Source organism: Pseudomonas sp. DSV-1, assembly GCF_035830915.1.
In the GTDB taxonomy this organism is placed as follows: domain Bacteria; phylum Pseudomonadota; class Gammaproteobacteria; order Pseudomonadales; family Pseudomonadaceae; genus Aquipseudomonas.
Genome location: NZ_JAYMYG010000001.1, coordinates 2,846,629 through 3,073,108 on the forward strand (window position 1 = coordinate 2,846,629; position 226,480 = coordinate 3,073,108).

Genomic DNA, 226,480 nt, shown 5'->3' on the forward strand with positions numbered 1-226,480 from the left:
TGCCGCCTGGGCCGTTTCAATGCCGATCAGCGGCGTGACCAGTAACAGCAGGTTTAACAAGTGATGAGCGTGGGGAATGCCGTTCATGATCACTGATCTCACTGTTAGTGCTCAAGGAGTGATGTTCGCTAAACCTGATACTGCATAGGCCATGCCATAAAAATTTGTATTAACTTTCAATTGCTTACGCTTTGAATCCGAGAATTCGGGGGAAATCCCCCACTCTTTCCCCACTTTCTGCAGTGCCTGGTCGACCCAACAATCGGGGACACAGCCCCGACACCGGGCTCACAGCGGCGAGTCCGCAGGCAGACCCTGCAAACGCCGGTACTGGCGCAGGACGCTGGGCACATAACGCTGGGTTTCGGCAAACGGAGGAATCACTCCACCACGACTGAGCACGGCTTGCGGCCCGGCGTTGTAGGCCGCTACGGCCAGGGCAATATCGTTGCCGAACAGGGTCATCATGCGTTTGAGGTACTTGGCCCCGCCCTGAATATTGGACTGGGGGTCGTAGACGTCCGTGACCCCCATCTCCCGGGCTGTATCGGGCATCAACTGCATCAACCCGCCCGCACCTTTGGGTGATGTTGCCCTGGGGTCGTAGTTGGACTCGTGCTGAATTACTGCGGACAACAGCGCAGCCGGTAACTCATTGGCAGCCGCTGCCGCCAGCACCATCTCGGCATAGGGTTGTGCGGCAATCATCTGCGGCTGTTGATCAATGCCGGTCTGGGCCTGGACCTCTGCCGACTCGCGAATCACACGTTCATAATGCCGCCCGGGGCGGTGAACGTTGGACAGCACGTAGCTGCCATTGGCATCCCGGGATACAAACACATCGGCGTGTACGACAGCGCTCATCAGCAATGCGCCAAGCAGTGTCGTGGTCATTGTCCTGGTCATTTCTACCTCCCCCGACCGGCCCCTGGAAATGGGGGTAATGCCCCAATGGGTGATCGCGAGGTAGCCCTATGCAAGCACCGCGCCGTAACGCACAAGGGCCGGTATACGGGGGTTACAGCCAGGTCGGGAGGTCTGAGCATGGCAATTGCATAAGCCTTGCTGGCGACTGTGCTGCCCACTGAGTGAGGTCATCATGAATCAGCGTATGTGTCATGCACCGCGAACCCAGCACGGGTTCACCCTGCTCGAATTGTTGGTGGTACTGGTGGTCCTCGGGCTATTGGCGGGCATCGTCGCGCCGAAGTATTTCGCCCAGCTGGGCCGTTCCGAAGTGAAAGTGGCCAAGGCGCAAATCGAGGGCCTGGGCAAGGCTCTGGATTTGTACCGGCTGGAAGTCGGCCATTACCCTTCCACTGAACAAGGCTTGCAGGCACTGGTCACAGCGCCCAGCGATGAAACCCGCTGGACAGGCCCGTACCTGCAGAAAAAGCTGCCCCAGGACCCGTGGGGGCGCAACTACACCTACCGCTACCCCGGTGAAAACGGTGAGTACGACCTGCTGTCCCTGGGCAAGGACGGACAACCCGGTGGAGAAGGCGAAAACGCCGAAATCACCAGCTGGCAATGACGGGAGTCGCAACCATGCGCTTTCATCTCAAGGCAGTGGGCAAAACCGGTGTGGTCTCGATGACCGTCGAAGCTCAGGGCGAGAGCGAAGCCCGGCGCATGGTCGAGGATCAGGGCATGCGCGTGGTCAGCCTGCAGGCCGAGCGCCGCTGGCGGGCGTGGCATCTGCATCAGCGCGAGACCTTCAACCTGGTGTTGTTCAGCCAGGAGTTGACCACCTTGCTCAACGCCGGTCTGCCGTTGATCGATGCGCTGGAAAGCCTGGCCGAAAAGGAAAACGCCCCCCAGGCCCGTAAAACCTTGAGTGAGCTGGTTCGCCTGCTGTACGAGGGCAAATCCTTCTCACAGGCATTAGCCCAATTGTCGGCGGTGTTCCCTCCGCTGTACGTTGCCCTGGTGCAATCGAGCGAGAAAACCGGGGCCGTGGGTGAGGCGCTGGGGCGGTATGTCAGCTACCGGCAGCGCATGGACGAGGTTCGGCAGAAGATCATCAGTGCATCGATCTACCCTCTCCTCCTGCTGGTGGTGGGCAGTGGCGTGGTGCTGTTCTTGATGGGTTACGTGGTGCCCCGCTTCAGCCTAGTGTTCGAAGGCCTGGGCGAGAATTTGCCGTGGTTGTCGCAGGTGCTGATGAATGGCGGGATGTTCCTGCACGCCCATCAGGGCGAGTTTTTCGGTGCCGTGGTGGCAATCATCGTTGCCATCTCCTTCCTCCAGCGCCGACCGGCCTTTCGTCGGGCGGTTGGCCGATTGATCGAAAAAGTGCCGGCGGTCCATCAGCGCATCGTCATGTACGAACTGGCGCGATTTTATCGCTCCCTGGGCATTTTGCTGCAAGGCGGCATTCCGCTGGTGACGGCCATGGGAATGGTCCGTGGTCTGCTGACGGTGGCGTCCAGCCAGCGCCTGGATCAGGCCTGCGAACGGGTGCGCGAAGGTCAGTCGCTGTCGGCGGCGCTGGAGCTCAACCACTTGGTGACGCCAGTCTCCCTGCGCCTGCTGAGGGCGGGTGAACAGTCCGGTAATCTGGGGCAGATGATGGAGCGCAGCGCCGACTTCTATGACGAAGAAGTCGGTCGCTGGATCGAATGGTTCGTACGCCTGTTCGAGCCCCTGCTGATGACCTTCATCGGCCTGCTGATCGGGGTCATCGTGATCTTGATGTACATCCCGATTTTCGAACTGGCCTCCAGCATTCATTGATCATCAAACGCCTGCCCCACTCCGTAGCAGTTGACGAGCTATGCGAGGCTGGGTTCGGCTGCGCAGCAGTCGTAAAGTCGGCTTCCACGGTTAATCTGGCATACCGCGTGTACCGGATTTGCGACCGCTACGTCGCAGTGGCGCACCATCTCGATCGCAGCCTCGTTCTACTCGTCAGCGACTACACGCGGGATGGGTGAAGAATCTGTAGTCGCTGACGAGCCGTGCGAGGCTGCGATCGGCTGCGCAGCAGTCGTAAAGTCGGCTTCCACGGTTAATCTGGTACCGCGTGTACCGGTTTTGCGACCGCTACGTCGCAGTGGCGCACCATCTCGATCGCAGCCTCGTACTACTCGTCAGCGACTACACGCGGGATGGGTGAAGAATCTGTAGTCGCTGACGAGCCGTGCGAGGCTGCGATCGGCTGCGAAGCAGTCGTAAAGTCGGCTTCCACGGTTAATCAGGTGTACCGCGTGTACCGGTTTTGCGACCGCTTCGCGCTCGATCGCAGCCTCGTTCTACTCGTCAGCGACTACACGCGAGATGGGTGAAGAATCTGTAGTCGCTGACGAGCCGTGCGAGGCTGCGATCGGCTGCGATCGGCTGCGAAGCAGTCGTAAAGTCGGCTTCCACGGTTAATCTGGCATACCGCGTGTACCGGATTTGCGACCGCTACGTCGCAGTGGCGCACCATCTCGATCGCAGCCTCGTTCTACTCGTCAGCGGCGACATGAGTTCCCCGCGACCACCGATCGGAATCGCACTGCAAATCCAATAAAAACATATTTTGATGCTTAAATTAATATTGTTGGATTATTCGACTCAGAGGGTCCTGCCATGAACATCAAGACTGCGATAGTGCTCCTGCTTTCCCTGCTTGCCCAACCGGCCTGGAGTCAGGCCAGCAACCCGCCCCAGGCCAGCGCCACCAGTGCAACGGCGCTCACTACCCAAATGGCCCTTCGCGACCTGTGGGTGGAGCATATTTTCTGGATCAGAAATTATGCGATAGCCAATCAGGACGGCAATGCGGCACAAGCCGCCATAGCCCAAAACGAGGTCGTCAGTAATGCCAAGGCCATCGCCAACAGCATTGCCCCACTTTATGGGCAACCGGCGGCCGACCAGTTGCTCACACTCCTCGCCGGGCATTGGGGGGCGGTAAAACACTACAGTGATGCACGGGCCGCCAACGACAAAGCCGGTCAACAGGCCGCAATCGCTGAGTTGTCTGCGAATGCCAAGTCGTTGGCCGCCTTTCTGGCCAAGGCCAATCCCTATTTACCCGAGCCCACGCTGCAAGCCATGCTGAGTGCCCACGGCGCTCACCATGTGACACAGATCGAACAGCTGGCCGCCAAGGATTACAAGGGTGAGGCCCAGACCTGGGGCATGATGCGTACACACATCCTTGCCCTTGCCGATGCCTTGACGGCGGGCTTGATCAAACAATTCCCCGATAAATTTTGACTGCAAGCAGGAGCCGGACAGATGCTGGAAGGAATGGGGCGAACCCAACAGGACTTGTTGAAGGCATTGCTGTACTCACCTACGGGAATGAGCATTGATGAGCTTGCCCACAGTCTGGGGGTGACACGCACTGCGATTCGCCAGCATCTTGCTGCGCTGGAGCGCGACGGTCTGGTCATGCGGGGCGCCACCAGGCCCACCGGGCGGCGCCCCGAACAGCTCCACCAATTGACCGACCACGCAAAGGAGCTGTTCCCGCGCCAATACCCGCTGCTGGCCAACTTGCTGATCGATCAGGTCGCAGGTCTGCTCGGAGAGCAGGCGCTGTCCCAGTTGATGCAGGGCCTGGGCCGCAAGCTGGCCAGCGATCTTGAACCTGAAGTTGTCGATGAAGCGCGCATCGTTCAGTACATGAACCACTCGGGATACGAAGCGCAGGTGTTCTTCAGATCATCGGGCGAACCGGAGATTGTGGCCCACAACTGCATTTTTCATCAGTTGGCCAAAGCCCATCCCGTGGTGTGCGAACTGGACCTGGCATTGATCGGTGCCCTGGGCGGTGGCAAGGCAGAGCATCTTGAATGCATGGTGCGTGGCGGGCAGGTCTGCCGCTTTAACGTGGTCAGGTAAACCGGATTGCAATCGGCAACTTTGTGGGTTATCAGAACCGACCTGCGTACTTGACGCCAAACTTTAAACGGCCACTCCAAGACACTCCATCACAGCACTGTCGAGTCAGAGTCGCATTGGCAAAATAGAATGGTTATCGGTAGCAAGGGTTACTCATCGGATCCCGTAAGTGCTTACTTGATCTACTTACAAAGCAGCGCTATTCCTTACAACTGCCAACATAAAAAATAAAAAACAGGAATACCGTGATGCCTAGATTCGTGGTTGTCCCCGCCGTGCCCAAGGAGACGGGATCAATGCGCATTGGATCGCGCTTTTATTGCACCACCGGCCCGATAGGTTTCAACATTTATGACTGTGAGGCCCTGTGCAGGCTGCCCGAGAGCTATCCAACCCGAGGAGACGCTGAAGACGCCTGTAAACAGCTCAACAGTGTGAGCCTGCAAAACATGATTGATGAAAGCGTTTACGCTCACTCGCCCTGACAATGGTTTGCACATGGGCATGACGTAAAACAGCATAAGTTGCTGACGAACTGTTCAATTAAAAACTTCAATTCAAATGAATACTTTAATTAAATCCAAGTATTCATTTGACTGAAGCAAGTGCGGTTATTTGCGCACCGCGCACGTCATGGTCTGGACTTTTATATGGGGGTGGCTTTCTAAAGTTTCCCACTCATTCATAAAGATGAAACCGTGTTTCAGGTAGAAGCTGGAGGCCCTTGCGTTGTCCGCAGATACGTCCAGATAAATGAACTCATGCCCGTCCTGCAACGCCTGGCGTTTGACAGCGCCCACCAGTTGAGCGGCTGCGCCAGAACCGCGAAAGTCAGGTGCGACCCACATTGCGATCACGTTGTAACGGTGGCCCTGGATCACGGCCCCGATCATGCCAACCGGCTTGCCGTCCTTGATGGCCAACCAGAATTTCGTCCCGACTTCTGACGAAGCGCGCTCTTGCCACTGGGCATCGGTGTCATTGGCCGCCGTTTCATGGCTCACTCCAAACGCTGTGGGTGCGTCCAAAAGTGCTGCAAGGCGTACGTGCTTCAAAAGCATCCAGTCCCTGGTATGCGTCAAGCGAATGACCATGTCCTTTCCTGCTACGGGTTCACAAAGCCCAAGCCGATACTCGCTCAATGACTTTTCAAAACACACATCACCCTCAGGCAGTTTCTCCACCACCTGCCAGCCCAGGCTTCGATAGAAGCCGCTGGCACGACTGTTTTCAGCGGTTTCAAGCCATATGGTGCGGTGGTGCTGGAACAGGAATTCCTCGGCCCTGGCCATCAGGCGGCTACCTAATCCGCGCCCCTCGAACCCAGGCCGGACAAACGCGGCAAACACGCAGCCATCTTCAGCGTCAGCCATGGAAAACCCGACAGGCACACCCTCAACCTCTGCCACCCACACACACGGCGAAGCCTGGATAGCCTCTCGGATGGCTTGGGGCGTAATGCCCATTTCGCTCAACTGATCATGGGAGAGGTGGTTCTCCGTGACACTGGTTCGAATATCAAAGATGGCGCTGATGTCTGCCTGATTGGCGATTCTGACTGTCGTTTCCATGAACGGCTCCTTGTCTATCATCCGCCAGAGGGTATCTGCCCGGGCGGGCACAGCACAACAAGCGGTAAATCAGCCATATCCAAAAGAGATGGCACCATCTGAAATCAGCACTACAAGTGTGTACCAAAGGCTGCCTAAGATAAGTCATGACTCCTTACAAATGCCGCCAGCTTCACGCGGCGCACAAAAACCGGAGAGTGCTTGATGTCCCTTCCTGCTGCCTGCGAACACCCGCCCCTGCCCGAAATGTTGCGCGATCAATTAAGCGACTTGCTCGGCACACGATTCTCCACTTCGGCCAGCGTGCGCGAGCATCATGGCAGCGATATTTCCGCACTCGACCCCATGCCGCCGGATGCCGTGGCCTACGCCAACAGCCTGGAAGATATCGTCAACATCAGCGCCGCGTGCTATCGCCACGATGTGCCGATGATCGCCTATGGCAGCGGCACCTCTCTGGAAGGCTGGTTGCAGGCGTCCCACGGCGGCGTGAGCATTGATGTGTCAGGCATGAACCGGATTATTGATATCCGGGTCGACGATATGGACGCCACCGTACAGCCGGGCGTGACGCGCAAGCAGTTGAATGCCGCGCTGCATGGCACCGGGTTGTTCTTCCCGATCGATCCCGGCGCCGACGCGTCCCTGGGCGGCATGGCAGCCACGCGTGCCTCCGGAACCAACGCCGTACGCTACGGCACCATGCGTGAAAACGTGCTGGCCATGACTGCAGTGCTGGCCGATGGTCGAGTGATCAATACCGGTGGACGTGCGCGCAAGTCTTCTTCGGGATACGACTTGACCCATTTGCTGGTGGGCTCGGGCGGTACGCTGGCGACCATCGCCGAGCTGACGGTCAAGCTGCACCCGATTCCTGAAGCCATTTCGGCCGCCGTGTGCCGTTTTCCGAGTGTCGATCTGGCCGTACGCGCGGTCATTCAGACCATCCAGCTGGGCGTGCCAATCGCCCGCATCGAATTGCTCGACGCCTTGACGATGCGAGCGCTCAACGCCTACAGCAGCACGCAACTGCGCGAAGCGCCCTCCCTGTTCTTTGAACTGCATGGTTCTGAAGCGGGCGTGAAGGAGCAGATCGAGACGGTGCGCATGGTCGCCGACGAGCACCAGGGGCTGGACTTTGAATGGGCGGTCCATCCCGAAGATCGCAGCCGCTTGTGGCAGGCACGGCATGACGCCTATTTCGCCTCCCTGGCCCTTCGTCCCGGTTGCCGCTCCCTGACCACCGATGCGGTGGTGCCGATTTCACGACTGGCCGAATGCATTGAGGCCACTGCCGAGGACCTTGCCGAGAATGGTTTTCTCGCCCCGATTTTCGGCCACGTGGGCGATGGCAACTTCCACGCGCTGATTCTGGTCGACCCCCTGAACCCGGACGAAGTCGAGCGCGCCGAAGCGGTGGCCCATCGACTGGCCGAGCGGGCGATTGCCATGCAAGGCAGTTGCACCGGCGAGCACGGCATAGGGCTGACCAAGCAACACTTTATGGCAGTCGAACACGGAGCCAACGCCGTGAGCGTCATGCAGGCGATCAAGGCAGCACTGGACCCCAAGCAACTGATGAACCCCGGGAAGATTTTCCCTCGCGGGCACTCGACAGGCTGACGCGCTGTACCATCATCGGCCCCCGTACATTCGAGCCCTGCAGGAAGCGCCTCAATGGAAATCCGCCAGATCAAATACTTTGTCGCCGTCATCGATTGCGGCAGCTTGTCCAGGGCCGCACGCCAGGTGCATGTGGCGCAATCGGCGTTGAGCAAGCAGATGTCCGCGCTGGAGGATGATCTGGGGGTGCAGTTGTTCCATCGCAGCCACAACGGCGTCGTCGCAAGCGAAGCCGGCAAGGTCTTTTACGAATATGCCCAGGGCATGCTCAAACATTTGACCGACGCCCGTGCTGCCGTCAGCAGCAGTCAGGATCAAGTCAGCGGATCGATTACAGTGGCATTGCCACAAAGTGTCGCAACCATTCTGGCCATGCCGCTGATGCGCGCCGTGGCGGCCCGTTACCCACAAGTGGCGTTCCATCTCAACGAAGAGCTGACCGGGAACGTCATGGACCAACTGCTCCACGGTCGGGTTGACCTGGCCCTGTTTACCTCCCTTGATTTGCCCCCGCAGGTGCTGTTCAGCGCGTTGATCGAAGAAGATTTTTACCTGATACACCGGGCCAATGCGCCTGACGCACCACCCGCCGGGGAGGTCTCTCTGGAGCAGGCACTGGCCCGCCCCCTGGTGTTTCCCAGCCAGGCCCACGGTCACTGCACCCGCACCGTGGTCGAACACGCGGTAAAACAGCGCGGGTTGGCAGCGGGACAAATCGCAATGGAGGTCAATTCCGTACACATCCTCAAAAGTGCAGTCGAGGCCGGTATTGGCCACACCATCATGCCGCTGAACCTGGCCATGCGAGAGATCGGGGACGGCCGCCTGGTCGCCCACCGGATTGCCGCTCAAGGGGTGTCCCGGATCCTGGGCATCTGCAGCTGTGCCTCAATGCCCGCCAGCCATCTTAAAACCCTGATCAGCGAGCTGATCCGCGAAATCGTGGGGGGCATGTGCCAGAACGGTGACTGGCCAGGAGGTCGTGCACTCGATCCGTAAGCCATGCCATTTCAACATCGCCCCTACAACAACAAGAAAGAGGCTCGAGATGAACACCTTATCGCCGCTCCCCGGTGACATGCCGGACCACGCACTGCATTCGGCCTACCGTAAAACCGCGTGGCGGGTCATTCCGTTGCTGATGGTCTGTTACCTGGTCGCTTATCTGGACCGGGTCAATGTCGGCTTCGCCAAGTTGCAGATGCTCGATGACTTGAAGTTCAGCGAAGCGGTCTACGGGTTGGGGGCCGGGGTGTTCTTCGTCGGTTACCTGATGTTCGAGATCCCCAGCAATATCGCGCTGCACAAATTCGGCGCCCGGCGCTGGATTGCCCGGATCATGATGACCTGGGGCCTGCTGTCGGCAGCCATGATGTTCGTCGAAACGCCCATGAGCTTCTACCTGCTGCGTTTTCTGATTGGCATCGCTGAAGCCGGTTTCTTTCCCGGGATCATTTTCTACCTCACCACCTGGTTCCCGAGCCATCGTCGCGGGGTGATGATTTCACTGTTCATCGCCGCCTTGCCGATCTCCAGCATGCTCGGCTCGCTGATTTCCGGTTTGATCATGCAAACACTCGATGGCGTGGTAGGTTACGCCGGCTGGCAATGGCTGTTCGTGATTGAAGGATTGCCGGCAGTGGCATTGGGTGGCGCGGTGTTCTTCCTGCTGCGCGACCGCATTGCAGATGCCCACTGGCTCAGCAGCGAGGAAAAACGCGGCATGCAGGCCGCGCTGGATCGCGAAGCCAAGGCAAAAGCCCACCATTCAGTGCGCGATGGCTTGCTGAACCCGAAAATCTGGTTGCTGGGGGCGGTCTACTTTTGCCTGGTGCTGGGGCAATACGTGATCAGCTTCTGGATGCCGACCATCATCCGCAACAACGGTGTAGCCGAGCCCTGGGCAATCGGCGTGCTCAGCGCCATTCCCTACTCCGTCGCGGCCGTGAGCATGGTGCTGGTCGGGCGCAGCAGCGACCGCTTTCGCGAGTATCGCTGGCACCTCGCGATCTGCGCGTTCATCGGCGCTGGCGGCGTGGTGTTCGGCACCCTGTTCGGGGCCAGCCTGTGGTTGTCGATGATCGGCCTGACTGTCGGCACCGCGGCGATGATCAGCAGTCTGCCGGTGTTCTGGGGCATGCCCACCGCCGTGGTGGGGGGCGCAGCGGCGGCGGCCGGGATCGCACTGATTAACTCGCTGGGCAATGTCGCCGGTTTTTTCAGCACGATCGTGGTGGGCTGGTTGACCCAGCTAACCGGCAACACCCAGGCGGCCATGTATTTCATGGCCGGCGCCCTGGTGATCGGCGGGCTGCTGGGATTGAGCGTGGCACGTGCGCGCAATGAGCCGATTGTGCAGATGAAAACAGTGCCTTGAGCAGGCTCTGAGGCGGGGGCGATGCCATCGCGAGCAAGCCCGCCCCACCTCAGCATTGTTCAGTTGCCCCGCCCGCCCCCGAATGACCAGGCCTCGGCCTCTGTGGTGGTCACGATCACCATGACATCCTCAGGGTCCAGGCCTGTGGCACGGTTCAGTTTGGTGACCAGGTCTTGATAAAAGCGCTGCTTGGTCAGTGTCGAACGCGGGCGCCCTGCCGTTATGGCGATCAAGACAAAGTCATGACTGCGCGGCCCGCCGAGGTAGCCCGGATCGAAAATCAGCTCGCCTGCTTCATGCTGGTCAATGACCTGGAACCGGTCAGCCAGCGGCACTTCGAAACTCTGGACCAACGCATCGTGCAGCCCCTGTGAAAGGGCCTGCAAATACTCGGCAGACTTGCCCCGGTGCAACGAGATACGTGCAAACGGCATGACGCATTGCTCCTGTGAAGTGTTGACCGGAGAAATCTATCAAGTCGCAACCATTGGGAATATCAGATTAAATGACGCCCATCGTTCCAAAATTGTGGATGATCAAATGCGACGCCCTGTCTTCGACCTCGATGTACTGCGCACCTTCGTGACCGGCGTGGAGCTCAACAGTTTTGCCAAGGCGGCAGGCCGCCTGGGCCGTTCGACCTCTGCCGTGAGCGCACAACTCAAGAAACTTGAAGAGCAGATCGGCACGCCCGTCCTGCTCAAATCCGGCCGGGGCCTGGCACTGACGCCAATGGGCGAATCCTTGCTGACTCATGCCCGTCGGCTACTGGAACTCAACGACAGCATTTTCCAGACGCTAAATGAACACCAGACGCCAGAAACTGTGCGCCTCGGGCTTCAGGAAGACTTTGGCGAGCACTTTCTAAGCGACATTTTGCGCCGGTTCGCCATGAGCTATCCCCTGGTAAACCTGGAAGTCAGGATCGCGCGCAATGCCCAGCTGCTGGCCCTGATGGACAGCGACGGGCTTGACCTGGCACTGGCCTGGGACACCGGGCAGCCATCCGCCTGTGCTACGCGCCTGGGTGAAGCGCAAATGCACTGGATCGGGTCCCGGGACACACCGGCCCGCTACATGCCTGGCGACGCGCCACTGCCCTTGATCCTGTTCGACGCCCCATGCGTCATGCGCAGCGCGGCGATCAAGGCGCTGGATGAAGCAAAAATTGCCTGGCGGATTGCACTGACCAGCCCTGGCGTGGGGGGGATCTGGGCGGCCGTTGCAGCCGGACTGGGAGTGACCCTGCGCACCCGCATCGGGTTGCCGAGTCATCTCGCGATTATTCGCGGGTTACCCGCGGTTCCGACCCTGGGGTATGTGCTGCATGCTGTGAACGAGCACCTCACGCCTGCCGCCAGGCTGCTGGCCGAACTGATAGAAACAAGCCTGCAAGAACAAATGAGTTGATCCCCGGCTGAATGCAGCCTGTTGGCGCACCGGTGTTCAAACCCTCTGTGCGAGTTTGCGTTTCACTTGCCTGAGGTAGCTGTTGACGATGAGCTTGTGCGCCGGGCCCACCGGCAACATGTAGAGACGGCCATAGGCGTTGTGGGTCACGACCGAGGATGTAACCACCAGCACATGATCGGTGGTTATCGAGAGGCAAATCATCACATCCAGATGCCGGTCACGTTCGGTCAGCACCAGCATCCGGGGAGCACTGTGCTCCACCAGAAAAAAATCCAGATGGTCGCCCTCTTGCACGGCCTCTCGCCGGGTGCCGGAGAAACCACCGATGCGCTTCACGCCAAACAGGGAGGAAATGGCATCCCGGGTCCGGAAAGCCAGGCGCATGGGCAGCCCCTGTTCGGCCGTCATGAGGTTCCAGGCTTCAAGCGCCGTGATGGGTGCAGGTAGCTGGACCGATCTGCTGTCGTGGTAATCAAGTTCAGACACTTCTCGAAGCGTGCGAACAGGTGATGTGAAAGCCAAAGCCTGCCTCCTGGATACTGAATGAAATTCCATTTTTCAAACGCCTGGGCACATCAAAACAACCTCAGCGCCCCGGCTGCCATTGCGGGTGCATCGCAAGATGCTCATGGTTGAGCCATGGAGCATCATGATCAACCCAAATGTGATATTGCACACGCACACCCGGGTCCTCGTCCAGCGTCGCGACACGAACAATCACAGCCGGTGCTGCGGTTCGCTCTGCCACAAGGTGAGAGCCGCACAGCGAGCAAAAGCGACGCAATTTCCCGGGGGAAGACTCGTAACTGCTCAGGTGTTCCTGCCCCTTCGTCCAGCGAAAGTGCTCACGCAAAACACCCGCCGTGGTCACGAATGCTGCGGCATGGGTTTTGCGGCACGAGTGACAATGGCAGTGGCTCACCGGCATGTCGATACTGTCAATTTCATACCCGACGGCCCCGCAGGCACAGCTTCCTTTCATTGCATTTTTCCTTGTTGATGAGGGAGATACGGTGACCTTCAATAACCTAAAGCAGACGTGTCTCGGCCACAACCCCAACGCGCGGGCCCGTCTGAAGGCGCCAGCGGTCTATTCTCGCGTTGCACGCGTTCGATCAGGCTCATGCGCTTTACACACTGGGCATCCGGGAAACGGAGTCTGACGTGAACTCGGGATTGTGACATTTGCCACGTGTGGCTATGCCGTTATCAAGGATCTGATCGGGGGAGCAGGAACTGGTCCGGGAGAGGATACCGCTTCAACACATGAACGCAGGTAATGGCGGCACAGCCGTGGTGTCAGGTTCACACCTGCATGCCGGGACCGCCATCGTCACCGCGCTTATTCCCGACGTTCCGGCCGCGGGATGCCTGGCGTTGCACTCAGGCACATTGCACGGTAGATCACCCAATCGCACCTCAGGGCCCACGCGAGCGAAGCCATGGCGCTGTCGTCTCGCGAAGACTTCCTGGAGAGGGACAATGCCTAGTTTTTCTTGCCCAGGTTGCCCAGACCGCCGAGCAGGCCGCCAAGACCACCCAAGCCACCGGTGGTAGTGCCCGCACCCGTAGTGCCGGTGTTTACCTGACCACCTGTCGAGGCCGTTGCCCCGCCCAGACCGCCCAGGCCACCAAGCAAGCCACCATTGCCGCCCAGACCCAGCAAGCCACCCAGGCCGCCCGTGTTTGTACCGGTGCCTGCACCTGCTGGCGGATTGACATAACCGCCGGATTTATCCAGCACGCCGCCCACACCACCCAGCACACCCCCGACCAGGTTTGTTACCGGGTTATTGCCTGTATCCGCCACTTTGTCACCGAGCCCCCCTACCACACCGCCAACCTGTTTCAGCAAACCGTCCACTGGTTTGCCCAAACCTGTTGTTGTACCCACCTTGCCCGTTACGTTCTCGACCAGTGAAATCACGGGCACTACGACTTTGTCATTCAGGCCCCCGGTCGCCTTGCCCAATTGACCGCTGGTGACGTTGGTCGTCAGCGTATTGCCGAGCATGGTGACGGTGGTGCCGACCTTGTTCACCAGACCACCCGTGGTGTCGGTGACTTTGCCCACAACGCCCCCCACGAGCGGAATCTGGCTGATCGGTGTGTTATCGACCAAACCGCTGACACCAGTGCCCAGTGACGAAACACCCTTGCCGACGTCGCTGACCCCGTTGGTGACACCGGCAACGGTGATACCCAGCGAGTTTTTATCAGTGCCCAGGGAACCCAGGCCATTGGTCACGCCGTCGGTAATGGACGACACGGCGTCACCGGTGTGAACCACCAGCCCACCGGCTGCGCCGACCACTGGAACTTTGGTCAGGGTAGTGCCCACATCACTGACCAGTACACCGACACCGCCCAGTCCGGTACCCACTTCATTGGCGACCTGACCTGTCACCAACGGCGTAGTCGTGGTGGTGACAGGAGGCGTAGTGTTTGTCGTACTGATGGTGGTCTTGGAGCCACCTCCACCGCTGCTGCAACCCGCCAGGCCGGCGGTCATCACCAAAAATAAAGCGGTGCTCGTTTTCAACCTTGGTTGAGTGTTCATCATCAACTCCCTTGAACTTGCTGTGCTTAAGTTCGAAGGCCCCCTGTTCTGATATCAAGGGACATTCCATCCGTAAGGACATAACAACTCCATAGGCTTCAACACACAATTCACAACTTGGTATTAACACTCTATATAGCACCGCCGCGATCCAACTTAAGGACTAATACTCAAGTTGCAATAACCGCTTATAACGCCACGAACATCAACCTGCACAAGGGTTTTATCCGTGCCCTGCTCCCTGCCCATACTTAAGTTATAGGCACAATTAACAGTCCTTCTGTTCACTTGAAACATGGGTCTGCAAGTCGGATGCTCCTCAATGATCGCGGGCAAGCACCTCAGCACTCCTTGATCTGGTCCCACAACCGGGCAACCTGCTCGGCGCTTGAGGCCTTGACCCGCGCCAGGTCGAGGGGATAGTCGACTCCCGGGTTCTCGACAAATCGCGTCGCGCTGAACTGGCCATTGCTGGCCCGCAGAATGTAGCCCGTGTCCTGGCACAACGGCGAAGCCAGAAACATCACGCCGGGAGTGACCCATTCAGGTTTCAGGTTGTCCGGCTCGCCACTCACGCCCCACAGGCGGGTTTTGGCCACCGGCGATACGGCGTTGACCAGAATGCCATCGGCCGCACCTTCCATGCTCAGTGCATTCATGATCCCAAGCTGGGCCATCTTGCCCGCGGCATAGGCCGTCAGCCCCGGCTGCGCATACTGCTGATACATGGCGCGGTCCGAAGACGTCAGCACCACCCGTGCAGCTGCAGAGTGCCTGAGGTATTTCCAGGCATGCTTGCAGAGCCAGATCGGGCTGTAGATGTTTATATCCAGCGCCCGCTGAATAAACGCCGGTTGCGTTTCTTCGATCGACTGATAACCAACCCAGCCCGCGTTGTGGATCACAATATCCAGTTGCCCGAACCCATTGATGGCTGTCTCGATCAATTGCCGACACCCCTGCTCGCCAGCCAGGTCGCCATGATGGCCGATCACGCTGAATCCCTCGGCTGCAAGTGTTCGGGCGGCATCGAGGGCAACGGCGGCATCCGTGCCTGCACCCGTCTTGTCTGCGCCACTGTCACTGATCACGACATTGGCACCCAACCTTGCCAACTCACGTGCATAACTCAAACCCAGCCCACGGCCAGCACCCGTTACAACGGCGGTTTTTCCGGAAAAGTTCATGGGTAGTTCCTTGTGATAATCACCTCACCTTATCAATCGGACGCCAAGTTGTTTAATACTAAACAGGCACTCAGTTGATACGCTGCGCCTATCACGCGGCTTCTTTAAAACCGATGAGTAATCAAGCCTTCTATAGAATTAATTGTTACCCTGCTCCGGCAACAGTGATCAGTTCAAATCAAGGAACGCTGAAAATGATCGAAACCCGACTGCTCAGGCAGTTCATCGCGGTGGCTGAAGAGCTGCACTTTCATAAAGCTGCAATTCGCCTGCATATAGCCCAACCGCCCCTGAGCCAGGCCATTAATCGGCTGGAAGGCAAACTGGGTTTCAGCCTGTTCACCCGCAACAAGCGAGAGGTCAAACTGACACCCGCAGGCACTGTCTTTTTGCAGGCTGCCTATCAAACACTCAAGGCGCTGGAACGGGGGATTGAACACGCCCGCCAGGTGTCCGAAGGCATTGCGGGCACCCTCACGGTGACTGCTGTCTCCATCGCGTACTACGAGCCATTGCTCAGCACCCTCAGGCGGTTTCGCCAACGCTTTCCCGATGTCCAGCTGGTCATCAGGGAGATGCCCTCCTCCAGCCAGGCCAAGGCGATTCTGGCCGCAGAAGCCGATATCGCGTTCATGCGCAAACTGCCGCATTCGGCGCAGAACATCGAATCGCGCCTGTTGTTCGAAGAAACCATCGTCATGGCGCTGCCCCTTGATCATCCAAAAGCGCAGTCAGGCCCGATCGAGCTTCGGGATTTTGCCGACGAAGACTTCGTGTTCACCCCGCAGGCCCTGGGCAGCGGCTATCACAACCAATTGATCGCCCTGTGCGAAGCCGCCGGTTTTTACCCCAGGGTGGTACAGGAAGCCGCGCAGATCCATACCCTGATCGGCCTGGTGAGTTGCGGTTTTGGCGTGGCGCTGGTGCCTGAGTCCATTGCCGGCTCGAACATGCTCGACAAGGTGGTGTTTCGCCCGATTCGCCCGGTGGCAGAATCTGCCAACCCTGCCATCGGGCTGTACATGAGCTGGCATGCCCACAACCCGTCACCGCTGATCAACCGTTTTATCGCCATGTTCGACAGCGCCAGCCAACGGGCCGACTAGAACGTGGTCTGCACACCCACGCGCAACGTACGCCCAGGCGCAGGCATGAAACTCTGGGCCAGCGGGTCGAGGTAATAGCGGTCAGTCAGGTTCTGCAACGACACATTGAGCTGCGTGTGGTCCTTGAGCTTGTAGTTGAGGAACAGATCAAACAACGCCACTTGTTCATAGACCAGTTGCGGCGTGGTAGCACCGGTTTGCCATTCATTGTCGGCCTTGACGGTCGGGCCTGAGGTATAGGTTCCACGGCCGCCGACGGTGAGCGTCTGGTCAAAAAAGCGCAGGCCCGTGGTCAGGTTTGCCGCAAAGCGTGGCGGGTTCTGGGTGTTGGAGTAAGAACCCATGAAGCTGCCCGGCGTGCAGTTCGGCGTTTTGCTCAAGTCCTGATAAGGGTTGGAGCTGGCTCGCAAGCGTGCCGCGAAGGTCGAGTCGCAGGTTTCGGTTTTCAGGTAGTAAGTGGACGAAAAATCTGCAAACACGCGACCCGCGTCGTAATGCGATTGCAACTCCAGGCCGCTGGTTTTGAAGCTGTCGGTATTGCTGAACTGCATCAGGCCCATCAACCCCGGGCTTGGATCGTAATAGCGGGTGATGTAGTTCTTGATGTTGGTATTGAAGTAGGCAACCTTGATGGCCGCCGAGTCATTGTCCACCCACAGGCTTTTATGCAGCGTGCTGGCACCGACCTCCCAGTTGCTTGAGCGCTCGGGTTTCAGGCCTTTGCCGGGCATGGTCTGCAAGACGCCCTGGCTGGTTTCGAACAGCGAAGGCATGCGCAGGCCCTGGGTGTATGAGGCATAGAAGAACGTGTCCGGCGCCAGTTCGACGTTGAAACCAATGGCAGGCGCAAAAGCACCGCCGCTGTCGCTTTGTTTGCCCGAGTACGCGTAACCGCTGACCACCTCGCCAACCTGGGACGGATAGACCGTCGACTCGGTAGCGCCGAAGTCGTTGTAGCGCGTGCCCTCGAAAGGGAAGTTGGTGTTGTTGAACACGATACCGTTGTTCAACCGCGGGTCCGTGGCGTCGGTGTACTGGCCGTTCTGATCCGGGAACCACATCATGTTGCCGTAGCTCTGCGGGCTAAAGACCCTCAGGTACCTCAACTCGCGCTCCTCGCGCAGCGCCGTCGAGTGGGCAACGTGATCCTTGGTGCGGTAATAGGTATAACGACCGCCCCCCCAGATCGTCAGCCTGTCGACCGGCTGGTACTCCAGCTTGCTGTGCAGGCTGAACTCCTGCCGGGAGCCATCGCGCAGGCTGCGGTTGGCATTGATGTCATCCTGATTGGTGACCACGCCTTTCTGCGGGCGCAGTTCCTCGATCTGGAACCCGCTGCCCACATCCAGCTTCAGATCGCCGTAGCGCGTAGTGAACCGCGAGGTATTGGCCAGGTCGCCGCCAATGCGCCGGTCGGCCTGTCGGGTCCAGTTGCGATCCGAGCGATAACGCTGCGAAGCCGGCGCCAGCACCGACGTCAGGTTGCTGGTTTGAGCGTCCGTCATCCACAGGCTGGCCGTCAGGTCCACCAACGGGTTGGCGTCTGGCAAGTAATTGTAGCGGGCGGTATAGGTGTCGATTTTCGTGTGGCTCAGGGGGTACTGGTAGATGCCCCCGGTGCCGAACCGGAAAATATCCGAAGGCATGATCTCGCCAATATGGCCGTCGTACCGCCTGAAGCCCAACTCCAGCGTATGGTCGTCGGCCGGGCGAATGGTGGTTTTGATCAGGTACGAGTCGGTCTCTGCCGATGAGTTGAGCACCTCTTCACCGGGGTTGTACGTCGTGGCGACCGTCATGTTCTCGCGCCCATAACGGTTAAACGTGCGGTAGCGGTCCTGACCCTTCTTGCCAGCGAAATAGTTGCCCTGATTGCGATGCGCGTACGCTGCCACCACATCGAAGTAGTCGTGGGTCCAGGCAAACGCAGCACTGCCGGACTGGGCCTCTGAACCGAACAGGCCGCCACGGTCCCGGTGCGGTTCGGAGTAAAGGGTCTCAGTGGCCGAATGGCCGTCACGGGAGGCGGGAGCAACGCCGTTGTTCCACACATCGCCTTTGAGGCGCAGGCCAACGGTTTGACCGTCACGCAAAATGTCGTCTACGCCGATGGTGCGCATCTTTACCGTGCCGCCGATGGCACTCGATGTCAGGCTCGGGCCTTTGTCGATGGTGATATCGCTGATCAGGTCAGGGTCAATGTAGCTGCGCTGCTGCGTACCGGCATAGCCGCGGTACACATCCAGCGCCTGTTGCGAGCCATCGACCGTGACGGCTACCCGGCTTTGCCCCTGGATGCCACGAATGTTCACATCCAGGCCACCGCCATTACGGCTGTCCCCTACCTGTACACCCGGCTGGCCCTTGAGTACATCGCCCACCGAGATCACGCCAAAACGTTGCATCTCTTCGCTGGAGATATACACGGTGGATCGAGGCGCCAGATAGACCTCTTCAAGGGCGGGATCTTCCCCTGTGACCTTCTGCGAGGGCAGCACGACCGCCCCTGCCCCCTGAAACAGTTCGACGCTGCCGTCCGCCCGGCGCTGATAGCTCAGGCCGGTGCCCGACAACAGTCGTGTCAGGCCCGCCTCGGTACTGAAGTCGCCCTGCAACCCCTTGCTGCTCTTGCCCGCCGTCAGTGTCGAACTCCCGGCCATGCTGATTCGCGCCTGCACACCGAAACGCGAAAGCACCTGATCCAGGGGGCCGGCATCGATATTGAAGTGCTGACGCTCATCAGCAGCGAAAACGGCTGCGCTGTAAAGCGGTTGCAGGCCCAGTAAAAGCAGGCCAAAGGTGCGGGCGCATAAAACACGTGCGGGGGAAATCATGCAGGGCTCCTGAAGGTGAAGGCCCACCTGTTTCGGTGGGTTATTCCTATAGGCCCCGCCAGTTTCGAAAAACTGTCGCGCAGAACGAAAAATAATTCAGACCGCCACCACCGTGACCCAATAGCGGGTCCGCCGCTCGATACGGACTGGCAATGCATGGGCGACCAGCGCCAGCGCCGCGTCCGTGTCATCCAGCTGGAAACTGCCCGTCACGCGCAAGGCCGCCACCTGTTCGCTGCAGCGCAAAATACCGGGCCGGTAGCGTGACAGCTCGGCCAGCAAAGCATCCAGGCGCATGCGCTCGGCCGGTAAAATGCCCCGCAGCCACGCCTGGGCCAGAAACACATCGGTGAGGCTTGCCGGATGAATGCCCCCGGCATCCACCCGCGTTAGCCAACCCGCCTCCAGCAACAATGGCGCCCGGTTGTAAGGCGAGTTCACCTGCACCAGGCCGCGCAATACCGTCACCTGAGTGCCCTGGCGATCATGGCGCACCAGCAGGCTGGCCCCACGGCCACGCAACACGGCATCGGGCGTGACCAGTTGCGCCGAACCTGATTCGGCCTGTGCATTCAGAGCCAGTTCGCCCTCGATCAACTGCACATGGCGCTGGTCTTCTCGCCACTCCACGTTGGCCGCACTGGCCGTGTTCAACCATAAGGAAGTGCCGTCGGCCAGCCGCCACTGACGACGCTCGCCCGTTGTGGTGCGGTAAGTGGCCAGGGCTGTGCGCACCACGGTCGATTGCGCACCTTGCCAGGAAACCCCGCCAAACAGGCCCAGTGCCAACAAGCACTTGAGCAGCTGCCTGCGCTGCTGAGGGTCTGCCCCGGCTGACTCAAGCGCCCTGCGCGCTGTGGCATCGGATAAAAGCGCGGCCCCGGGCTGCAGCAACAGCGCCAGGCTACTGACGCGCTGCCAGGCACATTCGTGTTCAGCGCTCGCCTGACGCCATTGCTGCAAGGCCTGATGGTCAGCCGCCCCCATGAGCCCGGACTGCATGCGCACAATCCAGTCGATGGCCATATCCCGCACACGGGGATTGACAGAAACGCCGCTCATTCGAAACGGCTCGCGTAGCAGACGCTGAAGGCCTTGCCCATGGCCCGCTGCACCTGGGCCACGCTCAGGCTCAACTGCGCGGCGATCTGCGGGTAGGTCAAGCCATCGAGCTGGGACAAAAAGAAAATCTGCCGCACCCGGGCAGACAACCCGATCAACAGCGAATCGAGTTGCAGCAGGGTCTCGATCGTCAGGTAGCGGTCTTCGGGGGAAGGCTCCTCGCCTGCCGGTCGGGCAGCCAGCGCCTCAAGGTAAGCCCGCTCGATTGCCTGACGCCGCCAGCGGTTGATCAGCAGGCCGTTGGCAATGGTTGCAAGAAACGCCATGGGCTGACGCAACGCCTGCGCATCGTGCTTTGAACGCAGTACACGGATAAACGTGTCGTGTGCCAGGTCCTCGGCATCGGCGCTATGCCCCAGTCGCCGATGAAGCCAGCCCCGCAGCCAACCATGATGATTCGCATACAGCTGCTCGACGGGCGAGACGGTCCTGTCGTGAGACATGTGAGATTCGCTTAGCGCTAATGATAATTCTTCTCATCTTATTATTTGTAACTGACTTTTGTACAGCGTCAGCTCTGATTCCGGGCTTCCCATCAGGTGAAAAAAACACTTCAAGGAGAGGAAATTGCCCCTGTTCAGCGTAGAACTGCGAGCAAGATCCCGAAGCCAACCAGCAGCCCACCGAAGACGCGGTCGATCCAGTGACGCACGGCAAGCAAGCGCCCCTGCACTGCCCCCGCCGAGAAACACAACGCGACCAGAGCGAACCAGACCATATGGGCCACTGCAATGAAGCCGCCATAGCCAATCTGCACGGCCAGCGGTGTGTCCGGGCGTACTACCTGCATAAACAGGCTGACGATAAACAGTGTGGTTTTAGGGTTGAGTGCATTGGTGAGAAAGCCCGTGCGCAGCGCCGCCAGATCCGACAATGGTGCCACCAGGCTTTCGGCTGACCCGCTGCCGGGCTTGGCACGCAACATCTTCACACCCAAATAGATCAGGTAAACCGCACCCACCAGCCTGATGGTGCTGAACACCCAGGGCGACTGCTGGATCAGCAGGCCCACACCCACCAGAGTGTAGGTCACATGCACCATCACCCCCAGGCCTATGCCCAGGGCGGTCAGCACCCCGGCGCGGCGCGACAGCATCAGACTGTTGCGCGTCACCATCGCAAAATCGGGCCCCGGACTGATGATGGCCAGCAGGGTTATTGTGATTACAGCTATCAATTCGGTCATGGCGTATCCTGTCGACTGTTAACGAACAGACGCCATGCTATTGGCACAGACCGCAGATGAATAACGATGATATCTGACAACAATAGTGAGTCTGACTCACCAACCAGTCATGGGCGGCTGCCTTCCCTTTTGGCCTTGCGTTGCTTTGAGGCTGCAGCACGTCAGGAGAACTTCAGTCGTGCCGCCAGCGAACTGCACCTGACCCCCGGCGCAGTCAGCCGCGCCGTGCGCCTGCTCGAAGAGGAGCTGGGTGTGGAGCTGTTCGAGCGCCGCAGCCGCCGGGTGTTTCTCACCGATGCCGGCCGCGTGCTGGCCAAAGCGGTGGGCGATGGACTGGGGCTGATGGCCCAGGCCATCGACACAGTGCGCGCCAACGCCCGCCAGAAACCGGCCTGGGTGCTGTCTTGCGAGCCTACGTTGCTGATGCGCTGGTTGATCCCGCGCTGGCCTGATTTCCAGGCCCGGCATCCGGAGATAAACGTACATCTGGTCGCGGGTGGAGGGCCGTTCAGCTTTGCCAGTGATATCGACCTGGCCATCCGCCGTGACGATTTCCCCTGGGCCGACAGTTATCATGCAGAGCCCTTGTTTGCGGAAAAAATCGGCCCGGTATGTCGCCCGGAAAAAGTTGCCCAGTGGTTTTGTGCAGAGGACGCCAGTCCGCAATTGCGGGCCGACGCACCTCGGCTGCACACGCGCACGCGGCCGGGGGCCTGGCATGAATGGGCCGCAGCGGCAGGCCTGGCCTGGCCTGAGGCACCGGGGCAAACCTTCGAGCACTTCTATTTCAGCCTGCAGGCGGCCGTTGCTGGCCTGGGCGTGGCCATCGGCCCCTGGCATCTGGTGCGCGACGATCTGGAAAGCGGCGTACTGGCTGCGCCTGGGGGGTTCGTCGAGGACGGTTCGCGTTATTGCCTGCTTTCGCCCCAGCCGTTGATTGCCGATAGCCCTCAGGCACAGTTGCTGGCATGGCTGCGTACGAAAGTTTGAGATCAGCGGCCCGGGCCTAGGCCAGCAATTGAGTGATCCAGCGGGCCTGCCGGGCGATTTCCTGCACCTTGTCCTCGGGTACCACCTGCCGCGCCTGGTCAAAGCTGGTCAGGACCTTCTGCTTCTGGAGCAGCATGCGTTGCCACTTGCCCAGAAACACAGGGCTGCGCGCCTGCATCTGCAAGGGTCCGAAATACAGTTCCTCGGCCGTATACAGCACCGGCCCGGCGCGCTCGGCGACGATGATTTCGTAGTAGAAGCCGTTTTCCTGCAACAGCTCTTCGCACAGGATCCTGTAGTGATTGTCCATCAGCCATTGGCGCAGAGGCTGCTCACCGCCATTGGGTTGCAGGATCAGCCGCTCCCGCCCGTTCAGCCGCGCCTTGCCGCTCTCAAGGATGTCGCGGATAGTCTCGCCACCCATGCCGCAGATACTGATCGCGGTGATCTCGTCTGCAGCCTCGATGGCCTCCAGACCGTTGGCCTGGCGCACGGTGATCAGCTGTTCCAGGCCGTTTTCGCGCACAGTGCGTTGCGCCGCGTGAAAGGGCGTCAACGCCACCTCGCCTGCAACTGCTGCCGTGATGGCACCACGGCGCATCAACGCCACCGGCAGATACCCATGGTCCGAACCGATATCGGCCAGGCGCGCACCGGCTGGCATATGGGCTGCCACGCGCTCAAGGCGCATGGACAATGTGTGTTCGTTCAACTTCAGTTCCTTTTAACCGCCAATACCCGGCACCCTGGACGTGGGTGCGGGCGGCACATGATGCTCGGTGAATTGGGCGGGGTAAAGCTGCGCTCCACAGCGGTTCAGATTCGTCGTCTAACCCACGTGTAGTCGCTGACGAGTAGTACGAGGCTGCGATCGAGCGCGTAGCGGTCGCAAAACCGATACACGCGGTATACCTGATTAACCGTGCAAGCCGGTTTCACGACTGCTTCGCAGCCGGACACAGCCTCGCACGGCTCGTCAGCGACTACAGGTTTCGGCACCCATCCCGCGTGTACCGCGTGTAGCCGCTGACGAGTAGAACGAGGCTGCGATCGAGCGCGAAGCGGTCGCAAAACCGGTACACGCGGTACACCTGATTAACCGTGGAAGCCGGTTTCACGACTGCTTCGCAGCCGGACGCAGCCTCGCACGGCTCGTCAGCGACTACAGGTTTCGGCACCCATCCATGTGTAGTCGCTGACGAGTAGTACGAGGCTGCGATCGAGATGGTGCGCCACTGCGACGTAGCGGTCGCAAAACAGGCACACGCGGTATGCCTGATTAACCGTAAAAGCCGACTTTACGACTGCTACGTCGCAGTGCTCAGCGGCTACAGAAGGCCGCGACACATGTGTGCTATCACAAATGCCTGAACACCGCCGCTGCAATCACGCCTGCCGCGATCGCGGGCAGGGGCTTCTTGAGCACCAGCATCACAACTGCCGTGGTCAGCAAGGCAAGGCGTGCACCGTTGTCACCGTTAAGCGCCAGAGGCGCCAGCAGCGCGACCAGCACTGAGCCCGACATGGCGCTGATGAACTGTTGCACCCGGTAGTTGATGGGAACGAAGGACATCACGAAAACGCCCCCCAGGCGCGTGACCAACGTGACCACGGCCATGATCAGAATGATGATGAAGGTGCCGTAACCTGCGCTATCAATGCTCACTTTTTCTTCTCCATCCACACAGCGCCAAGCACGCCACCCGCCAGTGCCCCGACCACCACATGGCTGTTTTCAGGCAAGTACCGGTGCGCCAACAGTGACGAGACGGCTGCCACACTCCAGATCACCAGCATGCGCAGGTTCTTTTGCCCGCCGACCACCATGGCCAGCAGAAAGCAGCCCATCACCATGTCCAGCCCCAGACTGACCGGGTCCTGGATATCGCTGCCAAAGTACACGCCCAGCCAACTGCCCAACACCCAGGCCGCCCACAGCGCAATGCCGCCGCCCAGGATCAGGCCGATGCCCGATTTGCCGCTGTTGAACGCCTGCATCGACATCGCCCAGTTGGCGTCCGATATCACCATCATCACCCCGTAGCGCTTGGCCGTAGGGAGCTCGCGCAGCCAGGGGTACAAGGTTGCCCCCATCAAAAGATGCCGGGCATTGATCGCAAACACCGTCACGATCAACGGAACAAGAGGTACCTGCGCGCCCCAAAGGTCCAGCGCTGCGAACTGCGACGCACCGGCAAACACCAGGGTACTCATGAGCAGGCTTGCCCCATCGTCCAGCCCCGTCTGAGCAGCAGCAAGCCCGAACGCAATGCCGAACACCACCACAAACATGGAAATGGGCAAAAGCTGTTTGAAGCCGTCCCGGACTTCGTTCCAATTCAGCTCGACCGAGCTTTTTTCACCACTCAACAAGACATCACCTCATCTGCACGACGACACGCTTTTTAATGCTGGCATTATGAGGGCCTGAATCTAATCCAGAACAGCGTGCATGTGTAAAAGGTGTCGCAATGTCGCTATTGGCAGGGCGTTGTCAGATATCAGCAGGTGTTTTGACGCCCGACCTGAACCCATCGACCACGATATACAGCAGCGGCCCCACGGAAACAAAAACGGCGGTAAGCAGCAGATAAGGCAGCACCGATGCCAACGAACGGCCTTTGGCGCGAGCATCCCGGTACATCCAGATGCAGGCCAGAACCGCAAGCAGGTACAGGTCAATCACGACCTGAGCCGTGTCGGGGCTGGACATCAGGCCCAGGCCGAAAGCCACCAGCGACTGCTGCGCCGTCCACATCGTGTAGCCCGTGTAACCGGTGAAGCCCAGCAATGCGGCAAGGGCGAGATAGGGTTTGTTCATGTACTGTCCTTTAGCGGGGGCTGACGGTACGCCAGTTAGTGATACTTTTGCCGCACCCGCAATGACCTCACAGGTCATGGACGCCGATCATGGCCACTGCCAGAGTTGATGCATGAACAGCCAACCCTTCCCCCGTACCACGGCCCCGACAACCGCCGGACCCCAGCTGCGCTTGCTGCGCCGACAGGCCCGCTTGAGCCAGCTCGACCTGGCCATGATCGCGGGCATTTCCCAGCGCCATTTGAGCTGCATTGAAACCGGCCGCGCCCGGCCCGGCCCAGGCACACTGCACAACTTGCTGATGGCCCTGGAGGTCCCGCTGGAGCAGTGCAACAGCCTGTTCCTGGCGTCCGGTTACGCGCCTCGTTACGAAACCACCCCGCTGTCCTCCCCGGCAATGGACGCCGTGCGTGACGCCATCAGCCATGTGCTGCACGCCAATAACCCTGCTCCGGCGATCGTGCTGGGCAGCCATTGGCAGGTGCTGGCAGCCAACGCCAGCACCCGGGTGTTGTTCAATCTGCTGGGGCTGCCCGCCGACGCGGCGCAGGGCTTGAACCTGTTGACCACCCTGCTGCAACCCGGCGGCCTGGGCGACCACTTGATCAACCCCGAGCAAATCCGCAGCATTGCCTGGCAGCGGGCTACCCGCGAGGCGCTGGACAACCCGGCCCTGGCCGAACTGCTGCAAACCCTCGATGCCCCGCCGTCCTGCGCCGCCGTGAGCAATGAACTACCACCGCTGGTGCTGACCCGTATCCGCTCCCCTCAGGGCGAGCTGAATTTCATGTCCACGTTCACCACCTTCGGCATGCCGCTCGACATCACGGTAACGTCTTTGCGCATCGAGCATCTGATCCCTGCCGATCCAAAAACCTGGCAGACCATGACCGCCGCCTACGAGCAGTCACTGCTCGGGCAACCAGGCCACTAAGGAGAGTGCCATCAAAACCCTGTCCATTGTTCACCCCGGCGCCAGCCGAATTGCCTCGGGGGAGAAAACCCTTGAAGTGCGGCGCTGGCACCCCGAACTGGCCCCGACCGAAGACCTGCTGATTGTCGAGAACAAGCGATTTCTGCATATCGACGGTGATGAAGACCCCGAGGGCATCGCCGTGGCCATCGTACGGGTCAAGGCCATACGCCCGTTTGAACCGCAAGACGTGCCAGCGGCCTGTGCAAGCTATTACGAGGACGGTTGGCTGGCCTGGGAGCTGATCGATATCAGGCCGCTCATGCCCCCGGTGCCCATGCGGGCGGCACGGGGCATTTACACCACCGACATCCGGGCCGGCGACCTGCAAACCAGCTGACCTCTCGACTCAGCCCATCAACCCGACCACCCGGTGCCGCGACACATTGGCCTGGCATTGCACCAGTTGCGCCACTTTCAGGTAGTCACTGCCCTGCCCGGCTTCGCCCTCAAACACGCGACCGGCAAAGTCGTGGGCCCAGCGCTTTTCATCCTTGCTTTCGTGGCGACCGATCTGCTCCCGGACATGCCCCTGGCGCTGATTGAGTTGCTCGATGACCCCGTTGACCCGCACCAGCCCTTTGTCCACCGTGGCTATCAACTGACGCAGCTCGGCCCGGCCCGTACCTTTGGGCGCAATCAAGGGTGCGCCCAGCAGGTTTTCCTCCTTGCTGTGCACCGGGGTAAAACTGGCCCGGGCGAAGAGTTTGTCTTCACCCTGGATCGACATCTGGCCCTTGAGCTTGCCCCATTGCGACTCGGTGGCCGAGAAGCGCAATTTCGCTTCGCCGTTGACCTCGGCATGCAACCCGGCCTGGGCCAGGCTGGTGTTGAAGCGGCGCAGGATCTGGCGCTCGTTCATGTCGTCGTCCAGCACCACGGCAATCGGCCCCTGCATGTGCCGCCCGGCACTGAACAGCAGGGTTTCGCTGCCCGAGGCCTGTACCTCGTTCAGGGATTCAAGCCCCTGAATGCTGAAACGGCTGCGCAACGGCTGGTCCAGGTTAAGGCCCATCTGGGCATCGACACTGGCGGCCGATAACCGGCTGCGGTTCTCCAGCAGGTCGTTGAGGCGATTGACAGAACGGGCCAGGGTTTCACCTTCGAGACCGCCCTTGGCCGGGCCGTTGAGGCTGCGGCCAAGATCACGCTTGAAACTGCTCAACTGCTCGGTGACCTGGGTCAGGTACAGGTGCGCGGCCTGAATGGAAGACGACTGCTGGTTCAACTGCAGGCTCAGCCCGGCCATTTTCCCCGGCTGGCGCTGGGCGCTGGCCAATTCGGGCGGCCTGGCATTGCGCACACGCTGCTGGGGCACGGTGTCGCGCTGCTGGGCCTGAGTGCGCATGCCCAGGTCATAAGAAGCAATGGCCGAGCGTTCGTTTACAACTTTCATGTCGGTTGTTCCGGTTCTGGTTTACATCAGGTCAAACAAGGAAATGGCCGCTACGCGGGTATAGACCTTCTGGCTGGCCTGCATTGAAAGCTCGTAGCCACTGACCTGCAGGAACGCTCCGCCCATGTCCAGTTGCGACAGATCACCCTGGACTTTCTGGTTGGCCAACGACACATCGGCGTTGCCGTTGCCCAGCAGGGTCAGGGTGTTCTGGCGCCCGCCCAGCTCGGTCAGCCCGCCCAGCACGCGGCCGTGGGTCTGGTCCAGGCTGTCCAGCGTGTCCTTGAGCTGCTGGCGGGTGGCCGGGTCGTTGGGCGCGGCCTTCAGACTGTCGACCAGACTGTGCAGATCGTTCAGCAGGTCGGCATTGGGGCCCAGGATGTCCCTGGCCGTCACGTTGTCATCGATCATCACGCCATTGCCCACGACCGCCTGTCGGTGCTGGTCGTTGCCCGTCACGCTGTAGGTGCCGCTGGCCGGGTCAAAGGTCACGGCCGGGGTGTTGCTGAGCGTGCCCGAAAACAGGTAGTTGCCCGCTTCGTCCTTGGCGTTGAAGTAGCTCATGATGCTCTGTTCCAGGCTCGACATTTCATCGGCGATGGCCGAGAGATCCTCGCCGCTGTTGCTGTCGTTACCGGCCCACAGCAGCAGATCGCGCACGCCGAGCATGGCGTCGGAGCCGGACTTCAAATAGGTTTCCTGCACCATGAGGTTGTCCGATACCCGGCCGATATTGAGGTTGTATTGTTCCAGGCTGGCCTGCTCGTGCTCGATACGCATCAGGCGGGCGCTGGCAATCGGGTCGTCCGAAGGTTTCTGGATGCGCAGGCCGCTGCCAATTTGTGCCTGCAGCTTGCCGATCGCCTCGGCGTTGCGGTTCATGTTGCTGTGCATCAGGGCAGAGGTGTGTACGTTGGTGATTCGCATGTGTTCAGGCCTTTACTCAAGTCAATGTGCCGGGCTTCAGACAGCCGCCAGAATGGTGTCGAAAATACTGTTGGCGGTCTGGATGACCTTCATGTTGGCTTGCAGCGCCTTGTTGTAATCCATCACCGCCTGGGCTTCTTCGGTATCACTCACCGCACTCACGCTGTCGCGCTGGCTCTGGGCCTGCTCGGTGACGGTGGTGGCAGACTTGAGGTCGGCCTGGTTCTGTCGGCTGGCACTGGCCACATCCCCCAGCATGCCGCTGTAGGCTTCGCTCAACGTCACCGAGTTGCCGCCCACCGTGACCCGGGTGTTTTTCAGTTCGATCAGGTCCAGCAACACCTGGTTGTTGCCGCTCTCGCCCGCGACACCGGACAGCGCCAGCTCTTCGGGTCTGACGTTATTCATTTGCAACAGGCCGTTGGTGCTGCTGGGGTCGAACGTCAGCAGCGGGCTGCCCGGGTTGCCATTGAGGTCAAAACCGGTCGCCAGGGTGTCATTGACCAGAGTCGCCAGGGCCCCGGCCATTTCCTTGAGGCTTTCACGGGCGGGCAGCAAGCTGTTGTGCTCGACGTTGTAGAGCCCGCCGAACGCGCCGCCCAGGGTGTCCTGATGCAAAGGGAAACTGGTGCCTGCAAAATTCAGCGCCACTTCCTGTTCACCTGCAGCGTTGAGGGTGATCGATAACTGGCCCGCGGTTTTGCCGCTGACCAGTGGCTGGCCGTTGGCCAGGGACACGGTCAGGGAGCCGTCGCGGCTTTCGCTCACGCGCACATCGGCGTACTTGCTCAGCTCGCCCACCAGGGACTCGCGGTGATCGCGCAGTGCAGAACTGTCGGCGCCGTTGGATTCGGCCTGCACGATTTTCTGGTTGAGCAGCGCCAGGTTATTGCTCAGGCCGTTGATTTCGGTGCCCATGGCCGAGCGTTGCTCATGCAGGCCCTTGAGCTGATTGTCGATATTGCTGTTGAGCCCGTTGAAGCGCTGGGTGAGATTTTTCATCTCGGACAGGATCTGCTGGCGCAACGGGATATCACCGGGGCTGCTGCTGGCAGCGCTCAGGGCAGCATAGAAGTTGTTGAGCCCGGTGCTCAGGTTGGAACCCTCCCCCGACATCACGCCTTCCAGCGAACTGAAGTAGTCCTGACCGGCCTGGTAGTAGTTCATGTCGGTGGTGGCACGCCACAGTTGCTGGGTCTTGAAGCTGTCGCTGATGCGTTTGACCCCGATTACGTTGACCCCGCCCCCCACCTGCTGGCCCTGCCCGCCGACCGAGCCCGTCTGCACGGACAAGCGGCTGTAACCCGGGGTGCGGATGTTGGCAATGTTCTGTGCCGCCGCGTTCAGGGCGACTTGCGCCGCCGATACACCGGAATAACCGATCTGGCCCATGAGGCTCATGTTTCAATCTCCTTGCGCGCAACCCGCATGTTCGGGGCAAAGGCCGGTGAACTCAGTTCGGCTGCACGGCTGACGGTGGTAGTGAGGTCCTGTGTGCTTGAGGCGACCGCAATGGCGCCCGACTTAAATGCCAGGCCATCAATCTTCCCGCTGCGCGTAGCAGCGGACGGCGCTCTGGGCGACATACCGCTCTGGCCAAGGTCGGCCAGGATCGAACGGGTGTAGTTGCGGGTTTCCTTGAACGGAATGCGCTCCACCCACTGACTGACGCTGATCGTGCCCTGGCGCGGGTCGCCATTGCTCTTGAGCCACTCATCCACTCGCCCGGGCCCGGCGTTGTACGCCGCCACCGCCAGCGCCGTGGCGCCGTCATAGCGCTTGAGCAGTTTGTCCAGATACGCCGTGCCCAACTGCTTGTTGTACTCGCCATCACGGGTCAGGCGCTGCTCGTTGTAGTGCAGGTTCAGCTCCTGGGCCATTTCCCGGGCCGTGCCCGGCATCAGTTGCATCAGGCCACGGGCGCCCTTGGGCGAGACCACCGCCACCCGCCCGCCCGACTCGTGCTGGATGACTTTTTCCACCAGCGCCACCAACCCGGCAGCCCCCTTGCCAAGGCTGTCGATACCGCGCTGCCAGGTGTTGACGATGGGTGCCAGCAAGCTGTCGACCATCTGCGGTTTAAGGGCAGCAGGCGGCAAATCATGGTGGGCAGCCCGCGCACTAGTCAGCGCCTTGTTGGCGGCCAGCAGGCCAGCCGTGGCCACCGGCGCGCCGCACTGCCCGCTCGGGGCCGGGGCCGCAGGGGGTGTAGATGGCATGCCGGGAGACAGCTGTTTGACCAGCATGTCGGCAATCCCGGTTTTGCGATGGCCAGCCAGCTTTTCGGCCAGCGCTTCGTCGTGGAACTCACGCAGGGTGTCGCCCTGGCGGCTGCGCATCGGGCTGCCCTCGGACAACACATCGCCCGCCTTGCGCATTTGCTTGAGGATCTGCTGCAAGAACATGGCCTCGAACTGCTCCGCCACGTTTTCAAGACGTGCCTGGCGTGCCACGGCCACATCGGCAGAAGGCTCCTGCCCCGATTTTCGGTGTTGCGAAATTTGGGTAATGCTCATGGTGAAAGGGCCTTAAATCACGATCAATTCAGCGTTCAGGGCACCGGCCTGTTCCAGTGCCTGCAATATGCTCATCACATCATCCGGTGTCGCCCCGAGGCTGTTCACCGTCTTGATGATGCTGTCCAGGTCGGCACCGTCGGGCCAGGCGAACATGGGGTTGCGCTGCTGGCTGACATCAATGTCGGAGCGCGGTACAACGGCGGTCTGCCCGCCCGAAAACGCGCCAGGCTGGCTGACCTGCGGGGTTTCGCTGATGGTCACGGTCAAGGTGCCGTGGGCCACCGCCGCCGCCTTGACCCGCACCCCCTGCCCCACCACCACGGTGCCGGTGCGGCTGTTGAACACTACCTTGGGCCGGGTTCTGCCTTCCTGCACGTCCAGGGACTCAAGAATGGCCATGTAGCTGACGCGCTGGCTGGTGGCAATCGGCGCCGTGACCGACACCTTGGTGCCATTCAGGGCCGTGGCGCTGCCGGCGCCAAAACGTGCGTTGACCGCTTCGGCAACCCGGCTGGCCGTCTGGAAGCTGGGGTTGCGCAGGTTGAGCATCACATCGCTGCGCTCATTGAAATCGCTGGGGATCATCCGCTCGACCGTCGCCCCGTTAGGGATCAGGCCCGAATTGGAGCTGTTGACCGACACACTGGAACCACTGCGCCCCGAAGCCTTGACCCCGCCCACCACTACGGCGCCCTGGGCCAGTGCATAGACTTCGCCGTCCACGCCCATCAGCGGGGTCAGCAGCAGTTGCCCGCCGCGCAGGCTTTTGGCATCACCCAGGGACGAGACCGTCACGTCCAGGGACTGCCCGGCACTGTACGACGCCGGAATGCTCGCGGTGACGGTCACTGCAGCCACGTTTTTCAGCTTGGGATCCACATTGGGCGGCAGGTTGATGCCGAACTGTTTGATCAGGTTGGCCACCGACTGGTTGGTGAACTTGACCTGATTCTTGTCGCCGCTGCCGTCCAGCCCCACCACCAGGCCATAGCCAATCACCTGGTTGGAGCGGATCCCTTCGATGTCCACCAGATCCATCAAAGGCGCCGCGTGTGCTGGCATGCCCAGCAACAGGGCCAGCGCCGCCAGCCCGCTATAAAAAATGCTTCGCATAAAAAACTGTCCACTCACATCGGAAACAAGGGGCTGGCGAAGAAGCGCGTCAGCCAGCCTGCCGAGTTGCTGTCGTTCAGCACGCCTCGCCCGGCATAGGAGATACGGGCGTTGGCCACGCTTTGGGATGACACCTGGTTGTAGCGGTTGATGTCATCCATGCGCACCAGCCCGGCCAGACGGATGAATTCGTCGCCCTGATTGAGGCGCAGCGCCTTCTCGCCCTTGACCAGCAAGGTGCCGTTGGGCAGTACCTTGTGCACCGTCACCGCAATCGAGCCACGCAGGGTGTTCTGCTGTGAACTGTTGGAGGAGCCGGAAAAGTCGCGCCCCGCCCCCAGCTTGGTTTCCAGGTTGGGGTAGGTCTTGCCCAGGATGGTCGGCACGTCGATGCCCACCCCGGATTTTTTGCCAAAGCTGGTGCCGGCACTTTTGCTCGACTGGGTCGACTCATCGAGCACGATGGTCAGAATGTCCCCCACCCGAACCGCACGTTTGTCCTGGTACAGCGAGCCGCCGAACCCCGAACGGTACAGCCCGCCACTGCTGGTCGGTGGAACGCTGTAATCCAGGGGAGGCGGTTCGAAAGCACTGGAGTCCTCGTCAGGCAGCATTTCGTTGAAGCTCTGGCAACCGCCCAGCACCAACGCCAGAGAGAACAGGATGAAAATACGCATAACCCTGCTCAGACGGTCTGGTTGAGGAACTGCAACATACCGGACGAGGCGTCCAGTACCTTGGCATTGGCTTCATAGGCGCGCTGGATAGCCATCATCGAGACCATGGCTTCCACCACTTCGACGTTGGACCCTTCCAGCTGACCTTGCTTGATCACCCCCAGGCCGTCCTGACCGGCAACCCCTTCAACCGGCACACCGCTGGCGACGGTTTCCTGATACAGATTGCCGCCCAGGGCCTGCAGGCCTGACGGGTTGGCAAAGTTGGCCAGGGTGATCTGCCCCAGCTGCACCGGCTCGGTGCCGCCCGGCAATACCGCGGTGACGATACCGTCGGTGCCCACCATAAAGTTCTTGTGCCCGACCGGCAGCTGGATTGCCGGAGTCAGCGGCAAGCCCTGGGTGTTGACCAGCATGCCTTCGGCATTGAGCTGCAACTGCCCGCTTTCGGTGTAGTACGTCTCACCGTTGGGGCCTTCGATCTGGAAGAAGCCCGAGCCACTGATGGCCAGGTCCATCGGCTGGCCGGTGGTCTGGACATTGCCCTCGGTGAAGACTTTTTGCGTGCCCACCACCCGCACGCCGCTGCCCAGTTGAATGCCCGTAGGCACGGTATTGACTTCATCAGCCTGGGCGCCGGGCGGCACTTCGATGCTGTAGAACAAATCCTCGAACACCACGCGGTCGCTTTTGAAACCCACGGTGTTGACGTTGGCCAGGTTGTTGGCCACGGTGGCCATCGCCTTGTCTTGCGCGGCGAGGCCGGTCTTGCTGATCCAGAGTGCGGAGCTCATGTGTTAATTCCTGTCAGGCATCAATTGGCGCGAATCAAGCTGTTACCCGCCGTGGACAAATCCTCGGCGGCTTTCATCATCTTTACCTGGGTCTCGAACAACCGGCTCAGGCTCATGGTGCCCACCAGCTCATCGATGGCCGAAACGTTGCTGGCTTCCAGAAAACCCGAAGCCAGTTGCACGTTCTCGTCGGTAGCAGCCGGTACGCCATCGCGGGTCACCAGCAGCCCGGCGTTGTCCTTGCTCAGTTGAGCGGCGGGCACATCCACCAGCTTGATCTGGTCGACTTCGACCATCTGCGGCTCACCCCGGGGCAACACGGAAATACGTCCGTCGTTGGCAATGCGGATGGAGTCGAACTGGGGCAGCACGATCGGCCCGCCCTCACCCAGCACTGCACGGCCATTGATGGTCAGTTGCATGTCGGCGTCCACCTGCAGGCTGCCGTGGCGGGTGTAGGCTTCGCCGTCCGGCCCCTGCACCGCGATCAGGCCCGGGCCCTTGACGGCAAAGTCCATGTCCCGACCGGTGGCCATGAGCGCACCGGGGGCCAGGTTCACGCCATTGCCCTGGGCCATTGCCAGATGGCGACTGTCGTAGCCATAACCTTGCACCGGCACACTGACGGACTGCTCCAGGTCACTGCGAAAGCCCGGAGTGTTGACGTTGGCCAGGTTATTGGAGCGCACGCCAAGAGCCGTCATCGTGCGGCTGGCAGCGGTCATTGCCGTGTATCCCAAACGATCCATGGGTCAGCCTCAGATGGAGTTGAAGAGCACTTGGGTCAGCTCTTTGTTGGTCGACAGCACCTTGCTGTTGGCCTGGTAGTTACGCTGGCCTTCCATCAGGCCGACCAGTTGCTGGGTCATGTCGACGTTGGAGTTTTCCAGCGCGCCCGCCGTCAGGTCGCCAAACAGGCCGGTGCCCGGGGTGCCGATCAACGGGTTGCCCGATTCCCCCGTAGCGCTCCAGCGCGTGGCGTTCTCGTTTTTCAGGCCATTGGGGTTGATGAAGTTGGCCAACACCACCTGACCTTGGAGCATCCGCTCACCGTTGCTGTAGGTGGCGTAGACCTTGCCGTCCTTCTCCACCGTGACACCGGTGTTTTCACCCGCGGTATAACCGTTCGGGTTGTTGATGCTCACCACGAAGTCAGAGGCGCTCTGGGTGCTGCGGGTGTAGTCGACATTGATGTTCATGGGTTCCACGCCCGGCAGCGTGAAGTTGATATTGACCGGGCCCGCCGGGGTGCTCAGTTGGCCCCGGGTATCGAACGTCATCGCCTCGGGGCCGCCCACCGCCGTGTTGCCCACGTAGTAATGGGTCTCCCAGGTGTTGTCCCCGGTCTTGACGAAATACTGGGTCAGCGAATGCTGCTTGCCCTGGGAATCGAATACCGGCGTGGTTTGAGTGCTGGTGTAGCTGCTGAGGTTGGTCGGGTCGAATGGCGTGACCGAAACCACCTCCTTGTTGGCGTCCAGGTTGACTGCAAAATCGATCTTGTCCGTGGCCTTGGCCCCCAGATTGCCGCTTTGCAGGCGCAGATCGCCCACCACACCCACCTGCAGATTGCCCGCAGCATCGACCGGGTAACCTTGCAAAAATTGGCCGCTGGCATCTACCAGGTTGTTGTCGCGGTCTTTGCCAAAGGCACCGGCGCGGGTGTAGTTGATATCACCGCTGGCGCTGCGGGTTATGAAGAAACCGCTTTCGGAGATCGCCAGGTTGAGGTTGTTGCCCGTCGCAAAGTGCGAGCCGCCCAGGCCCATGCTTTGGGTGTGGCCCAGTACCCCGACGCCCATCGCCTGGGTGCCGGAGTACAGGCTGCCAAACTCGGTACGCGAGGATTTGAAACCCACGGTGCCGGAGTTGGCGATGTTATTACTGATGCTGTTGAGTTGCTGGGACACGGCATTGAGGCCGGTCAGTGCAATATTGAAACTCATGAACGTTGGCCTTGTGCAAATTGACTGAGAGAGCGCTGGAACGGGTTGGAGCCACTGCGTGGCAGAAAGCTGGTTAAGGGCGTGGGTTCACTGAACTCGGTGATCTTGTAGAACGGCACATCACCCACTCCCTCAATGGCGAGCACCGGCCCGTCACCGCCCAGGCGCACGCTGCTGACCTTGCCCTTGACTTCAACCCTCAGGCTTTCACCGCTGCTGGATTTGACCTCGATATCGTATTTGCCCGGCTTGAGGCCCAGGGCCTGCGGGTCAATTTCAAAACCGACGCGTCCCGGCTCGCCGGGAGGCAACGGGATTTCAGTCTTGATCCCGTTGGCATCGGTCAGCACCACCACCAGGTCCGAAGCGCTGTGTTCCAGCGCCACCTCGCCCTGGATCGGTTTGTCCGTGATGTTCAGCTCATCAACCGTCACCTTGACCATCTGGCCCACCAGCGTGGAGGCGCTCAGGTACTGCAGGTTTTCCAGCAGCACCATGTTGTTTTCGGTCAGTGCCGACATCTTTTCCAGGCTTTGCACCTGGGACATGGTGGCGAACTGACTGAGGAACTCGCTGCTGTCCACCGGCTTGGTGGGATCCTGGTTCTTGATTTGCGCAACCATCAACTGAATGAAGGTGTTCTGCATTTCGGCACCGTTGGATTTGGGGCCTTGTTGACCGCCACCGCCCGGGGTGACGTTGTCATTGTTCACTGCGCTCATCAGGCTTCTCCCAATTTGAGCAGGCCTTGCTGCATGCTCTTGATGCGGTTGAGAACTTCCACCCCGGTTTCAAAACTGCGGGTGGCGGACATCATGTCGGTCATTTCTTCGATTTCGCTGATGTCCGGGTAGTACACATTGCCGGCGCGATCAGCCAGGGGATGGTCGGGTTCATGGCGCTTTATCGCTTCGCGCCCCGCCGTCACCACATCCATGACCTGCACATGGGCGCCGCCCATGCCAGCGCCACGGTTCAACTGGTTGTTTTCGTAAACCGCGGCAAACACCGGCTTGCGAGCCTGATAAACATCCTTGGCGGTGCCTGCGGCCGAATCCACGTTGGCCAGGTTGCTGGCCACGGTGTTCAGGCGCACGGTCTGGGCATTCATCGCAGAGCCGGCAATCTGGTAGATGGAGTCAAAAGCCATAGTGTTCAGCGTCCTTCGATGGCCTGCTTGAGGCCTCGAAATTTCATGTTGAGAAAGGTCAGGCTGGTCTGGTAGTCCGACGTGCTCTTGGCGAAGGCGGCCTGCTCGACACTCAACTCCACGGTGTTGCCGTCTTGCGCTGTCTGCGCCGGTACGCGGTATTGCAGGCGGGCCTGCGGGCCCTGACCGGAAGATGACGCGTTGCGGCCCATTTCTGCGGCGAAGTCCAGATCCCGGGCCTTGAACCCCGGGGTGTCTTCGTTGGCCAGGTTGGCGGCCAGTATTTCGGTGCGTTTCATATGCAGCCCGAGCGCACGGGTATGCACACCGAGCGCGTCATCTATCCTTATACTCATTGCCTGTACCATTGATTGAAGTTGAGGTCATGCCTCTTGCCCGCAAGTAATTGCAGGAAGCGTGCCCACTTCAAAAAACGCATGTAACCTGCTGATTTAAAAGAAGTTAAATGAAAACAAGAAGAGTGTTTGCGGCCGCTTTGCTTCCGCTTCAGGCATCGAAGGGGCCACCAGGAGGAAGGCCTATTTCCCCTTGGGCGCCCATCGGTGCCCTGCTGTTGCTGGCCTGTTCCGCGACGGTGGCCGACGAGACCCTTGACCGGCAAATCGATCAGGCCGTTGGGCAGTACTTCACCCTGCACCTGACAGACAAAGCCGCAGACCAGGGCTGGCAGGAGCCGCGCCTGACCCACAAGGTCTTTGCCCTGCCCGAGGACGCACCCACCGCCCCCTGCGAACAGCCACTACACACAGGCAGCAGCGGGCATGACTGGAAAGGCTATGGCCGCCTGCGCCTGACCCTCACGTGCGATGCACCCCGGTGGTCGGTTGAAGTCACCAGTCAGGCCACGGTGTATATCCGGGCCGTGGCCGCCGCACAGATCATTGAGCGCGGGCAACTCATCACCCGGGCCATGCTCGACTACCAGGAAGTGCCGGTGACCCGCCAGAGCGCCGGGCTGTTCAACAAGGTGGATGAGGTGGTCGGCCTCAGCGCCAAGCGGCGCACCCGCAGCCAGCAAGTGCTGACCCGGGACATGCTGGTTGCGCCCTGGCTGGTACGCCGTGGCGAACGCGTGACGGTGGTGGCCAACCAGGGTGACATTCATGCCAGCACCGCGGGCGAGGCTCAGCAGGACGGACGCCTGGGCATGGTGATCAGGGTCAGGAACATCGCCAGCGGCAAAATCATCGAGGCCAAAGTGATCGGCAGCGGCAAGGTCAGCAGCACTTTTGGGTCAGCAGGAAAATAATTTTCCAGGGGATTTAATCGCTTCGAATCATCGGTCGCCCTTTGAGTGTCAGCGGGCAGAACAAACTGCACCGCCACAATTTCAACACTCAATGCTCACCGGGAATTTCGATCATGGCTTTGACTATCCACACCAACTACTCCTCGCTGTTGACCCAGACCAACCTGAACAAGACCAACAACGCCCTGGCCGTCAACCAGCAGCGCCTGGGCACCGGCCTGCGCATCAACTCGGCATCTGACGATGCCGCCGGCCTGCAGATCGCTACCCGCATGAATGCCCAGTCCAAAGGCATGGCCGTGGCCCTGCGCAACGTCAGCGACGCTTCCTCGCTGCTGCAAACTGCTGACGGTGCGCTCAACGAATTGACCGACATCATGCAGCGCATGAAAGACCTCGCCACCCAGTCTGCCAACGGAACCAACAGCGACGCCGACCGCACCTCGATGCAGGCCGAGTACGACGAGTTGGGCAAAGAAATGCACAACATCATGGAGAACACCTCGTACGCCGGCGAAAAACTCTTTGGCAGTGACGGCACCACCGGCAAATTCGGTTCTGCCGTAGCGTTCCAGATCGGCGCCAGCGCCGCAGAGACCCTCGACCTTGACCTGTCGACCCAATCCAGCGGCCTGGGTACTGAGCTGGGCGCCTTGTCTTCAAGCTACGGTGCTACCCCGACAGCCGGTACTGAAATCGCCACCAGCACTGCGGCCAACGCCCAGATCACTGCATTGAGCGATGCCCTGAACAGCGTGGGTGAACTGCGCGGCCAGTTCGGTGCCAACATCAACCGTCTCAACCACACCTCCAACAACCTGTCCAACGTCAAGGACAACACCGAAATGGCCCGTGGCCGCATCATGGATGCCGACTTCGCCAGCGAAAGCGCGATGATGAGCAAGAACTCCATGTTGATGCAGTCCGGCATTTCGATGCTCAAGCAAACCGGGCAAATGCCAGGCATGGTCATGTCCTTGATCGGCTAAGACCCAAGGCAGGACGCGTGAACAAAAACGCCCCCGAATCACTTCGGGGGCGTTTTTTTTTGAGCTCGACAAAGCCAGCTGCTCCGTTCATCAGCCCGAACAAATACCGGCCATACGGCTTAAGCCGACCGAATAATCGGTCGCCTTTTAGTGTCAGCGGGCAAGAAAACATGCACCGCACTTAATTTTAAACACTCAATGCTCACCGGGAATTTCGATCATGGCTTTGACTATCCACACCAACTACTCCTCGCTGTTGACCCAGACCAACCTGAACAAGACCAACAACGCCCTGGCCGTCAACCAGCAGCGCCTGGGCACCGGCCTGCGTATCAACTCGGCATCTGACGATGCCGCTGGCCTGCAGATCGCTACCCGCATGAATGCCCAGTCCAAAGGCATGGCCGTGGCCCTGCGCAACGTCAGCGACGCTTCCTCGCTGCTGCAAACTGCTGACGGTGCGCTCAATGAATTGACCGACATCATGCAGCGCATGAAAGACCTCGCCACCCAGTCTGCCAACGGAACCAACAGCGACGCCGACCGCACCTCGATGCAGGCCGAGTACGACGAGTTGGGCAAAGAAATGCACAACATCATGGAGAACACGTCGTATGCCGGCGAAAAACTCTTTGGCAGTGACGGCACCACCGGCAAATTCGGTTCTGCCGTAGCGTTCCAGATCGGCGCCAGCGCCGCAGAGACCCTCGACCTTGACCTGTCGACCCAATCCAGCGGCCTGGGTACTGAGCTGGGCGCCTTGTCTTCAAGCTACGGTGCTACCCCGACAGCCGGTACTGAAATCGCCACCAGCACTGCGGCCAACGCCCAGATCACTGCATTGAGCGATGCCCTGAACAGCGTGGGTGAACTGCGCGGCCAGTTCGGTGCCAACATCAACCGTCTCAACCACACCTCCAACAACCTGTCCAACGTCAAGGACAACACCGACATGGCCCGTGGCCGCATCATGGACGCCGACTTCGCCAGCGAAAGCGCGATGATGAGCAAGAACTCCATGCTGATGCAGTCCGGCATTTCGATGCTCAAGCAAACCGGGCAAATGCCAGGCATGGTCATGTCCTTGATCGGCTAAGACCCAAGGCAGGACGCGTGGACAAAAACGCCCCCGAATCGCTTCGGGGGCGTTTTTTTTGGGGGCAAACATAATGGGCACCGATCAACCTGCCAATGGGACATCCGCACACGGCCAGCAATCCCCGGCATGATCAAAAGAGGCGGAAAGAGGATGGTACCGATATATCTTAGATTAAATTCGGAAACGCCCTACATGAGCCAAAGAAGATCGGGGCGTAGAATCGCGCTCCCTTGCATGGTGACGCCTCTGAATGAACACTCTTTCTGCGAATATGAAGACCGGTCACAGCCAGCAACATGCTTTATTCTGCCCGGTGCTATACACGCTGACATTGTTCAAGGATGAAGATCAACGCACTGTTGAATTGGGATTCTCCGGTGGCCGCCTGCTTGAGCGACTGCTGCAGGAGCCCGGGCAAGTAATCGACCGCGACACCCTCGTTGCCTATGCCTGGTCAGACCGTGTGGTCGGCCCCGGCAGCCTCAACCAGCAGGTCTATACCCTGCGCAAGATCCTGGGTGACGAGAAAAACCTGCAGATCATCCAGACCGTGCCGCGTCGCGGCTACCGCCTGAATCCGACCTTCATCATTGAACACAGCAGGCTGGCAAGTGCAACACCGCAAGCCCCCCAGGCAACCGTGCAGGCACCTGAACAACCTTCTGCAGCACCTGCACGGGCACTGTCCGCCGTGCGCCGTCGGTTCATGGCCATCACCGCGATTGCCGTGGCGGTTGCCGGTTACTTTTTTGCCCTGCCGTCGCCTGAGCTCTATGCCAGCATGCAGAAAGTCGGAACCAATACCGTGATGTACGTCGATCAGCAGGAGCCGCAAGTCAAGGAACTGATCAGAACGACCCGTGCGCTCAGCGAACGCATGATCCAGCTGAGTGATCAACCGGTCGAACTGGCAATCGTTGGCAGCGCCGATGGCGAGTATCAGATCTATTGCTCCCTGCAATCGGGCCAGCACCATGTGCTCAAGCTGCGCCGAGACGACATTCAGAGCATCAGTGATGCACGCCTGCGCGACTGCGTGAACTGAGCCCCCGCACATACCGCCTGCGCGGCTTCCTGCCGCGCAATCAATCACCCTTCTAGTTAACCCCACGAGCCGCTGCTGGCTGGATGTAATCAACATCGCCCGGCGCGTATCGCGCATGGCCGTCAGCAAACAACTGGCGGTACAGCGCTTCAGCCTGACGCGTCAGCAACAGCAGTTCGATACGCCGGTTAACGCCGCTTTGCGGCTCTTCAGGGCGCAGGGGCATGCCATCGGCCTGGGCCGAAACCTGCAACACGCCCTTGGCCGGCAAGCCCGCGGCGACCATCACTCCCCTGGCCTGCAAGGCACGCTCGCCGGACAGGTTCCAGTTGTCATAGTCGCGCTTGCCGCGATACGGCGTGGCATCGGTATGGCCGCTGATGATCAGCTTGTTGTCGATCTTGGCCAGTTCTTGCGCCAAAGCCCCCAGCAGGGTACGAAAGTGCGGGTTGATGCTGGCGCTGCTCCGCTCGAACATAGAGCGAGAAGCATCATCCTTGATCAGAATCCGCAGCCCCTGAGGCACCACTTGCACCTCGATATTGGCCAGCGCATCCGCACGCTCGGCGAACAGTTTCATCAGCCTGGCCAGCTCCTGCATATCAGCCGCAGATTCATAGTGCTCGGCCCCAAGCGATGCTGCTGGGTCTGGCGCCAATGGTTGTGCCTGTGCCAGGGTCTGCTGGGCCTCGGACTTGATCTGTTCGATCTCCTGGGCCACAGGGTTTTCCAGCGGCACTACACTTGCACCGTCGAAAATACCGGCCCCTCCTTCAAACACGGTGTCATAACCCTCCCCCCGGAGCGCCATCCGCTCTTCATCGGCCTGGGGCTGAATGATCCACAGCACCATGAACAAGGCCATCATGGCCAGGGTGAAGTCCGCAAACGCGACCTTCCAGGCACCGCTGTGCAGCACCTCATGCCCGCGTTTGCTGCGGCGCTTGATGATGATCTGCTCGCCCTGCTCGCTAGCTCGTCTCATTGGCCCGTTCCTCGTAAGCGGTCACCCAGTCTTCCAGGCGCTTGAAAGTCGGCTTGACGTCCTGCTCGATCAGTTTGCGTCCGGCGTCTACGGCCAGCAGCGTCGGCTTGCCCGCCAGGTGCGCAACCAGTGTGGTTCGCACGCATTCAAGCGCCGACATTTCGGTACGAATACGCTGGGCCATCGCATTGCTCAAGGGCTCCATCAGGCAGTAGCAGAAGAAGATCCCCAGGAAGGTACCCACCAGTGCCGCCGCCACATGGGCACCGATTTCGGCGACCGAACCGCCGATGCTGTCCATGGTGATAATGATGCCGAGAATGGCGGCCAGAATCCCGAAACCGGGCATGGCTTCACCCACCTTGAACAGCGAACGGGACGGCAGCAGCAGGGCTTCATGCATGGCGTCCAGTTCTTGCTCCAGAAAGCCTTCCATCTCATGGGCGCTGATCTTGCCCATCGCCATCAGCCGGAAGTTGTCGGCAATAAACGCCATCAGGTTTTTTTCCCGGAGGATCAACGGGTACTTGCTGAAAAGATCGCTTTGCTCAGGCTCCTCGATGTGCGCATCCAGCGCCTTGAGCCCCCCTATTTCAACGGTTTCCATCAACTCGTAGAGCAGCATCAACAGCTCGCGCTGGAACTGTTCGCCGCGGTGCTGGAAAGAAAAAATGCCCTTGGTCTGATGCCACATTTCAATCAGGACTTCCTTGGGGTTGCCGATGATCAGGCTACCGAATGCAGCACCCACGACGATCAACAACTCGGAGGGCTGCCACAGCACTTTCAGTGAGCCACCCGCCACGGCAAATCCCCCCAGCACGCAGCCGAGGATGATGATTGCACCTAAAATTTTCTGCACGTCACATTACTCTTGGTTAAAAAATGGTGAGCCTTCTCGATCGCCTGCTTACTGAGCTGGCAAACCCTGGCATCGCTGATGTCGAGTACCAGGCCGATTTCCTTGAGGCTCAACTCATGCTGGTAATAAAGCGTCAGCACCAGACGCTCACGCTCGTTGAGTTGGTCCAGTGCCTGAGTCAACAGGCGCTCGCTGAGCACACGTTCCTCAACACCGCGACCTGAATGTTGAAAGTCCTGACCGCCATTACTGAGCAAGGCATCGAGGCTTTCGATGGCCTCTGCTGCTTCTGCCTGCAAGTAGCCTTGATACTGTGCTTCGTTCAATCCGGTGGCCTTGAGCACCTCTTCGTCACGGGGGACGCGCCCCAGTTGACGGGTCAGGCTGCGCAGGGTGTCGCGCACTTTGTGCGCCTGCTGACGGACTTGCCGGGGGCGCCAGTCCAGGCGGCGCAGTTCATCCAGAATCGCCCCGCGCACCCGCAGTGCGGCAAAGCGCCCAAACTGTTCGTCCGGGATGCCGTAGCGACGCAACCCCTGCAGCAGGCCCATCAGGCCAATCTGCTCCATGTCCTCACGGTCCAGCACCTGGCTGGCCTGCAACGACAGCTGATTGACAATGCGCTTGACCAGCGGCAGGTAACTCAGGATCCAGTGCTGCTCAACATCCGGGGGCAGGGTTTGCGGGCAGTGGTCTGCGCCACTGGAGCCATGATCGAGCAAACTGTGATTGTTCATGGCGGGGTTACTGCACCAGCAACTTGCTGACCAGCGCACCGCTGAACGGTGCTGTCAGACCCTTGCTGGCAAAGTCTTCTCGCAACCGGGTCTCGATCCGGCCCTGCACCTGATCGATGCCCAGCTGACGCAACTCCTCAAACGTAAGCTGAGACAACGAACTGATCACTGAATGACGCACCAGCGGTTCGATCTGCTTGAGGGTGTCAGCTTTTAGCCTGGTGTCCGCTTGCAGGGCCAGATCAAGCACGACATAGCGCTCACGCCCATGCCCCAGCAGGTTCACGATGACTTTTTCGATCGGGTAAAACGCCAGGTCGCTGCCCGGCTGCGCCACCCCGGCAGGCGTACCGTTGATCATCGGGCGCAGGTACAGATAGCCCCCCACCACTGCACCCACGGTGATCACCGTGTTCAGCCCAACTAATAATAAAATGACGCGTGACATCGACATGAAAAGGTTCAATCCACTTGGAGTTCAGTTTCGGTTTGGCCGTACAACGGCGCCTGGGGTCAAACGGTCACCAGCACGCCGTTGTCGCGCTGCATGGGTGTATCTGCGGGCGCCTGCCCATCCTGCCGGGCATCGGCAATGGCCGATTCACGGGCTGATCGGCCCTGGTCGCGGGACGAATGCCCCTGGGAGTCGCTGGACACCTGCACGTTCACCTGAAGGCTGTTCTGCTCCACCAGTTCCTGGCGCAACCGTTCGCTGGTTGACGCCAGCAACCGGGCAACATCGGTCTGGGCAGCCGAGATATGCACGCTCAGGCGGCCGGATTCATGGCTGATGAAAATTTCCAGGCTGCCCAGCTCAGGCGGGTCCAGACGAATCGTGGCCTGCTGAAAACGTTGCTGGACCTGAACCTCGACGGTTTCACGCAGGGCATGGAGCATTTGCTCGCCCCAGCGGGCCGGCGGTTCTGCCAGCTTGAGCCCGCGCTCCAGTACCGGACCAGAAGTGGGGGGGCCCGGCGTCGATGGCGCAGGTGCAGCAGCCCCCTCGGTGCCCGGCAACGCCTCGAGCGTGGCGGCAACGGCCAGCGGCACGCCTTCACTGGCGGTACTCACAACGGGCATGACCATTCGCACTGCGGGGGCTTCGCGCTTGTCCAGCACCATTGCCACCCCGTCGACAGGCAGCTCGCCGCTGGTGCGGGCCGGCCCGGATACCGGCGCCATCCTGCCTGAATCCCTGACGGCAGCCGGTTCCTGGGCGGTGTGTGGCGCCATGCGGGCCAGCAACCGCTCACCGGACACGGCTTGCACCGCCGGTGCAGCAACCTCCCGGACCTGTACCTGGGCGCTCTGCTGGCTCAGCATCATGCTCAACCACTGCTGCGGGTCCACGACCGGGTCCTGTTGCAGCTCGGCTGTCGGCCCCGCCTGCGCCTCGGTTTCGGCCACAGTTTCAGCCTCGGGCGGTGCCTCGGTGACGATCAATGCAGCGGGTAATTCAGGCAACGGCAAGGGCGGATCGAGTTCGGGTTGCGCCTCCACGTACAGCAACGGCATCAGATCGCCCACCACCAGGGCGTCCTCGACAGGCAGGCTACGGGTATCAAAAGCGGCCCCGATCCCGCCGAGCAGCGACAAGGACATGTCCATGACTAGTCCTCCCCCTGCACGCTGTCGAGCAGGGAATAGGCGCGACGTCCTTCCCCATGCTCGGTGTGACGACCCAACAGGCTGCCCACACGCTGGCATTCTCGCGTGCAGGCGTGCAACGCCTGGGCATGCAGGGCCTTGAGGGGTTCCAGGCGCGCCTGCAACTCTGCGTCCAGCTCACCGGCGACACTCAAACGCTGCAGGCCCTCGCGGATCAGCAAGTCGATTTCGCCAATGCGCGTCCAGTCTTCACTGGCCAGCGCTGCGCCGAGCAACTGACCCAGGCGATCCAGACGACGCAGATCATTGGTGCGCAGCATTGATACCTTCCCAGCCGTCGCGAATCTGCCCCAACAGATGCACAACCTCATCAATACCGGTAACTGACAGCGACACACTGACGTCCACCAGACGGTGCAGGCAGTAGTCGTAAAGCCGTGACAGGTCCTGCACCAGCTCACCGCCCTCCTCGTAATCGAGTGTGCTGTTGAGTGCGGTGAGAATGTTCATGCACTTTTCCAGGGATTGGCCCTTGAGTTCGTAATGGCTGGCCTCGATGTGCCCCCGTGCCCTGCTCAGCTCATCGAGCAGGCCATCGAACAACACCAGCACCAGTTCATACGGCGAAGCGGCACACACGCGGACCTCAAGGTCGACTGCGCGGTACCCGTCATAGCTATCATTCATTTTTCATAATCATCCAAACATGCTGAAGGTTTGCTCCATCGACGCCATGACCTGCGCCAATTGGGTGTATTGCTTGAGGTAACGCTGGTAGTGGTTCTGGTACTTGTTCTCCAGTTCGTCGAACTTGACTTCGACTTTCTGCAGCATGCTGTTGAGATTTTCCTTGCGGGCCTTCATCGCTCCGCTGCTGGCACTGGTGTAAACCGCCAGGCTCTTGTCCAGGCTGTCGATCAGGTTGCCCCTGCCGGAAAAGAGCTGTTCAAACGCATCCGGGTTGGCGTCGAGCATCTTTTCAAACGCCTTGGTGTCGACTTTCAACTTGCCATCGGAGCCGGCCAGAATGCCGAACTCCATCAGGGTGATGCCGTTGAACGGGGTACGCAGCACGGTGTTGACCATCGACTCGACCGCACGGATACCCGAGTCACCCGCCAGCGGCCCGCGCCCGCCCTTTTCTCCGCCCGCCGAGGTCAGGGTGTCGAAGGTGGCGAACAAGGCGTTGATCGCCGAGATAAACTCATTGAGCTTGCCGTTGGTGGCGCTCTGGTCGCGGCTGATGTCGACGGTCAGCGGCTCGTCACCGGTCTGGTGCACCTTGCTGAAGGTGAGGCTGACGCCGTCGATCATGTCCTTGAACGTGTTGGAGCCCTGTTGCAACCTCATGCCGCTGGCGTCAGCCCCCAGGTACACAATCGCGTCCTGGCCCCTGGACAGTTCCTGCTGGTTGCCCAGGCTGGTTTCCAGGGCACTGCCAGTGGCGTCGGTGCGCAATTCGATGCGGTTGTCTTCACCGGTTTTCTCGGCACTCAGCACCATCGTCACTTCACCGCTGCTGCGTACCAGCGTGGCCTTTACGCCCTTGTTGTCAGGGTGGGCATTGATGGCCGCCGCCAGCTCTTCCTGGGACAGGCTGCCGTCGCCATTGCTGTCGCCCGCACTCAGGTCCACGGCAAATTCCTCGCCGTTCTGTTTGATGTAGAACGTGCCGCTGGACGCCGCATCGGAACCCAGGCCACCGAGTGCAACCTGATGCCGGCTGGCCAGTTGCTCGACAAAAAACTGGTAACTGCCGTCCCTGGCGCTGGGACCGAGGGTGGCACTGGCCATGCCTTCCTTGCTGAAGACCGCCTGGTTGATCAACATGCTCTTGTCGGTGCCCTTGAGCCCCTTGACCGCCGAACCCAGCGCCTTGAGAGCCGTATCCAGAGTCGTCACGGCCGCCAGCTGCGCCTTGTATTTGGTCTCATTGCGTTTGGCCTGGGCGAGTTCTCGCTGAACTTCATACTCAGCAAGAATCTTGGCCTGCGACTGGATGTAGTTGGTATCAATAGCCATGTCTGATCTCTCCTCTACAGGGTAGCTAGCAAAGCCTATGCCAACATTTAACCTGTTGATTTATAATGATTTTTATAAAAATACCGAGAAGCTTTCCTTCCCCTCTACGAGCCTTTTCAGCCCCGGGTGGAAGGTGCGTTTCCGCCCTGACGCCCACGCTGAATCGTCAGGGCCTGTTTGTTAAAGGCGACCTGAACGGACAGTTGATTAACCCCTGGGGGCAACGTGGCAGTTAATGAGTGAGGGAAGGCACCCGGTGCTGGCTGGGCACGCACCGGGTCACAGCGAAGGGGAATACACCTGGGGGCCGTCGTGCCGGGCCAACTGCTGGAAAATCTCGCTGTGCATGGCCAAAAGCTTGCCGTTGCGCTCATTCAGGTCACGGCAACGCTCGACACTGACGATCAGGGTTTTCCAGGCCCGCGCCAGGGTCGCGCGCCGATCGGGGGGGTACAGGTCGATCAGGCTTTGCATCGCATGGGCGTCGGAACCCAGGTGGAACACCTCTAGCACCCGGCTGCGACGCCGGGCACGGGCACCGGCGGCATCCATCAACGCCGAGATCTGCTCATTGGCCGTGGTGATGGCGTCACACTCGCGGGCCATCAAGGCCACTTGCAGACGGCTCATGCACCCGTGCAGCCAGGCAAACCCTGTCAGGTCATCGTGCACATCCTGCTCGACAACCTTGAGCAGTTGCTCGCGCTGGCTCACCGCTCGCCCCGATGGTAGGTCAGCATGGCACCGGCCAGTGTGGCGCTGTCGCTGCTCAGCTCACCGGCGGCCAGGGCGGCCTTGAGCTGCGCGACCTTGCCCAGGTCCACGTGCGGCAATTGCCCCAGCGCCGACTGGATGCGCTCCAGACCCGGCTTGACCGGCGCCGGTGCGCTGATCGGGGCCACAGGACCGCCCGTGCTGCGCTCGCTGCTGCCGGACGCGGCAAGCTCGGATGGCTGGCTGATGCTGATAACAGGCTGTCGAGTGATTTCCATGATGGGTTCCAGAACGGGGTAATACGGTGTAAAGGCGACCCTTTGGCGAACCGCTTAAGGGCAAAAGGCAAAAATCAGCAAAAGACTTCCTGCGCCTTGTTGCGCCACCAGTTCTGACTCGCCAGACCGTCCTGGATTTTCTGTTCCTGTTGCGTCAGGGTCGCCTGCCAGACACGCATCTTGTCCTCGATGACCTGGACCAGCACCTTCTCCTGGCGCACCACGTGCTGCAACTCGTCCTGGATGCGCTTGAGGGTCTGTTCGGCCAGTTTCAGCTCGCGCACCTGCAAATTGATCATGGCATGCAACGTCGCCTTGTACTGCTGCTGGTTGTGGCGCTGCAAGGGTGTGGTCGTGGCACTGGTAAAGCCGCACAGTCGGGTCAGCCCGGCAATGTTGTTGCGATAGCGGTCGCACAGGTTCTGCTGATACCCGACCCGGCCCATGACCTGGCGCGCCTGGACACCGCGCAATTGGGCCAGGCGGTTAAGGATATTGATACGGTTTTTCATGGCTGCATGCCCCGTTCACTCAAGCGATTTTTGCTTCTGTGGGAGCGGGCTTGCCCGCTCCCACACCTAAGCAGCGTTGCTTTACGACCGGTCATTTGACGATGCTCTGCAACGTGTCGATGCACAGGTTCAACGGTGCGCCGACCCCGACATCCTGACGCAGGAACCGCTCGATATTGGGTGCCAGCTTGACCGCACGGTCCGTGACCGGATCCATCCCCGGGGTGTACCCCCCCAACGGGATCAGGTCCTTGATGCCCTCATAGGTGCTGCTGTATTCCTTGAACGTGCGGGCCGCCCCCAGGTGTTGGCGCCCGGCCACCTGACTCATACAACGACTCACCGAGGCCGCCACGTCGATCGCCGGGTAGTGCCCCACATCCGCCAGCTTGCGCGACAGCACGATATGGCCGTCGAGAATGGCCCGGGCACAGTCCACGATCGGGTCCTGATGATCATCGCCTTCGGCCAGTACTGTGTAGATCGCACTCAGGCTGCCACTGCTGCTTTCACCGTTGCCGGCACTCTCGACCAGCTCCGGCAGCATGCCGAAGACCGAAGGCGGATAGCCCTTGGTGGCCGGAGGTTCGCCCAGGGCCAGGGCGATTTCACGCTGGGCCATGGCATAGCGGGTCAGGGAGTCGATCAACAGCAGCACGTGCTTGCCCTGGTCGCGGTAATACGCCGCAATGCTGTGGCACAACTCGGCGGCCTTGAGCCGCATCAACGGCGACTCATTGGCCGGGGCCACGACCACCACGGCCTTGCGCAGGCCTTCAGGGCCCAGGGAGTGCTGGATAAACTCCTGCACCTCGCGGCCCCGCTCGCCAATCAGGCCGACCACCACCACCTGTGCTTCGGTCTGGCGGGTGATCATGCCCAGCAACACGCTCTTGCCCACCCCGCTGCCGGCAAACAGCCCCACGCGCTGGCCCTTGCCCAGGGTCAGCAGGCCATTGATCGCCCGCACACCCACGTCCAGCGGCTCGCTCACCGGTTGGCGCTTGAGCGGGTTGACCTTGGGCAACTCGACGTGCAGGGTGTCGCGCCCGCCGAGCTTGCCCAGCTCGTCCATCGGCTCGCCCAAACCGTTGACCACGCGGCCCAGCCATGACTCGTCGATGTGCAGGGCCTCTTCCTGCCTGGCGGCAAACACCCGCGACCCCGAACTCAGGCCCACCGGCTTTTTGAACGGCATCAGGTAGGTGATATCACGATTGAAGCCCACCACCTGGGCATCCAGCATCTCCCCGTCGGCCTGCTCCACATAGCACCGTTGCCCGGTCACCTGCTGGCAACCCAGGCTTTCGAGCAGAATGCCGGACATGCGCACCAGCCGCCCGCTGACCTTGGCCAGTTGCACGGTATCCAGTGAGCGCAGCGCCTCATCCAGTACAAAAGGTTTGAACACGACCTATTCCTCGCTCAGGTTCATGTGCTCGGACAAGGTCGTCACGCAAGCATCCAGGCGCTGCTGGCAGCCCACGTCGACTTCGGCCTGGGGCGTCACGATGCGGCACTCCCCCAGCGCCAGCGTTTCGTTCGCCACCAGCCGCCAGCTTGCCGCACGCTCGGGCACCAGGTCCTTGATCCGCGCAAACTCCTGGGGATGCAGGTTGATATGCACGTTCACGGCCTCCAGCGGCATGGCCGACAGGGCCTCTTCTGCCAGGGTCAGCAATTGGGTCGGGTTCAGGGTCAGTTCGCAGCGAATCACCTGCTCCGCGACCTTTTTGACCAAGGCCAGCAGCTCCTGGCGACGGCTGTTTTCAAAAGCCGCCAAAAAGCTCTGCAGTTGCCGGTTGATGGCTTCCAGCGGCGCACTGGCCAGGTCGAAAGACTCACGCCCCTGCTGGCGGCCCTGCTCCAGTCCTTCCTTGAAGCCCTGTTCCCGGCCAGCGTCATAACCTTGCTGGCGGCCATGTTCCTCGCCCTGGGCAAGGCCTTCCAGATAGCCCTTTTCATTGCCTTCCTGAAAGCCATCGGCGATGGCGCGCTGCAAGGCAATCGGATCGTTTTTCCACTCCGGCGCCAGGGCCTCCGGTAACGGAGGGAAACGGTAGGGGCGCCAGTCTCGAGTCTTGCCTTTCACTACTTTGATCGACACAGGGCCTTCCTCACTCTACGGTCTGTTCACGGAACAGCTGCACCGCAAGGCCGCCTTCGGTTGCCAACTCCCGCACCACGGCCATGATTTCTTTGCGTACCTGCTCGACCCGACTCATGGGCACCGGGCCCTGTCGACGGTTCAATGCTTCCATCTGCTGCGTCTGCCGACGGGGCATGGCGCTCTGGATCGCCTTGACCAGGGCAGGCTCCGCGCCCTTGAGGGCCACCACCCACTCGCTCAGGGGGATGGCCTCCAACAATGCCTGCAACACTTCCTCACTCTGGCGCGAGAGGATAAAGAAGTCATACATCTCATCTTCGATACGCTCCACCAGGGAGGTGTCCTGGGCACGCAACAGCTCGAACATCTGGTCGCGGTCGCCCTTGTAACGGTTGAGGATGTCAGCCGCCTGCTTGACCCCGCGCACTTGCGAGCCCTGGGTCGAGAGCACTGACAGGCTGCGGTCGATCAGTTGTTCCAGCTCCTTGATCACATCGCCGTTGATCTCACTGAGGTTGGCGATGCGGTACAGCAACTCGTCCTGACGCCAGGTCGGCATGCTCTCCAGCACTTCGCCAGCCATGCCCGGCGGCAGGAAGGCCAGGAACACCGCTTGCATCTGCGCATGTTCCTTGGCAATCAGGGTGGCGAACTGCTTGGGGTCGACCCATTCGAGCTTGACCATCTTGGCGCGGATTTCCTCACCGTAGATGCTGTCCAGCAGGCTGCGGGTAATGTCGCTGCCCAGGGCCTTGCCCAGCATGCCCGACAGGTAGCTGCGCGAAGCGCCCTTGATGCTGCTTTGCTCTTTGTAATCGTCGAAAAAGCGGCTGATCACCTCGGAAACCATCGGCTGTTTGACGTTGCTCAGGCGCGCCATCGCCTGGCTGATCAGTACGATTTCCTCGCGGGAAAAGTGACGCAGCACCCCCGCCGAAACACTGTCACCCATGCTCAGCATCAGGATCGAGGCTTGCTCAAGTGAGTTCATGGTGCGGCTCTGCGCCGAGCGGGCATTAAGCGCATGCTGGGCATCAGAGGGAGGGGTTGAGATGGTTTTCATTGCGGCCTATCCACTGTTTGATCACTTCCGACACGCGTTCGGGGTCGTTTTTAGCCAACATCTGCAAATGCTCGATTTGCAGTTCCAGTCCCGAACCCGGCGCCGGGAGACAAATTTCAGACAGCGGATTCAATCCGCCCAGTACCGACACCCGACCACTGTCTTCCTTGCTCTGGGCGATTGACGGCAGATCATGCTCGTTGCCCAGCGTCAGCTCGGCATCTGCCATCGGCACTTGCTCCTTGCGGCCCATAAGGCGAGACAGTGCCGGGCGCACCACCATCAGCAGCAACAACAGGCTGATCAGGCCAAACAAACCCATTTTGATCAACTCATGCAGCTTGTCATCCTGCCACCAGAGCGGTTGCTCGATTGACATGTCAGCCGCGGCAAACGGGAAGACACTCAGGGTCAGCACATCGCCGCGACTGCTGTTAAAGCCCACCGCGCTCTTGAGCATGGTTTCCAGGTCGGCGCGGGCTTGCGGCGACCAGCCGCCGTCTGCCTCGGCAGTGCCGTTCAAGACCACGGCAATGCTCTGGCTGCGCAGACTGAACGGCGAGTACTTGACGTGGGTGACGCTCTGGTCGTAATCGAGCTTGCGATTGGACTCCTTGCGGATCGATGTCGCCCCCTTGTCGGTTGTCGTGGTCGTGTTGGCCGCAGTGCCCGGCGCCGGTTTGGCGGGCGGTGCCAGCGGCCGATTGCTCAGCGAGCCCGGAACACCCAGGGCCAGCTGGTCCAGCACGCTTTCATCCTGCAACACCTCATTGTGCAGGCGCGGGGTGTCGCCAAAAGCCTGAACGGTTTCTTCTTTCTGGCTGAAGTCGATATCGGCCGTGACGCTGATGCGGTAGTTGCCGTGGCCCAGAATGGGGGCAAGCACCTGTTCGACATTGCCCGAGGTTTTCTGCTGGTACTCCTCGACCAATTGCCAGCTCTGCGCCGGGGCGCCACTGGTGTTGAGCCCGCGGGACAACAGGGCACCGTACTGGTCGACAACGCTTACATCCTTGCCTTGCAGCTTGGGCACACTGTTGGCCACCAGGTTGACGATGGCGCCCACCTGCTCGGGCGTCAGTTTGGCCCCCGGGCTCATCTGCAACATCACCGAAGCCTTGGCCGGCTCACGGTTGCTTACCACAAACGAGCTGCTTTCCTGCAGGGCCAGATGTACCCGGGCATTGTCGATGCCCTTGAGGGCCATGATGGTGCGCGCCAGCTCACCTTCCAGGCTGCGCTTGAGGCGCACGTCCTGGACAAACTGGCTGGTGCCCAGCGGCTCGTCCTTGTCGAACAGGTCATACCCGGCGGGCACGGCGACCTGCACGCCCTTGGCACTGAGCAGCATGCGCGCACGGCCCAGGTCGGCTTCGCGCACCAGAATCTGCCCGCTCTGGGGGTGCAGCTGATAGGCGATCTTGTCGGCATCGAGCACCTGCATCACGTCGGCCGCGGGGTACGCTTCCCCGGCACCGTACAGCGAGCGCATGGCGCCTTGATCGCGCCACAGGTAAAACACCACGGCGAGGGCCAGCAGGCCTGCCAGCCCGGCCATAAGCCCCAGCCCCAGACGCGGGTCAAGCTTGACCCCGCCAAGCAGCGGCTTGAGTTTATCGTTGATTGTTTGCAGCACGTTCAGCACTCACTGGTGGGTTACAGCGGCATTCTCATCACGTCATCAAATGCCGTGGTCAATTTGTTGCGCACTTGCAGCAGGGCACTGAATGCCACACTGGCTTTCTGGCTTTCGATCATCGCCCCGGCCAGGTCATCGCTGCGGCCACTGTCGACGTCGGCCATCGCCTTGCCCGCCACATGCTGCTGGGCGTCTACCGAACGCATGGCCTGCTCGAACGCCGCGCCGATTCCGCCGGCCTGGACCTGGTCGAACAGCGCTGCCGGCGCAATCATCGGGTTTTGTGCCAGGCCTTTGGCCTGCTCCATCTGGCCCAGCATGTTTTGCTGGACACTCAAAATCGAACTCATGGGTATTGCTCCACTGGGGGTTGGAATATCGGGTGAAGGTGAACAGACAGACTCAGAAAGCCGGCATCGATATTCCTTGTTCGCGCATGGCACTCAGTCGATATCGCAAGGCGCGGGGAGTCATGCCCAGGCTGTGCGCCGCCTTGCTTTTATGGCCATCGAATTTGCGGATGGTGTCCAGCACATGCTGGTATTCAGCCCACTTGCCGGTGGCCCGCAACGCGGCCTTGCCGTCACCGGGCTCGACGTCCAGCATCGGCAGCGGGCTGGCGCAGGCAGCCGTGGCGGCCAGACCCAGATCCTGCGGCTGGATGAACAGCCCTTTGCGCAGGATCAGCGCCCGTTGCAGGGTGTTTTCCAGTTCGCGCACATTGCCCGGCCAGTCATGTTGCAAGAGCGCCTGGCAGGCCTGTTCGGTGAGCAGGCCATCGGCATCTTCCTGGGGGGCGTACTGGCGGATAAAACGGTGGGCCAGGGCCAGCACATCGTCCTGACGCTCGCGCAACGGGCTGATGTGCAGCGGCAGCACGTCCAGACGAAACATCAGGTCGGCGCGGAACCGCCCCTGGGCCACCTCTTCGCTCAGGTCGCGGTTGGTTGCAGCAATAATGCGCACGTCCAGGGCGATTTCCTTGTGCCCGCCCAGACGCTCCACGCGCTGTTCCTGCAACACGCGCAACAGTTTGGCCTGCAGGCCCAGGGGCAACTCGCCGATCTCGTCCAGCAGCAAGGTGCCGCCATTGGCCATTTCAAACTTGCCGCACTGGGCCGTCACCGCGCCGGTAAAGGCGCCGCGCTCATGACCGAACAGCAGGGATTCGAGCATTTGCTCGGGGATGGCCGCGCAATTGACGGCCACAAACGGGGCATTGTCGCCGGAGGCAAAACGGTGAATGTAGCGCGCCATCATCTCTTTGCCGGTGCCGGTTTCACCGGTAATCAGGATCGGCGCACGGGTCACGGCCACCCGCTGGGCCATCGCCAGCAGACGGCGCCCCGCTGCCGAACACGACACAAAGCTTTCCTGGGCACTGGCCGCCGCCGCATGCCGCTGCAACAACGCCTTGATCTGGGTGGCACTGAACGGCGCCAGCAGGTAGTCCACGCACCCTCTTTCAAGCAGCGCCGTTGCACGTTCCTGCTCGGCGTACTCGACAACCGGAACAATACTTATGTGGCGGGCGTGACGAATAAGGTTTTCAGTCTCGGCATTTAACAGTTGAACTGAAAAGCCGCTGACAAACACAAACACCAGGGTGGTTTGATTGAACACTTGCGTGTGCAACTGACTATAACTTTCAACACAGATCACAGGACAATGTTGTTCAGACAAACTGTCGACCAGTATTGAATACCCTTTATTGTCCGGGTGACCCACCACAATAACGGGAGGGTGTTCGGCGCGGGGCTCAAACGAGGCCGTAGCGGGATGACTATACGAATTAATAACCGGTCTCACCGTGTATACCTGCGGTTTGGATCGCATGTGTCTGTCGGCATGAATGCGGGCACCCGGCGTGGGGAAGTGTTCATGACGGTGCGATACCTGTGCGTGTTCGTTTCGGGTGCTGACTGCACTCAAGCAGCCTGTAAAGACTCACGTTCCTGTGACCGGTCGAACTGTAGGCAAGGTCGCGACAAAACTGAAATCATTAACCATCAAATCGTCCTGATCCTTATCAAACGGCGATTTGACAGTTTTTGATTTAGGAATTTCTACCCGGGTTCCTATACTCGCCACCAGCCAGGCGCTCCCCGACCCCAGCAGGCAGCGGATGTCTGCTTCTCGATTCCAGGAAACGAATCACCTGCCCCTTCCAGGCAGACACGAGAAACAAAAGGATGCGCGCTACAACTTCCAGGAACGATCTTTTCACTATGACTGGTTATAGAAAAGTTCAACATCAGGTGCCCGCAGACGACCTGTTGTTTTTAAAGCCCGAAAAACTGGGCCGGTACTATCACAAAGTACCTATTTATATAAAAGAGCTGGCAGGCAAATACCCAAAGGCACTGAGCGATTACTTTTTAAGTACCTATCGAATCAACAGCGATCTGCTGGAAGTGGTTGTCCATGAAACACAACAACCGGATCCGCAATGCAGGTACATGACCGCTATCGGCAAAATCGGTTTCAGTATCGAGCGCCCGTTATTAAGCGAGTTGCTGGAAAGTTACTACGGTGGCTCCACCCCCCCTGCCCAGGACGAGCCGCCGGTCAGTTCGTCGGAACACCGTATGCGTACGCGGCTGGGTGTCGATGTCTCGACCATTTGCGCCCGCATCCTGATGGGGGACATCCCCTTGGGCACGGTCGACAGTTCGGTGAGCACCTATGAAGAGATTCACTGGGCCTACTGCATCCAGTTCGTGTTTTGCAGCACCGCCACCCAGTTGGTGTCGTCAGTGTTCCTGTCTCTGGATGCCCATGCCGTCGATGAGCTGACGCGCCGCCTGAGCGATGACCAGCCCTCGTCCCAGTCCGACGGCGCCGGGTACCCCATCGTCGAATTGCCGGTACACCTGGACTGCGTGCTGGCACGGGCACACATGCCCCTGGGCAAGGTGCTGGCGTTGCAAGTGGACGACATCCTGATGGTGCGTTTGCTGGAGCGCTGTGAAGTGCATATCAAGCAGCAAAAATTGTTTCACGGGGCCATTTCCGAAGATGACGGCGCCTTGTTTTTAACCTCTCTCGACAGTGTTAACAGCCAATGAACACCTCCATCTCCGATTCCGACTTCGACAACCTTCTCAATGACACGCTGCCTGCCTTTGACGACGACCTCGCGCCTGCGCCCAGCCCCCCTGAAGCGGCTCCCCTGCCCCATCAGGACTTGAAGTTTTTCGGCAAGATTCCGGTCACCGTCACCCTGGAAGTGGCCTCAACGGAAATTACCCTGCGCGAGCTGATGGACGTTGACGCCAGCAGTGTGATTGCCCTGGACAAGCTGGCTGGCGCGCCGCTGGACGTCAAGGTCAACGGCGCCCTGTTTGCCAAGGCCGAAGTGGTCGTGGTGCATGGCAACTACGGCCTGCGGATTGTGGAACTCAACGGCTCCAGCCTGAGTGACCTGGCGTTATGAAACTGATCAAGCCAGCCGCGTTCTGCATTCTGGTCATGCTCGTGGCGTGTGTACCGCAATGGGCCCTGGCGGCCAACGGCGAGATCTCGCTGTTCAGCCTCAATGACGGTGAAAACGGCCAGGAACTGAGCATCAAGCTGCAAATCCTGGTGATGATGACGCTGCTGGGTTTCTTGCCGGCCATGTTGATGATGATGACCAGCTTTACGCGCTTCATCATCGTGCTGGCCATCCTGCGCCAGGCCCTGGGCCTGCAGCAGAGCCCGCCCAACCAGATTCTGATCGGCATCGCGCTGTGCCTGACCATGCTGGTCATGCGCCCGGTGTGGCAGGAGGTCTACCACGATGCCTACCAGCCGTTCCAGAACGATCAGATCACCATGGATCAGGGCCTGGACGTGGCCAAAAAGAGCATCAGCGGTTTTATGCTCGCACAAACCAACAAGGCCTCCCTGGAGACCATGGTGGCGCTGGCCAACGAAACATTGCCCGAAAACCTTGAGGACCTCGACTTCTCCCTGCTGCTGCCGTCTTTTGTGCTCAGTGAGGTGAAAGCCGCATTCCAGCTGGGGTTCATGATCTTTCTGCCGTTTCTGGTGATTGACCTGGTGGTCGCCAGTGTCTTGATGGCAATGGGCATGATGATGCTCTCACCCATGATGATTTCACTGCCCTTCAAGCTCATGGTGTTCGTGTTGGTGGATGGCTGGGCCCTGTTGATGGGCACCCTGGCCAGCAGCATCCAGCCCTTTGGAGGTTCGTGATGATGACGCCTGAAGTCGCCGTGGGCCTGGTGGGCCACGCCGTATTGATCACGGGCCTGATTGTCTGCGTACTGGTGGTGCCCAGCCTGCTCGGAGGCCTGCTGGTGAGCGTGTTTCAGGCCGCGACCCAGATCAACGAACAGATGCTCAGCTTTCTGCCGCGCCTGCTGATCACCCTGGGCATGCTGATGTTTGCCGGTCACTGGATCTTGCGCAAACTCAGCGACCTGTTTATCGAAACCTTCAAGATCGCCGGGTCCCTGGTGGGCTGAACCGATGAACGCAACCGAACCCCTGATGAACGCCAGCCAGTACCTGCACACGCTGCAGAGCTACTGGTGGCCGTTTTGCCGACTGCTGGCGGTGTTCAGCATGGCCCCGCTGTTCAACCACAAGGCCATGCCGAAGAGGGTCCGGGTGCTGCTGGCCCTGATGGTCACCGCAGCCATTGGCGGCGCCCTGCCCCCGGTGCCGGAGGTCAACCCGCTGTCGGCCGGGGGCGCGCTGCTGGCCCTTGAACAGATCGCCTTCGGCCTGATCCTGGGGCTGTGCCTGCAACTGGTATTCACCGTGTTCAGTGTGGTCGGGGAAGTGGTGTCGGCGCAGATGGGCATGACGATGGCGCGCTACAACGACCCGGTCAACGGCGTGTCGTCGTCATCGATCGTGTACCAGTTGTACTTCGTGTTGCTGGCGTTCCTGTTCCTGTCCATCGACGGGCACCTGGTGACCCTCAGCGTGCTGTTCAAAAGCTTCAGCCACTGGCCGGTTGGCAGCGGGCTCAACTACCAGAGCTACACCGTGTTCATCCAGGCCGTGGCCTGGGTATTCAGCGCCGCCGTGCTGCTGACCCTGCCGATGGTGTTCTGCGTGGTGCTGGTGCAGTTCTGCTTTGGCCTGCTCAACCGTATCTCACCCTCGATGAACCTGTTTTCCCTGGGGTTCCCGATCACCATTCTGGTGGGCTTGCTGTGCATCTACCTGACCTTGCCCAACCTGCCGGAAAACTACCTGCACCTGACCCGCGACCTGCTGGACAACATCGGTGCCATGCTCGAAGGAGGGCCGGATGTCTAACAACAGCGCCCAGGAAAAAACCGAAGACGCCACGCCCCAGAAGCTGCGCAAAAGCCGAGATGACGGTCAGGTCACCCGCTCCAAGGACCTGTCCACCACCGTGTCGCTGATTGCCACCCTGCTGATCCTCAAGATGGTGTTTTCCAGCTACTACCACGGGCTTGAAGAAAGCTTCCGGATCTCGTTCCTGAACTTCAACTCCAGTGAAATCACCCAGGAGGACCTGGGCCTGATTCTGAGCCACAACATGGCCCTGTTCGTGAAGATACTCGCCCCCCTGCTGCTCACCAGCGTACTGGTGGTGGTGTTTTCACTGATCCCGGGGGGCTGGGTGTTCGTGGCCAAGAATTTCTATCCGAAATTCAGCAAGCTCAACCCGATCACGGGCCTGGGGCGCATCGTCTCGAAACAGAACTGGGTCGAACTGCTCAAGTCGATGGCCAAAATTGCCGTGCTGATCGGTGTGGCCTGGCTGTTGATCAGCGACGCCGTCCCCCAACTGATCGCCTTGCAGCGCACCAGCCTGCCCACGGCCATCGGTACGGCGTTCAACATGACGTTCAACATCCTGATCGCGCTGATGGGCATATTTGTGGTGTTCGCAGCCATCGACATTCCGATCCAGCGCTACTTCTTCCTGAAAAAACTGCGCATGACCAAACAGGAGCGCAAGGAAGAACACAAGAACCAGGAAGGCCGCCCCGAGGTCAAGGCCCGGATCAAGCAGATCCAGCGCCAGATTTCCCAGCGCCAGATCAGCAAGGTGATCCAGGACGCCGATGCCGTGATCGTCAACCCGCAGCATTACGCCGTGGCCATCAAGTACGACACCAACAAGGCCCAGGCGCCCTTCGTGATCGCCAAGGGCGTCGATGACATGGCCCTGTATATCCGCAAAATGGCCACCGCCCACAAACTCGAAGTGCTTGAAATACCGCCCCTGGCCCGGGCCATTTACTTCACCACCCAGGTCAACCAGCAGATCCCGGCGCCGCTGTATGCCGCCGTCGCCCATGTGCTGACCTACATCCTGCAACTCAAGGCATACAAGAGCGGAATGCGGGCCAAACCGCAGTTGCCGGACAACCTACCGATACCCGAAAGCATGGCGAACAAGGCATAAACATGAACGTATTGCACAACCTCCTCCCGACGCTGCGCAGTGGCCGCATCGGGATCCCGCTGGTGATTCTGTCGATCCTGGCGATGATCATCCTGCCCTTGCCGCCGTTGCTGCTGGATATCCTGTTCACCTTCAACATCGCCATGGCCGTGCTGGTGCTGATGGTCAGCGTGTCGTCCAAAAGCCCGCTGGATTTTTCCCTGTTCCCCACGGTGATCCTGATCACCACCCTGCTGCGCCTGACGCTGAACGTGGCCTCGACCCGTATCGTGCTGCTCGAAGGCCATAACGGCACGGGGGCTGCGGGCAAGGTCATCGAATCGTTCGGTGAAGTGGTGATCGGCGGCAACTTTATCGTCGGGATGATCGTGTTCGTGATCCTGATGATCATCAACTTCATGGTCGTCACCAAGGGCGGCGAGCGGATTTCCGAGGTGACGGCGCGCTTCACCCTGGATGCCCTGCCCGGCAAACAGATGGCCATCGATGCCGACCTCAATGCCGGGCTGATCACCCAGGACCAGTCCAAGCAACGACGCCAGACCATCTCCAAGGAAGCCGACTTTTACGGCGCCATGGACGGTGCATCGAAATTTGTGCGCGGCGATGCAATTGCCGGGATCCTGATCCTGATCATTAACCTGTTTGGTGGTTTCGCCATCGGCCTGTTTGTGTACGACTTGCCCGCCGGGCTGGCCTTCAAGCAATTTGCCCTGCTGACCATCGGTGACGGCCTGGTGGCCCAGATCCCTGCGCTGTTGCTGTCCACCGCCGCCGCTTTGATCGTGACGCGGATCAACGAATCCGCCGAAATCACCACCCAGGTGCGCCGCCAGTTGCTGGCCTCGCCAGCCTTGCTCTACACCGTGGCCGGGATCCTGCTGGTACTGGGCCTGGTGCCCGGCATGCCGCACATCGCGTTCCTGGGTTTTGCCGCGATTGTCGGTGGTGTGGCCTGGAGCGTGTCACGCTTTCAGCCTCCGGCCGAGGCTGTTGAGCTTGAAGCGGTCAGCGCACTCAGCGCCGCCATGCAAAACGAGCGCAGCCAGAGCCTGGCGTGGGATGACATCCCCCACGTGGAGCGGCTTTCAGTGTCCCTGGGCTACAAGCTGGTGGGGCTGGTCAATGAAGCAGCGGGCGCGCCCCTGACCCAGCGCGTGCGCGGTTTGCGCCAGACCCTCTCGGAAAACCTGGGTTTCCTGCTGCCCGAAATCCAGATCCGCGACAGCCTGCGACTCAAGGCGGCGCACTACTCCATCCATATCAACGGCGAGCAGATCGAAGGTGCAGAAATCCATGCCGACCACCTGATGGCCATCCCTTCGGCCGATCTGTACGGCGAAGTGGACGGGATTCTGGGCATCGACCCGGCCTACAAAATGCCGGTGGTCTGGATCAACCCGGTCGACAAGAGCCGGGCCCTGAACCTGGGTTATCAAGTGGTTGACTGCGCCGGGGTGATTGCCACGCACCTGAACAAGGTGATCCGCGACAACCTGGCGGACATCTTCAAACACGACGACGTCGACAACCTGATGCAACGCCTGACCGAACTGGCGCCCAAACTGACCGAGAACCTCAAGGGCCAGCTGTCCTATACCCAGCAGCACCGGGTGTACCGCCAGTTGCTGGTGGAGAACATCTCGTTGCGCGACATCGTCACCGTGGCCACGGCACTGGTGGAAAGCAGCGAAAGCACCAAAGACCCGGTCCTGCTGGCGTCCGACGTGCGCTATGCCTTGCGCCGCAACATCGTCTCGAGCATTACCGGGCGACGGGATGAAGTCAGTGTGTTCGTGCTCGACAATGCCCTGGAAAACACCCTGCTGGGAGCCTTGAGCATTGCTCAGCAAGCGGGCCCGGTGAGCCTGGACAACATTCCCGTGGAGCCGAATCTGCTCAACCAACTGCAAAACGCCATGCCGGTGGTCAAGGAAAAACTGCGCAAGGACGGTCATCCGCCGGTGCTGACGGTCATGCCGCAACTGCGTCCGCTGCTGGCGCGATATGCGCGGGTATTCAGCCCGGGGTTGCACGTACTGTCGCAAAACGAAATCCCGGAGAACGTCAGCGTCAATATTGTCGGGACGCTGGGGTAAACACGCGCCCGTGCGGGCCTGCGGATTACCGCAAGCATTGAAATCCGATACACAACAACAAAAAGACTCACGGAGACACGATGACCGACACACCGCAAATGCCCCAGATTCACACCAGCCGCCTCTTGCTCAGACCTTTTACGGAGCAAGACTTCCCGGCTTTTCTGGGCTATCACTCACTGCCTGAAACCTACCGCTACCTGTTTAAGGTGCAACCTGACCCACAGGCCATCAGGGAGCGCTTCGAGCGCGCCTTGAACCCCCAGGCTGAACATGACGGGGATGAAGTCCGCTGGGCCATAGTCAAGCATCCAGAAGGAGTCCTGACCGGTGAAGTGATGATTCGAATGACCAGCAAGGCGTCCGGACAGGCAGAGATCGGTTGCATATTCGCCCCGTCGTTTCACCGGCAAGGCATCGCATCGGAAGCGCTGACAGCGTTGATTGGCGTGGTTTTCGAACACTACGACTTGCATCGCTTGTATGCGTCCATCGATATCCGCAATACCGGTTCATACACCCTGTTCAGCAAACTGGGGTGGAAACAGGAGGGCTGCCTGATTGAAAGCCAGTGGGTCAACGGCGAATGGACCAGCCGGTATATCTACGCCATGTTGGCTCGCAACTGGCAGGGCTCAGGGGTTTAGAGCGAGGCTGACTTTACGACGGCTACGTCGGGGTGCCGCATCACGCCGATCGCAGCCTCGCACGGTTCGTCAGCGACTACAGATTCGGCACCCATCCCGCATATACCGCATGTACCGCATGTAGTCGCTGACGAGTAGAACGAGGCTGCGATCGAGCGCGCTGCGGTCGCAAAACCGGGACACGCGGTATGCCAGATTAAACGAGGAAGCCGACTTTACGACTGCTGCGTCGCAGTGGCGCACCAAAACGATCGCAGCCTCGCACGGCTCGTCAGCGACTACAGATTCGGCACCCATCTCGCATGTACCGCATGTAGTCGCTGACGAGTAGTACGAGGCTGCGATCGAGCGCGTAGCGGTCGCAAAACCGGAGCACGCGGTATGCCAGATTAACCGAGGAAGCCGACTTTACGACTGCTGCGTCGCAGTGGCGCACCAAAACGATCGCAGCCTCGCACGGCTCGTCAGCGACTACAGATTCGGCACCCATCTCGCATGTACCGCATGTAGTCGCTGACGAGTAGTACGAGGCTGCGATCGAGCGCGTAGCGGTCGCAAAACCGGAGCACGCGGTATGCCAGGTTAACCGAGGAAGCCGACTTTACGACTGCTGCGTCGCAGTGGCGCACCAAAACGATCGCAGCCTCGCACGGCTCGTCAGCGACTACAGATTCGGCACCCATCCCGCATGTACCGCATGTAGTCGCTGACGAGTAGTACGAGGCTGCGATCGAGCGCGCTGCGGTCGCAAAACCGGTACATGCAGTATGCCTGACTAACCGTGGAAGCCGACCTTACGACTGCCGCACAGCAAAAAGCCCATCACATCAATTAACCATTTATTTGACGTTTTTTTCTCATTCCCGGTTCTACATTCGCCGCGCCTGAGCATGCTAATGATTCCCATTGATTCTGGAGCCATTACGCACTGTCTTCGTCGTCAGCCGCGCGCACATCATAAAAACCGGAGTTGCACATCATGGTCAGCCGTTTCCCTTCTTTGTTTAAAACCGCCCTGTTGAGCGCTGCATTGATCAGCGCCGGACACGTCACCGGAGCAAACGCCGACGACGGCATTGTGGTCTACAACGCCCAGCACGAAAGCCTGACCAAATCCTGGGTCGAGGGGTTCACCAGGCAAACCGGGATCAAAGTCACCGTGCGCAACGGCGACGACACCGAGATGGGCAACCAGATCGTCCAGGAGGGCAGCGCCTCACCCGCTGACGTGTTCCTGACCGAAAACTCCCCGGCCATGGTTCTGGTGGATAACGCCGGACTGCTAGCGCCAGTAGCCCCCCCCACTCTCGAACAGGTCGGTTCTGCCTATCGTCCGGCCCAAGGTAAATGGCTGGGGATTGCTGCAAGGTCCACGGTATTTGTGTTCAACCCGAGCAAGCTCCCCGCAACCGAGGTGCCGGCGTCACTGCTTGACCTCGCCGCTCCCGCCTGGAAAGGCCGCTGGGCCGCGTCGCCTGCAGGGGCCGACTTCCAGGCCATTGTCGCCGCCGTGCTCGAACTCAAGGGCGAAGCCGCCACCCTCGACTGGCTCAAGGGGATGAAAGCCAATGCCGCCATCTACCGTGGCAACAGTGCAGTGCTCAAAGCCGTCAATGCGGGCCAGGTCGACAGCGGCGTGATTTACCACTACTACAGCTTCGTCGATCAGGCCAAGACGGGCGAAAACAGCAAGGACACCACCCTGCATTACTTCAAGCACCAGGACCCGGGCGCCTTTGTCAGCATTTCCGGGGGCGGCGTACTGGCGTCCAGTAAGCACCCGGAGCAGGCCCAGGCGTTCCTCAAGTGGATCACCGGCAAGGACGGTCAAGCGGTTCTCAAAGAGGGCAATTCGTTCGAATACGCCGTGGGCCAGAACGCCCCGTCCAACCCGAAGCTGGTCCCGTTGACGCAACTTGACGCCCCCAAGGTCGATGCCTCTCGCCTGGACAGCAAAAAAGCCGTGGCCCTCATGACTCAGGCCGGACTCCTCTAATTGTTGCCTGAAACCCTGCCGGCGGGCCTTGGGCCCGCCCTTTGCGCATCACGCTCACGCCGCCGCTTGTTGAGCCGCGGCGGCACCTGGGTGACGGGGCTGGCGGTGCTGGTGTCGCTGCTGTCATTACTGCCGATTGCCTTTGTGATCGGCGTGTCCTGGCACGTCGGCTGGGAGCAGATCGAAGCGCTCGTGTTCAGGCCACGGGTAGGCGAACTGCTGGTCAACACGGTATTGCTGGTGCTGATCACCCTTCCCTTGTGCGTGCTGCTGGGCACCGCCCTGGCCTGGCTGACCGAGCGCAGCAACCTGCCCGGGCGGCGCGCATGGTCATTGCTGGCCGTTGCACCCCTGGCAGTGCCTGCCTTTGTGCACAGCTACGCGTGGGTCAGCCTGGTGCCATCGATTCATGGATTACCGGCCGGGGTGCTGGTCTCGGTCATCGCCTACTTCCCTTTTCTCTACTTGCCGGTCGCCGCGACGTTGCGTCGACTCGATCCCGCCATCGAAGACGTTGCCCAATCCCTGGGGCTCAAGCCCTGGACCGTGTTCTGGCGCGTTGTGGTGCCGCAATTGCGCCTGGCCATTTGCGGCGGCGCGTTGCTGGTGGGCCTGCATCTGCTGGCGGAATACGGCCTGTACGCAATGATCCGCTTCGATACCTTTACCACCGCGATCTTCGACCAGTTCAAATCCACCTTCAACGGACCGGGGGCCAATATGCTCGCGGCGGTTCTGGCGCTGTGCTGTCTGGCGATGCTCACCGCCGAGTCTGCCGCCAGGGGGCATGCCCGCTACGCCCGCGTGGGCTCGGGCAGCGCCCGCGAACAGCGGATCGTGCCCCTGGGCCGTCCCGCCACACTGCTTGCCCTGGGGGTGTGCAGCGCGACCTGCCTGCTGGCGCTGGGTGTCCCGTTGATGACCCTCGGCAAATGGCTGATCGCGGGAGGAAGAGAGGTATGGCACTGGAGCGATCTGCTCCCGGCACTGGAGCAGACCCTGTTTCTGGGGGTGGCGGGCGCCTTGCTGACCACCTGTGCGGCGGTGCCGATTGCCTGGCTGTCGATTCGCGCCCCCGGACGCCTGCAACGCCTGCTGGAAAGCTGCAACTACATCACCAGCTCATTGCCCGGCATTGTGGTCGCGCTGGCGCTGGTGACCGTGACCATCCACTTCGCCAGACCGATCTATCAGACCACCCTCACCGTGCTGCTCGCCTACCTGCTGATGTTTATCCCCCGGGCACTGGTGAGCCTGCGCGCAGGCATTGCTCAAGCCCCCGTTGAACTGGAGAACATGGCCCGCAGCCTCGGCCGCTCCCCGGCCCGGGCCTTATGGCTGATCACCCTGCGTCTCGCCGCACCGGGAGCGGCCGCAGGCGCCGCGCTGGTGTTTCTGGCCATTACCAATGAGCTGACCGCCACCCTGCTTCTGGCGCCCAACGGCACTCGCACCCTGGCGACCGGTTTCTGGGCCATGACCAGTGAAATCGACTATGCGGCGGCAGCGCCCTATGCACTGATCATGATCCTGCTGTCACTGCCGTTGACCGGGCTTCTTTACCATCAATCCAAACGCACGGCTGCCCGATGAACGCTCTCGAACTCAACGCGATCTGTAAAACCTTCGGCTCTCAGCGCGCCCTGGACAACATCACTCTGGCGGTGCCCTCCGGCAGCAGAACAGTCATTGTCGGGCCGTCCGGCTCAGGCAAGACCACCCTGCTGCGCATGATTGCCGGTTTTGAATCACCCGACTCCGGCAGCCTCTCGCTCAACGGCAAGGTCCTCCTGGACAGCACCCGGAACGTCCCTGCCCACCAGCGCCGGATCGGTTATGTGCCACAGGATGGCGCCCTGTTCCCGCACATGAACGTGGCCGCCAATATTGGTTTTGGGCTGGCAACCAAGGGCCACGCCAGAGATGAACGCATCGCCGAACTGATGGACAGCGTGGCCCTGGACTCAAACATGGCCACGCGCTGGCCCCACGAACTGTCTGGCGGGCAGCAACAACGGGTGGCGCTGGCCCGTGCGCTGGCGCAACAGCCCAGCCTGATGCTGCTGGATGAACCGTTTTCAGCCCTGGACACCGGGTTGCGTACCGCCATGCGCAAAATGGTCGCACGCTTGCTGGCAGATGCAGGGGTTACAGCGATTCTGGTGACACACGATCAGGGCGAAGCCCTGTCTTTTGCCGATCAGCTCGCGGTGATGCGCCAGGGTTGCCTGGTGCAGGCCGGCCAGCCGATGGCGCTGTACCTGCACCCCAGGGACGAGCAGACTGCACTGTTCCTCGGCGAAGCCGTGCTCATACCCGCCATGATCGATAACGGCTGGGCCGAGTGCGACCTGGGCCGGATTGCTGTCAACCATCAGGGCCGCAGCAAAACGGCGCAGATCATGCTCAGGCCCGAACAACTGCAGGTCAGCCCGGCATCCCCGGATGGCACAGGCTGTAGAGGGGTGGTCACCGAGCGCGATTTTGGCGGCAATACCTGCACCCTGAGCGTCACATTGGTGGCAGGCACACTCGAGCCGGGCCGGTCGTTACCGGTGCATTGCCCGGGTTTGATGGCGCCAGCCATTGGCAGCGCGGTGCAACTGACCACTGTGGGCCAGGCCCATGTCCTGAAAAGTTGAGCGCCCTCAGTCTCAGCTAAGTGTCGTGCCGTACCTTTTGTCCTGCGCCAATGACCGCGCATCACAGAGGTTACGCAAATGAATGCCACTGCAGCCCGATGGCTGAACAAGGTGCCCGAGGTGACGCTGTCATTCTGGGTGATCAAGATCATGTCCACGACCGTGGGCGAAACCGGCGCCGATTACCTGGCCGTTGACGCGGGCTTCGGCGCGGGCTGGACCAGTATCGGCATGGCCGCACTGCTGGCAATTGCGTTGTTCTGCCAACTGCGCACCAAGGCCTGCACCCCGTGGATCTACTGGCTGACCGTGGTACTGGTGAGCATCGTCGGCACGCAAATCACCGACATCCTCACCGACAAGCTGGAGGTGAGTCTGTACACCAGCACGGCGATTTTTTCCGGGTTGCTGGCGATCAACTTCATGGCCTGGTACCGCACCGAACGCAGCCTGTCGATCCGCGAGATTGTCACGCCCAGGCGTGAGTTGTTCTATTGGACCACGGTGCTCTGCACATTCGCCCTCGGCACGGCGGCCGGCGATCTGGCAACCGAAGCCCTGGGCCTGGGTTTCACCCTCGGCGCGGTGATCTTCGCAGGCTTGATTGCCCTCACCCTGATGGCCTGGCGCATGGGTGCCAACCCCGTCCTGAGCTTCTGGATCGCCTACATCCTCACTCGACCATTTGGTGCTTCGCTGGGCGACTTGCTGACCCAGGCCAAAACCTATGGCGGCCTGGGCATGGGTGCCACCTGGACCAGCGCCCTGTTCCTGTGCGTGATTGTGCTGCTGGTGGCCGCCGCCCAGTTCAATGCGAACAACCGCAAAGCCGTTACGGCCTGAACCTTTAAATTTCCATCAAGGACATCACCATGCGCCACCCTCAAACCCTGATTCGTCGTATTGGCATCGTTTCCTCAATCCTGCTGCTGAGCATCACCGCCGGTTGCTCAAAACCTGCCGACAAACCGGCAGACCTGAGTGCCGCCACCGCCAGCACATACAGCACGACGGGCTCGAAGCTGGGCGACCTGTCACCCTTTCACAGCATCGCCGCTGACGTCAGCGCACGGGTCGCCAACAATGATCTGTCGGGGGCGAAAACCCGTATCAAGGACCTCGAAACCAGCTGGGACTCTGCCGAAGCGGGGATCAAACCCCGGGCTGCCAGCGACTGGCATGTGCTGGACAAGGCCATTGACCACGCACTGGATGCCCTGCGTGCCGACAGCCCGAGCACGGCCGAGTGCAAGGCGGCCATGGACAACCTGCTCAAGGCATTTGACTCGATGAAAGGCAATTCCTGAAGCGTCGGGCGGACAAGCCACGGCACAGGTGCTTCAATACAGGCGCGACGGTGAAAACCGGCGCGCCTGTTTTATTTTCCGGAGCGGCACATGCGCATATTGCTGGTCGAAGATGATCCCATGATTGGCGATGCGATCCAGGGCGCACTCACGGACGCCAGTTATGCAGCGGACTGGGTGAAAAACGGCCTCAAAGCCCTGAGCGCACTGGAAACCCAACGCTACGACATGGTGCTGCTGGATCTCGGCCTGCCCGGCAAGGATGGCTTTGAAGTCCTGGCCAGCATTCGTGCCCGCAACAACCCGGTGCCCTTGCTGATCCTCACCGCCCGGGACAGCCTCGACGACCGGCTGCGCGGCCTGGACGGCGGAGCCGACGACTACCTGCTCAAACCCTTCGACATGGCTGAGCTGTTGGCGCGCATGCGTGCGGTTCTGCGGCGCAAGGATGGCAACGCCCTGCCCCTGCTCAGTAACGGTGTGGTGTCCCTGGATCCGGTCTCCAAACTGGCCACTACCGAGACTCAAGACGGCGTCGCCCTTTCCAGCCGCGAATTCGCCCTGCTGCAAGCGTTGCTGATGCGTCCGGGAGCGATTCTGTCGCGCAGTGAACTTGAAGATCGTCTGTATGGCTGGGGCAACGAAGTCGAAAGTAATGCCATCGAGTTCCTGATTCACTCCGTGCGCCGAAAATTGGGCAGCCACATCATCAAGAACGTCAGGGGAATGGGATGGATGGTTTCAAAAAACGCTTGAGGGAGTCGGTTCAACTCAGGCTATCGGCGGCACTGTCACTGACCATTGTGCTGGTGGCCGTGATCGCCAGCGTGTTTGCCTTTTTCTCGGCCCTGGACGAAGCCCACGAGTTGCAGGACGAAAACCTGCATCAGATCGCCCTTCTGTTCGATCGCCAGCAAATGACTCTGCACTACCCTCAGGGCCTGGGCCCGGCGGGGGATGACGAAGAGTCCCGGGTAATCATTCAATACCTGGTCGATGGTAAAAAAGCCCCGGGCAATACCGACGACGCTCTGCCGTTGCCATTGCCCACCACCCTGGCCGATGGCCTGTCCACGGTAGACGTGGGCGGCGAAGCCTTTCGCGTGCTGGTCAGGACCACCGCCAACGGCGAGCGCATTGCCGTCGCCCAGGAGGTCGATGCCCGCAACAAGGACGCCCGCGAAAGTGCCTGGCGCAGTGTGTTGCCCTTCCTGTTTTTGTTTCCTGTGCTGCTCCTGGTGGTCAGTGACCTGGTGCGCAAGCTGTTTCGGCCCATCGCGACCCTCGCCGCGCAAATCGACCAGCGTGCCGAGCAAGCATTGCATCCCATTGACGAGCAGCATCTACCCACTGAAATCCGCCCCTTTGTGGTGGCTATCAATCGCCTGCTCGCCCGCGTGGAGCAGTCCATGGACAGCCAGCGGCGCTTTGTCGCCGACGCCGCCCACGAACTGCGCTCGCCCATGACCGCTCTGTCACTGCAGGCCGAACGACTGGCCGCGACCCAGATGCCGGAGCAGGCCCGCGAGCGCCTGGAACCCTTGTCCCGAGGGATTGAGCGCAGCCGGCAACTGATCGACCAGTTGCTGAGCCTGGCCGCCGCACAATTTACCGCTGAACGCCCACGCACCCGGGTTTCAGTACATGACGTGTTTCGCCGGGTGCTGGAAGACTTGTTGCCCCTGGCGCAGCGCAAGCAACTCGATATCGGGGTGGAAGGCGACGAAGATGTGCAGCTCATGATCAATGACATGGACCTGTTTACCCTGGTCAAAAACCTCACGGACAACGCCATTCGCTACACCCCGCCAGGGGGCAGGGTCGATCTTGGCGTGGAGCTGATCCACGGCAGCGTACGCCTGTATGTCAAGGACACCGGGCCGGGCATTGCCCTCGACGAACAGGCCCGCATCTTCGATCCGTTTTATCGCAGCCTGGGCTCCGGCGAAACAGGCTCGGGACTGGGGCTTTCGATCGTCAAGGCCATCGCCGGGCGTATCGGCGCCAGGGTTGAACTCACGTTTTCGGATAAGCTCAACCACAGCGGTTTATGGGTTTCGGTCTGGCTGAAAACCGACATGCACTGACACACAACCAGCGTTTCTGACCCTTCAGGTAAATTTATGGGCACTTCGTTCTATTCAAGCTGGACATTTTGGGCGCTGCTGTCGGCCGTGTTCGCTGCCATGACGGCCATTTTCGGGAAGATCGGCATCACCGGGATCAACTCCGACTTCGCCACGTTGCTGCGGACCGTGGTGGTCTTGGTCAGCCTGGCGTTGATCCTGTATGCGACCGGCCAATATCAGTCCCTGGGCTCGATATCGGCCCGCAGCTATGTGTTTTTGGTGTTGTCGGGGCTTGCCACCGGCGCGTCGTGGATTTGCTACTACCGCGCCCTGCAACTGGGCCAGGCCTCATTGGTTGCACCCGTGGACAAGCTCAGCGTGGTGATTGTTGCCGTGCTGGGGGTAACGCTGCTGGGTGAAAAACTCGATATCCGCCAATGGGCAGGGATCAGCCTGATTACGGTGGGCGTGGTGCTGCTGGCGTGGCGCCGATAAGCCTGACACGACACTTTCAGACAGATCCGCGGCCGAGGGAGTGACAATTCCTGCAGGCCGATTCTAGTATGGCCGCGCATCACTCCCCGCCCCATAAAAAAAACGTATGGAAACTCTGAAAATGCCCTTCACCCGTACCCTTCTTGCCCTCTCTTTGGGCATGGCTTTACTGCAAAACCCGGCCTTTGCTGCGCCGCCCCTGTCGATGGTCGACGGCGTTGCCCAGGTCAACACACAGGACAGCAATGCCTGGGTCGAGATCAACAAAGCCGCGTTCGAAAACAACATTCGCGTGCTGCAAACCACCCTCGCCGGCAAGTCGAAAATCTGCGCCGTGCTCAAGGCTGATGCCTACGGTCACGGGATCGGCCTGCTGATGCCATCGATCATCGCCATGGGTGTGCCGTGTGTGGGCGTCGCGAGCAATGAAGAAGCACGCGTCGTACGTGAAAGCGGCTTCAAGGGCCAGCTGATTCGCGTACGCACGGCGGCATTGAGCGAGCTGGAAGCGGCATTGCCGTACAACATGGAAGAATTGGTGGGCAACCTCGATTTCGCCGTCAAGGCCAGTCTGATCGCCGAACAGCACGGTCGTCCGCTGGTGGTTCACCTGGGGCTGAACTCCAGTGGCATGAGCCGCAACGGCGTGGAAATGACCACGGCTGAAGGCCGTCGCGATGCGGTCGCCATCACCAAAGTACCGAACCTTGAAGTACGGGCGATCATGACCCACTTCGCGGTCGAAGATGCCGATGACGTGCGCGCCGGTCTCAAGGCCTTCAACCAGCAGGCGCAATGGTTGATCGACACGGCCCAGCTTGATCGCAGCAAGATCACCCTGCACGCAGCCAACTCGTTCGCCACCCTGGAAGTGCCCGAGTCGCACCTGGACATGGTCCGCCCTGGCGGCGCGCTGTTCGGTGACACCGTGCCGTCCCACACCGACTACAAACGCGTGATGCAGTTCAAGTCCCACGTTGCCTCGGTCAACAGCTACCCCAAGGGCAACACCGTCGGTTACGACCGCACCTACACCCTGGGCCGCGACTCGAAACTGGCCAACATCACCGTGGGTTACTCTGACGGCTACCGTCGTGCCTTCACCAACAAAGGCATCGTGCTGATCAACGGGCACCGTGTGCCAGTGGTGGGCAAGGTTTCGATGAACACCCTGATGGTCGACGTCACCGACGCGCCGGATGTGAAGAGTGGCGATGAAGTGGTGCTGTTCGGGCATCAAGGCAAAGCCGAAATCACCCAGGCAGAAGTTGAAGACATCAACGGTGCACTGCTGGCGGACCTGTACACGGTGTGGGGCAACTCCAACCCCAAGATCCTGACCGACAAGTAAGCCGCCTGTAATCGCCTGTAATCGCCTGTAGTCGCCTGTAGTCGCCTGTAGTCGCTGACGAGTAGAACGAGGCTGCGTCCAGTTTGGTGCGCCACTGCAACGAAGCCGTTGTAAAACCCGCCACCTGGATTCACGATCGCAAACTTCGTCAATCGACACACCCAGCAACATTCCCGAGCACACGCTAATGAGAAGCGCTATCATTGCCATCCTTGTCAGTGTCTGCTCTGGAATTGCAATCGATGCTCACGTCCCCTTCTTCCACACGCTGTGCCCTGGGTGAGCTCTACGTTCAGCACCACGGCTGGGTGGTGCAATTGTTGCGCCGCAAACTGGGCAATCAGGAGCAGGCGCTGGATCTGGCCCAGGACACCTTTTTGCGGATGCTGCGCACTGACACGCCACCGGTGTTACGTGAGCCCCGTGCGTACCTGACCACCATTGCCAGCCGCCTGTGCGGCCAGTATTTTCGCCGCCAGGCACTGGAACGGGCGTACATGGAGTCGCTGGCAGCCCTTGAACCAGAGCATGTGCCCTCCCCTGAGTCACGCCTGCTGGTGCTCGAAGCCCTTGACGCTGTCGGCCAGGTCCTCGATGGCCTGGGCACCCGGGTGCGGGAAATCTTCTTGCTCTCGCAACTGGACGGCCTGACCTACCCGCAAATTGCCACGCACATGGACCTGACAGTCAACGTCGTGCAAAAAGCCATGCTCAAGGCCTATCGTCACTGTTACAGCGCGGTGTACGCCGGGTGAACCGGTTTGAACCCTGCAATGCCCAGCGCCTGGACCATGATGTGGTCGAGCAGGCCCTGCAGTGGATGGTTATCGTGCAATCGGGCGTCAGCACCGAAGCCGAACGTCAGGCCTGCCAGCACTGGCGCACGCAATCTGCGCAGCATGAGATGGCCTGGCAACGCTTGACCGGGCTGAACGCTGATTTTCGCGACAGTACCCGCATGCTCCCCGCCGCAGGAGCGCGCACGTTATTGCGCGCACGCCATGCCACATCGCGACGCACACTGCTCAAGGGGTTTGCCGGTCTAGGGGTGGCGCTGGCCACGGGCTTCAGCGTGCGTGAACGGATACTGCTGCCGGAACTGTTCAGCGACTACCGCACCGCCACCGGTGAGCGCAGGCAATTCTCCCTGGCCCGGCAGGTCGAGCTGACGCTGGACACCCACACCGCCCTCGATGCCCGAACCACGGGCACCGGTACCGACCTGACGCTGAACCTGGGCCGCGTACTGATCACTGGGGCCAACGTCTGCCTGAGCACGGTCCATGGCCGGGTGCTGCCAGCGGCCCGCTCACGCCTGGTCATCAGCCAGAACCTGCCCGGGATCGACGGCACCCGGGTGCAGGTACTGACCGGCAGTGCTTCGATCGAGCTGGCACGGGGTGACCGTTTCAACCTTGGCGCCGGTCAACAATTGACGTTCGACCGCCATGGCGCCGGACCTTGCAGCCAGGTGTCGGCCGGTGCCGATGCCTGGGTCAACGGCCTGTTGATCGCCGAGCGCATGCCACTGTCCCAGGTCATTGCCCAGCTCAACCGCTATCGACCTGGCGTGGTGCGCTGCAACCCCGCGGTGGCCGCCTTGCAGGTGTCGGGGTCGTTCTCCATCGACCGTCCGGACGCCAGCCTCGACCTGCTCACCCACGTGCTGCCGATCCGTGTGCAGCGTGTTTTCGGCTACTGGGCCAACGTCGTCCCTGCCTGAAGATTTTTTATTTTCAGCACAGGAGGCAGTTTTTCCCATCTGGTGCATCAAGTTCAGGGAAGACGCTGATTAACAGCGCAATGCCTACCCTTCTCACACATGGACAGTTTTTTATGCACAGCCGACTTACCCCCCTTGCCGGTGCATTGCGCACCCTTGTATTTGGTTTATCCATTGCCACGACCAGCCACGGGGCATTCGCAGCACCGGGCAGCGAGCACGCCTACCGCATCGCACCGGGCAGTCTGGACTCGGTGCTGGGCAGCTTTGGCCAACAAGCCGGCGTGATGATCGCCGTTGATTCGACGCTGACCACCGGCATCCACAGCGACGGCCTGAGCGGCAGCTTTGACGTCGGTGAAGGCTTGCAGCGACTCCTTGAGCCTCTGGGCCTGCAAGCGGTCAGAGAAGGCGACGGTTACCGCGTTATTGCACGGGGGCCCCAGAACAACGGGCAACTGGAGTTGCAGGCTACCCAGGTCATGTCCAACCAGTTGGGCACCATCACCGAAGGCAGCGGCTCCTACACCCCCGGCACCATCGCAACGGCCACCCGCATGGTGCTGACGCCGCGGGAAACGCCGCAGTCGATCACGGTGATCACCCGTCAGCACATGGATGATTTTGGCCTCAACTCCATCGACGAAGTGATGCGCCACACCCCGGGCATCACGGTGTCGACCTTTGACAGCGAGCGCACCAACTACTATGCCCGCGGCTTCTCGGTGGAGAACTTCCAGTACGACGGCATTCCCACCCTGCGCAACTCGGCCTACTCCTCGGGGCAAACCCTGAGCGACATGGCCATCTATGACCGGGTGGAAATCCTCAAGGGTGCAACCGGCCTGCTGACTGGCGCAGGCGCGCCGGGTGCGACGATCAACCTGATCCGCAAAAAACCGACCCGCGACTTCAAGGCCAGCATCGAGGCAGGGGCTGGCAGCTGGGAGAACTACCGCACCCAAGTCGACGTCAGCGGCCCGCTCACCGACAGCGGCAACCTGCGTGGCCGGGCCGTGGCTGCCTATCAGGACAAGAACTCGTTCATGGAGCGTTACGAGCGCAAGACCGGCGTCTATTTCGGCACTCTGGAAGCCGATCTGAGCGATGACACCCTGCTGACCGTGGGCTTCGACTATCAGAACAACGACCCCCATGCTTCGGGCTGGTCAGGCAGTCGCCCGTTATTCGACCGCACTGGCGAACGCATCGACGTGAAGCGCTCGTACAACAACGGCGCCAACTGGAGCCGCTGGGAGCAGACCACCCAGAGCGTGTTCGCCACCCTGGAGCACAGCTTCGCCAACGCCTGGGTCGGCAAGGCGCAGTTGACCCATCAGGTCAACAGCTACGATGCCCCGCTGGGTTCGGTCATGAGCGGGCCATTCCCTGCCACCGGCCTGTCATCGATCTATGCCAACAAATTTACCGGCAACACCCGCACCGACGCCGCCGACGCCTACTTCAGCGGCCCCTTCAGCCTGGCCGGCCGCGAACATGAACTGGTCATCGGAGCGTCGGCCTCCACCGCCCACTGGCAAGGCAAGGACTACGGCAACCCGACCTTCCTCAGTGCCAACGTGATTGATTTCTGGAACTTCGATGGCAAGACCACGGAGCCGAACTGGGGCGCACCCACCCAATATAACGACACCACCACGCGACAAACCGCAGGCTACATCAGCGCCCGTTTCAACCTGACCGATGAGCTGAATCTGTTGCTCGGTACACGGGTCGCCAATTACTGGCTGACCGGCGATTACGACATCACCGAAACTGGCCGGCTGGTGCCCTATGTGGGCGCCACTTACGACCTGAACGACCATTTCACGGCGTATGCCAGCTACACCGACATCTTCATGCCGCAGACCTACAACCGTGATCGCAAGAACAAGGTGCTCGAGCCGGATGAAGGCAAAAACTACGAAGTGGGGATCAAGGGTGAATTCTATGGTGGCAGGCTGAACACCAGCCTGGCCTATTTCGAGGTACATGAAAGCAACCGTGCCGAGCCGGATGCCGAATACAACGCAGACCCGACCAACCCGTCGATTCTCTATGCGTCGATCGGCACCAAGGCCAAAGCCAAGGGTTTTGAAGCCGAAATATCCGGTGAACTGGCGCCTGGCTGGCAAGCGCAGGCCGGTTTTACGCACAAGGTCATCCGTGACAGCGAAGACAAAAAAATCTCCACCTGGGAGCCCGAGGACCAGTTGAGCGTGTACACCACCTACAGGTTCAAGGGGCCGCTGGAGCGCTTGACCATCGGCGGCGGTGCCCGTTGGCAGAATCGCAGCTGGCAGAACATCTACAACCGCGCCAGGGACCAATACCAGGACTTTAGCCAGGATGCCTACTGGCTGGTTGATGCGATGGTCCGCTATCAAGTCAACGAGCACCTCTCCACCACACTCAACGTCAACAACCTGTTCGACAAGGAGTACTACACCAACATCGGCTTCTATAACACCGCGTATTACGGCGACCCGCGCAATGTGATGCTCAATACCCGCTGGGATTTCTAGGGCGGAATGGGCACTGCTCGTCAGCGGCTTGTAAGTGGGCGTTAAAACGTTTCGGGCAAGGTGCTGTTATGGGGGGGCGCGTCTCAATCTGTAGTCGCTGACGAGGAACGAAGGCTGCGTTCGGCGGCGAAGCCGTCGTAAACCCGGATGTTGCGGTGAATCAGGAAAAACCGGGGGGCAGTTTTTGCGGTCGCTGCTTCGCAGTGGCGCACCAAACCGGACGCAGCCTTCGTTCCTCGTCAGCGACTACACACCCCATGTAAATACAGAATCTGCCCTTAGCCGATCTGCGATCGAAAACGGTAAACCGCGCGGGCGCACAAATACGAATAATAAAGATTGATAAATAGAATTGATTATCATTAATACAAATGTAAAGCTTTGTAACCAATTCTCGTTTACGCAGTTCCCGTCCGGAGTATTCGCAGATCATGCGCCCACTGTTCACCCTGCCCGCGTCAGCCCTCACGCTGCTCGCCTTGAGTATTTGCAATACTGCCCTGGCCGATGAAAACACCCTGAATCTGCCGTCCACCAGCATCACCTCAACGGCAGACAGCGATGAGGCCCCACAGGGCTATCAGGCCAAGCCGAGTGCCACGACGACACGCTTGAACCTCACCGCCGGGCAAACGCCCCAGGGCATTACCAGTATCAAGCGTGAGCAACTGGATGACTTTCAGCTCAACAGCATTCGCGATGTGCTGGAGAGCACTCCGGGGGTGAACGTGCAGAAGGTCGAGACCGACCGCACGTACTTCACCGCCCGCGGTTTTGATATCACCAATTTCCAGTACGACGGTATGGGCATGGGGCTTACCGGCGGCGTGCTGGTGGGCGATATCGACACCGCACCCTACGAGCAAGTAGACGTTTTGCACGGTGCCAACGGCCTGATGACGGGCGCCGGCAACCCTTCTGCCACGGTCAACTTCATTCGCAAGCGCCCCACGTATGAGCCGCAAGCCAAGGTCAGCGTCAGCGCCGGTTCCTGGGACAAGCGCAGGGTCGACCTGGATGTTTCCGGGCCGCTGACCGACTCGGGCAATGTGCGCGGGCGTGTGATCTATGCCAACGAAGTGGGTAATTCCTATCTGGACCGCTACTCCCGGGAAAAGAACATTTTCAGTGGCATGCTGGCTTTCGACCTGACCGACGACGATACCCTGACCGTCGGTTACGAAGACCAGAAAAGCGACGCCAACGGTGCCAGCTGGGGCGCGTTGCCACTCACCGACAGCAATGGCAATGCGGTGCACTACAGCAGCACCTCCTCCAACATTGCCCAACCCTGGGTGTACTGGGACGTACGCACCACCCGGGCCTTTGCCGAGTGGCAGCACCGCTTTGTCAATGACTGGAAGTCAACGCTGACCCTGACGGCCATGGAGCACCGCGAAGACACCGACATGTTCTACATTTATGGCGACAATGGCTCGACCACTGGCTACACGGGCCTGGCTTCCAAATACAAGGGCAAGACCCGCGAGCTGGATGGCGACCTGTCGTTCAGCGGCCCTTTCAGCCTGGGTGGCCGCGAGCACCAACTGACCTTCGGCGCCAACGTGGCACGCTCGCGCACCCAGGAGGCGTCGCTGTACGGCAGCGCGTCGTACTACACCCCGGTGTCGCTGGAAGATGCCCTCAACGGCAGCCTCCCCAAGCCCACCTACAACATCGCAAATGCCGACGGAACCTCCAACTACACGGACCGCCAGAAAAGCCTCTACGCCGGTGCCCGCTTCAGCCTGACCGACGACCTGCACCTGATCACCGGGGCACGCATGCTCAGTGCCGACAGCGACGGCGAAAACTACGGATCGGGCCGCAACGTGAGGATTCATGGCAAGGTCACGCCATACGCAGGCCTGGTCTACGACCTCACCCCGCAGTATTCGCTGTATGCCAGCTACACCAGGATCTTCAATCCGCAGTACTACCTCAACACCCAGGGCCAGGTACTGGAACCCCTGGAAGGCAAAAGCTACGAGGCTGGAATCAAGGGGCATTTGCTGGACAAGCGACTGGACGTTTCGGCTGCGGTGTTCCACACCAAACAGGACAACGTCGCCACTTATGCTGGCTTTGACTCTGCGCTGGGCGGCTACTTGTATGACGGCATGTCGTACAAAAGCAGCGGCCTGGAGCTTGAAGCTTCGGGGGAACTGGCCCCGGGTCTGCAAATCAGCGGCGGCTATACCTATGTCTACATCACCGATGCCGACAACCAGCGCGGACGTAAATTTATCCCGCGCAATGCCCTGACCTCCTCCATGACCTACAGATTGCCGATGGCGCCGAAGGTCAAGGTCGGCGGCAGCCTCAAATGGCAGAGCAAAATCGAGAACGACGACGCCCCTGCCGCCAACCAGGCCGCTTATGCGCTGGTGGGCTTGATGACCAGCTACGACATTGATCCGCACTGGAGCACCCAGCTCAACCTGGACAACCTGACCAACGAGAAATACCTGCAAAGCGTTCGTTACGGCCAGAGTAACTTTGGCGCACCGCGAAACGTCACGGCATCGGTCAGCTGGAAGTTCTAAACCTGCACAAAACTGTGTTTGTTTTGTGGGAGCGGGCTTGCTCGCGATGGCATCAACCCAGCCTGCCTGCCAGACCGCAGCGTCTGAATCGCAGGCAAGCCAGCTCACCAGAAGGACTAAGCTGATGTAAGCGATGACCATCCACGTCACGGAGGTGAGCATGATGTTACTAAGGTGTGCCCTGATTACGGTCTGTCTGAGCCTCACATTCACGGCACTGGCAGCCCCTGCTGCCGACACCCCCACCCTCAAAACCCACAAGGCCTTGCTCATCGGCGTGGATGGCATGCAGTACGAAAAGCTGCAACAGGCCATTCAACAGGGCAAGGCGCCCACTATTGCCCGCTTGCACCTGTACAAAAGCTACACCGGCGGGGTACTGGGTACCTCCACCCAGCAGCCCACGGTCAGTGGCCCGGGCTGGACAACCATCCTTACCGGCAGTTGGGTTGACCGCCATCAGGTCAACGCCAATGACGAGGCCCTGCGCAATCAGGCGCCCAGCCTGTTCAAACAGCTCAAGCTGGCCTTCCCTGACCGCAAGACGGCCAGCATCGTGAGCTGGAACGTGATCCACGAAAACTTCACTGAGGATATTGCCCAGGGCTACATCGACCTGGCTTTCAAGTGCTCGGGGGTTGATCCGTGCGTCGTCGACAACGTCAGTCATGAACTGGAAAACGGCCAGCCCGATCTGCTGTTCGCCCACTTCGATGAACCCGATATCACCGGCCACCGACTCGGTTTCACACCCGAGTATCAACAGGCGATTCAGACCGTAGATACCCAGGTCGGGCAGATACTCCGGGCCCTCCAACGCCGTGAAAAAGCCCATCCCGAAGAAGACTGGCTGGTGATCGTGTTGCCCGATCACGGCAGGCACTTGCCTGAAGGCAAGGACCACGGCGAGCAAACCCTGAGCGAAAAAACCACCTTTATCGCCATGAACAAGAAAGGCAACGCACAACTGACGGCCCCCATCGGCAAACCCCTGAACCCCGATTTCAAGGGCCTGTACGGTTTTGCCAGCCAGGCGGACATCACCCCCACCGTGCTGGCCTGGCTTGGCGTCAAACCGGACCTGACCCGTTACACAATGGATGGCCTGCCCCTGATCGGGCCCCTGGGTGTCAGACAGCTCACTGCGCAGCAACAACCCGATCGCACCCAGGTCAACCTGTCCTGGCGCACAGAAACCCCGACTGGCAAGCCCGTGCAGATTTACCGCGACGGCCAGCCCATCGCCCGGCTCACCGACCATGAACATTCCTATGTCGATAACGATATCCAGGCGTTGAAGGGGCCCATCAACTACACGCTGGTGTTTAACGGGGTACCGGTATCGCGCCTGGTAACCCTGCAAGAGCAAAAGTCGACGCCATGAAAAAGGCGCTGCCCGATCACTCGGGCAGCGCCTTTTTCAAGACCACGGTTGTTCACTTGAGCGATTTGCGCCTCTGTGGGAGCGGGCTTGCTCGCGATGGACTCCAGAACACCGTATTTACTCAGCCAATACGCGTCTTCGTTAACGACCATCGCGAGCAAGCCCGCTCCCACATTTGAAATGTGAACAGGTTTACGCCAGGCTTTTGCTCACCACTTCAAACACGTCGCTGGACAGCTCGCCCGAATTACGGATGCGTTCCAGTTCCGCTTTCATCAGCGCCTGACGGGCGCCGTCGTATTTGCGCCAGCGGGTCAACGGCGCCAGTTGCCGCGATGCAATCTGCGGATTGAAGCCGTTGAGCTGGATCACCAGGTCCGCCAGGAAGCGATAGCCCGAGCCATCCGCGGCATGGAAGTTGATCAGGTTCTGTCCGGCAAACGCACCCACCAGAGCCCGCACTTTGTTCGGGTTCTTGAGGTTGAATGCCGGGTGTTCCATCAACTCCCGCACACGCTGCAGGCCACCCGGCAGGGTGCTGCCGGCCTGAACGCTGAACCACTGATCCATGACCAGTGGATTGTCCTTGAAGTGCTCGGCAAAGCTGGCCAGCGCCGCGGCTTTTTCAGCCTCGTAAGGCGAGTTGACCAGTACCGCCAGCGCCGTCAGGCGCTCGGTCATGTTGTCGCTGTGCTCGAACTGCTCCAGAGCCGCCGCCAGCACCTCTGGCTTACCGGCAAGCATCAGGTAAGACAGCGCAATGTTTTGCAGCGCACGACGGGCGAAGTGTTCGGCTTCAGCCACGTATGGCGTGACTTTCGACACTTCACGGTTAGTCTTGTAGCGGGCCCACAAACCGTCGAACAGGCTGTCGGCCAGTTGCTTGCGAGCGAACTCACGAGCGATGTGGATCGCTTCAACGTCCGCCACGTCGCTGATTTCAGTCAGGTAGGCTTCGCCCGGCAACGACAGCATTTCAGCGACCATGGCCTGATCCAGCGCCTGATTGCCCAGCACACTGCGCAAGGCTTCTACCAGACGCGAATCCATCACCAGTGCTTCACCGCGCTGATGTTGCCCAATCAATTCCTGCAGCACGTGCACCGACAGTTGCTGGCCTGCATCCCAGCGGTTGAAGCCGTCGGTATCGTGCTGCATCAGGAACATCAGTTGGTCGCGGCTGTAGGCAAAACTCAGTTTCACCGGTGCCGAGAAACCGCGCAGCAACGATGGCAACGGCTTTTCGTTGATACCGACAAACGTGAACGTCTGCTCGGCCTCAGTCACCGACAGTACGCGGCTGGTGCCCACGGCAGTTGATTCGCCCGCCAGTTGCAGGGCAATTTCAGTGCCCTGGGCGTTCAACAGGCCCAGCTCGACCGGAATCACGAACGGCAGTTTTTCGACCTTGTCCGGGGTGGCCGGGCAGCTTTGGGCAAAGGTCAGGCTGTAGGTTTTCTGCGCGGCATCGTAGTGTTCGCTGACGGCAAGACGCGGAGTGCCTGCCTGGCTGTACCAGCGTTTGAACTGGCTCAGGTCGGCGCCGTTGGCATCTTCCATGGCCTTGATGAAATCATCGCAGGTCACGGCCTGGCCGTCATGGCGCTCGAAGTACAGATCGCTGCCTTTGCGAAAGCCCTCGGCCCCCAGCAAGGTGTGGATCATGCGCACCACTTCAGAACCCTTTTCGTAAACGGTCAGGGTGTAGAAGTTGGAGATTTCGATAAAGCTGTCAGGGCGTACCGCGTGAGCCATTGGGCCCGCGTCTTCAGCGAACTGGTGGGTACGCAGATAGGCCACGTCCTGAATGCGCTTGACCGTGCGCGAGTTCATGTCTGCCGAGAACTGCGAATCACGGAACACCGTGAAGCCTTCCTTGAGCGACAGCTGGAACCAGTCGCGGCAGGTCACGCGGTTGCCCGACCAGTTGTGGAAGTACTCGTGGGCCACGATGGCCTCGACCCGCTGGTGAGCGGCATCGGTCGCGGTCTCGGCGCGGGCCAGTACGGCGCTGGAGTTGAAGATGTTGAGGCCCTTGTTCTCCATCGCGCCCATGTTGAAGTCGTTCACGGCGACGATCATGAAGATATCCAGATCGTATTCACGACCGTAGGTTTCTTCATCCCAGGCCATGGACTTTTTCAGGCTGACCATGGCGTGCTGGCATTTATCGATGTTTTCCGGCTCGACATAAATGCGCAGTGCAACCACGCGATTGCTCATGGTGGTGAAGCTGTCTTCAACGCACCACAGGTCCCCCGCTACCAGCGCAAACAGGTAGGCCGGTTTCATGAACGGGTCTTCCCAGGTTGCCCAGTGCCGACCGTCTTCGTCGGGACCGCTGGCAATCGGGTTGCCATTGGACAACAGGATCGGATAGCGGTGCTGCTCGGCCACCACGGTGGTGGTGAACTTGCTCATCACATCGGGACGATCGAGGTAATAGGTGATCTTGCGAAAGCCTTCGGCTTCGCACTGGGTGCAGAACATCCCGCCGGACTTGTACAGGCCTTCCAGCGCAGTGTTGGACTCGGGGTGGATCTTGACGCTGGTGTCGACCACAAACTGCTCAGCGGTCGGGTGCAGGATCAGATGACTGTCGCCCAACTGATAGTCATCATCCGCCAGTTCGATGTCGTCGAGGCTGACCGACAGCAGCTCAAGCTGCTGACCGTCCAGCACCAGCGCCGGCAACCCCGCGCCACGTGCCGGGTTGCGACGCATCACCAGTTGCGCATGGACCAGCGTGTGGTCCTCGAACAACTCGAAGGTCAGGTGCGTCTCGTCGATCAGGTACTCGGGCGCCTGGTAGTCCTTCAGGTAGATCATTTGCGGTTGTTCGGTGCGCATGCTGGAGTCCTTTTACTGATGCACGGCCAGTTGATAGGCCGTGTATTTGCGAATATTGATCACGCCTGTGTCAAAGATCAGGTACTGGCCCTTGATCCCCATCAGCGTGCCTTCCACGATCGGATCCTTGTCCAGATTGAAGCTGACGATCTTGCTCGGGTACTGCTCGACCGGGTAGCGAATCTCAATGGGCTCCACGTTTGACAAGGGTTGGACCGCTTGCAGGCCAAAACGCTCCTGCAGGGTTTTCATGCCTTCGGCACAGCTCTCGAACAATTGCTCACGCACGGCACTCAGGTCAACAGGCTCGGCATCGCCCTTGAGCAGTGCACGCCAGTTGGTTCGGTCGCCCACTTGCGAGCGGAACAGGTCTTCGACAAAGCCCGATTGCTGACGGGTTGCAACCCGCACGATCGGCAGCGCCTGGCTGGCGCCCTGGTCGAGCCAGCGTGTCGGCAACTGGGTGGCACGGGTGATGCCGACCTTGATCCCCGAGGAGTTGGCCAGATACACCACGTGATCGGTCATGCAAAACTGCTCGCCCCACGACGGATCACGGCAAGTGCCTGCCTCGTAGTGGCAACGCTCCGGGCTCATGATGCACACATCGCATTGCGCCAGCTTGGTCATGCACGGGTAGCAGTAGCCCTGGCTGAAGCTCTTTTTGGTCTTGCGCCCGCAGTGAGTGCAGTTGATCTCACCCAGGTATTCCAGACGCAGTTTGGTACCGATCAACGGATTGACCGGCACCTCGGTATCGCCCAAACGAAACGCATACTGAACGGTCGGCGTTTCAAGGTTTGCCGACATCTTGCTGATTGCACCACGGCCAATCTCAATCAATGGATGGCATCCGACTTGAACAGGATGTTAGGCACTGGTGCCGACTTGGAGCTGCACTCTTGCGGACCCATGTAACCGGTGCGCTGGTCTTCAGGCAGGTTCTGCACTTCCCAGGCAATCATCGCCTGCAACGACAGCTCGCGCTGTTCGGCGGTGAGTTTGTTGCCGTCTGCCCATTTGCCGATTTCAACGGCCAGTTTCAGGCTCTGATAGATCTCGGGGGTGATGTTTTGAATCATTTCGTTGAAAGAGGACATGGTTCGTTTCCACTCTAAAAAGTAAACCTGTAGTCGCTGCCGCAGGCTGCGATAAGGTCCAAAGGACCTTCAAAAAAGCAGGGCCGCTGCGCAGCCCATCGCCGCCTGCGGCAGCGACTACAGAATTAAGCCATCTGTTTGCGCCGCGCCCAAAGCCCGCCCAGCAAACCGGTCAGGCACCCGATCACCAAACCGCCCACATGGGCCGCGTTGGCAATCTGGCCAAAACCGATCATCGACACCAGCCCCGACATGCACAGCGCCAGCCACACCAGCATCATCACCAGTACCCCGCGAGGCAGGTGATACAAGGGGTTTGGCGCCATCATCTGGTAAATCCAGACATGCCCCAGCAGCCCGTACAACACCCCGGACAACCCGCCAAACAGGCTCGGGCCACCAAACAGGTACTGGGCGAAGTTGGATACCAGGCTGAACAACAGGCTCAAGCCAATCAGGTTGATGCTGCCCTGGCGCATTTCAATGCGCCGCCCCAGCTCCCAGTACCACATGCCGTTCATGGCAATGTGCAGAAAGCCGAAGTGGATCAGCATCGGGGTGAACAATCGCCACCACTGCCCCGACGCCAGGCTGTCGGACAGCGGGACAAACTGGATGTACTGGCCTCGAATGCTGAAATCGAGAAAGGTCAGCCCGCTCAGGGCCGACAGGTTATCACCCAGTTGCGTCACTGCAGCCACGATCACACACAGCAGCAACACCACCGCCGTGGCCGGGCTGGCACGCAGTTGCTGGGCAAAACCCGGCCGGGGCATGGCCGCCGGACGTTCAACGATGGGCAGTTCGTGCTCCGGATCACCCACAGGAAAACGCTGGTACAAACTGCGCACATCATCGGCGATGGCCTCGGGCGCCCACAACACCTGCTCGCCCGCTTCCTCGCTGACCCGATGCGGGACCTGCATGCGCCTGAGCAAGGCAACAAAGCCGCTAAGGTCGACGGACAGCGGCAAACGTAAAACAGCTACAGCACTCATTGAATGGCCTCTGGGCGATCTACATTCACCCATACGAATTTGTTCGGATCGAGCCGGGTCTCCTGATCCAGACGGTATGCCACCAGCTTGCCGTACAGCACCGCGCTGTAATCCAGGCACGCCAGGTTGGGGCGGATCGGCGCAGGCCGACCACTGCGCCAGTAGTGACCGACAAACAACAGCGGCTCATCAATGCCGTAGCGCAACAAGGCGCTCTTCTCGGTGGAGGACAGCGGTTGTTGCGCCACGCGATCAGGCAGCGCGTCAGGCTGGAACACGATATCGCCGTAGGTTTTGGGGTCGTCTTCCCAGAACTTGGTGCGAAAGAATGCCCGCGTCAGGCCGTCACCACCCGTCAGGGTCATGCCGCCCGGCAGGCGCATGTCCGTACCGCGCAACAGTCGGTTGAAGCTCATGTTGGCAAAACTGTCCGGCATCCCGGCCGCCTGCAAAAACGCCTCGTCGATACAGCCATCGGGGTATTGCGCCCGCAAGGTGGCAATCACCTCGGCGTCCCAGCAGGCGTGCACCACCCGGAAACGCCCGGCGTCGACAAACAGCGGCATGTCATAAAACCACTGCACGAACTCACGCCATTCAGCAGGGTACTGGTCGAACTGCTCGAGGGTTTCGTGGATCAGCCGGGCATGGCGCGGGGTGTGCTCACGCACAAACTGCCTGCCACTTGCGGCGGGCGCGGGTGTGCACCAGCCCAGCGCGTTGAATTCATGGTTGCCCATCAGGCACAGGGCCTGACCGGACCTGACCATGTCGTAAACGATATGCAGCGACTCGCGAATGCGCGGGCCGCGGTCAATGATGTCACCCAGGAACACCGCCATCCGTTGCGGGTGTCGCCAGATACCGGCGAGTTTGCGATAGCCCAGACGCTCCAGCAGGTGCTCAAGGGTATGAGCACAGCCATGCACGTCACCGATCAGATCGTAACTGCGCGCTGGATCGAGCATCAGTCAGCCCTGCCGCCCAGTCGGCTACCCCAGCCAAGCTTGGTCCGACACACTTCATAGTAGTTGTGGTCCAACGGGTGAATCAGGCGCAGCTTCTGCGCTTTTTTGCTGACGTTGATGGTGTCGCCCGGAGCACAGGTGAAATGGTTCTGACCATCGCACGAGACTTGCGGATAGATCTGCATGTCCTTGGCCACGACGATTTTCAGCTCGCTGTTGCCATCGACCACAATCGGGCGACTGCTGAGGGTATGGGGGTACATGGGCACGATCACAATGGCGTCGAGCTTGGGGTGCATGATCGGGCCGCCCGCTGACATCGCGTAGGCCGTGGAGCCGGTAGGCGTCGCCACGATCAGGCCGTCGGCCTTTTGACTGCACACGAACTGACCGTCGATATGCAGTTCGAACTCGATCATGCGCGTGGATTTGCCAGGGTGCAGCACCACGTCATTCAGGGCGTCGCCCTGGCCGATGGCTTCACCGTGACGGCGAACTTCGGCTTGCAGCAGGAAGCGGTTCTCAACCAGGTAGTGACCGTCGAGTACTTCGGCCACTTTGACTTCCAGCTCATCCGGACGGATGTCCGTCAAAAAGCCCAGGCTGCCACGGTTGATGCCCAATACCGGGACGTTGTGGCGGGCCAGTGCGCGGGCCGCGCCCAACAAGCTGCCATCGCCGCCGACCACAATCACCATGTCGCAGACTTCGCCGAGCATTTTGCGCGACGAGGTTTGCAAGCCATGACCAGGCAACACCTCGGCGATGGTGTCTTCGAGGATCACGTGCATGTGCCGCTCAAGCAGGAATTTTTTCAGTCGGCGAACCGTGTCGAGCACTTGGGAGCTGCCCAGACGACCTATGATGCCGATATTGCGAAATTGCTCCATGGGGCTCCTGCGGGATTCAATGCGTGCGAAAACAACGATTATGGGCGAAAGACGACGATAGACAAAACCCTTTCAGCCCCGGGGTCTGGCAAACAGCTATGCTCGCTCAATGACACTCTTTCCCGACTTGCTCAACCTGCCCCACCAATTGCGCCACCCTGAGGTGCGCGACCTGGCATGGGTGATTCTCGCCCCACCGATGCTGAGCCGCACACCCTGGCCCCAACGTCACCCATTGGCAGGCAGCGACTGGGTACAGGCCCCGGAGCAGCTTGAGCACTGGCTGCGCGAGCTGGACCGGTGCAGCGAACCGCTGCAGCACTGGCTGGCACTGGCGACCACCCGCCGCCTGGGGCGTTACTACGAGCGCCTGTGGCAATTTGCCGTGCAGCACGCGCCGGGCGTCGAGCTGATTGCGGCCAACCTGCCGATCCGCCTGGGCGGGCATACCCTGGGGGAACTGGACCTGCTGGTGCGTGACCGCGAAGGCGTGCATCACCTGGAACTGGCGATCAAGCTCTACCTCGGGCCTCAGGACGCAGACGGCACGGACCCTGCCCAATGGCTCGGCCCCGGCAGCAATGACCGGCTGGACCGCAAGCTCAAGCATTTCAGCCAGCATCAGCTCCCCATGTCCAGCCGCCCCGAAAGCCGCGAAGTCCTTGCCAACCTTGATATCCAGACGTTCAGCGCGCACCTGTGGCTCGGTGGCTACCTGCTGTATCCGTGGCCGGGCAAGGCACAGGCCCCGGCAGGCGCCAACCCCCAGCACCTGCGCGGCAGCTGGCTGCATCAGCGCGACTGGCCGGCGTTTATCCGCCAGAGCCCTGCCGGTTGCTGGCAGCCCTTGCCCCGTCATGCCTGGCTTGCCCCGGCACTCTATGGCCCCGAAGGGATTTGGACGGCGCAACAGCTCGACGTGTGGCTTGCCGAACTGCACCCCCAGGCTCCGGCCCAACTGCTGGTCCGTCTGGTGCAGAACAGTGAGGGCGACTGGGAAGAAGCCGAACGTTTGTTTTTAGTGTCCGACCTTTGGCCAAATGTGCCGGGCAACCCAGAAAGCTGACGTATCTCAGTGCGAAATCGCCCAACTCGCTTAAAGTAGAGGGACTCCGTCACACAAGAACGGAGGCTTCAGACCTGAACTGTGAGGAAACACCATGTCCTGGAAAAGCACCGCCCATCACTACAGTCGAATGTCCATCGCCCTGCACTGGCTCATGGTGCTGTTGTTTGTCTTGATCTACGCCGCCATTGAGTTTCGCGGGATCTTTCCCAAGGACAGCGCCGGTCGCAACCTGATGAAAGACGCGCACTTCATGCTCGGCTTGACCGTCTTTGCGCTGGTCTGGCTACGGTTGCTGGCCCGAACCCTGGGCGTCGCGCCAAAAATCACCCCAACCCCGCCTGCCTGGCAAACAGCACTGGCCACGCTCATGCACTGGGCGCTGTACCTGTTCATGATCGCCATGCCGGTACTGGGCTACCTGGTGTTGAGCTACAACGACAAGCCGGTGTTTTTCTACGGCTTCGACATCCTGCCGCTCACCGCCAAGGACCCTGACTTCGCCAAGCAGATCAAGAGCTGGCACGAACTGGGCGGCACCATCGGTTACTGGCTGATCGGCCTGCATGCCGTTGCAGGGCTCGCACACCACTACCTGATCAAGGACAACACCCTGCTGCGCATGCTGCCTGGGCGCGGTTAAACCTGCTGAACAAACCCCCGGCGGCCTTGCAAGCCGCCGGTGTGGACAAACACCAGACGCATCCCCCGCGCAAAGACCCCTTCCTTGACTGCCTGTTTCAGGGCCATCAACGCCTTGGCTGTATACAAAGGCTCCAGCGGCAAGCCACAGGCCGCTTCGCTGTCCTGAATAAACTCCAGCAAATCGTCATCGACCCTGGCAAAGCCACCGCGACTGGCCTCTATCAACTGAAAATTGCGCTCCGTTGCCCCGCCCGCCTGCAAAATGGCTTCCACCTGTGGCGCGACACCGTGATCCAGTGGCACCGCCAGCGCGCCATACACACACCGCGCGCCCTCCTCGCCCAGCACCAGCCCGGCCAGGGTCGTGCCGGTGCCTGCCGCCAACCACCAGCCGTCGTAATCATCCCAGCACACATCCGCCAGCTGACTGCGTACCCTGCTGACCAGCGACTTGCATCCCGAGGCTCCCGCCAGCCCGCCACCGCCCTCCGGCACCTGATGCAGCTTCGGGTACATGGTCTGCCAGGGCTGCCAGAAGCCGGGTTCATGGCGGGCCCGATAACCGGCAAAACCCAGCCAGTGCAACTGCATGCCATAAAGCTCAAGGTCCAGTGTGGTGGGGGTTTGCTGAGGATGACCGCGCAACAGCCCCACGGTGGCAAAACCAAAACGCTTACCGGCTGCCGCCAGGGCATGCAAGTGATTGGAATGGGCGCCCCCTAGGCTGATCAACCCTTCAGCCCCCGCTGCATGGGCCGCCAGCAAGTGCTCGGTGAGCTTGAACCACTTGTTGCCGCTGATCAGCGGATCGATCAGGTCCAGACGCAGCACGGCCACCTCAACCCCTGCCTGTTCCAGCCAGTCAAGGTGCAGGCGCTGCAAGGGCGCATGGGGGTGCCAGTTGATCAAGGGCAGCATTAATGGGGGCTCCGTTTGAAAAAGTGCAGTTTACAGCCACAACAGTCCGTCGGCTTTCATATACAAGCCAACCAATAACCTGACTCGACATCAGGCTTCTTGGTAAGGTGTGCGCCGAATTTCGCAGCCTGGCTGGCTGCTGCTATCTGTTGACTCACGCGAGACACCCCACATGCCCGAACCGATCCCTCTTAAAGATCACGAAAGCGAAAAACGCCTGGTCAATAAAAGACTGATCGCGTGCGCGGGGCTGGTGCTGGCCATCAGTTGCGCGCTGATCGGCCGTATGTATTTTTTGCAGGTCACCGAGTTTGACTACAACTCCACGGTCTCCGAGAACAACCGCGTACACGTGCTGCCAATCCCTCCTGAGCGCGGTTTTATCTACGACCGCAATGGCGTGCTGCTGGCCGATAACCAACCCAGCTTCAATATGACCATTACCCGGGAACGGGCCGGGGATACCGCCAAAGTGCTGGACTCGGTGATGAGCATCCTGCACCTGCCTGACGAAGACCGTGCGGTATTTGCCAAGGCCATGAAGCAGGCGCGCCACCCGTTTGATCCCTCTACCCTGCTGTACGAGCTGACGGAAGATCAAATTGCCCTGCTGGCCGTGAATCAATTCCGCCTGCCGGGTATCGATGTCGAGGCACAGTTCGTGCGCCATTACCCCCAGGGCGATCACTTTGCCCATTCGGTCGGTTATGTGGGGCGTATCAACGAAAAAGAAGCCAAACAACTGGATGCCACCCAGTACCGGGGCACGCAGTCCATAGGCAAGACCGGCATCGAACGCTTTTATGAAAATGAACTGCACGGCAAGGTCGGTTTTGAAGAGGTCGAAACCAACGCCCAGGGCCGGGTCATGCGCGTACTGCGCCACACCGATGCCGTGGCCGGTAAAAACATCGTACTGAGCCTGGATATCAAGCTGCAGGAAGCTGCCGAAGAAGCCTTGGGCGATCGTCGTGGCTCGATCATTGCCCTGGACCCGAAAACAGGCGAAGTGCTGGCCATGGTCAGCAAACCCAGCTTCGACCCCAACCTGTTCGTGACCGGCATCAGCTCCAGGGACTATTCGAGCCTGCGTGATTCCATCGACAAGCCGCTGTTTAACCGGGCCTTGCGTGGCCTGTATGCACCCGGCTCGACGATCAAGCCCGAAGTGGCGATTGCGGGCCTGGACAGCGGCGTGATTTCAGCTTCGACCCGGGTATTTGACCCGGGCTATTTCCAGCTGCCCAACGTTGATCACAAGTACCGCAACTGGAACCACAGCGGCGATGGCTGGGTGGACTTGAACGCGGCAATCATGCGCTCCAACGACACCTACTTTTATGACCTGGCCTCCAAACTGGGCATCGACCGCATGCATGACTACATGGCGGAGTTCGGGCTTGGGCAGAAGGTGTCCCTGGACATGTTTGAAGAGTCGTCCGGCCTGATGCCGTCACGTGAGTGGAAGCGCAGCACCCGCCGCCAGGCCTGGTTCCCCGGTGAAACCGTCATTCTGGGGATCGGCCAGGGCTACATGCAGGTCACCCCCCTGCAACTGGCCCAGGCCACCGCATTGATTGCCAACAAAGGTGTATGGAACCGTCCGCACCTGGCCAAAACCGTTGACGGTACGCCGCCGGTGGATGAGCACCCGATCCCCAATCTGGTGCTGCGTGATCCCCGGGATTGGGATCAGGTCAACCACGCCATGCAACTGGTGATGCACGACCCGCGCGGCATCGCCCGGGCAGCAGCCCAGGGTGTGCAATACCGGATTGCCGGCAAAAGTGGTACGGCACAGGTGGTGGCGATCAAGCAGGGCGAGCGTTACAACCGCCTCAAAACCGCCGAGCGCAATCGTGACAACGCCTTGTTTGTGGGCTTTGCACCAGCCGAAGATCCCCAGATCGTGATTTCAGTGATGATCGAAAACGGCGAAGCCGGTGGCCGGGTAGCGGGCCCTGTGGTGCGCAAAGTGATGGACGCCTGGCTGCTGGACAACCAGGGCGTGCTCAAACCGCAATACGCCAGCCCGCAGGTCAAGGCGCACCCGACACCCCATGTTTGAAAAGCACCCCAGCCCTCTCCTTCCGTGAGAGGGCGCGGGCTTTTACCTCAATACCGTGCATCCACCGGCTTGCCGCCTTCAGGCCAATCCTTGGCCTTGTCGACAAAGTCAGGCCGTGGCTGATGGGAGAAGTACTGCGCCACATCCACCGCTTCCTGATCCGATAGCCCGCCCTGCCCCAGCGGGAATTTTTCGTGGAAGCCGATCGGCATGTTGCGTTTGACGAACGCTGCCGCCGTGTACGTGCGTGCCATGCCCGCGCCGATATTGAACGACTCGTCCCCCCACAACGGCGGGTACACAAAGCTGCCGTCGGCATGCTTCAGGCCCTGGCCGTTGTCACCGTGGCACACCGCACATTGCTGCGCATAAATCACCTTGCCGTTTTCAGGATCGGGCTTGATGGTGGGGTCAACCTTGCCCACGCCCCGACCAGCCACTTTGTCGCCCGCGACGGTGTTCATTTTCATCCAGTCAAAATACGCCACCATCGCCTGCATATCAGGTGAGGCCACCGGCAACGGCTTGCCATCCATCGAACGGCGAAAACATCCATTGATCCGCTCCTCCAGCGTCACTTCCTTGCCCGCACGCGGCGCATAGCCGGGGAAGAACGCCGACACACCCACAAACGGAGAGCCATCAGCCACGGTGCCCGCGTTCAGGTGGCAACTGGTGCAATTAAGCGCATTGCCAACGTTGTCCGCCAGCAATGCCTTGGTTTGCAAGTGCAAGCGCATGCCGCGCACCACCTGGTCGGCATTGGCAGCGCTGAGCAGATTGGCCAGTCGCGGCGTCACAAACGCACTCTCGTCAGTGACCTGGGGGTTGAGCTGCTTGCGCATGCTGGCCACTTGCGCGGGCTTGATCGCCGGGGCGTCATTGCCCCAACTGCTGCGCACAAAACTCAGGATTTCGGCAATTTCATCATCCCCCAGGCGCGCAAACCCGGGCATCGTGTAAACCCGTGGGTGCGTAGCAGTTTGCGGGGTTTTCCAGCCGGTCAGGGTGATGTGCAACAGGGTGGTCGGGTTAGCCGCCACGATCCCCGGATTGCCGTTCAACGGCGGGAACATGCCTTTGACACCCCCTCCATCCGGGCGATGGCAGTCGGCGCAGAACTGCGTGTAGCCCAACCCGCCACGGCTGGTAAACAGCGTGTCCGGCGCCTTGGCCGGTTCGATTGCCACAGCAGGCATCGGCAAATCATCCTTGCCCGGTGGCAGCGACTTCAAGTAACTGGCGATGGCGGTCAAATCCGCGTCGGTGAAATGCTGAGTACTGTGATGAATGACGTCGGCCATGTTGCCCGAGACCGTGGCAAACCGGTTTTGCCCGGTTTTGAGCAACTGCACCGTGTCCTCCACCGTCCACAGGTTGCGCAGGCTCAAGGCGCGCCATTCTTCAACGGTTTCACCCGCCAGGTAGTGCTTGCCACTGCGCCCCCCATCGTCCAGGGCCTTTTCCTGGAAGGCGATGCCCCGAGGCGTGTGGCAGGAACCGCAATGCCCCAGGCCCTGCACCAGATAAGCCCCCCGGTTCAGCTCGGCACTTTTGCCAGGGTCGGCAACGAACGGCTGTTGGTCGACAAAGGCCCAGTTCCATAGCGCCAGGCCCCAGCGCTGGTTGAACGGAAAGCCCATGTCCGCCTCAATATTGGCCACTTTCACCGGCGTTACGTCCTGCATCAGATAGGCGTAAAGCGCGCGCATATCCTCTTCGCTCATCTTGGCGTAGGACGGATACGGCATGGCCGGGTACAGGTTCTGCCCCGCAGGCGTCACTCCTTCGCGCATGGCCCGGTCAAATTGCTCAAAGCTGTACTGACCGATGCCGGTCTCGGGGTCTGGCGTGATGTTGCTCGAATATATCGTGCCCATCGGCGTTTTCAGTTCCAGCCCGCCTGCCATCACAGCCCCTCCCTGGGCGGTGTGACAGGCTATGCAGTCGCCAAGTCTGGCCACGTACTGGCCACGATCGATCAGGGATTTTTCGGGGACAGGGGCCGTTGTCGGCTCACCGGCCTGCACCTGAACAGTGCAAAACAACGTCAGGCCGACCAGCGCCAGACGTGGGAAGGTAGAAAGCATCGCGTTATTCCTTTAAGGCGTCGATCTGGGGTGATCCCCTCGAAACGGGCCGTGCTGGTATTGTTATTGACTCCTCACAAAGGGGTTGTACCGGCTTTTAAAGTCAGGGCGTTTGACCAGGGTCATGGCCGTGGCAACAAGGCTGCGCGAGCGCTGGCGGTACCTGTCGCCGACACCTTCTGCGGGACGGGGCCACACACGCCGGGCATCCTCGGGCCTCTGACGGCGATAATTTTTTTCCGCAATAACAAGCTGTTAGCTGCTGGCACAACAAATGCTTCCTTACACCCAAAGCACAGAACCTTGCATCCCCAGCCCCGGCCTGGAGATGCAACAACCTGCGTGAACCCCGACGCTAAACGCGTCCGGGGTCATCTAGAGGAGCGTAAGGATGGCAACGCCTGTTACAGCGTCACCGATCAACATGCCCACGGTAAAAACCGTGGGCTTTCTGGTGATACCAAACTTCACCACCATCGGTTTTGCCTCAGCCATCGAAACCCTGCGCATGGCCAACATGGCCGCCCGCTGTGAAATGTTTCGCACCGTGATCATCGCCCCTACCCTGGATCCGGTCACTGCCAGCAATGGCATGCGCATCCTGCCCGACCATGTGGTGGGTGATGGGCCAAAACTGGATATTTTGCTGGTGGTGGGTTCAAACCCCATCGTGTCCCACCTCAGTAGCCGGCCCGTGCTCAACTGGCTGCGCAAGCTGGCACACGAAGGGGTCGCGCTGGGCGGCATTTGCACCGGAAGCTACTGGCTGGCACGGGCCGGTTTGCTCAAGGGTTATCGTTGCACCATTCACTGGGAAGACATCGAAACCCTCAAGGACCATTTCCCGGGGATCATCATTTCCAATCAGCTATTTGAACTGGATCGCGACCGCTACACCTGCTCGGGCGGCGTGGCGTCGATGGACATGACCCTGCAACTGATCGCTCGAGAGCCGGGTGGCCGGGAAATCGCCGCCCACGCGGCCGAGCTGCTGCTGTGTGACCGGGCGCGGGGAGCGCAGGAGCAGCAACGGGTGCCGCTGCGCCAGAAGCTGGGGACCTCCCAACCCAAGCTCAGCCAGGTGGTAGCCATCATGGAAGCCAACCTTGAAGAGCCGGTCAGCCTTGAAGACCTGGCGCGCTTGAACGAGGTGTCGGTGCGGCAGTTGGAGCGCCTGTTTCACAAACACCTGCAGCGCACACCGAGCCAGTATTACCTGGAACTGCGCCTGGCCAGAGCACGAAGCCTGTTGCTGCGCAGCGAGTCGCAAGTGCGCGACATCGCCCTCGCCTGCGGCTTCGTCTCGGCGGCGCATTTTTCGAAATGTTATAGCCGGTTGTTTGGGGTGTCGCCGATTGGTGAGCGCAAGCAAGTGGCGTTGCACTGAGCCCTGCCCACAGGCCAGAAAACCTGTGGGAGCGGGCTTGCTCGCGATGGCTTTGACGCGGTCTGACAATCAGTACGCATCGATCCATTCGCGAGCAAGCCCGCTCCCACAGGCGTATTTCAGCGGTGTGTTTAGTCTTGCAACGCGGTGTGCGCCGTCTCGCGACTGGCCAGCATCGCAACCAGCGCTACCGCGGCCGCTGCCAGCAAATACCAGGCCGGGGCCATTTTGTTGCCGGTCATATGAATCAGCCAGGTGGCAATAAACGGGGCAGTCCCGCCGAACACCGCGTTGGCCACGTTAAAACTGAAGGCAAATCCGCTGAAACGGACCCGGGTCGGGAAAATCTCGGCCAGGAAACACGGCAAGGTACCGTCGTTCATGGCCAACATCGCGCCGAAGGCAATCTGAATCATCAGAATCACCAGCAGCGACGGGTTGCCAAGCATCCCGAACAGCGGAAATGTCAGCAGCAAAAACAGCACCGACGCGGTGACCAGCATGGTCTTTCGGCCATAACGGTCAGACAGCGTGCCCATCAGAAAAATCAGGCCGATATAGGTCGCCAGCGACACCGTCGAGGCAATAAACGAATCACTCTCGCTCATGCCCATTTCAGTCGACAGATAGGTCGGCATGTAACTGAGCAGCAGGTAGAACGCCACGGCGTTCAGGCAGGTCACGCCAATCCCGATCATCACTGCCCGACGATGCACAGTCAGCAATTCACGGACCGGGGCATGGGTCGCACACTCCTTGGCTTCCAGTCGCTGTTCCATTTCCAGGAACTTGGGTGAGTCCTGCAGGTGCACGCGGATATAGCGCCCTACCAGACCAAAGGGAGCCGCCAGTAAAAACGGCAGGCGCCACCCCCAGTCGTGAAGGTTTTCGACGGTCATCAACGCGTGCATTCCGGCAACAAACATCGCGCCAAACAGCAATCCGGCTGCGGTACTCGCGGGCACAATGCTGGTGTAGAAACCACGCTTGCCCTCGGGCGCATACTCGGCCAGAAAGGCCGAGGCCCCAGCGTACTCCCCCGACGCCGAAAAACCCTGCACCAGGCGAATCAACAGCAACAACGCCGGAGCCCACAGGCCGATATGGTTGTAGGTAGGCAGAATGCCGATGCAAAAGGTCGAAAGGGTCATGATCAGAATCGACCAGGACAAGGCACTGCGCCGCCCGTACTTGTCGCCAAAATGACCCCAGACCAGGCCACCGATGGGGCGCACGATAAACGACAGGGCAAATACCGCGAAGGTCGCCAGCAGCCCTGTGGTGGTATCGGTTTGCGGGAAGAACGTCAGCGCAATGACAGTCGCCAGATAGCCATAGGCTGCGTAGTCAAACCACTCGACAAAGTTGCCCATAAAGCTGGCCGTGGCAGCACGGCGCAGCGCCTTGCGCTCGCTGAGACGCTCGGTTTCCTGCTCGGTTGTCAGAGGTAATGCCAGACTTGCACTTGGGATACTCATTGAGCACCTCCGGGGAAAGAGATGCGGGACAGGAAAACGGCAAGCAACGTCGGGACGCGGGACATGACAGATACCCTCATTGTGTTCTTTTTGGCAGGGGTAAACAGGTCAGAAAACGCTGCGTAATCTGCGTACGCATGCGCTGGTATCGAGCTTGGCAATTGTGTGGGAGCGGGCTGGCCCGCTCCCACAGGGTCAAGGCAACTCTACTTCTTGATGATGTTGTGCTGCGGGCCGTACGGGAAATGAGTGATGTTCTCCCCGCCCTGCTCGTTGACGATCAGGATGTCATGCTCGCGATACCCGCCCGCACCCGGACGACCTTCGGGAATCATGATCATCGGCTCGATGGACACCACCATGCCCGGCTCCAGCACCGTGTCGATGTCTTCACGCAGCTCCAGCCCGGCTTCGCGGCCATAGTAATGGCTAAGAGTGCCAAACGAGTGGCCATAGCCAAAAGTGCGGTATTGCAGCAGATCATGCTCCAGGAAGATTTCGTTGAGTTGCAAGGCGATGTCCGAGCAACGCATGCCGGGCTTGATCAACTTCAGGCCGGCCTCATGCACCTTGACGTTAACTTCCCACAGCCGCAGATGCTCGTCCGAGCAGTGGTCCAGGAACAGGGTGCGCTCCAATGCCGTGTAGTAACCGGCAATCATCGGGAAGCAGTTGAGGCTCAGAATATCGCCCTTGTTCACTTTGCGGGTGGTCACCGGGTTGTGTGCGCCGTCGGTATTGATCCCCGACTGGAACCAGGTCCAGGTGTCCATCAGCTCGGAATCGGGAAAGGTACGGGCGATTTCCCGCACCATGGCCTGGGTCGCGTGCAGCGCCACTTCATATTCGGGCACCTGATCACGCAGCGCTTCCACGATGGCCGCGCCGCCAATATCGGCGATCCGTGCACCGTGGCGAATAATGGCGTGTTCTTCGGCTGACTTGATCATGCGCATGCGCATGCACGGCGCGCCAATATCCACCAGCTCGGCCTGGGGGTAACGGCTGGCGAGCTTGTCACGATTGAGCAGGTTCATGTGATCGAACTCGATCCCGATGCGACCGGCCTTGGGCAGGGCCTGCTGGATCGCGACAAAGTAGTTATCGCGCTGCCAGTCGGTATACACAATATTGTCGGTGCCCATGGTCCGGCGCCACGGCTGGCCGCCGTCAATATTGGCGCTGATGGTCACCGCGCTGTCCTGAGTCACCACCAGCGCATAGTTGCGGCCAAACGAGCAGTACAGGAAATCGCTGTAATAGTTGAGGTTGTGATAGGACGTGAATACCGCAGCGTCGATATTGTTCTGCGCCATATAGGCACGCAGCTTCGCCTGACGGTTGGCGTACTCCTGGGCCGAGAACGTGGGAGAGACCTTTTCACCGTTTTTGATCTGGATGGTTTTCGGCATTTGCATGTCTTGGGTCCTTGTCTGTGATCGAGCATCAGAAGCCGCCGGCAGGCGGGTCGTTGAGGATCATTCGAACAGATACAAGAACGGTTTTTTTGTGCGAATCCGACCTGTAGTTGATCAGATCCGCTGTGCGAACCTGCCCCCTCACAGCGCCGCCCGACCACGCCTTTGCGCTAGCAACTGTCCTCGATCCCTGTGGGAGCAGGATTGCTCGCGATGGCATCAGCCCAGTTGGCCAGAAAGACCACAGCGCCTGTATCGCGAGCAAGCCCGCTCCCACAACACAAGGCCCTCGCCCATTATTCGTGGAAGTTCGCGTGTTTGAATTAACCAGCTGTTTGTGGCCTGTTCCTGGTGGCATTCGATGCCGCGTCAATCCTGCCCCTATACCACATTCTCTTCAGGATAAAAAAAGGACTGTCGAGTTAAGTTACCTGTCAAGGTTGTAGGATCGCCTATCAAAAACGAGGATCGTTAGAGTTGGCCAGCCTTAGTTACATGAGCATTACAGGCAAACGTCAAAGATTTATTTAAGCGGTCGGTTGTTACCTTGGTACCAGACATTTTATTGATGGTTGCCTCCTACGGTAATCAAGTTATACAAGCCGTTGATGAGGGAATGGGCTACAAGAGATCGGGACCGAGCGCGCCGAGCTGGAGTCCAAGGCAAAATTCCATGCTCAAAACAGTATTGGGGTCTTAGCAGGCTGGATGAAAATTGAAGCGGAAATAGTGTTACAGAAGCGACTGACGGAACACTGAGCTCACTTGCTGACGTTGTACTTGGCGCGAGAGAAAACTAAGCAACACGATTTAATTTTGGTATGTAAACACGCAAGCCAACCAAGACCAACACACTATAGTGTTGACGCGTAGGCAATGTATAAGGCTCGTCCTTCGAGGGGGAAAACTTCGGTTATTCCCCAGACAACTATTCCCATGATGGGTATTGAGCAGCCTAATACCAGGCTGCACACTGATAGATAATAACGAATTTCTTGAATATTCATCTGCTCATGCCTGCGCGGCGGAAATTTAGAGACCAATGTATTGGCGGGTTTCTGACTTGGCTTTTAAGTGCGAATCCGACCTCTAGTTGATCAGATCCTCTGGGAGAACCGGCCCCCCCTCACAGCGCCACCTGCAGGCATCACAAAACTTGTAGTCGCTGCAAAAGGCTGCGATAAGGGCCGCCTGACCACGCCTTTGCGCGAGCAACTGTCCTCGATCCCTGTGGGAGCGGACTTGCTCGCGATAGCATCGACCCGGTTGGCCAGAAAGACCACAGCGCCTTCATCGCGAGCAAGCCCGCTCCCACAACACAAGGCCGGCGCCCATCACTCGTGGAAGTTCGCGTGTTTGAATTAACCAGCTATTTCGGCCTGTTCCTGGCGGCATTCGGTGCCGCGTCACTCCTGCCCATGCAATCGGAAGCCGTGCTGGTCGGCATGCTGCTGTCCGGCAAGTACGTCGCCCTGACACTGCTGGTCGTGGCCACCCTCGGCAATGTCCTGGGTTCGGTCTTGAATTGGGTATTGGGCCGCTCGGTCGAGCGCTTTCGACACAAACGCTGGTTTCCGGTCAGCGAGCAAAAACTCGACAAGGCCCGCGCGTTCTATCTGCGCTATGGCCGATGGTCGCTGCTGCTGAGCTGGGTGCCGATAATCGGCGACCCGCTCACCATGATTGCCGGCATCATGCGCGAACCGCTATGGAGTTTCGTGCTGATCGTCACCCTGGCCAAGGGCGCCAGGTATCTGCTGTTGACGGCAGTCACGCTGGGCTGGACGTAAGTGACCAGCCCGCACTCACCTCAAACCGGGCTTGCAGTGATGCGTTGCTCCATCACAGGCGGGTATTCAGGCAGCCAGGATAGCGGCATCAGTTGATTGTATTTCTGATAGAACGAGGACTGAATCCGGCCGCGAATCTGCTCCAGCTGTTCAATCAGATCCACCAGCGCTTGCTGCTGCGAGGCCAGACGAATTTCATCCTCAGCCATATCGCTGTCGGGCAAAGCGATTGCCTTCAGCGCAATACGCTCACTGAAGTAAGCAGGCACTCGTCGACCATTGCGATGCAATTGGTTTTCGGCGCGATAGCATTGAACCAGCCCGGCCAAAATCATTTCGGCCTTGTTCAGGCCACTGGCCAGCCGGGGTTTCACATTGCGCTTTTCGTCCAGGGCCGACTGGTAGCTGACCAGTTGCTCATTGCACGCCAGGACATCCGACTCAAGCTTTTCAAGGAACTGCTGTTTGAGCGCCATCAGTTCATTGCGCACGTCGGCAATCTCGTCCTGATAGATCCCCAACGCTTGATTGCGACGCTTTTGATGTTTTTCGAATCCCGAGTGATGCTCTGCCTTGTAGGCACACAACTCAGCCTCGCGCTCGCGCACGCTGTACTCCAGGCGCTGCAGCCGTATCGCGTAATCGCTCACCAGGCTGTCTATGGCACGTTCGAAATCCTGGTCAACATGAGCACAGCGGCTCACCGTAGCGCCGATATCCAGAGCATCCAGACGGTTTTGAACCACTGCGATCCGCGACTCGGCCCACGCCAGAACCTTTTCCCGCTCCAGCTCAAGGGTCACACGGATGGTCTCTTCCGTCGCCGTCAGCCGGGTTGCTTCCTCAGGGGGATAGCCCTGCTCACCGTGGCGCCGGGCTTGCTCAACGATGTTGAGATCCCGTTTCAGGTGTTCGAACTCAGGCGGGACAAATAAAGGATTGCCAGTACGCTCGCGACTGCGATCAGCCTGCTCCAGAATGTTCATCAGTTTTTTGAATAACTGCATGGCGTTCGCTCCGAAAAAGAGGTCGTGAAGCCAAATCACTGATTTGAACGTAACGGCCGAGCTTGAAACTCGCTGCAATCGTCAGTGCCATCAAGCGATTCCGGGAAAATTCAGGAGATACATCAAGGAAGCAGCGAGGTGAGGATGATGCCTGCATCAAGCAGAGCGTGATCCTTGATCCCGACAGCAAACACTTAGGGAATAACCTTAGTGTCAAAATCATGCCAACGCCTGCCATGAATGACAAGCAATAAGTAGCACATAGCCATCAATCACAGGCATACGCTTGAAAAACGGGGATTTTTTGCGTTTAAACGACAACGTTTTGCGGCCAGTACGGACCAAAAAGAACAAAGGCCTGAAGAATCAGGCCGGCGGGAATTAGTAAGAACACAATGACGGGACCCGGATCGCCTTCAAGCGCTCCGGGTTTTGCACATCAGCGCTGCATGCCCCAGCGCTTGACCGTGACCCGCTCAAGGGTAGCGAACACCAGGTTCTCCACCAGCAAGCCGATCAGAATCACCACCGCCAGCCCGGCAAACACCTTGTCGGTGTACAGCTCATTGCGGTTCTGGAAGATATACCAGCCCAGACCGCCCTTGCCGCTCGTGGCGCCGAACACCAGCTCGGCGGCAATCAGCGTGCGCCAGGCAAATGCCCAGCCGATTTTCAGACCGGCGAGGATCGATGGCAGCGCTGCCGGGATCAGGATAAACAGCACAAAGCGGATGCCCTTCAACCCATAGTTGCGCCCGGCCATGCGCAGGGTTTCCGAGACGCCGAGAAAACCCGCATACGTGTTCAGGGCCAACGCCCAGAGCACCGAATGCACCAGCACGAAAATCAGGCTGTTCTGCCCCAGCCCGAACCACAGCAATGCCAGTGGCAACAGGGCAATGGCCGGCAACGGGTTGAACATCGACGTCAGGGTGCTCAGCAAATCACGACCCAACTGGGTCGAGACCGCCAGCGTGGTGAGCGCAAACGCCAGAAGGATCCCGATCAGGTACCCCTTGAGCAGCACCACCATGGAAATGCCCACCTTACTCAGCAATTCACCGCTGATCAGGCCGTGATACAGGGCACTGCTCGTTTGCAAGAACGTGGGCAGCAGCAGGTCGTTGTTCTGGTAGCGCGCCACCAGCTCCCAGAGCACGGCCAGCACGACCAGAATCAGGCTTTTGCGTAACCAGCCCTGCTGCCAGAGACGCTGGCCAAGGGGCAGTTCGCGCTCCAGCGGCACCGTCAGCAACGGCTCCAGGACCACTTCATACTCCTGGCGTACAGATGATGATTGGCTCATCGGGCAATCCTCCACGGCTCAATAAGCGATACGGATATCAGCGAAATTCAGGGGTTGTTCGTCAGTGCCTGCATCGGTTTCATCGAACAGCAGCCGATGAATACGCCGCGCCGTGTGCTGGAACCCCGTACCACCCAGGCTGTGCAGATCGTACTGATGGCTGTTGATTTCAGCCCGCACACGCCCGGGGTGTGGCGACAGCAGCAAGATCCGGTTGCCCACCACCAGCGCCTCTTCGATGGAGTGGGTGACAAACAGCAAGGTAAAGCGCACCTCCTCCCAGAGCAGCAGCAATTCTTCCTGCATCTTGCTCCGGGTCAGGGCGTCGAGTGCGGCAAAGGGCTCGTCCATCAACAGGATTTTCGGCTGCATCGCCAAGGCCCGGGCGATCGCCACGCGAGCCTTCATGCCACCGGACAAGGTGTGCGGATAAGCATCGGCAAACGCTGCCAGGCCGACCTTGTTCAGATAATGCAATGCCCGCTCCTCGGCTTCACGCCGTGGCAGGGTTTTGGAGGCCAGCAAAGGGAACATCACGTTTTGCTTGACCGTCTTCCAGGGCGGCAGCTGATCAAACTCCTGGAACACCACCATACGGTCCGGCCCCGGTGCGGTGACGGCCTGGCCCTGGAGACGGATCTGCCCCTCACAGGGTGTGTGAAACCCGGCGACTGCCTTGAGCAACGTCGACTTGCCGCAGCCCGAAGGGCCAAGCAGGATAAAACGGTCCGCCGGATCGATTTCAAAACTGACCTGGTGGGTCGCCCTCACCACACGTTGCGGCGTGCGGTACTCAAGGCTTACCTGATCGACCGACAACAGGGCAGGCCCTGTTGCGTTCAAGTGGCTGGCCGTGTGGCCTTGCACGGAGGCGTTCATGGCTGTCAGCTCCCCTGCAGCGGTTTGGCGTCCTGGAAGAAGTAATCTTTCCAGGAGTCGGGTTTGTTTTTGATCGCGCCAACGCGGTACAGAAACTCAGCCAGTGGGTAAGTGTTTTTCGGCGTCACGCTGAACTCGTACTCCGGGGTGTCGATGATCTTCAGCAACTCGTCGCGATCGACTTTGGACTGGGTTACGCGAATGTATGTGTCAGCGGCAGCAGCCTTGTCGTTCTGGGCAAACTCGGCCGCCTCGGTCAACGCCTCGACGAAGGCCTTGTAGGTTTTAGGGTTGTCGTTACGGAACTTCTCGGTGGCAAACAGCACGGTCGGTGAGTTGGGGCCGAGCAAGTCGTAGGTATTGAGCACCACGTGTACGTTGGGGTTTTTCAGCGCCTGATCCTGGAACGGCGGGTTGGAAAAATGCCCGCTCAGCTCTGTACCACCGGCAATCAGCGCAGCCGTGGCATCAGGATGGGGGACGGCGATGGTGTACTTGTCCAGCCGGTTGAACTCCTTGTCGCCCCATTGCTTGGCAGCCGCATATTGCAAAAAGCGTGACTGCACGGAAACACCCACAGCAGGCACGGCAATGCGGTCCTTTTCGGAGAAGTCGGCAATGGTTTTGACGTTCGGATTATTGCTCAGCAGGTAGTACGGAAAGTTGCCCAGCGATGCCACGGCCTTGACGTTCTGCTTGCCGTGGGTGCGATCCCAGATAGTCAGCAGCGGGCCAACCCCGGCGCCGGCAATGTCAATGGAACCGGAAAGCAAGGCATCGTTGACCGCCGCTCCGCCGGACAATTGAGTCCAGTCGACCTTGATGTCGATGCCCTCCTCCTTGCCGTGTTTCTCGATCAGGTTTTGATCGCGCACCACGTTGAGCAGCAGGTAGACAATGCCGAACTGTTCGGCGATACGGATCTCGCCTTCGGCATGGGCCACGGTGGGTGCGACCAGGCTGCCGGCAAGCAGACTCAAGCCCAGGCCTACACTGGCAGCGACGGTTTTGAATGATTTGGGCATGGCTATGCTCCTTGAAATAGGGACGATCAGTAAGGGGCGTTGCCCTGAATGGTGGTGCGATAGAGCTTGCGACGCAGATGGCTTGGGCATCCGGCAGCGAGATGGATCAGCGAACGGTTATCCCAGAACACCAGGTCATGGGGCTGCCATTGATGGCGGTAGATGTTTTCAGGCAGCACGCTGTGGGCGAATAGCTCTGCCAGCAACTGGCGGCTTTCATCCTCGGGCAGGCCCACAATGCGGGTCGTGAAACCCTCGCTGACAAACAGGGCCTTGCGGCCGTTTTCCGGGTGGGTCCGTACCACCGGATGCACCACCTCGCTGACCTGAGCCAATTGCTCCGGGGTCAGGGTCGGGCGCCAGTTGCCTTCAAATTTGGTTTCGCTGTAGCGCGCCGTATACGAATGCGCGGCCGAGCGGCCTTCCACGGCACTGCGCAAGGCTTGCGGCAGGCCGTCCCAGGCTTTGTGCATGTCGGCGAACAGCGTATCCCCGCCTTCGCTCGGCAGCTCCTGGGCATGCAGCATCGAGCCCAGGCTCGGCAGCTCTTTATAGGAAAGATCGGAGTGCCAGAACTTGCCCGCATCCCCCAGGCCGATGGATTGGCCGTTCTCGATAATATTGGAGACGATGAGAATTTCCGGGTGCCCGGTCAGCAGAAACTGCTTGAGCACATGGATCTGCAAAATGCCAAAACGGCGACTGAAGGCGATCTGTTGCTGCGGGGTAATGCGCTGATCGCGGAACACCACTACGTGATGCTCCAGATGCGCGCGGTGAATGCGCGCAAAATCCTGGTCATTGACCGGCAACGCCAGATCAAGCCCGATGATTTCGGCTCCCACGGCACCGCTGAACGGGCGAATCTCAAAAGACTGAGGGGCGATGCTTACAGCAATCGCAGAGGCAGACGGTGCAGACATAAATCACTCCCACGCAGAGCACACCCAATGGCGCGCTGATCGATCAGAAACTCACGGAGGTCCCGTGTTGGTTCATTTCGTGCGGCGCGTCGATTGGTCGACCTGTACGCAGGGGTATGACTTTATAGGTATAAGAAATTTAATTTAAATACCGTTAGGGAATAAGCATATGACCTGTGATCCGGCTTATTTCGCGCCACGGCCTAAAGCACTGGCGCGCCCTGCCGATGGACTTGAATGGCATAAGGTTTAAAGGACGAATCGACATGGTCGGCAGCATCAACCCCTTGGCATCCAGCCTGAATATCCAGAGCGTGGCCAGCACTGCATCCAGCAACGCGCCGGACAGCAGCGCCGTGAGTGACGCCAGCGCCACGGCCACCGAACAGGTCAAGCCGCGAGCGTCCAGGGGCGCCAATGCGGCACCTGCACCAGACAGCAGTGACGACAGTTCAGACACGGTCAAGCAGTTGAAAAAACAGATCGCGCAACTGCAAAAACAGCTCCAGCAGCAGATGCAGGCACTGCAAAGCATTCAGGCCAGCGACCAGAGCCCGGACGCCAAGGCCGCTGCCGTTGCCGGGGCCCAGGCACAAGTGACGGCGACCACTGCGGCGCTGCAAGCGGCCACGGCCGCATTGCTGCAGGCACTGACAGCCCAGGGCAGCAGCGGCTCGGGGTCGATGGTCAGCACGTCGGCCTGAATGCCCCCCTGCGGGAGCTGACCACGGTTTTCAGGCGATCTTATAAACGAAGAATCCTACGATAAATTTAGCCTTTTCCCTTAATTGCATCATTTGCTGTTATTCTGCGCCCCTCTTTGGGGAGTAGCTGGCCGTCACTTGCGTGGCGGCGCTCTGGTCAACATTCTCGGCAACCTGCCGTGGCCATGGCATCCATACGGATTTGCGAGACCAACGTCATACCTGTGCTGAAGTCGGGCGCGCAGTGCTATGTCGTTGCCTCAAGCCCGGCTGGATGACTGAATTGAACCCAATTGCCCTGATTCTCCTGGCTTTCGCCATGTCCACCGATGCTTTTGCCGCCGCCATCGGCAAAGGCTCAAGCCTGCACAAACCCCGTTTCAGCGAAGCCCTGCGCACCGGTCTGATCTTTGGTGTGATCGAAGCCATTACGCCTGTGATCGGCTGGGCCATCGGTCAGGCGGCCAGCAGCTACGTCACTCAGTGGGACCACTGGATCGCCTTCATCCTGCTGCTGGGTCTGGGCCTGTACATGATCTACAACGGCGTAAAACCCGATGAAGACGAGCCCGAAGACAAACCGTCGCAACACTCTTTCTGGATTCTGGTGGTCACGGCCATCGCCACCAGCATCGATGCGCTGGCGGTAGGCGTCGGCCTGGCTTTTGTGGACGTCAATATCCTGGTGGCAGCTGCTGCCATCGGCCTGGCCACCATGACCATGGTCATTATCGGCACCATGCTTGGCCGGGCGCTGGGCAGCCTCGTCGGCAAGCGTGCGGAGATCGTGGGCGGCGTGGTGTTGATCATCGTGGGCGCCACGATTCTGTACGAGCATCTGAGCGCCGTGTAATACCTTCCGGGGCTCTGGCATTGCGCCAGAACCCCGGTTTGTCAGGCCTGTGCGGCGCTGCGGTTTAGCCGGTACATGGTCCAGGCGTAGAACACCAATGCCAGCCCCGCCAGCGAACCCCCCGCCAGCCCGATCCAGGCAAAGCCGAAATGGCTGCCCACCGAACTGCCCAGCAGCGCACCCCCGCCGATCCCGATGTTGTAAATACCCGAGAACATGGCCATCGCCACATCCGTTGCATCGGGCGCCAGTGTCAGAACCCTGGACTGCATCGCCAAACCAAACCCCATGATCGCCATCCCCCAGATAATGCTCAACACACCCAGGGATTCAATCCAGTTGCTGGCCGGCAACAGCAACAGCAGGCTCAGCGCGATCAGGCCTACAGCGATCAACAGGAAAGCCTGCGGGCTGTACTTGTGGAACCAGCTGAAGCAAAGGGAACCGATAATCCCCGCACCGCCGAACAGCAGCAGAATCAGGGTAACGGTACTGCCACTCATGCCGGCCACACCCTGCACAAAGGGCTCGACGTAGCTGTAGGCAGTGAACTGTGCCGTGATCACCACCGCCGTCAGCACATAGACCGCCACCAGCGCAGGTCGCTTGAACAATACCGGCAGGCTTCTGAGGGAGCCCGAGTTCTGGCTTGGCAACAACGGCAAGGTTCTGGCCAGCCAAAACACCAGCACTGCGGCAAGCACCGCAATCACGATAAAGGTTGTACGCCAGCCCATCGCCTCACCCAGCAAGCGGCCCAGGGGAACACCCATGACCATCGCCAGCGACGTGCCGGTCGCCAACAGGCCCAAGGCTTGCACCTCCTTGCCTTCTGGCGCCAGCCTCACCGCCAGTGACGCCGTAATGGACCAGAACAGGGCATGAGACAACGCTACCCCGATCCGGCTTAACAACAAAATGCCGAAGTTGGCCGCCAGGCTCGACAGTACATGACTGGCGATAAACAGCCCGAACAGCACGAGCAACAACTTGCGGCGCTCGACGTTGCGGGTCAGCAGCATGATCGGCAGCGATGCCAGCGAAACCACCCACGCATAGATGGTCAACATCAGTCCGACCTTGGCAGTGGACAGATCAAAGCTGCCGCCAATCGCACTCAACAACCCCACAGGCACAAATTCCGTGGTGTTGAACACAAAGGCGGCCAGCGCCAGCGCGATGACCGGCTGCCAGGTGGCATTGGAGGTAGAAGTGGGGTTGGTCATTTAAAGAATGCACTACTCGCTATCGATGATCTAACAAGCCCATGACACGACCGCCCTTGCAGACCCTTCGAGCCAGAACCACGCAGACGATAGTTTATAGCCTTCTCGGGGAGCTGTTGATGAACATCGGCTCTCCCTGCATATTTATTTAATGGATCCACTGTTATCGCTCATCTTTGCATTTTGTGTTCGATAATCGCCAAAACCCCCAGCAAAACCCAACAATACTCCCACATGAAATTGACTTGAAAGATACCAATGCCGCCTAATGGATCCATAAAAGCAATAACACCTGATCTGGAGATTGGTCATGTACCCAAAAAACACCTGGTACGTCGCATGCACCCCCGATGAAATCACCGACAAGCCTTTGGGCCGGCAGATTTGCGGCGAGAAAATGGTTTTTTATCGCGGCCACGAAAACAAAGTCGCCGCTGTCGAGAACTTTTGCCCGCATCGCGGTGCTCCCCTGTCACTGGGTTATGTCGAGAACGGCAACCTGGTGTGCGGCTATCACGGGCTGGTCATGGGCTGCGACGGCAAAACCGTCGAGATGCCCGGACAGCGGGTACGCGGTTTCCCGTGCAACAAGACCTATGCCGTGGTCGAACGCTACGGCTTTATCTGGGTATGGCCCGGCGATCAGGATCAAGCCGACCCTGCATTGATCCACCACCTGGAGTGGGCAGTGAGCGATGAATGGGCCTATGGCGGCGGCCTGTTTCATATCGGTTGCGACTATCGCCTGATGATCGACAACCTGATGGACCTGACCCACGAAACCTACGTACACGCCTCCAGCATTGGCCAGAAGGAAATCGACGAAGTCGCCCCGACCACCACGGTTGAAGGCAACGAAGTCGTCACGGCGCGGCACATGGAAAACATCATGGCCCCGCCGTTCTGGCGCATGGCCTTGCGCGGCAATAATCTGGCCGACGATGTGCCGGTGGACCGCTGGCAGATCTGCCGCTTCTCGCCACCCAGCCACGTCTTGATCGAAGTCGGGGTCGCTCACGCGGGCAAAGGCGGCTACCACGCAGCCCCCGAGTTCAAGGCATCGAGCATCGTGGTCGATTTCATCACCCCTGAAACAGACACCTCGATCTGGTACTTCTGGGGGATGGCACGCAACTTCAACCCTCAGGATCAGGCGCTCACCGCGACCATCCGCGAGGGCCAGGGCAAGATTTTCAGCGAAGACCTGGAGATGCTCGAACAACAGCAACAAAACCTGCTGGACCACCCGCAACGCGCATTGCTCAAGCTCAATATCGACTCGGGCGGCGTGCAGTCACGCCGCGTCCTGGACCGCATCATCGCCAGCGAACGCACACCCGAGCCACACCTGATCGCCACTGCGCAGTAATTCCCGGACGGGGGCGAGCGCACGTGGGCCAGCCCCCTCAATGGCAACGCTTTGAGGAAGCAGCATGATTGATGTGGTGGTGGTATCTCGCAACAACGAAGCACAGGGCATTTGCACCTATGAGCTGGCCAACGCCGATGGCAGCGCCCTCCCCGCGTTCAGTGCCGGATCGCACATTGATGTGCACCTGCCCGGCGGACTGATCCGCCAATACTCCCTGTGCAACCATCCTGATGAACAGCATCGCTACCTGATTGGCGTGCTCAGGGATCCGGCTTCACGGGGCGGCTCGCAAAGCCTGCATGAACAGATCAAGAGTGGCGATAGCCTGCGCATCAGTGAACCGCGCAACCTGTTCCCGCTGGTCCACGAAGCCCGCCGCAGCTTGCTGTTTGCAGGGGGCATAGGGATCACCCCGATTCTGTGCATGGCGGAGCGCCTGGCCCACAGCGGCGCAGATTTCGAACTGCATTACTGCGCCCGGTCCAGCGAGCGGGCGGCCTTTGTCGAGCGCCTGCGCAACTCGCCTTTTGCGGACCGGGTGTTCATGCACTTCGACGAGCAGCCAGAGACCGCCCTGAATGCAGCCCAGGTGCTGGCCAGCCCGCAGCCCGGCACCCATTTGTACGTGTGCGGCCCGGGCGGCTTCATGCAGCATGTTCTGGACAGTGCGCGCGCTCAAGACTGGCAGGAGCACGCCCTGCACCGGGAGTACTTCGCCGCCGCCCCGGTTGACAGCAGCAACGACGGCAGCTTTTCGGTCAAGGTGGGCAGCACCGGCCAGGTCTTCGATATTCCAGCGGACAAAACCGTGGTCCAGGTCCTGGAAAGTCACGGCATCGATATACCCATGTCATGCGAGCAAGGGGTATGCGGCACGTGCCTGACCCGCGTGCTGGAAGGCGTTCCGGATCATCGCGACATGTTCCTCACCGAAGAGGAGCAGGCTTGCAACGATCAGTTCACTCCGTGCTGTTCGCGCTCGAAATCGCCCATGCTGGTGCTGGATATCTGAACTTCAATCGGAGCGGTGGATCACTTTCATCCGCTCATTGGCAGTGGCCGAGCCGAAGATTTCGGCATAGCGCAACGTCGCGTTGGCGTGCTCGCGCATGATCGCTTCGGCGCGGGCACCCTGGCGACTGACCAGCGCATCGAACACCGAATGATGCTGCATATGGGCATAGTTGAAGCGCCGGTATTCACGGGCCATGTCCTTGCGATCAACCGCCAGCGCCGTCACTGAAGCAAACGGCAAATGATCATTGCGTGCCAGGGCATCGGCAATGGCCGGGTTGTGACTGCCCTCAACGATAACCTGATGAAAGCGCATATTGAGGTCGTGATAGACCTCAAGATCGTCCTCGGTGACGAAGCCTTTATCGAACAGCTCATCCCCTTGCAACAGGCACAACTCCAGGGCGGCCCGTGCCTCTCCCGACAGCCCGCGTTCGGCCGTCAAACGTGCCGCCAGGCCTTCGAGCACCCCGCGCACCTCCACCGCACCCGCAATGTCATTGGCACTGACCGAACGCACCTGAAAACCGCGCCCGCCGAAACGCACCAGCAAGCCTTCCTGCTCAAGCGTGCGAAAGGCCATGCGTACCGGCATGCGGGAGACGCCGAACAACTCGGCAGTGGGAATTTCCATGAGGCGTTCGCCAGCGGCAAGCTCGCCTGAGGCAATCATCTTGCGCAGTGCAATCAGCACCAATTGACCGGGTTTGCTCATCCAGGCAGCATCCAGAAAACGTGAGCGGCCATAGTAACGCATGAGCGGCTATAGAGACTGAGCGGCGCACACATCCCTCAGCATCTACTACCTGGCACATCCCCCTGTGGGAGCGGGCTTGCTCGCGATGGTATCGACGCGATTCGACAGACACACCGCACTGCCTGCATCGCAGCCCCCCTACATCGACAACGGATAACTCACGATCACACGGGTCTGGTCGAAGTCGCTGTTGAAGCTACGACGGTTGGTGGCGTTGTTGACGCGCAAGCTGAGATTCTTCAGCGTGCCGCTCTGGAACGTATAGCCGACTTCGGTATCGCGCTCCCATTCCTTGCCGTTAGTCCCCTGTTTGGTGGTGGCGTTGTCGCCATGACCATAGCGAACCATCGCCAGCAATCCAGGCACCCCGAGCGCGGCAAAGTTGTAGTCGTAACGCGCTTGCCAGGAGCGCTCGTCGGCATTGCTGAAGTTACCGTTGAACATGTCGTTGCCCAGCGTGCGCCCGCTGCTGCCGTACACCGACATCCAGCCGCTGTCCCCGCTGACCCGCTGCAACCCCAGGTACAACGTGTGCCCGCCCGTAGCCGCGGAGAACAGTCCGTACGCCGTGCGGCTGCTGACCCGACCGATACGCGCGCTACCATCGTCCTTGTCGATGAAGTAACCCAGATTGGCGCCCAGCACCCAGTCACCCACCGGCTGTTTGTGCAGCAGATTGAAATAGCTTTGCTGATAGATATCCGCCAACTGCGAATGCCACGCCCCCACCTGGGTACGCTGCTCATTGAAACGGTACTCAGCCCCCGCATAGTTGAATCGGTCGGAGGTCACGCCCGGCGCAGCCCACGCCGCCAGATCCTGCATGTCCGAAGAATTGCGCAGGCTCACGGCCCGGTATTGCCCCGCCTGCAGCCCCAGGCCTTCAATCTCCCTGGACACCAGCATGGCGCCACGGAAGGTCTGCGGCAGCAGTCGCCCATCGTCGTAGCGCAACACCGGAACATCCGGCAGCAGTTCTCCAACCTTCACTTCCGTTTCCGAAAAGCGCGCCTTGGCCGCCAGCCCTGCCCGGCCAAAGTTATCGGCCGCGCGACCATCGCTGTTCACCGGCAGCAGTTCAGAGCCACTGGCCACGCGACTGCTGTCGAGCTTGACCCCAAGCATGGCAATCCCTTCCAGGCCAAAACCCACAGGCCCCGGGGTGTAACCGGAGCTGAATTTCAGAATAAAGCCCTGTGCCCATTCATCCACCTTGCTTTTGCCGGCGCTGTGGTCACGAAAATCACGATTGAAGTAGTAGTTGCGCAGCATCAAATCGGCCTTCGCGCCGTCAAAAAACCCTTCATCCTGGGCCATTGCCGAGGCACACACCGACAACGACAGCAAACCTGTAAGCATCTTCATTATTATTGTTCTCCGATTGTTGGGCGCAGCCGCTCCCCGCAGCTGATACAGCCCGCCCAGACAGATAGATAAGGGTATGCGCCCGGCCAGGCCGGGCATTGATCAGAAGGTTGAATCAGGCCTGGGCCAGCGCCGGTTGTGCCTGCGAAGTCGACGGTTTGAGCAGCAGCAAGCAACCGGCCGCGATCACGAACACGATGGCAAACACGCCATACAGGTGCAGGGGCTGCCAGCCGGCATCCAGCAGAAAACCGGCCACAATGGGCGACAGGATCGCGCCGATACGCCCAATGCCGATCCCCCAGCCCACGCCCGTTGCTCGTACGGAAGCGTCATACACCACTGGCGACAATGCATAGAGCCCGGCAACGCAGCCATTGGAAAACAGCCCGATCAGCAATCCAAGCCCCAACGCGGCCATGACCGAAGACCCAGAGCCGACAAACAGCACCAGCAAGCCCGCGGTAATCAGCATGAACAGCGACAGCACCCGGGTCAGCGGCCAGCGCGATGACAAGCCGCCAATCAGCGCCGCGCCAAAGATCCCGCCCACGCTCAACAGCACGCCGCCGGTAATGCCCTGTTGCGCCGAAAGCCCGGCCGACACCAGCAGTTTTGGCGTCCAGCTCATCACAAAGTAAAAGCCGAACATCACCAGGAAGAACAACAGCCAGATCAGCAGCGTGGTGCGGCGCATGGCGGGCGCCAGAAGCTTGGTCAGGCCGGTACTGGCACCCGCCGGACTCACCACCGCAGCAGGCATCTGGTTCAAGGCTGGCTGACCCAGGCGTCGGGCCAGGCTATTGATACGTTGCAAGGCCGTGGCCGGGCGGCGCGCAAGCAAAAAGTCCAGCGACTCGGGCAGCCACAGCAACACCAGCGGGATCACCGCAAAAGTCACAACCCCGCCGAAGACAAACACCGAACGCCAGCCCCAATGGGTCAACAACCAGACTGCCAGCAAACCGCCCAGGGTGGCGCCCAGGGCATAGCCGGTGGATTGCAGACTCACTGCCAGGCCGCGCCAGCGCTTGCTGGCGTACTCGCTGGCAATCACGTTGCTGCTGGCCAGAATCCCGCCAATCCCCAGCCCCGTAAGCCCGCGCAGCAGCGCCAACTGCACCGGTGTCTGGCTCAACGCCGAAAGCAGCATGCCCGTGCCGCTGACCACCAGGCACAACAGGATCAATGGGCGTCGACCGATGCGATCTGCCCAGGGGGCGAGAAACAGCGAACCCGCCGCCATGCCAAACAGCCCGGCACTGAGCAACATGCCGATTTGCGCCCCGCTCAGGCCCCACTCGGCCGACACCGAAGCCGCCGTGAACGCCATCACCAGCACATCAAAGCCATCGATCATGTTCAACACGATGCAGATCCCGATGGCGAGCCATTGAAACCGCACCATCGGACCGTTATCCACGCGAGCTTTCAGATCGATATCCATCATTGCACCTGCCTGTCGCAAGCGACCCGGACAAGGCAAACGCAAAACACGGCAGTGCGCGCAGACATAAAGCGGACAGAACCCTGACAGTTCTGTGCTCTGGATAAGCCTTTCATGACGAGACCCTTTTTTTGTAATTTTTATGGGCGACGGTCAGGAAGGAATCCAGCCATCGCCAGGGCGCTAGTCAACCCGTTAATGGATCCACAGGCAATATGAGGGATTGTCACAATATCAAGAACCCCTGCCCTCAGATCCTGAAACCGGCGCAGAGATATTAATTTTTTCCTTTAAATACAACACGTTGAATTATAAAGACCCTCTACACTTTAGCGTTCGATTATCGACCAATCTCGTAGCCAGAAATCCTGTCTGGCCACGAACCCAGTCTTAGTCACTTGAAAATCGATTTATTGGATCCACTGAAGCAGTGTTTTCCGGGTATCACTCGACAAACGCCAGGCTCGCCTGTGCGCCACGAATGGAGGCGATTCGGTAGTCGGCTTCTGGCAATACATAGGCAAAAAAGAACTGCGCAGTTTGTAGCTTGCCGGCGCGTACAGGGTCGCTGTCGGGCAGCAAACGGGACACCCGCGCCCCTCGTACCCAGGCAAACCCCAGCAGGGCCACCCCGCACAACCGCAAAAAGTCCCCGGCAACCCGATAGGGATACTCGACCTCCTCGCCAGCGCGCTCACGAACTGCGCCCACCACCGCTTCAAGCTTGTCGCACAGTCGCTCCAGCTCAGTGCCAAAACCGCCACACTCCGAGGCCTCCAGGGCCAGCGCGGACTCCTGGCGCATCACCGCCAGCAACTCGGCAAACGCCCGGCCGTCATCGCCCAGCACTTTGCGCAACAGCAAGTCATTGGCCTGGATCTCGTTGCTGCCCTCATAAATCATCGCGATCCGGCTGTCGCGCAGGGTTTGCTCGATCGCAAACTCGCTGACATAGCCGTAACCGCCGAACACCTGCAAAGCGTTGCTGGCCTGGCGAAACCCCTGGTCGGTGAAAAACGCCTTGATCACGGGCGTCAGCAGTTCTGCCAGTTGCAGGGCGCGCTGTCGCTCGGCCGGGCTCTCTTGGTGCTCAGCCTCATCGAGCAGATGCGCCACCCAATAGCCCACGGCCCGCATCCCCTCGGTGCAGGCGCGCAACTCCAGCAAGGTGCGGCGCATGGCCGGGTGAAAATGGATCGGGTCGGCGGCGTCGGCACTGACCCCGACAGGCCGCACCGGCGCACGCATCTGCTTGCGTTCCAGGGCATAGTCGCGAGCGTTCTGCCACGCCGCTTCGGCGTGTCCCAGCCCCTGCAGACCCACGTGCAGCCGCGCCGAGTTCATCATCACGAACATCGCCGCCAGACCGCGACTGGCCTCGCCAATCAGCCAGCCGTGTGCCTGCTCGAACACCAGCGAACAGGTTGCGCTGCCCTTGATCCCCATCTTGTGTTCGATACCGTCGCAACGCACGTTGTTGACCTGATGGTGGTCCAGCAGCTTGGGCACCAGAAACAGCGAAATGCCCCGGCTGCCAGCAGGCGCACCGGGCAGTCGTGCCAACACCAGATGCAGGATATTTGCGCTCAGGTCGTGTTCGCCGCCAGAGATAAACAGCTTGCTGCCGCTCACACGATAACTGCCGTCGTCTTGCGGTTCGGCACGACAGCGCAGCAGGCCGACGTCGCTGCCTGCCTGCGGCTCGGTCAGGCACATGGTGGGCAAGGCTTCACCGCTGACAATCTGCGGCAAATAACGCGCCTTGATCCACTGCGGGGCATGGGCCTTGAGGCACAGGTAGGCACCATGGGCGATGCCGGTGTACATGGCCCAGCCATGATTGCTGGCATAGAGCATTTCCTGCAGCGCCGCATCGAGCAGCTGCGGCAAGCCCTGCCCGCCGTAGGCCTCATCGCACGCCAGGGCTGACCACCCGCCTTCTGTGTAGGCGCGATACGCCTCGACAAATCCGGCGGGCGTCGTCACCCGGCCCGCGTCGAAACTACATCCCTGGCGGTCGCCACTGCTGTTGATCGGCGCAAGCACCTGGGCGCTGAACCGCCCGGCTTCTTCAAGCACCTGGCGGGCCAGCGCCAGATCGAGGTCCTGGAAGCGCTCTGTTTGCGCCCAGGCCCGTGGGGCCTCAAGCCAGTGTTCAATCACAAATTGCATGTCGCGCAGCGGCGCCTGGTATTGCCACATGGGAAAACCTCAAATCGTGGAAAAATGCGGATTCTCGATCAGTACCGCCATGCCCTGGCCACCCCCGACACACGCAGCGGCAATGCCATAACGCAGATTCTGCTCGCGCAGTTGCCGGGCCAGGGTCAGCACCAGGCGCAGGCCGGTGGCGGCCAGGGGATGCCCCAGGGCAATGGAGCCGCCACGGCAATTGAGTTTTTGCCGGTCCAGTTCCAGTGCCTGTGCCACCGCCAGAACCTGTGCGCCCTGCGCCTCGTTGATTTCAAACAGATCAATCGCGTCCAGCGCCAAACCGCTGCGTTTGAGCAACAACTGGATCGCAGGCACCGGGCCGATACCCATCCGTTGTGGCGCAACACCGACCACCGCCGTCGCCAGTAAATTGGCCAGGGCCGGCTGCCCCGCCGATGCACGGGCGACCAGCGCGGCAGCAGCGCCATCCACCACTGCGCAACTGTTACCCGCCGTCTGCACACCCCCCGGGTGAATGGCCCCCAGCCTGGCCAGGGCCGCGGCGTCGGTGGAACGCGGATGACTGTCGAGGCTGACCGACTCACATCGACGCGGCAGGCTGATACCCCGCGGCTGGTAGCCTTCCAGCTCAAACACTTCATTGCGCAGGGTGACGATTTCATCCCCCAGCCAGCCGCTGGCCTGGGCGTGAAGTGCCTGCTGGTGACTATTGAGGGCATAGCCGTCCACGGCCTCACGGCTCAGGCCGTACTCCGTGGCCAGGTTTTCCGCCGTGGCGATCATGTCCACGCCGGGAGCCGGGTCGTACAGTGCTTCCCAGAGAAAATCCTTGAACTCGACCGGCGCCCCCAGGCGGAATCCACCGCGATGGGTGTAGGCGGCAATCGGGTTGCGGGACATGGACTCCGTGCCCACGCACAGCGCCAGTTCCATGCCGTCATGCAACTGCCCGGCAGCCTGGCGCAACAGTTCAAACCCTGTGGCGCAAATACGCTGCACCGCCAGGGCAGGCACCTGTTGCGCCACACCGCTGTAGAGGCCGATATGACGCGGCAACATGTACGCATCGAAGCTGGCCTGGGCCATTGAACCCGCCAGTACCGAGTCCACTGCCCCCCCGTCCAGCCCGGCACGGGCCAGCACTTCACGGGCGACCTTGATCCCCATGTCGATCGGTGAAACCTGGGCCAATGCCCCGCCCAGGTCGACCCACGGGGTACGAACCACCTCAAGAATGGCGACATCGGTGAATGCCGAGTACTGCCCCCCAGGGCTCACGACGGCTTGCCAGCACGCAGGATCGAAGGCGCCTGCCCGCGATAAAGCGCTTCCACATGCGCCGCTCGCCATTGCAGCACTGCACGCTGATTGATCGAACCCTTGTCGGTGATTTCACCGCGATCGATCGACGCGGCCTCATCCTGCAGCGCGATCCATTCCAGGCGACTGGCATTGCCACTGGCCTGAAGATTGAGCCGCTGCAACCAGTCAGCAAACCACTGGCGCACCGGTTCACTGGCCAACACCTGCGCGTCGCTGGCGTCGGCAGGCAAGCCCGATAACTGTCGGCACTCGTACAGCCGGGCAAATACCAACGCACCAAGGCATTCGCGATCCGGCGCTGCGATCACCAGATCCTGAACATAGGGAGAACCTTCGAGTACGGCCCGGTTGCGCAGCGGCCCCACGCTGACAAACACCCCGGATGACAATTTGAAGTCCTCGGCCAGCCGCCCATCGAACATCAACCCCCATTGCGGGTTGCAAGGATCGGCCAGCTTGATGGCGTCACCGGAGCGGTAAAAGCCTTCATCGTCAAACGCCTCGGCACTCTGCTCGGGGGCGCGCCAGTAACCGGGCATGATGTGCGGGCCGCGAAAGCGCCCTTCCAGCTTGCCATCCACCGGTACCAGACGGACCTCACAGCCCGGCGCCGGCAGACCGATATAACCGGCCATCGACAACGGCCCGGTGGTGAAGGTGCATGAAGGCGAGGCTTCGGTCATGCCCAGCCCGGCCATCATCCGGATGCGTTCGCCACAGTGTTGCTCGGCAACCCGGTCGAGGCGGTCCCAGATACTTTGCGAAAGGCCCGCGGCGGCGAAAAAGAACAGTTTGATGCGGGCAAAAAAACGCTCGCGCAACTCGCTGTCGGTTTCCAGCGCCGTGACCAGTTCTTCCCAGCCTTTAGGCACGGTGAGGTAGGCAGTAGGCGAGATTTCCTTGAGGTTGCGCAGGGTTTCGGCAAAGCCCTGAGCCGTTGGTTTACCGCCATCCAGGTACAGCGTACCGCCGTTGTAGAGGACGATCCCGAGGTTATGACTGCCGCCAAACGTGTGGTTCCAGGGCAACCAGTCCACCAGCACCGGGGGTTCTTCGGCAAAAACCGGAAAGGTCTGTAACAGCATTTGTTGATTGGCACAAAGCATGCGCTGGGTGGTAATCACCGCTTTGGGCAGCTTGGTCGAGCCTGAAGTGAAGAGAAATTTGGCGATGCTGTCCGGGCCTGACGCCATGAACGCAGCCTGGGCCTCGGCGCCGCCCGGCTGCTCCAGCAAACTGGCAAAGCTCACCTGGGGCCGCCCCGCCATCTCGCCGCGTACCGCTACCAATGGCGTGTCTGAGGGCAATACCGCGTCCACGGCACGCTGATAAACCGCCGCGTCACTGACAAAGATCAGGCCCGGCTGCAACAGGTCGCAGACATGGCGCAACTTGGCAAAATCCTGGGACAGCAACGAATAGGCAGGGGAAACAGGGCAGTAAGGAATACCGGCATACATTGCCCCCAACGCCATCTGCAAATGCTCAATATCGTTGCCCGACAGGATCGCCAGCGGACGCTCTGCCCCCAGGCCATAGGCCAGCAGGCTTTGCGCAATGGCGCGAACGTCTTCCAGCATCTGGGCATAGCTGATGCGACGCCATTGGCCATCAGCGTCCCGTGCAGCGATAAAGGTGTGCCCGGGCCGGATCTGCGCCCAGTGCACCAGGCGATCAAGCAAACGTTCGGGCATCGGCTCCAGGGTTTCCAGGGAGCGCATGTGCAAGATGCCGCCGACCTCCAGCACTTCGACCGCCGGGTGACCGATGGCCACCTCGCGATAACGTGGCGTCGGTGTAGGGGACTTGGCCGGGGAATTGAATTCGAAACTCACGTCATGCTCCTCCATCAAGGCATGCGCTGCCCGTCCGACACTTAAGCGGCATGGCGCAGGCATGACTCCTTGTTATTGTTATGCCTTGTGCAGACGATCAGATCGGGTAGTGGCGCGGCCCGTTCTGCAAGGTGATCCAGCGCAACTGGGTGAATTGCTCGATCGACGCCTTGCCGCCAAAACTGCCGTAACCGCTGGACTTGACCCCACCAAAAGGCATTTGCGCTTCATCGTGGACCGTCGGGCCGTTGATATGGCAAATGCCCGATTCGACCCGCTGGGCCAGTGCCAGGGCACGCCCGGTGTCCCGGCTGAAAATAGCCGCCGACAACCCGAACTCCGAATCGTTGGCCAGGCTCAGCAAGGCCTCATCGCCGTCCCCGCGCAGCAGCACGGCAACCGGGCCAAAGGACTCTTCGCGGTACAGGCGCATGCTCGGGGTCACGCCATCGAGCAACGCCGGTTGCATGATGCTGCCCTCGACCTGACCACCCACCACCAGCCTCGCGCCTTTGCCGACCGCATCGTCGATCAGTGCCTTGATCCGCACACCGGCGCTGGCATCCACCAGCGAGCCGAGTACCGAGTCGTCCGCCTGGGGATGACCGGCGCGCAAGGTGGCAACCTTGGTTGCCAGCTTGTCGATAAAGGCATCAGCCACCTTGTTGTCCACGATCAGCCGCTCGGTGGACATGCAGATCTGGCCCTGATTGAAGTAAGCGCCAAAGGCTGCGGCGTCGACTGCGGCGTCAAGGTCAGCGTCGTCCAGCACCAGAAACGGCGCCTTGCCCCCCAGCTCCAGAAGGGCCGGCTTGAGGTGACGGGCTGCCAGTTCGGCAACAATGCGCCCCACGTGGGTTGAGCCGGTAAAGTTGACCCGGCGCACCGCCGGATTGGCGATCAGTCGCTCTACAATCGCCGGTGCATCTGCCGGAACATTGCTGATGACGTTGACCACGCCATCGCCCAGTCCCGCATCCTGCAACACCTGGCCAATCAGCCGGTGAACGGCCGGGCTCAGCTCGGAAGCCTTGAGCACCACGGTGTTGCCGCACGCCAGCGGCATGGCCAGCGCACGGGTGGCAAGAATCACCGGGGCATTCCAGGGCGCGATGCCCAGGATCACGCCACAGGGTTGACGCAAGGCCATCGCAAAACTGCCGGGCACATCGGAAGGGATCACTTCGCCGTTGATCTGGGTGGTCATGGAGGCGGCCTCACGAAGCATGCCGGCCGCCAGCTTGACGTTGAACCCATACCAGTTGGCCATGGCCCCGGTTTCACCCGCCGCCTCGATAAACTCGCTCGCCCGTGCCTGCATCAACTCGGCAGCAGCGAGCAGCCGCGTACGTCGTTCATTGGGCGCCAGCGCAGCCCAGGCAGGGAAAGCAGCCTGAGCCGCGGCAACTGCGGCATCGGCATCTTCCAGGGTGGCGGCGGCCACGCGTGACACCACCTCACCCGTCACCGGGTTGCAGCGCTCGAACGTTCGGCCATCACGGGCCGGGCACGACTTTCCGCCGATGAGCAGGGGCACGTCCAACATGGTGATTCCTCTTTATTGTCGTTATCGGGAATTCATTTACAGGGTGCGACCGGCGCACCCTGAACAGCGAGATTAGCGCTTGTAGGCTTGCAGGCCTGGCTTGATGCTCTTTTCATCGAGGAATTGCTTCATGCCCTGCTCACGCCCGCCTTCGGTGTCCAGCAGTCGCGACTGATCGAGCTTGGCGTACAGGTAATCTTCGTTCTGCTCCCAGGTCAGTTCGCGGCAGCGCTTGAAGCCATGCTTGGCCGCACGCAGAACAACCGGGTTTTTCTCCAGCAGGTTGCGTGCCAGTTCAATGGTGACTTCACGCAGCTGCGCCAGCGGCACGCTCTCATTGACCAGGCCCATCTCGGCGGCTTTACGCCCGTCGAAGGTCTTGCCGGTCATGATGTAGTACAGCGACTGGCGGTGGCCTACGGTGTCTGCCATTGCCTTGCTGACCAGGTTGCCCGGTGGAATGCCCCAGTTGATTTCCGACAGGCCAAACGTTGCCTCGTCGGCGCAGATGGCCAGGTCGCACGCCACCAGCGGGCTGAAACCGCCACCAAAGCACCAGCCATTGACCATGGCAATCGTTGGCTTGGCGTACATGCGCAGCAACTTCCATTGCCACTGCGACGCTTCACGGCGGATTTTCTCCTGAAGAATCTCGGGACCGGCGTCCACTTCGCGAAAGTACTCTTTCAAGTCCATGCCCGCCGTCCAGGCATCGCCCGCACCGGTCAACACCAACACGCCTGCCTGCGGGTCCTGCTCGAGGGTTTCCAGCACGTCGATCATTTCACGGTTCAGGGTCGGGCTCATGGCATTGCGTTTTTCCGGACGATTGAGAATCACCCAGGCGATGCTGTCTTCGATTTCGACTTTGACGGTTTTCCAGCGGCCTTCGTATTGGCTCATAGCGATTGCTCTCTTGTTGTTCGCTTGAAGATGAGTAAAAACTAACCGGCAAAATTAGTTATGTCAATTAACCATTAATTAAATTAACCAAATTTTTTGGCGGAAACCGCACGTAAAATAACGCAGCGGTGGCTATCAACCTTCAACCGCGGCAAACTAGATAGGTTTATTAACTTCATTCGAGCAAGGATCCCTCTATTTATGGCCAAGTCAGCCACCCCTGTCGTCGCCCAAGAGGCCCTGCCTGAAAGCCCGGACGTACAGGCCCCCCTGGACACCGCGCTGGACGAACTGATCGGCTATGCCATGCGTCGCGCCCAGTTAAAGCTGTTCCAGAACCTGATCAGCCGACTGTCGGCCCATGACCTGCGCCCGGCGCAGTTTTCGGCAATGGCGATCATTGACCAGCATCCCGGCCTTATGCAGGCAGACCTGGCCCGCGCGCTGGCGATTGAGCCCCCGCAAGTGGTGCCATTGCTGAACAAACTGGAGAGTCGGGCGTTGGCGGTACGGGTTCGTTGCAAACCCGACAAGCGCTCCTACGGCATCTTCCTGAGCAAGACCGGAGAAGCCCTGCTCAAAGAGCTCAAGGCCATCGCTGCCCAAAGCGACATCGACGCGACCTCGGCGCTGGATAGCGCCGAGCGTGAAGAACTGCTGCGCCTGCTGAAAAAGGTGTATCAGGAGTAACCTGGCGCTGTAGCCACTGCGTAGCCGAACGCAGCCTCGCATGGCTCGTCAGCGACTACAGATTCGCCACCATCTCCGTGTTGTAGTCGCTGACGAGCCATGCGAGGCTGCGATCGAGCGCGCAGCGGTCGCAAAACCGCAACACGCGCAATGCCGGATTAACCGTGCAAGCCGGTTTCACGACTGCTTCGCAGCCGGACGCAGCCTCGCACGGCTCGTCAGCGACTACAGATTCGCCACCATCTCCGTGTTGTAGTCGCTGACGAGTAGTACGAGGCTGCGATCAAGCGCGCAGCGGTCGCAAAACCGCAACACGCGCAATGCCTGATTAACCGTGCAAGCCGGTTTCACGACTGCTTCGCAGCCGGACGCAGCCCCGCATGGCTCGTCAGCGACTACAGATTCACCACCATTTCCGTGTTGTAGTCGCTGACGAGTAGTACGAGGCTGCGATCGAGCGCGCAGCGGTCGCAAAACCGCCCCTACCAGATCGGCAAGGTATAGATGGCCAGAAAGCGGGTCTGGTTTTCATCGCGAAAGGCCGCACCTGTCGGGAAGTCGTTTCGGTAAATAGACTTCCTCGCCAAAAGACCCAGGTTTTTCAGCGGCCCGCTCTGGATCACGTACCCCAGCTCCATCTGAAACTCGCGCTCCTTGCGATCATCCGCATTCAAGGACGCCAGTTCGATATTGTCACCGCGCACATAACGCAACCGCCCTTTCAATCCCACCACCCCCACCGCCGTGAAGTCGTAGTCGTAAATGGCCTGCCAGGTGCGCTCCTTGGCATTGAGAAAGTCCGAACTCATGGTCATTTCGCTCATGCCCATCAACTCTGTACCCGAGATGTAAGGCGTCGCCGTATCACCGCTGGAATGCATGTAGCCCACACTTAAACGATGCCCACCCAGCCGATAACCCAACAGCGCCGATGCGTTGATGTTGTCGACCTTGCCTGCTTTGGCACTGCCCGCCTCATCACTGAAAAAACTGCGCAGGTCGGTGGTCAGCACGCCGTCACCCAGGGGCAGGTCGTGCAGCAATGCCAGGGTGCTTTGCTTGTACAAATCCGCCACCTCGACATGGTAGGCGCGCACGCTCAGGTTCTTGTTGACCTGATAATCACCACCGCCGTAAGCCAGGTGCGAGGTTTCAGCCGAGCCCTTGAATCGGCCATTGGGAGACGCGATGGTCATGGCCTGGTAGTTGGTGGAGTCACGTTTGTTGATCGCGTCGATATAACCGGTGTTGAAGGTCAGGCCGTCAATTTCTTTGGAGCTGACGGTGGTCCCGCGAAAGGTCTGGGGCAACAGCCGCGACGGGCTGGCAAAGGCAAACGGCAGAAAAATCGACACATCACCGGTCTTGAGCGTGGTCTGGCTAAAACGCAGCTTGCCGGTGAAGGCCAGTCGCGAGTACTCATCCGCAGCCTGTTTGTCACTATTGACCGGCAGCAGTTCGGTGCCGCTGCGGTCAGGCGAAGAGTCCAGCTTGACCCCCAGCAGACCACGCACATCCAGCCCGAAACCGACCGTACCTTCGGTAAAGCCCGACTCCATGTTGGCAATGAAGCCCTGGGCCCATTCCCGCGCTGCGGTCTTGGCGCCACCGTCCTTGTAATCACGGTCCATGTAGTAGTTGCGCAAGGTCAGGATGCCGTGACTGTCTTCGATAAATCCCTGGGCCCAAACCGGGGTGCTGAACAGGCACAGGGCAATGCACGAAAGCGGGAACAAGCGCAGGGCGCCTTGGTTGAGCGTATGCATATTGAATGTCCATTTATTGTTGTTTTTGACAGAACCAGAACGCTCTCTTGGCGTTTCCTGAGCCAGAGAATGGAAACAAGTCAAAGCAACGTCAATCATAAATGACCGATAATCGAACATTATGTTTCTTATCTAGTTTTGATATTCACTGGCAGATACTGGCTAAAAGCCCGTCTTAAACACCTTAAATCTCATTTTGAAGCCAATAACAATCTCAGCTTCTTTTTTTAGTTATCTTTGTTAATCTTTATTTGGCTCGCAGAAAGCCCCCCTACAAAAACAATAACGAGGTTCGTCCATGAACACTCCACAGCATCGTTCGACGCTGACAATCGCTTTGTGCTTTATCGTTGCGCTTATCGAAGGGTTTGACCTGCAAGCCGCTGGCACTGCCGCCGCCGGCCTGCGTCAAACCTTTGCCCTGGACCCGAAAATGATGGGCTGGGTGTTCAGTGCCGGGATCATCGGCCTGCTGCCCGGTGCATTCTTCGGCGGCTGGATTGCCGATCGAATCGGCCGTAAAAAGATCCTCATCGGCGCGGTCATCCTGTTTGGCGTCTTCTCCCTGTTGACCGCCTATGTAGACAGCTACTCCCACTTGCTGCTGGTGCGATTCATGACGGGTCTTGGCCTGGGCGCTGCCCTGCCCAACCTGATCGCCCTGTGTGCCGAAGCGGTAGACGAACGCCGTCGTGGCACAGCGATCAGCATCATGTATTGCGGCGTGCCACTGGGCGGCGCATTGGCAGCGGTAGTGGCGATGTTCTCCCATGACCACTGGCAAACCACCTTTATCATCGGCGGGCTGGCCCCGTTGCTGGTGGTGCCCCTGATGATCATCCTGCTGCCCGAATCCCGGGTTTTCCGACAGGACGTCAGCCAGACCTTGCGTGTGTCCACGGGCCAGGCACTGTTTGGTGAAGGTCGTGGCCGTTCGACCCTGGCGTTGTGGCTCAGTTACTTCTTTACCCTGACCGTGATGTACATGCTGCTGAACTGGCTGCCCACGCTGCTGCTCGCCCAGGGCTTTACCAAACCGCAAGCGGGCATGGTGCAAATGCTGTTCAACATAGGCGGTGCTTTGGGCTCCTTGCTCGGTGGCCTGCTGCTGGACCGCTGCAACCCGATCAAGGTGGTTCTGGGCGTCTATGCCGGGCTACTGGCATCACTGGCCGGGATCGGCTTTTCGGTAGGGATTGTGCCCGTGGCCACCGCAGGCTTTGCCGTGGGCCTGTTTGTCATGGCGGCGCAGCTGGTGCTGTATGCAATGGCTCCGCCACTGTACCCGACCGCCGTACGGGCAACCGGCGTCGGCGCTGCGGTCGCTATCGGGCGCCTGGGTTCGGTTGCAGGTCCCTTGGCCGCAGGTCAGATCCTCGCCGCCGGGGCCGGAACGACCGGGGTGCTGCTGGCGACTTCACCGGGACTGGTCATTGCGGCATTGGCGGTCATCACGGTGATTACCCGCGCCCATCAAAGTGCGAGCCTGAAACCGGGATTTGTGGCCGCTGACCAGTAACCCAAGGCTGCGCTCTGTGGCTTGAAGCGTCTCGACAGCGTGTTTGTTTAGGTTCTGCCGATCTCAGGATTCAAAGGTTTGAATCCTGAGATCAGGGGTTGTCTGTTATTAACGTTCGATGTGCCGCACAACAACACTCGAACTTCAGGGACGACCCGCAATGCCATCCACTCCCCCCCAGCAGGCCAAGGGCGTCTTCGGGCTCTTCTGCCTCGCCAGTTACCTGCTGTCGTTGTCTTATGGCACCACTTTTTTACTGGCCATGATGCTCAGCGCCCACGGCGGCAGTGAGTCGCAGGCTGGCACGATCATCTCGGTCGCCATGCTCAGTACCTTCCTGGCAGTGATTTTTTCCGGCCACCTGACCGACCTGTTCGGCGCTCCCAGGGCCATAGCCTGTGGCTCCCTGCTGCTGGCCGCCGCCTGCCTGGGTTTCGCTACCTTGCCCGATCATGGCACCGCGGTGCTGATCTTTGGCTTGCTGCTGGGGTTGGGCTGGGGAGTGTTTTACACCCTGGGGCCGATCGTCGTGGCCATGCTCATCGAGCCCGCGCAACGGGTGAAACACTTCGCCTTGCTCTCGGGCAGCATGATGACCGGCATCGGCACGGGCCCCTTGCTCGGTCGTGCAGCCCAGGCACTGGGTTACCCGGTGGAATCGGCGTTCCTGGTGGCGGCCGTTGCCAGCCTGCTGGGTGGCCTGATGTTTGTGGTCATCGGCCCAGGAATCAAGCGCCAGCACAGCACACCCGGCTCCGTCGCCCCCTGCAAAATCACGCCGCAGGCTGCTGCGCTGGTGCTGCGCTCCAAGGCCGTGTTCGCGATCATGATGGTTGGCCTGGGCGGCGCCATCTTCGGAGGGTTGTCCAGCTTTCAAACCTCTTACGCGACACTCAACCAGCTGGACTATTCACTCTTCTTCCTGGGCTTCATGGGTGCCGCAATCACCTGTCGCCTGCTGATTGCGGGGTTGATTGTCAGGCGTGACCCCTATGTCATGTCCTGCTTGCTGACGGCCTTGATGGTGGTTTCGGTGTTGATGCTGATGTTCTTTGTCAGCTCCGGGTTCATCTATTTATTGGCAGCCATTGTGCTTGGGGTCGGCTACGGCCTGACGTACTCGGTAATCAACGGCCTGGCTGCCAACGAAGCACCTGCCGGGCTGACGCCACAGTCGCTGGTGCTGTTCAGCCTGGCGTATTTTGTCGGGGTATTTGGTTTCCCCTGGCTGGGCGGGCAGATCATCGTTAACTACGGGATGCACACCCTGCTCTGGATAATCCTGGGGATTGCCTTGTGCAACTGGTCCATTACCCTGGGCCGACTGGTGTGGCGACACCTGCAACGCGTTGTATCGGGCCCTCTACGTAGCAGTTGACGAGTAGAACGAGGCTACGTTCGAGCGTGAAGCAGTCGCTAAACCGGTACACGCGCAGTGCCTGATTAATCGTGCAAGCTGATTTCACGACTGCTACGTCGCAGTGGTGCACCAAGACGATCGCAGCCTCGCACGGCTCGTCAGCGACTACAGATTCGCCACCTACCCTTGTAGTCGCTGACGAGTAGAACGAGGCTGCGATCGAGCGCGAAGCGGTCGCAAAACCGGTAAACGCGGTATCCCTGATTCACCGAGGAAGCTGACTTTACGACTGCTACGTCGCAGTGGCGCACCAAGACGATCGCAGCCTCGCACGGCTCGTCAGCGACTACAGGTCGTGCGCAAGCCGCCACATAGTGCTTTTGGTACCCGGCCCGCCTAGCCCAACGGAATAATCTGCGCACTGCCATGCCGAACCCCACGCTCGGCCATCACATGACGCGTCAGCTCCGCCACCTCCCCCACCGTGCCCTTGAGCACCGAGACTTCCATGCACTTGCCCTGATCCAGGTGCACATGCAACGTCGACAGCGTCAGGTCATGGTGCTCATGAAAGGCCGTATTCAGACGCTTGGACAACTCACGCGTAGCGTGGTCATACACGTAGCTCAAGGTCGCGACACAGGCACTTTGAGGGTCACCCTGCTCCGGTTCCAGCAACCCGGCACGCAATAAATCACGTATGGCCTCGGAGCGCCCCTGATAGCCGTGGGTGCCCACACGCGCATCAATGGCAGCCAACAAATCATCGTCCAGCGAAATAGTGACCCTCTGCATCCAATCAGCCTCGCAGTTATGAACTTTTGACATAGACTTCATACCCAGCATCTGATCAGGCCAATAGCCATCAATTGAGGGAGAAGCAGTGTGAAGCAGTCACGGACTAAAAAACAGCTGGCTTTATGGATGATTGGAGCCTGCCTGAGCGCAGGCATCTCGACTGCCTGGGCTGCCGCCCCGGCCCCCACGCTGACCTATTCATGGCCGACCAATGCTGGTCCGCTGGACCCCCGAGGCTATTCGCCCAACCAGATGTATGCCCAGGCAATGGTCTATGAACCTCTGGTGCGGTACACGGCACAGGGCACCCTGGAACCCTGGCTCGCAACTCACTGGACCGTGTCGCCGGACGGCAAGACCTACACCTTCACCCTGCGCGACAACGTAACCTTCAGTGATGGCAGCCCCTTCAACGCGAGTGCCGCCAAAACCAACCTTGATGCGGTGCTGGCCAACAGCAAGCGCCACCAGTGGATGGAGCTGGTCTCCACCCTTGAGCGCGTCGAAGCGCCGGACGAGCACACGCTGGTGCTGGTGCTCAAACACCCTTATTACCCGACCCTGATGGAGCTGGCACAAGTGCGCCCGCTGCGGTTTGGCGCACCCGACGCCAAGCCGGGCACGCCGGTGGGCACCGGGCCCTGGGTGCTCGCCCAGACCCGGCGTGGCGAATACGACCGCTTCGACCGTAACGAGCACTACTGGGGGCCAAAACCGGCCTATGACTCGGTCATGGTCAAGGTCATCTCCGACCCCGACAGCCGCGCCATCGCCCTGCAAACGGGAGAAATCGATCTGATCCAGGGCGCCGACGGCGAAATTTCGCCGGGCACTTTCGTACGCCTGCGCGATTCAGGCTTCAAAGCCGCCATTTCCGCACCACTGGCCACTCGCACCGTGGCAATGAACACTGGCCTGGCACCCACCAATGAACTGGCGGTGCGCCAGGCAATCAATCAGGCCGTTGACAAGGACACCATCATCGCCAAGGTGCTGCATGGCCAGGAACCCCGTGCCGATGCGCTGTTCGCCAGTAACATGCCGTACGCCGATCTTGGCCTCAAGGCTTTGCCCCATGACCCCGAGCAGGCGAAAAAAACCCTTGAGGCGGCTGGCTGGAAAGTCCCTGCGGGTAAACGCATTCGCGAGAAAGACGGCAAGCCACTGAGCACCGACCTGGTGTTTCTGGGCCCCAGCGCCCTGCAAAAAAATCTCGCTGAAATCATTCAGGGGGAGTTGGCCAAGGTCGGTATCGAGGTCAAGTTGCGCGCCGAAGAAGACGGCGCCCTGGTCCAGCGCCAGCGTGAAGGCAAGTTCGGCATGATTTTCGCCGACACCTGGGGCGCGCCCTATGACCCCCACTCATTTGTCAGCTCCATGCGCTACGCAGGCCACGCGGATTACATGGCCCAACGCGGCCTGCCGATGAAGGACGCCATCGACCATAAAATCGCCGAAGTCCTGGGCGAAACGGATGAAAGCAAGCGCGCCGAGGATTACCGCGAAATCCTCACCACCCTGCACGATCAGGCGGTGTACCTGCCGATCTCACACCTTACGGCCATCAGTGTCAGCGGCAACAACGTCGACAACGTGCAATTCGGCAGCACGCTGTTTGACGTGCCGTTCGAGGTCATGCACCCAACCACAGGGAAGCCATAACCATGCTGCGCTATATCATCCTGCGGCTTGTGCTGCTGATCCCGGTGCTGCTGGGGGTGTCGTTGATCGTCTTTGTCCTGCTGCACCTGGGCAACGGCGACCCGGCACTGGACTATCTGCGCCTGTCGCAGATCCCGCCCACCGACACCGCTCTGGCCGAGGCGCGCCATGCCCTTGGCCTTGACCGCCCCCTGCCCGAGCAATACCTCACCTGGCTGTGGAATGCCCTGCATCTCGATTTCGGCATTTCCTATATCACCGGGCGCCCGGTGCTCGACGACATCCTCTATTACCTGCCTGCCACTTTGCAGCTGGGTGGCCTGGCCCTGCTCACCACGCTGGTGATGAGCATTCCCCTGGGCCTGGCGGCTGCCCGCTGGAAAGGACGCTGGCCCGATCAGGTGGTGCGTTTCATCACCTTTATCGGCGTGTCGATGCCCAATTTCTGGCTGGCATTTCTGCTGATCGCCATGTTCTCCCTGTGGCTGGGCTGGTTGCCTCCGATGGGCCGGGGCAGCCCGCAGCATCTGCTGATGCCGGTCCTGGCCATTGCGCTGATGTCGATGTCGATCAACGCCCGCCTGCTGCGCGCCAGCCTGCTCGACGTGCGCCAGCATCGTCATGTGTTTTACGCCCGGGCCCGTGGCCTCAATGAAAAACGGGTGTGGCGCGACCATATCCTGCGCAATGCCTGGATGCCGCTGGTGACCGCCACGGGCATGCATATCGGCGAGTTGCTGGGCGGTGCACTGGTGATCGAAACCATCTTCGCCTGGCCCGGTGTCGGGCGCTTCGCGGTCAGCGCGGTGCTCAATCGCGACTTTCCGGTGATGCAGTGCTTCACCCTGCTGCTGACCACGCTGCTGGTGGTGTGCAATCTGGTGGTGGACATCTGCTACGCCTGGCTCGATCCACGTACGCGTCTGTCGGGGGTGATGGCATGAGCGCAATAGCTGCGGCTTATACCCGCAAAAAACACGGCCTGCGCATCGGTTACGTACTGGTGGCCCTGTTGCTGGTGATGGCGCTGCTCGGCCCCTGGCTGGCGCCTTACGACGCGACCCTGGTGAATCTGGACGACCGCCTGCTGCCCGCCAGCGCCAGCCATTGGCTGGGCACCGACCACCTGGGGCGCGACGTGCTCTCGCGCCTCATCGTCGGGACGCAACTGTCCCTGGGCAGCGTGGTGCTGGTGCTGGGCCTGGTGCTGGTGCTGGGCGTGGTCATTGGCGGTATCGCGGGCATCGTCGGCGGCAAGGTGGACATGTTCCTGATGCGTCTTTGCGACATGTTCCTGACCTTCCCTACTCTGGTGCTGGCGTTCTTTCTGATTGCCTTGCTGGGCACCGGCCTGACCAACGTCATCATCGCGATCGCCCTGTCCCACTGGGCCTGGTATGCGCGAATGGTACGCGGCATGGTCCTGGCCCAGCGCAATCGCGACTATGTACTGGCTTCGCAACTGGCCGGTGCTTCACGCCTGACCCGCCTGCGCCAGCACGTGATGCCCAACGTCGTGGGGCAGTTGCTGGTCCTGGCGTCGATGGACATCGGCCATATGATGCTGCACGTCTCGGGCCTGTCCTTTCTCGGTCTGGGCGTCAGCCCGCCGACGCCTGAGTGGGGGGTGATGATCAACGACGCCAAGGAGTTTATCTGGACCCAGCCGCAGCTCCTGCTCTGGCCCGGCCTGATGATCTTTATCTCGGTCATGGCCTTCAACCTGCTGGGCGATGCATTGCGTGACCGGCTCGACCCAAGCGTACTGGCGGAGATCAAGGAATGAAGCACACATTGACCATTCGCGACCTGACCCTCAAGCACCAGCAACGCACCCTGGTTGACCGGGTGGAACTGACCCTCAAGGCTGGCCAGGTGCATGCGCTGGTGGGCGCCAGCGGTTCCGGCAAGTCCCTGACCAGCCTGGGCATCCTCGATTTATTGCCCCCCGGTGTCCACAGCAGCGGCGCAACCTTGCTGCTGGACGGGCGCCCGGTTGAAGCCACGCACTTGCGCGGCCGTGAAGTGGCGCTGGTGCTGCAAAACCCGCGCAGCGCCTTCAACCCGGTGCGCTCATTGCGCCAGCACGCACTCGAAACCCTGCAGACCCGTGGCCTGGGAGGCGCCGAGGCCGAGCGGCTAATCCAGACCACCTTGCACGAAGTGGGTTTGCACGATGATCAGCGGGTGCTCGACTCATTCGCCTTTCAACTGAGCGGCGGCATGCTGCAGCGGATGATGATTGCCCTGGCCCTGCTGGCCGACAGCCGCTTTTTGCTGGCCGACGAACCCACCAGCGATCTGGATGTTGTGGCCCAGGCCCGCTTTCTCGACCTGCTCGAGCGGCTGGTGGAACAACGCAACCTGGGCGTGCTGCTGATCACCCATGACATGGGCGTCGTCGCGCGCTGCGCCGACCGGGTGAGCGTCATGGCCAACGGGCGGATTGTCGAGCATGCCGGTGTGCATGAGCTGTTCAACGCACCGCAAAGCAAGGAAGCGCGCACGCTGCTGGCGGCGCATCACTCATTGACCCTGGAGGGCTGCGCGCCATGAGCTTTATTCAAGTACGCGACCTGAGTCACGGTTATACCGCTGGCGGTTTTTTCAGCAAACGGCATCGAGTGCACGTGCTCGACGGATTGAATCTGGACCTGGAGCAAGGCCAGAGCCTTGGCCTGCTGGGGGGCAGCGGCAGCGGCAAAAGCACATTGGCGCGCCTGCTGATGGGCCTGGAAACCGCCGATCAGGGCAGCATCGTGTTCAATGGCCAGCCGCCGTTTTTGCAAAGCGTGCAGATGGTATTCCAGGACGCCCTCAGTGCCTTCAACCCCCAGCGCAGCATTGGCTGGAGCATTGCCGAGCCTCTGCGCCATCTCAGCACAATGTCTACCGAGTCGTGCAAGGCCCGGGTTGAACACCTGTTGCAGCAGGTCCAGCTGGAGGCCCGGGACATCGACAAACTCCCCGCGCAACTGAGCGGCGGCCAACTGCAGCGCGCCGGGATTGCCCGGGCCATGGCGATCGGGCCTCAGCTGATTATTCTCGACGAGGCCCTGTCCAACCTTGATCGGGTGCTGCAAGTGCAGATTCTGGATTTGCTGGCACAAGTAAGGCGCGACTGCGGCACGGGTTTTTTGCTGATTACCCATGACTTGAGCCTGGTGCAGCGCTTTTGCCAGCGAGTGGTGGTATTGGCCGAAGGCAAGCTGGTGGAGGACATGCCTGTTACCCCGCAGATGCGCTTTACCCACCCGGCAGCACGGACCTTGCAAGAAGCAGTGCTGCCGGCGATGCCGAGGGCGAGCAAAGTCTGTCGCGAGACGGCGATTCTGTAGCACTCCTGTGGGAGCGGGCTTGCTCGCTCCCACAGTGATGATGAAGCTCTGGTTTTGTGAGGCTCACGTCCCGCTTTTAACCTTGCTCCATACCCGTGTCCGTACCCGCTCAAGTTTCAGGGGCAGCGGCTCAAGCGGGAACAGCGTCTGCATGACGTCCTTGCCGGGGTAAATTTCCGGGTTGTCACGGATTTTTTCGTCTATCAGCGCCCTGGAATCCTGATTGGCATTGGGGTATTTGAGGTAGGTCGAGGTCTGCGCAATCACCTGCGGGCGCAGCATGTAGTTGATGAATGCCAGGCCCTGCTGCGGGTTGGGCGCGTCCTTGAGCAAGACCATGCTTTCGACCCAGATCGGCGCACCTTCGCGAGGAATGCTGTAACGGATGTTTCGCCCATTGCCGGCCACTTGGGAGGCGGTCTTGGCGTCCTGCACCCCGCCTGCCCAACCCACCACCACACACACGTTGCCATTGGCCAGGTCCGTGATGAATTTGGACGAGTCAAAGTAGCGAATGTAAGGCCGCAGCGTCAGCAGCAAGGCCTCGGCCTTCTGGTAGTCCTGGGGGTTGGTGCTGTTGTAGGGCAGCCCCAGGTAATGCAGGGCGATAGGGATGATTTCACTGGGAGCGTCCAGCATCGCCACGCCACACTGGCTGAGCTTGCTCAGGTTCTCGGGCTTGAAGATCAGGTCCCAGGAATCGACCGGCGCATCCGCCCCAAGCACGGCCCTGACCTTGTCGACGTCATAGCCCACCCCCGTGGTGCCCCACAGGTAAGGCACGGCGTAGCGATTACCCGGATCGTTACTCTGCATCTTGGCCAGGATGTCCGGGTCCAGGTGTGAGCGATTGGGCAACTGCGCAGGGTCCAGCTCCTTGAGCACCCCGGCCTTGATCAGGTTGGGCAGCAGATCCCCGGTGGCGACGACAACGTCATAGCCACTGCGCCCGGCCATCAGCTTGCTTTGCATCACATCGCTGTTATCGAACACGTCGTACATCGAGCCGATTCCACTTTCGGCCTTAAAGTTTTTCATCGTGTCGGGGGCAATAAAGTCGTACCAGTTGTAGATGTTCACCTGCTGTTGCGCCGCAACCGCGCTCGCGAGGCTGCAACTCAACACCGCGGCCAGGGCCAGGCGCATACCGTTTTTATTATTCATGTTCAGGCTCCGATCAACAGTTCGCGACGACCGTCTGCATGTTCGAGCTGTGTGCCCGACAGCAACAAACGGCGATCCTTGAGGTAGTCGTAATCACGGCGGGCAGCCTTCAGCTGATCAAAATCCAGCGCCACCACCTGGCGATTTTCTTCGCGCCCGGCTTCAACCAGCACCCGCCCAAACGGGTCGACCGCCATGCTGCCACCCGCAAACACCAGCCCGTCGTCCCCTGCCCCTACGCGGTTGACCATCACGGCGAATGCCTGGTTTTCCTGGGCGCGGGCCATGATTGCCGTGCGGTGCACAGGGCCATAGGGATCCATGTTGCCGTTGGTGACGATGATCAGTTCGGCCCCCAGTTGCGCCAGGGCCCGGCTGGTTTCCGGCAGTTCTATGTCGTAACAGATCAGCAGGCCAACCCGAACGCCCTGCCACACAACGGTGGTAAAACGGTCGCCAGGGCAGAAGTCGCCACGTTCCGACGGCCAAAGATGGGTCTTGCGGTAGTGCAGCGCGATCCCCTCGGGCGTCACCAGTACCGAGGTGTTGTAGAACGTGCCCTCATGGACCTCGGCAATCCCGACCACCACACCGACACCACGCTCCCGTACGGCCTGCAACACAGCGTGCAGAGTCGGACCGTCCAGGGGCTCGGCCACCTGCGCCAGCTGTTGGCCGCCGACAAATCCGGTCAGGTGGGTCTCTGGAAACACCAGCAAATCCGTATCGCCAGCGCAGGTGGCGATGGCATTCAATGTGCGCGACAGGTTATAAGCGGTGTCGCCGTCACGGCCAGCCAGTTGCACCATTTCAATGTTCATCTCAGGTCCTTTTACCCAGGGATGAGCCGAGTATGGTGCGCGGCACAGCGCCTTTAAATGACTTCGATGGGGTAACACCCAATGGGTAGTGAGATGAATCTGACGTTGCAGGATGTGGCTTGGCATGACGCGGTGGGCCGGGTGATCGAAACCCTCGACCAGCCCAATTTCTGGACGGCGCTGGTGCGTTTGCTGGGCCGCTATGTGCCCGTGGACAACTGGGTGGTGCTGATCTATAGCGCGGGAAAACCGCAGGTCCTGGCCGAATCCCCCGGCGAAGACGGCGGTATGGATTCACTGTTCCAGGATTATCTCAAGGGCCTGTACCTGCTGGACCCGTTCTACATTGCCAACCGCGAATCACCGAAAAGCGGGCTGTTCCGGCTGCAGGACGTGGCCCCGGAATGCTTTGAACAGACCGATTACTACCAGCGCTACTTCCGCCTGAATATCGTCACCGACGAGGTGCATATCAATGTGCAACTCGACAATGAACGAACCCTGAGCCTGTCACTGGGCAGCCAGTGCCGGTTCAGCCTGGAACAGACCGCATTGCTGGGGCTGGTACAGCCTTGGGTGGCCGCACTGATGCGCCAGCGCCTGGTGTTCGAGCGCGAACCCAGGGAGGCAGCAGAGCTGACACCCAACTGGCAAAGCCGCCTGGAAACCGCTACCGAGCAGTTGAGTACACCCTTGACCGCACGGGAAATGGAGGTGGGGCTATTGCTGCTAAGCGGCTGTTCGAACAAGGAAGTTGCCCGAAAACTGGCGATTTCCGCAGAGACGGTGAAGGTGCATCGCAAGCACATGTACAGCAAGCTGGGAATCAAGTCACAGTCCGAACTGTTCTCGCTGTTTTTACAGGCGCAGGAATAAAAAGCACCTACCGTTGCACTTCCTTGCAGTGTAAGTTTGGAAATGTTTTGTTTCATTTGCCTCCATTTCCACCCCACTGCCCGCAAAGGAATGCCCCACACCATGCACTTTCCACTTAAGCACCTGGCCGCCGCGACATTGATGATGGCCAGCCTTGCGGCGTTCAGCACCGCTGCCCACGCCACCATCACCCCGCAACAGAGCGCGACCATCCTCAAGACCTTCAGTGAAACCCCGGTCACTGACTTCAGGCATTTTCTGGGTGCGCTGGCCAAGAGCGATCTTGCCAGGGCCGACAACCTGCAGCCGACCCTCAACGCCTTTCTCGACAACAAGGCATTGACCCCTGAGCAACAGAACGAAATCTATCGTCTGCTGGGCCTCTACACGCGGTTGAAATACGGCAAGGAGGCCACCCAGACCCTGCGAGAGCTGGTTGCCATCCCGACCGTCAACCTGGACGGCGTGCCCCAGTACGAGAACCCGCAATTCATCAAGATCGCCGACAAGATCAAGGGCCTTGCCCAGGCCTTCGACCTGAACTTTCGCAATGTCGACAACCGCGTCTATGAAGTCACCCTGCAAGGCAGTGGCGATGAAGTGGTCGGTATTCACGCCCACGCCGACGTGGTGCCGGTAACCCCGGAAAACTGGGTGCTCAAGGACGGCACAAAACTCGATCCGTTCAAGGTCACCCTGATTGGCGATCGCATGTACGGTCGTGGCACCGAGGATGACAAAAACGGCATCGTGGTGGCGATGTACGCCATGAAAGTGATCAAGGAGGAGAAGTTGCCGCTGGCCAGAAACTTCAAGCTGCTGATCGACACCACCGAGGAAACCTCCGGTGACGCCATCCCCTATTACTTCGAAAACAACCCGGTCCCCAACTACAACCTGGCGCTGGATGGCGGCTACCCCGTAGTGATCGCCGAGAAAGGCTACGGCACGGTCATGGCCACATTTGCGCGGCGTAACGCCGAGGGTCAGGGCGCGGAAATCATCTCGCTCACGGGCGGCATGGCAACCAATCAGATCCCGTCGACCTCGGTCGCCACCCTGGTCACGGACACGCCTGAAGAGCTGGCCGCCACATTGAATAAAGCCGGTGCCGACTACGCCAGGCGCAATGGCGGGAATTTCGAAGTGAGCGCCAAGGTGGTCGGCAAGGATGTCGTGCTGACCGTCACGGGGGTGTCTGCCCACTCCTCAGAGCCCGAGTCCGGGGTCAATCCGGTGGCAAGGATGCTGGACTTCATCAGCAGCATTGATGGCCAGGTCGCCCTCAAGCACAACCACGTTACCGATGCCGCACACTATGGCGCCGAGAACTGGGGCCTGGACTACGAAGGTGGCAAGTTGGGGATTGGTTTTGCCGACGGGTTCATGGGGCCGCTGACCACGTCACTGACGTTTGTCGGGCTGGATGACAAGGCCCTCAAGCTTGCCGTGAACCTGCGCGTGCCCAAGGGCAAGTCCCCGCAGGTGCTCAAGGAGCAGATTGCCGGGAAGCTGGATGCCTGGAGCAAGAGCAAGCAGGTGGCGGTGACGTTTGACTACACCATCGCCGAACCGATGTACCGCAACCCGGAGGGTGAATGGGTCAAGGCGCTGCTGGCCGTAGCCAGCGAAAACCTCGGCATGGAACACACCTTCGGCACCTCGGCGGGTGCGACATCGGTCCATGAACTGCCCAATGGCGTGCAGTTCGGTCTGGCCATGCCCAACGTCAAGTACACCGGCCATACCGACAACGAGTTCAAGACGGTCGAGCAGTTCATGCTGGACTTGCAGATCGTCACCGAAATGATGGCTCGCGTCGGGCAATTGCCGAAGCTCTGAACCAATATCCCGCCCCCGACCGTAGTCGCTGCCGAGGCACGAAGGCTGCGATTGGCGATGTATATCGCTAAAGGCTCGCAGCCTTCGTGCCTCGGCAGCGACTACAGGCTCAAGGTGCTTTCCAGCCCACCTGCCTGAGCGCCGCCAGCAATCGCTCAGGCTTGAGCGCCAGCACCGTATGGCCACAGCCTGTCAGGTCATCGGCGCCCAGCATGGCATTGAGAATGGCTTCTTCTACCGCATCGGCCGCTGCCACGAACAGCGGCGAGATGTAGTCGTTGTTGACCATCTGCAACGCCGTTGTCGGCTCACCCGGATGACCGAAGTTGGCCGCTGGCAAGTTCTGGTTGCCCACCGCAAAGGCAATGAAGATATCGCCGCTGGAGTCCTCGGTTCCTCCCCCCACCCGCGCCAACCCGACACTGGCACGCTGTGCAAGACGGGTGCACTGATGGGGCAACAAGGGCGCGTCGGTGGCAAGGGTAATCACGATCGACCCCATGCCCGGCACGCCGACATTGACCCCGCTTTTGAAGGGCGATGGCACGTCATCCAGCACCGTGCCGACCGGGTAGCCGCCCACCCGCAAGGCTTCACGCACGCCGTAGTTGGCCTGCACCAGTGCCCCTACCGTCCAGCCCCCCTGCTCCGGACTCAATACCCGTGATGACGTGCCGATCCCGCCCTTGAATTCGTGGCAGATCATTCCGGTACCGCCCCCGACGTTGCCCTCTGCCACAGGCCCGGACTCGGCCGCTTGCAGGGCAAGTTGCAGATGCTCGGCAGTCACGTGCTGGCCCCAGATATCGTTCAACGTTCCGTCGTAGGTCTCCAGCACCACGGGCATGCACCAGTAGGTATGTTGCTTGCCCATCTCCCGCTCGGCAGCTACCAGCGCATCGCGAACCACGCCAACACTGTGGGTGTTGGTGTAGGCAATGGGCGAGGTCAGCAAGCCCGCCTCCCGGATCCACTCCAGCCCCGTGGCGTCACCGTTGCCGTTGAGCACATGCACGCCTGCAAAACACGGCTGCAAATGGGTGGCTCCGGCCCGGGGCTCAATCACGGTGACACCGGAATGGATGGAAACCCCATCGGTTTCAACATTGAGCGTGTGATGCCCCACTCGCACACCCGGTACGTCGGTGATGGCGTTGTACACGCCCGGGGTACCTGAACCGATAGTGATGCCAAGCTCTCGGATACGCATGGTGCTGTTCTCGTCGTTCGATTAAGTGCCCCCAGTTTAGGAACCCGGCAGGCACTTGACGATAACCCCCATTCACTACCCCTGAGGGGTTACTTGTCCGACTTGATACTGGTCCAGACCCGGGTGCGCACCCGTTCCATTTTCTGCGGCAGCGGCTGCACCACATACAGGGATTCCAGCGCCTCGCTGGTTGGGGTCAGGTTCGGATTGGCGGTGATGTCCTTGTTGATCAGCGTCAGGGAGTCCTTGTTGGCATTGGGGTAGCCAAGGAAATCACTGATCCCGGCAATGACCTTGGGCTCCAGCAGGTGGTTAAGGAACTCGTGGGCCTCTTCGACATTTTTCGCGCTTTTAGGGATGGCGAAGGTGTCAAACCAGATCGGCGCGCCCTCTTTGGGCAAGCGCCAGTCGACCACGACACCGTTACCCGACTCTTTGGCGCGATTGCCGAACTGGTAGAAGCTGCCCGAATAACCGATGGCCACGCAGATGTCGCCATTGGCGATATCGGTCATGTACTTGGCCGAGTTGAAGTAGGTCACGTAGGGGCGGATCTTGAGCATCAGCTCCTTGGCTTTTTCATAATCGGCCGGGTTCTGGCTGTTGGGGTCCAGTCCCAGATAATGCAGCGCCAACGGCAGGATTTCCGAGGGTGAATCGAGCATCGCCACGCCGCAGGATTTCAGCTTGGCCATGTTTTCGGGCTTGAACACCAGATCCCAACTGTCCACCGGTGCATTCTCGCCCAGCGCGGCCTTGACCTTGGCCGGGTTGAAGCCGATCAGCACCGTGCCGTACATGTAAGGCACCGCGTACTGGTTGCCAGGGTCATTGGTGTCCAGCAACTTGAGCAGGGCCGGGTCCTGGTGCTGCCAGTTGGGCAGCTTGGACTTGTCCAGTTTCTGGAACACTCCCGCCTTGATCTGGGTATCGAGAAACTGATTGGACGGCACCACCAGGTCATACCCCGAGTTGCCGGTCAGCAGCTTGGCTTCAAGGGCTTCATTGGTGTCGAAAGAATCCCAGGTCACCTTGATGCCCGTCTGTTTGGCGAAGTCCTTGGGAACGGACGGCAGGATATAGTCCGCCCAGTTGTAAACCCGCAACTCGCGCTGTTCGGCATGTACGCTGGTGGCCAGCAGCGTGAGCCCACAGACAGTGGCGCCCAGTAAGCATTTCAGAGTGTCCATGGATCAGTTCCCCAGGTTCGGCGTGAGATCGATAGTTGTTATGTTCTGTACACGGCAGAGGCCTTTAGAAGGCCGAGGGTAAGGACGAAAGGATTTGTTGTTATTTGAGTGGTGGGGTTGATTCTTGCCGACAGCCAGAACCGATCACAGAGGGAGGCAGGCCAAAAGGGGATTTATATGGCCATTGTGCGTGTCCGATTCTATGTCCGGGACGCAGATTCAGGGGCTAGCGCAAGACCTGCAGGAGCTGGCTTGCCTGCGATGCTGAGGACGCGGTCTTTCAGCCGTACCGCGTAGATGCCATCGCGAGCAAGCCCGCTCCCACAGGGATTTGTGCCAGACAGTGAATGCGGCCGACGCGGTCTGTCAGGTCAAAACTCTATTGCCAACCGATTGGCCAATGCCTTGGCTTGTAGTGCAACGTCCGTCACCGCAGTGCTTTCCCACCACATGCCACGCAACGGTGGGCCCATCGCAAACAGCCTTTGTCCCGGCTCGCCGTCGGCATTCAAAACCGCTCCGCCCGCGTCGGCGGCAATGCCCAGCCCCAGGTTGCCGGGCCGTATCAACCCACGCTGCAGCAGTTGCCGGGGCAAGGCTTTATCCACACGGCGCCAGTCGTACTCGATGCCGGTGGAGTTGATCAGCCCATCCCCTTGCACCCACACCGCTTCAGTTTGCCCACGGTAACGCAGTCGAATTCGAAGGCCGGCACTGTCTACACCTTGCAGGGACGCGGCACGCACCGTCAGCCGACCTTCCTTGAGCAGCCGTTCCAGCAAGGCATTGCCCTGGGGCGGCGAACGATGGTGATGGCTTTCCCACCAGGGCCGGGCATGCCGCACAAATTGACGGCGCTGTGCATCACTGGCCTGGCTCCAAAGCCTTGGAATGTGCACCCGGACAGTGTCCAGCGGCGCCTGCCAGTCGATACCCTGCGCCTGCGCCAGCGCACATTGACGACGCAGTTCGCGCAGCAACTGCAAGGGGCTGCGCAGCTCCGGCGACAGGCTCAGAAAATCCTCCCAGGCGGGCGGCTGACGGCGCACATGGGGCAACAGGCCGTGACGCGAATACACGTCGAACGGCCCGCGATGACCCGCCTGGTCAAGGGATTCCAGGGCATCGATCATGGTCAGCCCCGAGCCGATGATCAGCACCCGGGCATCCGTCGGCAGTGCTCGCAATGCTTCGACATTCCACGGGTCCAGTGCCGCAGCGTTAAGGCCGCTGGACTCGCGCTGGGCCGTACGGGCCGCCGGGAACATGCCGGTTGCCAATACGGCCACTGCGCCCTGCCACCGGGCCCCCTCCTTGAGCGTGACCCTCACGCCGTGCTCCAGGGTTTGCAGGTCGATCACTTCATCGCGCACATGGGTCAGGCTGGAGCCATTCGCCTCGCCGATGATCAGTGCCTGCGCCAGACGCTGCTGGGCATACACGCCGAACAGCCCGCGGGGCGGGAACAATTCGCTGGCCGGTAGATCCTGGGCACCCGACTCCGGCCAGCCGCCGTCATCAAGGTGGGCCTGCAACCAACGTGTCAGGTCATCGGCATCATCGGGCTCGATGCTCATGCGCGCTGCATTACCGTTCAGGGTATGCCCCAGTTCGGTGGCGCTGTAAGCCTCGCCCCGGCCCAGCTCGGGCCTGGGCTCCACCAGCACGATGCGCCGGGCGCCGGGTAAGCGCAGCAGTTGCATGGCTAACAAGGTGCCGCTCAGGCCACCGCCCACAATCAATACATCGGCCTCACGGATGGCAGGAGTTGCCTGTCCGGTTTGCGGCTCACTCATGGTTACTCACTCGTTCTTGAAGTTATTAAGCGCTGAACGCAGGATCGATCACCCATGCTGCGTTCAGCTCACCCGCTGTGTCCAGCGCCGGGCTTCAGGCCCGTTGTTTTTCCTGGGCCCGATTAAGCTCGCCCAGGTTGCGATAGCCCGCCCCCGGGTGTCCTTCAGCCAGGCGGGGACCTTCGCCAAACAACTTCTCGCGCAGGGTGCCCGGGGCGTACTCCTTCTTGTACACACCGCGCTTTTGCAGCTCAGGCACCAGCAAATCCACGGCATCGATAAAGGTCTCGTGGGTCACCGCATAAGCCAGGTTGAAGCCGTCCACATCAGTCTCGGCCACCCACTCTTCGAGCAGGTCAGCCACGGTTTCAGGGCTGCCGACAAACAGCGGTCCGAAACCGCCGATGCCCACCCAGTCCGCCAGCGCATTGGGGGTCCAGAGGGTGTTCGGATCGGCCGTGGAGAAGGTTTCGACGGCGGACTGGATCGCATTGGTGTGCACGTGCTTGAGGGGCTCGTCGGGCTTGAACTGGCTGAAATCGATCCCGGTCCAGCCACTGATCAAGGCCATTGCACCTTCGTAGCTGACATAGCTTTTGTATTCTTCGAACTTGGCCTTGGCCAGTGCATCGGTCTCGCCGAGGATCACGGTCTGCAGGTTGAAAATCAGAATTTTCGAGGGATCGCGCCCCGCCTCGGCGGCACGTCGACGAATATCGGCGACGGTTTTTTTCAGCAGCACCTTGGACGGCGCGGCCACAAACACACACTCGGCCTGCTCGGCTGCGAACTGCTTGCCCCGGCTGGAGGCGCCAGCCTGATAGAGCACCGGCGTACGCTGCGGCGAGGGTTCGCACAGGTGGATGCCCGGAACCTGGAAATGTTTGCCGTCGTGGCGGATTTCATGGATTTTGCTCGGGTCACTGAACACCCGCCGTTCACGGTCACGCAGGATGGCGCCCTCTTCCCAACTGCCTTCCCACAGCTTGTAGCAAACCTCCAGATACTCCTGGGCATAGTCATAGCGGGCATCGTGCTCGGTCAGGGTTTGCTGGCCGATGTTCTTGGCACCGCTTTCAAGGTAGGAGGTGACAATGTTCCAGCCCGCGCGGCCCTTGGTCAGGTGGTCAAGCGTCGACAGGCGCCGGGCAAAGGGGTACGGATGCTCGAACGACAACGACGCGGTCAGGCCAAACCCCAGGTGCTCCGTCACCAGGGCCATTGGCGGGATCAATTGCAGCGGATCATTGACCGGCACCTGTGCGCCCTGGCGGATCGCCGCATCGCCATTGCCGCGATACACGTCATAGATCCCCAGCACATCGGCGATAAACAGCCCGTCAAACTTGCCACGCTCCAGGATCCTGGCCAGGTCGGTCCAGTATTCAAGATCCTTGTACTGCCACGAGCGGTCACGGGGATGGGCCCACAGGCCCGGGGACTGATGGCCGACGCAGTTCATGTCGAAGGCATTCAAACGGATTTCACGGGACATCGAATTGCTCCTGACGCTACACATTGCAGGCGCTGTTGCACAGGCCGTGCCGGTTCTACGCCTGCTCTGCGGGAGCGGGCCTGGTCGAGATACGGGCGCCGCGATCCTTGAGTTAAACCGCGGCGATACCCCCGCGAGCAAGCCCGCTCCCACAGGGGTATTCGTGAGGGTGGCTGTGCTGTTTTCGTACACCTTGGCTTTTAACTGTTGGCCAGCAGTCAGTTGGCTTGAGCGAATCCCAGGCTTTGCGGGCTTGTCGCCAACGGCACAAACCATGCAATCCCCCATGACAGGAATCTTCCATTTCAGGAGAACTGCCATGACCGCTTCACCTCTGTCCGCGGGTACCGACTACGAAACCCTGGCCAATCGCTTTCGTCCCTTGTTCCGCAAAATCGCCGCCGGCAATGTTGAACGCGAACACGCTCGCGAGCTGCCCTACGAGCCCATTCGCTGGTTGAAACAGGCCGGTTTTGGCGCAATCAGAGTGCCCGTCGAGTATGGCGGTGCCGGTGCGTCCATCGGTCAATTGTTCCAGTTGCTGATCGAGCTGGCCGAAGCCGACTCCAACATTCCACAATCACTGCGCGGCCATTTTGCGTTTGTCGAAGACCGCCTCAATGCACCTCCTGGCCCGTTACGCGGGGCCTGGTTCGCACGCTTTGTGGCAGGTGAACTGGTAGGCAATGGCTGGACCGAGGTCGGCGCGGTCAAACTGGGGGAAATCCTCACCAAAATCCCCCCCCACGGTGAGAACTACCTGCTCAACGGGGCCAAGTACTACAGCACCGGCAGTATCTTTGCCGACTGGATCGATGTGTACGCCCAACGCTCCGACAACGGCGCCGACGTGATTGCGCTGGTGCATGCAAGTCACCCCGGCGTGACCCAGAGCGATGATTGGGACGGCTTCGGGCAGCGCACCACCGGCAGCGGCACCTCGCAGTATGTGGATGTCCCCCTGAGCGCCGAACACGTGATTCCCTTCGAGACGCGGTTTAAATACCAGACGGCGTTTTATCAATTGGTGCTGCTGGCCGTACTGGCGGGCATTGGCCGTGCCGTGGAACGGGATATTGCCCAAGAGGTTCGCGAGCGCAAACGGGTGTTCAGCCACGGCAATGCCGACACCGCCAGTGGCGACGCCCAGATCCTGCAGGTGGTCGGGCAGATATCGGCCCAGGTGTATGCGGCCGAAGCGGCTACCCTGCGCTCGGCGGAACCTCTGCAACGGGCCTATGTAGCGCGACTGGCCCAGGACACAGACGCCGAGCGCCAGGCCAACATCGATGCCGAAATCGAGACGTCAAAAGCTCAGGTCGTGGTGTCGGAGTTGATCCTGCGGGCGACCAGCGATCTGTTCAACGCCCTGGGGGCTTCAGGGGTCAGTGTGAGCAAGGCGCTGGATCGCCATTGGCGCAATGCCCGCACGGCAGCCTCCCACAACCCGTGGATATACAAGGCACGGATAGTCGGTGACTGGGCCGTCAACGGGACTGAGCCACTGTATGTGTGGCAGATCGGCAATAGCCTCAAGGCCGGATAGATCACGACGAGTGCCCCAACTGCAGGCGGCGGCTGGCGAAACTGAACGCCAGCACCAGCAAAATCAGCGCGCCGGTCGCCACCTGCTGCCAATAGAAGTTCCAGCCAATCAGCAACAGACCATTGGCAATCACATTGATGAACAACACCCCCAGCAACGTGCCGGGGATGTTGGCGCGCCCGGTTCGGCTCAGGGTGGTGCCCATGAACACCGCTCCAATGGCATTGATCAAGAACGCATTGCCCGACATCGGCACGTAGGCGTTGACCGTGGAACTGAGCACAATCCCGGCCACGGCACAGGCCAGCGCACTGGCGATAAACACCTTGAGGCTGATCACGCGGATCGACAGCCCCGAGTAGCGCGCCAGTTGCACCTGGGTGCCAACCGCCAGGATTTCTCGCCCCAGTCGCCCTCGGGCCAGTATCACCCCGTACCCCACCGCCACGCCCAGTACCAGCCACAACGGCAGCGGCACCCCCAGCCACGTCATACCGGTGAGCCCCGGCAAAACACTCTGCGCAATGTAGATCGGCTGCCCCCCTTCAGACAGTAATTGCTGAACGCTGATGCCGATAAACAACGTACCCAGGGTTGCCAGAAACGGCGTAATGCCAAGACCTGCGATCAGCCCCGCATTGAAGCCGCCCACCAGCACCCCGGCGAGCAAGGCTGCGGGTATCGCAATGGCCAGGCCATGACCGCCATTGAGCACCACCACAAAGGCCAGGCTGGCGAAGTCCAGCGCCGTGCCCACCGACAAGTCGATCCCCCCTGCCGCCACCGCCCAGGTCATGCCGATGGCAATTATCGCCAGCAGCACAAAGTTGTTCAGCAGCAGGCTGCTCAGGTTGCCGAGGGTCAAGAACCCCGGCGCTGTCGCCGCGAAAAACCCAACGATCACGACGATCAATAGCGGCAGGATCCCCCGCAATGCGCGGGATAAAAACAGCGTAGACACGGGCGTTGCAGCGAGCGTGGTCATTGTCCGCCCTCCTCTGTGCGCAAGGCGCTGGACATGGCCACCACCACTAAAATAAGGACCCCCTGCACACCATTGACCCAGAAGCTGGCGATGTTCAGCAGTTGGAAACCGTTAATCAAAAAACCCAGCAACAGCGTCGCCAACAACGTGCCGGGGATGTTCGCCACCAGCCGCCTTGAAAACACCACCCCCAGAAAAGCGATGGCCACGACCGAGAGCAGCATTTCCCCGGAACCCGTGGTGCTGCCGCTGAAATACGCGGCCGAGCAAAAGGCGGCAATGGCGGCGCACAGCCCCGCGATCAGGTAACTGGAAAACACGTAGCGGCCCACCCCCAACCCGGCGGCCCGTGCCGCCTCGGGGTATTCGCCTACCGCGTACAAACGCAATCCATAAGGACTGTGCTGAATCAGCAGGCCCAGCAACAACGCCACACCCAGCAGCACCCAGGCCAGCGCAGGCACCTGCAGCCACTCGCCATTGGCCAGGGTGTCCAGCAACGCCGAATCGGTGGGCAACACGCTGTTCTGGGTCAGTACCAGCTCCAGCCCGGCAATCAGGTTCATGCTCGCCAGGGTTGCGAGCAGTGGCGGCAGGCGCAGCACCACCACGGTAAAACCGTTCAGGGCACCGACGGCCAGCCCGCAGAGCAAGGTCAGGCCAATCGCCTCCCCGGCCTGCAGTCCCGCGTTGTTCAGGCTGCTGTAGACCGCCGCACACAGGCCCAGATTGGCCGCCAGGGACAGATCGAGACCGCCCGAAACAACGTTGGAGCCACCGCCGATCACCACGCAGGTGAGGCCAAAGGCGAGGATACCCAGGATCGCCGACTGGGCAAACACGTTGGCAATGTTGCCCGGGCTGAGAAAGTTGGGCGCGCTGACCGCGAACACCGCCAGAATCAGCAGGAACGCCAGCAGTGAACCCCGGCGCAGCACCAGCAGGCCCAGCCTGCGCACTAAAGGCCGGGCGAGGATTTCAGACGACGGCATGTTCAGGCTCCCGCTCGGAAGAAAGGCACGGGGCGGACAACTCACGGGCCCCTGTGGCGCAGGCCAGCAAACGGTCGCTGTCGACCTGGCGTGCATCGAACTCACCGGCCAGGGCCCCACGGTGCATCACCAGAATCCGGTCGGTAATACCCATCAGCTCCGGCAAGTCCGAGGACAGCACCAGCACTGCCGCGCCTTGCTGGGCAAGGCGGCCGATCAGGCGATAGATCTCGACCTTGGCCCCGATGTCGACCCCCACACTGGGCTCGTCAAGCAGGTACACCGCGCAGCCGCGACCCAGCCATTTACCCAGTGCGACTTTTTGCTGATTGCCGCCACTCAGTTGCCGGACCGGGGCGTCGCGGCCCGCAGTCTTGATACCCAGTTCAGCGATCAGTCGTTCGCTTTCCCGGGCCTCGGCCGCGTGGTTCATCAGGCCCCAGCGGCTGAACCGCGAAAGCCCGGCCAGGGTCAGGTTTTCAAGCACTGACAGCAGCGGCGCTACCCCGTGGCTGCGGCGCTCTTCAGGGACCAGCGCAATGCCTTTGCGAACGGCGTCGCGGGGGGACTTGAGGCGCACAAGGCGCCCCTGCAAGTGCACACTGCCACGGTCGGGCTGCACCAGGCCGAACAGGCTTTTAAGCAGTTCCTTGGCACCGGAACCCACCAGTCCGGTCAGCCCCAGCACCTCGCCCCGGCGCAGGCTCACATTGATGTCGTGATACGCAGTACCCAAGCCCAAACCCTTGAGTTCAAGCACCACCTCACCCGGCTTGACCACATCTTTGGGGTACATCTCGCCGACGTCGCGATTGACCATCAGCCGGGCAATCTGCGTGGTCGAGGTGGTACGCGGATCGACCACCGCCACGGCCCGACCATTGCGCAGCACCGTAACCTGATCGCACAGGCTTTCGATTTCCTGCAGGTAGTGAGAGATATACACAATCGTCAGGCCTTGATCGCGCAAACGACGAATGATTGCCAACAGCTGATCGACTTCGCGCTTGACCAGGGACACGCTGGGTTCGTCGAACACCAGTATTTTGGGCTTGGCCAGCAAGGCCCGGGTAATTTGCAGAATCTGACGCTGCGCACTGTCCAGCTCGCTGACGAGTGCGCCCGCCGGGAACTCCAGATCAAAGTACTCACGTAACAGCCGTGCCGCCTCACGGTCCTGGGCGCGGCGCCGGACAAAAGGGCCGCACCTGAGTTCATGACCAAAGAACAGCGCTTCACCCACGGTAAAACGGGCGGGCAACAGACGCTCCTGATGAATGAAATGTACGCCCAAGGCCTCGACCTGACGCGGACTCAACGCAGTAAAGGGCTGCCCGTCGATCGCCAGCGTGCCGCTGTCGGCCCGGTGGATGCCAGCCAGTACCTTGATCAGGGTCGATTTGCCGGCGCCGTTCTCACCCACCAGACCGTGAATCGAGCCGCACTCGACCCACAGGTCTACGCCGTCCAGCGCCTGGGTAGGCCCGAAGCGCTTGGCGATACCCTGCAGATGCAGCGCGGGGGGAGTCACTGGTCGCCTCGCAGACGTTGCACCTGCTCAAGGTTGGCCGCGGTAGTGAGCAACGTCGGGACCTGGGTTTCCTTGGGCAAGTCATGCTGCCCGGCCAGATAGCGCGCCACATTCTGCACGGCGGTTTTACCGATCAGTGCCGGTTGCTGGGCCACCACTGCGCCCACCGGTGAGTCCTCGCGCTTAAGCAGCTCAAGCACTTCAGGCGTGCCGTCGACACCATAGGTTTTGATCTCCGTGCGCCCGGCGTCCACCAGCGCCTTGCTGGCGCCCAGTTGGGGAATATCCCAGGCGGACCAGATCGCGGTGACGCTGCCCTTGGGGTATTTGTTGAGCAGCGCGCTGACCTGGCTGTAGGCATCCTGCACGGTGTTGGGGATCACATCCCGCAGTTCGGGGTCGATGATGTTGAGTTCAGGATGATCCTTGAGGGCCAGCTTGAGCTGGTCATAACGGATCGCGCACACCGGCACGCCATAGAAACCGTTGAACACCAGAATATTGCCCTTGCCACCGCTGTCTGCCACCAGTTGCCCGGCCAGGTTTTTACCCGTGGCGACATTGTCCGAAGTGGTGTTGTTGAGGCTGTATTGCGAGGGTGCGTCGATGGTGAACAGCGGTATACCGGCTTTGCTGATGCGCTTGAGCCACGGGTCAATCACACTCAGGGTGCCCAGGGTCTGGATCACGGCATCCGGCTTTTGCGTCACCACCGTCTGCAGTTGCGTCACCAGATTTTTATCATTGCGCCCGGCATCCAGGGTGATCGGCGTGCCGCCAAGGTGCTTGACCTCCTCGACCTGCGCTTCAAAGGCTTTCACATCGAAATAATGACTGGTGCCCGTCATGCTGATGGCGATGCGTTTGCCGGCCAGCGAAGGGACATCGCTGTCATCGGCGCTGGCCATTGTCGCAAGCCCTGTACTGACGACGGCCAGGGTCAGGGCTTGCCAGAGTCGGCTACGACGAATGAGCGGTTTGTTCGAAGCGGTTGCAGGCATGGGTGTGGTTCCTGAAGTGTTTTTTCAGGAACATTGCACAGACCATGCCGCTGTATCGATTCACCTTGCGGGCCCGGATTCAGGGCTCGTCCGGGGGGGATTACCCGCCTCCGGAGTGCCCGGATTCACGCCTGGGTGTTGCTCAACTGTTGCTGGACGAACAGTCTTCCTGCAACGCCCGCGGGCGATGGCTGCGCAACTCGGCTGCCGGGGCGGCGGCCTGCTGCAGCTGGAAGTCGAAGGCAAGTTCGGCATATCGCCCCGTCACATCACGGGCGCCATCGTCGCGAAACTGCACTTCGCCCACCAGACCTTCACGGGTGGCATAGGCAAAGTCGTCCCACAGGTACTTGTCGCCCGACAGGTTGATCTGGGTCGTCAGGTGCCGATGGCCGGGGGCCGAGATAAAGAAGTGCACATGGGCCGGACGCTGGCCGTGGCGCCCCAGCAGATCCAGGCATTCCTGGGTCGGCCCCTGTGGATCGCAGCCGTAGCCCGATGGCACGATACTGCGGGCGCGATAGCGACCTTCGGCATCCGTGATGATGCGCCGACGCAGGTTGTACTCAGACTGGCTCTGGTCAAAAAACGAATAGGTCCCCTTGGTGTTGGCGTGCCACAGGTCGACCGTGGCGCCAGCCAGCGGCTTGCCCTGGGTGTCGAACACCTGGCCTTCGAGGAACATCACAGTGGCGACACCCTCTTCACTGCCGTCGTCCATCCGCGCGTGCCCTTCGGACAGCGGCGCACCGGCCACGTACAGCGGGCCTTCGATGGTGCGAGGCGTGCCGCCGACCTGACCGGCCTGTTCATCCTTGGCGTCCTGCAACAGGTCGATAAAGTGCTCGATGCCCAGGCCTGCTACCAACAGACCGGCTTCCGAGCGGCCGCCCAGACGGTTGAGGTAGTCCACGGACTTCCAGAATTCGTCCTCGGTGATTTCAAGGTCTTCGATGATTTTTGCGCTGTCCTGCAGCACTCGCAGGATGATGCTTTTGAGACGCGGACTGCCATTGTCGCTGCCAAAGCCGGCGGCTTCTTTGAAGAAGCTCTGGATACCGTCAGTGTGGGATATTTTCACGGTCATGGGGCTCACCTTATCTTGTTCTTGTGCGAGGGAATGAAAGGGTTAGCGGTCGTCGTCATGGATCGAGGACGGGTGGCGGCAGAGCCCTTCTATCTCGATATCCATGTAGGGGAAGAGCGGCAATTGCAGCAGCGTGTCGTGCAAGGCCTCGACGCTGGCCACGTCAAATACGCTGTAGTTGGCGTAGTGCCCGGCAATGCGCCACAGGTGGCGCCACTTGCCTTCCTGTTGCAGGCGCTGGGCCAGTTCCTTTTCGTCGGCCTTGAGCGTCGCGGCCTTGGCCGGGTCCATGTCGAGTGGCAGGTTCACGGTCATTTTTACGTGGAAAAGCATGGGGGGGCTCCTTGAAAATCATTAATGCGGGTTTGGAAAGGACAAGTGTCAGCGGCTGAAGCGCGCCAGGCGTTCTTCGTCCAGCATCAGGCCCAGACCCGGGGTACGCGGAATGTGCAGCTCAAAATCCCGGTACTGGGGCGCCTCGGTCACGATGTCTTCGGTCAAAAGCAACGGCCCGAACAGTTCTGTGCCCCAGGTCAGTTGCTTGAGGGTGAGGAACGCATGGGCTGATGCCAGCGTGCCCACCGAACCTTCAAGCATGGTGCCGCCGTACAGGGCGATACCCGCAGCTTCGGCGATGTGCGCAGTACGCAGCACGGCGCGAGGGCCGCCGTTTTTGGCGATCTTGAGGGCGAATACGCTGGCCGCGCCGTCTGCCGCAAGGCTAAAGGCGTCTTCGACACTTTCGATGGACTCGTCGGCCATGATCGGCGCCGGACTGCGCTGGTTCAGGCGCACCTGGCCCGAGCGGTTGACCCGTGAAATCGGCTGTTCAATCAGGTCGATACCGTTGTCACCCAGCACCTGGCAGCCCCGGATGGCCTGGGATTCGTCCCAGTACTGGTTGACGTCGACGCGCACGCTGGCCCGGTCGCCCAGGGCCTTTTTAATGGCGAGCACATGCTTGAGGTCTTGCTCCAGCGGGTTGGCCCCAATCTTGAGCTTGAAGATCCGGTGACGGCGCACATCCAGCATCTGCTCGGCTTCGGCGATATCCCGGGCGGTGTCGCCACTGGCCAGGGTCCAGGCCACTTCCAGGCTGTCACGTACCCGACCGCCCAGCAGCTCGCTGACCGGCAGCCCCAGGCGCTTGCCCTGAGCGTCCAGCAACGCGCTTTCGATCCCGGACTTGGCAAACGTATTGCCTTTGGCAATCTTGTCCAGGGTCTGCATGGCGGCATTGATATTGTCCGCAGGCTTGCCCACCAGCATTGGCGCGAGGTGCGCATCAATGTTGGCCTTGATGCTTTCCGGGCTCTCGTACCCGTAGGCCAGGCCGCCGATGGTGGTGGCTTCGCCGATACCTTCGATGCCGTCGCTGCAACGCAGGCGCAGGATCACCAGGGTCTGCTTGCGCATGGTATGCATCGCCAGCGTGTGCGGGCGGATGGTGGGCAGGTCGACGATCAGGGTCGTCAGGCTTTCAATCAGGACTTGGTTCATTTCAGTCTTCCCGTCAGGTACTTGATACCGGCCCTTCAGCCGAGGTCGCCGCCGCCGACCGGCAGGGTTACGCCGGTGATATAGGAGGCTTCGTCGCTGGCCAGAAACAGGATCGCGCCGACCTGCTCATCGAGGCTGGCGTAGCGTTTCATCAAACTGCTGTCCAGGGTCTGGTCGACGATTTGCTGGTACCAGACTTTCTCGTCCGGGGTTTGCTCGGCGTCATTGCGCGCAATACGTCGCGGCGGTGCCTCGGTCCCCCCCGGTGCGGTGGCATTCACCCGAATGCCGCGCCCGGCGTTCTCGAACGCCAGGCAGGCAGTCAGTGCATTCACTCCGCCCTTGGCCGCGCCGTAAGGCACGCGGTTGACACTGCGGGTGGCGATTGAAGACACATTGACGATTGCGCCACGGCCCTGTTCCAGCATGTAGGGCAGCGCCGCATGGCAGCACCACAGGGTGGGGAACAACGAGCGGCGCACTTCAGCCTCGATTTCTTCGACCTGATAGTGCTCGAACGGCTTGGCCCAGATGGTGCCGCCCACGTTATTGATCAGCACATCGAGACGGCCAAAGGTTTTTACCGCCTCAGCCATCACCCGAGCGCAGTCGGTGTACTGTTCAAGGTCGGCCGTCAGGGTGAGCACGCCCTCGCCCTGCAGCTCGAAAACCAGTTCAGAACGATCCACCGCAATGACCTGCGCGCCTTCGGCCAGCAAGCGTTCACACACACGGCGTCCGATGCCTTGGGCTGCGCCGGTAACCAGCACGACCTTGTTGTCGAATCTGTTGTTCATGGCAACCTCGGTTAAAAAGGAATCAAGCGGCAGCGGCGAATTTTTCGTAGTAGAAATTGGCCGGTGTAATGCCTTGCTCACGGATGTAGAGGTTGACTGCCTCCACCATCGGCGGCGGGCCGCACAGGTACACATCGACATCGCCCTGGTTCAGATGGCATGGCTCGATATGCTGGGTGACGTAGCCCTTGAGCGGATGCTGACTCTGCGGGTTGGCCACGCAGGCACTGAAGCTGAAGTTGGCAATGCGGGCGCTCAGGGCCTGCAGGCGGTCCATTTCAACCAGATCAAAGTCGTTGCTCACGCCATAGATCAGATGCACCGGGTGCGGGCTGCCCTGCTCGGCGATTTTTTCCAGCATTGCGGTAAACGGTGCCAGCCCCGTGCCTCCGGCCAGCAGCAACAGCGGGCGCTGGATCTGGCGCAAATAGAAGCTGCCCAGCGGCCCGGCCAGGGTCATGCTGTCGCCCGCCTTGGCAATCCCGGTCAAGAAGCTGCTCATCAATCCGCCAGGCACATTGCGAATCAGGAAACTGACCTCGCCATCCTTTTGCAGCGTGCTGAAGGAGTAAGCCCGCGACTGGTCGCTGCCCGGTACATTCAAGTTGACGTATTGACCCGGCAAGAAGGCCAGACTGCTCAGGGACTCGCCCTTGATCGACAGCGCAATGGTGCTCTCGGACAGCTGGCGCACATCGCTGATGCTCGCTTCAAAACTGGCCTGCTGGGTCTTGCACACTGTCGAAGAAGCGGGCACACGCAATACGCAGTCGCTGGCAGCACGCATCTGGCAGGTCAGCACGTAGCCCTGCTCGACTTCATCTTCACTCAGCGCGTCTTCGATATAGTCGTCGCCCAGCTCGTAGCGCCCGGCTTCGGCAAAGCACTTGCAGGTACCGCAGGCACCGTCGCGGCAGTCCAGCGGGATATTGATGCCCTGGCGGTAAGCCGCATCGGCGACGGTTTCCTGGCTGTTGGCTTCGATAAAACGGGTAACGCCGTCTTCGAAATTGAGCGCAATTTGAAAGCTCATAATGTACCTCGCAGGCGATGCCGGGCCGCAGGTGCCCGCAGGCACCTTCAGGCACGCATCACAGCGTTGATCAGATGTGGTATATGTCGATGACCTGACGCACGTAGTCGTTCTTGAGCACTACTTTCTTGGCCTTGATCAGCGGCTGGGGGCCGCGCAGGTCGAGGGTGTAAAAGCTGGTGCCGAAGTAGCTGTCAGTGGTCTTGTAGCGAAAGCTCAGGGTGTGCCAGTTGAAGCGCACTTGGCACAGCCCGTCGGCCTCGTCGACGATCTCGATATTGCTCAGGTTGTGGGAGGTGCGGGTGTCGGGCATGGTCGCACTGGAGCGCTCGGTCTTGATCCGGAACACCCGGTCTTCCAGGCCGCCACGGCTGCCGTACCAGATCAGCGAAATTTCGCTTTGCGGGTCTTCGGTCAGGGTGTCGTTGTCGTCCCAGCACGGCATCCAGAAACTCGCATCGGCGGCGTACAGTTCCAGCCATTGATCCCACTGGCCGTCGTCCAGGTAACGCGCTTCGCGATACAGAAATTCGCACACCATTCCATAGAGGCTGTTCATTGCACGGCCTCCACGGGGATCAGCCCAGGCTCGCACGCCGTGGCCTTGAGCATGGTTTCCTGCCAGTACTTGTGTTGCAGCACAAACAGGCCTTCATCTTCGGTACGAACGCCGGACAGCAAGGGCTTGAGGTCGATTTCCAGGGCACCGGCATCGGCACCTTCGACCCAGTGCTCGGCACCGCGAGACATATCGTTCCAGCCGCGACCTGCGCCGTAACCGGTCTGGCAGGAGCGGAACTCTTCCAGGTCATCCGGGGTGGCCATGCCGCTGACGTTGAAGAAGTCTTCGTACTGGCGAATACGCTTGGTGCGCGCTTCACTGCTTTCGCCCTTGGGGGCGATGCAGTAAATGGTGATCTCGGTCTTGTCGACCGAGATGGGCCTGGCGATGCGGATTTGCGAGCTGAACTGATCCATCAGGTAGACGTTGGGATACAGGCACAGGTTGCGCGAGTTATCGATCATCCAGTCGGCGCGGGCCTGGCCGAAGTCCCGTGACAGCTCGTCGCGGCGCTCGTAGGCCGGGCGATCCTGGGGGTTGGCCCAGCGGGTCCAGAGCAGCAAATGGCCGTGATCGAACGAGTAGAAACCGCCACCGCTCTTGGCCCAGCTACCGGCGCTCATGGTTTTGATTTCTTCACCGGCTTCACGCAGGGTGCGCTGGTTTTGCGTGGCGGCGTAGTTCCAGTGCACGGAGCTGACGTGGTAGCCATCGGCGCCGTTTTCGGCGGCGAGTTTCCAGTTGCCTTCGTAGATATAGGAACTGGCGCCGCGCAGTACTTCCAGGCCATCGGCGGACTGGTCGACGATCATGTCGATGATCTTGGCCGACTCACCCAGATGTTCGGCCAGGGATTTGACGTCAGGGTTGAGACTGCCAAACAGAAAGCCGCGATAGGACTCGAAACGGGCAACTTTGGTCAGGTCGTGGGAACCTTCGCAGTTGAAACCTTCGGGGTAGCCGGCCGCGCTCGGGTCCTTGACCTTGAGCAGCTTGCCGCTGTTGTTGAAGGTCCAGCCGTGGAACGGGCAGGTGTAGCTGGCACGATTGCCGGTCTTGTGCCGGCACAGCATGGCGCCGCGATGGCTGCAGGCATTGAGGAAAGCGTTGAGCTCACCGGCCTTGTTGCGCGCGATAAAAATCGGCTGGCGCCCAATGGTGGTGGTCAGAAAGTCGTTAACGTTGGGGATCTGGCTCTCGTGGGCGAGGTAGATCCAGTTGCCCTCGAAGATGTGGGTCATTTCAAGTTCGAAGAGATCAGGGTCGGTAAACATCTCGCGCTTGCAGCGGTAGACGCCCTTGTCCTTGTCTTCTTCAAGCATGGCATTCAAGTAATCGATTCCCAGGGACATGGCCAGGGCCTCCGTTGTTATTGTTCAGGCCCGGTCAGGTTAGGGAGTCGATTCGAGAAGCAATATCCGTTTACTGCGGATCGTTATCCGATTAGTGCGCAGAGCTCTGTCACTACGTAGCCGCTGACGAGCTCCGCGAGGCTGCGATCGGGCACGCAGCGACCGCAAAACCATTCAATCCGATGCTTCAGATGCACCGCGATCATGCCGATCGCAGCCTTCGTTCCTCGTCAGCGACTTGTTTGTTGGCGCTAAAACGTTTTGTGCAAGGCTCTGTGGCGTCTGCGATGCATTTTGCTTTTGCTGGAGCCACACGTATGTCCAGACGACGCGAATGCCCATCACAGAAGGCCGAACGCAGGTGCTGTTATGGGGGTGGCGCGGCAGGACGCCGCGCCAGCCGCGATGGGCCATGGATGGCCCGTCGCGGCGTGCCTCCATGACAGTGCCGGAGTGAGGGAACCACCGAGCCTGGGCGAGGCGGCCGTATGGTAGGGCAAGCCTTTTTGGTTACTTTTTCGGCGTCTGGAAAAAGTGACCCGCCGTAAGGGCGGAACCCGTAGAAAGTCGTGACACATCGAATGGATATGTACTCGGCATCGCTGCGGGCGCATCGCAAAACAACTGGCACACGAGGTACATATCCAGCATTCGCGGTTAACTGAAACGATGGTTTCGCCCTTACGGCGAGTCCCTTTTGTCAAACAGCCACAAAAGGAACCAAAAAGGCCTTGCCCTGGCGTACGGCCCTCGCTCCGGCCTCCCGAAGGGCAGGCAGATCAAAAACCAGTGCAAAAACAAGATCAACTGCCCGCCGAGGCGGCCTACAGGCCGACCTTTTTAGCGAAGCACATTTCTCTGAACAGGCCGGCTGGCAACAGAGTATCTACAGGGCGACGCAATGCCGGCGCTTGAAGGTGCTCGAAGGCAGCTCGCCAAACTGCAAACGGTAGCTTTCGGAAAAACGGCCCAAGTGCATAAAGCCGTAATCGAGCGCCAGTTCCGTGAGGCTGCGTACCGTGCAGCTCGGGTCGTTCAGGCAGGCGTGGATACGCTCGAGCTTGCGCTGGCGGATGTATTGCAGGGGGGTAACGCCCAACTGGCGTTCAAACAGGGTGTAGAGCGAGCGCGGACTCATGTGCGCCTGTGCGGCCAGGTCTTCACCGCTCAGGTCCTGCTTCAGGTTGCGTTCGATGTAGTCGAGGATGCGCTCGATACTGGCACTGGCAGAGGCCAGGTTTTCACGGCTGATGTTGGTCTGCATCAGCGTCAGCAACTTGCTGCCGATAATCTGCGTGTAGTGCTCCTGCACCCGCAGCAGCGGGTCGCTGGCCTCGGACTCCTGGCATACCATGCCCAGCAAGCCGAGAAAGCCTTCCAGCTCATCGAGCCTATAGTGATTGCGCATAAAGCGCACACCACCCGCAGGTCGCCGCCAGCGCTGATCGTCACACACCGATTCAAGCAAGCTGGCCGGTATTTTAAGGATGAATTTTTCGCAATCCTGGGAGTACGTCAGGTCGACCGGGTCGTCGGGATTGATCAGCAACAGCTCGCCCGGCACCAGATGGTGCTCACGGGTCGGGCCACGCCACAGGCAATTGCCGCTCAACAGGACCTGCAGGTGGAAGATGGTCTCCAGCGCAGGTGACGTCACGCGGACACTGCCGCCGTAACTGATGCGGCACAGGTCAAGTTCGGCGAATTTTCGGTGATTGAGGCTCGCCAGGGGGCGTGTGGTTCTGGAAAGGCCAATACAGTGCTGACCCACATGCAGGTTCACGTAATCGGATACGGCATGGGGGTCCGCGTGTCGGAACACGCTACTGCGTTCACTCAGCAGGCGGCTATCCATCGGCAAGGTACTCGGTGTTGTCATTTTTATGGGTGTCACGTACGCCAGAGTAGGCCCGCTCATGGGTGCAGATCAATTGGACCCTTGGCCAATGTTCGATAATCGAACGGTTTTAGCCAGCCGGTCGAACCACTCCGATGGGTGACGACATAACCTGTGCGGCCCAAAAACAACAAACAAGAGAAGCTCAATGCTTGCCCGTCTACGCCCTGCCCCTCTGTACCTCGCGCTATTGAGCGCACTGACTGCCACCGCCAGCCAGGCCGCGGACCTGAGCTGGGTCGATCCCGCCGTCGATTCGGTCAACGCCCAGGTCATCTCGCTGCGCCATACCCTTCACCAGAACCCCGAAATGGGCAATCAGGAGTTCAAGACCGCTGCATTGGTCGCCGAACAGCTCAAGAGCCTGGGTTTGCAGGTGCGCACCCAAGTGGGCAAGACGGGGGTGGTGGCCGTGCTCAAGGGCGGACTCCCCGGCCCGGTGATGGCCCTGCGCGCCGACATGGACGCACTGCCTGTCAAGGAGATGACCGGCCTGCCGTACGCCAGCACGGCCACCGGTACCCGCCTGGGCAAAACCGTTCCGGTCATGCACGCCTGCGGCCATGACACCCATACCGCCATGCTGGTGGGCGCAGCCCGAGTACTGGCCGAACACCGTGATCAGGTCGCGGGCACGGTCGTATTTCTGTTCCAGCCCGCAGAAGAAGGCGCGGCGGACGTGGACGAGTTCGAGTCCGATGCCTTGATTGGCGCCCAGGCCATGATCCGCGACGGTGCACTGGACTCGCCCAAGGTCGAAGCCATCTTCGGCGTGCACGTGATGGCGGGTTATCCCACCGGCCACCTGTATTACAAGGCCGGTACCGTACTCAACAGCAGCGACGGCTTTCGCATCATCGTCAAGGGCAAGCAGACCCACGGCTCGGCGCCCTGGAGCGGAGTTGACCCCGTGGTGGCCAGTGCAGGCATCATCAACGGCCTGCAGACCCTGGTCAGCCGGCGCGCCGACCTGACCCAGGGGATGGGGGTGATCAGCGTCGGCACCGTCAATGCAGGTTCGGCGGCCAACATCATTCCAGAGACCGTGGAAATGACCGGCACCATCCGCAGCAACAGCGCGGCGGTGCGCGACACCCTGCTGAAAAAAATGCCGCCGCTGGTGCAAGGCATTGCCAGCGCCTATGAGACCGAAGCCAACCTGTTGCTGGTCAACCATGCGCCGGTCACCACCAACGACCCGCAACTGACGGCGGCCATGGTCCCGGCGCTTGAACTCGCAGCGCCCGGCAAGGTGCAACGGCTGGAGGCATCCCTGTCGCCCAGCGAAGACTTCTCGTACTACGCCGAGAAAGTGCCGGGGCTGTTCGTCTTCCTGGGGGCCACGCCTGAAGACCAGGACATGAGCAAAGTGGCGAATAACCACAGCCCCTACTTCACCGCCGATGACCAAACCCTGGCCACAGGCGTGAAGGCCCATGTGCAGTTTGTGATGAATTATCCGGGGCGGGTACGCAGCCTCTAGCTTGATTTTGCAGGCGCTTCAACGCGCCGGCTCACCCCACTGATCTGACCCCAGGCAGCCCGTCGCCCAGCGAAACATCGCGGCGCGGGCTGCGTGTGCCCGGGCTTGACGGGATGACCGGCATGCTGAAAAACGACCCGTCAGTCACATATGTAGTGCGCAAAAATAATCACTACATATGTGTTGACGACACGATTTTCCCCAAGCATTATGCAGACGTCTTCCCCACCGGAAGCGCTGAAAAGGGTTGTTGCAAGCATGTCCGACGAGCTGTCGGGCTGTTCCGGGATAGGTACTGCCCACAAGGCAGAATTGATGAAGCTGACCTGGCTTGATCGTCCGCGTCAAAGACGACAGAGGCTAGCGAAACGTCCTCAAGAAGCTTGTGGCTGATGCGTCATGTCACCCTGGCATCCTGGTTCACGCTGATCTCCCTCGCTTTACGCTCTTTATGTAGTGCCGGGTTTTACGACTACATATGACGAACTCAAGACAGATCTGCTTTAGATGGACACTACGTAGCGCTGCAGGTGCAGTTGCGCGAATCAATTAGACAGATCAACGAGTGGTCAAGGAGTTAGCTATGAACCTGAATAACCAACCGACTGTTAACGAGCTGGCTCGACTCTTCGCCGCCCAGAAAGACACGCTGAACGATCACATTCTGTGGATCAGTGACGCCGGTGATGTTCGTATCGATGCAGTGACTTCGTGCAAGGAAGAAACCAGTTTCGAGGAGGACCGTCCACAGATGCGAGCCCACCTCAAAATGTACCGCCGTGGCCAAGGCTACGTGGGCAAGAAGGCTGCCGCCGATAGCGACTACATGGCGCGCATCCTGCAAACCTTGACCCTGACCTGGGAAAAGGCTCAAACAGAGCCTGCACTGGTCAAAGTTAACAGCTACAGCTGATAACCCCTGCTGTACCAAAAAGCCCCCGGACAATCTCCGGGGGCTTTTTTGCATCTCTCACCTCTGGGGTCAGATTGCCTGTTCCAGTTCAGGCACAGCTTCGAACAAGTCCGCTACCAGGCCGTAATCGGCCACCTGGAAGATCGGTGCTTCTTCGTCCTTGTTGATCGCAACGATCACCTTGGAGTCTTTCATGCCGGCCAGATGCTGGATCGCGCCGGAAATGCCCACCGCGATGTACAGCTGTGGCGCAACTATTTTGCCGGTCTGGCCGACCTGCATGTCGTTAGGCACAAAACCTGCGTCCACTGCTGCGCGGGAAGCCCCCACACCGGCACCCAGCTTGTCCGCCAGTGAATACAGATACTTGAAGTTGTCACCGTTCTGCATGCCGCGACCACCGGAAACGACGATCTTGGCAGCGGTCAGTTCAGGGCGGTCCGACTTGGCCAGTACTTCGCCAACAAACGACGAAGTGCCTGCATCGTGAACCGCTGCAACCACTTCAACCGCTGCCGAACCACCTTCTGCGGCAACCGGGTCGAAACCGGTCGCACGTACGGTGATCACTTTTACCGGCGCAGTGGACTGCACGGTGGCAATGGCATTGCCGGCATAGATCGGACGCGTGAAAGTATCAGCGCTGACGACCGAAATGATCTCGGAGATCTGATCCACGTCCAACTGCGCAGCAACGCGCGGCAGGATGTTTTTGCCGTTGGACGTGGCAGCCGCCAGGATGTGGCTGTAGCCAGCACCCCCTGCCCCTTGAACAAGAGCAGCAACCAATGGCGCCACGTTTTCAGGCAACTGATGGGCGTAAGCCGCATTGTCGGCGACCAGCACTTTAGCCACGCCAGCGATTTTCGCGGCGGCCTCGGCTACAGCGCCAATGCCCTGGCCTGCAACCAACACGTGCAAATCACCGCCAATTTTGGCAGCAGCAGCCACCGTATTCAGGGTTGCCGATGCAATGCCCGCACCGTCATGCTCTGCGATTATCAGGACAGTCATGCTCAGATCACCTTCGCTTCGTTTTTCAGTTTCTCGACCAGTTCAGCCACCGACTTGACCTTGATGCCAGCGCTGCGTGCTGCAGGCGCTTCAACTTTCAGGGTTTTGTTGGTCGAAGCCGTGGAAACACCCAACGCGTCCGGGGTCAGCACTTCAAGCGGCTTCTTCTTGGCTTTCATGATGTTTGGCAAGGACGCATAACGCGGCTCGTTCAAACGCAGGTCAGTGGTGACGATCGCTGGCAAGCTCAGCGAAACAGTTTGCGCGCCGCCATCCACTTCACGGGTCACGGCAACCTTGTCACCTGCCACTTCGACTTTGGAAGCGAAAGTGCCCTGACCGAAACCGGTCAGCGCAGCCAGCATCTGGCCGGTCTGGTTGTTGTCGCTGTCGATGGCCTGTTTGCCCAGGATCACCAGTTGAGGCTGTTCCTTGTCGACAACGGCCTTGAGCAGCTTGGCTACGGCCAGGGAGGTCAGGTCTTCGGCGGACTCGACGAGAATGGCGCGATCTGCACCCAGTGCCAGCGCGGTACGCAGCTGTTCCTGAGCGGTGGCCGGGCCGATGGAGACGACGACGATTTCAGTCGCAATCCCTTTTTCCTTAAGGCGTACGGCTTCTTCCACAGCGATTTCGCAGAAGGGGTTCATCGACATCTTGACGTTGGCGAGGTCAACGCCGGAGTTGTCCGCTTTGACGCGCACTTTAACGTTGTAATCGACCACGCGCTTGATACAGGCCAGCACCTTCATAGTTTCTTCCTCTATGGCTACAGGGGCAGTGCCGACAACAAACAGCACTGCGCACCTGTGTTGATTGGATAGCCCTTAAACCGTTGCGGGCTCGACGGGCAAAATCAGTTGATCCGGCAACGACTGCACCGACTTGCGCGCCACGAGGTAATACACCAGCGCAGGCAGCGTCAGGCCGATGATCCACGAGATATCAGTCCCGCCCAGTTGCTCCACCAGAGGCCCGGTGTAGAAGCTGGTCGCAATGAACGGCAATTGAACCACCACCCCAAAGGCGTAGACCAGAATACCGCGCAGGTTCCAGCGCCCGTATCGGCCATTCGGGTTAGACAAGGCCAGCACGTCGTACCGCTCTTTGCTGATCAGGTAGAAGTCCACCAGGTTGATCGCGCTCCACGGGGTGAAAAACGCCAGCAAAAACAGGATAAATGCCGAGAAATCCTTGAGAAACGAATGCTGCCCCAGCAGCGCCAGTGCGGTGGCAAAACCCACCATCAGCAGGATGTAAAACAGGCGCAGGGGTTTGGATATGTCGTGATTACCGCGAAAACCGCTGACAATGGTCGCCAACGACATGAAACTGCCGTAGGCATTGAGCGTGGTGATGGTCACCTTGCCGAACACCACGCAGAAATACAGCACCGCCGCCATCACCCCGCTCGCCCCCATGCCGACGATGTACGACACCTCATGTCCGGCAAATTGGCTTCCCGCCAGCGCCGCCACAAACACACCGAAAACCATCGAGATTTGCGAGCCGACCACAGAGCCAAGCCCCACCGCCAGAAAGGTTTTCAACGAAGAGGTGTTGGCAGGCAAGTAACGCGAGTAGTCCGCAACATATGGTCCAAAGGCGATCTGCCAGGATGCGGACAACGAAATGGCCAGGAGAAAACTGCTCAGCGAAAAGTGTTTATTGCTGAGCAGCAGGCCAATGTCGTTTTGTGAAATCAAGGTGTAGAACAGGTAGAAAAACGCCAGCACCCCGACCACGCTCGCCACGCGGCCGATCATGTGAATGGTGCGATACCCCAGAACGGTCAGCAGTACGATCAGCGCAGCAAAAATCAAGATGCCCCACGAATCGCTCACCCCGACCAACTGCCCCACGGCCTGCCCGGCCAGCACCGAACCGCTGGCTGAAAAGCCCACATACATCAGGCACACCAGCACAATCGGGATCACGGCGCCGTAGACGCCGAATTGCACGCGGCTGGAAATCATCTGCGGCAACCCCAGTTTCGGGCCCTGTGCAGCGTGCAACGCCATGATGGTGCCGCCCAGCACCTGCCCGATCAAAAGGCCGATCAACGACCAGAACACATCGCCGCCCAGCACCACGGCCAGGGCCCCGGTGACAATCGCGGTCACTTGCAGGTTGGCCCCGAACCACAGGGTGAATTGACTGAACAGACGGCCGTGGCGCTCCGATTCAGGGATGTAATCAATAGAACGCTGTTCGACCAGCGAGGCCCGTGGTGAATCCTGGTTGTGCGTGGACATAAGCAGTTCCTTCAGGCTGGCACCCAAGGTGCGCCGTGTTGTTTTGGGAAAGACTTTTCCAATCCTTGACCGAACCTCAGTGCATCCTTGCAACAGCGGGCAGGCTCCAATCCGAACCTGCCACAGACCGACTATCTGGCGGCGTCGAGCAAGGCACGGGAGATGATGATTTTCTGCACTTCGGAAGTGCCTTCGAAAATCCGCAGGATTCGCGCGTCACGCACATAGCGCTCCAGCGGCAAGTCCCGGCTGTAGCCATAACCGCCGTGCAATTGCAGCGCGGCATCGGTGATAAACCCCGCACATTCGGCGGCCACCAGCTTGGCGGTGGCCGAGTCCAGGCTGAAGCGCTCGCCGCTGTCACGCCGGGCGGCAGCTTTCATGGTCAGCATGCGCGCACTTTCAAGCTGTGCGTACATGTCTGCCAGCCGCCATTGCGTGCCTTGATAGGCCGCCAGCGGCTTGGGACCGATCTGACGTTCACGCACCCAGCTCAGGCTGGCTTGCAGTGCAGCATTGGCAATGCCGAGCGACATGGCCGCGACTTCCACCCGCCCGCGATCCAGCACCGCCATTGCCGTGTTGAAACCCTGACCCTCAACACCCAGCAGCGCCGACTCCGGCAGCCAGCAATCGAGGGACAGCTCATAGATGGTACTGCCACGCAGGCCCATGGTTTTTTCCGGGCTGGAGAAGCTGATACCCGCTGTTCCACGGGGCACCATAAATGCGCTTATGCCCTTGTGACCGGCGTCTGCGTCAGTCTTGACGTAGAGCACGATAAAGTCCGCTTCCTTGGCGTTGGTGATGTAGTGCTTGCTGCCGCGCACACGCCAGCCGCCCTCTTCCCGCACTGCGCGGCTACGCATGTCGGCCGGATTGGAGCCCGCCGCCGGTTCGGTCAGGGCGAAGGCTCCGAGCAATTCGCCACTGGCCGCCCGTGGCAGCCACTCCTGCTTTTGCTCTTCTGTGCCGCCAAGCAGGATCGAGTCAGTGGCCAAAAAGTGCGCGGTCATGGCCGATGCGGTGGAGGCACAGGCACCCGCCACCGCTTCCACCACACGACTCATGGCAAGACTGCCGATGCCCAGGCCGCCATACTCTTCTGGCAGGTTGATCCCCATGCAGCCCAGATCCCCCAGGGCCCTGATGCTCGCCAGACAGAACGACTCCGTTTCGTCGTAGTGCTGGGCCAGCGGTTGAATCACTTCACGGGCCACTTGCTCGGCACTGTCGACCACGGCTAACTCTTCTGCAGTCATTTCGAAGTTCATGGTTGTACTCCTGCTTTGTTCAAGCCAAATAGGGCGTTGTCTGCTCCCAAACGCGGGGCAATGGTGGTCGCGTGGGGTTTGTGGCCGTTGAAGAAAACCGGTTGCGGCACCAGCGGCAGCGCTGCGCCCTCCGGCTGGAACTGCAACTGGCGAACACGGGCGTGCTCACTGCCTGCTGCTTCGGCCAGATCCCATACCGGGGAAGACGGCACACCGGCATCGAGCAAGCCATCGCATAACTGCTCGACGCTGTGTTGTGTGGTCCAGGCTTCAATGGCGGCCCGTAGCGCAGGCTCGTTCAGGGTGCGCTGGGTGTCACTGATGAAGCGCGCATCCGTCGCCAGTTCCGGCTGCCCCATGCTCTGGCACAAACGTTCAAACAAACGATTGCTCGCCACTGCAATCACCACCAGGCCATCCGCTGCACGGTAGGTGTCAAAGGGCGTCGAAACCGGATGCCGATTACCGACCAGCCCCGGAGCCACACCGTTGGCGTAAAGGTTGGACAAGCCCGTCATTTGCAGGCTGAACAACACGTCAAACATGGCCACATCGATGTACTGCGCCCCCGGCGCATGCCGTTCGCGGGCAAACAGTGCCGAGCTGATTGCCCAGGCGGCATAGACGCCAGCGCACAGATCACCGATGGCCTCACCGCTGCGAGTCGGGCCGGTGGCGGCAAAGCCGGTGACACTCATCAGGCCGGACATGGCCTGTGCCACGATGTCGTAGGCTGGACGCCTGGACAGCGGGCCTTCCTGGCCAAAGCCGGAAATACTGGCGTAGATCAGGCGCGGGTTGTGCTGCTTGAGACTATCGAAATCGATACCCAGGCGCTGAGTGACACCGGGGCGGAAGTTCTCCACCACTACATCGGCATCGGCTACCAGTTCATAGAAGCGCTGACGGTCCGCAGGGTTTTTAAAATCGATCTCAACGCTTCGCTTGCCGCGGTTTATCAAGCCGAAGTAGACACTTTCACCGTCCAGGAACGGCCCCAGATGACGGGCATCATCGCCCTCCTCGGGCACTTCAAACTTGATGACATCGGCCCCCAGGTCAGCAAGCATCGCGGTGCAATGTGGCCCGGCCAGTACGCGACTGATGTCCAGTACACGAACGCCTTGCAGTTGCTGGGTAAACGGATTGTTGCTCATGCTCACACCCTCTGAATATCCGCAAACAAGCCCGTACTGTGTCGCCGGGCCTGCCTGCAATTGAATCGCCTCGTATCGCCTGAAGCACCGAGGCGTCTGCATCGCGAGCAAGCCCGCCCCCACAGGGTTCGTGCCCGTGGGTCAGCCGTTGATCATCGGCAGGTTCAGGCCCTGCTCGTTTGCACAGTCGATGGCGATGTCGTAGCCCGCATCTGCGTGACGCATCACGCCGGTTGCCGGGTCGTTGTGCAGGACACGGGCGATACGCTCAGCCGCTTCGTCGGTACCGTCACACACGATCACCATCCCCGAGTGCTGGGAGAAGCCCATGCCCACGCCACCGCCGTGGTGCAGCGAAACCCAGGTCGCGCCGCTCGCGGTGTTCAACAGGGCGTTGAGCAATGGCCAGTCGGACACGGCGTCCGATCCATCTTTCATCGACTCGGTTTCACGGTTCGGGCTCGACACCGAACCGGAGTCCAGATGGTCGCGGCCGATCACGATCGGGGCTTTCAGCTCGCCGCTGCGCACCATTTCGTTGAACGCCAGGCCCAGCTTGGCGCGCTGACCCAGACCAACCCAGCAGATACGTGCCGGCAGACCCTGGAAGCTGATGCGCTCGCGAGCCATGTCCAGCCAGTTGTGCAGGTGGGCGTCGTCAGCGATCAGCTCTTTGACCTTGGCGTCGGTTTTGTAGATGTCTTCGGCATCACCCGACAGCGCGACCCAGCGGAACGGGCCTACACCACGGCAGAACAATGGGCGGATATAAGCCGGTACAAAACCAGGGAAGTCGAAGGCGTTTTCTACGCCCACTTCTTTGGCCATCTGACGAATGTTGTTGCCGTAGTCGAAGGTCGGCACGCCCGCTTTCTGGAAGGCCAGCATGGCTTCAACGTGCTCGCCCATCGAGGCTTTGGCGGCTTTGACCACGGCTGCCGGATCGGTCACGGCGCGGTCGCGGTACTGCTCCCAGGTCCAGCCTTTTGGCAGATAGCCGTTCAGGGGGTCGTGGGCGCTGGTCTGGTCGGTGACCATGTCCGGGCGTACGCCACGACGAACCATTTCTGGCAGCAATTCAGCGGCGTTCCCACAAAGCGCGATGGAGATCGCTTTGCCTTCAGCGGTGTATTTGGCGATACGGGCCAGCGCGTCATCCAGGTCCACGGCTTGCTCGTCGACATAGCGAGTGGCCAGGCGGAAATCGATACGGCTTTGCTGGCATTCGATATTCAGCGAGCAGGCACCGGCCAGGGTGGCGGCCAGAGGCTGTGCGCCGCCCATGCCGCCCAGACCTGCGGTCAATACCCATTTGCCTACCAGGCTGCCGTTGTAGTGCTGGCGACCGGCTTCGACGAAGGTTTCGTAGGTGCCCTGGACGATGCCCTGGCTGCCGATGTAGATCCAGCTGCCGGCGGTCATCTGGCCGTACATGGCCAGGCCTTTGGCGTCGAGTTCGTTGAAGTGCTCCCACGTGGCCCAGTGCGGTACCAGGTTGGAGTTGGCGATCAGTACCCGTGGTGCATTGTTGTGGGTTTTAAACACGCCGACCGGCTTGCCCGACTGCACCAGCAGGGTTTCGTCATCGTTGAGGTTGGTCAGGCTTTCGACGATTTTGTCGTAGCACTCCCAGTTACGCGCTGCCCGGCCAATACCGCCATACACCACCAGCTCGGTCGGGTTCTCGGCCACTTGCGGGTCGAGGTTGTTCATCAACATCCGCAGCGGCGCTTCGGTCATCCAGCTTTTAGCAGTGAGCCGGGTGCCACGGGCGGCGCGGATTTCACCTTCACGGTGACGGTCATGGGCAGTTGTCATGGGCAGTCCTTCATAAAAAAGCATCAACGTCATACGGTGCAGTGCGACAGGTGCGCACTTATACCAGCCTGTATGTACAAGTGAATGCAAGCGAAGGGCCAACACACAAGCGGCAATGCGCCAACGGCCTGTTTTTTATATGGAAAAATGTTATAAATCAGATAGTTAAAAAATTTTCAATTTTTGCGAAAAGAATATGTCGCACGAAAAAGCCGCATCAAGTTGCCGCAACTTTGTGCATCAACAGGCGGGAAGGTAACAAAAATGCACCAAAAGTAACGCGAGTAACACATCGTTACCCGCTATCAGCGACCCCTCAGTTGCCGCACTGGCCTTGCAGGCGATAGCGCGTGCCCGGGTACACCAGGCGGGCACACCCCACCATTCCTTGAGCCGCCCACGTGCGGCGGCGAATGAGCAGGCAAGGCTCGTTTCGCTTGACGTGCAGCAGGCGACACTCTGCAGATTTGGCATGAATGGCCTCTACCACATGCTCACCGCCGGTCAATGGCGCGAGGTTCATCAGGTAGGCATAGGCCGTGGTACGGGTGAAATCCTGCTGCAGGTACTCAGGTGCGATCTCGGCATTCACGTAGCGCTCTTCAATCTGCACCGGTACATCGTTTTCGTAATGCACCATCACCGAATGGAAGAACCGCTTGATACCGTCCAGTGCAAATGGCAACACAGGCGTGACCTTGGCCGGGACTTCTTCGAGCACGATCACTTCACAGCGGTGCACGTGGCCACGGTCGGCGATTTCCTGGGCAATGTTATGAATCTCGAACAACGCCGCATTGCCTTTGGGCACTGCAACAAATGTCCCCACCCCTTGCATGCGCACCAGCAACCCTTCGATGGTCAGCTCACGCAATGCGCGATTGATCGTCATGCGACTCACGCCCAACAGGGTAAGCAACTCACTCTCGGAGGGCAGCTTGGAGTTGGGCAGCCAGGCGCCCGAACGGATTTTTTGCGCAATGGCCTGTTTGACGCGCGCGTACAGCGGCGCAGGACTCTCAATGGAGAATGACTCAAGGGATGAATTGTCATCGACTGACTTGGACACAACGACTCCTGTTGGCGGGTTGGGCATGCCAGGGGGCGTTCTCGATCAGTTTGCGCGCCACACAAACTGATCGAGAACATCCCCTGATGCGCCGGGCCAGTTTACGCGCAGCGTGAGCGAAGAAAAACGGGCGTTTAGCGTGGCATGTAATCGCGTTGCCAGCGGCGCGGGATTCTCAACGACAGCAGCCCGAGCACGGCGGCAAAACCGGCACTGAACAGCATCGCCTTGAGCCCGAACCGTGTTTCCAGCAGCGCCCCCAGTACCGCCCCCAGCAGCATCCCGGTCCAGGGCACCAGCTGCACTCGCCAGCCGCTGCGTCGCTCGCCCAGCAGCCAGCGGCCCACCCCCCGGCCAAAACGCGATAACGCCCCGGTCACATAGGTCAGGCCCACCGGTAGCCCGTTAACCTGCTCCACCGCCGCATTGAGCATGCCCATCGCCACAATGGCCGCCAGCAGCGCCGGCACTTGCGTGGCAAACGGCAGCAACGCCGCGGTACACAACAAGCCTGCGATCACCAGCATCAACGGCAATGCACGTCGCCCGCCCCAGCGCGCCAGCAACACCCCGAGGGCGTTGCCGACAATAAACGCCAGCACCGCAAACAACAGACGCACCACCAGACTCACGTCGCCCTCGCCTATGGCGACCGCCAGGCGCGTGGTGTTGCCGCTCATGAATGAAACAAAATCACCGGTGGCCAGAAAGCCGATGGCGTCGGTCATGCCCGCCAGTACCGACAAGCTGGCAACCATGCCCAGCCCCACCCGTCCGCGCCAGGCACGAACACGCACATGCACGGGATTGCTCGGTTTTCTGAGTGGCGCTGGGAGCATGGCGAATGCCTCTGAAGAGTGACCCGACTAAAGAGAGAACGATTTTGTCATACAAAAAAGCCACCATAGCACTCGGCCTGTAGGACCATTCGCAATCTAGCGCAGGTAAAATCGAACCATATTTGAAAATGACATCTAATGATTGCTTGGACCAAGGATGAGAAACACAGGTGGTGTAGCAATGACAGGGATAAACACGCGGGCGATACGCTCGATGTGCCAGGCCAGTCAGCCTTAATGCGGTATGTAGAAGAGCCCCATGACCCAGTCTGTTTGGAATAAATTTCGAATCAAACCCTACGCACTGGCGGCAATCCCGCTGTTACTGGTTGCAGGCGCCGTGACGCTGGCCGTACATGCGGATGATGTGTTTGCCCAGCCGGTAGACGGCGTACAAACCCTGGTGTTTATGCGTCACGCCGAAAAACCGGCCGATGGCCTTGGCCAGCTCACCTGTCAGGGACTTAACCGCGCAATTGATCTGTCCACCCTGCTGCCGCAACGCTATGGCAAGGCCGACTACGTGTTTGCCGCCAACCCGTCGCGACAAGTGGAAGAAGGGGCTGATGATGACGCCTACAGCTACGTGCGACCGATGATGACCATCAACCCCAGCGCCATCAAGCTGGGCTTGCCGATCAACCTGGAGTACTCGGCCAACGACACCCGCGCACTGGCCAGGGAGCTGACCGGCGACCAGTATCACAACTCCACCATCTACACCGCGTGGTCCCACGGCTATTTGCCGGACCTGATCAATAACGTTGCCAGCCAGGCCCTGGGCAAAAAAACCTCGCTCACAGAAGACTGGCCCGGCAATGACTTCGACTCGTTGTACGTGCTGACCCTGACCTGGAAAGATGGCAAGGCCACCCTGCTCAGCCGCAGCGAAAAACAGGACCTCAACAATGGGGCCAAAACCTGCCCGAGCTGATCACCCTGCACCTCGATCACGGCGCGAGCATTGTCCGCGCCGGGGCATGGCAGCGCACCGCCCAACTGACACCGCCCAGCAGCAGCACCACCGCCAGAGCTTCTGAAAAGGTGGGCCAGCGTTGCAGGAACACAAAGCCATAGAACAGCGCGAATACCGTTTCAAACACAATCAATTGCCCGCTCAGGGTCAGAGGCAGACGCCGGGACGACGCATTCCACATCCGATTGCCGAACCATGAGCCGAGCACGGCGCACGCCAGATTGACCATCCAGAACATCTGCCAGCGCTGATCACTGACCTCGACCGTCACCGCGTCCAGGGACAGTCCATGGGCAACGCCCCAGATCAACAAGCCCAGCACACCGGTGGTGACGCCCCACAGGGTCGACCACTGCCCACTGTCAAACTGACTGTGCTTCAAATACCGCGCATTCTCGATCGCAAACCAGCTCCAGCACAGCAAGGCACCGATCCCGCACAGCACGCCCAGCACCTTGTCCCCCAGCGGCTGCTGCGACGTGCTGCCGAACAAGGCCTCGATATTGATGCAAAGCACGCCGCCCAGCACCAGCAGCAACGGCCACGCCAGCTTTGCCAATGGCACCGCTGCGGCATCGCGGCGCCCCAGCCAGGCAATGCTCAGGGGCAATACCCCCACGATCAAGGAAGCGGCGGCGATACCTGCCCACTGAATCGATGCCGCCAGCAGCATGTAATAAATCAGATTGCCCAGCAGCGCGAACTTGACCAGTGTCAGCACATCGCGCCGAGTCAGCTGGCCCAGCAAACGCCGGGCGTTGGGCAGCAACACAATCAGCGACACGGCCCCGTACACGATAAAACGCCCGCAACTGAGTAACAGCGGGCTGAACTCCGGCAACAGCTTGGGCACCAGAAACACCAGGCCCCACACGGCACCGGCCATGCCGGCATAGACTATCCCGCGTTTCATTCAAGACTCTCAAACTGATCAATATCGAGTGAGCGTAAGCGGCCCAACTATTTGGCACAAAAGATCATTTGGCATACTGGCATTCCGTGCAGGAATGCCTTATACCGTCCCCCCCACAACCTGCTGTAAGGTTTCTGTGAATCGCTACTCGAAAAACCTGCCCCCTCTGGACAGCCTGATTACCTTCGAAGCCGTCGCGCGCACTGGCAGCTTTACCCGCGCAGCGAGCGAACTGTGTTTGACTCAAAGTGCGATCAGCAAACAGATCCGGGCCCTGGAAGACAACCTCAAGCTCACCTTGTTTGAGCGCCAGGCGCGGGGCATTTGCCTGACCCAGGCCGGAGCAAGCCTGTTCAGCGAAGTCACCACCCTGCTCGAACGCCTGCAGTACAGCGTCAATCGGATCAAGGCAGCCCATGCCCCCAACTCCGTCACAGTGCTCTGTACCCATGCCGTCGCGCAGTTCTGGCTGTTTGCGCGATTGCTTGCGTTCAATACCGAGCATCCGTCAATCACGGTCAATATTCACGCCAGCAACGACATCCATGAATCCAGCGTTGCCGATTACGACTTCACGATTTTATACGGCGCCGGTCACTGGTCATCATTGAGTGTCGAGCCACTGTTTGCCGAAAAGGTCTACCCTGTCGCCCGCACTGACCTGGTATTGGCCAGCGTCGATGAACCTGCCGACCTTCAAACATTGCCCCTGATCGAACTCGACGCCTCGGGATGGAACTGCATGGACTGGCACGACTGGTTCAAGCATTTCGGCCTGGAACACAAAGCCGATGCCAAGCGACCGACCTTCAATCAGGTCACGCTCGCCTATCAGGCAATCGTGCAGGGCATGGGGGTGGGGCTGGGTTGGGACTTTATGGTCAGGGACAAAATCGACAAGGGCGAACTGCGACGCGTGGGGCCTTTTGAATTTTTAAGCACGAATGCGGACTACCTGGCGCACTCTCGCCATAAAACGCTGTCAGATGCAGCAATTACTTTCCAGCGCTGGCTGCTCGACGACGCCCGGCGCGAACACTCTCCACTTTGCCAAGAGCTCAAGGTACACCCATGAAAATCAACGCTATCGGTTTACCCCTGCTTGTGGTTGCCTTGCTGGGACTGGCAGGCTGCGCAACCCCGAGCGTTGTGACCCTGCAAAACGGCACGCAATACCTGACCAAAGACCTGCCGGTTACCACGAACAAGGACGGCCTGTACGAGTTTGTGGACATTGCAGGCAAACACATCAAGGTCAGGGCTGCCGATGTCTCCAGCATCAAGTCCGATTGAAGATCGGCGCCAGCCCACCCCTCACCCGTTCAACGCATCCAGCAGCCGGTAATAGCTGATGCCTGCGGCCACATACAAGCGCTGAAGGCTATGGAAGGGAATTCTGCGAATCGGCGTCACCGGGAACGGGAAGTCATCACTGCCCCCCGAAACACGGGCCGCGAGGTGCTTGCCCAGGGTGCTGGACATCGCAATGCCGCGCCCGTTGTAGCCCATCAGGATTGACAGGCCCGGTTGCGGCTCATGGAGTTGTGGCAGCACGCTATGGTTGAGCGCCACACGACCGCTCCAGCGGTACTCAATCGCGACGCCCGCCAGCTGCGGGAACACGCTGATCAGCGAGCGTTCCAGATGCGCCCAGTCTTCATTGCGACCCGGCTCGGCAAACGGCCCACGACCACCCAGCAGCACCCGCCCCTGGGCATCCTGCTTGAAGTACAGCAACAGGCGCCGCGCATCCGAACACACTTCCCCACCAGGCAAAATGGTTTTGCGCAGCTCCGGCGAAAGCGGTCGCGTTGCAATCATGAAGCTGTTGGCCGCCAGCACGGTTTGCCGCAAGCCGGGCCATAAACCGTCGGTGTAGCCATTGGTGGCCAACACCACCCGTTCAGCCGTGACGCTGTGGCCCTGGGCGGTGGTCAGTTGCCACTGCGTGCCGATGCGCCGTAGATCGGTTACCCGGCTATCGCTGTGAATCATCGCTCCACGGCCCAGCGCCGATCTGGCCAGCCCCCGGGCGTAATTGAGTGGATGCAGGCTTCCCGCACGGGGGTCAACCCAGCCGCCCACGTAATTTTGCGTGCCGATGCGCTGGCAAACGGCACTGGCGTCCAGCAACTCAGCCGCCACACCACGTTGTTGCCATTGCCGGGCACGGTGTTCCAGGGTCTTCATCGTGGCACTGGAGTACGCGGGTTGAATCCAGCCCTTGCGGGTTGCATCGCACGCAATGCCGTACTCGCGAATCAGCGAAAACACTTCGTCTGCCGCCCCGCCGCACGCCTCAATAATCTTCTCGCCGCGGGCCGCACCAAAACGCTCGATCAGTTGATCCGGATCGTATTTGAGACCGGGAATGACCTGCCCGCCATTGCGCCCCGAAGCGCCCCAGCCTGGCTCCCCGGCATCCAGCACACACACGCTGACACCCGACTCGGCCAGGCGCAGCGCGGTCACAAGCCCCGTGTAACCGGCGCCGACAATGGCCACGTCCACGCGCTTGTTTTCGGCGAGCGCCTGGGTCATCGCAGCCGAGCGCGCCGTGGCGGACCAGAGCGAAGGCGGCAAGGTGAGTTTTGACGTTGCTTTCATGTACGCCTCCGCAGCGCAAAACGTCCTTCCAGACGACGCAAGCCATAAGACAGCGGCAAACTCATCGACAGATAGAGCAACGCAACCAGGGTGTAGACCGTCATGTTTTCAAAGGTCGAAGAGGCGATCAGTTGACCTTGGCGCGTCATCTCGGCCACGGTGATGGTCGACACCAGCGAGGAGTCCTTGAGCATCATCACCAGCGTGTTGCCATAAGGCGGCAAGGCAATGCGAAACGCCTGGGGCAGCACAATGCGGCGCATGATCATCAGGCCGCGCATGCCAAAGGATTCGGCTGCCTCGATCTGGCCAATGTCGATGGCTTGAATGCCGGCCCGGAAGTTCTCGGCCTGATAGGCCGAATAGGCAATCCCCAGACCGATCACACCGGCCTGCATGGCGCTGAGCTGGATGCCGAAGTCGGGCAAGACGAAATAGATGTAGAACAGTTGCACGATGATCGGCAACCCGCGAATCACATTGACCACGCCAATGGCGAACAAGGCGACGGCACGGATTTTGGAAACCATCATCAGCGCGAACATCAGGCCAATCACTGAACTGAGCAGGAACGAACCCGCCGTGACCTGCACAGTGACCACTGCGCCTTTGAGCAGAATCGGAAGAAAGTCCAACGCGTCCTGGAGAAACATAAACTACCTGCACACCGCTACAAGAAGTGGCCCACCGCAGAGCGGGGGCCACAGAATCATCAGTTCAGCTTCCACTTCTCGATGATGCGCTGCAGCGAGCCGTCAGCCTTGATGGCGGCAATGCCCTTGTTGACCTGCGCCAGTTTCTCGGCGTCGCCTTGACGCATGACCAGGCATACATCACCCATCACGACCGGCACATAGGTGCTCGACAGTTTCACTTCCGGATTTTTGCCCTGGGCCAACTGGTAAGCGATGATCGGACGATCGCCGAAAGCAGCCTTGATGCGACCCAGCTTCAGGTCACGCATCAGGTCAGGAATAGAGTCGTAGCTGCGCACTTCCTTGAAACCGCCGTGCTTGTTCAGGGCGTCGAGGAATACCGTGCCCACTTGAGCACCGACCACTTCACCGGCCAGGTCATCCATGGTCTTGTATTCTTTGGGATCGTCAGTCTGGACGATCAGGCCTTCGCCATAGCTGAAAATCGGATCGGAATACTGCACAACCTTTTCACGCTCAGGGGTTTTGAGCATGGCGGCGGAAATCAGGTCAATTTTGTTGGTGGTCAGCGAAGGGATCAGCGCGGTAAACGTGGTTTGCTGGATCTCGGTGTCAAACCCCCCTGCTTTGCCGACGGCTTCAGCGGCGTCGACCATCATGCCCTGGATTTTTCCGCTCTTGATATCGAGGAAGGTGAACGGGATACCTGTCGCCGTTGCACCGACTTTATAGACAGGCTCTGCAACAGCACTGGCTGATCCAATCAGTCCGGCTGCCATTGCGCATACAAGCGTCAGTACTTGAAAAGGTTTGTGCATAGCGAATCTCCCTGTGGTCGCTTTTATTGTTGCGGGGCAGCATTTAACACCCTTGCACCCTCTGGTACAAAATGCCGCCATCGACTATAACCAATTTACTTAAATCGTAAAGAGATTTATAAATATCGCACACCGATATTTGTAGGTCGAAAAAAGCCAAGGATGCGCCATGAGCGACAGCAACAATCCTCTTTTCAACCAGTCACTGGAAAAGGGCTTGGCCGTACTTCGCGGCTTCGGGGCAGCGCGGCGCACCATGACTCTGGCGGATATCGCGCAGGTTGCGGGCATCAGCAAAAGCTCGGCCCAGCGCATGGTGCATACCCTTGAAGAACTCGGCTATGTGCGTAAGCACCCGCAAAGCCGACGCTTCCAGTTAACGCCCAAGGTTATGGAAATCGGCTACAACTATTTAGCCGCCGACATACTGGTCGATGTCGCAAACCCCTACCTGGCCGAGCTCAACCAGCTCACGGGCGAAACGGTCAACCTGACGGAGCCGGACGGCCTGGACATGGTCTATGTATCCCGTTTTGTGGCGCCTAAATTTATCCCGATCCACATGCCCATCGGCAGTCGAATCCCGATGTATTGCACCGGGGGCGGTCGAGCCTATCTGAGTGGCCTGGGGGATGACGAAATTCGCCGTGTGCTGCAAGACAGCACGCTGGCTGAGCTGACCCGCTACACCCTGACTGATGCCACCGCCATTTTTGAGCGTGTGATCACCAGCCGCAATCAGGGCTATGCCACCAACAAGGAAGAAATGTTCCTGGGGGACATGACCATTGCCGCACCGATATTCAACAGCAACGGCCTGCCGGTTGCGGCCGTGCATGTGGTAGTGCCGAGCAGTCGCTGGAGCATGGAAGAAGCCGAAGATAAATTGGCCTCGACCGTTATCCAGTGTGCCCGTGGGATCAGCAATTCGATCAGAACCTTGTAGCGGTCCCCGGTGGGAGCTAGCCTGCTCGCGATGCAGCCGGACGTAGCCTCGCACAGCTCGTCAACTGCTACGTATTCCTTGTAGATACTCTGTTGCCAGCTGGCCTGTTTAGAGAAATGTGCTTCGCTAAACAGGTCGGCCTGTAGGCCGCCTCGGCGGGCAGTGCTCTTGATCTGCCCGCCCCTTCGGGAGGCCGAGAGGAGGTTCTGCGTAGTGGGTCGACCGGCATGGATGCCGGGAGAGCCGTGTTGGGCCAGGGATGGCCCGTCACGGCGGGCCCACGGAGCGGGACCGGAGCGAGGGACACCTGAGCGCAGCGAAGGCCGTACGCAGGGGCGAAAGCGCTTTGGTTACTTTGCCGCTTTTGCAAAGTGACTCGCTGTAAGAGCGAAACCATCATTTCAGTTAACCGCGAATGCCGGATATGTACCCCGTGTGCCAGTTGTTTTGCGATGCGCCCGCACCTATGCCGAGTCTATATCCATTCGATGTGTCACGACTCTCTACGGGTTCCGCCCTTACGGCGGGTCACTTTTTCCAAACGCCGAAAAAGTAACCAAAAAGGCTTGCCCTACCATACGGCCGCCTCGCCAAGGCTCGGTGGTTCCCTCTCTCCGGCACTGTCATGGGGGCACGCCGCGACGGGCCATCCATGGCCCATCGCGGCTGGCGCGGCGTCCTGCCGCGCCACCCCCATAACAGCACCTGCGTTCGGCCTTTTGTGATGGGCATTCGCGTCGTCTGGACATGGGTGTGGCCCCAGCAAAAGCAAAAGCAAAAGCAAAATCCATCGCAGACGCCACAGAACCTTGCGCAAAACGTTTTAGCGCCAACATACAAGCCGCTGACGAGTAGAACGAGGCTGCGTTCGAGCGCGCAGCGGTCGCAAAACCAGTACACGCGGTATGCCTGGTTAACCGAGGAGGCTGACTTTACGACCGCTGCGCGCTCGAACGCAGCCTCGCACGGCTCGTCAGCTACTACGGATCGTGAATGCAACCAACCAGGCCGGCCGGTCGGCCGCCTCGGCGGGCAGTGCTCTTGATCTGCCCGCCCCTTCGGGAGGCCGAGAGGAGGTTCTGCGTAGTGGGTCGACCGGCATGGATGCCGGGAGAGCCGTGTTGGGCCAGGGATGGCCCGTCACGGCGGGCCCACGGAGCGGGACCGGAGCGAGGGACACCTGAGCGCAGCGAAGGCCGTACGCAGGGGCGAAAGCGCTTTGGTTACTTTGCCGCTTTTGCAAAGTGACTCGCTGTAAGAGCGAAACCATCATTTCAGTTAACCGCGAATGCCGGATATGTACCCCGTGTGCCAGTTGTTTTGCGATGCGCCCGCACCTATGCCGAGTCCATATCCATTCGATGTGTCACGACTCTCTACGGGTTCCGCCCTTACGGCGAGTCACTTTTTCCAGACGCCGAAAAAGTAACCAAAAAGGCTTGCCCTACCATACGGCCGCCTCGCCAAGGCTCGGCGGTGCCCTCACTCCAGCACTGTCATGGGCATTCGCGTCGTCTGGACATTCGTGTGGCTCCAGCAAAAGCAAAATGCATCGCAGACGTCACAGAACCCTACGAAAAACGGTTTAGCGCCAACCTACAAGTAGCTGTCGAAGGAACGAGGCTGCGAAGCAGTCGTAGAATCGGTGATCGTGGTCCCCTGAATCACCACCGCCGCTGTCGTTGCATGGCAACAAAACCCCCTCCCGCAATAGGTAGCATCCTCATATAAACCCCGAGCTAGAGCATTCAATTAAGGTTCAGTTAAGTTTCGGGCGCTAACGTGACCGACGAGTCACAAATGACTCGCATTAGCTTTTCCCCTGCTCTACCACAGAGGATGAACGATGGATATCAAGGTCACACAGCGCTCGGCTGCAGCTACTGCCCCTCCTGAAACGGAACAGGCTGACGCAGCACTGCAGCTCATTGTTGAAGGTTTTCTGCATTTCCATCGTGAGGTCTTTCCACAACAGAAAGACCTGTTCAAAAAACTGGCCACCGCTCAACGCCCAAGGGCGATGTTTATCGCTTGCGCCGATTCTCGAATCGTCCCCGAATTGATTACCCAAAGCGCTCCTGGCGATCTGTTCGTCACCCGCAATGTCGGCAACGTCGTACCGCCTTATGGCGAGATGAATGGCGGGGTCAGCACGGCGATCGAATACGCCAACCTGGCACTGGGCGTACAGCACATCATCGTCTGCGGGCACTCCGACTGTGGCGCGATGCGCGCCGTGCTCAACCCGCAAAGCCTTGAAAAAATGCCCACGGTCAAAGCCTGGCTGCGCCATGCCGAAGTGGCCAGGACCATGGTTCAGGAGAACTGTGCGTGCGCCAATGAAGCTGAAGGCATGCACGTGCTTACCGAAGAAAACGTGATCGCTCAGTTGCAGCACTTGCGTACCCATCCCTCCGTCGCTTCGCGCATGGCCAGCGGCCAGTTGTTTATCCATGGCTGGGTCTACAACATCGAAACCAGCCAAATCAAAGCCTACGACGCTGAGTCCGGCAGTTTTCTGCCACTGGACAATCTCCAGACAATCCCTTGCGCGACACCCAAAGCGCGTTTCTGAACATGTCCCAATGAGGTAGCCGTGGCAACCAGGCACGACGCCGGCCTTTGCCACGCCCCAAGAATCCCCAGGGAGAATCATCATGCGTACTGCGCAATTAAAAGCAGTATTGCCACGGGAGCTATTGGCCTCTGTGGTTGTGTTTCTGGTCGCCCTGCCCTTGTGCATGGGCATCGCCATCGCTTCCGGAATGCCCCCGGCCAAAGGCTTGATCACCGGTATCATCGGCGGCCTGGTCGTGGGCTGGATGGCCGGATCGCCACTACAGGTCAGTGGCCCGGCAGCCGGGCTGGCAGTGCTGGTGTTCGAAGTGGTACGCCAGCATGGCATGGCCATGCTGGGACCGATCCTGCTCCTGGCAGGCTTTTTACAACTGGTGGCCGGCCGTTTGCGTTTGGGTTGCTGGTTCCGCGTTACCGCCCCGGCTGTGGTCTACGGCATGCTTGCCGGAATCGGGGTGCTGATTGTGTTGTCGCAACTGCATGTGATGCTCGACGGCCCCCCCAAACCCTCGGGCCTTGATAACCTTGCCGGCTTCCCGCAGGCAGTGGCGCAAGCCATTCCAACCCTTGGCTGGCAGGCGGGCCTGCTGGGCCTGGCAACCATCGGGGTGATGTGGTCGTGGGATAAATTACGCCCGCAAAAGCTGCGCTTTGTCCCCGGCGCCCTGCTCGGTGTGGGCTTGACCACGGCCGTCAGCCTGGTCATGGCGTTACAGGTCAAGCGCGTGGAAGTCCCGGACAATCTGGCGGACGCTATCGACTGGCTGCGTCCGGCCGACCTGCTGAACTTTGCCGATCCCGCTCTGTTGATCGCGGCGTTTGCAGTGGCGTTTATTGCCAGCGCAGAAACCCTGTTGTCCGCCGCAGCCGTCGACCGCATGCACAACGGCCAGCGCTCGGATTTTGACAAGGAACTGACCGCGCAAGGGGTCGGCAACATGCTCTGTGGCGTGCTGGGCGCGCTGCCAATGACCGGTGTGATCGTGCGCAGTTCGGCCAATGTTCAGGCAGGTGCCACCACCCGGCTTTCGACAATGTTCCACGGCCTCTGGCTGCTGGCTTTTGTGCTGTTGCTGTCCAGTGTGCTGCAAAGCATTCCGGTGGCGAGCCTGGCGGGTGTGCTGGTGTATACCGGGATCAAACTGGTGGACATCAAGGCGTTTCGCGGCCTGGCACGCTATGGCCGCATACCGATGCTGACCTATGGGGCAACCGCCCTGTCAATTATCTTCACTGACTTGCTGACCGGGGTACTGCTGGGGTTCGGCCTCACCCTGGCCAATCTGGCCTGGAAGGCAGCGCGCCTGAAAATCAGCCTGATTGATCTGCCCCGCAGCGGTGAAATGGAGTTGCGGCTCAATGGCTCGGCAACCTTTCTCAAAGTACCGGCATTGACTCAGGTTCTGGCTCGGGTACCGGCCGGTAGCATCGTGCATGTCCCCCTCAGCAACCTGAGCTACATCGACCACTCCTGCCTGGAGCTGTTCGAAGAGTGGGGACGGGCCAATGCAGCCAAGGGTTCGAAGCTGATCATTGAACCCCAGGGGTTGAAACGACGTCTCGAAGGCCGACTGCGCACGACCCGCGGCCTGGGTTCAGCCACCGCCTAGAATCAAGCTGCGGTAATGCCCCGGATTGGTTCCCGACCACTTGCGAAAAGCCTTGTAAAACGAGCTGGTGTCGGCAAAGCCCAGGCGCAGGGCGATGTCGGCAAAGCTGTGGTCGGGCTCGGCCAACCAGCCAATCGCCAGCTCCTTGCGCACGCCGTCCTTTATCCCCTGAAAGGTGTGCCCTTCGTCCGCCAAGCGGCGGCGCAAGGTCGATGCCGACATGCACAGGCTTTGCGCCAGGCCCGGGGTTTCAGGCCACTGTTCGGCAGGCAACTGGCGCAGATGCTGTTTGATCTGGCTGGCCAGACTCTCGGGATCCCGGTATTTGACCAGGATATTGGCAGGTGCCTCGGCCAGAAAGCGCTTCAGCTCCTGGGCGTTGCGCTTGATCGGTGCATCCAGGCAATCGGCAGCAAAAATCATCCGTGTGCGTGGCCGCTCAAAGCGCAGGTTCTCGGAGAACATCACTTCGTAGTCTTCGCAGTAATCGGGCGCCGCACAGCGCAACTCAATGGCCAGAATAGGAATTCGCCGCCCGGCCAGCCAGCAGGCAACGCCGTGCACGATCATCCAATAGGTGAAGTAGGTAAAGCCACGGTTCGCCGGTTGTTCAGGTTCGTGCAAGACGATTTCCGCCAGGCTTTGCTGGCGCACCAGTTGCGCCGGCAAGCGTTCCAGCATCAACGACAGAAATCCCAGCACCACCTCCAGCCCCTGGGCCAGGGTCGGCTGAGCCATTGCGGTGCGGCACATGAACGCCAGGCTGCCAGAACGCAGCTTGCGCGGGTCCATGGCAAAAAACTCGTCATCCAGACGTCGCGCCAACAGTCGCCACATCCGTGCATAGACCAGCGCAGGCACACGGCCATCCGGTTCGTTGAGCAACCCGGGGGCAATGCCTACCTTATGCAGCACTTCATCCGTGGCGCTACCGGGCGCACAGCTCTGCAGCAACGCCTCGCGCACCAGATGAATGGAGATGGTGTCCTTGTTCAACATTGGCCGTGTTCCGAGCCCGATGACATTTGATTGACGGCCATCTTAAGCAGCACGGATCAAAAAGCCAGCAGTACCTTAGCCTTATACGGGCAGCTTGCCTTCAGGGTTGTTCCACACAAACTGCACCCTGTCCCAGATCCATGTGGGAGCTAGCTGCCTGCGATGCAGACAGCGCGGTCATTCAGCCAAACTGGGGGGATGCAATCGCGAGCAAGCCGCTCCCACAGGTTAGCCACTGATCTTGAGCAAGAGACCTTGTGAGGGTCTTAACGCCAATCCTCAACAATCCCGTGTTCCCGGGCAAACGGCTGGCAGTGGATGGTCTTGCGCTGGTGATCGATTGCTGCATCATTGGTCGCCAGCCACAGCATCACCGCTGCTGGCACCTCAGGCGGCGCCGAGCCTGCACGCAAGGCAATCACGCCCTTGTCACCGATGGTGGCGCGCAAGGCGTCAGTGGTCACCACCCCGGGGTTGAGGGTGTAGGCGCGAATCCCCTGTTCGCCAAACTCCACCGACAAAATGCCCGACAGCCGCGACACCGCTGCCTTGCCCGCCCCATAGGCATACCCCCAGCCGCCCTTGCCCGCCGCCACCGGAGGATCGGTTTCACCCGCGCCTGAGGTGACATTGATCACCACCCCGCCACCCTGCTCCAGCATCTGACTGACCACGGCCCGAGTCAGTAGAAACGGAGTCATCATGTAACCCTGAAACACCCGTGCCAGGGTCTCGGGCTGCAAGTCCATAAAGGGCGCGTTGAGGTCGCTGCCCTGATAGATCGCGTTATTGACCAGCACATCCACCCGGCCATATTCGGCAAACACCGCCTGGCTGGCGGCCAGCACCGACTCGCTGTCGAGCAGGTCCATCCGCACCACCAGCGCCTTGCGGCCCAGTTCGCGGATCGCTGCGGCCGTTGCGTTCAGACTGCCCGGCAGCGCCGTGCCGTCGGGGTTACGCAAGCCGTGGGTATGGCTTTCGCCTTCTTCCAGGCTGCGTGCGCTGATGGCCAGATCAAAACCTGCGCGGGCAAACGCCAGCGCTGTTTCACGACCGATACCGCGGCTGGCGCCTGTTATAAATGCCACTTTATTCATCAGAATTCCTTAAAGATCAGAAGCGCTGGGCACGCACCATTACGTCCATGCCACCATCGACGAACACGACGCTGCCGGAAGCGGAACCACTGACAGCTGTAACTGGCATAAGACTTACCTTGATGATCCTGGCCCTGTCTGGCCTGCCTGAAAGGCAGCTGGCAGTGACGTTAAATCGCCATTGCCAACCTGGAATCAATACTTAAGCGCTTTTACGAACCGGTCGCGCCAACTGGGGTGCCGGCACTATCACGGACTCAGCCGCTCGCAAGGCGCACTTGGGCTTTCCCAAGGCAACCACACTGTTAAGCAAAATTCTTACCAGTTCGGTCTGACGGCGTACACCGGTCTTGGAGAAGATCGAGCGCAGGTGTGCCCGTGCAGTGTTGCGTCTGATGTTCAGGTTTTCGGCGGCTTCTTCCAGGGACAAGCCGTTTGCCAGCTCCATCGCCAGCGCAGTTTCGGCCTTGGTCAGGTTGAACAGCTGCTTGGTCACCACTTCACTGGCCAGGGACTTGCCGACCGAGTCACGGATATAGATCACCGCCGCAGGCTTGCTCTTGCCTTCCGCCCATTCGAGGGAAGGAATAGCCTCGACCACCAGTCCCAGGCTGACCTGGCCCGATGGCCGGGTAACGGACATCGCGTCGGCCGTCACCCCGCCGTCGCGCACTTCCTGGCTGAAGATGTGCTTGACCAGGCGCTGCAGCTCGCGATTGTCGCTGGGGTAAGTGGCCTCCAGCCTGCCGCCCACCAGCTTCAAGCCATCGGCTTTTTTGAGGATTTCTTCAGCAATCGGGTTAAGGCGCAGCACCTTGCCGGTTTCGTCGAGCACGATGGTGGCCACGGACAGGCGGCTGATGGCCTGGGCGTAAAGCTCGCTCATGGACTCGCTGCGATCGAGCAGATTGTGCAGGTGCAGGGCCCGGCGCAAATGCGGCAGGAAGCTGCTGCACAACGCGCGCTCGGCACTGGAGAAGGCAGGTGAGGTTTTGGGCCGGGTCAGACGAAAGCGCAGCTTGCCACCGTCGGGGGTCGATATATCGGCACCCATCACGTGGAAGACATCCTGCTTGGCGCAGTAAGCCTTGAAGTACGCCGATTGGACCCACTCGGATTCGCTCATCAGGTCTTCAACCGTAAACACCTGGTCAAGCGCCTGCCCTGCGAACGGGGTAAGGGTTTGCGGGTAAGTCTGATACGTCAGTTCACCCTCGCCTTCAATATCGCCGGCCACAATCATCAGGCCCAGATCGGGCTGGTCCGGAACCCGCAGAATAAGGGTCGCATAGTTGGCCTTGAACATGCTGCGTACGGCACACAAGGTACGGCCCATCACTTTCGGGTCCAAAGCACCGTCGTAGAAGCTGCCGACCATTTGATCGTAATCGGCCAATTCGAGCCCCAGACTGGCCAGGGTTTGGTGGTTCAGGGTCACTGTATCCACGGATGCTTCCTCGCGTTGGGTCAGGTTCGGGGCCTGCCCTTTTTATTGTTCTTATTTCCAGCGGTTATTTATACGCAGCCCCTGCAGCGGTAACGGCGCAAAAACAACTCAATGTCTCTTTATACTAGCCGTCATGCAAGCCCGGCAGGCTGTCTGTCCAGCGGTTTTAGGAGTCCCTGGCCGCAAGGATCTGCTTGAACGGGTAATGCCCTGCAGGTGCGTCCATTGCCTGGGTTTTAACCCTGACCAACGGTCGATCCAGATTGAACCGGCTTGGCAAAGCCAACGATATTGGGCAACAGCGCATGCCGTTGATTTGCAGGCGATCCGGGCGCAACTGAGCAGAAGCGACGGTAGAGGCGGGACGGGGTGAGAAAGTGAATGCTCGGGTTGCAGCGACAATCAGGCAAACCAGATAGCCGATCATTGAGCGCATGGTAGATGCCTCGCTGCACGATTCAATTGCTGGGCAGAGTTCATGCCGCCAGTCCTGTTTTTTATTATCTTGGATGCTCTGGCTTGCTCCTCAGCGAGGTATCCAGAACCTGGCTTCGATCATCGGACTGACCAGCCACAGGCACATCGTCCAAATGGCCTAGCCCGGATGAAGGAGTGAAAAACGGTCATAGAGAATGGTTTTGCGCCGTAGTCGCTGACGAGCCGTGCGAGGCTGCGATCAAGCGCGCAGGGGCGCACCAAACCTGTCGCAGCCTCACACACTCAAACCAGCCGCTGAATCTGCTTGTGCCGCCAGACCAGCCGGTAATACGCAGTCTGCAGAACCAGCATGGCGATATAGGTCACCGGGAACGCCATCCACACGCCTTGCAGACCAAAATGCGCATCCAGTGCATAAGCCACCGGCAACTCAATGCACAGCACGCAGAAGATCGTGATCCCCATAGGCACCAGGACCACGCCGCTGGCCCGCATGATCCCGCCAATAACCGCCTGGAAGCCAAATACCAGCACGCTCCACAGCATGATATGCAGCAGGTGCTCAGCCCTGACCCGCGCCTCGACATCGGTGATGAACAGTCCCAGCAACCAGTGCGACAGCCCATAACCGAGCACTACCAGGGCACCGGTCAGGCACAGGTTGATCAGCAAACCGGTGCGCAATATCAACCCGATACGCTCAATGCGACCGGCGCCAATGGCCTGTGCCCCCAGAATCGAGGCCGTAATGGCAATCGACAGCGCCGGAAACTGCACGTAGTTGACGATCTGGGTCACGGCCCCATAGGCCGCGGTGGCCTGGGAGCCGTGACTGTTGACCAGCGCCAGGATCACCAGCTCCGACAGCGAAAGCACCACCATCTGCACGCCCGTGGGCAAACCGATACGCAGGACCTTGCCCAGAATCTCCCGGTTCAGGCGCAGCGCAGCCCAGAGTTCGCGGTCCGGGGCCATGACATGGTTTTTGTGGCGCAAGCGCAGCACCAGAAACAACATGGCCAGCACGTTACCCACCAGCCCCGCATAGGCCGCACTTTGAATACCCATCGGCGGCAAGCCGATCCAGCCCAGGATCAACGCCGGGGTCAACAGCAAGCCAACCGCCGTGGACACCATCAGTGCCAGCAATGGGGAAACCGTGTCACTGACCCCACGCAGAATTTGCGTGAACAAAATAAACACCAGCAGCAACGGCATGATCAGCATCATGACCCTGGCATAACCGACAGCCTCCTCCAGTACGTCAACCGGCGTGCCCAGCGCCTGCAAGGCGGGCCGCGCCAACAGGCTGCCCAACACCGCTGCAATCAGCCCGATCAGCGCCCCAAGGGTGAGGGTCGCCCCGGTGATTTGCTTGACCATCGTTGTTTCCCGCGCCCCCCAGGCCTGACCGATCAGCACGGAAGCGCCCGCCCCCAGACCAATCACCAGCGCAATAAAAAAGAACACGATGGGAAACATCCCCGACACCGCGGCCAGCGCCTGCGTACCCAGCAATTGCCCGACATAGATCCCGTTGAGGGTGCCGGAGAAACTCTGAAGGAAGTTGGACAGCACCATCGGCGCAAGAAAGATCAGGTAGATCAGCCACAGCGGCCGTTGCGAAGGGGTTTGCATGAACAAAGGGCCTGAAAAAATAAACAACGGAACTTATACCGCAAATGTATCCAGATGTTCCTGTCGAGCATCATCAACGGCCCGGCTACTGAGCCTTGTCATGGACATTTGGACTACGCTTTCTGACGACTTGCTGAACATGAAGAAATATTCAGAAACGTTTCAGCTTTTTGCGGGCAAAATGTGCTCAACGCTGAAAGAGCCCATCAGGTGACGGTATGACCCGTATTTTGACCATTGAAGACGATGCCGTGACGGCGAAAGAAATCGTGGCTGAATTGACCAGCCACGGCCTTGAGGTCGATTGGGTAGCCAATGGTCGTGAAGGTCTGGTACGCGCTGTCAGCGGCGACTACGACTTGATCACCCTTGACCGCATGCTCCCTGAGCTGGACGGTCTGGCGATTGTGACCACCTTGCGCACCATTGGTGTCAGTACACCCATTCTGATGATCAGCGCCCTGTCCGATGTGGACGAACGGGTTCGCGGCCTGCGCGCCGGGGGCGATGACTACCTGACCAAACCCTTTGCCAGCGACGAGATGGCGGCCCGGGTTGAAGTCCTGTTGCGGCGTAAAAGTCCGGTCGACAAATACGAGACTTCATTGCGCGTCTCGGACCTTGAACTCAACTTGATCACCCGTGAAGCCAGCCGCTGCGAACAACAGCTGAGCCTGCTGCCCACCGAGTACAAGTTGCTGGAGTTCCTGATGCGCAACACCGGGCAAATCCTCTCGCGCATGATGATTTTCGAGGAAGTCTGGGGCTATCACTTCGACCCTGGCACCAACCTGATCGACGTGCATATCGGCCGTCTGCGCAAAAAAATCGATCCGCCGGGCCAAGTGCCTCTGATTCGCACTGTCCGAGGCTCGGGTTATGTCATTGCCGAACCCCTCTAAGGGCTGGCGTTCTTCCAGCAGCCGACTGCTGGCGCTGTACAGTTTTCTGTTCGTGGCTTGGAGCTGCATCCTGATGGGGGTGCTCTATTACGAGGTGTCGGATTACCTGGGCAACCTGGCCAGGCACTCGCTGATGCAGCGCCAGCACCTGTTTGCCCGCTTTGAAGGCGAGCAACTGGACGAAGCACTTGCCACCAGCATGACCTTCGACATGCGCGCAGTGGATGCCTATGGCCTGTTCGATGCCCAACACAACCCCCTGAGCGGCCCTATCCAGGCCCTCCCTCCGGGCTTGCCGCTGGATGGCCGGATCCACGCCTTGAGCACCTGCATCGACTCCGATGACCCCAACCTGCCCCAGGACAGCTGCGATGCCATCGCCACACAAACCAACGACGGGCGCTGGCTGGTGCTGGTGCGCGACAACGGCTCGCTGTTTGCCGTCACCCGGATCATTTTGCATGCATTGTTCTGGGGCCTGTCGCTGACCATCATCCCGGGCATTGCCGGTTGGCATTTGCTGCGCAGACGCCCCTTGCAACGCATTCGGGCGATCCAGGCCAGCGCCGAAGCGATTGTCGCAGGGGATTTGACTTACCGCCTGCCACTGTCCAATCGGCGTGACGAGCTGGATATGCTGGCGGCCATCGTCAACGCCATGCTCGATCGTATCGAACTGCTGATGCACGAGGTCAAGGGGGTGTGCGACAACATCGCCCACGACCTGCGCACCCCCCTCACCCGCTTGAGGGCCCAGCTCTACCGGATGCGCCAGCATGCTGTCGAAGGCTCCCCCGAAGCCCTGCAACTGGACGAAGTCATCGGTGAAACCGACACCCTGATGGCACGTTTTCGCGGCTTGCTGCGCATTTCCGAGCTGGAAGACCATCAACGGCGTTCGGGCTTCCTGCAACTCGATCCGCTGCCCCTGCTGCAGGAACTGTACGATTTTTACCTGCCGCTGGCGGAAGAAGGCCAGGTCACTCTGGTGCTCGACACGCAGCCCACATTGCCCAGCCTGACGGGCGATCGTGCATTGCTGTTTGAGGCGCTGGCCAATCTGCTCAGCAACTCGATCAAATTCACCCCGCCCGGCGGTGAAGTGATTTTGCGGGCGACTGACGACAACGGCAGCCCGCGCATTGAGGTCCTCGACACAGGCCCCGGTATCCCCGAGGCCGAGCGGGAGGCCGTGTTCAAGCGCTTTTACCGCTGCGATGACAGCCACGGCGGTTTTGGCCTGGGCCTGTCCATCGTCGCCGCCATCGTCAACCTGCACGGCTTCACCCTGGACGTCAGCAACCGCGAAAGCGGCGGAGCCCGGTTGACCCTGCACTGTCGACAAAGCCTGATTAACCCCGGGTAATCCGCTTTTTAATCATCAATACTGTGGGAGTGGCTTTTTCAACACGCGGCACAAGGAACTCCCGCATGCCTCTACCACTCCTGCCCCTGCTCCGCTCCCTGCTGGTCCCCGTGCTGGCTTGCCTGTGCCTGAGCGTGAGCGCAGCGCCCGGCGAGGCCATGACCGTCTATGGTGAAGCACCCAAATACCCGGCCGGATTCCAGCACTTCGATTTTGTAAATCCGGATGCACCCAAGGGCGGATCGCTGAGCCGGGCGGCAATGGAAATAGGCCAGTTCAACTACATCTCCCCCTACGTCGACCAAGGCACGGGAGTCGCGCAAGTGGATGACTGGGTGTACTCGCCACTGGCCTTTCGCTCACTGGATGAGCCCTACACGGTCTACGGTCTGGTGGCGCAAAAAATGGAGCGCGACCCGGACGGTCTTTGGGTACGGTTTTACCTGAACCCCAAGGCACGCTTTGCCGACGACACACCGATCACCGCCCAGGATGTCGCCTACACCTACAACCTGCTGATGACCCAAGGCAGCCTGGGCTTTCGCATGCTGTATGGCGAGGTCAAGGCCGTGGAGATCGAAGGCCCGCTGCAGGTGCGCTTCGACTTCAAGAGCAACCAGAACCGTACCCTGGCACTTGATCTGGCGAGCATGCGCATCCTGCCGCAACACTGGTGGCAGACCCGCGACTTCAGCAATGGCGGCGGTTTTGAGCCGCCCTTGGGCAGCGGCCCGTATTCGGTGTCGCAAGTCGATCCGGGGCGCAGCATCAGCTTTGAGCGCAACAAAAACTGGTGGGCCAGGGACTTGCCGGTCAGCAAGGGGCTGTACAACTTTGACCGCCTGACCGTGAATTTTTACGGCGACACGGACGTGGCCCGCGAACTGCTCAAGGGTGGAGCTTTCGATTACAACCGCGAATTCTCGGCCACCGGGTTCAGCATCGGCTATGACAGCCCCAAACTGACCGATGGCCGCTTGCAAAAAGGCGTATTCGCCAGGCAAAAGCCGGGCGCTGCCCAGGGCTTTGCTTTCAACCTGCAGAATCCGTTTTTCCAGGACCGCCGGGTACGCCAGGCGTTGAGCCTGCTATGGGATTTTGAATGGACCAACAAGCAGATGATGCGCAGTTTTTATGTGCGCCAGCAGAGCTACTTCCCCAAAAGCGAAATGGCTGCCACTGCACTGCCCGACGCCCGTGAACGGGAGATCCTCGAACCCCTGCGCGGCAAGGTGCCTGATGAAGTGTTCACCCAGGTCTATCAAGCGCCGAAAACCGATGGCAGCGGCTACATCCGCGACAAACAGCTGCAAGCCCTGGCGCTGCTCAAGGAGGCAGGCTGGAGCGCGAAAAACAACACGCTGGTCAACGCACAGGGCGAACCGCTGAGCTTCACCTTTCTCGATGGCCAGGGCGGATTCGACCGCATGATCCTGCCGTACAAGCGGACCCTGGCGCAGATCGGCATCCACATGGACATCCGCAAGATAGACTCGGCGCAATACGTCAACCGGCTCAATGCCCGTGACTACGACATGATCGTGGTGGGTTTCCCGCGCAGTGGCGTCCCCATCGTCTCCCCGGGCCGGGAACTGTACGACATGTATGGCTCGCGCAGTGCCACCCAGCCCGGTGCCTCCAACGCCTTTGTGCTGCGCGACCCGGCCGTGGACACACTGCTCGACGGATTGGTACAGGCCAATACCCGTGACGAAATGGTGCACTACGCCCGCGCCCTCGACCGCGTCCTGCAGTGGGGCTACTACATGATTCCCAACTATTACTCGGTGGGCACCCCGACCGTGTACCAGAACCGCTTCGCCCGTCCGGCGCTGGAGCCCAAGTATGACGAGGGGCTGGACACCTGGTGGGAGATCAGCAAAACCGCACTGACCAATGCAGCCATGCAAGCAACCGGCACATCGCTGGAGGGGCACTGAGATGCTGCATTACATCAGTCGACGCTTGTTGCTGATCATCCCCACCCTGCTATGCATTCTGGTGGTCAACTTCCTGATCGTGCAGGCCGCCCCCGGTGGCCCGGTGGAGCAGGCCATTGCCCGCTTGCAGGGTGTGAGCAGTACGACCGTGGCCGGCGGAGCCCGCGACATGGCAGGCGGCACTGGCGTTGCCAGCCGCAGCAGCCGTGGCCTGGACCCGGCACTTGTCGAAGAAATCACCCGCCACTATGGCTTCGACAAACCCATGCACGAGCGCTTGTGGCTGATGCTCAAAAACTACGCGCAACTGGATTTTGGCAACAGTTTCTTTCGAGGCGCCAAGGTCACGGACCTGATCCTGCAAAAACTGCCGGTGACTGTTTCACTGGGGTTGTGGGCGACGCTGATTACTTACCTGATCTCCATCCCGCTGGGCATACGCAAGGCCATCCACAATGGCAGCGCGTTCGATGTGTGGACCAGCACCGCGATCATCATCGGCTACGCCATGCCGGCGTTTCTGTTTGCCATTTTGCTGATTGTGGTCTTTGCCGGTGGCAGTTATGTGAGCTGGTTTCCGGTGCAAGGCCTGGTCTCGGAAAACTTCGACAGCCTGGGGTTTTTCGCCAAAATCGGCGATTACCTGTGGCACATGGTGCTGCCTGTCTCGGCGTTGGTGATCGGCGGCTTTGCCACCCTGACCATCCTCACCAAAAACAGCTTTCTCAACGAAATCAGCCGCCAGTATGTGGTCACGGCACGGGCCAAAGGCCTGACCGAGCGCCGGGTGCTGTACGGCCATGTCATGCGCAACGCCATGCTGCTGGTGGTGGCCGGGATTCCCCAGGCCCTGATCGAAGTGTTCTTCGCCGGTTCACTGTTGATTGAAACCATCTTCAACCTCGACGGCATCGGGCGCATGAGCTACGAAGCAGCCGTTTCACGGGATTACCCGGTGGTGTTCGGCACGCTGTTCCTGTTCACCCTGTTCGGCCTGTTGATCAAACTGATCGGCGATCTGTGCTACACCCTGCTCGACCCCCGCATCGACTTCTCGGCGAAGGAGGCTTGATGCTCAACCTTTCCCCCCTGGGCCGTCGGCGCCTGGCCCGTTTCAAGGCCAACCGCCGGGGCTGGTGGTCACTGTGGCTCTTTATCGCGCTGTTCGTCCTGTGCCTGTGCGGTGAACTGATCGCCAACGACAAGCCGCTGGCCATTCACTACAAAGACCAGTGGTACTTCCCGGTGGCGACCCGCTACGTCGAAACCGAGTTTGGCGGCGAACTGCCGTTCGAGCCCGATTACAGAAGTGACTACGTGCGCAAATTGATTGACGACCAGGGAGGCTGGATGCTGTTTGCGCCCATCCCGTTCAGCTACGACACGGTCAATTACGACCTCAAGGAACCCGCTCCCAGTCCACCCAGCAGGCAAAACTGGCTGGGCACCGACGATCAGGCCCGGGACGTACTGGCGCGGGTGATTTTCGGCGCCCGGATTTCGATTCTGTTTGCCTTGATCCTGACCGCCATCAGCGTGGTGGTGGGCGTCGGTGCTGGCGCCCTGCAAGGGTATTATGGCGGGCTGGTGGATTTGCTGGGCCAGCGCCTGCAAGAGGTATGGTCCGGGCTGCCGGTGCTGTACCTGTTGATCATCTTGTCGGGCTTTGTGGCGCCAAGCTTCTGGTGGTTACTGGGGATCATGGCGCTGTTCAGCTGGCTGGCACTGGTGGACGTGGTGCGCGCCGAGTTCATGCGCGGTCGCAACCTGGAATACGTCAAGGCAGCGCGGGCACTGGGCCTGAGCGATATCGAGCTGATGCGACGGCACATCCTCCCCAACGCCATGACCTCAACCCTCACCTACCTGCCGTTTATTTTGACGGGCGCGATCGCCACCCTTACCGCCCTGGATTTTCTGGGATTTGGTATGCCGCCGGGTACCGCGTCGCTGGGCGAGCTGATCGGCCAGGCCAAACGCAACCTGCAAGCCCCCTGGCTGGGCCTGACCGCGTTCTGTGCACTGGCGCTGATTCTTTCGCTGCTGGTGTTTATCGGCGAGGCCTGCCGTGATGCTTTTGATCCACGGGCGTAAACCTGAGCGCAGCCTCGTCAACGGCTACGCAATCGCTCTGAAAAAACGGGCAAAGGCTCGAAACGCTCAGCCAACAGTGCAGCAAACGCATCCCGGGCACCGTGGTTGCCGGTTTCGCTGTGCCAGAAAAACTGATTGGGAATCGGCTTCAGCTCGGTAAAGCGGTAGACGGTCAGGTGCCCACAAGCACCAAAATGCGGGAGCAGCCCTTCAGGGACCAGCGCCAAGCCTGCACCCGCACTGACGCAACCAATGATGCTTCCCCAACTCGCGTAATCGACGCAGTTAACCTCAAGTCGGTGCGCCGCCAGCCAATTCTCCAGTGCCGCACGGTACGGGCAGCCGGGTGGCCACATAAAGACGGTGTGTTGATGCACATCGCCAAGGCTGACAAGTGGTGCGAGTGTCGGGCTGGCAATCATGATCAGCGGTTCGTCATACAACGAATTTTTATTGAGCCTGGGCTGATCGCTATCGCCTGCGATCAGCGCACCATCGAGTCGATGATGCTGTACGTCATCGATCAGTTGCCGCCATTGGCCGGTGACCAGCTCCAGCGTCACTTGCGGGTAGCGCTGATGAAACTCGGCCAGCAGTGGCGGCAATCGCCCGGTGGCACAGGACTCTATCGCCCCGATGCGCAGCTTGCCAGCGGGCACGGCCTGGGGCTGTACGGCACGCTTTGCCTGATCGATCAGCGCCAGAATTTGCTCGGTATAGTTCACAAAGACCTTGCCCGCGGGACTGATACGCAAGCCCCGCCCCGAGCGGGTGAACAAGACAGTGCCCAACTCGCTTTCCAGCTGCTTGATACGGGTGGTGATATTCGACGGCACGCAATGCAGCTGTTGAGCTGCCAGGGCAATACTGCCGCACTCTGCCACCGCCTTGACCATACGCAACTGGCTTAACTCCATTGTTTACTCCTGATGAACTCAGAACTCTTTATATATCACTTGTTGTGGACTGGGAGACTGACAAAATTTGATTTCTGCAGACAGGTTATCTGAAGAGAAAACAAGTACAACCTGAAAAACACCTAGGAGTGGATAGCATGAACAATAAAAAAAAAGTTATCGAGGCATTGGCACACACCGTGTTTGATCATGGCGCGCTGAGCAACCCATTCTATCGGCGTTGGTTAAGTACGCCTATGAAGTTTTATGAGGTAGAAATATTCGCAAGAAACTATTGGGCTAGAACCTGCCGCACCGCAACGATGGTAGCGCTGTCCTTACTGCGAGCCAAGCACTTGTCAGCAAGAGTCGAAATCGTCAAAAACCTGTATTCAGAACTAGGCTGCGGTGATTCAGCGAAAGCCCACAGTGTGCTATTGCAAAACTATTTGCTCGATCTGTTAAGTCGCTTGGCCAATCGGACTTACACCCTGGATGAGTTGGGGGCCGGGCAGATTTTACCCTCAACGCATGTGTTTATTGAAGAACAGGATGCTTTATATGCACCTGATGGACTAGGGCGCCCTTCGAGCTATGTATTGGGGGCGTTGTTGGCGCAAGAGTGGCTGGCATACTCAATGTTGACTCGTTTGTACGAAGGCGCTCGAAATTATCAACATTTATACACGAACAATGATGAGTTTCATGAGCGGTGCGAGTACTTTTATATACACATAGGTGACGCTGAAAAAGAACATAAGATTCAATCTGTCACAGCAGCAGCACTTGAGTGCGACAACGAGGAGGATTTGATAGGGCTAACAACAGGATTCAATCGTTTTCTCGATATTACCGAAAACTATTGGAACGGTATTTCACAAGCAATTGAGGGTGGACACGCACTGGAGTCCAATGCTTGAAGTTACCCGCCAACAAACAAATAATCGCCGCCATGACCGCTGTTGTGCTGTGTTGGGCGTACTCGCCGATTGGCATCAATATCGGTCTGCACGCTTACTCGCCAGGGCATCTGGCGCTGTTGCGCTTTTTGATCGCCTCGGTATTTATGGGGGTGGTTGCGCTGGTTTTACGCATGGGTCTGCCCAGGCTCAGGGATGTGCCCTGGCTGATCATGTTGGGCTTTTTCGCCATTGTGCTGCATCACGTGGCGCTCAACTTCGGGCAACGATGGGTCAGCCCCGGCGCCTCCAGCGTGTTGGCGCAATCCGCACCGCTGTTCAGCACCCTGATTGCCCGCGTGTTTTTGAAAGAGCCCGTCAGCGGCTGGCGCTGGTTCTGGGTGGGCATGGGTTTGCTGGGCGCGCTGGTGGTGGTGATCAGCGATAAAGGCATCACGGGATTCAAGCCCCAGGGCCTGCTGATTTTACTGGCGGCGTTTTCCTGGAGCGTTTATTTCGCCTTGCAAAAGCATTACTCCAACCACTACAGCCCACTGACCCTGGTGTGCTACACGATCTGGAGCGGGACCTTGCTGCTGGGTGTCTACGCGCCGGGGCTCAAGGATGCGGTCTTGAATGCTCCCGCACGGGTGAACGGGGCAGTGTTGCTGTTGGGGATTTTTCCCAGCGCCCTGGCTTATCTGTTCTGGGCCTTTGTGTTGGCCAGAGCCGAGGTCAGCCGCGTGGTCGGGGTGATGTATTTGATTCCCCCGGTCGCGATGGTGATGGCGGCTGTGGTGTTGAACAGCACCGTCTCCATGGGGGTGATGGCAGGCGCAGCCATCGTGTTGACGAGTGTGATGGCGATGAGTCGAGTGCGGTAAAAATTTGCTGCCCCCCCTTTTTTGTGGGAGCGGACTTGCTCGCGATTGAGGCGGCGAGGTTTGTCAGGCAAACCCCGTGGATACCCTCGCGAGCAAGCCCGCTCCCACAGCGATCAACACCATTACATATTCTTAAAAGGAATATTTAAATCGTTTTATATTCTTTTTTAAAAGCTAAATTTCCTGCAAGACTCTCGTCATAACTCTTCCAACTCATGATGAGAACGAAATGAAAAAACTCACTGCCCTCACCGCTTTGACCCTGGCTGTCTTGTCTGGCCTGGCCCACGCTGATCGTCTGGATGACATCAAAAAATCCGGTGTGCTGCGTGTAGCGTCCTTTGACAGCAACCCGCCGTTTGGTTTTGTCGATGCCAAGAGCAAGCAGATTGAAGGTCTGGACGTGGACTATGCCAAGGCCATTGCCGACAAGCTGGGCGTGAAGTTGCAGTTGCAGCCGACCAACCCGGCCAACCGTGTGCCGCTGCTGGTCGCAAACAAGGTGGATCTGGTGCTGGCCAACTTCACCATTACCCCTGAGCGCGCCGAGCAGGTGAATTTCAGCATTCCGTATTTCGCTTCGGGCCAGCAATTTATCGTCAAGAAAGGCACCCTCAATTCCCCCGATGAACTGAACAAGTGGCGTGTGGGCGTGGACAAGGGCACCGTCAATGAAGGCGTGCTGCGCGAGAAATTCCCCGGCGCCAAAGTGGTTGCCTACGATGACACCCCGTTCGCGTTCACTGCCCTGCGCAACGGCAACGTGCAAGCCATCACCCAGGACGGCCCGAAGCTGATCGGCCTGCTGGCCAATGTGCCAGACAAGGACAAATATGAAGTGCCGCCGTTCACCATTTCCAATGACCTGATCGGTGTCGGCATTCCAAAAGGCGAAGCGCGCCTGACCGAAGTGGTTAACCAGACCCTCACCGACCTGGAAGCCCAGGGCAAGGCTCAGGGCATTTATGACGCCTGGTTCGGACCGACCACCAAGACCCCGCTGACCCGTCTGTACAAAATCGGAGACAAGAGCTAACTCGCAACACCTTTGAAAGCCCGTCCCGGTCAACCGGGCGGGTTTTGCTCGTTTCTGGATGGACGCTTTTTATGTTCGGTGAACTGCTGGCCCCGCACTACCTGCACTGGCTGCTCGATGGTTTTGTTCTGACCCTGATCCTTTCCCTGCTGACCTGCCTGGTGGCTACCGGGCTGGGATTTTTGCTGTGCCTGGCGCGCATCTCGCCTTCGCGCCTGTGGTCGTGGCCTGCACGGGCCTACCTGGCCCTGTTTCGCAACACGCCGCTGCTGGTGCAGTTGTTTTTCTGGTACTTCGGGGTCACTGCGATGCTGCCCGAAGGGCTGGTGATGTGGCTCAACCAGCCGCGCAGCCTGTCTCTGGGTGTGCTTGAGATTGAATGGCCGTCCTTTGAATTCATTGCCGGGTTCTGGGGCCTGATGCTCTATACGGCAGCCTTCATTTGCGAAGAGTTTCGCGCAGGCATCAGCTCAGTGCGTATCGAGCAACGAGCTGCCGGCCTGGCACTGGGCTTCAAGCCTGCCCAGGTGTGGCGCTACATCGTGTTCCCCCAGGCGTTGCGCACGGCGTTGGGTCCATTGCTGGGGCAATACATGAATGCCCTGAAGAACTCGTCGCTGACCATGGCCATCGGCTTGGCCGAACTGTCGTATGCCTCGCGACAAGTCGAGACCGAAACCTTCAAGACGTTCCAGGCCTTCGGTTTTGCCACGCTCCTGTATGTGCTCAGCATTGCCTTGATCGAAGTGATCGGCCAAGGGATTGCACGCAGCAAGTGGTATCGCCAGGGAGTGGTGTGAGTCATGGACTTTTCGGTTATTAGCGACAATTTTTCGTACTTCATGCTCGGCGCCTGGCCCAACGGACCTCTGGGCGGCGCGGCATTGACGCTGGTGCTGAGCCTGTTGTCGGGGATCATCTCGGCAGTGCTGGGGCTGGTGCTGGGTATTGCGCTGGTGATGATTCGCGGCAAGGTGCGCTGGCTGTTGCTCGGCGTGCTGGGCTTCTTGCGGGCGATCCCGGTGGTGATGCTGATTTTCTGGAGTTACTTCCTGCTGCCCATCGTGTTCAAGGTCGATGTCCCTGCACTGGCCACCGTGGTGTGCGCGCTGTCGTTGATTGGTGGCGCCTATCTGGCGCACTCGGTGTATGCCGGGATCAGCAGCTTGCCGCCTGGGCAATGGGCTGCGGGCAAGGCACTGGGTTTTGGCACCTGGCAAGTGCTGCGCCTGATCATCCTGCCGCAGGCGTTGCCGATGATGCTGCCCTCCTTTCTCAATCAATGGATTTCACTGATCAAGGACACTTCACTGGCGTATGTGATCGGGGTGGGCGAGTTGTCGTTTGTCGCCACTCAAGTGAGCAATCGGGTGATGGTGCACCCGACTGAAATATTCCTGTTTGTGGCCCTGGTGTACTTTGTGTTTTGCAGCAGTCTGGATGTAATTGCCAATCGTCTGGTGAAACGCTAGAACCTGGCCTTCGCTCGCGACGTTGAAAGCGGGGCTGCTGCGCAGCCCATCGCAGCCTTCGTCAGCGACTACAGGTTTCGGCCCCCATCCCTTGTGTAGTCGCTGACGAGTAGAACGAGGCTGCGATCGAGATGGTGCGCCAAACCTGACGCAGCCTCGCACGACTCGTCAGCTGCTACGGATCGCGAGCACCACCCCCCTCGCCGTAAGGGCGAACCCATAGAGGAGCGCGGTTGACCGGCAACAGAGTATCTACAGGGTCAGGGTTTCGATCACCGCCCAAACCGGCACAAAACCCATCGGCAACCACACAGCCAGGCGAGGCCGGTACGGCAACAGCATCAGCAGGCCAAAACCACTCAGCGAGAGCATGCCCAACCAGCCCACCGGCCCCATCGCCCAGCCCCAGGCCTGCCCGCAAAACCAGAAGCTCAGCGCCAGGCTCACCCAGCCCGCAACCCGCAGCAAACGGCTCAGTCGGGCCGACGGGGCTTTGCCCCACACCTGTTTGTAATGACGGTCCAACCCCTGACACAGCGCCAGCATCCCGAGGTAGGCGAATCCCAGACCCGCAAAAAAATCAGCCAGCATCTCAATTCACCTCGGCCATGACGGCGGTCTTTTTACGCGGTACTCGCTCAACCGCCGGTTGCGATACTTTCCAGCACGCCCACAGCAACAAGGCACCCAGCGCCATCGCGGTCAGTTCCACGCCCATGCTGGTATGCAACGCCCAAGGCCGGCTGACCGTGAACACGCTCAGCAGTGGCAAGGCCATGCACATCATCCCTGCCAACCCAAGCTGCTCGCGCCAGGCCTGCATGCGCGGTCGGATCACTGCATGAATAAAGCTCAACGCCCACACACCGAAGAACACATTCAGCTCAGCATCGGCCCGTTCGTTCATCCCCGACGGCAACAGGCGATTGCCCCACAGCAGACTGATACAGGCCAGGCTCAGGCCCGCCATGACTGTAACGTTGATCGCCTCGACCAGACGGTAGAGCACCTGGGCAACACGGCTTTCGCTGGCATATTTACGCCGCCGTTTGACGGTGAACAGCACCAGGCCGCTGGCGATCATGGCACTGCTGATCAAGCCACAGACAAAGTACAGCCAGCGCATCGGATACCCCCCGAACTGGGCAAAGTGCAGCCCCGAAATCACCCGATGGGTCAGCACGGTGGGGCGCATTTCGGTCGGCCCGGAGATCTGCTCCCCCGTGACCCCGTCAAAACGCATGCCCTGCCCCTTGGTCAGGGCAATGCGATTACCCAGAATCGGTCGAATCTGGATCTGGGCATTGCTCTGCCCGGGATTGCTGATACTCACCCCGCCCAACGGCCCCATCACTTCGCGGGCCTTGCTCAGTAACGGCCCCAGGGCCACCAGCGGCGCTGGCTCTACAGTCGCCGGGCGCATGGCTTCAACGCCAGCGGGTGCCGTGTCCTGTGCCTTTAAAAAGGCCTCGCGGTCGCCATCGAACAAGGCATCCATCGCCGCAGGCATGTAAATCACCAGGAAAATCGCCAGCCCGGTGTAGGTGATCATCAAGTGAAACGGCAATAGCAGAACGGCACTGGCGTTGTGCGCGTCCAGCCATGAGCGCTGGCCCTTGGCTGGGCGAAAGGTGAAGAATTCCTTGAAGAACTTTTTGTGAATCACGATACCGCTCACCAGCGCCGCGAGCATGCCCATGGCCAGTGCGCCCACCAGGTAGATCCCGATCATGCGCGGCATATGCAGGGTGAAGTGAAACAGGAAGAAAAACCGTCCCCCCACCGACTCGCGCACCGGCATTACCTCGCCCGTATCGGGGTCGAGTGTCACCGACACCCCGTCACGGCGCACCCCGGTCGAGGCCTGCAGTTGCGGCGAACGCTCATAAGGCAGGCTGATGCCCCATTGCCTGGCGTCGGCCTTATTGGCTTGCAAGTAATCCAGCGCCCGTTGCGCGGCCTGCTCATCCGTCAAGTGGTGCGCAGGCAGTTCTGGGGTCATCCAGTTGTCGATCTCCTGATCGAATACCGCCAGGCTGCCGGTCAAGAAAATCACGAACAACAACCAGCCGACAATCAGGCCGCCCCAGGTATGCAGCCAGGCCATGGATTGGGTCAGGGTCTGTTTCATCCCAGTTGCTCCAGCAGTTGTGGCCAAAAGCCGATGGCCGCCAAAGGCACGGCGAGTACCGCGCCCATCCAGGCCGCCCACTGATGACGGGCGGCAAACGCCCACAGGATGGCGAAGGTGTAGATCACAAACGACAGCAAACTGGCGACGATCAGCGAGTCCACATTGTCCAGCGGCAGCAGCCGCGCCAATGCAGCGGTAAAGGCGTAGGTAAAGACATAGCCGCCGACCAGTGCAGCCAGGGTGCGGGACACAATCGGCGCCCAGGCCGACGTTGCAAGTTTCATGTTTTCAATTCCTCATCGAGCTCTGCATTTTGCCTGCACCAGATGCGACAACGGCGCGGCACCCGTTTTCACGGATGTCGCGCCTTTAAGTGCCTGCACGGGTAACAGCGGTCAGGCCCGGGTTTTTATCAGAACGAGCTGGTCACCGACGCAAAGTAGGCACGGCCTGCTTCGTTGTAGGTTTGCGCGCCCGCTTCGTCAGCGTTGCCTTTGCGGTAGAGCTGCTTGTCGAACAGGTTGTTGATGCCCACCCGCACGCTGAAGTGCTTATTGAACTCATACCCACTGCTCAGGCCCACCAGGCCGTAAGGGTCAACCGGCTGTTGTACCGATTTGTCCAGCGCTTCGTTGGCGCGGTTGTTGCGCTTGGGTGCTTCCTGCTTGCCGTAGTAAGTACCGCTGACCTGGAACGACAGCTTTTCAGTGGCATACCAGTCCAGCATGGTGTTGAGGGTGTACTTGGGAATGATGCTCAGCGGATCGCCGGTTTCCTTGTCCTTGCTTTCGATCATGTAGGTCAGGTTGGTGTTCCAGTCCAGATCGTCGCGCAGGCTGACAAACAGGTTGCCCTCAACCCCTTGCACAATGGCCTTGCCGCTGTTTTCCCATTGCAGCACGCGACGCCCGTTCGGCAGGCGGAATGCCGATTCGTTGCTGGCATTGATCTTGTTCTGGTAGTCGTTGCGGAAATACGTGGCGCTGGTGCGCCATGTGCCCTTGTCGAACGCCAGGCCGATTTCTTTGTTGACGCTGATTTCAGGCTTCAGGTCCGGGTTACCCACCAGGTAGCAGCCACCGATGTTCACCTCGACCGAGCTGCAACCTGCACCGCGGCTATACAGCAGGTAGTTGGGGTTGGACTGGTAGAGGTTCGGGGTTTTGTAGGCCCGGGCAATACCGCCCTTGATGCTCAGCTCATCGGTGATCTGGTGGGACGCGTTGAGGCTCGGGCTCCAGTTGCCGCCAAACTCGCTGTGGTGATCAAAGCGCACGCCGGGGGTGACGATGGTCTTGGCGCCGGCTTCGATGTTGTCTTCAACATAGAACGCATAGCTGTTGGCCGTTGACTTGGTTTGCGTACGGTCCGTACCCGGAATTCCCGGGGTGCCGCCTGCACCCGGATCCCAGCTCTGCGGACGCAACGAGCCCGGGTCATTGAGCGATTCGTAGAGGTACTCACCGCCCAGGGTCAGCACCTGGGCGGTGCCCATGGTCAACGGCAGGTTGACCTCGCCAGTGGCACGGGTGTTGCGCAACCGCGATTCGAACCTGCCCGCGCTCTCGGACGGCGCGCCTTCGCCATAACCGGCCAGGCCTTCGTTGAGGCGGGCGTTACGGGTCAGGTCATGGGTCAGGGAGGCCATGGTGGTGCCCCAGTCGAACGAGCCATTGTGGGTCGCCGAGAAGCTGCTGCGTTGCAGCACGCTGGTTTCTTTGCCGGTCAGGCTGTTAACGAAATCACCGCCGCTGTTGAGCATGGTGTCACCGGCAAAGATATTGCCCTGACGGCTGTAGCTGGCTTCCAGGTCCAGGCTCTGCTCCGGGGTGAACTGCCAGCTGAGCAAGCCGTTGACGTCCTTGTTGCGCACGCCTTCACGACCTGCCACGACGCTGTCGGGGGATGCCTGGGCGGCGGTGTTGATGCCCGGATCATCGGCATCGGTCTTGTTCAGGCCACCATACACACGAAACACCAGATCGTCCGTGATCGGTCCGCTGAGATTGAAGTTAGTGCGTTTGCTGACGCCTTCAGAATCGTCTTCAGGGGACAGGTAGTAAGCCGTCATCGAACCGCTGAGCTTGTCCGAAGGACGCTTGGTGATGATATTGACCACCCCGCCCATTGCGCCGGAACCGTAGCGGGCCGCAGCCGGGCCACGCAGGATTTCGATGCGTTCGACTTCTTCGGCCGGGACCCAGTTGGTTTCGCCGCGGGTGTCACGGTCGCCGCTCCAGCCATAGCGCTGTGCGTTGCGTGAAGAAGACGGCTTGCCGTCAATCAGGATCAGGGTGTTTTCCGGGCCCATGCCGCGCAGGTCGATCTGGCGGTTGTTGCCGCGGGCGCCGCTGGAACTGTTGCCGGTGAGGTTGACCCCGGGCTCACGACGAATGATGTCGGACAGGTCGTTGGCAGGCGGACGCTTTTTGATGTCTTCGGCGGTGATGATCGAGACACCCGGAGCCTGCTTCAACTCCTGTGCAGCAGTGCCCAGTACGCGGGTTTCTTCGAGCTGCAACGCCTGGCGAGTGCCATCCACCGGCAAATCGGTGGCCTCTACCGGAACTTCGTCACGCTCGCGCTCAAGTGCATCGGCGAGCAAGGTAGGCGAAGCCAGAGCGGCCATGAGAGCCAGTGAAAGATGACTGCGTTTGAATCGAGACGACATGTCCAGTTGATCCCTTAACAATGGAGTGTGCTCAGCAGGCCAAGGGCTGGAAATTGCTGACGCACGACCTTGAAAGGACCTACGTGTTTAGCGTTCCCCGGCACTGCCAGGGCTGCAATGATAAACATTCTCAGTTGAGAGTAAAGCGCAATTGACAATCATCCTCATTAGCAAGTTCCCCAATCCCTTTGTTTTAGAGCCTTCTCCTACGTAAAAAAAATCAAAATGCATTGCCAAACCGTCTTCGAATTGAGAGAAACCCTACCCAGAACAATCGTTAATCCTACTTTTTGAGTTCCATCGCCATGACTGACGAACTGCACATCACTGACCTGTTACCGGGCGACGGCAAAACCGTGGTCAAGGGCGCCCTGATTACCACGCACTACACCGGCTGGCTCGAAGACGGCACGGTATTCGACTCTTCCCATCAACGCGGCAAACCGTTCCAGTGCGTGATCGGCACCGGACGGGTGATCAAGGGCTGGGACATCGGCCTGATGGGCATGAAGGTCGGCGGCAAACGCGCACTGCAGGTCCCCGCTCACCTGGCCTATGGTGAAAGAAGCATGGGCGCGCACATCACACCGAACTCCAACCTGCGTTTCGAGATCGAACTGCTGGAAGTGCTGACGCGCGACGATTGATTGGCAGGGCATATTTAAAGGAGTTGTATCGGGTGAATCGATTCTTCAGGTGTTTTTTATCGGTGATGCCCCTGGTGGTAGTGGCGGGTTGCGGTACCCAGGCGTCGCGGACAACCCCGGACATCACCCCCGACCAGGCACGGGCCCGCATTGTGCAATTGCTCCCGGTGAAAACCGCGGACCGCCAGGGCTGGGCGGCGGATATCCAGGTCGCGTTTACCGCTCAGGGGCTGGCCCCCACCGATGAGAACCTGTGCTCCGTGCTGGCGGTGACCGAGCAGGAGTCGACCTTTCAAGCCGACCCGCCGGTGCCCGGGCTGGCCACCATCGCCCGCTCGGAAATCAACCGCCGCGCCGGCAAACTGCATATCCCCGAGTTTGTGGTGCGCAGCGCACTGAGCATCACTTCGCCTAACGGTAAAACCTACAATCAACGCCTGGACACCGCCCGCACCGAAGGCCAGTTGAGCGCCATTTTTGATGATTTCATCGGCATGGTGCCGTTGGGCAAAAGTCTGTTTGGCGGTTTGAACCCGGTTCACACGGGCGGGCCGATGCAAGTCAGCATCGCCTTTGCCGAACAGCGGGCACGGGACTATCCCTACCCCGTGACACACTCGATCCGCCAGGAAGTCTTCACGCGCCGGGGGGGCATGTACTTCGGTATCGCCCATCTGCTGGGCTACCCGGTCGACTACACGCAATCGCTGTATCGTTTTGCCGACTTCAATGCGGGTTGGTACGCCAGTCGTAATGCCGCGTTTCAGAATGCCGTCAGCCGCGTTTCAGGCATCCCGCTGGCACTAGATGGCGACTTGACCATCCCCGGCTCCTACGCACTCGGTTCCACCGAATTGGCGGTGCGCGCCCTTGGCAAACAGGTGGGCCTGAGCAACAACGCGATCCGCCGCCAACTCGAAAAAGGCGACAGCCTGGCATTTAACGACACGGATCTTTACCAGCGCGTCTTCGCCCTTGCCGACCGCCAGCAAGGCAAACCCCTGCCCCGCGCCGTGCTGCCGGGCATCACCCTGCAAAGTCCGAAGATCACCCGCAACCTGACCACCGCCTGGTTTGCCAAGCGGGTGGATGAACGGCGGGCACGGTGTATCAACAAGGCGCAGTCACTGCCCAAGGGATGAGCATGGCATAATATGGCTTATGGCCATCAGTCTTGTATCGATCGACAAGGATTTCTCGTGAACCCCTCAACCACCGTTCAAAACATGCTGGCTAACAAGCGTATCGTCGTACCGGCCTATCAGCGCGCCTATTCATGGGAGACGCCGAACCCCACCAGCACGCGCACCACACAGACCGACGTATTCCTGTCGGACCTTGAGGACTACCGCACCAGCAGTGCCAGGAGCCCTTACTACTTCGGGCATTTTCTGTTTGAGGAAAAAGATGGCAAGTATCAGGTGATTGACGGCCAGCAGCGGCTGACAACCCTGACCCTGTTCTTGTCGGCCCTGTTCAAATGCCTCAAGGCCCTGCGCCCGTTGAGCGAGACGGAACAGGCATGCTATGCCGACGTGATTCGCACGCCCCATGTGATTCGCTTCAACACCGTGGACTATGACAACCGGGTGTTTATCGATTACGTGATTGACCAGGTCAAAGTTGACCACGGCGGACTGAGCACCAGCTCATCCCTGCGTATTGTCAACGCGTTCGATTACTTCAACGATCAGTTGAAGCACAAGCCCGAAGCCTACCTGTGCCACATGCTCGACATCGTGTGCCAGGCCGCGTGCACCACGCACCGGGTTCAGGACGAAGCCGAAGCGATTCAAATGTTCATCTTCCAGAACAACCGTGGCAAGCGCCCTTCAAACCTGGAAGTGGTCAAGGCCCAGTTCATGTATGCCGTACACCTGCGCGGTCAGGATGATGACCACAAAGAAATGCTGATCAGCGAAATCAAGGACCGCTTTGAGCAGATCTATAAATCCATTGCCTCGATTGATTACCGAATCAAGGAAGACGATGTATTACTCTACACCCTGAGGGTTCAGTTCAACTCTCTATGGGAAAGCGACAGCCTGGACAAAATCGACAAACTGCTCGGCCAGGATGATTCACTGGTATTTATCCGCGAGTTTACCCAGGCCTTGGCCGCAAGTTTTCTGCACCTGTGCAACTTTTTTGTCGCCCACGAGAAAAGACACTTTGCGATTCACTCACTGGTAATGCTGGGCGGGATCGGGATTGTTCTGCCCTTTATCATCAAGGCCTACAATTTCAAGCTACCCATGCCTGAGATCGAATCGCTGTGCGAAGCATTCGAAGGGTTAATCGTTCGCCACCGCCTGATTGGTACCCGTGCAGACATCACCTCTCGCATCAGCCACGTGTATGAACGATTCACCGCGCAGAATCCGCAGATCGAGCCCATTTTAACGCGCATCAATCAGCTGAAAATTGCCGAGGATCCCTGGACGGCCTACTGGAACAACGAGAATCTCAGGGTTGCACTCAACCGCGAAATCCATCACTCCACCGCCAAGCATCTGCTGTGGAAATATGAAAACCACCTCAACTCCGGTGGTCAGCAGGGCTACAACCCAAGACGTTACGATGCCATCGAAAAGCCCGAACTGGAGCATATAGCCCCAACCACCGAGCCCAAGACCAAGCCCCACGGGTATGGCAAATATGATGACACCTTCGTGTCTGAGTACCTGAACTGCCTGGGCAATTACCTGCTGCTGTCCAAACCCCATAACTGCTCAGTGGGCAATATTGCCTTTTCGAAAAAACTGCTCAGCTACACCTACTTGACCCAGCAACGGGAAATCGCCGAACTGTGCGGTGACAAACCGCTATGGGGCAAGCGAGCCATTGACCGCAGGCATGAACGGATCGTTGATGTGCTGATGGAACAGCTGTAAGGCGCCATGTGCATCTTCGCCGGGGCCAGACCAACGGCCCCGGCACGTGCGAGCCCGTGCCGTTACATTTTCATAAATCATATATGAACTGATTTATTGAAAAGAGCCACATCCGGAGTAAGCTGGAAGTATCAACTCTCTGGAGGCCGCCATGCACCTCGCAGCCAAACATCCCGAACCCGAGATCACCAGCGGCGATGCGGGCCGGGTTGCCCTGACCTTTTTCTTCAGCCTCATGGAGCATTGGGGCTGTACCAAGGACCAGCAGTGCACCCTGCTCGGTTCCATCGGCAATACCACCTACTTCAAGTACAAAAAACTGCCGAACGTGCGCCTGCCCCACGACACCCTGGAGCGCATTTCGTACTTGATGGGCGTGCACAAGGCATTGCGCATCCTGTTCAGCAACCAGCCTGAACGTGCCTATGAATGGGTGCACAAACCCAACACCGCTGCGCCCTTTAACGGCCAGAGCGCCTTGAGTTACATGCTCGCTGGCCAGGTGGTCGACCTGGCAGATGTGCGCCGCTATCTGGATGGAGTGCGCGGCTGATGCCTGATGCAATGCTGCCTGAATGGAACAAGGCTTATCGCATCATCAACAGCGCGTTCCCGCCCGTTTCAGTGTTTGAAGACACCCTGGATCCGGCCGATCTGGAGATCGCCTTTGTCCTCGAAAGCCTGACCAATGACCGGCTGCGCGATCAGGCAGGCGTGCTCAACAGGGGCCGGCCCGAAGACCGCCTGTGCGGCGAAGGCTCAACCGCCGTGATGGCTGCTTTTACCCATATCGGGCGGGCCAGTCGTTTTACCGATGGCAGCTACGGCGTGTACTACTGCGCCAACAGCGTAGAGGCGGCAATCGCCGAAACCTGTTTTCATCAGGAGCAATTCTGGCGGGCGACACAGGAGCCCAGCATCGAAATCACCATGCGTACCTATATCAACCGCGTCGTGCAGCCGATGATCGATGTGCGTGGCGACCAGGGGCTGCATCAACCGTCGCCGTCAGGTTATGGGCTGTCTCAAGCATTCGCCCGGCCATTGCGCGAAGACGGCGCCTGGGGCCTGCTTTACAAGAGCGTGCGCCTCGACGGACACGAATGCGTTGCCGCGTTCCGCCCACCAGCGCTCTCGCTACCGGTGCAAGGCCAGCATTTTCGGTATGTGTGGGATGAGAGGACGCAGGCGATTGCCTGGGTGTTGCAGGTCACTGAAGTGGTGAGATAGGAGCAGGGCAACGTCACTGTCGCCACCCTGCCCCCGGCTCAAATATTACAAGCCATCAGTAGGCTTGAGCGTGCGCTCGGCCACAGCGTCAGCGCTTTTTTCCTGCCAGACCGGCCAGTATTCAGCGCGTTTCTTCTCTACGCTGGCTTTGACCCGCTCGTACCAGGCCAAAGATTTTGGCGAGTTGGTCACCATGTCCGTGTCTTCAACCCAGCCTTTGAAGTTCTTGGACTTCAGGCTGTGGGAGGCTTCAGGATCATTGCTGATCGGCCACAGTGAAAAGCGTGCTTTCCACAAACCCATGCGCGGCGTTACCAGCGCGTAGTAGGTTTTGCCTGCCACAAGGTCGGCTTCCATGAAGTCGGCCGCTTCGGACACCACCATGTAGGTGTGCTTGCCAGGGGTGGCGGGATGGGCGATTTTCGTGCCGTTGGCCATGACACCAATGAATTGGGTCTTGCCATCGGTCACGTCATACAGCGAGGACACAATGGCTTTGCCGGTATAGGCATCGCGCATGAACACCACTTGTGCCATGCCTGGCGCAGGTGGCTGCACCGCCTGGTCAGCTACCGGGGCCATTGGATTGCTTGCGCAACCGGCCAACAGCAAGGTGCCCAGCAGGGTAAAGATATAAAACACGCGCATCTACAGCTCCTTTGAATTGCAACTTCCTGGCCCGGCACCTGCCGAGCCCGCGGCATTATCGACAGATCTTGCCCTGGCCTCAAACCAGATCATTGATCGCGACACCACTCAGAGGGTGTATTGCCTGAACAGTTCCTCCTTGATGATCAACAAGGCATCTTCGTAGTAGCGCTCGCCCCGAGCTTCGCTGAGCAACACCGAACGCACGCTGCCCTCGCCCTCACTGGGCATGTGCTCGCAAGTGAGGTAGAACTCGGCAGTGTCGGGTTTGAATTCCAGGTAATAGAACAACTCGCGACCTTCTCGGTGCCAGTAGCCAATTTCTCTGCGCATGGGGGTTCCTTGGACAATGCGGGCGTTAAAGGATACACAAGACCTTTGGGCGCAGCGGTCACAAGACAAGCTTCTTCGCTTTAGCCGGCAGACCTGAATGGGCCAAATCAAAAACTTCAGTTCAAGCTTGCGTCCACACTGGAAGAGCAGAGACGGCACAATCTCCGCGTTGTAGTCGCTGACGAGTAGAACGAGGCTGCGATCGAGATGGTGCGCCACTGCGACGTAGCGGGCGCAAAACCGGTACACGCGCTGACGCAGCCTCGCACGGCTCGTCAGCGACTACAGGTTCGCCACCAACTCCGCGTTGTAGTCGCTGACGAGTGGAACGAGGCTGCGATCGAGATGGTGCGCCACTGCGACGTAGCGGGCGCAAAACCGGAACACGCGGTTTGCCTGATTAACCGTGCAAGCTGATTTTACGACTGCTACGCAGCCGGACGCAGCCTCGTTCCACTCGTCAGCTGCTACGGATCGCGAGTACCACTTAGCAACTACCCGCAATCCGCTCCAGCGCCACTTTCAGAACCTGGACAGTGTCAGCCGCTGTCAGGCTGATGCGCACCGCATTGGTCGCGGTGGGTTTGACCGCAAATACATCCGCGGGCACCACATCGACCCCCGCTGCGCGGCACGCCTCGGCAAGCGGGCTCTGACCCTCGGCCACTGTCAGCCAGATATGGGGCGAAGGGGTCTGTGTCTGGTACATCCCGGGGCCCAGGATCTTTTTTGCCAGCCGCCAGCGTCGGGCAACTTCCCGGGTTTGCCACTGCACACGGGTTTGCGCAGTGCCGTCGCCAATCCATCGGCAAGCAATCGCCATGCACAGGGGCGATACTCCCCAGTGCGCCGACTGGGCATAGGGATCAATACGTGCCAGCAACTGCGGACTCGCCACGATCCACCCCACGCGCACGCCCGCCGCAACAGTCTTGGACAAACTGCTGACCAGCACCGTGAGTTCGGGCAAGAATCGGTACAACGGCGGGCTGTCAGTGAGTGCCCCGTACACGTCATCTTCAATCACCATGACACCGTGGCGCCGGGCGACGTGGGCAATGATCCGCTTACGCTCAATGCTCATCACGGCCGACGTGGGGTTTTGCAGGGTGGGCGTCAGTACGGCAATCCGCGCCCCCGTAGCGCGGATCATCCGGTCGAAGTCCTCCGCCACGATCCCTTCCTGGTCAAGCGCTACGCCATGCATGGGCAGGCGCAGTTGCGCGCAGGCGGCCTTGATCCCCGGAGCGGTAAACGCCTCGACCAGCACCGGCTCTCCAGCCTGGCACAGCGACAAGAGCACGGTGAACAGCCCTTGCTGGGCGCCGGTACACGGCATGATGTTTTCCACGGTCAACTCCATCCCGCGTCCCTTGAACCAGGCCGCGCCCTGAGCCCGCGTCAGCAGTAAGTCCGCCGCACTCAAGTAGCCTTGCAAGCGGATGGCCTGGCGACTGTCGAGCACCCATGACAACGCCTGCCCATCATGCTCACCCACGTGATCAATGGCGGGCACGTTGGTTCGCAGGTCGATGCGCTGCGCGTGCTCATCGGCGTGCTGCAGCCTGAACAGGGTCGCTTCCTGACTGCTCGCCAGCACGTAGGTGCCACGGCCCACCTCGCCCGAGACCAGATGCCGACGCGCCGCCTCGCGATAGGCCTGCATGGTCGTGCTGGGATTCCAGCCCAGTGCCCAGGCAAGTCGCCGCTGTGGCGGCAGGCGTGCGCCGGGTTGCAGTTCGCCACAGGCGATGGCCTGGGTGATGGCATCGACCAGCGCCAGGTAGCGCGGCTGGTCCGTGTCGCTGAGCGTCGGTATCCACATTTATTGTTGGCCATGCAATATAAGGATCGGCCCATACAATGCGTTGTGCCTAGAATCGAGTCAAACCCCTCGATGACGGTGTGCCATGTTTGACTTGAACGACCTTCGCCTTGCAGCACAAACCGTATACCAGACCCTGGCGCCAACACCGCAACTGGCCTGGCCCTTGTTGACTCAGCGCCTGGGTTGCACGGTGTGGGTCAAGCATGAAAACCACATGCCCACCGGCGCGTTCAAAGTGCGCGGGGGGTTGTTGTATGTGCAGGGCTTGCTGGCACGGGAACCGAACACCAGAGGCCTGGTCACGGCCACCCGCGGTAATCATGGGCAAAGCCTTACCCTGGCGGCCCGGCGCATGGGGCTGCCAATCCGTATCGTGGTGCCTGAAGGTAATTCCCTGGAAAAAAACGCGGCCATGCGGGCGCTGGGCGCAACCGTCATTGAATGCGGCAAGGACTTCGATGAAGCGCGGGCCGAAGCCGCCACACTGGCCGCAACCCATCAATGGCATCTGGTCCCCGCCTTCCATCACGACCTGATTCGCGGGGTCGCCACTTATGCGCTTGAGCTGCTTGAAGCCATCGAGGAACTGGACACGGTGTATGTACCCATCGGCATGGGTTCGGGGATTTGCGGGCTGATCCAGACCCGTGATCTGCTGGGCCTGGACACAGAAATCGTGGGGGTCGTGTCATCCCATGCCGATGCCTATGCGCAAAGCGTTGAGCAAGGCCGCGTGGTGTGCACAGACTCGGCCCACACCTTCGCCGACGGCCTGGCCTGTCGTCAGCCGCAGCCCGAGGCTTTGGCCATTATCGCCAAAGGTGCGGCACGGGTCATTCGGGTGTCCGACCAGCAGATCTCACACGCTATTCGGGTCTACCATGAAACCACCCACAACACCGCCGAAGGTGCGGGGGCTGCCGCGCTGGCCGGGTTGATCAGCGAGCAATCCAGCCAGCAAGGTCGTCGGGTTGCGCTTATTCTGAGCGGGGCCAATATTGATCGTCAGCTGTATGCGGGGATTCTGGCCGAAGGCCCTGATCCCTCAGCCTGACCCTGGAAAAACAAGGAGCCTGTATGCAGTGTCAGATTCGTCGTGCCATGCCGGTCGATGCACACGCCATCAGCAAGGTGGTGATTGGCGCCCTGCAAGAATCCAACGCCCGGGACTATCCGCCCGAAGTGATCGCCCAGGTAGAGCAGAATTTCTGCCCGGACTCGATCCTGGCGTTGATGAAACAACGCCAGATGTATGTGGCCGTGGTTGAGCAGCACGTGGTCGGCACTGCCAGCCTGGACCGGGCGGTGGTGCGCAGCGTTTTCGTGAGCCCGCGCCATCAGGGGCGCGGTATCGGCCAGCAATTGATGGCACGGCTCATGGACGCCGCCCTTGTCGCCCAGGTCGACGAGCTGAGGGTGCCCTCCTCGCTGACCGCCGAATCGTTCTACGCACAGTTGGGTTTTCACAAAGTGCGCGACGAATTTAACGGCCCTGAACACACGGTGATCATGGCGCTGCGTCTGGACGCTTGAATCGTAGCGCAGCTATGCTGAACCCCATGACTCCTACAGCAGCGACCCGCTCACCCTGCCCACCCGGCGCCTGCATCTGCGAGCGGGAACAGCTGTTGGCAACCCCCGACAGCGACCTGCGCATCTTCAACCTGACCCGCCAGGCCGAGAAAGTTCTGCTGGAGCGGCTGGAGAATATCCAGAGCCTCAGTGACCTGGAGCACATGCAGCGCCGCCTGCGCGAGCAACTGGGGATTGAAGTGCAGATCGACCCGGGGTTTACCGAGGTTCGCACCATGCGCGGCATTGCTATCCGCCTTGCAGAACAACCGGGCTTGTGCCGAAAAACCCGGCAGGCAATCCCGGCTGCCATCCGCCGTGCCCTGGAAAAACGACCGGAAATTGCCTACAAACTACTGGATGGTCACGACTTGCTGCGTGACACCTGAATCGGTTCAGATAAGGACTTTTAGCTATTAAAAGGCCATAATATTCAGCCTATGAACAAATTTGCTTGCCATAACCCGAATCGCTGTCCTATAAGCGCGTCTTTTATATTACAAGAGTCTTATCAATGAGTGCCGGATTCACCGAGGACGACATGCGCAGAGCGCTCGGCCTTGATCTACCTGCTGCCCCTGTTCAACCTGAAGTTGAACCTGTCCCTGCAAAACCCATCCCCACTGCGAAGAAAGCCCCGGCACCTGCAAAGGCTCAGTCACCTGCGCCGAAAAAGCGCAGTGGCCCGATTCTTCGCGTCACCATGCGCGTGACCAAGGTGTTTGACGGTGATGAAACAAAGTTTGTGCACGACTCCAAGGATTTGAGCCGGTTCAACGCAGAGCAAGAGGCCAAAAAAGCCCTGGCCAAAGCTGGCTTCAAATACTTCGAGCTTGAGTCTATCGTTTCAGTGGACTGACTTCGCACTGGCGGTCAGTCATTGACCGCCCGCTTTAGCGCCCCATCCAAGGAGCCCGTACATGCAATCGCAACCCCTGAACGCCAGCGACTTTGAAGTGATCGAAAACACGCTGCTCAAATACGGCGACGATCACTCAGTGCTCAACCCTTCAGAACTGGACGGCTACTTCACGGCTCTGGTTTCAAGTCCGACTCGGGTGGATATCGCCGAATGGTTCCCGGCAATCTGGGGCGGCCAGAACCCGGCCTGGCAAACCCCTGAAGAAGCCAAGCAGTTCATCGAGCTGAGCGTTCGCCACATCAACACCCTGGCACGGCAACTGGCTGAAGACAGTGCTGCATTTGCACCGCGTTTCGAGCAGACCGAGCACCTGGGGCAAGACGTGACGCTGGCTGAAGAATGGTGCTTCGGTTACACCCGTGCCGTTGCCATCTGCAACTGGCCAGCATTGCCCCTGCCACAGGCCAGCCTGCTGCAAGCCATTGCCGAGTGCGCCGAGCAGGACAACTTTGAACTGCCTGAAGACCTGGACGTGGCGGCTCATCAGCACAGTGTTGCCGCCATTGCACCGGCGGCGCGTGCACTGCATGACTTCTGGTTGAGCCAGCGCTGAATTCTACCTACTGCCCATGTAGTCGCTGACGAGGAACGAAGGCTGCGAGCTTTTGATCTTTAAAAGCTCGCAGCCTTCGTTCCTCGTCAGCGACTACAGAGACTTGACGCCCATGACCACCCTCACCCATTTCGATACTCCGGTCAGCGAGCCGATCAACAGCCAGATTCTGCAGATCGTCGTCGACCACCTCACCGACATCAGCGCCATGGAGATCGCGCCCAGCAATCTTCTGTACAGCATTTACCAATATGCCATTGGCTTTGAAGTACACCTTTACCTGCAAGCACTCGACGGATCCAGGGGCATTGCGGTTGAGCTGATTGTGGCGACTGACGCTCAAGACCCGGAAAAAGTGACCGGCTTCGCCCTGTATCTGCCCGTCAAGGATGATCCGCAAGCCTGCGGCATCGCCTACATGGCCGAATTGGCCAGCCATCGTCACCTGGGCGTCACCCGGGCACTGGTCGGGGAAGTTGTGCGGCGCCATCCCCATACCGAGCTGACTTGCAGCGTGGCCAAGGTGGGGGAATTTGCAGCGATGGGCCTGCAAGTCATCGGCACCCGTGGCCCACAAGTGTTGATGAATACCCTCGATCACAGCACCGACGGCCTGATGGGCGTGCTCGATGTCGCAGCGATCTACAGCTCCACCGAAGTTCGCCAGATTCACACCTACCTGCTGCAACGCAACGGCAAGAAGGCAATGCTGGACGCCGAGAAAAAACGCGATCGCCAGATTGATCAACTGACCGCCAGGGCAAAAGCCTTTGTGGCCCAGGCAAAAGACTAAGCCGCTGAAATAACGCATCATGGGCGCATTACGTTGAGAGGGAACCTGTATGCGTACTCACTTTACCCTGGCCCGTGCTGGTGCCTTGACCCTGGGGCTGGCGTTCAGCGTTTCGGCCCTCGCCAGCGAAGAGTCACAGCTGATCGACTCGATCAACGCGTATCGCAGCCAGATCCAGCGGTGTGCGGGGCAAGCCTCGCAAGAGCTGCCGCCGCTGTCCGCTGACACCCGGCTGGTATTGCCCGCCAGCAGCTTTGGTGACTTGCAGGAAGCGCTCGGGCGGGCGGCATACCCGATGGTCAACGTACAGGCGATCAATCTCTCCGGCCCCCGTGATGCGCAGGCCGCCATGAAAGCCGTGCAGGAAAGCTTCTGCCGCGTGGTACTGGACCCCCAGTTTGTCGATATTGGCGTCAGCCATGACCAGCGTGAATGGCGCATCGTACTGGCCCGCCCCCTGCTCACAGCACGCCTGGGCGACTGGCAGGCCGAAGGGCAGAAAGTCCTGGAGATGCTCAACAGCGCCCGCAACCAACCCCGTCAGTGCGGCACGCAGGCCTTTGGCCCCGCCGCGCCACTGACCTGGAACGCCACCCTGGCAACCGCAGCCCAGACCCACTCGCGGGATATGGCCAACAACAATTATTTCGACCACAAGGGTCGCGACGGTTCAACCCCGGGCGATCGCGCAGAACTGGCGGGCTATATCGCCCAGCAGATCGGCGAAAATATCGCGGCCGGACAAGACACCACGCGCAAGCTGGTCGACGGCTGGCTGGCCAGTCCTGGCCATTGCGCCAATGTGATGAACCCGGAGTTTCGCGAGTTGGGCGCAGCCTATGCAGTAGACCCGAAAAGTGACGCAGGGATTTACTGGACGGCCCTGTTCGGTACTCAGTAAGAGCACGACACGCAGTAAGAGGCTGTGGGGAGGATGTTCGAGGGGGGGTGTAGCGAGGTAAAGCAGCCCCACCCGAACAGTGTCGGGTGGGGCCGTTTTTTTACAGCGCCATGTCAGCCGCTGGGTTGCTTGGCGCAGGCTTGGCCGGCGCGGCAGCAGGTGTTGCCGTGTGAGTTGCAGCCGGGATCGCCGGCGGCGGAGTCAATTGCAGGACTTCAGCCGTGTAGGCCCACTCTTGAGCAACGCGATCAGGATCACCGTTCAGCTTGGTGCCATAGCTCGGCACGATCTGGTGCAGCTTGGCTTGCCACTCTGGTGTCGCAACCTTGTCCTTGAACACGGTTTCGAGCACGGTCAGCATGATTGGCGCCGCGGTGGATGCACCAGGCGATGCGCCCAGCAGACCTGCGATGCTGCCATCTTTGGCGCTGACAATCTCGGTACCGAGTTTCAGCACGCCGCCTTTCTCTTCGTCACGCTTGATGATCTGAACACGCTGACCGGCCTGCCACAGGCGCCAGTCTTCAGATTTGGCGTTCGGGAAGTACTCTTTCAGCGCATTGAAGCGATCTTCGTCAGACAACATCAGTTGGCCGGCCAGGTACTCAACCAGTGGGTACTGTTCGATGCCGACTTTGGTCATTGGCCAGATGTTGTGGGTCGTGGTGCTGGTCAGCAGGTCGAAGTACGAGCCTTCCTTCAGGAACTTGGTGGAGAAAGTCGCGAACGGGCCAAACAGGATTACGCGCTTGCCATCCAGTACGCGGGTGTCCAGGTGCGGAACCGACATCGGTGGTGCGCCAACCGAAGCTTTACCGTAGGCCTTGGCCAGGTGCTGCTGCGCAACGGTAGGGTTTTCGGTGACCAGGAACGAGCCGCCAACCGGGAAGCCTGCGTATTCCTTGGCTTCAGGAATGCCGGACTTCTGCAGCAGGTGCAGTGCACCGCCGCCTGCGCCGATGAATACGAACTTGGCATCAGTCTCGGTTTTAGTGCCGTCTTTCAGGTTTTTGTACACCACACGCCATGAACCATCTTCATTGCGCTTGATGTCTTCAACTTCGCTCGACAGTTTGAGCGAGAAGTTAGGCTTGGTTTGCAGGTAAGCCGTGAACTGGCGCGTGATTTCGCCGAAGTTTACGTCAGTACCGATAGGGGACCAGGTGGCCGCGACTTTTTGAGCCGGGTCACGCCCTTCCATCATCAGCGGAACCCACTTCTTGATCTGCACCGGGTCTTCGGAGTATTCCATGCCCGCGAACAGAGGGCTGGCCTGCAGGGCTTCGTAGCGCTTCTTCAGGAACTTGATGTTGTCATCGCCCCACACAAAGCTCATGTGCGGAGTGGAGTTGATGAACGAACGCGGGTCTTTCAATACGCCGTTCTTGACCTGCCACGACCAGAACTGACGCGAAACCTGGAAAGCTTCATTGATTTCAATGGCTTTCGGGATTTCAACGTTGCCGTTCTTGTCTTCTGGCGTGTAGTTCAGCTCGGCCAGGGCAGAGTGGCCGGTACCGGCGTTGTTCCAGCCATTGGAGCTTTCGAGGGCAACGCCATCGAGACGCTCGATCATCTCCATGGACATGCCAGGCTCCAGCTCATTGAGCCAGACACCCAGAGTAGCGCTCATGATGCCGCCGCCAATCAGCAGTACATCCACGTGTTTAGGCTCGGCAGCGTGCACGGAGGTAATCCCCATGGTCAGCGCCAGGCCCAGTAGCCCCTTGTTCACTTTTTTAAACATGTTGTAGTACCTAAGATAAAACGCCATCTACCCGACACGCAGCGCATGAAATTCTTCGACTCACCACAGGCTTGTCGCCTGCAATCGAGCCGACCCTCAAACCTTGAACGGGCAGATATATAAGGCCTGTGCACGTTACAGACCTCACTTTATGCACCTTGGGCGCTGATCTCTTGTTGGTTTTGGCTTCAGCTACTTGGGTAACATTTTTTGTGCAGCACTTGCGGCTCCTTGATGTCCGGCCTGCTCGCAGCTCCTTCCGGGGAACTGGTGTGGACACGACGATCCACTGCGGCCAGCCGACTAACCGCGTCATTCTACCTCAGGTGGCACTTTGGGCGAAGTGGCAGTCGTTGCAGTGGCCAAGCGCCCGTGTCAGGTATAATCGCGCTTTTGCTCCGCCCATCAACAGGATTCACCCATGTCTTTAAGCAAGCGCACCCAGGCACAGATCGAACGTCGCCTGATCACCACCCTGACCGAGGCCTGTGAAACAGCCAAAACACAGATCCCGGGGTTTGTCTGGCTGACTCACGTGGTCGACTACGAGGCCTTCCCGGCCAGCCTGAAAGTGGTCTGGGTATTCGACACGCAAGCCAGCAAAGACTTCGCCCTGGCAGATGGCGAGGCCAGCTTCATGGGTGAACTGACGGCCCGGGCATTGGCGGATGCCCAGGTGAAGGTACGCAATGGATCGGCCCACGTGTTTTTCGATTCCGAAGAAGAATGCCAGCGCAGCTGTGGTGGAAACTGGCCAAAACGTCTGGCCCAGAAGCAAACGGGGCGTGGCTGATCTGTGGCAAAAGACATTGAAAACCCGTGCATTGCAGTTTGCCAGTTGAGTGGCGAGCTCTGCGTGAGTTGCGGCCGTACCAAGGAAGACATCCGCAAGTGGCGGAGCATGAAGCGCCCGGAAAAAATGGCCGCCGTGCAACGCGCCAGCACGCGGCTCAAGAGTTTGCGCAAAAAGAACAGCTGAGCCCTTACGCCAGGTACTTGCCAAACCAGTCCAGCGTCCTGTTCCAGGCCAGCGTCGCCGCGGCTTCGTCGTAGCGCGGCGTCGAGTCGTTATGAAAGCCGTGATTGACCCCCGGGTAGATATGCGCCTCATAGCGTTTGCCGTTGGCCTTCAGCGCCTGTTCGAAGGCCGGCCAGCCTTCGTTGATTCGCGTATCCAGCCCGGCGTACTGCAGCATGAGCGGTGCCTGGATACGGCTGACCTCATCGGCTGCGGGCTGGCGTCCGTAAAACGACACCGCCGCCCCCAGTTCCGGGTAGGCCACTGCAGCCGCATTGGCCACCCCGCCGCCATAGCAAAACCCGGTAATCCCCACTTTGCCGGTACTGGCGTCGTGCTGCATCAGCCATTCCACCGCGGCAAAAAAGTCGTTCATCAACTTGGTCGGGTCGACCGTTTGTTGCAGCGCCAGGCCTTGCGCGTCGTTGCCGGGATAGCCGCCCACTGACGTCAGGCCATCGGGCGCGAGGGCGATGTAGCCCGCTTTGCCCAAGCGCCTGGCCACATCTTCGATATACGGATTGAGCCCGCGATTCTCATGAACCACCACCACGGCGGGCAACTTGCCCTGCGCCTTGGCGGGGCGCACGAGATAGCCGCGAACCTGGCCGTTGCCCTTGGGCGAGGGGTACATGACGTACTCGGCCACGATATCCGGGTCGGTAAAAGAAACCTGTTCGGCGAGCGCGTAGTTGGGGCTCAGGGCTGTGAGCACGGAAAGCGCCGTCCCCCCCAGGGTGAACAGCGCGGCACGATCCAGAAACTCGCGACGGTTGATCTTGCCATGGGCGTAGTAGTCATAAAGCTCAAGCAACTCAGGGGCAAAGTCTTTCGCGGTAAGACGAGTCATCAGTGCACTTCCTATGGCCGGTTGTGTTTAACCATAGAGCAATTTGTAGCTAAATGCGTCTCAGAACTTTTACCTGATCCTGTGGGATACCATACGCGCCATGCCCGATGCATGTCGGGCCCCAACGCTTCGACTACACAACCTGAAGGGGTATCAAACGGTGAGAATTGCACTTGTGCTGCTGTTGAGCGCGCTGTCCATGCAGGCCTTCGCGGCGAATATCGGCGAGCGGCTGACGCCCTGGACCCTGCAGGACCAACACGACCAGCCCTATACCCTGGACACGAAAACCCGGGTTCTACTGGTGGCGCGCAACATGGACGGTTCCAAACTGCTCAAGGCGGCCCTTGAAAACCAGGCTAAAGGCTATCTGGAAGCACGCCATGTAGTGTTCCTGGCCGATGTTCAGCGCATGCCATCGCTGATCGGCAAGTTCATCGCCATTCCGGCCATGCGTGACTACAACTACCGCGTGGTCCTCGACCGCGACGGCACCATTGCCGCCAACTACCCGGGCGCCGAAGACAAGGTGCTGTGGCTGCAACTGGACAACGGCACCCTGGTTTCCCAGCAGGAATTTGCTACCGCTGACGAGTTGCGCGGGGCGCTGGAAAAACTGCCGGTTCAATGATTGTCCGGGGCTCCGCCATCACGGCTTCGGGCCCCTCCCTCCTGCCTCACTCTTGAGCGCTGTGCACCACCACCAGCAGTTGTGCCTGTTGCTCGCCCACCGAACGGATGCGGTGAGGTTTCTGCGCGTTGAAATGCAATGCATCCCCGCGATTGAGCAACACACGCTCGTTCATGAAGTCCACTTCGACCTGCCCTTCGTGAACAAACAAAAACTCCTCGCCCACGTGCTCCTTGAAGGCCTTGTCGATGAAGTCGGCCGGCGGGTAGATCATGAACGGCAGCATGCTGCGCTCACCCACCTGATGGGCCAGCACGGCATAACCCAGGCTCTGGTCATTGGCCGCCAACGATTGACGTTCATCGCTGCGCACCAGGCTGTAGCTGTCGAGCTGGACGCTTTCTTCGCTGAATAACTCTTCGACCTTCACATTCAGCGCTTTGGCCAGCTTCAGGGCCGCCGCAATCGACGGCGTATTAAGCCCGCGCTCGATTTTCGACAGATAGCTCTTGGTCATGCCGGATTTTTCAGCCAAGACCTCCAGGCTCATCCCCAGTTTTTTTCTTAGCAATTTCAATCGGATAGACATAAAAAACGGCCAGCTCACAAAAAAGGAAACGACTCATGCTTGCCAATGACACAATGTGTCATATAGGATCTTTCGTGTCATTTGCATTCACCCATACCCTCCCCGGAGATGAGTGAACGGCGCACTAGACGCTTATTGAACGCATCAGAGGACACCTTAATGGGTAAGACGCTAACACTCCCCAAGGACCAATTGGTCAAGCAAGCACTGCAGCAGATGCAACACACCCTGGCGGATAATACGTGGACTGACCGGCAAAAGCTGGCACTTACCTGCCGTATCTTGTTTGAAAACGGCCATGACTCAGGCCTGGCCGGGCAAATTACGGCTCGCGGCCCGCAACCCGGTACCTACTACACCCAACAGTTGGGGCTCGGGTTCGACGAAATCAGCGCGGGCAATCTACTGTTGGTCAACGAGGACCTGGAGGTGCTTGAAGGGCACGGCATGCCCAACCCGGCCAACCGTTTCCACAGCTGGGTGTACCGGGCCCGCCCGGACGTAAACTGCATCATTCACACCCACCCTACCCATGTCAGCGCATTGTCGATGCTGGAAGTTGCGCTGCAGATTTCCCACATGGACCTGTGCCCGCTGTATGACGACTGCGAGTTTCTTGAAGGCTGGCCGGGTGTGCCGGTGGGCAATGAAGAAGGCGAACTGATTGCCGCTGCACTGGGCAACAAACGGGCGGTGCTGCTTTCCCACCACGGTCAGTTGTCGACCGGCGCCAGCATTGAAGAAGCCTGCGTGATTGCGCAGTTGATCGAGCGTGCCGCCAAGCTGCAATTGCTGGCCATGGCCGCCGGTGAAATCAAGCCGATCCAGCCTGAGCTGGGCCGCGAAGCCCATGACTGGATTGCCAGGCCCAAACGCCACACCGCCGCCTTCAACTATTACGTGCGCCAGAACCTTCGTCGTCATGCCGATTGCCTGAACTGACCACCACTTCCCTCAAGGACATTGACATGTCGACACCTGATATCCACGGCATCATCGGCTATACCATCACCCCTTTTTCCGCTGACGGCGAACACCTGGACCTGGATGCCCTGGGGCAATCCATAAACCGCCTGATCGACAGCGGCGTACAGGCCATCGCGCCTCTGGGCAGCACCGGCGAGGGCGCCTACTTGAGTGACCTTGAATGGGACCAGGTGTGCGACTTCAGCATCCAGCACGTGGCCAAGCGGATCCCGACCGTGGTCAGCGTTTCCGATTTGACCACCGCCAAGGCCATACGCCGCGCGCGTTTTGCCCAGGCCCGGGGTGCCGATGTGGTCATGGTGCTGCCTGCGTCCTACTGGAAGCTCAGCGAAGCCGAAATCCTGGCCCACTACCAGGCCATCGGCAGCAGCATCGAATTGCCGATCATGCTCTATAACAACCCGGCCACCAGCGGCACGGACATGTCGCCCGAGCTGATCCTGCGGATCTTCAACGCCGTGGAGAACGTCACCATGGTCAAGGAAAGCACGGGAGACATCCAGCGCATGCACCGCCTGCAACTGTTGGGCGAGGGCCAGGTACCGCTTTACAACGGCTGCAATCCTCTGGCACTGGAAGCCTTTGCCGCAGGCGCAAAGGGCTGGTGTACCGCTGCCCCCAACTTGATTGCAACACTCAATCTTGAGCTGTACGCGGCCGTTCTGGCCAATGACCTGATACAGGCGCGGGCGTTGTTTTACCGCCAGTTACCCCTGCTGGATTTCATCCTCAAGGGTGGCTTGCCGGCAACCATCAAGGCCGGTTTGCGCACCACCGGGCTGGACGTCGGCAACCCGCGCTTGCCGGTATCGCCACTGGACGATGGCGCCTGCAAACAGCTTGAACGTCTGATCGCCGCCTTGAGCTGATGAGTCCGGTATTTTTCTGGGTTTATGTGGTGTCCGTTCGCAGCCTCGCTCCGCTCCTCAGCGACTACACCATCCTTGCGACGACGAAAACTCTTCCAGCACTTGCAGGGTTAATGGCACACAACATCCAACACCAGCGGCACCGCTCTTTTGGTGATCACGATCCGTGATCACGGCATCACCATATACGATTGGCACTCAAGGCCGGGAGGGGTTGAAAGTGGCGGCATTGCCCCACTCATAAATCCAATTCAAGGAGGCACCCATGCCCCAATCCCTGCCAACCCTGTGCGGTTCGATCATGGGGTCGCCGTTTTCCCTCTCCGCAAAAATCCACAACGCTGCCTACGCCGCGCTGGGCCTGGACTACACCTTTGTCTGCTTTGGCGTTGAAGATCCGGTGGCCGCCGTAGCGGCCATCCGGGCATTGGGCATACGCGGCATGAACGTGTCCATGCCTTACAAAACGGCTGTCATGGCACATCTGGATGTGATCGACGAGTCCGCCCAGGTGATTGGTGCGGTCAACACCATCAATAACATCGACGGTGTTCTCACCGGCTACAACAGCGACTACCTGGGCGCTGTGCGCGCCCTGCAGGAAGTCTGCGAACTGAACAACAAGCGGATTGCCGTGATCGGTGCCGGTGGCGCTGCCCGGGCGGTGGTTTACGGCTGCCTGCAAGCTGCCGCGCAGGTCACGGTGTTTAACCGCAGCAGCGAGCGCGGCAAGGCACTGGCCGAGGATTTGGGTGCGCAATGGGGCGGCTGCGTCGATGCCTTTTCAGCCCGTGACTTCGACATCGTCATCAACGCAACGTCGGTGGGTTTCAAGCAACCGGACAGCAACCCGCTGGACGGCCTGCTGGCCAGCCACCTGATTGTCATGGACGTGGCGTTCATGCCCGTGCAGACCGCCCTGCTGCTGCAAGCCGCCGCGCTGGGCTGCACCACGATTTGCGGCACGCGCATGCTCGTGCACCAGGCTTGCCGGCAAATCGAGTTGTACACCGAACACGACGCTCCCATCGACATCATGGAGCAGGCCATGCTCCAGGAAATACAGAGACTGAAATTGTAAGCAACCCTGCTGCCTATCGATAACAAGATGCCGTAAAGGCACCTACCAGAAGGTACCAACATGACTCATGATCATTCTCCATCTGACATTGACCTGGTCCCCGAACCGCAAGCACACAAGAAAGACTTGCACCGCGCTGCCTGGGCCTGCTCCCTGGGCAGTGCTCTTGAATACTACGACTTTGCTCTCTACACCCTGGCCGCAGCACTGATTTTCGGGCCGCTGTTCTTTCCTGAACAGACCCGCACCATGAGCCTGATAGCCAGCTTCGGCACTTACTTCCTGGGGTTTGCAATACGGCCTCTGGGCGGTGTTCTGTTCGGCATGATCGGAGACCGCGTAGGGCGCAAGTTCGTGCTTACGTCCACGGTGCTGCTGATGGGTGTTTCCAGCACCCTGATCGGCGCCCTGCCCACTTTTGAACAAGTGGGCTACCTGGCACCGGTACTGCTGGTGGTTCTGCGTCTGCTTCAAGGCCTGGGCGCGGGTGCCGAACAGGCAGGCGCAGCCGTCATGATGACCGAGTACGCCCCCGAAGGCAGACGCGGCTTCTATGCCGCCCTGCCGTTCCTGGGCATCCAGCTGGGCACCATTCTCGCGGCCCTGGTGTACTTCATGGTGATCAGCAGCAGTGACAACGTGCTGGAGAGCGGACTGTGGCGCATACCGTTTTTCAGCAGCCTGGTGATTGTTGCCCTGGGCCTGTATATGCGCTTGTCGCTCAAGGAGTCGCCGACATTTATCCGCCTCAAGGCACTCAAGCGCGTCTGTGAGAACCCGCTTAAAAGTGCAATGAAACACTCCAGGCCCACCTTGCTGCTCGGCATTGGCCTGCGCCTGGGAGAGAACGGTGGATCTTCGATTTATCAGGCCCTGGCGGTGAGCTACATCGTTGGCGTGGTGGGTCTGCAAGGCCCGGTGGGCGTGCTGACATTGATCTGCGCCGCCAGCCTTGGCGCGCTGACGGTGCCGATTGCCGGCAAGCTCAGCGATCGCTTTGGTCGTGTGGTGGTCTACCGGGCCTTTGCCATGCTGCAACTGGTACTGGCCTTTCCGGTGTGGTGGGTGCTGAGTCAGGGCAACGTGGTGGCGAGCATCATTGCCATCTCTATCGCTCTGGGAATCGGTACATGGGGGATGTTCGGCACTCAGGCTGCGCTCATGCCCGAATTGTTTGGCTCGCGTCACCGCTATATGGGCGTATCGATCGCCAGGGAAGCTTCGGCCGTGATCGCCGGAGGCATCGCGCCACTGATTGGCGCAGGCCTGATAGCCCTGGTCGTGGCAAGCCACGATGGCGATGCCAGTGCCGGTATCGGCGCCTGGCTGCCGATTGCCTGCTACTTGTCGCTACTGACACTGATTACCCTTTACACCACTTTCAAGACCCCGGAAACCCTCAACCGCGATCTGGACGAGCCCCGTGATGCCTGGGAAATGATGCCCGCCCATAGCGTCACGAACGTGACACCGCAGCCCGTCGTGCTGTGATGTTCATCGACTGCGGGGGCGAGCCTGCTCCCTCCCGCAGCCGTACTGCCCTGCTTCAACCCTCGATAAACACCTTCAGGGGTGGCTCGTGCATCAGGAAGTTCTGGTGCGAGATGTTCCAGGCATAAGCGCCCGCCAGGGTGAACACCAGCAAGTCACCTATCGCCAGGTGCGCCACTGGCTGCTGTCGGGCCAGCACGTCCTTGGGTGTACACAGCTGCCCCACCAGCGTGACCTTCTGATGGCTGATCTGTGCGGGCTGCGCACCTCGAACTACCGTGAACGGATGGTCGTGGCCTTGAGCCGCAGGCGTGCGGAAGTGATGGGTACCGCCGCGGCCTATGGCAAAGAATTCGCCGTGACTGCTTTTAATGTCCAGTACCTGCATGACGTAGTAGCCGCATGCAGCGCTGATAAAGCGGCCGATCTCGAACCGGATGCGGGTGGCACCCATGTCGAACTCATCGATCAGCCCCTGCAGGCCCTGACAGAACCCTGGCCAGTCGAACGACTGCGCCGGGTCCTGATAGTTGATGCCCATGCCTCCACCGACATTCAGGATCGGCAGTTGCAGGTTGTGATCGGTACACAACTGGCGGAAGGTCAGGCAATAGCTGCGGATCAAATCCAGGTGCGCGTCAACATCCAGCTGGTGCGACAACAGATGAAAATGCAGCCCCTTGAGCGCCAGGGACGGCTCTTCAGCCAATACTTGAAGGGCCGTTGCGAGCCCCTCTTCATCCAGACCGAACGGCGTAGGTTTACCGCCCATGACCAGGCGGCTGCGGGGTGCCTGGGCCAGCTTCAAATTCAACCTCAGCATCACCGGGGCCTGCACGCCACGTTCGCGGGCGATACGTGCCAGGCTGCGCAGCTCAGTCACGCTCTCCACATGAAACGCCGATATCCTGTACTGCAGGGCGATATCCAGCTCACGATCGAGCTTGCCGGGCCCTCCAAAGATCAGCGGCTGGTCGGGGCACTGCTCATGTAACCACGTCAGTTCGCCCCCCGAGGCCGCTTCAAAACCGTCGACCCAGGGCGCAAGGGTTTTCAGCACCCGGGCTTCCGGATTGGCCTTGGCGGCGTAGAACAATTCACAGTTTCGGGGCAGCACCTGACGCATGGCCTTTACGTGCCGTTCAAGGGCAGGCAGATCGTAGACGTAGGCACACAACGGCGCATCGTGCTCAGCCTTGAGCTGCTCGATGCAGTGGGTGACGGATGCAGGCAGGTTCATGCGCATTGACTCCTTTCAATGATTGCCAGCGGGCTGGGCAACTGGGTGTAACCGGCTTCACGATCAGCCCGCATCATCAGGCGTGTCATGAAGTTCTCCTTGCTCGGGAATGGCGCCCCGGCGCACAACTCACGCAGTTGCCGAGGGTGGCCAAGACACGCTGATTGCGCCTGCAGCAGCTCGCCGATACGTGCCCACAACTGTTGCTCCAGCTCAGCACTGGCATTGGCCAGATGGAACACCGCCTCCCCCAGATTATTCACCAGGGCGCAGTAGCCCACCCGTTGCCAGGCCTTTTGCGCGCTGTAATACACCGAGTTGCGGGTACGTTCATCCAGTGCACTCAGGCGTTCAACTGGCCAGATTTCCGGGACCAGCTTGGTGCCTTCAAGATCGCGGATCCACACCTGACTTGGCAGCCCGTCCTCAGCGAAACCGATG

The 226,480-nt window shown here is 60.0% G+C and carries 215 protein-coding genes and 1 pseudogene (2 of these 216 running past the window's edge); 96 read left to right on the forward strand and 120 right to left on the reverse strand.

Annotated elements, in window-relative coordinates; all coding sequences use genetic code 11:
• Both mnxG and VSQ83_RS13290 read right to left on the reverse strand, forming a co-directional pair.
• A protein-coding gene (mnxG, locus tag VSQ83_RS13285; RefSeq protein WP_219261731.1) for a manganese-oxidizing multicopper oxidase MnxG crosses the window boundary here: on the reverse strand, positions 1-87 show its 5' end (the start). It extends 5,730 nt beyond the left edge of the window; only the first 87 of its 5,817 coding nucleotides appear in the window; it begins with the start codon at positions 85-87; the stop codon falls past the left edge of the window.
• 201 nt (positions 88-288) lie between these two features.
• On the reverse strand, positions 289-906 hold the full coding sequence (locus VSQ83_RS13290; RefSeq protein WP_133079428.1) for a lytic transglycosylase domain-containing protein: 618 nt from the start codon (positions 904-906) through the stop codon (positions 289-291).
• Between the two features lie 193 nt (positions 907-1,099).
• Here VSQ83_RS13290 and gspG point away from each other — a divergent pair, with 193 nt between their 5' ends.
• From gspG to VSQ83_RS13315, 5 genes are all read left to right on the forward strand, one after another.
• Positions 1,100-1,534 carry a type II secretion system major pseudopilin GspG gene (gene gspG, locus VSQ83_RS13295; RefSeq protein WP_133079427.1) on the forward strand — a complete coding sequence of 145 codons (435 nt, stop codon included), beginning with the start codon at positions 1,100-1,102 and terminating at the stop codon, positions 1,532-1,534.
• Between the two features lie 14 nt (positions 1,535-1,548).
• Positions 1,549-2,736 (forward strand): type II secretion system F family protein, encoded by a 1,188-nt coding sequence (locus tag VSQ83_RS13300; protein WP_326426981.1) that lies wholly within the window; start codon positions 1,549-1,551, stop codon positions 2,734-2,736.
• A gap of 837 nt (positions 2,737-3,573) precedes the next feature.
• Complete coding sequence (locus tag VSQ83_RS13305; protein ID WP_326426982.1) at positions 3,574-4,206, forward strand: hypothetical protein; 633 nt, start codon at positions 3,574-3,576, stop codon at positions 4,204-4,206.
• Between the two features lie 21 nt (positions 4,207-4,227).
• The gene (locus tag VSQ83_RS13310) at positions 4,228-4,836 is read left to right on the forward strand and encodes a helix-turn-helix transcriptional regulator (RefSeq protein ID WP_326426983.1); all 609 of its coding nucleotides are present in this window, start codon (positions 4,228-4,230) and stop codon (positions 4,834-4,836) included.
• A 296-nt stretch (positions 4,837-5,132) separates the two neighbouring features.
• Positions 5,133-5,321: a hypothetical protein gene (locus VSQ83_RS13315; protein ID WP_326426984.1), complete on the forward strand. Its 189-nt coding sequence runs from the start codon at positions 5,133-5,135 to the stop codon at positions 5,319-5,321.
• Positions 5,322-5,447: 126 nt separating this feature from the next.
• Here the strand turns inward: VSQ83_RS13315 and VSQ83_RS13320 are convergent, their stop codons facing one another.
• Both VSQ83_RS13320 and VSQ83_RS13325 read right to left on the reverse strand, forming a co-directional pair.
• On the reverse strand, positions 5,448-5,930 hold the full coding sequence (locus VSQ83_RS13320) for a GNAT family N-acetyltransferase (protein WP_219262780.1): 483 nt from the start codon (positions 5,928-5,930) through the stop codon (positions 5,448-5,450).
• A 93-nt stretch (positions 5,931-6,023) separates the two neighbouring features.
• A pseudogene (locus tag VSQ83_RS13325) lies at positions 6,024-6,428 on the reverse strand (GNAT family N-acetyltransferase); the annotation flags it as partial.
• A gap of 183 nt (positions 6,429-6,611) precedes the next feature.
• Between VSQ83_RS13325 and VSQ83_RS13330 the strand changes: the two are divergent.
• The 3 genes from VSQ83_RS13330 to VSQ83_RS13340 are packed head-to-tail and all read left to right on the forward strand — an operon-like array spanning position 6,612 to position 10,407.
• Positions 6,612-8,030, forward strand: a complete 1,419-nt coding sequence (locus VSQ83_RS13330; protein WP_219262770.1) for an FAD-binding oxidoreductase — start codon at positions 6,612-6,614, stop codon at positions 8,028-8,030.
• A 54-nt stretch (positions 8,031-8,084) separates the two neighbouring features.
• A complete protein-coding gene (locus tag VSQ83_RS13335) occupies positions 8,085-9,029 on the forward strand; it encodes a LysR family transcriptional regulator (RefSeq protein WP_219262769.1) in 945 nt (314 codons plus the stop codon).
• A gap of 49 nt (positions 9,030-9,078) precedes the next feature.
• Positions 9,079-10,407, forward strand: coding sequence for an MFS transporter (locus VSQ83_RS13340; RefSeq protein ID WP_326426985.1), 1,329 nt, complete (start codon positions 9,079-9,081; stop codon positions 10,405-10,407).
• 59 nt (positions 10,408-10,466) lie between these two features.
• Here VSQ83_RS13340 and VSQ83_RS13345 read toward each other — a convergent pair whose 3' ends face one another.
• The gene (locus tag VSQ83_RS13345; RefSeq protein WP_326426986.1) at positions 10,467-10,841 is read right to left on the reverse strand and encodes a tautomerase family protein; all 375 of its coding nucleotides are present in this window, start codon (positions 10,839-10,841) and stop codon (positions 10,467-10,469) included.
• Positions 10,842-10,947: 106 nt separating this feature from the next.
• Here VSQ83_RS13345 and VSQ83_RS13350 point away from each other — a divergent pair, with 106 nt between their 5' ends.
• Positions 10,948-11,817 carry a LysR substrate-binding domain-containing protein gene (locus tag VSQ83_RS13350; protein WP_326426987.1) on the forward strand — a complete coding sequence of 290 codons (870 nt, stop codon included), beginning with the start codon at positions 10,948-10,950 and terminating at the stop codon, positions 11,815-11,817.
• A 36-nt stretch (positions 11,818-11,853) separates the two neighbouring features.
• On the opposite strand, the gene VSQ83_RS13355 is transcribed toward VSQ83_RS13350, so the two are convergent.
• From VSQ83_RS13355 to VSQ83_RS13370, 4 genes are all read right to left on the reverse strand, one after another.
• On the reverse strand, positions 11,854-12,375 hold the full coding sequence (locus VSQ83_RS13355) for a DUF2867 domain-containing protein (protein ID WP_219262766.1): 522 nt from the start codon (positions 12,373-12,375) through the stop codon (positions 11,854-11,856).
• Between the two features lie 31 nt (positions 12,376-12,406).
• Positions 12,407-12,802 carry a GFA family protein gene (locus VSQ83_RS13360; protein ID WP_219262765.1) on the reverse strand — a complete coding sequence of 132 codons (396 nt, stop codon included), beginning with the start codon at positions 12,800-12,802 and terminating at the stop codon, positions 12,407-12,409.
• A 504-nt stretch (positions 12,803-13,306) separates the two neighbouring features.
• A complete protein-coding gene (locus VSQ83_RS13365; protein WP_326426988.1) occupies positions 13,307-14,380 on the reverse strand; it encodes a collagen-like triple helix repeat-containing protein in 1,074 nt (357 codons plus the stop codon).
• Between the two features lie 341 nt (positions 14,381-14,721).
• Positions 14,722-15,567 (reverse strand): SDR family NAD(P)-dependent oxidoreductase, encoded by an 846-nt coding sequence (locus VSQ83_RS13370; protein ID WP_219262763.1) that lies wholly within the window; start codon positions 15,565-15,567, stop codon positions 14,722-14,724.
• Between the two features lie 194 nt (positions 15,568-15,761).
• On the opposite strand from VSQ83_RS13370, the gene VSQ83_RS13375 reads away from it, so the two are divergent.
• The gene (locus tag VSQ83_RS13375; RefSeq protein ID WP_219262762.1) at positions 15,762-16,673 is read left to right on the forward strand and encodes a LysR family transcriptional regulator; all 912 of its coding nucleotides are present in this window, start codon (positions 15,762-15,764) and stop codon (positions 16,671-16,673) included.
• On the opposite strand, the gene VSQ83_RS13380 is transcribed toward VSQ83_RS13375, so the two are convergent.
• From VSQ83_RS13380 to VSQ83_RS13395, 4 genes are all read right to left on the reverse strand, one after another.
• On the reverse strand, positions 16,670-19,507 hold the full coding sequence (locus VSQ83_RS13380) for a TonB-dependent receptor (RefSeq protein ID WP_219262761.1): 2,838 nt from the start codon (positions 19,505-19,507) through the stop codon (positions 16,670-16,672). The genes VSQ83_RS13375 and VSQ83_RS13380 overlap by 4 nt on opposite strands.
• A gap of 96 nt (positions 19,508-19,603) precedes the next feature.
• On the reverse strand, positions 19,604-20,569 hold the full coding sequence (locus tag VSQ83_RS13385) for a FecR domain-containing protein (RefSeq protein ID WP_326426989.1): 966 nt from the start codon (positions 20,567-20,569) through the stop codon (positions 19,604-19,606).
• Complete coding sequence (locus VSQ83_RS13390) at positions 20,566-21,072, reverse strand: sigma-70 family RNA polymerase sigma factor (RefSeq protein ID WP_219262759.1); 507 nt, start codon at positions 21,070-21,072, stop codon at positions 20,566-20,568. The genes VSQ83_RS13385 and VSQ83_RS13390 overlap by 4 nt, the downstream gene beginning before the upstream one ends.
• A gap of 134 nt (positions 21,073-21,206) precedes the next feature.
• A complete protein-coding gene (locus VSQ83_RS13395; RefSeq protein WP_219262758.1) occupies positions 21,207-21,815 on the reverse strand; it encodes a LysE family translocator in 609 nt (202 codons plus the stop codon).
• Between the two features lie 66 nt (positions 21,816-21,881).
• Between VSQ83_RS13395 and VSQ83_RS13400 the strand changes: the two genes are divergently transcribed.
• Positions 21,882-22,805: a LysR family transcriptional regulator gene (locus VSQ83_RS13400; RefSeq protein ID WP_326426990.1), complete on the forward strand. Its 924-nt coding sequence runs from the start codon at positions 21,882-21,884 to the stop codon at positions 22,803-22,805.
• Positions 22,806-22,821: 16 nt separating this feature from the next.
• Here VSQ83_RS13400 and VSQ83_RS13405 read toward each other — a convergent pair whose 3' ends face one another.
• The 4 genes from VSQ83_RS13405 to VSQ83_RS13420 form a co-directional block, all read right to left on the reverse strand.
• Positions 22,822-23,517 (reverse strand): tRNA (adenine(22)-N(1))-methyltransferase, encoded by a 696-nt coding sequence (locus tag VSQ83_RS13405; protein WP_326426991.1) that lies wholly within the window; start codon positions 23,515-23,517, stop codon positions 22,822-22,824.
• Positions 23,518-24,162: 645 nt separating this feature from the next.
• Positions 24,163-24,471, reverse strand: a complete 309-nt coding sequence (locus VSQ83_RS13410; protein ID WP_133079268.1) for an AzlD family protein — start codon at positions 24,469-24,471, stop codon at positions 24,163-24,165.
• Positions 24,468-25,178 carry an AzlC family ABC transporter permease gene (locus VSQ83_RS13415; protein ID WP_219262755.1) on the reverse strand — a complete coding sequence of 237 codons (711 nt, stop codon included), beginning with the start codon at positions 25,176-25,178 and terminating at the stop codon, positions 24,468-24,470. The genes VSQ83_RS13410 and VSQ83_RS13415 overlap by 4 nt, the downstream gene beginning before the upstream one ends.
• A gap of 121 nt (positions 25,179-25,299) precedes the next feature.
• Positions 25,300-25,626, reverse strand: coding sequence for a DUF2834 domain-containing protein (locus tag VSQ83_RS13420; protein WP_326426992.1), 327 nt, complete (start codon positions 25,624-25,626; stop codon positions 25,300-25,302).
• 112 nt (positions 25,627-25,738) lie between these two features.
• On the opposite strand from VSQ83_RS13420, the gene VSQ83_RS13425 reads away from it, so the two are divergent.
• Both VSQ83_RS13425 and VSQ83_RS13430 read left to right on the forward strand, forming a co-directional pair.
• Positions 25,739-26,560, forward strand: coding sequence for a helix-turn-helix domain-containing protein (locus VSQ83_RS13425; protein WP_133079265.1), 822 nt, complete (start codon positions 25,739-25,741; stop codon positions 26,558-26,560).
• Between the two features lie 25 nt (positions 26,561-26,585).
• A complete protein-coding gene (locus VSQ83_RS13430) occupies positions 26,586-26,939 on the forward strand; it encodes an ASCH domain-containing protein (protein WP_326427717.1) in 354 nt (117 codons plus the stop codon).
• 9 nt (positions 26,940-26,948) lie between these two features.
• On the opposite strand, the gene VSQ83_RS13435 is transcribed toward VSQ83_RS13430, so the two are convergent.
• From VSQ83_RS13435 to VSQ83_RS13490, 12 genes are read right to left on the reverse strand one after another with little or no spacing between them, the layout of a single operon-like run.
• Positions 26,949-27,995 (reverse strand): hypothetical protein, encoded by a 1,047-nt coding sequence (locus VSQ83_RS13435; protein ID WP_326426993.1) that lies wholly within the window; start codon positions 27,993-27,995, stop codon positions 26,949-26,951.
• A 21-nt stretch (positions 27,996-28,016) separates the two neighbouring features.
• Positions 28,017-28,922 (reverse strand): flagellar hook-associated protein FlgL, encoded by a 906-nt coding sequence (gene flgL / locus VSQ83_RS13440; RefSeq protein ID WP_326426994.1) that lies wholly within the window; start codon positions 28,920-28,922, stop codon positions 28,017-28,019.
• Positions 28,923-28,958: 36 nt separating this feature from the next.
• Positions 28,959-30,323 carry a flagellar hook-associated protein FlgK gene (flgK, locus tag VSQ83_RS13445; protein WP_219262751.1) on the reverse strand — a complete coding sequence of 455 codons (1,365 nt, stop codon included), beginning with the start codon at positions 30,321-30,323 and terminating at the stop codon, positions 28,959-28,961.
• Positions 30,320-31,438 carry a lytic transglycosylase domain-containing protein gene (locus VSQ83_RS13450; protein ID WP_326426995.1) on the reverse strand — a complete coding sequence of 373 codons (1,119 nt, stop codon included), beginning with the start codon at positions 31,436-31,438 and terminating at the stop codon, positions 30,320-30,322. Before VSQ83_RS13450 ends, flgK begins: the two co-directional genes overlap by 4 nt.
• Positions 31,439-31,450: 12 nt before the next feature.
• A complete protein-coding gene (locus tag VSQ83_RS13455) occupies positions 31,451-32,554 on the reverse strand; it encodes a flagellar basal body P-ring protein FlgI (RefSeq protein ID WP_326426996.1) in 1,104 nt (367 codons plus the stop codon).
• Positions 32,555-32,568: 14 nt separating this feature from the next.
• Positions 32,569-33,231: a flagellar basal body L-ring protein FlgH gene (gene flgH / locus VSQ83_RS13460; RefSeq protein WP_326426997.1), complete on the reverse strand. Its 663-nt coding sequence runs from the start codon at positions 33,229-33,231 to the stop codon at positions 32,569-32,571.
• Between the two features lie 8 nt (positions 33,232-33,239).
• The gene (gene flgG / locus VSQ83_RS13465) at positions 33,240-34,025 is read right to left on the reverse strand and encodes a flagellar basal-body rod protein FlgG (RefSeq protein WP_326426998.1); all 786 of its coding nucleotides are present in this window, start codon (positions 34,023-34,025) and stop codon (positions 33,240-33,242) included.
• 20 nt (positions 34,026-34,045) lie between these two features.
• Positions 34,046-34,774: a flagellar basal body rod protein FlgF gene (locus tag VSQ83_RS13470; protein ID WP_326426999.1), complete on the reverse strand. Its 729-nt coding sequence runs from the start codon at positions 34,772-34,774 to the stop codon at positions 34,046-34,048.
• A 9-nt stretch (positions 34,775-34,783) separates the two neighbouring features.
• Entirely contained in the window at positions 34,784-35,971 is a 1,188-nt protein-coding gene (gene flgE / locus VSQ83_RS13475) for a flagellar hook protein FlgE (RefSeq protein WP_326427000.1), read from the reverse strand.
• Positions 35,968-36,693 carry a flagellar hook capping FlgD N-terminal domain-containing protein gene (locus tag VSQ83_RS13480; protein WP_326427001.1) on the reverse strand — a complete coding sequence of 242 codons (726 nt, stop codon included), beginning with the start codon at positions 36,691-36,693 and terminating at the stop codon, positions 35,968-35,970. The genes flgE and VSQ83_RS13480 overlap by 4 nt, the downstream gene beginning before the upstream one ends.
• Positions 36,693-37,121, reverse strand: coding sequence for a flagellar basal body rod protein FlgC (gene flgC, locus VSQ83_RS13485; protein WP_326427002.1), 429 nt, complete (start codon positions 37,119-37,121; stop codon positions 36,693-36,695). Before flgC ends, VSQ83_RS13480 begins: the two co-directional genes overlap by 1 nt.
• Before the next feature lie 5 nt (positions 37,122-37,126).
• Positions 37,127-37,477 (reverse strand): flagellar basal body protein, encoded by a 351-nt coding sequence (locus VSQ83_RS13490; protein WP_326427003.1) that lies wholly within the window; start codon positions 37,475-37,477, stop codon positions 37,127-37,129.
• A gap of 110 nt (positions 37,478-37,587) precedes the next feature.
• Here VSQ83_RS13490 and flgA point away from each other — a divergent pair, with 110 nt between their 5' ends.
• The 4 genes from flgA (at position 37,588) to VSQ83_RS13510 (ending at position 41,524) form a co-directional block, all read left to right on the forward strand.
• Positions 37,588-38,391, forward strand: coding sequence for a flagellar basal body P-ring formation chaperone FlgA (gene flgA / locus VSQ83_RS13495; protein ID WP_326427004.1), 804 nt, complete (start codon positions 37,588-37,590; stop codon positions 38,389-38,391).
• Between the two features lie 113 nt (positions 38,392-38,504).
• Entirely contained in the window at positions 38,505-39,380 is an 876-nt protein-coding gene (gene lafA / locus VSQ83_RS13500; RefSeq protein ID WP_326427005.1) for a lateral flagellin LafA, read from the forward strand.
• A gap of 220 nt (positions 39,381-39,600) precedes the next feature.
• Positions 39,601-40,476 (forward strand): lateral flagellin LafA, encoded by an 876-nt coding sequence (gene lafA, locus VSQ83_RS13505; protein WP_326427006.1) that lies wholly within the window; start codon positions 39,601-39,603, stop codon positions 40,474-40,476.
• A 253-nt stretch (positions 40,477-40,729) separates the two neighbouring features.
• The gene (locus tag VSQ83_RS13510) at positions 40,730-41,524 is read left to right on the forward strand and encodes a winged helix-turn-helix domain-containing protein (protein ID WP_326427007.1); all 795 of its coding nucleotides are present in this window, start codon (positions 40,730-40,732) and stop codon (positions 41,522-41,524) included.
• Positions 41,525-41,576: 52 nt separating this feature from the next.
• On the opposite strand, the gene VSQ83_RS13515 is transcribed toward VSQ83_RS13510, so the two are convergent.
• From VSQ83_RS13515 to VSQ83_RS13595, 17 genes are all read right to left on the reverse strand, one after another.
• On the reverse strand, positions 41,577-42,509 hold the full coding sequence (locus VSQ83_RS13515; RefSeq protein WP_326427008.1) for an OmpA family protein: 933 nt from the start codon (positions 42,507-42,509) through the stop codon (positions 41,577-41,579).
• The gene (gene motA, locus VSQ83_RS13520; protein WP_326427009.1) at positions 42,496-43,371 is read right to left on the reverse strand and encodes a flagellar motor stator protein MotA; all 876 of its coding nucleotides are present in this window, start codon (positions 43,369-43,371) and stop codon (positions 42,496-42,498) included. The genes VSQ83_RS13515 and motA overlap by 14 nt, the downstream gene beginning before the upstream one ends.
• Positions 43,356-44,108 carry a FliA/WhiG family RNA polymerase sigma factor gene (locus VSQ83_RS13525; RefSeq protein WP_326427010.1) on the reverse strand — a complete coding sequence of 251 codons (753 nt, stop codon included), beginning with the start codon at positions 44,106-44,108 and terminating at the stop codon, positions 43,356-43,358. The genes motA and VSQ83_RS13525 overlap by 16 nt, the downstream gene beginning before the upstream one ends.
• Before the next feature lie 7 nt (positions 44,109-44,115).
• On the reverse strand, positions 44,116-44,562 hold the full coding sequence (locus VSQ83_RS13530) for a flagellar basal body-associated FliL family protein (RefSeq protein WP_326427011.1): 447 nt from the start codon (positions 44,560-44,562) through the stop codon (positions 44,116-44,118).
• A 59-nt stretch (positions 44,563-44,621) separates the two neighbouring features.
• Positions 44,622-45,716 carry a flagellar hook-length control protein FliK gene (locus tag VSQ83_RS13535; RefSeq protein ID WP_326427012.1) on the reverse strand — a complete coding sequence of 365 codons (1,095 nt, stop codon included), beginning with the start codon at positions 45,714-45,716 and terminating at the stop codon, positions 44,622-44,624.
• Between the two features lie 2 nt (positions 45,717-45,718).
• On the reverse strand, positions 45,719-46,036 hold the full coding sequence (locus VSQ83_RS13540; RefSeq protein WP_326427013.1) for a hypothetical protein: 318 nt from the start codon (positions 46,034-46,036) through the stop codon (positions 45,719-45,721).
• A complete protein-coding gene (fliS, locus tag VSQ83_RS13545; protein ID WP_326427014.1) occupies positions 46,020-46,403 on the reverse strand; it encodes a flagellar export chaperone FliS in 384 nt (127 codons plus the stop codon). The genes VSQ83_RS13540 and fliS overlap by 17 nt, the downstream gene beginning before the upstream one ends.
• A gap of 9 nt (positions 46,404-46,412) precedes the next feature.
• Positions 46,413-47,738 (reverse strand): flagellar filament capping protein FliD, encoded by a 1,326-nt coding sequence (gene fliD / locus VSQ83_RS13550; RefSeq protein ID WP_326427015.1) that lies wholly within the window; start codon positions 47,736-47,738, stop codon positions 46,413-46,415.
• A 279-nt stretch (positions 47,739-48,017) separates the two neighbouring features.
• On the reverse strand, positions 48,018-48,452 hold the full coding sequence (flgN, locus tag VSQ83_RS13555) for a flagellar export chaperone FlgN (RefSeq protein WP_326427016.1): 435 nt from the start codon (positions 48,450-48,452) through the stop codon (positions 48,018-48,020).
• Positions 48,449-48,730, reverse strand: coding sequence for a flagellar biosynthesis anti-sigma factor FlgM (locus VSQ83_RS13560; protein ID WP_326427017.1), 282 nt, complete (start codon positions 48,728-48,730; stop codon positions 48,449-48,451). Before VSQ83_RS13560 ends, flgN begins: the two co-directional genes overlap by 4 nt.
• 74 nt (positions 48,731-48,804) lie before the next feature.
• Positions 48,805-49,242, reverse strand: a complete 438-nt coding sequence (locus VSQ83_RS13565; protein ID WP_326427018.1) for a flagellar FliJ family protein — start codon at positions 49,240-49,242, stop codon at positions 48,805-48,807.
• A gap of 91 nt (positions 49,243-49,333) precedes the next feature.
• Entirely contained in the window at positions 49,334-50,653 is a 1,320-nt protein-coding gene (fliI, locus tag VSQ83_RS13570; protein WP_326427019.1) for a flagellar protein export ATPase FliI, read from the reverse strand.
• A gap of 3 nt (positions 50,654-50,656) precedes the next feature.
• Complete coding sequence (fliH, locus tag VSQ83_RS13575; protein WP_326427020.1) at positions 50,657-51,349, reverse strand: flagellar assembly protein FliH; 693 nt, start codon at positions 51,347-51,349, stop codon at positions 50,657-50,659.
• A gap of 10 nt (positions 51,350-51,359) precedes the next feature.
• Positions 51,360-52,415: a FliG C-terminal domain-containing protein gene (locus VSQ83_RS13580; protein WP_442800229.1), complete on the reverse strand. Its 1,056-nt coding sequence runs from the start codon at positions 52,413-52,415 to the stop codon at positions 51,360-51,362.
• Positions 52,387-54,051 (reverse strand): flagellar basal-body MS-ring/collar protein FliF, encoded by a 1,665-nt coding sequence (gene fliF, locus VSQ83_RS13585; RefSeq protein ID WP_326427021.1) that lies wholly within the window; start codon positions 54,049-54,051, stop codon positions 52,387-52,389. Before fliF ends, VSQ83_RS13580 begins: the two co-directional genes overlap by 29 nt.
• 20 nt (positions 54,052-54,071) lie before the next feature.
• A complete protein-coding gene (locus VSQ83_RS13590) occupies positions 54,072-54,404 on the reverse strand; it encodes a flagellar hook-basal body complex protein FliE (RefSeq protein ID WP_326427022.1) in 333 nt (110 codons plus the stop codon).
• A gap of 52 nt (positions 54,405-54,456) precedes the next feature.
• Positions 54,457-55,677 (reverse strand): sigma-54 interaction domain-containing protein, encoded by a 1,221-nt coding sequence (locus VSQ83_RS13595; RefSeq protein ID WP_326427023.1) that lies wholly within the window; start codon positions 55,675-55,677, stop codon positions 54,457-54,459.
• 605 nt (positions 55,678-56,282) lie between these two features.
• Here VSQ83_RS13595 and VSQ83_RS13600 point away from each other — a divergent pair.
• The 22 genes from VSQ83_RS13600 (at position 56,283) to VSQ83_RS13705 (ending at position 81,238) form a co-directional block, all read left to right on the forward strand.
• Positions 56,283-57,122 (forward strand): FliM/FliN family flagellar motor C-terminal domain-containing protein, encoded by an 840-nt coding sequence (locus VSQ83_RS13600; protein ID WP_326427024.1) that lies wholly within the window; start codon positions 56,283-56,285, stop codon positions 57,120-57,122.
• The gene (gene fliN, locus VSQ83_RS13605; protein ID WP_326427025.1) at positions 57,119-57,490 is read left to right on the forward strand and encodes a flagellar motor switch protein FliN; all 372 of its coding nucleotides are present in this window, start codon (positions 57,119-57,121) and stop codon (positions 57,488-57,490) included. Before VSQ83_RS13600 ends, fliN begins: the two co-directional genes overlap by 4 nt.
• A gap of 35 nt (positions 57,491-57,525) precedes the next feature.
• The gene (fliP, locus tag VSQ83_RS13610; RefSeq protein WP_405046753.1) at positions 57,526-58,254 is read left to right on the forward strand and encodes a flagellar type III secretion system pore protein FliP; all 729 of its coding nucleotides are present in this window, start codon (positions 57,526-57,528) and stop codon (positions 58,252-58,254) included.
• Positions 58,254-58,526: a flagellar biosynthetic protein FliQ gene (locus VSQ83_RS13615; protein WP_133079257.1), complete on the forward strand. Its 273-nt coding sequence runs from the start codon at positions 58,254-58,256 to the stop codon at positions 58,524-58,526. The genes fliP and VSQ83_RS13615 overlap by 1 nt, the downstream gene beginning before the upstream one ends.
• 4 nt (positions 58,527-58,530) lie before the next feature.
• Positions 58,531-59,331 (forward strand): flagellar biosynthetic protein FliR, encoded by an 801-nt coding sequence (gene fliR / locus VSQ83_RS13620; protein WP_326427026.1) that lies wholly within the window; start codon positions 58,531-58,533, stop codon positions 59,329-59,331.
• Complete coding sequence (flhB, locus tag VSQ83_RS13625; RefSeq protein WP_219262749.1) at positions 59,324-60,454, forward strand: flagellar biosynthesis protein FlhB; 1,131 nt, start codon at positions 59,324-59,326, stop codon at positions 60,452-60,454. Before fliR ends, flhB begins: the two co-directional genes overlap by 8 nt.
• A gap of 2 nt (positions 60,455-60,456) precedes the next feature.
• Positions 60,457-62,553 (forward strand): flagellar biosynthesis protein FlhA, encoded by a 2,097-nt coding sequence (locus VSQ83_RS13630; RefSeq protein WP_326427027.1) that lies wholly within the window; start codon positions 60,457-60,459, stop codon positions 62,551-62,553.
• An 80-nt stretch (positions 62,554-62,633) separates the two neighbouring features.
• On the forward strand, positions 62,634-63,200 hold the full coding sequence (locus VSQ83_RS13635) for a GNAT family N-acetyltransferase (protein ID WP_326427028.1): 567 nt from the start codon (positions 62,634-62,636) through the stop codon (positions 63,198-63,200).
• Between the two features lie 979 nt (positions 63,201-64,179).
• A complete protein-coding gene (locus VSQ83_RS13640) occupies positions 64,180-65,196 on the forward strand; it encodes an iron ABC transporter substrate-binding protein (protein WP_219262747.1) in 1,017 nt (338 codons plus the stop codon).
• Positions 65,197-66,789: an ABC transporter permease gene (locus VSQ83_RS13645; protein WP_442800230.1), complete on the forward strand. Its 1,593-nt coding sequence runs from the start codon at positions 65,197-65,199 to the stop codon at positions 66,787-66,789. It begins immediately after the preceding gene.
• Positions 66,786-67,838 carry an ABC transporter ATP-binding protein gene (locus VSQ83_RS13650; RefSeq protein ID WP_326427029.1) on the forward strand — a complete coding sequence of 351 codons (1,053 nt, stop codon included), beginning with the start codon at positions 66,786-66,788 and terminating at the stop codon, positions 67,836-67,838. The genes VSQ83_RS13645 and VSQ83_RS13650 overlap by 4 nt, the downstream gene beginning before the upstream one ends.
• A gap of 78 nt (positions 67,839-67,916) precedes the next feature.
• Complete coding sequence (locus VSQ83_RS13655) at positions 67,917-68,681, forward strand: COG4705 family protein (RefSeq protein WP_133079250.1); 765 nt, start codon at positions 67,917-67,919, stop codon at positions 68,679-68,681.
• 29 nt (positions 68,682-68,710) lie between these two features.
• On the forward strand, positions 68,711-69,145 hold the full coding sequence (locus tag VSQ83_RS13660; protein WP_219262744.1) for a hypothetical protein: 435 nt from the start codon (positions 68,711-68,713) through the stop codon (positions 69,143-69,145).
• A 90-nt stretch (positions 69,146-69,235) separates the two neighbouring features.
• Positions 69,236-69,901 carry a response regulator transcription factor gene (locus VSQ83_RS13665; protein WP_219262743.1) on the forward strand — a complete coding sequence of 222 codons (666 nt, stop codon included), beginning with the start codon at positions 69,236-69,238 and terminating at the stop codon, positions 69,899-69,901.
• Positions 69,877-71,232: an ATP-binding protein gene (locus VSQ83_RS13670; protein WP_326427030.1), complete on the forward strand. Its 1,356-nt coding sequence runs from the start codon at positions 69,877-69,879 to the stop codon at positions 71,230-71,232. The genes VSQ83_RS13665 and VSQ83_RS13670 overlap by 25 nt, the downstream gene beginning before the upstream one ends.
• 36 nt (positions 71,233-71,268) lie before the next feature.
• Positions 71,269-71,709 carry an EamA family transporter gene (locus tag VSQ83_RS13675; protein ID WP_133079246.1) on the forward strand — a complete coding sequence of 147 codons (441 nt, stop codon included), beginning with the start codon at positions 71,269-71,271 and terminating at the stop codon, positions 71,707-71,709.
• 121 nt (positions 71,710-71,830) lie between these two features.
• On the forward strand, positions 71,831-73,060 hold the full coding sequence (alr, locus tag VSQ83_RS13680) for an alanine racemase (RefSeq protein ID WP_219262741.1): 1,230 nt from the start codon (positions 71,831-71,833) through the stop codon (positions 73,058-73,060).
• A gap of 242 nt (positions 73,061-73,302) precedes the next feature.
• Positions 73,303-73,815: a sigma-70 family RNA polymerase sigma factor gene (locus VSQ83_RS13685; RefSeq protein ID WP_219262740.1), complete on the forward strand. Its 513-nt coding sequence runs from the start codon at positions 73,303-73,305 to the stop codon at positions 73,813-73,815.
• Positions 73,812-74,783 (forward strand): DUF4880 domain-containing protein, encoded by a 972-nt coding sequence (locus tag VSQ83_RS13690; RefSeq protein ID WP_219262739.1) that lies wholly within the window; start codon positions 73,812-73,814, stop codon positions 74,781-74,783. Before VSQ83_RS13685 ends, VSQ83_RS13690 begins: the two co-directional genes overlap by 4 nt.
• A 113-nt stretch (positions 74,784-74,896) precedes the next feature.
• Positions 74,897-77,308, forward strand: coding sequence for a TonB-dependent siderophore receptor (locus VSQ83_RS13695; RefSeq protein ID WP_219262738.1), 2,412 nt, complete (start codon positions 74,897-74,899; stop codon positions 77,306-77,308).
• A gap of 431 nt (positions 77,309-77,739) precedes the next feature.
• Positions 77,740-79,854, forward strand: a complete 2,115-nt coding sequence (locus VSQ83_RS13700; RefSeq protein ID WP_133079241.1) for a TonB-dependent siderophore receptor — start codon at positions 77,740-77,742, stop codon at positions 79,852-79,854.
• Positions 79,855-80,014: 160 nt separating this feature from the next.
• Complete coding sequence (locus VSQ83_RS13705; RefSeq protein ID WP_326427031.1) at positions 80,015-81,238, forward strand: alkaline phosphatase family protein; 1,224 nt, start codon at positions 80,015-80,017, stop codon at positions 81,236-81,238.
• A gap of 192 nt (positions 81,239-81,430) precedes the next feature.
• Here the strand turns inward: VSQ83_RS13705 and pepN are convergent, their stop codons facing one another.
• The 6 genes from pepN to VSQ83_RS13735 all read right to left on the reverse strand — a co-directional run bounded on the left by pepN (position 81,431) and on the right by VSQ83_RS13735 (position 88,044).
• Positions 81,431-84,088 (reverse strand): aminopeptidase N, encoded by a 2,658-nt coding sequence (gene pepN, locus VSQ83_RS13710; RefSeq protein ID WP_133079239.1) that lies wholly within the window; start codon positions 84,086-84,088, stop codon positions 81,431-81,433.
• A gap of 12 nt (positions 84,089-84,100) precedes the next feature.
• Complete coding sequence (locus VSQ83_RS13715) at positions 84,101-84,931, reverse strand: DUF2797 domain-containing protein (RefSeq protein WP_133079238.1); 831 nt, start codon at positions 84,929-84,931, stop codon at positions 84,101-84,103.
• Positions 84,928-85,188, reverse strand: coding sequence for a YeaC family protein (locus tag VSQ83_RS13720; RefSeq protein WP_016780738.1), 261 nt, complete (start codon positions 85,186-85,188; stop codon positions 84,928-84,930). Before VSQ83_RS13720 ends, VSQ83_RS13715 begins: the two co-directional genes overlap by 4 nt.
• Positions 85,189-85,313: 125 nt before the next feature.
• A complete protein-coding gene (locus VSQ83_RS13725; protein ID WP_133079237.1) occupies positions 85,314-86,186 on the reverse strand; it encodes a rhomboid family intramembrane serine protease in 873 nt (290 codons plus the stop codon).
• Positions 86,183-87,154 (reverse strand): metallophosphoesterase, encoded by a 972-nt coding sequence (locus VSQ83_RS13730; protein ID WP_133079236.1) that lies wholly within the window; start codon positions 87,152-87,154, stop codon positions 86,183-86,185. Before VSQ83_RS13730 ends, VSQ83_RS13725 begins: the two co-directional genes overlap by 4 nt.
• Complete coding sequence (locus VSQ83_RS13735; protein ID WP_095000386.1) at positions 87,154-88,044, reverse strand: NAD(+) kinase; 891 nt, start codon at positions 88,042-88,044, stop codon at positions 87,154-87,156. Before VSQ83_RS13735 ends, VSQ83_RS13730 begins: the two co-directional genes overlap by 1 nt.
• Positions 88,045-88,153: 109 nt before the next feature.
• Between VSQ83_RS13735 and VSQ83_RS13740 the strand changes: the two genes are divergently transcribed.
• Both VSQ83_RS13740 and VSQ83_RS13745 read left to right on the forward strand, forming a co-directional pair.
• The gene (locus tag VSQ83_RS13740; protein ID WP_133079235.1) at positions 88,154-89,110 is read left to right on the forward strand and encodes a DUF1853 family protein; all 957 of its coding nucleotides are present in this window, start codon (positions 88,154-88,156) and stop codon (positions 89,108-89,110) included.
• Between the two features lie 94 nt (positions 89,111-89,204).
• The gene (locus VSQ83_RS13745) at positions 89,205-89,753 is read left to right on the forward strand and encodes a cytochrome b (RefSeq protein WP_133079234.1); all 549 of its coding nucleotides are present in this window, start codon (positions 89,205-89,207) and stop codon (positions 89,751-89,753) included.
• Here VSQ83_RS13745 and VSQ83_RS13750 read toward each other — a convergent pair.
• Positions 89,750-90,673: a 1-aminocyclopropane-1-carboxylate deaminase/D-cysteine desulfhydrase gene (locus VSQ83_RS13750; RefSeq protein ID WP_326427032.1), complete on the reverse strand. Its 924-nt coding sequence runs from the start codon at positions 90,671-90,673 to the stop codon at positions 89,750-89,752. The genes VSQ83_RS13745 and VSQ83_RS13750 overlap by 4 nt on opposite strands.
• 172 nt (positions 90,674-90,845) lie before the next feature.
• On the opposite strand from VSQ83_RS13750, the gene mrdA reads away from it, so the two are divergent.
• Entirely contained in the window at positions 90,846-92,741 is a 1,896-nt protein-coding gene (mrdA, locus tag VSQ83_RS13755; protein ID WP_219262732.1) for a penicillin-binding protein 2, read from the forward strand.
• Between the two features lie 47 nt (positions 92,742-92,788).
• On the opposite strand, the gene VSQ83_RS13760 is transcribed toward mrdA, so the two are convergent.
• The gene (locus VSQ83_RS13760; RefSeq protein ID WP_326427033.1) at positions 92,789-94,831 is read right to left on the reverse strand and encodes a c-type cytochrome; all 2,043 of its coding nucleotides are present in this window, start codon (positions 94,829-94,831) and stop codon (positions 92,789-92,791) included.
• Between the two features lie 391 nt (positions 94,832-95,222).
• Here VSQ83_RS13760 and VSQ83_RS13765 point away from each other — a divergent pair, with 391 nt between their 5' ends.
• On the forward strand, positions 95,223-96,218 hold the full coding sequence (locus VSQ83_RS13765) for a GlxA family transcriptional regulator (RefSeq protein WP_133079230.1): 996 nt from the start codon (positions 95,223-95,225) through the stop codon (positions 96,216-96,218).
• Between the two features lie 131 nt (positions 96,219-96,349).
• Here VSQ83_RS13765 and VSQ83_RS13770 read toward each other — a convergent pair whose 3' ends face one another.
• Both VSQ83_RS13770 and VSQ83_RS13775 read right to left on the reverse strand, forming a co-directional pair.
• Positions 96,350-97,591 carry an MFS transporter gene (locus tag VSQ83_RS13770; protein ID WP_405046754.1) on the reverse strand — a complete coding sequence of 414 codons (1,242 nt, stop codon included), beginning with the start codon at positions 97,589-97,591 and terminating at the stop codon, positions 96,350-96,352.
• 311 nt (positions 97,592-97,902) lie between these two features.
• A complete protein-coding gene (locus tag VSQ83_RS13775; protein WP_133079228.1) occupies positions 97,903-99,114 on the reverse strand; it encodes a M24 family metallopeptidase in 1,212 nt (403 codons plus the stop codon).
• Positions 99,115-100,466: 1,352 nt separating this feature from the next.
• Here VSQ83_RS13775 and VSQ83_RS13780 point away from each other — a divergent pair.
• A complete protein-coding gene (locus VSQ83_RS13780) occupies positions 100,467-100,904 on the forward strand; it encodes a YqaA family protein (protein WP_326427034.1) in 438 nt (145 codons plus the stop codon).
• A gap of 20 nt (positions 100,905-100,924) precedes the next feature.
• Here VSQ83_RS13780 and VSQ83_RS13785 read toward each other — a convergent pair whose 3' ends face one another.
• The 5 genes from VSQ83_RS13785 to VSQ83_RS13805 all read right to left on the reverse strand — a co-directional run bounded on the left by VSQ83_RS13785 (position 100,925) and on the right by VSQ83_RS13805 (position 106,044).
• Positions 100,925-101,911 carry a hypothetical protein gene (locus VSQ83_RS13785; protein ID WP_219262728.1) on the reverse strand — a complete coding sequence of 329 codons (987 nt, stop codon included), beginning with the start codon at positions 101,909-101,911 and terminating at the stop codon, positions 100,925-100,927.
• Positions 101,912-102,350: 439 nt separating this feature from the next.
• Complete coding sequence (locus tag VSQ83_RS13790; protein WP_133078545.1) at positions 102,351-103,217, reverse strand: ABC transporter permease; 867 nt, start codon at positions 103,215-103,217, stop codon at positions 102,351-102,353.
• 18 nt (positions 103,218-103,235) lie between these two features.
• Positions 103,236-104,096 carry an ABC transporter ATP-binding protein gene (locus VSQ83_RS13795; RefSeq protein ID WP_326427035.1) on the reverse strand — a complete coding sequence of 287 codons (861 nt, stop codon included), beginning with the start codon at positions 104,094-104,096 and terminating at the stop codon, positions 103,236-103,238.
• 5 nt (positions 104,097-104,101) lie between these two features.
• Complete coding sequence (locus VSQ83_RS13800) at positions 104,102-105,121, reverse strand: ABC transporter substrate-binding protein (RefSeq protein ID WP_326427036.1); 1,020 nt, start codon at positions 105,119-105,121, stop codon at positions 104,102-104,104.
• Positions 105,122-105,147: 26 nt separating this feature from the next.
• The gene (locus VSQ83_RS13805) at positions 105,148-106,044 is read right to left on the reverse strand and encodes a TauD/TfdA dioxygenase family protein (RefSeq protein WP_019822426.1); all 897 of its coding nucleotides are present in this window, start codon (positions 106,042-106,044) and stop codon (positions 105,148-105,150) included.
• 266 nt (positions 106,045-106,310) lie between these two features.
• On the opposite strand from VSQ83_RS13805, the gene VSQ83_RS13810 reads away from it, so the two are divergent.
• Together VSQ83_RS13810 and mntP are read left to right on the forward strand one after the other, a co-directional pair.
• A complete protein-coding gene (locus tag VSQ83_RS13810) occupies positions 106,311-106,748 on the forward strand; it encodes a hypothetical protein (RefSeq protein ID WP_219262726.1) in 438 nt (145 codons plus the stop codon).
• Between the two features lie 283 nt (positions 106,749-107,031).
• On the forward strand, positions 107,032-107,601 hold the full coding sequence (gene mntP, locus VSQ83_RS13815; RefSeq protein WP_133078552.1) for a manganese efflux pump MntP: 570 nt from the start codon (positions 107,032-107,034) through the stop codon (positions 107,599-107,601).
• A gap of 41 nt (positions 107,602-107,642) precedes the next feature.
• Here mntP and VSQ83_RS13820 read toward each other — a convergent pair whose 3' ends face one another.
• Complete coding sequence (locus tag VSQ83_RS13820; protein WP_133078540.1) at positions 107,643-108,827, reverse strand: sugar transporter; 1,185 nt, start codon at positions 108,825-108,827, stop codon at positions 107,643-107,645.
• Positions 108,828-109,137: 310 nt separating this feature from the next.
• On the opposite strand from VSQ83_RS13820, the gene VSQ83_RS13825 reads away from it, so the two are divergent.
• Both VSQ83_RS13825 and VSQ83_RS13830 read left to right on the forward strand, forming a co-directional pair.
• On the forward strand, positions 109,138-110,196 hold the full coding sequence (locus tag VSQ83_RS13825) for an aromatic ring-hydroxylating oxygenase subunit alpha (RefSeq protein ID WP_133078539.1): 1,059 nt from the start codon (positions 109,138-109,140) through the stop codon (positions 110,194-110,196).
• Between the two features lie 64 nt (positions 110,197-110,260).
• Positions 110,261-111,211 carry a PDR/VanB family oxidoreductase gene (locus VSQ83_RS13830; RefSeq protein ID WP_326427037.1) on the forward strand — a complete coding sequence of 317 codons (951 nt, stop codon included), beginning with the start codon at positions 110,261-110,263 and terminating at the stop codon, positions 111,209-111,211.
• A gap of 3 nt (positions 111,212-111,214) precedes the next feature.
• Here VSQ83_RS13830 and VSQ83_RS13835 read toward each other — a convergent pair whose 3' ends face one another.
• From VSQ83_RS13835 to VSQ83_RS13870, 8 genes are all read right to left on the reverse strand, one after another.
• Positions 111,215-111,928 (reverse strand): GntR family transcriptional regulator, encoded by a 714-nt coding sequence (locus tag VSQ83_RS13835; RefSeq protein WP_133078537.1) that lies wholly within the window; start codon positions 111,926-111,928, stop codon positions 111,215-111,217.
• 180 nt (positions 111,929-112,108) lie between these two features.
• Positions 112,109-113,335 (reverse strand): OprD family porin, encoded by a 1,227-nt coding sequence (locus VSQ83_RS13840; RefSeq protein WP_133078536.1) that lies wholly within the window; start codon positions 113,333-113,335, stop codon positions 112,109-112,111.
• A gap of 115 nt (positions 113,336-113,450) precedes the next feature.
• Positions 113,451-114,782: an MFS transporter gene (locus VSQ83_RS13845; RefSeq protein WP_326427038.1), complete on the reverse strand. Its 1,332-nt coding sequence runs from the start codon at positions 114,780-114,782 to the stop codon at positions 113,451-113,453.
• 444 nt (positions 114,783-115,226) lie between these two features.
• Positions 115,227-116,984 carry an acyl-CoA dehydrogenase gene (locus tag VSQ83_RS13850; RefSeq protein ID WP_326427039.1) on the reverse strand — a complete coding sequence of 586 codons (1,758 nt, stop codon included), beginning with the start codon at positions 116,982-116,984 and terminating at the stop codon, positions 115,227-115,229.
• A gap of 9 nt (positions 116,985-116,993) precedes the next feature.
• Positions 116,994-118,235, reverse strand: coding sequence for a thiolase family protein (locus VSQ83_RS13855; protein WP_326427040.1), 1,242 nt, complete (start codon positions 118,233-118,235; stop codon positions 116,994-116,996).
• Entirely contained in the window at positions 118,232-120,115 is a 1,884-nt protein-coding gene (locus VSQ83_RS13860) for a feruloyl-CoA synthase (protein WP_442800231.1), read from the reverse strand. The genes VSQ83_RS13855 and VSQ83_RS13860 overlap by 4 nt, the downstream gene beginning before the upstream one ends.
• 97 nt (positions 120,116-120,212) lie before the next feature.
• Positions 120,213-121,661, reverse strand: a complete 1,449-nt coding sequence (locus tag VSQ83_RS13865) for an aldehyde dehydrogenase (protein WP_326427041.1) — start codon at positions 121,659-121,661, stop codon at positions 120,213-120,215.
• Positions 121,662-121,733: 72 nt separating this feature from the next.
• Positions 121,734-122,564, reverse strand: coding sequence for a p-hydroxycinnamoyl CoA hydratase/lyase (locus tag VSQ83_RS13870; protein WP_326427042.1), 831 nt, complete (start codon positions 122,562-122,564; stop codon positions 121,734-121,736).
• A gap of 201 nt (positions 122,565-122,765) precedes the next feature.
• Between VSQ83_RS13870 and VSQ83_RS13875 the strand changes: the two genes are divergently transcribed.
• Positions 122,766-123,254 carry a MarR family winged helix-turn-helix transcriptional regulator gene (locus VSQ83_RS13875; RefSeq protein WP_019822411.1) on the forward strand — a complete coding sequence of 163 codons (489 nt, stop codon included), beginning with the start codon at positions 122,766-122,768 and terminating at the stop codon, positions 123,252-123,254.
• 482 nt (positions 123,255-123,736) lie between these two features.
• Here the strand turns inward: VSQ83_RS13875 and VSQ83_RS13880 are convergent, their stop codons facing one another.
• Entirely contained in the window at positions 123,737-125,020 is a 1,284-nt protein-coding gene (locus VSQ83_RS13880; RefSeq protein WP_326427043.1) for an OprD family porin, read from the reverse strand.
• A gap of 298 nt (positions 125,021-125,318) precedes the next feature.
• Between VSQ83_RS13880 and mhpT the strand changes: the two genes are divergently transcribed.
• Together mhpT and VSQ83_RS13890 are read left to right on the forward strand one after the other, a co-directional pair.
• Complete coding sequence (gene mhpT / locus VSQ83_RS13885; protein WP_326427044.1) at positions 125,319-126,539, forward strand: 3-(3-hydroxy-phenyl)propionate transporter MhpT; 1,221 nt, start codon at positions 125,319-125,321, stop codon at positions 126,537-126,539.
• 160 nt (positions 126,540-126,699) lie between these two features.
• Entirely contained in the window at positions 126,700-127,917 is a 1,218-nt protein-coding gene (locus VSQ83_RS13890; RefSeq protein WP_326427045.1) for an MFS transporter, read from the forward strand.
• 378 nt (positions 127,918-128,295) lie between these two features.
• Here VSQ83_RS13890 and nikR read toward each other — a convergent pair whose 3' ends face one another.
• Positions 128,296-128,694, reverse strand: a complete 399-nt coding sequence (gene nikR, locus VSQ83_RS13895) for a nickel-responsive transcriptional regulator NikR (protein WP_133078529.1) — start codon at positions 128,692-128,694, stop codon at positions 128,296-128,298.
• Between the two features lie 90 nt (positions 128,695-128,784).
• Between nikR and nikA the strand changes: the two genes are divergently transcribed.
• Genes nikA through VSQ83_RS13920 form a run of 5 tightly spaced genes read left to right on the forward strand, consistent with a single transcriptional unit; the run spans position 128,785 to position 133,697 of the window.
• Positions 128,785-130,359, forward strand: coding sequence for a nickel ABC transporter substrate-binding protein (nikA, locus tag VSQ83_RS13900; RefSeq protein ID WP_133078528.1), 1,575 nt, complete (start codon positions 128,785-128,787; stop codon positions 130,357-130,359).
• Positions 130,360-130,361: 2 nt separating this feature from the next.
• The gene (gene nikB, locus VSQ83_RS13905; RefSeq protein WP_326427046.1) at positions 130,362-131,303 is read left to right on the forward strand and encodes a nickel ABC transporter permease subunit NikB; all 942 of its coding nucleotides are present in this window, start codon (positions 130,362-130,364) and stop codon (positions 131,301-131,303) included.
• Positions 131,300-132,145 carry a nickel ABC transporter permease subunit NikC gene (gene nikC, locus VSQ83_RS13910; protein WP_219262716.1) on the forward strand — a complete coding sequence of 282 codons (846 nt, stop codon included), beginning with the start codon at positions 131,300-131,302 and terminating at the stop codon, positions 132,143-132,145. Before nikB ends, nikC begins: the two co-directional genes overlap by 4 nt.
• A complete protein-coding gene (locus VSQ83_RS13915; protein WP_133078525.1) occupies positions 132,142-132,915 on the forward strand; it encodes an ATP-binding cassette domain-containing protein in 774 nt (257 codons plus the stop codon). Before nikC ends, VSQ83_RS13915 begins: the two co-directional genes overlap by 4 nt.
• Positions 132,912-133,697 (forward strand): ATP-binding cassette domain-containing protein, encoded by a 786-nt coding sequence (locus VSQ83_RS13920; protein WP_219262714.1) that lies wholly within the window; start codon positions 132,912-132,914, stop codon positions 133,695-133,697. The genes VSQ83_RS13915 and VSQ83_RS13920 overlap by 4 nt, the downstream gene beginning before the upstream one ends.
• 63 nt (positions 133,698-133,760) lie before the next feature.
• On the opposite strand, the gene VSQ83_RS13925 is transcribed toward VSQ83_RS13920, so the two are convergent.
• Entirely contained in the window at positions 133,761-134,861 is a 1,101-nt protein-coding gene (locus tag VSQ83_RS13925; protein ID WP_219262713.1) for a polyamine ABC transporter substrate-binding protein, read from the reverse strand.
• A 2-nt stretch (positions 134,862-134,863) separates the two neighbouring features.
• Positions 134,864-135,682, reverse strand: a complete 819-nt coding sequence (locus tag VSQ83_RS13930; protein ID WP_326427047.1) for a carbon-nitrogen hydrolase family protein — start codon at positions 135,680-135,682, stop codon at positions 134,864-134,866.
• 93 nt (positions 135,683-135,775) lie between these two features.
• Between VSQ83_RS13930 and VSQ83_RS13935 the strand changes: the two genes are divergently transcribed.
• Positions 135,776-136,558, forward strand: a complete 783-nt coding sequence (locus tag VSQ83_RS13935) for a response regulator transcription factor (RefSeq protein WP_133078521.1) — start codon at positions 135,776-135,778, stop codon at positions 136,556-136,558.
• 102 nt (positions 136,559-136,660) lie between these two features.
• A complete protein-coding gene (locus tag VSQ83_RS13940; RefSeq protein ID WP_326427048.1) occupies positions 136,661-138,400 on the forward strand; it encodes a dipeptidase in 1,740 nt (579 codons plus the stop codon).
• Between the two features lie 109 nt (positions 138,401-138,509).
• Here VSQ83_RS13940 and VSQ83_RS13945 read toward each other — a convergent pair whose 3' ends face one another.
• The 4 genes from VSQ83_RS13945 to VSQ83_RS13960 form a co-directional block, all read right to left on the reverse strand.
• On the reverse strand, positions 138,510-139,610 hold the full coding sequence (locus VSQ83_RS13945; RefSeq protein ID WP_133078519.1) for a DmpA family aminopeptidase: 1,101 nt from the start codon (positions 139,608-139,610) through the stop codon (positions 138,510-138,512).
• A gap of 89 nt (positions 139,611-139,699) precedes the next feature.
• Complete coding sequence (locus VSQ83_RS13950; protein WP_326427049.1) at positions 139,700-140,800, reverse strand: polyamine ABC transporter substrate-binding protein; 1,101 nt, start codon at positions 140,798-140,800, stop codon at positions 139,700-139,702.
• Between the two features lie 371 nt (positions 140,801-141,171).
• Positions 141,172-142,596, reverse strand: a complete 1,425-nt coding sequence (locus VSQ83_RS13955) for an FAD/NAD(P)-binding protein (RefSeq protein WP_326427050.1) — start codon at positions 142,594-142,596, stop codon at positions 141,172-141,174.
• Positions 142,597-142,690: 94 nt separating this feature from the next.
• Positions 142,691-144,091: an LLM class flavin-dependent oxidoreductase gene (locus VSQ83_RS13960; RefSeq protein ID WP_219262709.1), complete on the reverse strand. Its 1,401-nt coding sequence runs from the start codon at positions 144,089-144,091 to the stop codon at positions 142,691-142,693.
• A 319-nt stretch (positions 144,092-144,410) separates the two neighbouring features.
• Here VSQ83_RS13960 and VSQ83_RS13965 point away from each other — a divergent pair, with 319 nt between their 5' ends.
• Positions 144,411-145,637 (forward strand): acyl-CoA dehydrogenase family protein, encoded by a 1,227-nt coding sequence (locus VSQ83_RS13965; RefSeq protein WP_326427051.1) that lies wholly within the window; start codon positions 144,411-144,413, stop codon positions 145,635-145,637.
• Between the two features lies 1 nt (position 145,638).
• Here VSQ83_RS13965 and VSQ83_RS13970 read toward each other — a convergent pair whose 3' ends face one another.
• From VSQ83_RS13970 to VSQ83_RS14025, 12 genes are all read right to left on the reverse strand, one after another.
• On the reverse strand, positions 145,639-146,622 hold the full coding sequence (locus VSQ83_RS13970) for an ABC transporter permease (RefSeq protein ID WP_133078515.1): 984 nt from the start codon (positions 146,620-146,622) through the stop codon (positions 145,639-145,641).
• Positions 146,619-147,614 carry an ABC transporter permease gene (locus VSQ83_RS13975; RefSeq protein ID WP_219262707.1) on the reverse strand — a complete coding sequence of 332 codons (996 nt, stop codon included), beginning with the start codon at positions 147,612-147,614 and terminating at the stop codon, positions 146,619-146,621. Before VSQ83_RS13975 ends, VSQ83_RS13970 begins: the two co-directional genes overlap by 4 nt.
• A complete protein-coding gene (locus VSQ83_RS13980; RefSeq protein WP_326427052.1) occupies positions 147,601-149,145 on the reverse strand; it encodes a sugar ABC transporter ATP-binding protein in 1,545 nt (514 codons plus the stop codon). The genes VSQ83_RS13975 and VSQ83_RS13980 overlap by 14 nt, the downstream gene beginning before the upstream one ends.
• Positions 149,142-150,146 (reverse strand): sugar ABC transporter substrate-binding protein, encoded by a 1,005-nt coding sequence (locus tag VSQ83_RS13985; RefSeq protein WP_442800232.1) that lies wholly within the window; start codon positions 150,144-150,146, stop codon positions 149,142-149,144. The genes VSQ83_RS13980 and VSQ83_RS13985 overlap by 4 nt, the downstream gene beginning before the upstream one ends.
• Before the next feature lie 142 nt (positions 150,147-150,288).
• On the reverse strand, positions 150,289-151,233 hold the full coding sequence (gene catA / locus VSQ83_RS13990) for a catechol 1,2-dioxygenase (RefSeq protein WP_326427053.1): 945 nt from the start codon (positions 151,231-151,233) through the stop codon (positions 150,289-150,291).
• 42 nt (positions 151,234-151,275) lie between these two features.
• Complete coding sequence (gene catC, locus VSQ83_RS13995) at positions 151,276-151,566, reverse strand: muconolactone Delta-isomerase (RefSeq protein ID WP_133078511.1); 291 nt, start codon at positions 151,564-151,566, stop codon at positions 151,276-151,278.
• Between the two features lie 48 nt (positions 151,567-151,614).
• A complete protein-coding gene (locus VSQ83_RS14000) occupies positions 151,615-152,733 on the reverse strand; it encodes a muconate cycloisomerase family protein (RefSeq protein ID WP_219262704.1) in 1,119 nt (372 codons plus the stop codon).
• Between the two features lie 35 nt (positions 152,734-152,768).
• On the reverse strand, positions 152,769-153,530 hold the full coding sequence (locus VSQ83_RS14005; protein WP_133078509.1) for a 1,6-dihydroxycyclohexa-2,4-diene-1-carboxylate dehydrogenase: 762 nt from the start codon (positions 153,528-153,530) through the stop codon (positions 152,769-152,771).
• Positions 153,531-153,552: 22 nt separating this feature from the next.
• Complete coding sequence (gene benC, locus VSQ83_RS14010) at positions 153,553-154,563, reverse strand: benzoate 1,2-dioxygenase electron transfer component BenC (RefSeq protein ID WP_219262703.1); 1,011 nt, start codon at positions 154,561-154,563, stop codon at positions 153,553-153,555.
• Between the two features lie 70 nt (positions 154,564-154,633).
• On the reverse strand, positions 154,634-155,122 hold the full coding sequence (benB, locus tag VSQ83_RS14015; protein WP_133078507.1) for a benzoate 1,2-dioxygenase small subunit: 489 nt from the start codon (positions 155,120-155,122) through the stop codon (positions 154,634-154,636).
• On the reverse strand, positions 155,119-156,477 hold the full coding sequence (gene benA / locus VSQ83_RS14020) for a benzoate 1,2-dioxygenase large subunit (protein ID WP_326427054.1): 1,359 nt from the start codon (positions 156,475-156,477) through the stop codon (positions 155,119-155,121). The genes benB and benA overlap by 4 nt, the downstream gene beginning before the upstream one ends.
• A gap of 886 nt (positions 156,478-157,363) precedes the next feature.
• Positions 157,364-158,332 (reverse strand): helix-turn-helix transcriptional regulator, encoded by a 969-nt coding sequence (locus VSQ83_RS14025; protein WP_326399053.1) that lies wholly within the window; start codon positions 158,330-158,332, stop codon positions 157,364-157,366.
• Between the two features lie 190 nt (positions 158,333-158,522).
• Between VSQ83_RS14025 and VSQ83_RS14030 the strand changes: the two genes are divergently transcribed.
• Together VSQ83_RS14030 and VSQ83_RS14035 are read left to right on the forward strand one after the other, a co-directional pair.
• The gene (locus VSQ83_RS14030) at positions 158,523-159,857 is read left to right on the forward strand and encodes an amidohydrolase (RefSeq protein WP_133078505.1); all 1,335 of its coding nucleotides are present in this window, start codon (positions 158,523-158,525) and stop codon (positions 159,855-159,857) included.
• 583 nt (positions 159,858-160,440) lie between these two features.
• Positions 160,441-160,770, forward strand: coding sequence for a hypothetical protein (locus VSQ83_RS14035; RefSeq protein WP_219262702.1), 330 nt, complete (start codon positions 160,441-160,443; stop codon positions 160,768-160,770).
• Between the two features lie 69 nt (positions 160,771-160,839).
• Here the strand turns inward: VSQ83_RS14035 and VSQ83_RS14040 are convergent, their stop codons facing one another.
• The 8 genes from VSQ83_RS14040 to VSQ83_RS14075 form a co-directional block, all read right to left on the reverse strand.
• Positions 160,840-161,784, reverse strand: coding sequence for an electron transfer flavoprotein subunit alpha/FixB family protein (locus VSQ83_RS14040; RefSeq protein ID WP_219262701.1), 945 nt, complete (start codon positions 161,782-161,784; stop codon positions 160,840-160,842).
• A gap of 2 nt (positions 161,785-161,786) precedes the next feature.
• Positions 161,787-162,536, reverse strand: coding sequence for an electron transfer flavoprotein subunit beta/FixA family protein (locus tag VSQ83_RS14045; RefSeq protein ID WP_219262700.1), 750 nt, complete (start codon positions 162,534-162,536; stop codon positions 161,787-161,789).
• 75 nt (positions 162,537-162,611) lie between these two features.
• On the reverse strand, positions 162,612-164,039 hold the full coding sequence (locus VSQ83_RS14050) for a purine-cytosine permease family protein (RefSeq protein ID WP_326427055.1): 1,428 nt from the start codon (positions 164,037-164,039) through the stop codon (positions 162,612-162,614).
• A gap of 131 nt (positions 164,040-164,170) precedes the next feature.
• Entirely contained in the window at positions 164,171-165,313 is a 1,143-nt protein-coding gene (locus tag VSQ83_RS14055; RefSeq protein ID WP_326427056.1) for an acyl-CoA dehydrogenase family protein, read from the reverse strand.
• Entirely contained in the window at positions 165,310-166,470 is a 1,161-nt protein-coding gene (locus tag VSQ83_RS14060; protein ID WP_326427057.1) for a CaiB/BaiF CoA transferase family protein, read from the reverse strand. The genes VSQ83_RS14055 and VSQ83_RS14060 overlap by 4 nt, the downstream gene beginning before the upstream one ends.
• Positions 166,471-166,611: 141 nt before the next feature.
• A complete protein-coding gene (gene hutU / locus VSQ83_RS14065; RefSeq protein ID WP_326427058.1) occupies positions 166,612-168,288 on the reverse strand; it encodes a urocanate hydratase in 1,677 nt (558 codons plus the stop codon).
• A 316-nt stretch (positions 168,289-168,604) separates the two neighbouring features.
• Positions 168,605-169,357, reverse strand: a complete 753-nt coding sequence (hutC, locus tag VSQ83_RS14070; RefSeq protein ID WP_133078497.1) for a histidine utilization repressor — start codon at positions 169,355-169,357, stop codon at positions 168,605-168,607.
• A gap of 134 nt (positions 169,358-169,491) precedes the next feature.
• On the reverse strand, positions 169,492-170,196 hold the full coding sequence (locus VSQ83_RS14075; protein ID WP_133078496.1) for a YoaK family protein: 705 nt from the start codon (positions 170,194-170,196) through the stop codon (positions 169,492-169,494).
• A 259-nt stretch (positions 170,197-170,455) separates the two neighbouring features.
• Here VSQ83_RS14075 and VSQ83_RS14080 point away from each other — a divergent pair, with 259 nt between their 5' ends.
• A complete protein-coding gene (locus tag VSQ83_RS14080; protein WP_326427060.1) occupies positions 170,456-171,130 on the forward strand; it encodes a histidine phosphatase family protein in 675 nt (224 codons plus the stop codon).
• A gap of 16 nt (positions 171,131-171,146) precedes the next feature.
• On the opposite strand, the gene VSQ83_RS14085 is transcribed toward VSQ83_RS14080, so the two are convergent.
• Positions 171,147-172,085 (reverse strand): DMT family transporter, encoded by a 939-nt coding sequence (locus VSQ83_RS14085; protein WP_326427061.1) that lies wholly within the window; start codon positions 172,083-172,085, stop codon positions 171,147-171,149.
• A gap of 136 nt (positions 172,086-172,221) precedes the next feature.
• Between VSQ83_RS14085 and VSQ83_RS14090 the strand changes: the two genes are divergently transcribed.
• On the forward strand, positions 172,222-173,160 hold the full coding sequence (locus tag VSQ83_RS14090) for a LysR substrate-binding domain-containing protein (RefSeq protein WP_219263205.1): 939 nt from the start codon (positions 172,222-172,224) through the stop codon (positions 173,158-173,160).
• Complete coding sequence (locus VSQ83_RS14095) at positions 173,157-173,378, forward strand: YgdI/YgdR family lipoprotein (protein ID WP_133078492.1); 222 nt, start codon at positions 173,157-173,159, stop codon at positions 173,376-173,378. The genes VSQ83_RS14090 and VSQ83_RS14095 overlap by 4 nt, the downstream gene beginning before the upstream one ends.
• A gap of 21 nt (positions 173,379-173,399) precedes the next feature.
• Here VSQ83_RS14095 and VSQ83_RS14100 read toward each other — a convergent pair whose 3' ends face one another.
• Genes VSQ83_RS14100 through VSQ83_RS14110 form a run of 3 tightly spaced genes read right to left on the reverse strand, consistent with a single transcriptional unit; the run spans position 173,400 to position 176,166 of the window.
• The gene (locus tag VSQ83_RS14100) at positions 173,400-174,692 is read right to left on the reverse strand and encodes an NAD(P)/FAD-dependent oxidoreductase (RefSeq protein WP_219263204.1); all 1,293 of its coding nucleotides are present in this window, start codon (positions 174,690-174,692) and stop codon (positions 173,400-173,402) included.
• Entirely contained in the window at positions 174,689-175,345 is a 657-nt protein-coding gene (locus tag VSQ83_RS14105; protein WP_133078490.1) for an amino acid ABC transporter permease, read from the reverse strand. Before VSQ83_RS14105 ends, VSQ83_RS14100 begins: the two co-directional genes overlap by 4 nt.
• 59 nt (positions 175,346-175,404) lie before the next feature.
• Positions 175,405-176,166 (reverse strand): ABC transporter substrate-binding protein, encoded by a 762-nt coding sequence (locus tag VSQ83_RS14110; protein ID WP_326427062.1) that lies wholly within the window; start codon positions 176,164-176,166, stop codon positions 175,405-175,407.
• Positions 176,167-176,335: 169 nt separating this feature from the next.
• Here VSQ83_RS14110 and VSQ83_RS14115 point away from each other — a divergent pair, with 169 nt between their 5' ends.
• The 3 genes from VSQ83_RS14115 to VSQ83_RS14125 all read left to right on the forward strand — a co-directional run bounded on the left by VSQ83_RS14115 (position 176,336) and on the right by VSQ83_RS14125 (position 181,299).
• Positions 176,336-177,112 carry an IclR family transcriptional regulator gene (locus VSQ83_RS14115; protein WP_046808658.1) on the forward strand — a complete coding sequence of 259 codons (777 nt, stop codon included), beginning with the start codon at positions 176,336-176,338 and terminating at the stop codon, positions 177,110-177,112.
• 1,846 nt (positions 177,113-178,958) lie between these two features.
• A complete protein-coding gene (locus tag VSQ83_RS14120) occupies positions 178,959-179,687 on the forward strand; it encodes a carbonic anhydrase (RefSeq protein WP_219263203.1) in 729 nt (242 codons plus the stop codon).
• A gap of 82 nt (positions 179,688-179,769) precedes the next feature.
• Complete coding sequence (locus VSQ83_RS14125) at positions 179,770-181,299, forward strand: SulP family inorganic anion transporter (protein WP_326427063.1); 1,530 nt, start codon at positions 179,770-179,772, stop codon at positions 181,297-181,299.
• Here the strand turns inward: VSQ83_RS14125 and VSQ83_RS14130 are convergent.
• From VSQ83_RS14130 to VSQ83_RS14150, 5 genes are all read right to left on the reverse strand, one after another.
• Complete coding sequence (locus VSQ83_RS14130) at positions 181,285-182,298, reverse strand: AraC family transcriptional regulator (RefSeq protein WP_219263201.1); 1,014 nt, start codon at positions 182,296-182,298, stop codon at positions 181,285-181,287. The two genes, VSQ83_RS14125 and VSQ83_RS14130, sit on opposite strands and share 15 nt — an antisense overlap.
• A gap of 266 nt (positions 182,299-182,564) precedes the next feature.
• On the reverse strand, positions 182,565-183,398 hold the full coding sequence (locus tag VSQ83_RS14135) for an SDR family NAD(P)-dependent oxidoreductase (RefSeq protein ID WP_219263200.1): 834 nt from the start codon (positions 183,396-183,398) through the stop codon (positions 182,565-182,567).
• 202 nt (positions 183,399-183,600) lie between these two features.
• On the reverse strand, positions 183,601-184,845 hold the full coding sequence (locus VSQ83_RS14140; RefSeq protein WP_219263199.1) for a helix-turn-helix transcriptional regulator: 1,245 nt from the start codon (positions 184,843-184,845) through the stop codon (positions 183,601-183,603).
• A gap of 166 nt (positions 184,846-185,011) precedes the next feature.
• Entirely contained in the window at positions 185,012-185,281 is a 270-nt protein-coding gene (locus VSQ83_RS14145) for a hypothetical protein (RefSeq protein WP_257623066.1), read from the reverse strand.
• Between the two features lie 284 nt (positions 185,282-185,565).
• Complete coding sequence (locus VSQ83_RS14150; protein WP_219263198.1) at positions 185,566-186,921, reverse strand: MATE family efflux transporter; 1,356 nt, start codon at positions 186,919-186,921, stop codon at positions 185,566-185,568.
• Positions 186,922-187,139: 218 nt separating this feature from the next.
• On the opposite strand from VSQ83_RS14150, the gene VSQ83_RS14155 reads away from it, so the two are divergent.
• The 5 genes from VSQ83_RS14155 to VSQ83_RS14175 all read left to right on the forward strand — a co-directional run bounded on the left by VSQ83_RS14155 (position 187,140) and on the right by VSQ83_RS14175 (position 193,223).
• Entirely contained in the window at positions 187,140-187,823 is a 684-nt protein-coding gene (locus tag VSQ83_RS14155) for a response regulator transcription factor (protein ID WP_219263197.1), read from the forward strand.
• A complete protein-coding gene (locus VSQ83_RS14160) occupies positions 187,801-189,189 on the forward strand; it encodes a sensor histidine kinase (RefSeq protein WP_219263196.1) in 1,389 nt (462 codons plus the stop codon). The genes VSQ83_RS14155 and VSQ83_RS14160 overlap by 23 nt, the downstream gene beginning before the upstream one ends.
• Positions 189,190-189,254: 65 nt before the next feature.
• Positions 189,255-191,129 carry an extracellular solute-binding protein gene (locus VSQ83_RS14165; protein ID WP_326427064.1) on the forward strand — a complete coding sequence of 625 codons (1,875 nt, stop codon included), beginning with the start codon at positions 189,255-189,257 and terminating at the stop codon, positions 191,127-191,129.
• A gap of 1 nt (position 191,130) precedes the next feature.
• Positions 191,131-192,201: a microcin C ABC transporter permease YejB gene (locus VSQ83_RS14170; RefSeq protein ID WP_326427065.1), complete on the forward strand. Its 1,071-nt coding sequence runs from the start codon at positions 191,131-191,133 to the stop codon at positions 192,199-192,201.
• Entirely contained in the window at positions 192,201-193,223 is a 1,023-nt protein-coding gene (locus VSQ83_RS14175) for an ABC transporter permease (RefSeq protein ID WP_326427066.1), read from the forward strand. Before VSQ83_RS14170 ends, VSQ83_RS14175 begins: the two co-directional genes overlap by 1 nt.
• 17 nt (positions 193,224-193,240) lie before the next feature.
• Here the strand turns inward: VSQ83_RS14175 and VSQ83_RS14180 are convergent, their stop codons facing one another.
• Entirely contained in the window at positions 193,241-194,140 is a 900-nt protein-coding gene (locus VSQ83_RS14180) for a LysR family transcriptional regulator (RefSeq protein ID WP_326427067.1), read from the reverse strand.
• 137 nt (positions 194,141-194,277) lie between these two features.
• On the opposite strand from VSQ83_RS14180, the gene VSQ83_RS14185 reads away from it, so the two are divergent.
• The 5 genes from VSQ83_RS14185 to VSQ83_RS14205 all read left to right on the forward strand — a co-directional run bounded on the left by VSQ83_RS14185 (position 194,278) and on the right by VSQ83_RS14205 (position 198,410).
• Positions 194,278-195,039 (forward strand): iron-containing redox enzyme family protein, encoded by a 762-nt coding sequence (locus tag VSQ83_RS14185; protein WP_326427068.1) that lies wholly within the window; start codon positions 194,278-194,280, stop codon positions 195,037-195,039.
• Positions 195,040-195,071: 32 nt separating this feature from the next.
• Entirely contained in the window at positions 195,072-195,902 is an 831-nt protein-coding gene (locus VSQ83_RS14190; protein ID WP_326427722.1) for a DMT family transporter, read from the forward strand.
• Positions 195,903-196,131: 229 nt separating this feature from the next.
• Positions 196,132-196,938 carry an ABC transporter substrate-binding protein gene (locus tag VSQ83_RS14195; RefSeq protein ID WP_326427069.1) on the forward strand — a complete coding sequence of 269 codons (807 nt, stop codon included), beginning with the start codon at positions 196,132-196,134 and terminating at the stop codon, positions 196,936-196,938.
• Positions 196,939-197,009: 71 nt separating this feature from the next.
• A complete protein-coding gene (locus VSQ83_RS14200; RefSeq protein WP_133077656.1) occupies positions 197,010-197,738 on the forward strand; it encodes an amino acid ABC transporter permease in 729 nt (242 codons plus the stop codon).
• A 3-nt stretch (positions 197,739-197,741) separates the two neighbouring features.
• Positions 197,742-198,410, forward strand: a complete 669-nt coding sequence (locus VSQ83_RS14205; RefSeq protein WP_133077655.1) for an amino acid ABC transporter permease — start codon at positions 197,742-197,744, stop codon at positions 198,408-198,410.
• Positions 198,411-198,662: 252 nt separating this feature from the next.
• Here VSQ83_RS14205 and VSQ83_RS14210 read toward each other — a convergent pair whose 3' ends face one another.
• The 4 genes from VSQ83_RS14210 to VSQ83_RS14225 all read right to left on the reverse strand — a co-directional run bounded on the left by VSQ83_RS14210 (position 198,663) and on the right by VSQ83_RS14225 (position 203,215).
• Positions 198,663-199,001 carry a DUF3325 domain-containing protein gene (locus VSQ83_RS14210; RefSeq protein WP_326427070.1) on the reverse strand — a complete coding sequence of 113 codons (339 nt, stop codon included), beginning with the start codon at positions 198,999-199,001 and terminating at the stop codon, positions 198,663-198,665.
• Between the two features lies 1 nt (position 199,002).
• Positions 199,003-200,541 (reverse strand): PepSY-associated TM helix domain-containing protein, encoded by a 1,539-nt coding sequence (locus VSQ83_RS14215; RefSeq protein WP_326427071.1) that lies wholly within the window; start codon positions 200,539-200,541, stop codon positions 199,003-199,005.
• Positions 200,538-200,828 (reverse strand): iron transporter, encoded by a 291-nt coding sequence (locus VSQ83_RS14220; protein ID WP_219263181.1) that lies wholly within the window; start codon positions 200,826-200,828, stop codon positions 200,538-200,540. Before VSQ83_RS14220 ends, VSQ83_RS14215 begins: the two co-directional genes overlap by 4 nt.
• Positions 200,829-200,956: 128 nt before the next feature.
• Positions 200,957-203,215, reverse strand: coding sequence for a FepA family TonB-dependent siderophore receptor (locus VSQ83_RS14225; protein ID WP_219263179.1), 2,259 nt, complete (start codon positions 203,213-203,215; stop codon positions 200,957-200,959).
• Between the two features lie 305 nt (positions 203,216-203,520).
• On the opposite strand from VSQ83_RS14225, the gene VSQ83_RS14230 reads away from it, so the two are divergent.
• The 5 genes from VSQ83_RS14230 (at position 203,521) to VSQ83_RS14250 (ending at position 207,986) form a co-directional block, all read left to right on the forward strand.
• On the forward strand, positions 203,521-203,862 hold the full coding sequence (locus VSQ83_RS14230; RefSeq protein WP_133077650.1) for an FKBP-type peptidyl-prolyl cis-trans isomerase: 342 nt from the start codon (positions 203,521-203,523) through the stop codon (positions 203,860-203,862).
• Positions 203,863-203,927: 65 nt separating this feature from the next.
• Complete coding sequence (locus tag VSQ83_RS14235) at positions 203,928-205,004, forward strand: DUF1615 domain-containing protein (protein WP_219263211.1); 1,077 nt, start codon at positions 203,928-203,930, stop codon at positions 205,002-205,004.
• A gap of 57 nt (positions 205,005-205,061) precedes the next feature.
• The gene (locus VSQ83_RS14240; RefSeq protein WP_326427072.1) at positions 205,062-206,756 is read left to right on the forward strand and encodes a DUF262 domain-containing protein; all 1,695 of its coding nucleotides are present in this window, start codon (positions 205,062-205,064) and stop codon (positions 206,754-206,756) included.
• A 151-nt stretch (positions 206,757-206,907) separates the two neighbouring features.
• Entirely contained in the window at positions 206,908-207,309 is a 402-nt protein-coding gene (locus tag VSQ83_RS14245; RefSeq protein ID WP_219263178.1) for an MbcA/ParS/Xre antitoxin family protein, read from the forward strand.
• Complete coding sequence (locus tag VSQ83_RS14250) at positions 207,309-207,986, forward strand: RES family NAD+ phosphorylase (RefSeq protein ID WP_326427073.1); 678 nt, start codon at positions 207,309-207,311, stop codon at positions 207,984-207,986. Before VSQ83_RS14245 ends, VSQ83_RS14250 begins: the two co-directional genes overlap by 1 nt.
• A gap of 45 nt (positions 207,987-208,031) precedes the next feature.
• Here VSQ83_RS14250 and VSQ83_RS14255 read toward each other — a convergent pair whose 3' ends face one another.
• The 3 genes from VSQ83_RS14255 to VSQ83_RS14265 all read right to left on the reverse strand — a co-directional run bounded on the left by VSQ83_RS14255 (position 208,032) and on the right by VSQ83_RS14265 (position 210,792).
• Entirely contained in the window at positions 208,032-208,634 is a 603-nt protein-coding gene (locus VSQ83_RS14255; protein WP_219263175.1) for a hypothetical protein, read from the reverse strand.
• Between the two features lie 108 nt (positions 208,635-208,742).
• Positions 208,743-208,967: a hypothetical protein gene (locus VSQ83_RS14260; RefSeq protein ID WP_219263174.1), complete on the reverse strand. Its 225-nt coding sequence runs from the start codon at positions 208,965-208,967 to the stop codon at positions 208,743-208,745.
• A 487-nt stretch (positions 208,968-209,454) separates the two neighbouring features.
• Entirely contained in the window at positions 209,455-210,792 is a 1,338-nt protein-coding gene (locus VSQ83_RS14265; RefSeq protein ID WP_326427074.1) for an aminotransferase-like domain-containing protein, read from the reverse strand.
• Between the two features lie 85 nt (positions 210,793-210,877).
• Between VSQ83_RS14265 and VSQ83_RS14270 the strand changes: the two genes are divergently transcribed.
• The 7 genes from VSQ83_RS14270 (at position 210,878) to VSQ83_RS14300 (ending at position 215,536) form a co-directional block, all read left to right on the forward strand.
• Positions 210,878-211,849: a threonine dehydratase gene (locus VSQ83_RS14270; protein ID WP_133077643.1), complete on the forward strand. Its 972-nt coding sequence runs from the start codon at positions 210,878-210,880 to the stop codon at positions 211,847-211,849.
• Between the two features lie 23 nt (positions 211,850-211,872).
• Positions 211,873-212,328 (forward strand): GNAT family N-acetyltransferase, encoded by a 456-nt coding sequence (locus VSQ83_RS14275; protein ID WP_219263169.1) that lies wholly within the window; start codon positions 211,873-211,875, stop codon positions 212,326-212,328.
• Between the two features lie 26 nt (positions 212,329-212,354).
• Positions 212,355-212,756 carry a hypothetical protein gene (locus VSQ83_RS14280; protein WP_133077641.1) on the forward strand — a complete coding sequence of 134 codons (402 nt, stop codon included), beginning with the start codon at positions 212,355-212,357 and terminating at the stop codon, positions 212,754-212,756.
• A 125-nt stretch (positions 212,757-212,881) separates the two neighbouring features.
• Positions 212,882-213,226: a hypothetical protein gene (locus VSQ83_RS14285; protein WP_219263168.1), complete on the forward strand. Its 345-nt coding sequence runs from the start codon at positions 212,882-212,884 to the stop codon at positions 213,224-213,226.
• A gap of 61 nt (positions 213,227-213,287) precedes the next feature.
• Positions 213,288-213,842 (forward strand): UPF0149 family protein, encoded by a 555-nt coding sequence (locus tag VSQ83_RS14290; protein ID WP_219263166.1) that lies wholly within the window; start codon positions 213,288-213,290, stop codon positions 213,840-213,842.
• A gap of 112 nt (positions 213,843-213,954) precedes the next feature.
• A complete protein-coding gene (locus VSQ83_RS14295; RefSeq protein WP_133077638.1) occupies positions 213,955-214,635 on the forward strand; it encodes a GNAT family N-acetyltransferase in 681 nt (226 codons plus the stop codon).
• A 49-nt stretch (positions 214,636-214,684) separates the two neighbouring features.
• Positions 214,685-215,536, forward strand: coding sequence for a CAP domain-containing protein (locus tag VSQ83_RS14300; protein ID WP_219261261.1), 852 nt, complete (start codon positions 214,685-214,687; stop codon positions 215,534-215,536).
• A gap of 100 nt (positions 215,537-215,636) precedes the next feature.
• Here the strand turns inward: VSQ83_RS14300 and mqo are convergent, their stop codons facing one another.
• A complete protein-coding gene (gene mqo, locus VSQ83_RS14305; RefSeq protein WP_133077636.1) occupies positions 215,637-217,283 on the reverse strand; it encodes a malate dehydrogenase (quinone) in 1,647 nt (548 codons plus the stop codon).
• A gap of 421 nt (positions 217,284-217,704) precedes the next feature.
• Between mqo and VSQ83_RS14310 the strand changes: the two genes are divergently transcribed.
• Together VSQ83_RS14310 and VSQ83_RS14315 are read left to right on the forward strand one after the other, a co-directional pair.
• The gene (locus VSQ83_RS14310) at positions 217,705-218,076 is read left to right on the forward strand and encodes a hypothetical protein (RefSeq protein WP_133077635.1); all 372 of its coding nucleotides are present in this window, start codon (positions 217,705-217,707) and stop codon (positions 218,074-218,076) included.
• 3 nt (positions 218,077-218,079) lie between these two features.
• On the forward strand, positions 218,080-218,262 hold the full coding sequence (locus tag VSQ83_RS14315) for a DUF1289 domain-containing protein (RefSeq protein WP_048361010.1): 183 nt from the start codon (positions 218,080-218,082) through the stop codon (positions 218,260-218,262).
• Between the two features lie 4 nt (positions 218,263-218,266).
• Here the strand turns inward: VSQ83_RS14315 and yghX are convergent, their stop codons facing one another.
• Entirely contained in the window at positions 218,267-219,151 is an 885-nt protein-coding gene (gene yghX / locus VSQ83_RS14320) for a YghX family hydrolase (RefSeq protein WP_219261260.1), read from the reverse strand.
• Positions 219,152-219,311: 160 nt separating this feature from the next.
• Between yghX and VSQ83_RS14325 the strand changes: the two genes are divergently transcribed.
• Positions 219,312-219,782, forward strand: a complete 471-nt coding sequence (locus tag VSQ83_RS14325) for an FAD/FMN-containing dehydrogenase (RefSeq protein ID WP_326427075.1) — start codon at positions 219,312-219,314, stop codon at positions 219,780-219,782.
• A gap of 46 nt (positions 219,783-219,828) precedes the next feature.
• Here the strand turns inward: VSQ83_RS14325 and VSQ83_RS14330 are convergent, their stop codons facing one another.
• Complete coding sequence (locus VSQ83_RS14330) at positions 219,829-220,371, reverse strand: helix-turn-helix domain-containing protein (protein ID WP_219261258.1); 543 nt, start codon at positions 220,369-220,371, stop codon at positions 219,829-219,831.
• 159 nt (positions 220,372-220,530) lie between these two features.
• Here VSQ83_RS14330 and VSQ83_RS14335 point away from each other — a divergent pair, with 159 nt between their 5' ends.
• The 4 genes from VSQ83_RS14335 (at position 220,531) to VSQ83_RS14350 (ending at position 224,799) form a co-directional block, all read left to right on the forward strand.
• The gene (locus VSQ83_RS14335; protein WP_326427076.1) at positions 220,531-221,313 is read left to right on the forward strand and encodes an aldolase; all 783 of its coding nucleotides are present in this window, start codon (positions 220,531-220,533) and stop codon (positions 221,311-221,313) included.
• A gap of 26 nt (positions 221,314-221,339) precedes the next feature.
• Positions 221,340-222,227 (forward strand): dihydrodipicolinate synthase family protein, encoded by an 888-nt coding sequence (locus VSQ83_RS14340; RefSeq protein WP_326427077.1) that lies wholly within the window; start codon positions 221,340-221,342, stop codon positions 222,225-222,227.
• 265 nt (positions 222,228-222,492) lie between these two features.
• Positions 222,493-223,308 (forward strand): shikimate dehydrogenase, encoded by an 816-nt coding sequence (gene aroE, locus VSQ83_RS14345; RefSeq protein ID WP_326427078.1) that lies wholly within the window; start codon positions 222,493-222,495, stop codon positions 223,306-223,308.
• Positions 223,309-223,368: 60 nt separating this feature from the next.
• Positions 223,369-224,799: an MFS transporter gene (locus tag VSQ83_RS14350; protein ID WP_326427079.1), complete on the forward strand. Its 1,431-nt coding sequence runs from the start codon at positions 223,369-223,371 to the stop codon at positions 224,797-224,799.
• Between the two features lie 55 nt (positions 224,800-224,854).
• Here VSQ83_RS14350 and VSQ83_RS14355 read toward each other — a convergent pair whose 3' ends face one another.
• Together VSQ83_RS14355 and VSQ83_RS14360 are read right to left on the reverse strand one after the other, a co-directional pair.
• Positions 224,855-226,039 carry a type III PLP-dependent enzyme gene (locus VSQ83_RS14355; RefSeq protein WP_326427080.1) on the reverse strand — a complete coding sequence of 395 codons (1,185 nt, stop codon included), beginning with the start codon at positions 226,037-226,039 and terminating at the stop codon, positions 224,855-224,857.
• Positions 226,036-226,480: the 3' portion of an IucA/IucC family protein gene (locus tag VSQ83_RS14360; protein WP_326427081.1), read on the reverse strand. It continues 1,331 nt past the right edge of the window; only the last 445 of its 1,776 coding nucleotides appear in the window; its start codon lies off the right edge, out of view — the gene reads right to left on this strand; the stop codon is at positions 226,036-226,038. The genes VSQ83_RS14355 and VSQ83_RS14360 overlap by 4 nt, the downstream gene beginning before the upstream one ends.

What these genes read in the sequence shown, in the direction of transcription:
- VSQ83_RS13290 (WP_133079428.1), bottom strand. Translation starts at nt 906, where the DNA reads ATGACCAGGACAATGACCACGACACTGCTTGGCGCATTGCTGATGAGC.
- gspG (WP_133079427.1), top strand. Translation starts at nt 1,100, where the DNA reads ATGAATCAGCGTATGTGTCATGCACCGCGAACCCAGCACGGGTTCACC.
- VSQ83_RS13300 (WP_326426981.1), top strand. Translation starts at nt 1,549, where the DNA reads ATGCGCTTTCATCTCAAGGCAGTGGGCAAAACCGGTGTGGTCTCGATG.
- VSQ83_RS13305 (WP_326426982.1), top strand. Translation starts at nt 3,574, where the DNA reads ATGAACATCAAGACTGCGATAGTGCTCCTGCTTTCCCTGCTTGCCCAA.
- VSQ83_RS13310 (WP_326426983.1), top strand. Translation starts at nt 4,228, where the DNA reads ATGCTGGAAGGAATGGGGCGAACCCAACAGGACTTGTTGAAGGCATTG.
- VSQ83_RS13315 (WP_326426984.1), top strand. Translation starts at nt 5,133, where the DNA reads ATGCGCATTGGATCGCGCTTTTATTGCACCACCGGCCCGATAGGTTTC.
- VSQ83_RS13320 (WP_219262780.1), bottom strand. Translation starts at nt 5,930, where the DNA reads ATGGTCATTCGCTTGACGCATACCAGGGACTGGATGCTTTTGAAGCAC.
- VSQ83_RS13330 (WP_219262770.1), top strand. Translation starts at nt 6,612, where the DNA reads ATGTCCCTTCCTGCTGCCTGCGAACACCCGCCCCTGCCCGAAATGTTG.
- VSQ83_RS13335 (WP_219262769.1), top strand. Translation starts at nt 8,085, where the DNA reads ATGGAAATCCGCCAGATCAAATACTTTGTCGCCGTCATCGATTGCGGC.
- VSQ83_RS13340 (WP_326426985.1), top strand. Translation starts at nt 9,079, where the DNA reads ATGAACACCTTATCGCCGCTCCCCGGTGACATGCCGGACCACGCACTG.
- VSQ83_RS13345 (WP_326426986.1), bottom strand. Translation starts at nt 10,841, where the DNA reads ATGCCGTTTGCACGTATCTCGTTGCACCGGGGCAAGTCTGCCGAGTAT.
- VSQ83_RS13350 (WP_326426987.1), top strand. Translation starts at nt 10,948, where the DNA reads ATGCGACGCCCTGTCTTCGACCTCGATGTACTGCGCACCTTCGTGACC.
- VSQ83_RS13355 (WP_219262766.1), bottom strand. Translation starts at nt 12,375, where the DNA reads ATGGAATTTCATTCAGTATCCAGGAGGCAGGCTTTGGCTTTCACATCA.
- VSQ83_RS13360 (WP_219262765.1), bottom strand. Translation starts at nt 12,802, where the DNA reads ATGAAAGGAAGCTGTGCCTGCGGGGCCGTCGGGTATGAAATTGACAGT.
- VSQ83_RS13365 (WP_326426988.1), bottom strand. Translation starts at nt 14,380, where the DNA reads ATGAACACTCAACCAAGGTTGAAAACGAGCACCGCTTTATTTTTGGTG.
- VSQ83_RS13370 (WP_219262763.1), bottom strand. Translation starts at nt 15,567, where the DNA reads ATGAACTTTTCCGGAAAAACCGCCGTTGTAACGGGTGCTGGCCGTGGG.
- VSQ83_RS13375 (WP_219262762.1), top strand. Translation starts at nt 15,762, where the DNA reads ATGATCGAAACCCGACTGCTCAGGCAGTTCATCGCGGTGGCTGAAGAG.
- VSQ83_RS13380 (WP_219262761.1), bottom strand. Translation starts at nt 19,507, where the DNA reads ATGATTTCCCCCGCACGTGTTTTATGCGCCCGCACCTTTGGCCTGCTT.
- VSQ83_RS13385 (WP_326426989.1), bottom strand. Translation starts at nt 20,569, where the DNA reads ATGAGCGGCGTTTCTGTCAATCCCCGTGTGCGGGATATGGCCATCGAC.
- VSQ83_RS13390 (WP_219262759.1), bottom strand. Translation starts at nt 21,072, where the DNA reads ATGTCTCACGACAGGACCGTCTCGCCCGTCGAGCAGCTGTATGCGAAT.
- VSQ83_RS13395 (WP_219262758.1), bottom strand. Translation starts at nt 21,815, where the DNA reads ATGACCGAATTGATAGCTGTAATCACAATAACCCTGCTGGCCATCATC.
- VSQ83_RS13400 (WP_326426990.1), top strand. Translation starts at nt 21,882, where the DNA reads ATGATATCTGACAACAATAGTGAGTCTGACTCACCAACCAGTCATGGG.
- VSQ83_RS13420 (WP_326426992.1), bottom strand. Translation starts at nt 25,626, where the DNA reads ATGAACAAACCCTATCTCGCCCTTGCCGCATTGCTGGGCTTCACCGGT.
- VSQ83_RS13425 (WP_133079265.1), top strand. Translation starts at nt 25,739, where the DNA reads ATGAACAGCCAACCCTTCCCCCGTACCACGGCCCCGACAACCGCCGGA.
- VSQ83_RS13435 (WP_326426993.1), bottom strand. Translation starts at nt 27,995, where the DNA reads ATGAAAGTTGTAAACGAACGCTCGGCCATTGCTTCTTATGACCTGGGC.
- flgL (WP_326426994.1), bottom strand. Translation starts at nt 28,922, where the DNA reads ATGCGAATCACCAACGTACACACCTCTGCCCTGATGCACAGCAACATG.
- flgK (WP_219262751.1), bottom strand. Translation starts at nt 30,323, where the DNA reads ATGAGCCTCATGGGCCAGATCGGTTATTCCGGTGTATCGGCGGCGCAA.
- VSQ83_RS13450 (WP_326426995.1), bottom strand. Translation starts at nt 31,438, where the DNA reads ATGAGCATTACCCAAATTTCGCAACACCGAAAATCGGGGCAGGAGCCT.
- VSQ83_RS13455 (WP_326426996.1), bottom strand. Translation starts at nt 32,554, where the DNA reads ATGCGAAGCATTTTTTATAGCGGGCTGGCGGCGCTGGCCCTGTTGCTG.
- flgH (WP_326426997.1), bottom strand. Translation starts at nt 33,231, where the DNA reads ATGCGTATTTTCATCCTGTTCTCTCTGGCGTTGGTGCTGGGCGGTTGC.
- flgG (WP_326426998.1), bottom strand. Translation starts at nt 34,025, where the DNA reads ATGAGCTCCGCACTCTGGATCAGCAAGACCGGCCTCGCCGCGCAAGAC.
- VSQ83_RS13470 (WP_326426999.1), bottom strand. Translation starts at nt 34,774, where the DNA reads ATGGATCGTTTGGGATACACGGCAATGACCGCTGCCAGCCGCACGATG.
- flgE (WP_326427000.1), bottom strand. Translation starts at nt 35,971, where the DNA reads ATGAGTTTCAATATTGCACTGACCGGCCTCAATGCCGTGTCCCAGCAA.
- VSQ83_RS13480 (WP_326427001.1), bottom strand. Translation starts at nt 36,693, where the DNA reads ATGAGCGCAGTGAACAATGACAACGTCACCCCGGGCGGTGGCGGTCAA.
- flgC (WP_326427002.1), bottom strand. Translation starts at nt 37,121, where the DNA reads ATGGCTTTTGACTCCATCTACCAGATTGCCGGCTCTGCGATGAATGCC.
- VSQ83_RS13490 (WP_326427003.1), bottom strand. Translation starts at nt 37,477, where the DNA reads ATGAGTATAAGGATAGATGACGCGCTCGGTGTGCATACCCGTGCGCTC.
- flgA (WP_326427004.1), top strand. Translation starts at nt 37,588, where the DNA reads ATGAAAACAAGAAGAGTGTTTGCGGCCGCTTTGCTTCCGCTTCAGGCA.
- lafA (WP_326427005.1), top strand. Translation starts at nt 38,505, where the DNA reads ATGGCTTTGACTATCCACACCAACTACTCCTCGCTGTTGACCCAGACC.
- lafA (WP_326427006.1), top strand. Translation starts at nt 39,601, where the DNA reads ATGGCTTTGACTATCCACACCAACTACTCCTCGCTGTTGACCCAGACC.
- VSQ83_RS13510 (WP_326427007.1), top strand. Translation starts at nt 40,730, where the DNA reads ATGAACACTCTTTCTGCGAATATGAAGACCGGTCACAGCCAGCAACAT.
- VSQ83_RS13515 (WP_326427008.1), bottom strand. Translation starts at nt 42,509, where the DNA reads ATGAGACGAGCTAGCGAGCAGGGCGAGCAGATCATCATCAAGCGCCGC.
- VSQ83_RS13525 (WP_326427010.1), bottom strand. Translation starts at nt 44,108, where the DNA reads ATGAACAATCACAGTTTGCTCGATCATGGCTCCAGTGGCGCAGACCAC.
- VSQ83_RS13530 (WP_326427011.1), bottom strand. Translation starts at nt 44,562, where the DNA reads ATGTCGATGTCACGCGTCATTTTATTATTAGTTGGGCTGAACACGGTG.
- VSQ83_RS13535 (WP_326427012.1), bottom strand. Translation starts at nt 45,716, where the DNA reads ATGGACATGTCCTTGTCGCTGCTCGGCGGGATCGGGGCCGCTTTTGAT.
- VSQ83_RS13540 (WP_326427013.1), bottom strand. Translation starts at nt 46,036, where the DNA reads ATGCTGCGCACCAATGATCTGCGTCGTCTGGATCGCCTGGGTCAGTTG.
- fliS (WP_326427014.1), bottom strand. Translation starts at nt 46,403, where the DNA reads ATGAATGATAGCTATGACGGGTACCGCGCAGTCGACCTTGAGGTCCGC.
- fliD (WP_326427015.1), bottom strand. Translation starts at nt 47,738, where the DNA reads ATGGCTATTGATACCAACTACATCCAGTCGCAGGCCAAGATTCTTGCT.
- VSQ83_RS13560 (WP_326427017.1), bottom strand. Translation starts at nt 48,730, where the DNA reads ATGGAAATCACTCGACAGCCTGTTATCAGCATCAGCCAGCCATCCGAG.
- VSQ83_RS13565 (WP_326427018.1), bottom strand. Translation starts at nt 49,242, where the DNA reads ATGAAAAACCGTATCAATATCCTTAACCGCCTGGCCCAATTGCGCGGT.
- VSQ83_RS13580 (WP_442800229.1), bottom strand. Translation starts at nt 52,415, where the DNA reads ATGAAAACCATCTCAACCCCTCCCTCTGATGCCCAGCATGCGCTTAAT.
- VSQ83_RS13590 (WP_326427022.1), bottom strand. Translation starts at nt 54,404, where the DNA reads ATGAGTTCGATTTTGAGTGTCCAGCAAAACATGCTGGGCCAGATGGAG.
- VSQ83_RS13600 (WP_326427024.1), top strand. Translation starts at nt 56,283, where the DNA reads ATGACTGGTTATAGAAAAGTTCAACATCAGGTGCCCGCAGACGACCTG.
- fliN (WP_326427025.1), top strand. Translation starts at nt 57,119, where the DNA reads ATGAACACCTCCATCTCCGATTCCGACTTCGACAACCTTCTCAATGAC.
- fliP (WP_405046753.1), top strand. Translation starts at nt 57,526, where the DNA reads ATGCTCGTGGCGTGTGTACCGCAATGGGCCCTGGCGGCCAACGGCGAG.
- VSQ83_RS13615 (WP_133079257.1), top strand. Translation starts at nt 58,254, where the DNA reads ATGATGACGCCTGAAGTCGCCGTGGGCCTGGTGGGCCACGCCGTATTG.
- fliR (WP_326427026.1), top strand. Translation starts at nt 58,531, where the DNA reads ATGAACGCAACCGAACCCCTGATGAACGCCAGCCAGTACCTGCACACG.
- flhB (WP_219262749.1), top strand. Translation starts at nt 59,324, where the DNA reads ATGTCTAACAACAGCGCCCAGGAAAAAACCGAAGACGCCACGCCCCAG.
- VSQ83_RS13630 (WP_326427027.1), top strand. Translation starts at nt 60,457, where the DNA reads ATGAACGTATTGCACAACCTCCTCCCGACGCTGCGCAGTGGCCGCATC.
- VSQ83_RS13635 (WP_326427028.1), top strand. Translation starts at nt 62,634, where the DNA reads ATGACCGACACACCGCAAATGCCCCAGATTCACACCAGCCGCCTCTTG.
- VSQ83_RS13640 (WP_219262747.1), top strand. Translation starts at nt 64,180, where the DNA reads ATGGTCAGCCGTTTCCCTTCTTTGTTTAAAACCGCCCTGTTGAGCGCT.
- VSQ83_RS13650 (WP_326427029.1), top strand. Translation starts at nt 66,786, where the DNA reads ATGAACGCTCTCGAACTCAACGCGATCTGTAAAACCTTCGGCTCTCAG.
- VSQ83_RS13655 (WP_133079250.1), top strand. Translation starts at nt 67,917, where the DNA reads ATGAATGCCACTGCAGCCCGATGGCTGAACAAGGTGCCCGAGGTGACG.
- VSQ83_RS13660 (WP_219262744.1), top strand. Translation starts at nt 68,711, where the DNA reads ATGCGCCACCCTCAAACCCTGATTCGTCGTATTGGCATCGTTTCCTCA.
- VSQ83_RS13665 (WP_219262743.1), top strand. Translation starts at nt 69,236, where the DNA reads ATGCGCATATTGCTGGTCGAAGATGATCCCATGATTGGCGATGCGATC.
- VSQ83_RS13670 (WP_326427030.1), top strand. Translation starts at nt 69,877, where the DNA reads ATGGATGGTTTCAAAAAACGCTTGAGGGAGTCGGTTCAACTCAGGCTA.
- VSQ83_RS13675 (WP_133079246.1), top strand. Translation starts at nt 71,269, where the DNA reads ATGGGCACTTCGTTCTATTCAAGCTGGACATTTTGGGCGCTGCTGTCG.
- alr (WP_219262741.1), top strand. Translation starts at nt 71,831, where the DNA reads ATGCCCTTCACCCGTACCCTTCTTGCCCTCTCTTTGGGCATGGCTTTA.
- VSQ83_RS13685 (WP_219262740.1), top strand. Translation starts at nt 73,303, where the DNA reads ATGCTCACGTCCCCTTCTTCCACACGCTGTGCCCTGGGTGAGCTCTAC.
- VSQ83_RS13695 (WP_219262738.1), top strand. Translation starts at nt 74,897, where the DNA reads ATGCACAGCCGACTTACCCCCCTTGCCGGTGCATTGCGCACCCTTGTA.
- VSQ83_RS13700 (WP_133079241.1), top strand. Translation starts at nt 77,740, where the DNA reads ATGCGCCCACTGTTCACCCTGCCCGCGTCAGCCCTCACGCTGCTCGCC.
- VSQ83_RS13705 (WP_326427031.1), top strand. Translation starts at nt 80,015, where the DNA reads ATGATGTTACTAAGGTGTGCCCTGATTACGGTCTGTCTGAGCCTCACA.
- pepN (WP_133079239.1), bottom strand. Translation starts at nt 84,088, where the DNA reads ATGCGCACCGAACAACCGCAAATGATCTACCTGAAGGACTACCAGGCG.
- VSQ83_RS13720 (WP_016780738.1), bottom strand. Translation starts at nt 85,188, where the DNA reads ATGTCCTCTTTCAACGAAATGATTCAAAACATCACCCCCGAGATCTAT.
- VSQ83_RS13725 (WP_133079237.1), bottom strand. Translation starts at nt 86,186, where the DNA reads ATGAGTGCTGTAGCTGTTTTACGTTTGCCGCTGTCCGTCGACCTTAGC.
- VSQ83_RS13730 (WP_133079236.1), bottom strand. Translation starts at nt 87,154, where the DNA reads ATGCTCGATCCAGCGCGCAGTTACGATCTGATCGGTGACGTGCATGGC.
- VSQ83_RS13735 (WP_095000386.1), bottom strand. Translation starts at nt 88,044, where the DNA reads ATGGAGCAATTTCGCAATATCGGCATCATAGGTCGTCTGGGCAGCTCC.
- VSQ83_RS13740 (WP_133079235.1), top strand. Translation starts at nt 88,154, where the DNA reads ATGACACTCTTTCCCGACTTGCTCAACCTGCCCCACCAATTGCGCCAC.
- VSQ83_RS13745 (WP_133079234.1), top strand. Translation starts at nt 89,205, where the DNA reads ATGTCCTGGAAAAGCACCGCCCATCACTACAGTCGAATGTCCATCGCC.
- VSQ83_RS13750 (WP_326427032.1), bottom strand. Translation starts at nt 90,673, where the DNA reads ATGCTGCCCTTGATCAACTGGCACCCCCATGCGCCCTTGCAGCGCCTG.
- mrdA (WP_219262732.1), top strand. Translation starts at nt 90,846, where the DNA reads ATGCCCGAACCGATCCCTCTTAAAGATCACGAAAGCGAAAAACGCCTG.
- VSQ83_RS13760 (WP_326427033.1), bottom strand. Translation starts at nt 94,831, where the DNA reads ATGCTTTCTACCTTCCCACGTCTGGCGCTGGTCGGCCTGACGTTGTTT.
- VSQ83_RS13765 (WP_133079230.1), top strand. Translation starts at nt 95,223, where the DNA reads ATGGCAACGCCTGTTACAGCGTCACCGATCAACATGCCCACGGTAAAA.
- VSQ83_RS13770 (WP_405046754.1), bottom strand. Translation starts at nt 97,591, where the DNA reads ATGGGCAACTTTGTCGAGTGGTTTGACTACGCAGCCTATGGCTATCTG.
- VSQ83_RS13775 (WP_133079228.1), bottom strand. Translation starts at nt 99,114, where the DNA reads ATGCAAATGCCGAAAACCATCCAGATCAAAAACGGTGAAAAGGTCTCT.
- VSQ83_RS13785 (WP_219262728.1), bottom strand. Translation starts at nt 101,911, where the DNA reads ATGCAGTTATTCAAAAAACTGATGAACATTCTGGAGCAGGCTGATCGC.
- VSQ83_RS13790 (WP_133078545.1), bottom strand. Translation starts at nt 103,217, where the DNA reads ATGAGCCAATCATCATCTGTACGCCAGGAGTATGAAGTGGTCCTGGAG.
- VSQ83_RS13795 (WP_326427035.1), bottom strand. Translation starts at nt 104,096, where the DNA reads ATGAACGCCTCCGTGCAAGGCCACACGGCCAGCCACTTGAACGCAACA.
- VSQ83_RS13800 (WP_326427036.1), bottom strand. Translation starts at nt 105,121, where the DNA reads ATGCCCAAATCATTCAAAACCGTCGCTGCCAGTGTAGGCCTGGGCTTG.
- VSQ83_RS13805 (WP_019822426.1), bottom strand. Translation starts at nt 106,044, where the DNA reads ATGTCTGCACCGTCTGCCTCTGCGATTGCTGTAAGCATCGCCCCTCAG.
- VSQ83_RS13810 (WP_219262726.1), top strand. Translation starts at nt 106,311, where the DNA reads ATGGTCGGCAGCATCAACCCCTTGGCATCCAGCCTGAATATCCAGAGC.
- VSQ83_RS13820 (WP_133078540.1), bottom strand. Translation starts at nt 108,827, where the DNA reads ATGACCAACCCCACTTCTACCTCCAATGCCACCTGGCAGCCGGTCATC.
- VSQ83_RS13825 (WP_133078539.1), top strand. Translation starts at nt 109,138, where the DNA reads ATGTACCCAAAAAACACCTGGTACGTCGCATGCACCCCCGATGAAATC.
- VSQ83_RS13830 (WP_326427037.1), top strand. Translation starts at nt 110,261, where the DNA reads ATGATTGATGTGGTGGTGGTATCTCGCAACAACGAAGCACAGGGCATT.
- VSQ83_RS13835 (WP_133078537.1), bottom strand. Translation starts at nt 111,928, where the DNA reads ATGAGCAAACCCGGTCAATTGGTGCTGATTGCACTGCGCAAGATGATT.
- VSQ83_RS13840 (WP_133078536.1), bottom strand. Translation starts at nt 113,335, where the DNA reads ATGAAGATGCTTACAGGTTTGCTGTCGTTGTCGGTGTGTGCCTCGGCA.
- VSQ83_RS13845 (WP_326427038.1), bottom strand. Translation starts at nt 114,782, where the DNA reads ATGGATATCGATCTGAAAGCTCGCGTGGATAACGGTCCGATGGTGCGG.
- VSQ83_RS13850 (WP_326427039.1), bottom strand. Translation starts at nt 116,984, where the DNA reads ATGTGGCAATACCAGGCGCCGCTGCGCGACATGCAATTTGTGATTGAA.
- VSQ83_RS13865 (WP_326427041.1), bottom strand. Translation starts at nt 121,661, where the DNA reads ATGTTGGACGTGCCCCTGCTCATCGGCGGAAAGTCGTGCCCGGCCCGT.
- VSQ83_RS13870 (WP_326427042.1), bottom strand. Translation starts at nt 122,564, where the DNA reads ATGAGCCAATACGAAGGCCGCTGGAAAACCGTCAAAGTCGAAATCGAA.
- VSQ83_RS13875 (WP_019822411.1), top strand. Translation starts at nt 122,766, where the DNA reads ATGGCCAAGTCAGCCACCCCTGTCGTCGCCCAAGAGGCCCTGCCTGAA.
- VSQ83_RS13880 (WP_326427043.1), bottom strand. Translation starts at nt 125,020, where the DNA reads ATGCATACGCTCAACCAAGGCGCCCTGCGCTTGTTCCCGCTTTCGTGC.
- mhpT (WP_326427044.1), top strand. Translation starts at nt 125,319, where the DNA reads ATGAACACTCCACAGCATCGTTCGACGCTGACAATCGCTTTGTGCTTT.
- VSQ83_RS13890 (WP_326427045.1), top strand. Translation starts at nt 126,700, where the DNA reads ATGCCATCCACTCCCCCCCAGCAGGCCAAGGGCGTCTTCGGGCTCTTC.
- nikR (WP_133078529.1), bottom strand. Translation starts at nt 128,694, where the DNA reads ATGCAGAGGGTCACTATTTCGCTGGACGATGATTTGTTGGCTGCCATT.
- nikB (WP_326427046.1), top strand. Translation starts at nt 130,362, where the DNA reads ATGCTGCGCTATATCATCCTGCGGCTTGTGCTGCTGATCCCGGTGCTG.
- nikC (WP_219262716.1), top strand. Translation starts at nt 131,300, where the DNA reads ATGAGCGCAATAGCTGCGGCTTATACCCGCAAAAAACACGGCCTGCGC.
- VSQ83_RS13915 (WP_133078525.1), top strand. Translation starts at nt 132,142, where the DNA reads ATGAAGCACACATTGACCATTCGCGACCTGACCCTCAAGCACCAGCAA.
- VSQ83_RS13920 (WP_219262714.1), top strand. Translation starts at nt 132,912, where the DNA reads ATGAGCTTTATTCAAGTACGCGACCTGAGTCACGGTTATACCGCTGGC.
- VSQ83_RS13925 (WP_219262713.1), bottom strand. Translation starts at nt 134,861, where the DNA reads ATGAATAATAAAAACGGTATGCGCCTGGCCCTGGCCGCGGTGTTGAGT.
- VSQ83_RS13930 (WP_326427047.1), bottom strand. Translation starts at nt 135,682, where the DNA reads ATGAACATTGAAATGGTGCAACTGGCTGGCCGTGACGGCGACACCGCT.
- VSQ83_RS13935 (WP_133078521.1), top strand. Translation starts at nt 135,776, where the DNA reads ATGAATCTGACGTTGCAGGATGTGGCTTGGCATGACGCGGTGGGCCGG.
- VSQ83_RS13940 (WP_326427048.1), top strand. Translation starts at nt 136,661, where the DNA reads ATGCACTTTCCACTTAAGCACCTGGCCGCCGCGACATTGATGATGGCC.
- VSQ83_RS13945 (WP_133078519.1), bottom strand. Translation starts at nt 139,610, where the DNA reads ATGCGTATCCGAGAGCTTGGCATCACTATCGGTTCAGGTACCCCGGGC.
- VSQ83_RS13950 (WP_326427049.1), bottom strand. Translation starts at nt 140,800, where the DNA reads ATGGACACTCTGAAATGCTTACTGGGCGCCACTGTCTGTGGGCTCACG.
- VSQ83_RS13955 (WP_326427050.1), bottom strand. Translation starts at nt 142,596, where the DNA reads ATGAGTGAGCCGCAAACCGGACAGGCAACTCCTGCCATCCGTGAGGCC.
- VSQ83_RS13960 (WP_219262709.1), bottom strand. Translation starts at nt 144,091, where the DNA reads ATGTCCCGTGAAATCCGTTTGAATGCCTTCGACATGAACTGCGTCGGC.
- VSQ83_RS13965 (WP_326427051.1), top strand. Translation starts at nt 144,411, where the DNA reads ATGACCGCTTCACCTCTGTCCGCGGGTACCGACTACGAAACCCTGGCC.
- VSQ83_RS13970 (WP_133078515.1), bottom strand. Translation starts at nt 146,622, where the DNA reads ATGACCACGCTCGCTGCAACGCCCGTGTCTACGCTGTTTTTATCCCGC.
- VSQ83_RS13975 (WP_219262707.1), bottom strand. Translation starts at nt 147,614, where the DNA reads ATGCCGTCGTCTGAAATCCTCGCCCGGCCTTTAGTGCGCAGGCTGGGC.
- VSQ83_RS13985 (WP_442800232.1), bottom strand. Translation starts at nt 150,146, where the DNA reads ATGCCTGCAACCGCTTCGAACAAACCGCTCATTCGTCGTAGCCGACTC.
- catA (WP_326427053.1), bottom strand. Translation starts at nt 151,233, where the DNA reads ATGACCGTGAAAATATCCCACACTGACGGTATCCAGAGCTTCTTCAAA.
- catC (WP_133078511.1), bottom strand. Translation starts at nt 151,566, where the DNA reads ATGCTTTTCCACGTAAAAATGACCGTGAACCTGCCACTCGACATGGAC.
- VSQ83_RS14000 (WP_219262704.1), bottom strand. Translation starts at nt 152,733, where the DNA reads ATGAACCAAGTCCTGATTGAAAGCCTGACGACCCTGATCGTCGACCTG.
- VSQ83_RS14005 (WP_133078509.1), bottom strand. Translation starts at nt 153,530, where the DNA reads ATGAACAACAGATTCGACAACAAGGTCGTGCTGGTTACCGGCGCAGCC.
- benC (WP_219262703.1), bottom strand. Translation starts at nt 154,563, where the DNA reads ATGAGCTTTCAAATTGCGCTCAATTTCGAAGACGGCGTTACCCGTTTT.
- benB (WP_133078507.1), bottom strand. Translation starts at nt 155,122, where the DNA reads ATGAACAGCCTCTATGGAATGGTGTGCGAATTTCTGTATCGCGAAGCG.
- benA (WP_326427054.1), bottom strand. Translation starts at nt 156,477, where the DNA reads ATGTCCCTGGGAATCGATTACTTGAATGCCATGCTTGAAGAAGACAAG.
- VSQ83_RS14025 (WP_326399053.1), bottom strand. Translation starts at nt 158,332, where the DNA reads ATGGATAGCCGCCTGCTGAGTGAACGCAGTAGCGTGTTCCGACACGCG.
- VSQ83_RS14030 (WP_133078505.1), top strand. Translation starts at nt 158,523, where the DNA reads ATGCTTGCCCGTCTACGCCCTGCCCCTCTGTACCTCGCGCTATTGAGC.
- VSQ83_RS14035 (WP_219262702.1), top strand. Translation starts at nt 160,441, where the DNA reads ATGAACCTGAATAACCAACCGACTGTTAACGAGCTGGCTCGACTCTTC.
- VSQ83_RS14040 (WP_219262701.1), bottom strand. Translation starts at nt 161,784, where the DNA reads ATGACTGTCCTGATAATCGCAGAGCATGACGGTGCGGGCATTGCATCG.
- VSQ83_RS14045 (WP_219262700.1), bottom strand. Translation starts at nt 162,536, where the DNA reads ATGAAGGTGCTGGCCTGTATCAAGCGCGTGGTCGATTACAACGTTAAA.
- VSQ83_RS14050 (WP_326427055.1), bottom strand. Translation starts at nt 164,039, where the DNA reads ATGTCCACGCACAACCAGGATTCACCACGGGCCTCGCTGGTCGAACAG.
- VSQ83_RS14055 (WP_326427056.1), bottom strand. Translation starts at nt 165,313, where the DNA reads ATGAACTTCGAAATGACTGCAGAAGAGTTAGCCGTGGTCGACAGTGCC.
- VSQ83_RS14060 (WP_326427057.1), bottom strand. Translation starts at nt 166,470, where the DNA reads ATGAGCAACAATCCGTTTACCCAGCAACTGCAAGGCGTTCGTGTACTG.
- hutU (WP_326427058.1), bottom strand. Translation starts at nt 168,288, where the DNA reads ATGACAACTGCCCATGACCGTCACCGTGAAGGTGAAATCCGCGCCGCC.
- VSQ83_RS14075 (WP_133078496.1), bottom strand. Translation starts at nt 170,196, where the DNA reads ATGCTCCCAGCGCCACTCAGAAAACCGAGCAATCCCGTGCATGTGCGT.
- VSQ83_RS14080 (WP_326427060.1), top strand. Translation starts at nt 170,456, where the DNA reads ATGACCCAGTCTGTTTGGAATAAATTTCGAATCAAACCCTACGCACTG.
- VSQ83_RS14085 (WP_326427061.1), bottom strand. Translation starts at nt 172,085, where the DNA reads ATGAAACGCGGGATAGTCTATGCCGGCATGGCCGGTGCCGTGTGGGGC.
- VSQ83_RS14095 (WP_133078492.1), top strand. Translation starts at nt 173,157, where the DNA reads ATGAAAATCAACGCTATCGGTTTACCCCTGCTTGTGGTTGCCTTGCTG.
- VSQ83_RS14100 (WP_219263204.1), bottom strand. Translation starts at nt 174,692, where the DNA reads ATGAAAGCAACGTCAAAACTCACCTTGCCGCCTTCGCTCTGGTCCGCC.
- VSQ83_RS14105 (WP_133078490.1), bottom strand. Translation starts at nt 175,345, where the DNA reads ATGTTTCTCCAGGACGCGTTGGACTTTCTTCCGATTCTGCTCAAAGGC.
- VSQ83_RS14110 (WP_326427062.1), bottom strand. Translation starts at nt 176,166, where the DNA reads ATGCACAAACCTTTTCAAGTACTGACGCTTGTATGCGCAATGGCAGCC.
- VSQ83_RS14115 (WP_046808658.1), top strand. Translation starts at nt 176,336, where the DNA reads ATGAGCGACAGCAACAATCCTCTTTTCAACCAGTCACTGGAAAAGGGC.
- VSQ83_RS14120 (WP_219263203.1), top strand. Translation starts at nt 178,959, where the DNA reads ATGGATATCAAGGTCACACAGCGCTCGGCTGCAGCTACTGCCCCTCCT.
- VSQ83_RS14125 (WP_326427063.1), top strand. Translation starts at nt 179,770, where the DNA reads ATGCGTACTGCGCAATTAAAAGCAGTATTGCCACGGGAGCTATTGGCC.
- VSQ83_RS14130 (WP_219263201.1), bottom strand. Translation starts at nt 182,298, where the DNA reads ATGTTGAACAAGGACACCATCTCCATTCATCTGGTGCGCGAGGCGTTG.
- VSQ83_RS14135 (WP_219263200.1), bottom strand. Translation starts at nt 183,398, where the DNA reads ATGAATAAAGTGGCATTTATAACAGGCGCCAGCCGCGGTATCGGTCGT.
- VSQ83_RS14145 (WP_257623066.1), bottom strand. Translation starts at nt 185,281, where the DNA reads ATGCGCTCAATGATCGGCTATCTGGTTTGCCTGATTGTCGCTGCAACC.
- VSQ83_RS14150 (WP_219263198.1), bottom strand. Translation starts at nt 186,921, where the DNA reads ATGCAAACCCCTTCGCAACGGCCGCTGTGGCTGATCTACCTGATCTTT.
- VSQ83_RS14155 (WP_219263197.1), top strand. Translation starts at nt 187,140, where the DNA reads ATGACCCGTATTTTGACCATTGAAGACGATGCCGTGACGGCGAAAGAA.
- VSQ83_RS14160 (WP_219263196.1), top strand. Translation starts at nt 187,801, where the DNA reads ATGTCATTGCCGAACCCCTCTAAGGGCTGGCGTTCTTCCAGCAGCCGA.
- VSQ83_RS14165 (WP_326427064.1), top strand. Translation starts at nt 189,255, where the DNA reads ATGCCTCTACCACTCCTGCCCCTGCTCCGCTCCCTGCTGGTCCCCGTG.
- VSQ83_RS14170 (WP_326427065.1), top strand. Translation starts at nt 191,131, where the DNA reads ATGCTGCATTACATCAGTCGACGCTTGTTGCTGATCATCCCCACCCTG.
- VSQ83_RS14175 (WP_326427066.1), top strand. Translation starts at nt 192,201, where the DNA reads ATGCTCAACCTTTCCCCCCTGGGCCGTCGGCGCCTGGCCCGTTTCAAG.
- VSQ83_RS14180 (WP_326427067.1), bottom strand. Translation starts at nt 194,140, where the DNA reads ATGGAGTTAAGCCAGTTGCGTATGGTCAAGGCGGTGGCAGAGTGCGGC.
- VSQ83_RS14185 (WP_326427068.1), top strand. Translation starts at nt 194,278, where the DNA reads ATGAACAATAAAAAAAAAGTTATCGAGGCATTGGCACACACCGTGTTT.
- VSQ83_RS14190 (WP_326427722.1), top strand. Translation starts at nt 195,072, where the DNA reads ATGACCGCTGTTGTGCTGTGTTGGGCGTACTCGCCGATTGGCATCAAT.
- VSQ83_RS14195 (WP_326427069.1), top strand. Translation starts at nt 196,132, where the DNA reads ATGAAAAAACTCACTGCCCTCACCGCTTTGACCCTGGCTGTCTTGTCT.
- VSQ83_RS14200 (WP_133077656.1), top strand. Translation starts at nt 197,010, where the DNA reads ATGTTCGGTGAACTGCTGGCCCCGCACTACCTGCACTGGCTGCTCGAT.
- VSQ83_RS14205 (WP_133077655.1), top strand. Translation starts at nt 197,742, where the DNA reads ATGGACTTTTCGGTTATTAGCGACAATTTTTCGTACTTCATGCTCGGC.
- VSQ83_RS14210 (WP_326427070.1), bottom strand. Translation starts at nt 199,001, where the DNA reads ATGCTGGCTGATTTTTTTGCGGGTCTGGGATTCGCCTACCTCGGGATG.
- VSQ83_RS14215 (WP_326427071.1), bottom strand. Translation starts at nt 200,541, where the DNA reads ATGAAACAGACCCTGACCCAATCCATGGCCTGGCTGCATACCTGGGGC.
- VSQ83_RS14220 (WP_219263181.1), bottom strand. Translation starts at nt 200,828, where the DNA reads ATGAAACTTGCAACGTCGGCCTGGGCGCCGATTGTGTCCCGCACCCTG.
- VSQ83_RS14225 (WP_219263179.1), bottom strand. Translation starts at nt 203,215, where the DNA reads ATGTCGTCTCGATTCAAACGCAGTCATCTTTCACTGGCTCTCATGGCC.
- VSQ83_RS14230 (WP_133077650.1), top strand. Translation starts at nt 203,521, where the DNA reads ATGACTGACGAACTGCACATCACTGACCTGTTACCGGGCGACGGCAAA.
- VSQ83_RS14235 (WP_219263211.1), top strand. Translation starts at nt 203,928, where the DNA reads ATGCCCCTGGTGGTAGTGGCGGGTTGCGGTACCCAGGCGTCGCGGACA.
- VSQ83_RS14245 (WP_219263178.1), top strand. Translation starts at nt 206,908, where the DNA reads ATGCACCTCGCAGCCAAACATCCCGAACCCGAGATCACCAGCGGCGAT.
- VSQ83_RS14250 (WP_326427073.1), top strand. Translation starts at nt 207,309, where the DNA reads ATGCCTGATGCAATGCTGCCTGAATGGAACAAGGCTTATCGCATCATC.
- VSQ83_RS14255 (WP_219263175.1), bottom strand. Translation starts at nt 208,634, where the DNA reads ATGCGCGTGTTTTATATCTTTACCCTGCTGGGCACCTTGCTGTTGGCC.
- VSQ83_RS14260 (WP_219263174.1), bottom strand. Translation starts at nt 208,967, where the DNA reads ATGCGCAGAGAAATTGGCTACTGGCACCGAGAAGGTCGCGAGTTGTTC.
- VSQ83_RS14265 (WP_326427074.1), bottom strand. Translation starts at nt 210,792, where the DNA reads ATGTGGATACCGACGCTCAGCGACACGGACCAGCCGCGCTACCTGGCG.
- VSQ83_RS14270 (WP_133077643.1), top strand. Translation starts at nt 210,878, where the DNA reads ATGTTTGACTTGAACGACCTTCGCCTTGCAGCACAAACCGTATACCAG.
- VSQ83_RS14275 (WP_219263169.1), top strand. Translation starts at nt 211,873, where the DNA reads ATGCAGTGTCAGATTCGTCGTGCCATGCCGGTCGATGCACACGCCATC.
- VSQ83_RS14280 (WP_133077641.1), top strand. Translation starts at nt 212,355, where the DNA reads ATGACTCCTACAGCAGCGACCCGCTCACCCTGCCCACCCGGCGCCTGC.
- VSQ83_RS14285 (WP_219263168.1), top strand. Translation starts at nt 212,882, where the DNA reads ATGAGTGCCGGATTCACCGAGGACGACATGCGCAGAGCGCTCGGCCTT.
- VSQ83_RS14290 (WP_219263166.1), top strand. Translation starts at nt 213,288, where the DNA reads ATGCAATCGCAACCCCTGAACGCCAGCGACTTTGAAGTGATCGAAAAC.
- VSQ83_RS14295 (WP_133077638.1), top strand. Translation starts at nt 213,955, where the DNA reads ATGACCACCCTCACCCATTTCGATACTCCGGTCAGCGAGCCGATCAAC.
- VSQ83_RS14300 (WP_219261261.1), top strand. Translation starts at nt 214,685, where the DNA reads ATGCGTACTCACTTTACCCTGGCCCGTGCTGGTGCCTTGACCCTGGGG.
- mqo (WP_133077636.1), bottom strand. Translation starts at nt 217,283, where the DNA reads ATGTTTAAAAAAGTGAACAAGGGGCTACTGGGCCTGGCGCTGACCATG.
- VSQ83_RS14310 (WP_133077635.1), top strand. Translation starts at nt 217,705, where the DNA reads ATGTCTTTAAGCAAGCGCACCCAGGCACAGATCGAACGTCGCCTGATC.
- yghX (WP_219261260.1), bottom strand. Translation starts at nt 219,151, where the DNA reads ATGACTCGTCTTACCGCGAAAGACTTTGCCCCTGAGTTGCTTGAGCTT.
- VSQ83_RS14330 (WP_219261258.1), bottom strand. Translation starts at nt 220,371, where the DNA reads ATGTCTATCCGATTGAAATTGCTAAGAAAAAAACTGGGGATGAGCCTG.
- VSQ83_RS14335 (WP_326427076.1), top strand. Translation starts at nt 220,531, where the DNA reads ATGGGTAAGACGCTAACACTCCCCAAGGACCAATTGGTCAAGCAAGCA.
- VSQ83_RS14340 (WP_326427077.1), top strand. Translation starts at nt 221,340, where the DNA reads ATGTCGACACCTGATATCCACGGCATCATCGGCTATACCATCACCCCT.
- aroE (WP_326427078.1), top strand. Translation starts at nt 222,493, where the DNA reads ATGCCCCAATCCCTGCCAACCCTGTGCGGTTCGATCATGGGGTCGCCG.
- VSQ83_RS14350 (WP_326427079.1), top strand. Translation starts at nt 223,369, where the DNA reads ATGACTCATGATCATTCTCCATCTGACATTGACCTGGTCCCCGAACCG.
- VSQ83_RS14355 (WP_326427080.1), bottom strand. Translation starts at nt 226,039, where the DNA reads ATGAACCTGCCTGCATCCGTCACCCACTGCATCGAGCAGCTCAAGGCT.